This window comes from Staphylococcus sp. HMSC068G11 (assembly GCF_001815825.1).
Taxonomy (GTDB): domain Bacteria; phylum Bacillota; class Bacilli; order Staphylococcales; family Staphylococcaceae; genus Staphylococcus; species Staphylococcus epidermidis.
This window is the reverse complement of record NZ_KV822056.1, coordinates 1-215,252: the sequence shown is the minus strand read 5'-3', so window position 1 is coordinate 215,252 and position 215,252 is coordinate 1. Positions and strand designations below refer to the sequence as shown.

The following is a 215,252-nucleotide window of genomic DNA, read 5'->3' as shown; positions in this document are numbered from 1 at the left end:
TCATTTACTGGCTATTTTGCTAGGAATTATGTCCCAGCCTCTCTGTTTTAATAATCATTATTTATTAGCTGACATAAGTTTAGATTTAATACGGTCAGCTTTATTAGAATGGATTAAATTACTTTGAGATGCTTTATCAACTTGTTTGATAGCAAATCTTAATAATTCATCTTTGTTTTCAGCATCAGTAGAGATAGCTGTTTTAGCTCGTTTCACAGCTGTACGCATAGCGTTTTTCTTAGAAATATTTCTTTCTTCAGCTGTTTCAGTTGTTCTTACACGTTTGATTGCAGATTTAATGTTTGGCATTACTGTCACCTCCTAAAAGTGATCATAACTTATCAAAATTTATTTGATTACAACAAGAAATATTTTATCAAATGTCTTATATTTGTGCAATCATTTATTTAAAAGTAACTTCAATTGAATTTATTACTTTTTAATTGTTGGAATGAACTACTGAACTAGATATAATAGTTATGTTAGAATTTACATTTAATTAATTATGTCAAAGATATATTGCATTAAAGTAATAAAAACGTTACTATATCAAAGATACATAGAAGTGACAGGTTATAAAGATGAAAGCGAGAAGGATAAAATGGATAAGCAAGAACGATACAATAGAAGAGAAAATATTAGAAATTTCTCCATTATTGCGCATATAGACCATGGTAAATCGACATTAGCTGATCGAATTTTAGAGAATACAAAATCAGTTGAAACTCGAGAAATGCAAGATCAATTACTTGACTCTATGGATTTGGAAAGAGAACGAGGCATTACTATTAAACTAAATGCTGTTCGATTAAAATACGAAGCTAAAGATGGAGAAACTTATACATTTCATTTGATAGATACACCAGGGCATGTCGACTTTACGTATGAGGTTTCTCGCTCATTAGCTGCATGTGAAGGTGCAATTCTTGTAGTTGATGCTGCCCAAGGAATAGAAGCACAAACCTTAGCAAACGTTTATCTAGCATTAGATAATGATTTGGAACTTTTGCCAGTTGTTAATAAAATAGACTTGCCTGCAGCTGAGCCTGATAGAGTTAAGCAAGAATTAGAAGATGTTATAGGTATAGATCAAGAAGATGTAGTACTCGCAAGTGCTAAGTCAAATATAGGTATTGAAGAAATTTTAGAGAAAATAGTTGATGTTGTGCCAGCACCGGACGGTGATCCTGAAGCCCCACTTAAAGCACTTATCTTTGATTCAGAATATGATCCATACAGAGGAGTAATATCTTCAATTCGAATTATTGATGGTGTTGTTAAAGCTGGTGATAGAATTAAAATGATGGCTACCGGTAAAGAATTTGAAGTTACAGAAGTGGGAATCAATACACCTAAGCAACTACCGATAGAAGAATTAACAGTTGGTGATGTGGGCTATATTATCGCAAGCATCAAAAATGTTGATGATTCTAGAGTAGGTGACACAATTACTCTAGCTGAAAGACCTGCCGACAAGCCGTTACAAGGATATAAAAAGATGAATCCAATGGTATATTGTGGTCTATTCCCTATTGACAATAAAGACTATAATGACCTAAGAGAAGCTTTAGAAAAATTACAACTTAATGACGCATCTTTAGAGTTTGAACCTGAGTCTTCACAAGCCCTTGGTTTTGGATACAGAACTGGATTTTTAGGAATGTTACATATGGAGATTATTCAAGAAAGAATCGAAAGAGAATTTGGTATTGAACTCATTGCAACAGCGCCTTCTGTTATCTATCAATGTATTTTAAAAGATGGTTCTGAAGTTTCAGTTGATAATCCAGCACAAATGCCCGAAAGAGATAAAATAGAACATATTTATGAACCATTTGTCAAAGCTACGATGATGGTGCCGAATGATTATGTAGGTGCAGTGATGGAGTTATGTCAACGTAAAAGAGGGCAATTTATAAACATGGATTATCTTGATGATATAAGGGTTAATATTGTTTATGAAATTCCATTATCTGAAGTAGTTTTCGATTTCTTTGATCAACTTAAATCTAATACAAAAGGTTATGCTTCTTTTGATTATGAATTTATTGAAAATAAAGAAAGTAATCTTGTTAAAATGGATATATTACTGAATGGAGATAAAGTTGATGCTCTAAGTTTTATTGTCCATAGAGATTTTGCATATGAAAGAGGAAAAGCGCTTGTCGAAAAATTAAAAACATTAATTCCACGACAACAATTTGAAGTGCCAGTTCAGGCGGCTATTGGTCAAAAAATTGTTGCACGAACAAACATTAAATCTATGGGTAAAAATGTTTTATCTAAATGTTATGGTGGAGATATCAGTCGTAAACGAAAACTTTTAGAAAAACAAAAAGCAGGTAAAGCTAAAATGAAAGCAGTAGGCAATGTGGAAATTCCTCAAGATGCATTTTTAGCAGTATTAAAAATGGATGATGAATAATGTAGATGAATGGGGTATAGACATTCTTTATGTCTTACCTCATTTTATAATGTCTAGAATGATATAAGTATATAATGTGAAAACTATATAAATGATTTAAAGATTGGTGGTTATAAAGTGAGTGTAAAAAGTGCATATATTCATATTCCATTTTGCTATAGAATTTGTACTTATTGTGATTTCAATAAATACTTTATCGATAAACAGCCAGTCGATGAATACTTAGACGCACTTATTAACGAGATGCAAGTTGATAATAACAGAAATCTTGAAACAATGTATGTCGGAGGTGGTACACCGACAGCCTTGAATATGAGACAACTTGAGAAGCTACTTAAAGCAATTAATCAAACATTTACAATTAGCGGAGAATTTTCTTTTGAAGCTAATCCTGATGAGTTAACTTATGAAAAAGTTGTACTTTTAAAACAATATGGCGTAAATAGAATATCAATGGGTGTACAAACATTTAAACCTGAACTATTAAAAATTTTAGGGAGAACTCATAAAACTGAAGATATATATAATGCTGTTAGTCATGCCCGAAAAGCAGGTATTGAATCAATAAGTTTGGATTTAATGTACCATTTACCACAACAAACTATCGACGATTTTAAAGACAGCCTAGAACGTGCCATTGCATTGGATATTGATCATATTTCAAGTTATGGATTAATTCTTGAACCTAAAACCCAGTTTTATAATTTGTATAGAAAGGGACATTTAAAATTACCAAATGAAGATTTAGGGGCAGAAATGTATCAATTTTTAATGGATCGTATGAAAAACTCATCATTCCATCAATATGAGATTTCTAATTTTAGTAAACTTAATCATGAATCAAACCATAATAAAGTATATTGGTTAAATGAAGAATACTATGGCTTTGGTGCTGGTGCAAGTGGTTATGTAAACGGTGTACGTTACACAAATCTTAATCCAGTAAATCATTATATTAAAGCGATAAATGAAGGAAAAAAACCAATACTATCTGAAACATCTCCTACTTATAACGAAAGAATGGAAGAAGAAATGTTTCTTGGTTTAAGAATGAATCAAGGTGTTAGTAAAAGCCGTTTTAAGAAAAAGTTTAATAAATTAATCGATGAGGTGTTTGGTGAAACTATTAAAGATTTGAGGTGTAGGGGACTCATAAAAGAAGAAAGAGAATTTATATCTTTAACCGAACGTGGAAAAGTCATAGGTAACGAGGTTTTTGAAGCATTTTTGCTAAATTCATAAAAAGTTAGAAATTTTAGTGCTTTAACATTGACTTACTTTGACCAATTTGATAAATTATAATTAGCACTTGAGATAAAAGAGTGCTAATGAGGTGAAAACATGATTACAAAAAGACAATTAAGCATCCTTAATGCTATTGTTGAAGATTATGTTGATTTTGGACAACCGATTGGATCTAAAACTCTAATTCATCGTCATCACTTGGATGTGAGTCCAGCTACCATTAGAAATGAAATGAAGCAACTCGAAGAAATGCATTTCATTGAGAAGACACACACATCTTCTGGAAGGGTTCCATCTGAATCAGGGATTAGATATTATGTCAATCGCCTTTTAGAACAAACATCTCATCAAAGTCAAAACAAAATTCAACGTTTAAATCAATTATTAATTGAGAATCATTATGATAGTTCGACTGCACTTTCAAACTTTGCACACGAATTATCTATGAAATCTCAATATGCAACGTTGGTAGTCCGCCCGAATCACAAGCAAGATGTTATAAATGATATACATCTTATTCGTGCTAATAACCATTTGATTATTTTAGTAATGGTATTTTCTTCTGGACATGTTGAAAATATACATTTTGTATCGCATGCTCAACTAAATAATATTAATTTAAATAAAATAGCAAACTTTTTGACCGAACATTTCAGTTTTAATTGTAAAGTACTAACTCAAAACATCGAGTCTTACTTTAGTCAAAAAGAAGAGCTATTGCTTGCAAATGAAGTAGTTGAGATGATAAATTTACAAATTGGTAATCAAAGTAATAGCATTTATATGGGTGGAAAGGTTAAACTTATTGATGCGTTAAATGAGTCCAACGTTTCATCTATTCAACCGATTCTTCAATATATAGAATCAAATAAAATAACTGAATTATTAGAAGATATATCAACATCTCAAATCAGTGTCCGAATAGGTAAAGAGATTGATGATAGTTTAAGCGATATATCAATTGTGACTAGTCAGTATCATTTTGATGAGTCACTAAAAGGTCAAATTGCAGTAATCGGACCAACTGCAATGCATTATCAAAATGTAATTCAATTATTAAACCGTATATGGTAGTAATTGGAAATATATTGGAGGTCAGACTATGTCAGAAAAAGATCAGTCAGTGAATAATACTGAGGAAGATATTAATGTAGAAACTGAAGATAATCAGAATGATACAAAGATTGAAAACTCAGTATCTAACACAGATAATAGTGAAGCTAATGCTAGCGATTCAGAAAATAATTCAGAAGAAAGTATCAAGGATGAAGAGTCAGAGTCTCAAGATACTAAAATTAAAGAATTAGAAAAGCTTGCAAATGATAATGAAGAAAAATATTTAAGATTATATGCAGAATTCGAAAATTATAAACGCCGAATTCAAAAAGAAAATCAAATTAATGCTACTTATAAAGCTCAAGGTGTTTTAACTGACATTTTACCGTCTATAGATAATATTGAGCGTGCACTACAAATTGAAGGTGATGATGAATCGTTCAAATCACTTCAAAAAGGAGTGCAGATGGTTCATGAAAGTTTACTAAGAGCTTTAAAAGACAATGGTCTTGAAGAAATTTTAGCTGAAGGTAAGGAATTCGATCCTAATTTACATCAAGCTGTCGTTCAAGATGACAATCCTGATTTTAAATCAGGTGAAGTTACTCAAGAATTGCAAAAAGGATACAAACTTAAGGATCGTGTTTTAAGACCATCAATGGTAAAAGTAAATCAATAATTAGATTGAAAATACATTGAAATAAATAAAATGATTAAATTGGAGGAATTATATTATGGGTAAAGTAATTGGAATTGATTTAGGTACAACTAACTCTTGTGTTTCTATCTTAGAAGGAGATGAACCAAAAGTAATTCAAAACCCAGAAGGTGCACGTACTACACCATCAGTGATTGCATTTAAAAATGGTGAAACTCAAGTAGGTGAAGTAGCGAAACGACAAGCTATCACAAATCCTAACACTGTACAATCTATTAAACGTCATATGGGTACAGAGTATAAAGTAGATATTGAAGGTAAATCTTATACACCACAAGAACTTTCAGCAATGATTTTACAAAACTTAAAAAGCACTGCAGAAAACTATTTAGGAGATACAGTAGACAAAGCTGTTATTACTGTCCCTGCTTATTTCAATGATGGTGAACGTCAAGCAACTAAAGATGCTGGTAAAATTGCAGGCTTAGAAGTTGAACGTATTATCAACGAACCTACAGCTGCTGCACTTGCTTATGGGTTAGATAAAACTGAAACAGACCAAAAAGTTCTCGTATTTGACTTAGGTGGGGGAACATTTGACGTGTCTATTCTAGAGTTAGGCGACGGTGTATTTGAAGTATTATCAACTGCCGGAGATAATAAACTTGGTGGTGATGACTTTGACCAAGTAATTATTGATTATCTTGTGTCAGAATTCAAGAAAGAGAATGGTGTTGATTTATCACAAGATAAAATGGCATTACAAAGATTAAAAGATGCTGCGGAAAAAGCTAAAAAAGATTTATCTGGTGTTTCTCAAACTCAAATTTCATTACCATTCATTTCTGCTGGAGAAAATGGACCATTACACCTAGAAATTAGTTTAACTCGTTCTAAATTTGAAGAATTAGCTGATTCATTAATCAAAAAAACTATGGAACCGACTCGTCAAGCATTAAAAGATGCTGGTTTATCTACTTCAGAAATAGATGAAGTTATTTTAGTTGGTGGTTCAACACGTATTCCGGCCGTTCAAGAAGCTGTTAAAAAAGAAATTGGTAAAGAACCACATAAAGGTGTTAACCCAGATGAAGTTGTAGCAATGGGTGCTGCTATTCAAGCTGGTGTAATCACTGGTGATGTTAAAGATGTGGTATTACTTGATGTTACGCCATTATCTTTAGGTATCGAAATTATGGGTGGACGTATGAACACATTAATTGAACGTAATACTACTATTCCAACATCCAAATCACAAGTTTATTCTACAGCAGCTGACAATCAACCAGCGGTAGATATTCATGTATTACAAGGTGAACGTCCAATGGCATCTGACAACAAAACTTTAGGAAGATTCCAATTAACTGACATTCCACCTGCACCACGTGGTGTACCTCAAATCGAAGTAACATTTGATATCGATAAAAACGGTATTGTTAACGTTACAGCTAAAGATTTAGGTACTAATAAAGAACAAAATATCACAATACAATCAAGCTCATCTCTATCTGATGAAGAAATCGATCGCATGGTTAAAGATGCTGAAGAAAATGCTGAAGCAGATAAAAAACGTCGTGAAGAAGTTGACTTGAGAAACGAAGCAGATAGTCTAGTATTCCAAGTTGAAAAAACAGTTAAAGACTTAGGCGAAAATATTAGTGATGAAGATAAGAAAAATGCTGAAGAGAAAAAAGATGCACTTAAAACAGCATTAGAAGGTGAAGACATCGATGATATTAAAGCTAAAAAAGAAGAACTTGAAAAAGTAATTCAAGAATTATCTGCAAAAGTTTATGAACAAGCTCAACAAGCACAACAACAAGCTCAAGAAGAACAAGGTTCTCAAGATAGTACTGTTGAAGATGCAGACTTTAAAGAAGTTAAAGATGACGAAGATAAAAAATAAGTTTAGTATCTGACTTATAATTATCTATTAAGTTTTTAGTAAAAAAGTCAAAGTCAATCGATCATTGACTTTGACTTTTTATTTGGATATTAAGAAACAATTAGATAAACTATTCTTGTTAAACGTATAAAAGGAGAGGTAATTATGGCCAAAAGAGACTATTATGAGGTCTTAGGCGTAAGCAAAAGCGCTTCTAAAGACGAAATTAAAAAAGCTTATCGTAAATTATCAAAAAAATACCATCCAGATATAAATAAAGAAGAAGGCGCAGACGAAAAATTCAAAGAAATCTCCGAAGCATATGAAGTTTTAAGTGATGAAAACAAACGTGCAAATTATGATCAATTTGGTCATGACGGACCACAAGGTGGATTTGGTAGTCAAGGCTTTGGCGGCAGTGACTTTGGTGGATTTGAAGATATTTTCAGCTCATTCTTTGGTGGCGGTTCACGTCAAAGAGATCCTAATGCACCTCGCAAAGGTGATGACCTTCAATACACAATGACAATAACATTTGAAGAGGCTGTATTCGGGACAAAAAAAGAAATATCAATAAAAAAAGATGTAACATGTCATACATGTAACGGTGATGGCGCTAAACCTGGTACAAGTAAAAAAACTTGTAGCTATTGTAATGGCGCTGGTCGTGTTTCTGTTGAACAAAATACTATTTTGGGTAGAGTTAGAACTGAACAAGTTTGTCCTAAATGTGAAGGTAGTGGACAAGAATTTGAAGAGCCATGTCCAACATGTAAAGGAAAAGGTACTGAAAATAAAACAGTTAAACTAGAAGTAACTGTTCCTGAAGGTGTGGATAACGAACAACAAGTTCGTTTAGCTGGAGAAGGTTCACCTGGTGTTAATGGCGGACCGCATGGTGACCTATATGTGGTGTTCAGAGTTAAACCATCCAATACGTTTGAACGTGATGGAGACGATATCTACTATAATCTAGATATTAGCTTTTCACAGGCTGCACTAGGTGATGAAATAAAGATACCTACACTTAAAAGTAATGTTGTTTTAACCATTCCTGCAGGTACACAAACGGGTAAACAATTCCGACTTAAAGATAAAGGTGTAAAGAATGTTCATGGCTATGGTTACGGTGACTTATTTGTCAACATAAAAGTGATTACACCAACAAAATTAAATGACCGTCAAAAAGAATTATTAAAAGAATTTGCTGAAATTAATGGTGAAGATATAAATGAACAGTCATCTAATTTCAAAGATAGAGCAAAAAGATTCTTTAAAGGAGAATAGTCAATGAATTGGATGGAACTCTCAATTGTAGTTAATCACGAAGTAGAATACGATGTTACAGAAATTCTTGAAAGTTATGGCTCTAATGGAGTTGTAATTGAAGATTCACATATTTTAGAAGAACAACCTGTTGATAAGTTTGGAGAAATTTATGATTTAAACCCTGAAGATTATCCTGAAAAAGGAGTTCGATTAAAAGCTTATTTTAATGAGTTCACTTATAATGAAAACTTAAAATCCAACATTAATCATGAAATATTGAATCTTCAGCAAATTGATAAAACAATTTATGATTATCAAGAAAAACTTATTGCCGAAGTAGATTGGGAAAATGAATGGAAGAATTATTTTCATCCATTTAGAGCTTCAAAACAATTTACGATTGTACCAAGTTGGGAATCATATGTTAAAGAAAATGATAACGAATTGTGCATTGAATTAGATCCAGGTATGGCTTTTGGAACAGGTGATCATCCAACTACAAGTATGTGTTTAAAAGCAATTGAAACGTTTGTAAAACCAACGGATTCAGTTATCGACGTTGGAACAGGATCAGGCATTTTAAGTATTGCTAGTCATTTACTTGGAGTTCAAAGAATAAAGGCATTAGATATAGATGAAATGGCTGTAAATGTGGCAAAAGAAAACTTTAAGAAAAATCATTGTGATGATGCAATTGAAGCAGTTCCAGGTAATTTATTAAAAAATGAAAATGAGAAATTTAATATCGTTATTGCAAATATTCTTGCTCATATTATTGAAGAAATGATTGAAGATACTTATAATACTTTAATTGAAGATGGTTATTTTATCACATCAGGTATTATTGAAGAAAAGTATCAAGATATAGAATCACAAATGAAGCGTATTGGTTTCAAAATTATTTCAGTAGAACATGACAATGGCTGGGTTTGTATAGTTGGTCAGAAAGTGAGTGGATAATTTGCAAAGATATTTTATGAATCAAAGCGCTGATGAAAATCAGTGCTTTTTTATTGAGAACAAAGAAGACTATCATCATATCGTGAATGTTATGCGTTATAAAGAAGGACAAAATATCATTGTCACTTTTTCAGATGAAAATGTATTTAGATGTAAAATTATTTCAATAAACGATCAATCGATTGAAATTAAATTAGAAGAAAAACAACAAATTAACACTGAACTACCTCAGAACATTACAATATGTAGTGGTTTAATCAAAGCAGATAAATATGAATGGATGATACAAAAAGCAACTGAAATGGGGGCAAACGAATTTATAGCTGTAGCTATGGAACGCTCTGTGGTCAAGCTCAATGATTCTAAAGTAGAAAAGAAATTATCGAGATGGCAAAAAATTATAAAGGAAGCTGCAGAACAAAGTTATCGTTTAACAATACCAAATATAAAATTTAAGTCGAATTTAAAAGAAATTTATGGTATGATAAGTCAATATGACTATGTTCTTATAGCATATGAAGAACAAGCAAAGCACGGTGAATTAAGTCAATTTAAGCAAACAATTAAACAATTTAAGACACAGGACCGTGTTTTAATCATATTTGGACCTGAAGGTGGGTTATCAGATAGTGAAATTGCATTATTCGGTGATGTAAGTACTATAGTTGGATTAGGTCCACGTATCTTGCGTGCTGAAACTGCACCTCTTTACGCTTTAAGTGCAGTAAGTTATGAAAAAGAATTATTGGGGTGAAGATTATGTCAACAGTTGCGTTTCACACATTAGGTTGTAAAGTAAATCATTACGAAACTGAGGCAATTTGGCAATTATTTAAAGATGCAAATTATGAAAGAGTAGAATTTGAAACAAATGCTGATGTATTTGTTATTAATACATGTACGGTGACAAATACAGGGGATAAAAAAAGTCGTCAGATAATTAGAAGAGCGATTAGACAAAATCCTGATGCAGTCGTTTGTGTAACTGGATGTTATGCACAAACATCATCTGCCGAGATTATGGAAATCCCTGGTGTTGACATCGTTGTAGGTACTCAAGACCGACATAAATTGTTAGATTATATTCAACAATTTCAGGAAGAGAGACAACCTATTAATGGTGTAGGTAATATTATGAAAAATAGAACTTATGAAGAATTAGAAGTTCCTTACTTTACTGATAGAACGCGTGCTTCATTAAAAATACAGGAAGGGTGCAATAATTTTTGCACGTTCTGTATTATCCCGTGGGCACGTGGATTGATGCGTTCTAGAGATCCAGAAAAAGTAGTAGAACAAGCTACTCAACTTGTTAACTCTGGTTATAAGGAAATTGTCTTAACGGGTATTCACACTGGTGGTTATGGGCAAGACCTTAAAAATTATAATCTAGCACAATTGCTAAGAGATCTAGATACTATTGAAGGGCTTGAACGTATACGTATTTCTTCGATTGAAGCAAGTCAACTTACTGATGAAGTTATTGATGTCATTGGAAATTCAAATAAGGTAGTACGTCATTTACATATACCGTTACAATCTGGGTCTGATGATGTGTTAAAACGTATGAGACGTAAATATACGATGGCACATTTTTCAGAAAGATTGACAAAATTACATCAAGCATTACCAGATTTAGCAGTTACTAGTGATGTAATTGTTGGTTTCCCTGGAGAATCTGAAGAGGAATTCCAAGAAACTTACGATTTCATCGTAAATCATCATTTTTCAGAGTTACACGTATTCCCTTATTCTCCTAGAATAGGAACGCCTGCTGCAAGAATGGACAATCAAATTGATGAAGAAACAAAAAATGTTCGTGTGCACAAACTAATTAGTCTAAGTAATCAATTAGCTAAAGAATATGCTTCTAAATTTGAAGATGAAGTTTTAGAAGTTATACCTGAAGAAATGGGTGAAGAACCACATACACTTGTTGGCTATGCTGACAATTATATGAAGGTAAGATTTGAAGGAGATGACTCATTAATAGGTCAAATAGTGAAAGTTAAGATAGTTAAAGCTAATTATCCAATTAATGAAGGCAAAGCAATACGTGTTGTTAAACATGCAACGAATCAATCTGAAAAAGAAGTACTTGTTTAATTAATAAAAAATTGTAAATTTTACTGATTGACCGTCATTTAGAGTTATATTATACTAATAACTGCATAGTTTTACTATGCAATGACTATAAAGTTCCGTTGATATTTGGAGGGAGGGAAATACAGATGTCTAAAACAGTAGTACGTAAAAATGAATCACTAGAAGATGCTTTACGTAGATTTAAACGTTCAGTATCAAAAAGTGGAACTATTCAAGAAGTACGTAAACGTGAATTTTACGAAAAACCAAGCGTAAAACGTAAAAAGAAATCTGAAGCTGCACGTAAACGTAAATTCAAATAATTAATAGCTCTGTTGACTCCCTCAACAAGAATGTTAATTATATATTAGGACAGAATTTGAATTGAATTCACTGTTCTATCGAGAAATGAAGACTAGAACTGATTTATTTGTTTTTAACGTATTTCAGTTCTAGTCTTTAATTGTTAATAAGTCAAAACTTGGGACAATGATTGAGCTATCCCCAAATATCGGTAAAAAACACTTTCGTTGAATTCATATTAAATTGATTCATGCGAAAGTGTTTTTCTATTAAAAGAAAATCTTATTCGATAGAAACAAAATATCAAGCAGTTGAAATGAAAGTAGATGAGTATGATTTAAAACAATTTTGGAACCATTGAATATTCAAAATTAAACACAAGTCAAGTATTGTTAGCGATGATATCAAAATGCTGAAAGCTACACATTTTCTCAACATACTAGAAAATATTAGAAAAGATATAGAATTGGATATTAAAAAACTATAAGGCAATGAAAAAAGGTATCAGCAGTAATGATTGATTTAGTGGATCACTTAAAACTAAAATATCTGTCCAAACTAATAATAGAAGCTATGCGTATATCTAAATTACCATAATACCATGATAGAAAGTGTATAATCTTTTCAAGTGTGTGTTATTGATATGTCTCAGTTTTTTCATTTTTATGTCCGACTTTACGCTTGTAACTGTAACAAACTGTTGCAACTATATTTAATTGCGTTTGAGTAATGGTTAAAATGCTTTGATTTTATATCGTCTTATATTGCGTTTTTATTTTACTAAATTAACATACTATTTTTATTATAGATATGTAAATGACTATATGATATGTTTCGTTTCATGTATAATTATTTTGAGGGCGAGGTGAAAAAATGGATAACTTACATCTAATACATATGCTTTTTATGGCAAAACCTTTAAATGGGATGAATTGGGTTGAAAGCCTTGCACAGTTTATCACTCAACCTTTTGTTTCTCTTATTTTCACTTGTATTATATTTATCGGCTTTTTATACCAACTATATTCAAGACGCATAAACTTAATGGGAATAATTGCATTACTTGCTTTACTACTTTTATTTTTAGCATTCCTAATTAATGGCGATGTCAATGTGATGTCAGTATTACTGTTTACAATTGGCCTCATACTACTCATCATTGAATTATTTGTTATAGGCGCTGTAATTGGTATGATTGGTATTATTCTAATAACACTAAGTATTATTATACTTGGTGACAATATTTTATTAATGCTTGGAAATGTTATAGTTGCATTAATATTATCAATTGTAGAATGGGTGATTTTAGTGAAAATATTCAATAGAAAAATTCCATTTTTAGATAAAGTTATTTTAAAGGATTCAACAAATTCTGAAGCAGGTTATCGTTCACATGACGACCGCTCTCATCTTGTAGGAAAAACCGCACATACTGTTACCGATTTAAGACCAGCAGGAATTATAACTTGTGACAATGATCGAATAGACGCAGTATCTGATGGATCATTTATTTTACGTAATCGACAAGTTAAGATTCTTGAAGTGGAAGGTACACGTGTTGTTGTTAGAGAAATCGAAAAATAAAAAGGAGCGATTTAATGTTTAGTATTGGTTTTATAATCATTGCAGTCATTATAGTAGTTGCACTACTCATTCTGTTTTCATTTGTTCCGGTCGGATTATGGATTTCAGCACTAGCTGCTGGAGTACATGTTGGAATAGGCACGCTTGTGGGGATGCGTTTAAGACGAGTTTCACCAAGAAAAGTTATCGCACCTCTGATCAAAGCGCATAAAGCTGGTTTAAACTTAACTACAAATCAACTTGAGTCTCATTACTTAGCAGGTGGTAATGTTGATCGTGTTGTTGATGCAAACATTGCAGCACAACGAGCTGATATCGATTTACCATTTGAGCGAGGCGCTGCCATTGATTTAGCAGGTAGAGATGTATTAGAAGCAGTACAAATGTCAGTTAATCCAAAAGTTATTGAAACGCCATTTATTGCAGGTGTAGCTATGAATGGTATCGAAGTTAAGGCAAAAGCTCGTATTACCGTACGCGCTAACATAGCAAGACTTGTTGGTGGTGCTGGTGAAGAAACAATCATTGCTAGGGTCGGAGAAGGTATAGTATCTACAATTGGTTCTAGTGAGCATCATACAGAAGTGCTCGAGAATCCAGATAATATTTCAAAAACAGTACTAAGTAAAGGTTTAGACTCTGGAACTGCATTCGAAATTCTCTCTATCGATATTGCCGATGTTGATATTAGCAAAAATATCGGTGCTGATTTACAAACAGAACAAGCACTTGCTGATAAGAACATTGCACAAGCAAAAGCAGAAGAACGTCGCGCAATGGCTGTTGCTTCTGAACAAGAAATGAAAGCGCGTGTTCAAGAAATGAGAGCTAAAGTTGTTGAAGCTGAATCCGAAGTACCTTTAGCTATGGCGGAAGCATTAAGATCAGGCAATATTGGAGTTAAAGATTATTATAACCTTAAAAATATTGAAGCGGATACAGGTATGAGAAATGCAATAAATAAACGCACTGATCAAAACGATGATGAATCACCACAACAATAATGAAGAGGTGATAAGATGAATATTGGCATTATCATTTTCATCATATCTGTGATAATTACAGGTGTTAGCGCATTACGAGATAAAAGTCACGAGGACAGACAAAATCAAAGACCCAATCAAAAACCCTCAAACGAGCAACCTCAAGAAGGTGGTTTCTTTGAAAAATTAGAAAAAACTTTTAAAGAAATTAGTGACGAATTAAATGATGAACCTGAAAAAAAACAGAGTAAACCTTATGAAACTTCATTACCACCACTGAATAAAGATTGGAATGAAAAAGAAAAGAAAAACACATCACATCCTAAAGAAAGACAAAATACTTCACAATCTAAACGTCAAACAACGTCTACTCATGAACATCAAAATATTCCTCAGCCAGATAAGACAACATCAAGAGATGATAATTATGAAAAACTTAAGCAGGAACTTGAACAAGATGTAACTAAAAATTTAATTGATGTACGGAGAGAAATTGATAAAGAAAAAGAAAAGCAACTTGTTATGATTGAGAGAAAAGCTCAAGACATTATCAACGATAAATATCTCTCAGAAAGAACAAAGCGATATCGATTAAAACAACTACTAAATTCTAGGAATGTTGAGAAAAACATGTCGCACTCTGCTTTTCAATATGATAGTGATGAAGTTATTAATGGTATTATTTGGTCAGAAATTTTAAGTAAACCAAAACAGCTTTAATTAATTTTAATTTTTCAAACATTAATCTAAATATTTAAGTATATAAGAGAGTATATTGTAATTTATTACGGTATACTCTCTTTTTAATTTGTCTAAAAACAGGTATTTTAGTAAAATTTAATTAAGATTTAAAATGAATTTTAGCTATGAATGATAATGAGAGTTTAATTCATCATTTATTCATAGCAAGCATGATACAATATTGATGTATCGAGCTATATTTTATATTATGAAATTTATCTCACGTTGATGAAAAATTAAATTTACGTAACTTGAAAAGGAGCGCGTTTATGCCAGGAATAATTCAAATTGACGATATTAATCAATCTCAAGCTTTAATAGGAAATAATGATGAAAACCTAAAAGCGATTGAAGCACATTTTAATGTCGTAATACATGCTAGAGGTCAAGAAATTGCTGTTAAAGGTGAAAAGCTAGAGCATGTTGAAAAAGCAGAATTAGTTCTAAAAAATTTACTTAAAGTAATTGAATTAGGTAATACAATTACGCTTAAAGATGTAGAGGCTGCTATAAAAATGGCCGACAATAATACAATTCATCATTTGTTAGATTTATACGATGAAGAAATTACAAAAGATGCTTATGGTAAAACAATTCGTGCTAAGACTATGGGACAACGTATATATATTAATGCTATGAAGCGTAATGATTTAGTATTCGGCATTGGTCCAGCTGGAACTGGTAAAACCTTTTTAGCAGTCGTATATGCGGCTAAACAACTACGTAAAGGATCTGTTAAGCGTATTGTTCTAACGAGACCTGCTGTTGAAGCAGGTGAATCTCTAGGATTTCTACCAGGTGACTTAAAGGAAAAAGTAGATCCATATTTAAGACCCCTTTACGATGGGTTAAATACTGTTTTAGGTAGGGAGCAAACTCAAAGACTCATCGAACGTGGTGTAATAGAAATTGCACCATTAGCATATATGAGAGGTAGAACCCTAGATGATGCATTTGTTATATTAGATGAAGCTCAAAATACGACACATGCACAAATGAAAATGTTTCTTACCCGCTTAGGATTTGGATCAAAAATGGTTGTCACTGGTGACCAAACTCAAATCGATTTACCAAAAGGGGTAAAAAGTGGTTTAAAAGAAGCGGTAAAAAAACTAAGTGGTGTCAGTGGCATAAGTATTATGAAAATGGATCAAAGCGATGTAGTTAGACATCCACTTGTAAGTAAAATTATTAATCGTTATGAAGGAGTTGAATAAATGTTTACTATAGATTTTAGTGACCATACAGGTATAGTAGAATCGTCTTGGTTTGACCAAATAGATCAATTATTAACATTCGCTAAAAAGAAAGAAAATATTCTTAATGATGCTGAATTATCAGTAACTTTTGTAGATAAAGAGGAAATTCAAAATATAAATAAAGTATATCGTGACAAAGATAAAGTTACTGATGTCATTTCATTTGCTCTAGAAGAAGATGAACCAGAAATAGATTTCAATGACTTTGATATACCACGTGTTCTAGGTGATATTATTATATGTACAGATGTTGCCAAAGAACAAGCAGAAAGCTACGGACACTCCTTTGAGCGTGAATTAGGATTTTTAGCATTACATGGCTTTTTACATTTGCTAGGATATGATCATATGAATGATAATGATGAAAAAGAAATGTTTGGTCGACAAGATGCTATACTTAACGAATTTGGTTTAACTAGAAATTAATATGAAACGTTTTAAATATGCATATGAAGGTTTTCGCGCAATTTTAAAAAAAGACCAAAATTTCTTATTCCACATTTTAGCATCTATAATAGTTATCATATTAGGAATTGTGTTAAATATTGATCGTATAGATTGGATATTAATCATTGTAGCTATAGGACTTGTTTTAAGTTTTGAAGCTATTAATACCTCAATTGAATTTGTTGTCGACTTAATTACAACTGACTATCACGAATATGCAAAATATGCTAAAGATATAGCTGCGTTTAGTGTTGTCATCGTTTCAATCGTTTCAATATGTATTGGGCTAATCGTTTTTATACCATATATATTAGAAATATTTAAGGGAGGAATGTAATGAGTTATCAATCACACTACTTTAAAGAAGTCCGAGAGGCACAAAAAAATGCTTACGCACCATACAGTAACTTTAAAGTTGGTGCTTATTTAAGAACGAAAGATGGTCGGTGTTTTCACGGAGCAAATGTTGAGAACGCTGCATACCCGATGGGGATATGTGCAGAAAGATCAAGTTTAGTAAGCGCTATATCAGAAGGTTATCAACCAGGTGATTTTGAATCCATTACAGTTACTGTCGATGCTGATAAACCCTCGTCCCCATGTGGCGCATGTCGCCAGGTGATGATGGAACTTTGTGATAAAGATATGCCTGTATATATGACCAATCAAAACGGAGATATGATAGAAGCTACAGTTGGTGAATTATTACCATTAGGATTTTCTGGAAAGGATTTAAATTAATGACAGAACATAAATCAGGATTTGTTTCAATAATCGGTAGACCTAATGTAGGTAAATCTACCTTTGTAAACAGAGTAATAGGACATAAAATTGCTATTATGTCAGATAAAGCTCAGACAACTAGAAATAAAATACAAGGTGTGATGACAAGAGATGATGCGCAAATCATCTTTATCGATACACCTGGTATCCATAAGCCTAAACATAAATTAGGAGATTACATGATGAGAGTAGCTAAAAATACACTTTCTGAAATTGATGCTATTATGTTTATGGTTAATGTAAATGAAGATATAGGTAGAGGAGACGAGTATATAATGGAAATGCTAAAAAACGTCAAAACACCTATATTTTTAGTTTTAAATAAAATTGATTTGGTTCATCCAGATACATTGATGCCAAAAATTGAACAATATCAGTCATATATGGATTTTACAGACATAATTCCAATTTCTGCTTTAGAGGGGTTGAATGTTGATCATTTTATTGATGTATTAAAATCTTATTTACCAGAAGGGCCTAAATATTATCCTGACAATCAAATTTCTGACCATCCTGAGCAATTTGTAGTGAGTGAAATCATTAGAGAAAAAATTCTTCATTTGACTAGTGAAGAAATTCCACATGCAATTGGTGTCAATGTCGATCGTATGATTAAAGAGGATGAAGATAAAGTACGTATTGAGGCGACAATTTATGTTGAAAGAGATTCACAAAAAGGTATTGTAATAGGTAAAGGTGGTAAAAAGCTTAAAGAAGTAGGTAAACGTGCACGTAGAGATATCGAAATGTTACTTGGCTCGAAGGTTTATCTTGAATTATGGGTGAAAGTACAACGTGATTGGAGAAATAAGGTTAATTTTATAAGACAAATTGGATATGTTGAAGATCAAGATTAATCAATAGAAGGTTGGTGATCAACTGATGCTAATGAAACAAAAGGGCATCATTATCAAATCTGTTGATTATGGTGAGTCAGATAAAATCATTACAATATTAAATGAATACGGTACTAAAATACCACTAATGGCCAGACGAGCAAAAAAAGTTAAGTCTGGATTTCAAGCAAATACACAGCTTTTCGTATATGGCTTATTTATTTATAATAAATGGCGAGGCATGGGAACACTAAATTCTGTTGATGTGATTAATCAACATTATGAACTCCAACTCGACTTATTTGAAAGTAGCTATGCATCTTTATGTGCTGAAACAATTGACCGATCAATGGAAGAGAATGAGGTTTCAAAATATAATTATGACTTGCTTCAGTTTGTTCTTTCCAAAATTAACGAAGGAACTCCAGCACAATTAATGTCTGTAATCGTCTTATTAAAAAGTATGTCTAAATTTGGATTCACAGCTTCATTTGATCACTGTGCAATTACCGGCATTCAAGATCAATCAAAACTTATAGCGTATAGTTTTAAATATGACGGTGCTATTTCAGAATCTGCATTATATCAGGATCAACATGCTTTTCAGCTCTCTAATCGCACCTTATATCTTCTTAATATCCTACAGCAATTACCCATAAGTAAGATGAATCATCTAAATATTCAGCAAGACATATTAAATGAAATGTCTGAATTACTTATCATGCTTTATCGTGAGTATGCTGGTATGTTTTTTAAAAGTCAAAAATTAATAAACCAATTAAATAGATTAGAAAAAGATTCATTGTGAAAAGATTTCAGAATAAATTTATCATAAAAAGCTCCTATCTGCTGTTGTTAAAACTTAAGATAGGAGCTTTATTCATATTCAAAATTTTTACTTATAAATAAATAGTAAACTAAAATTTAACTTTGTCAGCTAAAAATGTTTCTAGTTCTGATATTGGCATACGTACTTGCTCCATACTATCTCTGTCACGCACTGTTACTTGGTTGTCCTCTAATGAGTCAAAATCAAAAGTGATACAATATGGTGTACCTATTTCATCTTGACGACGATAACGTTTACCAATAGATTGTGATTCATCAAAGTCTATTGCAAAGCTAGAGCTTAGTTGTTCAAAAATTTTAATAGCTTCACTTGATAATTTTTTACTCAATGGTAGTACCGCCGCTTTATATGGTGCTAAAGCTGGGTGGAAATGCATAACTGTACGTGCATCTTTACTACCCTCAACACCTTCTTCAGCATACGCGTCACATAAAAATGCTAAAGTCACACGATCTGCACCAAGAGATGGTTCAATACAATAAGGAATGTATTTTTCGTTAGTTTCAGGATCGTGATATTTAAAATCTTCACCTGAATGTTCACTATGTTGTCTTAAATCATAGTCTGTACGACTCGCAATACCCCACAATTCTCCCCAACCAAATGGGAATTTGTATTCAATATCAGTAGTAGCATTGGAATAGTGTGATAATTCATCTTCATCATGATCTCTAAGGCGCATATTGTCTTCTGAGATGTTTAAATCTGTTAACCATTCACTTGCAAAAGTTTTCCAATAATTTTGCCATTCAATTTCTTCACCAGGTTTACAGAAGAATTCAAGTTCCATTTGTTCGAATTCTCTTGTTCTGAAAATAAAGTTTCCTGGTGTGATTTCATTACGGAATGATTTACCAATTTGACCAATACCAAAAGGTAATTTTTTACGCATAGAACGTTGAACATTTTTATAGTTCACAAAAATACCTTGAGCTGTTTCAGGTCGTAAAAATAATTCATTAGTAGAATCTTCAGTAACGCCTTGGAAAGTCTTGAACATAAGATTAAATTGACGGATATCAGTCCAGTTTGCAGTCTTACTGACCGGACAAACAATTCCTTCATCATCAATAATTTTTTTCATTTCATCAAAACTTAAGCCATCTGCTATAAAGTTTTCGTCACCTTTTTCATTTTGCATATAATCTTCGATTAATTTATCTGCACGATAACGAATTTTACTGTCCTTATTATCGATCATAGGATCATTAAAATTTCCTAAATGTCCTGATGCTTCCCATGTTTTTGGATTCATAAGAATCGCAGCATCAATACCTACATTGTATGGTGATTGCGTAATAAATTTTTGCCACCAAGCTTTTTTAATATTATTTTTTAATTCAACACCTAACGGACCATAATCCCATGTATTTGATAATCCACCATAAATATCACTACCAGGGAATACAAATCCTCTATGCTTCGCAAGTTGTACAATTGTATCCATATTTTTAACCATAAAAGCCTCTCCTTATACATAAAAACGCCCCAAGACAATACACATAGATTATGCAATATTATCTTGGGACGAGTTTAAATTATTTAAAACACATTGTTGAAATAACATGTGTTTATTTACATTTCAACCCGCGGTTCCACCCAAATTAGTGTAAACACTCGCTTTTATAAAAATTTAATCATATGCCAAAATATATTTGTTAAGCTTACACCATCCTTAACTCGCTTATTAATAATTCTAATTGAAATAATTTTTAATAGCAAGTGTTTATATGTATTTGTAGCAATTGAAAATAAAAGTTATAATGAATAAGTATTATAAAGGGGTGAAGACCTATAGAATTAAGTCAAAGACAAGAACAAATAATAGAGATTGTTAAATCGGAAGGACCTATCACGGGCGAGCATATAGCTGAAAAAATCAATTTAACTCGTGCTACATTACGTCCTGACTTAGCTATACTCACGATGTCTGGTTTTATAGAGGCACGTCCTCGAGTAGGTTATTTCTATTCTGGTAAATCTAAAAATAAAATCATAAACGAAAAATTACGAAAATATGTTGTAAAAGATTATATGTCGCATCCTGTTGTCATAAAAGAAAACATGACTGTTTATGATGCTATATGTACCATCTTTTTAGAAGATGTCAGTACATTATTTATTACAAATGAGAATAACGATTTTGTAGGAGTATGTTCTAGGAAAGACTTACTTCGTGCCTCAATGATTGGTGAGGACATACATACAATGCCTATCAGTGTAAATATGACTAGAATGCCTAATGTTTCATATTTAAAAGAACAGGAACTCGTTATTTATGCTGCAAACCAAATGATTGATAAGGAGATAGATTCATTACCAATTGTTAGACCTAAAAAAAACGACAAATTTGAAGTAATAGGTCGCATCTCTAAAACAACAATCACTAAATTATTCGTTTCATTATTTAAAGAATAGGTGGTAAATACATGGATAATATAAAGATAATTGTTGCCTCTGATTCAATTGGTGAAACTGCGGAACTCGTTGCAAGAGCAGGCGTTTCACAATTCAATCCTAAACAATGTAAGCATGAATTCCTTCGATATCCATATATCGAATCATTCGAAAATGTTGATGAAGTCATTCAAGTTGCTAAAGATACGAATGCAATCATTGTTTATACATTAATAAAACCCGAAATTAAAAAGTATATGATATCAAAAGTCAATGAACATGCATTGAAATCTGTTGACATCATGGGTCCACTAATGGAATTGTTATCGAATTCTATAGAAGAAACACCTTATTATGAACCTGGGATGGTTCATCGATTGGACGATGCTTATTTTAAAAAGATCGATGCAATCGAATTTGCTGTTAAATACGATGACGGAAAAGATCCTAAAGGATTGCCGAAAGCAGATATTGTGTTACTTGGCATTTCAAGAACATCAAAAACACCTTTATCTCAATATTTAGCACATAAAAGCTATAAAGTAATGAATATTCCAATAGTACCTGAAGTGACTCCCCCAGACGGTTTATTTAATGTTGATCCATCAAAATGTATTGCGTTAAAAATTAGTGAAGAAAAATTAAATCGTATACGTAAAGAGAGATTAAAACAATTAGGATTAGGTGATAAAGCTAGATATGCAACTGAAGCTAGAATTCAGGAAGAATTAGATTACTTTGAAAAGTTAGTCGATAAGATTGGTTGCCCCGTTATTGATGTTTCAGATAAAGCTATTGAAGAAACAGCAAATGATATTATTCATTTTATCGAAAAAAAATAAATCGAAATGATTTCTTTTCCAATAAATTGAAGGTATAATAATAGAACTTTAATAAGATTGCTATCTTAGAAATGAATGTATTTTATAGGTGGCATTTATAGTTTGAAATATATTTCTTCATTCTTTTAGTAACCACATAAAAATAAAGAATTAGCAATTCTGAATATTGATAGGTGATGTCTTTTGCGTATAGATCAATCCGTCATTGATGAAATAAAAAATAAAACTGATATATTAGATTTAGTTAGTGAATATGTAAAACTTGAAAAAAGAGGACGCAATTATATCGGTTTGTGTCCTTTTCATGATGAAAAGACACCCTCATTTACAGTTTCAGAAGATAAACAAATTTGTCATTGTTTTGGATGTAAAAAAGGTGGTAATGTTTTTCAATTTACGCAAGAAATTAAAGACGTATCATTTGTTGAAGCTGTAAAAGATTTGGGTGAACGAGTGAATATCCAAGTTGATATAGGGCAGAACCAAACAAATTCCTCGACAAAAATTGCGTCTGATGAGTTGAAAATGATTGAGATGCATGAACTCATTAAAGATTATTATCATTATGCTTTAATGAAAACAGTTGAAGGTGAGGAAGCCCTCAATTATTTACATGAACGTGGCTTTACAGATGACCTTATTAAGGAAAGAGAAATTGGGTATGCACCTGATAACTCACATTTTTGTCATGATTTTCTTGAAAAAAAAGGATATGATATAGAACTAGCATTTGAAGCAGGTTTGTTATCTCGTAATGAAGAGAATTTCACATATTTTGATAGATTTAGAAATAGAATTATGTTTCCTTTAAAGAATGGACAAGGACGAATTGTTGGGTATTCAGGACGGACATATACGAATCAAGAACCAAAATATTTAAATAGTCCGGAAACACCTATTTTCCAGAAGCGTAGAATTTTATATAATTTAAATAAAGCACGTAAATTTATTCGAAAACAAGATGAGATTATTTTATTAGAAGGTTTCATGGATGTAATTAAATCAGATTACGCTGGATTAAAACAAGTTGTCGCTAGTATGGGTACCCAGTTATCACAAGAACATATTACTTTTTTACAAAAACTAACGCAAAACGTAACATTAATGTTTGATGGTGATTATGCTGGTAAAGAAGCTACTATAAAAACTGGACAAGCACTGTTGAATCAAGGATTAAATGTGTTTGTGGTTCAACTACCTTCAGGTATGGATCCTGATGATTATATTAGAAAATATGATAACGAACAATTCATAAAATTTGTTCAACAAGACAAACAATCATTTGTGCTATTTAAAGTTAAAATGTATCAAAATGAGATTAATCATAATGATCTTGCATACGAAAAACATTTTAAAGAAACTGTGCGAGACCTTTCTTTAGTCAATTCAGGTATTATTCGTAATAAACTTATTCAAAACATAGCTGATATATTTAAAGTTAGTCCAGAAACCATTCAATATGAGTTAGATGCAACTTATCAACATCAGATGCCGTCGAACACTTATCCTACTTTTCAAGATGAGCCAAGTAAACAACAATTAATACTCGGTCATCTGACTAAAAATGAGAAAGCAGAAAGAGCTTTAATTAAGCATTTAATGAAGGATAAAGATACTTTTTTGAATTATTATCAAAAAGTTGTACCAGAAGACTTTACAAATAGCTATTTAAAGCGTATATTTAGTTATTTGTACGACTATTATTCAAAAAATGATTATTATACAATTAGCGATATGATGCAATATATTGAATCTAATGAATTGAGAGAAGTTCTTATTGAATTAGATCAATATCATCTAAATGATGAACCTTATGAAAACGAAATAGAGGACTATATTCAAATTATTAAAAATAATAATAACGAAGATTCTTTAGAAAGTTTGAATTATAAATTAAGGGAAGCATCACGTATTGGAGATTCAGAATTACAAAAATATTATTTGCAACTTATCGTTAACAAAAATAAAAATCGAATGTAAAAGCAATATTTAAAAGGATTTAATTTAAAATTCAAGAGCAGTTAATCGAATATGGTTACTTTAATTATTTAACGGGTAAATTTGTTATATCAGAAATTCTAAAGTGTATATTTATTCAATTGAACACCACTTATTTAAGCTAATATCACTTGATTTTCACTTACTCAGTGTAATCTAGTGATTATTTAGAATATACAAATCATATTAAATTGATATAATATATAATTATTAATAGATTATCAGTATTTACTAAAATCGGGAGGCCTTTTCATGTCTGACAACCAAGTTAAAATTAAAAAGCAAACAATTGATCCGACTTTAACACTAGAAGATGTTAAAAAACAATTAATTGATAAAGGAAAAAAAGAAGGTCATTTAAGTCACGAAGAAATCGCTGAAAAACTACAAAATTTTGAAATGGACTCAGATCAAATGGATGATTTCTTCGACCAATTGAATGACAATGACATTACACTTGTCAATGAAAAAGATAGTTCTGACACGGATGATAAAATCAATCCTAATGATTTGAGTGCCCCTCCTGGTGTCAAAATCAATGACCCAGTGCGTATGTATTTAAAGGAAATTGGTAGAGTTAATCTTTTAAGTGCTCAAGAAGAAATTGAGCTTGCAAAAAGAATTGAACAAGGTGATGAAATTGCTAAATCACGATTAGCTGAAGCAAACTTGCGTTTAGTTGTTAGTATTGCTAAACGTTATGTTGGTCGCGGAATGTTATTCTTAGATTTGATTCAAGAAGGTAACATGGGCTTAATTAAAGCTGTGGAAAAATTTGATTTTAGCAAAGGATTTAAATTTTCAACATATGCCACTTGGTGGATTAGACAAGCTATTACACGAGCAATTGCTGACCAAGCGCGTACAATTCGAATACCAGTACACATGGTAGAAACGATTAATAAATTGATTCGTGTTCAACGTCAATTATTGCAAGATTTAGGCAGAGATCCAGCTCCTGAAGAAATTGGAGAAGAAATGGATTTACCACCAGAAAAAGTCAGAGAGATTTTAAAAATTGCACAAGAACCCGTTTCCTTAGAGACGCCAATCGGTGAAGAAGATGATAGTCATTTAGGAGACTTCATAGAAGACCAAGAAGCTCAAAGTCCATCTGATCATGCAGCATACGAATTGTTAAAAGAACAATTAGAAGATGTTTTAGATACACTTACTGACAGAGAAGAAAATGTTTTACGTTTACGTTTCGGTTTAGATGATGGACGAACAAGAACACTAGAAGAAGTTGGAAAAGTATTCGGTGTAACACGTGAAAGAATTCGTCAGATTGAAGCAAAAGCTTTAAGAAAACTAAGACATCCTAGCCGAAGTAAACGTCTTAAAGATTTCATGGATTAAATTAAAGGAATAAGACTTTGGCGTTTGAATTATTAATTAATAGTAATGTCGTTTAACTAAATCATCACACTAAAGTAGGGTGGGATAGTGAATTCAAATTTCTTATTACTGAATTCTATCCTACTCTTTTTTAATACATATAAGGAGTTTAAAAATGATTAACCTTAACCAAAGATTATCAATTGTATGCTCATTTATTAAAAGAGGAACATTGGCTGATATTGGCTCAGACCACGCATATCTACCTATATATGCAATTCAAAACGACTTATGCACAAAAGCAATAGCAGGGGAAGTTATTCAAGGACCTTATAAGGCCGCTAAAAGAAATATTGCAAATTATGAATTAAATCAACTGGTTGATGTACGTCTAGGCGATGGTCTAAGCGTTATAAACGCAGAAGATCAAATTGATAATATAACTGTTTGTGGTATGGGAGGACCATTAATTGCAAAAATTTTAAACGATGGGAAAGATAAATTAGTTAACCAGCCAAGACTCATACTACAAAGTAATATACAAACTCAAGCATTAAGACAAACTCTTAACAAACTCTCATATGAAATCGTTGATGAAAGAATCATTGAGGAAAAGGGTCACATATATGAAATCGTGGTAGCTGAGTTTAATAATAACTTAGTTAAATTAAATATATTACAAGAAAAATTCGGACCATTTTTACTTAGAGATTGTAATAACATTTTTCAAAAAAAATGGAAAAGAGAGTTACAAGCACTGCGTGATATAAAATCTCAATTGAATTCAACTTCACATCATGAGAGACTAAAAGAAATAGAAGATGAAATCAACTTAATACAAGAGGTGTTAATTAATGAAAATTAGTGAACTGATGAAAATTTTAAATAATCACGTTCCATTTCATCAAGCTGAATCATGGGATAATGTAGGATTATTAATTGGTAATGATAATTTAGATATTACAGGTATTCTGACAACTCTCGACTGCACCGATGATGTTGTTAACCAAGCAATTGAACTTAATACTAATACCATCATTGCTCATCATCCACTTATTTTCAAAGGAGTAAAACGCATTGTTGAAGATGGATATGGTAGTATTATTCGTAAACTTATCCAAAATAATATCAATCTTATAGCATTACACACTAACCTTGATGTACATCCTGAAGGTGTCAATCGAATGTTAGCGCATCAATTAGGTTTAGAGAACATATCCATGATTAATACAAATAGCTCATATTATTACAAAGTTCAAACTTTTATACCTAAAAATTATGTTGAAATCTTCAAAGACAGTTTAAACGAACTTGGATTAGCTAAAGAAGGTAATTACGAATATTGTTTCTTTGAAAGTGAAGGTAAAGGACAATTTAAACCAGTAGGTGATGCAAGCCCTTATATAGGGAAGTTAGATAGTATCGAATATGTTGATGAAATAAAACTTGAGTTTATGATAAAAAGCAATGAATTAGAAATAGCTAAGCGAGCTATTTTAGATAATCACCCATACGAAACACCAGTTTTTGATTTTATTAAAATGAACAAAGAAAGTGAGTATGGATTAGGGATTATTGGACAATTAAACAAAACTATGACTTTAGATGAATTCTCTGAATATGCAAAAAAACAACTCAATATACCAAGCGTACGATATACAGGTCAACATGATAGTCCAATTAAGAAAGTAGCAATCATAGGCGGTTCAGGTATAGGATTTGAGTATAAAGCTAGCCAACTTGGAGCAGACGTTTTTGTTACTGGTGACATTAAACACCATGATGCTCTAGATGCTAAAATCCAAAATGTAAATTTATTAGACATCAATCATTATAGTGAGTATGTTATGAAAGAAGGATTAAAAGAATTATTAGCAAAATGGTTATTTAAATATGAAAATCAATTTCCGATATATGCCTCTGAAATCAACACAGATCCATTTAAATATAAATAAATGTTATTGATAAACATTTAAAGGAGAACAAATTATGTCAAAACATCCATTTGAACACTTTAATTTAGATGAGAATTTAATTGAAGCTGTTAAAAATCTTAATTTTGAAAAACCAACCGAAATCCAAAATAGAATCATACCGAGAATTCTTAAAGGAACAAATTTAATAGGACAATCTCAAACTGGAACTGGAAAATCACACGCTTTTCTCTTACCATTAATTCAACTTATAGAAAGTGACATTCAAGAGCCACAAGCCATAGTAGTAGCTCCAACACGTGAACTTGCTCAGCAACTTTATCAAGTTGCTATGCATTTAGTAAAATTCAAAAAAGGTATAAATGTAAAACTTTTCATTGGTGGCACCGATTTAGAAAAAGATAAACAACGATGTAGCCATCAACCACAACTCATTATTGGTACACCAACAAGAATTAATGATTTAGCACATTCAGGTTATCTTCATGCACATTTAGCCTCATATTTAATTATAGATGAAGCGGATTTAATGATTGACCTGGGTCTCATTGAAGATGTTGACCATATTGCAGCGAGATTAGATGATGAAAATGCTCATCTAGCGGTATTTAGTGCAACAATACCTAAATCATTACAACCATTTTTAAATAAATATTTAAGTCAACCAGAATTTGTAGAAGTAGATGGTAAAGCTCATAATAAAGAAAATATCGAATTTTATCTAATTCCTACAAAAGGTTCTGCCAAGGTAGATAAAACATTGGAACTGATAGATATATTGAATCCTTATCTATGTATTATTTTCTGTAACAGTCGTGAAAATGCCGATGAATTGGCAGACACTTTAAATAAAGAAGGAATTAAAATAGGTATGATTCATGGTGGTTTAACACCAAGAGAACGTAAACAACAAATGAAAAGAATAAGAAATTTAGATTTTCAATTTGTCATTGCAAGCGATCTTGCTTCTAGAGGAATAGACATTGAAGGCGTAAGTCATGTTATTAATTTCGATGTACCCAATGACATCGATTTCTTCACACATCGCGTAGGTCGAACAGGAAGAGGTAATTATAAAGGAGTAGCCATTACATTATATAGTCCTGATGAAGAAAGTAATATTACTCTTATCGAAGACAGAGGTTATAAATTTAAAAATGTAGATATCAAGAATGGTGAATTAAAACCGATTAAGGCACACAATATGCGTAGATCAAGACAACGTAAAGATGATCATTTAACCAATGAAGTTAAACACAAAGTAAGAAGTAAATCAAAACGTAAAGTTAAACCAGGGTATAAAAAGAAATTTAAACATGAAGTTGAAAAAATGAAACGTCAAGAAAGAAAGCAGTATAGTAAAAAGCAAAAAAGACAAAAACGAAAAACTAATAAAGGATAGGTGAAATGAATGTTACTAGGATCACATGTTTCAATGAGTGGCAAAAAAATGCTGCAAGGGTCGGCAGAAGAAGCACATAAATATGGTGAATCCACATTTATGATTTATACAGGTGCACCACAAAATACAAGACGTAAAAATATTGAAGATTTAAATATCGAAAAAGGCCAACAGGCAATGAAAACATATGGTTTATCAAATATTGTTGTACATGCACCATATATCATTAACATTGCAAATACAACCAAACCTGAAGTATTTAATTTAGGAGTCGACTTTCTACAAAAAGAAATCGAAAGAACTCAAGCACTTGGAGCAAAAGATATTGTACTACATCCTGGGGCGCATGTCGGAGCAGGTGTAGATAAAGGAATCCAAAAAATTATTGAAGGACTTAATGAAGTACTCACACATGATAATGATGTAAGAATAGCACTTGAAACTATGGCGGGTAAAGGAACAGAAGTAGGGAGATCTTTTGAAGAAATTGCTCAAATAATTGATGGTGTTACACATAATGATCGCTTATCAGTATGTTTTGATACGTGCCACACTCATGATGCCGGATATAACGTCAAAGAAGATTTCGATGGTGTACTAGAAAAATTCGACAATATAATTGGAGTAGATCGAATTAAAGTAGTACATGTTAATGACAGTAAAAACCTAAGAGGTGCACAGAAAGATCGTCACGAAAATATCGGCTTTGGTCATATTGGCTTTGATGCACTTAATTACGTAGTGCATCATGATACTTTTAAAAATATTCCAAAAATATTAGAAACTCCATATGTTGGTGAAGATAAAAAAAATAAAAAACCACCGTATAAATTAGAAATAGACATGTTAAAATCACAAGAATTTGATCCAGACCTCAAGAACAAAATTTTAAATCAATAAAATAGTTATAAAATCAAGCCATTCATCGTCTTTTCATTCAGTGAATGGCTTAATTATTTCATCATGTTAAATAAAAATAATATCTTTTTAATTACGACTATCAAGTCATTAGACTAATTATAGAACAACCAAAACTATATGTAATTTAAAATAGTCGTAAACATTACTATTTACATAAAAATTAATAAGTTGTATAGTTATATGCGAGGTGAAAACCATGACAACGCCAGTTTTTGAATTACGAAATTTAGATTATTATTTCGATAATAAGCATGTATTAGAGAACATAAATATCAAAATTAATAAGGGCGAATTTTTAGCAATTGTTGGTCCAAACGGGGCAGGTAAATCTACTTTACTAAAAGTCATATTAGGGCTATTGCCTATACAAAAAGGGGAGATAATTGTTGAAGGAAAACCATTTAAAGGTAATAAATCTTCATTGAAAATTAGCTATGTCTCTCAGAAAGCTTCTGCCTTCAATGCAGGTTTCCCAGCTAGTGTAAAGGAAGTTGTTTTAAGTGGTCTGACTAAAACCAAAAAAATATTTCAAAGATTCAATAAAAGTGATTATCAAAAAGTCAAAAAGGTATTAGAGAGATTAAATATATCTCATTTAATAAATAAAAATATAGCTGAACTATCTGGCGGACAACAACAACGTGTACTTATTGCTAGAGCACTTATTTCTAACCCAAGTGTGCTAGTGTTAGATGAACCTACAAACGGAATTGATGCAAAACATGTAAGCGAATTTTACGATACACTTGATAAATTAAAAAAGCAGGGGATTACAATAATTTTAGTCACCCATGATATTGGCGTTGTAGCAGATACCGCTACAGAAGTAGCATGTTTAAATAAACATCTTCATTTCCATGGTTCTACAGAAGCATTCAAGTCTTTAGATGAAGTGGAAATTTCAAAAATTTATGGTCATCCTATTCAATTTGTTGATCATCAACACAACCGAACATGTTGTAATGAGGGAAATGAATAAATTTATATTAGAAACAAAGAGGAAGTGTAACTTTTGATAGATGCGTTATTAAATTTTGATTTTATTAGATATTCTTTGATTAGCGGTCTGCTTATTGGCTTTATCGCACCATTAATAGGTGCATTTATTGTAGTTCGAAGACTATCATTAATTGCTGACGCTTTGAGCCACGTGACATTAGGTGGCATTTCCTTTGGTATGTTTTTGCTTACCATTATTCCCGTATTCTCAGTAATAAACCCTATGTGGTTTGGTATTCTTTTTGCTGTTATTGGAGCGTTATTAATTGAAAAATTAAGAACTTCATTTTCTAATTATCAAGAAATTGCAATTCCTATTATAATGAGTGCTGGTATTGCCCTAAGTGCTATTTTTATTTCTCTAGCAGATGGTTTTAATCAAGAAATCGTAGGCCTACTATTTGGATCAATTAGTGCAGTAAATATTAGTGATTTAACTACAATTATTATCATTACAATAATTGTTCTCATATTTATTGTTTTATTTTATAAAGAATTATTTATTTTATCATTTGACGAAGAATATAGTAAGGTCATAGGTATACCAAAGTGGATTCAATTTTTGTTTATAGTAATTGTTGCAATGGTTATATCTGCATCAATGAGAGTTGTAGGTATATTATTAGTAAGCGCGTTAATAACTCTTCCTATAGCAATTTCAATGAGAATAACTAAAGGATTTAAACAATTAATAGCATTAAGTATTATATTAGGAGAACTGTCTGTAATTCTAGGATTAATTATAGCTTTTTACATGAATATATCACCTGGTGGTGTCATTGTTGTACTATTAGTAGTAATGCTCATACTAACGATGACTATTCAGAAGTTAAAAATTAAGTTCAAAAAGGGAGTCGTTTAAGAATGAATACAAATGATGCAATTAAAGTTTTAAAAGAAAACGGACTTAAATACACTGATAAACGTAAAGATATGCTAGATATCTTTGTTAAAGAGGATAAATATTTAAATGCTAAACATATTCAACAACAAATGGATAAGGACTATCCTGGAATATCATTTGATACTGTATACAGAAATCTTCATTTATTTAAAGATTTAGGCATTATAGAGAGTACCGAATTAGATGGAGAAATGAAATTCAGAATCGCATGCACAAATCATCACCATCATCATTTTATTTGCGAAAATTGCGGAGAAACTAAAGTGATTGATTTTTGTCCAATTGAAAAGATTAAAAGTCAATTACCCAATGTAAATATTCATACTCATAAACTAGAAGTGTATGGTATTTGTGAAGAATGTCAACGTAAAGCAAACTAAAAAACATTCGGATCATAATACTGGCAGATTTCATCATTTCAATTTAAGATTTTCGGTCATGGAATTTTAAATATTTAATATAAAATGAATACTCATGATTTGTAGCAAAAGAACCTAGTGATAATAACTGAGGTTCTTTTACTAATTATAGGCCATTAGTCGTATTTATTAAAATTTATGTATTTTTATGTTTAATCTTCACAAATTTGAGATATATTTATAGTATATCAATTAGTAGATTTAGAAAAATATTAAGAAGATTCACATTAACAATTTTGATAAATTGTAGTGTGGGTCGGGAAAACAATTCAGCAATTAAAACTTTTTTGAAAGCATATTCTTTGTTGCTTATAAATCTACTTGTTATGATATAATTATAGACAATTTAGGAGGATGATTATTTATGGCTTTTGAATTACCAAATTTACCTTATGCATATGATGCATTAGAACCACACATCGACAAACAAACTATGGAAATTCATCATGACAAACACCATAACACATATGTTACAAAATTAAATTCAGCAGTTGAAGGGACAGATTTAGAAGCTAAATCAATCGAAGAAATTGTTGCTAATTTAGATAGTGTGCCATCTAATATTCAAACAGCTGTTCGTAATAATGGCGGTGGACACCTTAACCATTCATTGTTCTGGGAACTATTATCACCAAATTCTGAAGAAAAAGGTGAAGTTGTAGATAAAATAAAAGAACAATGGGGTTCTTTAGACGAATTTAAAAAAGAATTTGCAGATAAAGCTGCAGCACGCTTTGGTTCAGGATGGGCTTGGTTAGTTGTAAACAATGGACAATTAGAAATTGTTACAACACCAAATCAAGATAATCCAATTACTGAAGGAAAAACACCAATTTTAGGTTTAGATGTTTGGGAGCATGCTTATTATCTTAAATATCAAAATAAACGCCCAGACTATATCAATGCATTCTGGAATGTTGTTAACTGGGAAAAAGTTAATGAATTATATAATGCAACTAAATAATCAATATTAAATAACTTTAGAACATAGAAATTCTAAAAATCAGTTTAAACAATACCTTATATTTTTTGTTGTAGCCCTTAGATGATTGTCATCTAAGGGCTAATTACATATAAAACTAAATACTATCTACAACACGTGAGAAATGAGATTCATTACTTAATATCCATTTTTATTAAAATCTAAATTAACATAAAAGTATATACATTTAGTTTGAATTACAATACTGATGAAACCGATGTAAAAATTTTTATTATTGATTATTGTTTAAAAGTATATTTATAAATTTGATTATCAATTGATAAAGGAATTTTTCTGCGTCTCTTTTTTGTTAAAATGATAGAAAAATAATCTAATATCATATATCATTTGTATGAGAGACTTTGAATAGAGGTAGGTTGTTTTGCTGAAAAGATTAAAAGAAAAAACAAATGATGAAAAAATGAGAAACACCATGAATAAAAGAATCAATTTCATATTTGGATTTATAGTATTTATCTTTGCTATAGTCGTATTGAGATTAGGTTATTTACAAATAGCACAAGGATCTCATTACAAACAATTAATCAAAAACGATGAAAATATAACTGTTAATGAATCAGTACCAAGAGGCCGAATACTAGATAGAAATGGCAAAGTACTAGTTGATAATGCTTCAAAGATGTCTATTACATACACTAGAAACCGTAAAACTTCACAAAAGGAAATGTTAAATACTGCTAAGAAACTGACAGATTTAATTAAAATGGATACGGATAAAATTACTGAGAGAGATAAAAAGGATTTTTGGATTCAAATGTATCCGTCATCTGCTAAAAAGTTAATGAGAAAAGAACAATTAATGTTAGAAGATGGCAGTATTTCACAAGAACAATTTGATACACAATTAAGAAATAAAATAGGAAAAAAACAATTAAAACAGTTAACTAAAAAAGATTTGCAAGTTTTAGCAATTTATCGGGAAATGAATGCTGGGTCAACTCTAGATCCTCAAACAATTAAAAATGAAGACGTAAGCGAGAAAGAATATGCAGCCGTATCACAACAACTTTCTAAATTACCTGGTGTAAACACTACAATGGATTGGGATAGAAAATACCCATACGGTGATACTTTAAGAGGTATATTTGGAGATGTGTCGACTTCGACTGAAGGTATACCTAAAGAATTAACCGAACAATATTTATCAAAAGGTTATTCACGTAATGATCGTGTCGGTAAATCTTATCTTGAATATCAATACGAAGATGTTCTTAAAGGCACGAAGAAACAAATGAAATATACAACTGATAAATCTGGTAGAGTAATAAGTTCAGAAGTACTTAATCCTGGTTCAAGAGGTCATGATTTACAATTAACTATAGATATTGATTTACAGAAAAAAGTAGAATCTTTATTAGAAAAACAAATTTCTAAGTTACGTAGTCAAGGTGCTAAGGATATGGACAATGCGTTAATGGTTGTCCAAAATCCTAGAAATGGAGACATACTTGCTATGGCAGGGAAGCAAATTGATAAGCAGGGTAAACTCAAAGATTATGATATTGGCAACTTTACAGCTCAATACACGGTCGGTTCTTCAGTAAAAGGAGGAACATTATTAGCTGGGTACCAAAATAAAGCTATTAATGTTGGAGAAACTATGGTAGATGAGCCATTAAAATTCCAAGGTGGTTTAACCAAACGATCATATTTTAATAAAAATGGTCATGTATCTATCGATGATAAACAAGCACTTATGCATTCATCAAACGTATACATGTTTAAAACCGCACTTAAATTAGCAGGTGACCCCTATACTTCAGGTATGTCATTACCTAATAATATAGCAGATGCGGGTCGTAAATTGCGTAAAGGGTTAAATCAAGTAGGTCTTGGCTTAAAAACAGGCATTGACTTACCGAACGAAACGCCAGGCCAAATAGAGCCCTTAACTAATAATCCTGGTAACTATTTAGACTTAGCTATTGGACAATACGACACATATACACCACTTCAGTTGTCCCAATACGTATCAACTATTGCAAATGATGGCTATAGAATTCAACCACATATTGGATTGTCTATTTATGAATCTACTAATAAAGATGAAACTGGCCCATTAAAACGTAAAATTAAGGGTAATGTTTTAAATAAGGTAAATAACTCAAGTGACGAAATTAAAGAAGTTCAAGAAGGATTTAAAATGGCTTTCAATGAAAAGCAAGGTACGGGTTATGCTAGTTTTAGAAATACTGTAGTACCTTCAGCTGGTAAAACAGGTACTGCTGAAGTTTTTCAAGATGGAGAACCTAGAGTTAATTCAACATATATCGGTTATGCACCCGTCGATAATCCTAAATTATCTTTTTCAATTGTCTACACAAATCAACCTGTTCCACCACCTTGGTTAAATGGTGGAGACTTAGGTAGAGACGTAATCAACTACTATTTTAAAGATAAAGATAATAAAGATGACTCTCGATCTAATAACGAAGAGAAAGAAGATTAATTTAAATTGTCAACTTAACTAATCATAAAATTATACTTTGCAATTAGTTAAGTAATTGGTATAATAAATAAGTCGTATTTTGAAAAGGTAAGGAGGAGAAATTCATGCGCGTAAACGTTACATTAGCTTGTACAGAATGTGGAGATAGAAATTATATCTCAACAAAAAACAAAAGAAATAATCCTGAACGTGTAGAAATGAAAAAATATTGTTCACGTGATAATAAACATACTTTACATCGTGAAACTAAATAATTAATGTTTTTAAATTTGTACATGACGATATAAAATCGATTTAATCCCTTTAAAGTAACCACTTATAAAAGTGAAAACTTTGAAGGGATTTTTCATTTACTTTTTGTCTTTAAATACCAACTTAATGACATTAGTTACTATAAACGTTATAATGTTAAGTGAACGAAATGGGTGAATAAAATGGATAAAAAGGGACTACGTAGAAATATAATTAAAAAGATGAAATCTTACGACAAAGTACAAAAACATTTGGCTGATGAATGGTTGGCTAAGAAATTATATCAAAGTGAAGCTTATCGCAAAGCTAACAAAATTGGTATTGTTTTATCGATGCCTCATGAAGTTAATACATATCCAATTATTACTTATTCGCTACATAATAATAAAAAAATTTTTGTTCCTGAAACAAATTATCAACAGCAAGAAATGACTTTTAAACAATTATTATCAATTGAGGATATCGAGAAAGATGGCAAAGGTATTTATCATTCTATTTCCCCGGTCGGTACAACGAATAAAATGGACTTAATTGTAGTACCTGGGGTTGCATTTGATAAATTGGGCTATCGAATAGGTTATGGTGGTGGTTATTATGACCGATTCCTGAGCCAACATAGAAGTAATACAGTTAGTTTACTATATGATTTTCAGTTAGCCCAATTCAATATAGAACCACACGATCAACCTGTAGAGCAATTAATTATTTATCACAATAAAGTGGTGGAGGAATAAATGAATATTAATAAACTTTATTGGAAGGCCTTATATTACTGGATTAGGTATCTTAATTATAATGTAATTTATCGTGATAAAGGGGACGATGAAATATGGTTGTATCATAAGAGAAAACATTCCATTGTTGTTTTTAGAAAAAATGTTACATCTACCCAAGAGATTAGGTTTGATAAATCAAAAATTATGGAACGACCTGAAGAAATACAACAATTCATCGGTTATATACCTGAATCTTATGAATTTTATTATTTTACGGATAAAGAGCTTTCAAAAGAAAATTTAAATGAAGAAAAACCAACTAAACTGAAATTTAAAATTTTAAGCAATGAGCAAAGCTTAAAGTCACTCCCTATAAACTTTTTACTTATAAAAATGCTAATTAATAATGAAGATAAAAAGACTTATCTTTATTACAAAAGAAAAGTTTTGACACAAAATCTTGTTGATAAACATATGCAACGTTTTACCCCTATTACATATACACTTATCTTAATTAATATTGTGATATGGTTATGTATGATTTTATACTTAAATCGATTTTCTGATGTTAAACTATTAGAAGTAGGTGGACTTGTTCATTTTAATGTTGTACATGGAGAATGGTATAGACTTATTTCGTCAATGTTCTTACATTTTAATTTCGAACACATTTTAATGAATATGCTTTCTCTATTTATTTTTGGTAAAATTGTCGAATCAATCATTGGTTCATGGCGAATGCTAATAATTTATATTATATCCGGATTATATGGAAATTTTGTTTCTCTATCTTTTAATACGTCTACAATTTCAGTCGGTGCTAGTGGAGCAATATTTGGCTTAATTGGTTCTATTTTTGTGATTATGTATTTAAGCAAGAATTTTAATAAAAAAATGATTGGCCAGTTATTAATTGCATTGGTTGTTTTAATCGGTTTTTCACTTTTTATGTCTAATATTAATATAATGGCACACTTAGGTGGATTTATCAGTGGTGTATTAATTACATTAATAGGCTATTATTTCAAAACACATCGCTCTTTATTTTGGGCATTTTTGATTGTATTTTTACTTATATTCATTGTTTTACAAATTAGAATATTTACTATAAGTGAGGATAATATCTATGATAAATTAATTCGGGATGAAATGATTAAAGGTAATTATAGCGAAGCAAAACATGTTGTAAAGCAAACACTTAATAATAATTACGCCGATGATGAAACATATTACCTTAGTGGTTTGATTACTGCAACTAAGAGCTCGCAAGCAGAGGCCGTATCAGAATGGGAAAGAGGTTTAAGAAAATTTCCAAATTCAGGTGTACTTAATTATGAATTAGCTATAGCTAATCGTTCTTTAAGTGATGATAAAAAGGCTTTAAAATATATAAAAAAAGCTGTAGCAATTAATCCTAATAATAAAAAATATGTTAATTTAAAAAAAGAGTTGAGTAAATCTAATGACGCGAAAAATTAAAAATTTTTATGACGTGTTACAATTACTTAAAACATATGGTTTCATTATCTATTTTAAAAATCCAGATGATATGTATGAAATGATGATACAAGAGATTAAATCCTTATATAGTTATCAATTGTTAACGAAGGATGAATATCTGAATTGTATACTGATAATAAATCAAAGAAGGAATGAAAAATAATGACAGATATTATTTTAGCTGCCGATATAGGCGGAACAACTTGTAAATTGGGGATATTTGACAAGGATTTAGAACAATTGCATAAATGGTCTATTGATACTGATACAAGTGACCACACTGGTGAGTTACTTTTAAAAAACATTTATGATTCTTTTACTGAAAAGGTTGCAGAATTTAAATATGATTTTAACAATGTTGTTGGAGTCGGTATTGGTGTTCCTGGACCTGTTGATTTTGATACTGGAGTTGTATACGGAGCTGTTAATTTACATTGGCCAGGTAGTGTCAATGTAAGAGAAATTTTCAAACAATATGTTAATTGTCCAGTTTATGTTGATAATGATGCTAATGTTGCTGCATTGGGAGAAAAACATAAAGGTGCCGGTGAAGGTGCTGATGATGTAGTAGCAATTACTTTAGGTACCGGACTTGGTGGAGGTATAATTTCTAATGGAGAAATCGTACATGGACACAATGGGTCAGGCGCTGAAATTGGACATTTAAGAGCTGATTTTGATCAACGTTTTCAATGCAATTGTGGTAAATCAGGGTGTATAGAAACAGTTGCTTCTGCTACTGGTGTAGTAAATTTAGTTAATTTCTATTATCCTAAATTAACGTTTAAATCATCAATTTTACAACTTATTAAAGATAACCAAGTAACAGCAAAAGCTGTATTTGATGCAGCTAAAGCCGGTGATCAATTCTGTATATTTATAACTGAAAAAGTTGCAAATTATATCGGCTATTTATGCAGTATCATTAGCGTTACTAGTAATCCAAAATATATTGTTCTAGGAGGGGGCATGTCTACTGCCGGACTTATCCTTATAGAAAATATTAAAACTGAATATCGTAATTTAACTTTTACTCCAGCTCAAAATAATACTGAGATAGTACAAGCTAAATTAGGGAATGATGCTGGTATTACTGGTGCAGCTGGACTTATCAAAACATATATCATAGATAAAGAGGGTGCTAAATAATGGCAATTGTTGATGTAGTAGTTATTCCAGTAGGAACAGAGGGTCCTAGTGTAAGTAAATATATAGCAGAAATCCAAACAAAGTTAAATGAATTTAAACAACAAGGGAAAATTGATTATCAATTAACACCAATGAATACATTAATCGAAGGTGATTTGAAAGATCTTTTTGAGGTGATTCAAGCGATTCATGAATTACCTTTTGATAAAGGATTAGATAGAGTTTGTACAAATATTAGAATTGATGATCGTCGAGATAAATCAAGAAAAATGAATGATAAATTAAAATCAGTACAAAAACATCTAGACCATAGTGGTGAATTATAATGCGAATTTCAAATTTAACATTAGGAATCGTTGACACTAATACGTACTTCATTGAGAATGAAGAAAATGTAATATTAATCGATCCCTCAAGTGAAAGTCAAAAAATAATTAAAAAATTAAATCAAATCAATAAACCTTTAAAAGCAATTTTATTAACACATGCACACTATGATCATATCGGAGCATTAGATGATATTATTGAAAAATATCAGGTTCCAGTTTATATGAGTAAAGATGAGTTTGATTTTTTAACTGATCCAGATAAAAATGGCTCATCTAAATTTACACAATATGGTTTATCTAAAATAGAAAGTCACGCAAATCCATTAAGTTTATCAGAGGGTCCTGCAGAGATTGAAGGATTTAAATTCAAAGTATTACATACGCCTGGTCATTCTCCAGGTAGTCTTAGTTTTGTTTTTAATGACTTTGCTGTTGTTGGCGATACTCTGTTCAAAAATGGTATCGGTCGTACAGACCTTTATAAGGGAGATTATGAAACATTAATTGATTCAATAAAAGATAAATTATTTGAATTAGAAGGTGATATGCCACTTTTCCCTGGACATGGGCCTTACACCACAGTTGACGATGAGCAACTCAATCCTTTTATAAATGGTTAATATTAGAGAGTAAAAAAATCGCCTCCTACGTTTATATATGTAGGAGGTGATTTTTTTGAAAATTTTATTTGAACAGATTATCAATCATGCAATTAAGCAAGAAGCAAGTGACATACACTTTATACCATGTGAGGAACACACTATAATTAAGCTAAGAATTAAAGATGAGCTCACAATATATGATACACTTTCATTTCCAATTTATAAAAAATTACTTATATACATGAAGTTTCAATCTGGGTTAGATGTATCAACACAGCATAGGGCACAAAGTGGTAGATATAGTTATAAGATGAAGCGTTTATATTATTTAAGAATCTCTACATTACCGTTATCATTAGGCAATGAAAGTTGTGTAATTCGTATAGTACCTCAATACTTCCAAACTAAACGAGAATCATATGAATTTAAAGATTTTAAACATTTCATGAAAAAGAAACAAGGTCTACTTTTGTTTAGTGGGCCAACTGGCTCTGGCAAAAGTACTTTAATGTACCAAATGGTCCTTTATGCACATCAAAATTTGAATTTAAATGTAATATCAGTTGAAGATCCAGTAGAACAAATACTCAATGGAATCACACAAATATCAGTTAATGAAAAGGCAGGTATAAATTATGAAAGCTCTTTCAAAGCCATTTTAAGGTGTGATCCGGACGTAATTTTAATTGGTGAAATCAGAGATTCTACCGTAGCTAAATACGTGATTCAAGCCAGTTTAAGTGGACATTTAGTTTTGTCGACAATGCACGCGAATGATTGCAAGGGAGCATTATTACGATTATTAGAAATGGGTATTTCTGTCCAAGAGTTGTGCCAGGCAATCAATTTAATTTCTAATCAAAGATTAATCACTACTACTACAAATACTCGTCAACTAGTATCGGAATTAATGTTTCAAAGCCAAATCAATTATTTTTTTGAACATAATCATTCTTTACCTAAAAATTTCACAAAATTATCTACACATTTAAACAAAATGTCTAAAGAAGGTGTTATATGTGAAGAAGTTGTCGATAAATACATTTAAATATAAGAGGAATAAATATCTTACTGAAATACAATCAATAGACTTATTACAGAGATTACATCAGCTTTTAAGTCACGGATTCACTTTATATCAAAGTTTTAAATTTTTAAACTCTTATTTTAAATATAAAGAACGAACAATAAATGAAAAGATTATCCAACATCTACAAAACGGCGCTACATGTTATGATATTTTAAAAATGATAGGGTATCCAGAATTAGTTCTTCTTCAAATAAAATTTGCTGAAAACTACAGTAACATTGATGAGGCTCTCGTTGATACTGTTCAATATATGAAAAGAAATTTGAAAGCTAAAAAACGACTCATCAAAACCTTACAATATCCTGTTGCATTAATTTCTATCTTCTTATTCATATTAACCATTTTAAATATAACTGTCATACCTCAATTTCAACAACTTTATGAGACTATGAATGTTAAATTATCAACATTTCAAAATCTACTAACTCTTATTATTACCCTTCTTCCCAAGCTAACTTTCATTTTTATCTTTATGAGTGGTATAGCATTTTTTATCACTTATAAATTTTACTATTATCTACCAATTGAGAGAAAATTAAAATCTATTTTAAAAATCCCAATGATTAATACGTATTATAAAATATATAGAACTTATCAACTTTCCAATCAGCTTTCTTTATTTTACAGAAATGGTACAAGTCTTCAACAAATTGTCCAAATATATCGTAATGAGCAAGATAACGAATTTCTTAAATTTCTGGGTAATTGTCTTTTTAAAGAAGCTAATAGAGGGCTCCCGTTACCTACTATATTAATGAATCTACAATGTTTTCAAAATGATTTAATTAAATTCATAGAACAAGGAGAGAAAAATGGAAAATTAGATATAGAATTAAAATTATACAGTCAAATGTTATTACAGCAATTTGAGGAAAAAGTGTTAAAACAAACAAAATTTATACAACCTATCATCTTCTTTATCTTGGGAATTTTTATTGTATCTTTATACTTAGTCATTATGCTTCCTATGTTCGAACTTATGCAAACAATAAAATAATTTGAGGAGTGACATCAATGAAAACATTGAAATTATTGAAACAAACACGAGCATTTACCTTGATAGAAATGCTTTTAGTATTACTAATAATCAGTTTATTATTAATACTTATAATTCCAAATATTGCAAAACAAACATCTCATATTCAGTCAACTGGATGTGATGCTCAAGTTAAAATGGTAAACAGTCAAATAGAAGCCTACGCTTTAAAACATAACCGCAACCCTTCTAATATTGATGATTTGGTTTCAGATGGTTTTATAAAAGAAGGACAAAAAACATGTAAATCCGGTCAGACAATTAGTATTGCAAATGGAGAGGCAGTTGCCAATTAAAAACATTAAAGCATTTAGTTTAGTCGAGATGATTTTTACTTTGTTTATTATCAGTTGCTTGTTGATAACAACTTTATGGTCACGAAACCTATTCGACATTCAGCTAATTGATGAAGAACATGAAATTAAGCAATTAATAACAAAATTTAATTACTATAAATCTAAAGCTATTAGCAACAATGAATCGATAACTTTATTATTTTTTAATAATTCAAATAGAGTACAAGTAGTTGAAGAAAATGGAGATAAATATAGTTTTAAACTTAATAAAGGAAAAGTGACTAATATAGCTAAAATTCAAACATTAAATTTTGATAAAAATGGAAATATCAATCATTTTGGTTCGCTCATTTTACAATATAATTCACATGCTTATAGATTAATCTTCCATATTGAAAAGGGGCGTTTGAGATTTGTCAAAATATAAATTTAAAGGGTCTTTAATTATTGATGCATTGCTAGCCTTTTTTATAGTTAGTACAATAACAATGATTTTAATACCTATGTTTTCAAACTTAAACAATCAGTATCTTATCAATTTAAATAACATAAAAATCAAGCAAATCATGATAACTAGTCTTCAACACTATAAAAAGAAAGAACTTTATCAAGGGGTTGTAATAGAAAATTATGAAATACAATTATTCAATCATAAAATATGTGGGGCGGATAAAGCATTTAATACGCGAACCTGTATTTCTATTTAATATAAAAGCATTTACCTACATCGAAGCATTATTTGCTTTATTTGTGACTACTTTAATACTCGCTTTATTACCGACTATACTTAAATTGACTTCATTTTATCTAAATACTGCTCAAAATAACGAAGATATTCAATTTGAATTTTTTAGAAGAGATTTACTTAAAGAGAAAATGACGACTAAAAACAATTATGAGATCGAAAATGCATATACAATTAAACTTAAGAAAAATAAAGATGTTATTAGGTATATTTATAAGAACCGTAAAATTTACAAAAATATTAATCAAAGAGGTAATATTACATTGTTAAATCATGTCTTATCTACTCGTATATTAAAAACGAACGATAATATAGTGAAATTATTAATAACAACAGGAGATGCGAACGATAAACACAAAGAAATCCTTTTTTTATAGCCAAAAAGCGTTCATTAGTTTATATTTAATAGTAATTTTTTCAATTTATTTATCAATTATATCTTTTTATATCTCTCAATATAGTTTAAAATTAAAGACAATACATAACTTAGATGTTTACTACAATAAAGTTATCGTTAATAAGATAAAAGAGGTAGATTAATTTGAAGAGTATTCAAGTGCCTATTATTTTAGTTGGTTTCATGGGAACTGGTAAAACCACTGTTGGAAAATATCTTTCAGATTTATATAATTTAAGTTATGTGGATTTAGATAATTTTATTGAAGTAAATGAATGTAAATCTATACCTGATATATTTAATGATATCGGAGAAAAAGGTTTTAGATCATTGGAGACAAAGTACCTAAAAGCATGTCTCAATACTTTCGATATCATTTCAACTGGAGGAGGTATTATAGAAGATACGAATTCATTAAAGCTCTTAAAAAGCCAAAAGCATGTGGTTTGGCTAGATTGTGACATTGAAATCATTTTCAAACGAGTTAAAAATGATCCACATCGACCCAATGCTAAAAGTAAAAATCTTAACCAACTTGATGCCTTGTATTCTTCAAGACTTTCAAGATATAATGAAATCGCATTCATGAAAGTTGATAGTGCACAGAGTGTCTCTGAAATTTGTACTTTAATAAAAACAAAATTATTAAGCGATTGATCAGTATTAGAGAGAATAGAGATCAAAACTTGAATCATTATGAGTTAAACGATTATAGTCTATTACAATTTTGACTCTCTATCGCCGAAGGTGCAAGTGAAATAACGAAACTCTCAGGCAAAAGGATAATACTGTGACGCATTCCTGAAATGAGTATTAAAACAGGGTAGCTTTATGCTATCCTGTTTTTTAAAAATTATTAATTGGGGGTACAAGTATGACAACAGATTTGAAAAAAACACCTTTATATCAAAATTACGTTGATAGTGGTGCTAAAATTGTTGAGTTTGGTGGATGGGCAATGCCTGTTCAATTCTCAAGTATCAAAGAAGAACATAACGCAGTTAGATATAATGTTGGTCTTTTTGATGTAAGTCATATGGGAGAGATAGAGATTAGTGGTAAAGATGCAGAACAATTTATACAATACATCCTTTCTAATGATACAAATCTTCTAACAAATGATAAAGCAATGTATAGTGCTTTATGTAATGAAGAAGGTGGAGTCATTGATGATTTAGTTACATATAAACTTAATGAAAACCACTACTTGCTTATTGTAAATGCTGCAAATACCAATAAAGATTATCAATGGATTAAAAAACATAGCTCTAATTTCACCGTAGATGTAAGCAATACTTCAGACAAATACGGACAATTAGCTATTCAAGGTCCTCGTTCAAGAGCATTGATAAATGAATTAGTGGATGTAGATGTAAACCATATGGCAATGTTTGAATTTAAACAGAATGTACAACTTTTTGGTAAATCTATTATTCTTTCGCAGTCTGGTTATACTGGAGAAGATGGCTTTGAAATTTACTGTAAGCAAGAAGATACTAAGGATATATGGGAACAATTATTAAAATACGATGTTACACCATGCGGTTTAGGTGCTCGTGATACTCTAAGACTTGAAGCTGGATTACCTTTACATGGTCAAGATTTATCTGAATCAATTACTCCTTATGAAGGAGGAATAGCCTTCGCTGCTAAACCGTTAATTGCAAATGATTTTATTGGCAAATCAGTACTCAAAGCTCAAAAGGAAAATGGTTCCGAGCGTAGAACAGTAGGTCTTGAACTATTAGGTAAAGGCATTGCTAGAACAGGTTATGAAGTACTAGATGAAAATAGTAATCAAATTGGTTTCGTTACATCAGGAACACAATCCCCATCTTCTGGTAAATCTATAGCACTTGCAATAATAGATAGAGGTGCATTTGAAATGGGCAAAAAAGTAATAGTGCAAATACGTAAGCGTCAAGTTGAGGCAAAAATAGTTAAAAAAAATCAAATTGAGAAATAAATTTAAAGGGGTGTAAATATTGAGTCATCGTTATATACCATTAACTGAACAAGATAAAAATGAAATGCTAAATAGTATTGGGGCAAAGTCTATTTCCGAATTATTTGATGATATACCTACAGATATTTTATTAAAAAGAAATTTAAACATTGCCGAAAGCGAAGCGGAGACGATATTACTTAGAAGGTTAAATCGTCTCGCAGCTAAAAATACAACTAAAGAAACACATGCAACATTTCTGGGTGCGGGCGTTTATGATCATTATACTCCTGCTGTTGTCGATGCAATGATTTCAAGATCTGAATTCTACACCGCATATACACCTTATCAACCTGAAATTTCTCAAGGTGAGTTACAAGCAATTTTTGAATTTCAAACACTCATTTGTGAATTAACAGATATGGATGTAGCAAATTCTTCTATGTATGATGGTATGACTAGTTTTGCTGAAGCATGTATATTGGCGCTAAGTCATACGAAAAAAAATAAAATTGTAGTTTCAAGTGGACTACATTATCAAGCCTTACAAATTCTACACACATACGCCAAAACTCGTGATGAATTTGAAATAATTGAAGTTGACCTTAAAGGTACTATTACTGATTTAGAAAAATTAGAACAACTTATCGATGACAACACAGCAGCTGTCGCTGTACAATATCCAAACTTTTATGGTTCTATTGAAGATTTAGAACAAATTAATAATTATATAAAGGATAAGAAAGCTTTATTTATCGTATACGCCAATCCACTTTCTTTAGGATTACTAACACCACCAGGTACATTCGGGGCAGACATAGTAGTGGGAGATACACAGCCTTTTGGTATTCCTACCCAATTTGGGGGTCCACATTGTGGATATTTTGCTACAACAAAGAAATTAATGAGAAAAGTACCTGGTCGATTAGTTGGACAAACTCAAGATGACGAAGGTAATCGTGGATTTGTTCTCACCTTACAAGCTAGAGAACAACATATCCGTCGTGATAAAGCCACTTCTAATATTTGTTCAAATCAAGCTTTAAATGCACTTGCATCTTCAATAGCAATGTCTGCTTTAGGTAAACAAGGGATTTATGAAATTGCAGTTCAAAATCTTATAAATGCTAATTATGCTAAAAATAAGTTTGAAGAGCATGGTTTTGAGGTACTAAAAGCACAATCTTTTAATGAATTTGTAGTCAAATTTAATCAACCAATAAAAAATATTAATCTTAAATTAGCAGAATATGGGTACATTGGTGGTTTTGACTTAGGTGAAGTATCAGATGATTTTAAAAACCATATGTTAGTCGCAGTTACAGAGTTAAGATCTAAAGATGAAATAGATGATTTTGTTATGAAAGCAGGTGAGTTAAATGATTAGTAAATCAAGCCCTTTAATATTTGAAAGATCCAAAAAAGATAGATATGCGTATTCTTTACCACAAAATGACATTGAAAATATCAATATTGCTTCACTCTTAGATGATAAGTATATTCGTAAACATAAGGCTGAGTTTCCTGAGGTTTCAGAATTAGATTTAGTTAGACATTACACTGAACTATCAAATAAAAATTTCGGGGTTGATACTGGATTTTATCCATTAGGTTCATGTACGATGAAATATAATCCTAAAATTAATGAAAAGGTAGCTCGTATTTCTGGTTTTAGTGAATCTCATCCTTTACAAGAAGAAGAACACGTCCAAGGTTCTCTTGAAATTATATATAGTTTACAAGAAGAATTGAAAGAAATTACTGGTATGGATGAAGTTACCCTACAACCTGCTGCAGGTGCGCATGGTGAATGGACCGCTTTAATGATTTTTAAAGCTTATCATGAAAAAAATGGACAAAGCCATCGAGATGAAGTAATAGTACCTGATTCAGCACATGGTACTAATCCTGCTTCTGCCTCATTTGCTGGATTTAAATCAGTAACTGTAAAATCTAATCAACGTGGGGAAGTTGACATAGAAGATTTAAAAAGAGTAGTAAACGACAATACAGCTGCAATCATGTTAACTAATCCAAATACATTAGGTATATTTGAACAGAATATTATTGAAATTGGGAAAATCGTTCATGAAGCAGGTGGTTTATTATATTACGATGGGGCAAATTTAAATGCTATTTTAGATAAAGTACGTCCTGGTGATATGGGCTTTGATGCAGTACATCTTAATTTGCACAAAACATTCACTGGTCCTCATGGCGGTGGTGGACCAGGATCAGGACCAGTTGGAGTAGTAGAAAAATTAGCCAGTTATCTACCTAAGCCTATGGTTATAAAAGATAATGATAGATATAAATATGACAATGATATTCCAAATTCAATTGGACGAGTAAAACCGTTTTACGGAAATTTCGGTATTTATTTAAGAGCATATACTTATATCAGATCAATGGGAGCCAATGGTTTAAAAGAAGTATCTGAAGCTGCCGTTCTTAATGCGAATTATATTAAATCTCGCCTTAAAAATCACTTTGAAATTCCGTTCAATCAATATTGTAAACATGAATTTGTATTAAGTGGAACTTTACAAAAACAATATGGTGTCAGAACATTAGATATGGCTAAACGACTGTTAGATTTTGGTGTGCATCCACCTACAATATATTTTCCTCTCAATGTCGAAGAAGGAATGATGATTGAGCCAACAGAAACTGAATCTAAAGAAACACTTGATTACTTTATTGATGCGATGATTCAAATCGCTAATGAAACAAAAAATGATCCAGATAAAGTTTTAGAAGCACCACATACAACTATAATTGACCGATTAGATGAGACGACTGCAGCACGAAAACCAATTCTTAAATTTGAAGAACTTAAGGACGAAAAGTATAAAGAACACACAAATATTGATTCTGAAAATAATTAAATCACTAAAAAGAAATCTTTATACTAGCTAAAACTTCTATAAGTTACAATAATCAAAAGTTAACTTATACTAATCTTTTACTAAATAGAAAATATCTTTTTTAAAGCATTTAAAAATTAGATTTGATGTTAATACGTAGCTTTTTTATGATATTTTTGAGAAAGGTGCGCCAATCCTCTATACGGGCTGAGACGGTACCTTTTGATGACGAGTCGTTCTCAATATGAAAATTATATAAATAAAGAAAACGGCTGGGACATCATTCCTAGCAAAATAGCCAGTAAATGAGTTTTTTATAATTCATTTACTGGCTTCTTTATACAAAAAGACAATTTCTATATTTTTCAATAGAAATTGTCCTTATTTACTTATCCTGGAACTTTATGTCCAGACTTTTCTTTAAATGATTTATATATCATCATCTAAAAAACTCTTTGAAAGCATCTATTAACCTAATCCTTTCAAAGAGTTTAATAACTTAAAGACATCATTTCGTAAAATTACTTTTTAGATTTTATTTTACCTGTCCATTTTTTGTAACCGCCTTTAAGCATGTAAATATTTTTATATCCATTTTTTCTTAATATACGTGCAGCACGATAACTTGCTATACCATTAGCATCACATAAATAAATAGGTTGATCATTTCTTAGTCCTTGAAATCGTTGCTTAAATACTGTGATAGGAATATTACGTGCACCATTAATATGTCCATAATCATAATCCACTTTTTCCCTCACATCAATAACTTGAGCTTTTCTTAAACCCTTATGGAATTCATTCTGGTCTAATTCATTTACAGCTCGCTTATTAAGAATTTGTTGGATAATCATATATGCAATGATAATAACAATAATACCAATTGCAATGTACAAAGAGATACTCATCTTGCATCCTCCCTAATTTACCGATATTATAATTATAAGACTGTTAGTACAATTTATCAAAATATTTTTTCGAGTTAGATTATGTTTATATCACATAATCTAAATATACAAAGAGAAACATAATAGTTTTAATTTTAATATTTCGATAGGGGTATGATTATGACTGAAATATGGAATTTTATAAATACTGGAAGCAAAAATCCTTATTATAATATGGCAATGGACGAAGCGTTACTAAATTTTGTATCGCGTGGAGAAATTGATCCAGTTATAAGATTTTATACTTGGAATCCTGCAACACTCTCAATAGGCTACTTTCAACGGCTCCAAAAAGAAATTGATATTGATAAAGTAAAAGAAAAGGGCTATGGCTTAGTAAGACGTCAAACGGGTGGTAGAGGCGTGTTACACGATAAAGAATTAACATATAGTGTTATTGTTCCAGAGTCTCATCCAAATATGCCTTCAACTGTAACTGAAGCTTATAAAATTATTTCACAAGGATTATTAGAAGGTTTTAAAAATTTAGGTTTTGAAACTTATTTCGCTATCCCCCGTTCTAAAGAAGAACGAGACAAATTAAAGCAACCACGAAGTTCGGTATGTTTTGATGCACCTAGTTGGTATGAGCTTGTAGTAGAAGGCAGAAAAATTGCAGGTAGCGCTCAAACCAGACAAAAAGGTGTCATTCTTCAACATGGTTCAATTTTACAAGATATAGATATCGATGATTTATTTGATATGTTTATATTTAAAAATGAACGACTAAAAGCGAAAATGAAAGAAAATTTTGTTCAAAAAGCTGTAGCTATTAATGACATTTCAAATCAACATATTACATTAAATGAAATGGAGAACGCCTTTAAATCAGGTTTTAAAAAAGGACTGAATATAGATTTTAAACCTCTAGAATTAACGGAAAAACAAAAAGAGGAAGTACAAGAACTCGAAGAAAAATATCGCTCTGAAGCATGGATGCACCGTAAATAATTATGAAGAAAGCAATAAGGCGAAATCATTTGATATCGCCTTATTGCTTTCTTTTTTGTCTTTTATATTTACGAAGTGCTTTTTTATACTTCCTTTGATCTTCTGTTACAAAGAAGAAATAATATATAATATAAATAATTAAAGCTATAATTGCAAAACTAATAATAGCTTTCATAATTGAAAATAAAAACTCATCAAGATTCATCATTAAACCAAATGCAGCTATCGCTAATATTAAATAAAAGATGAATTTACGCATCTCAAAACTCCTATTAATTTAAATTTGTATTTATTGTTGCAAGTTTTTTTTGACCTTTTTCTATTTTTTTATTATCTTTCGTTTCATATCCTTTTTTAATTGTATTGAATGCTGAAGATAAGTCTTTATTAAGTTGACGTATTTCTTTTTCTTTTTTCTTATCTTCTTCAGATTGTGATTCAGAGTCTACAGATTCTTTATATTTAATGAAAGAACTGTCAATATTATTTGAAATGTCATCTAATTTTCTTTGAATCGTCACTTTATTATTATTTTTATTAACTTTTGACTCAATTTCTCTATAATCTTTAATGGCTTTTGCAATAGAATCATAATAATCAGATGATGCTTTTAAATTTTTTATTTTTAACTTATTAGATGAAGCTTCTTTAGTATTTTCTTTATCTTGTTTAAGGGCGGCTATTTTAGATTTATGTTCGCCAATTTCTTGATTAAGTTCTTGAATATCAAGTTTTAATTGATGATTATCATCACGTAACTCAGTCGTTTTATCTTCTAAAGGAGATAAGTTCTGACTCCCACAACCCATTAGCAAACTGCTCGCACCAACTATTAATATTAACTTTTTCATTATATTCTCCCTAAACCAAAAACTATTATTATTATTACTAGTTATGCTATCATTCTAATGTATAAAATAAAAATGTACAAATGTAAACGTAGGAGGGAAATAATGAATAAATTAAGAAAAGTTCAAGATATCATTGAACATAAGCACTTAGATGCAATCATCGTATTATCAGATTATAATAGACGTTACCTTTCAGATTTTACTGGTACAAGTGGTGCACTAATCATAACACCTAAAAAACAATATCTTATTACTGATTTTAGATATATAGACCAAGCTACAGAACAGGCACAAGATTTTGAAATTATAAATCGAAAATCAAGTTTGATTTCTGAAATTAAATGTATATTAGAAAGAGAAAATTTATCAAATATTGGTTTTGAAGGTCATTTAATCAGTTATGATACTTATGTTGAACTTAATAAAGGATTAATTACTTTAATAAGCATATCTAATGAAATTGATAAGATTAGAGAAATTAAAAATAAGGAAGAAATTCAGCTCATTCAACAAGCGGCTAAGATAGTAGATCAAACATATGAATATATCCTCACTCAAGTAAGTATCGGAATGACAGAACGAGAAATCAAAGCTAAATTAGAAAGTAAGATGTTAGAATTAGGTGCAGATGGCCCTTCATTCGACACAATAGTAGCTTCAGGTTACCGAGGTGCATTACCGCATGGTGTTGCAAGTGATAAGCGTATTGAAAAGGGAGATATGATTACATTAGATTTTGGTGCATACTATAGAGGTTATTGTTCCGATATTACACGCACGTTTGCCATAGGAGAACCGGATCCAAAACTCAAAGAAATATTTAATATAGTTCTAACTTCTCAAAAGAAAGCTATTGAAGAAATCAAACCAGGTATGACTGCAAAAGAAGCAGATGCTATATCTAGAAAGTATATTTCATCTCACAATTATGGTGAGCAGTTTGGCCACTCACTTGGTCATGGTATTGGCCTTGATATTCATGAAGGTCCACTATTATCTCAAAATAGTTCAGATGAATTAAATATAAATAACTGTGTTACTATAGAACCAGGTATATACATTGAGGGATTGGGTGGCGTTAGAATAGAAGATGACATTCTTATTACAGAAAATGGATGTCATGTCTTTACTAATTGCTCAAAAGACCTTATTATTTTAGAGTAAGCGCGTATAATTGAGGAGGAGACTGAATGATTTCAGTAAATGATTTTAAAACAGGTTTAACGATTTCTGTTGATAACGGAATCTGGAAAGTTATTGATTTCCAACATGTCAAACCAGGAAAAGGCTCGGCTTTTGTTCGTTCTAAATTACGTAATTTAAGAACAGGTGCTATTCAAGAAAAAACTTTCAGAGCTGGCGAAAAGGTTGAACAAGCAATGATCGAGAATCGTCGTATGCAATATTTATATGCTGATGGCGATAACCACGTATTCATGGATAACGAGACATTTGATCAAATCGAATTACCTGGTGACTACTTAAAAGATGAATTAAATTATTTAAAAGCGAACATGGAAGTTCAAGTTCAATCTTATGAAAGTGAAGTTATTGGTGTTGAATTACCAAAAACTGTAGAGCTTGAAGTTACTGAAACTGAACCTGGAATCAAAGGTGATACTGCCACTGGCGCAACAAAATCTGCGACTGTTGAAACAGGTTATACACTAAATGTACCTTTATTTGTAAATGAAGGTGACACACTAGTGATAAATACTAGTGATGGAAGTTACATTTCTAGAGGATAAACACTAATTAACTATACTCCAGAGTATACATCAATAAGATGTTATACTTTGGAGTTTTTGTTTTCAAAATGTAAAATTACAAAGTATAGTATTGTAATTATTAATAAATATGTATATAATTACATAATAATACAATAAGGAGTGTATATATGCATATTTCTATAGTAGGTATCACAGGCTATACAGGACTAGAATTGTTAAGATTAGCACTAAATCACCCTCATATAACTGTTTCATCGATTCATGCCACAAAAGAAGTGGGAGTGCAAATTTCTGATATATTCCCTCATTTGAAAGGTATTTGTGATAAAGAAATTCAGGCTTTCGACAGTGAATTTATTATGACACACTCAGATTTGGTATTTTTTGCCACTCCAAGTGGCGTTGCAAAAGATTTATCTAAAAATTTCGTTAATAATAATTTTCCTGTCATAGACTTATCAGGTGACCATCGTTTATCTCCAGATGTTTATCTCAAATGGTATAAAAAATCACCGTGTACTGTAGATATACAAAAGCGTTTTACATACGGTCTTTCAGAAGTAATGAATATTAGTCATTGCAATAGATTTATTGCTAACCCTGGTTGTTATGCAACTGCAACTGAATTAGCACTATATCCCTTAATCAGCAATCATTTAATCCGTGTTGATTCTATAATTGTTGATGCTAAAAGTGGTCTTACTGGAGCTGGTAAAAAATTAAATCAGTCAACCCATTATGTAAATGTAAACAATAATTATGTGACGTATAAACTTAATAAACATCAACATATTCCTGAAATTGTACAAACGTTGCAGTTTTTTAACAAAAATTTACAGAATATTCAGTTTTCTACATCACTTATTCCGGTTAACAGAGGTATTGTTGCAACTATATACACACAGCTTGAAAGTGGAGTGAAAATAAATCAAATAGAATCTACCTACAAGACTGTATATAAAAATAAGCCTTTCATAAGAATTAAAGATGGGTTACCACAGTTAAATGAAGTAATAGGAACAAATTACACTGATATTGGTTTTGTTTATAACGAAACTACGGGTGTTTTAACAATTTCATCAGTTATTGATAATTTAATTAAAGGTGCCGCTGGCCAAGCTATTCAAAATATGAATCTGATGTTTAATTTCGACGAAACTGATGGTCTAATTTTGGCACCTTTATATATCTAATATAGGGGGACTAAATAATGAATATAATTAAGGGAAATATTGCAAGTCCTCTTGGGTTTGCAGCTGATGGTCTGCACGCTGGCTTTAAAAAGAAAAAATTAGACTTTGGTTGGATTGTTTCAGAAGTACCTGCAAATGTAGCAGGTGTATTTACAACTAATAAGGTGATTGCTGCACCATTAAAATTAACAAAAAACAGCATCGAAAAAAGTGGTAAAATGCAAGCTATTGTTGTTAATTCAGGTATTGCTAATTCTTGTACTGGTAAACAAGGGGAAAAAGATGCCTTTAAAATGCAACAACTGGCCGCAAATAAATTGCAAATTCAACAAGAATATGTAGGTGTCGCATCTACAGGTGTTATTGGAAAGATGATGCCAATGTCTATTCTAGAGAATGGCTTTTCCAAACTAGTTAAAAACGGTAATGCTGATGACTTTGCAAAAGCGATATTAACAACGGATACTCATACAAAAACATGCGTTGTAAACGAAGTTTTTGGTAACGATACAGTAACGATGGCAGGTGTAGCAAAAGGGTCAGGAATGATACATCCTAATTTGGCTACAATGCTAGCATTTATAACCTGTGACGCTAACATCTCATCACAAACATTACAACAAGCTTTAAAAGATGTAGTTGAAGTTACATTCAATCAAATCACTGTAGATGGTGATACTTCAACAAATGATATGGTGCTTGTAATGTCAAATGGATGTACAAATAATAACGAAATTAAAAAAGACAGTGAAGACTACTATAAATTTAAGCAGATGCTTCTATATATTATGACCGATTTAGCTAAAAGTATTGCAAGGGATGGCGAAGGTGCTTCTAAATTAATAGAAGTCACGGTTAAAGGTGCAAAAGAATCTAGTGCTGCAAGAATGATTGCTAAAAGTGTGGTGGGTTCAAGTTTGGTAAAAACCGCAATTTTTGGCGAAGATCCTAATTGGGGTAGAATTATTGCTTCTGCAGGTTACGCTAAAACAAATTTTGATATTAATCAGGTAGACATTTTTATCGGTAGGATACCTGTATTAATAAGATCCTCACCAATAAAGTACGATAAAGAAGAAATTCAAGAAATAATGAGTGCTGAAGAAATATCAATTGAACTTGACCTTCATCAAGGAAATTACGAAGGTCAAGCATGGGGATGTGATTTATCGTATGACTACGTTAAAATCAACGCACTTTACACCACTTAGGAGGAACATATGAAAAACATCATCGTAATTAAGCTCGGTGGTATAGCTATAGAAAATTTAAACGACGCGTTTATACAACAAATTAAAGCTTGGCACCTTGAAAACAAAAAAATAATTATTGTTCACGGTGGCGGCCAAGTCATCAGTGATTTATTAACTAAAAACAATCATTCAACTATTAAAATTGATGGCATGAGAGTGACTGCTAAAAATGACTTACCTATCATATATGATGCTTTAATTAACATAGTAGGACACCAACTTTTAGTGAGACTTAAAGAATCTAATTTAGAATTTTTTCAATTCAAAGAAAAGATAAAAGAACTTGTGAGCGCCGAATTTTTAAATAAAAATATCTATGGTTACGTTGGGAAAGTTAAAGAAATCAACACGATGCTATTAGAAAATATTTTATCACGCGACATTATACCAATTATCACTAGTTTGGGTGTAAATGAGCAAGGGGAATATCTTAATGTTAATGCTGATCACCTCGCCACCGCAATTGCTAAGAAACTAAAAGTCGAAAAATTAGTATATATGACTGATGTCCCTGGTGTAATTGAAAAAGATAAAACGCTTGCTACTCTTACAATTAAGGAGGCAAAAACAAAAATTGAAAATAAAATAATTACTGGCGGCATGATACCTAAAATTGAGAGTGCAATCCAAACAGTAGAATCAGGCGTTGAATCGATTTTAATTGCAAATAATTTACAAAAAGGAACAATCATAAGGGGCGATTAATGATGAGTTATCTTTTTAATAATTACAAACGGGACAATATAGAATTTGTTGATGCTAATGAAAATGAATTAATTGATAAAGATAATAATGTTTACCTAGATTTTTCGTCAGGTATAGGTGTCACAAATCTAGGTTTTAATATGGAAATTTACCAAGCAGTACTTAATCAACTGAATTTAATATGGCATTCACCCAATTTATACCTAAGTAGTATTCAAGAGGAAGTGGCTCAAAAATTAATTGGTCAACAAGATTATTTAGCTTTCTTTTGCAACAGTGGAACAGAAGCGAATGAGGCGGCTATTAAACTCGCACGTAAAGCTACTGGCAAGTCGGAAATTATTGCTTTTAAAAAGTCTTTTCACGGCAGAACGTACGGCGCAATGTCTGCAACAGGACAAAAGAAAATTACAGATCAATTTGGTCCGGTTGTTCCTGGATTCAAATTTGCTATTTTTAATGATTTCAATTCATTTAAATCATTAACTTCATATAATACTGCAGCTGTAATTATAGAAATCATTCAAGGTGAATCAGGAGTACTACCTGCTGATCCTTTATTTGTGAAGCAATTAAATGAGTATTGTATACAAAAAGATATTCTTATAATTGTAGACGAAGTTCAAACGGGCATAGGTAGAACTGGTAAGTTATATGCTCATGAACATTATCAATTGTCTCCAGATATCATCACATTAGCTAAAGGGTTAGGTAACGGCCTTCCTATTGGAGCAATGTTAGGCAAAAAGAATTTAGGTCATGCATTTGGCTATGGTTCTCATGGCACAACATTTGGAGGAAATAGATTATCATTAGCCGCTGCAAACCAAACGCTTACTATCATTAATCATGCTGATTTGATGAATGATGTTCAATCAAAGGGTCAATTTCTTATTGAAAACTTAAGAAAAGGTTTAGCAAATAAAAGAAATGTAATTGAAGTCCGTGGTATAGGCTTAATGGTAGGAATAGAGATCAATAATGATCCTATTCAAATCGTGCGAGAAGCTAAACGTAGAGGGTTAATCATTTTAACAGCTGGTACAAATGTGATTAGGTTATTACCTCCATTGAGTATCACTAAAAAACAATTGGAAAAAGGTATAGAAATACTAACTGAAATCATTTGATTTATAAATGGTATCTTATCTAAAATATCGAGTTGATATACAGAGTGTACAATTCAGCAAAGCAACTTTTAAAACACCGTTTCGTTAAAAATACAAAAAATAAAACGAAACGAGTGTCTTTTTTATGCCTTCAATCAATCTCTAAAATATTTAAATAAATAACGACGTTTTGATGTTTAATGAACATGCTTGAATTGAATCTTTTACTCAAGTAAAATAGATGGGTAGATGAAAACAAACCTAAGGAGTCAGTAAGAAATGAACTTTAAAGAAATAAAAGAATTAATCGAAATTCTTGACCAATCTAATTTAACTGAAATAAATATTGAAGATAATAAAGGCAGCGTAGTTAATTTAAAAAAAGAAAAAGAGACTGAAATAGTTACACCACAAGTTACTCAACAACCAACTCAACCGATAACTCATGCGCAAATCGATAATGAAACACAACAAAAACCATCACATAGCTATAATGATGAACAAAGTAGTGATAATAATTACAATACCATTAATGCACCAATGGTTGGTACATTTTATAAATCACCTTCACCAGATGAAGAAGCATATGTTCAAGTAGGAGATAAAGTTACGAATGACAGTACTGTTTGTATATTAGAAGCTATGAAATTATTTAATGAGATTCAAGCCGAAACAACAGGTGAAATCGTAGAAATTTTAGTAGAAGACGGACAAATGGTAGAGTATGGCCAGCCGTTATTTAAGGTGAAATAATGAAGAAGATTTTAATCGCTAATCGTGGTGAAATCGCAGTAAGAATAATAAGAGCGGCACACGATTTAGGTATTCAAACAGTAGCTATATACTCAGAAGGTGACAAAGATGCATTACATACTCAAATTGCTGATGAAGCATATTGCGTCGGTCCTACTTTATCAAAAGATTCTTATTTAAATATACCAAATATTTTATCTATCGCTACTTCTACAGGATGTGATGGTGTTCATCCTGGATACGGCTTTTTGGCTGAAAATGGTGATTTTGCTGAATTGTGTGAAGCATGCCAATTAAAATTTATTGGGCCAAGCTATCAATCAATTCAAAAAATGGGAATAAAAGATATTGCTAAAGCTGAAATGATTAAAGCCAATGTACCTGTAGTACCAGGAAGTGAAGGGCTTATTCAAAGTATAGATGACGCTAAAAAAACTGCTAAAAAAATTGGCTATCCAGTTATCATCAAAGCCACTGCAGGTGGTGGTGGAAAAGGTATTCGGGTTGCTCGTGATGAGAAAGAACTTGAAACTGGTTACCGTATGACACAACAAGAAGCTGAAACAGCGTTCGGAAATGGTGGTTTATACTTAGAAAAATTTATAGAAAACTTTAGACATATAGAGATTCAAATTATTGGCGATACTTATGGAAACGTTATACATTTAGGTGAACGTGATTGTACAATTCAAAGAAGAATGCAAAAACTCGTTGAAGAAGCACCTTCACCAGTATTAAGTGAAGATAAACGCCAAGAAATGGGTAATGCTGCAATCAGAGCTGCAAAAGCTGTAAATTATGAAAACGCAGGTACAATTGAATTTATATATGATTTAGATGATAATCAATTTTATTTCATGGAAATGAATACACGTATTCAAGTCGAACACCCAGTAACTGAAATGGTAACAGGAGTAGATTTAGTAAAATTACAACTCAAAGTTGCTATGGGTGAAGCGTTACCTTTTAAACAAGAAGATATTTCCATTAACGGTCATGCCATTGAATTTCGAATCAATGCTGAAAATCCTTACAAAAACTTTATGCCTTCACCAGGCAAGATTACTCAATATCTTGCCCCAGGCGGTTTTGGAGTGAGAATTGAATCAGCATGTTATACTAATTATACGATACCACCTTACTATGACTCCATGGTGGCAAAACTTATAGTTCACGAACCTACACGTGAAGAATCAATTATGACAGGCATTCGTGCTTTAAGTGAATATCTTGTTTTAGGTATCGACACTACGATTCCATTCCACTTAAGACTTCTAAATAATCATATTTTTAGAAGCGGGGAATTTAATACAAAATTCCTAGAAAAGTATAATATTATGGACGATAATAACCAATAGGAGGATAAAGGATGGTCAATGTAGCAGATTATTCTCAATCTAATTTAGGAAAAATTGAAATAGCACCAGAAGTATTATCTGTTATCGCATCCATTGCGACATCAGAAGTAGAAGGCATTACAGGTCATTTTGCTGAATTAAAAAAAACAAATCTAGAGAAGATTAGTCGAAAAAATTTAAACAGAGATTTAAAAATCGAAGCTAAAGAAGACGGAATATACATTGATGTATTTTGTTCTCTAAAACATGGCGTAAATATTTCTAAAACTGCAAATCAAATTCAATCAGCGATTTTCAATTCAATTACGACAATGACAGCTATTGAACCACAGCAAATTAATATTCACATCAGAAGTATCGTAGCAGAAAAATAAATAATTTAAATTATAGGTGCACTTTAACTAGAAAGTTGTACCTATAATTTTATAAATACATTTGAAGGAGTAAAATATGAGTCGTAAAGATGCAAGAATACAAGCTTTTCAAACTTTATTTCAACTTGAAATAAAAGAGACGGATTTAACAATTCAAGAAGCAATTGAATTTATTAAAGATGATCATTCTGATTTAGACTTTGATTTTATATACTGGTTAGTTACTGGAGTCAAAGATCATCAAATCGTTTTAGACGACACAATAAAACCCCATTTAAAAGACTGGTCTATCGATCGTTTACTGAAATCAGATCGTATTATTTTAAGAATGGCAACGTTTGAAATATTGCACAGCGATACACCTAAAAAAGTAGTTGTTAATGAAGCTGTAGAACTTACAAAACAGTTTAGTGATGATGATCATTATAAATTTGTTAATGGTGTTTTAAGTAATATAAATGATTAAAATGAGTGATAACTATGACTGAATATTTAAGTGTTTCTGCACTAACTAAATATATAAAATATAAATTTGACCAAGATCCTCATCTTCAATCAGTTCTTATCAAAGGAGAATTATCTAACTTTAAAAAGCACTCAAGCGGACATTTATATTTTAATGTCAAGGACAAAGAAAGTGTCATCAGTGCAATGATGTTTAAAGGAAATGCTTCTAAGTTAGGCTTTGAGCCTAAAGAAGGTGATGAGGTTTTAATTGAAGCTCGCGTTTCTGTTTATGAAAGACGAGGAAATTATCAAATTTATGTTAATAAGATGCAAATCGATGGTATTGGTAATTTATACCAAAAGCTTGAACAACTAAAAAAGAAATTGAAAAAAGAAGGCTATTTTGATCAAAGTAACAAAAAACTTATACCAAAGTATCCAAAGAAAATAGCGGTTTTAACAGCGAGTACAGGTGCAGCCATTAGAGACATACATAGTACGATTAATAATCGCTACCCTTTGGTCGAGCAAATTCAAATCAGTACCCTTGTTCAAGGCACGCAGGCTAGGCAAGATATAATAAAAAAGATTCAATATGCCGATTCATTAGATGTTGATACAATAATAGTTGGACGCGGTGGTGGTTCAATTGAAGATTTGTGGAACTTTAATGAAGAAGATGTTGTTAAAGCCATCTTTAATTGTCAAACACCTATTATATCAGCTGTAGGTCATGAGACTGATTTTACATTAAGCGATTTTGTAGCAGATGTTAGAGCTGCGACACCTACTCAAGCTGCTGTTATAGCAACACCTGATCAATATGAGTTATTACAACAAATTAAACAGTATGAATATACATTATCAAGATATATAAAACAATATATCGAACATCAGAAGAAACAACTTAATCACATATCATCATATTACAAATTTAAGCAACCGAGTTTATTGTACGATCAACAAATTCAAAAACGTGATGAATTAGAAAGACAGTTAAATCTTCTATTAAATACTAAAGTTGAAAAGTCAAAACATCACCTCAAGTTACTTCAACAAAGTTTTAATTTTAAAAATTTAAATCAGCAGATTACTCAAGAAAAGCAATCTGTTTATCAATTGCATTCTAGATTGTCCAAAATAATGTCCAATAACATTATTAATTTAAAAACAGTGCTAAAAAATAAATTAGAAAATCTCAATAATTTAAGCCCTACCAATACGATGCTTAGGGGGTACGCAATTGTCAACAAAGATGATGAAGTGATTACAAGCACACATAAATTGAATGAAAACGACAAAATATCTTTAACAATGAAAGACGGAAGTGTCGATGCAATGGTTAAGAAAGTAAGGTGTAATGATGAGTAAAGAAAAGCAAAGTTTCGAAGAAATGATGAAAGAACTTGAAAATATCGTTCAAAAATTGGATAATGAAGCAGTTTCTTTAGAAGAATCCCTCGATTTATACCAACGTGGTATGAAACTATCTGCTAATTGTGATTCAACTTTAAAAGAAGCAGAGAAAAAAGTGAATGAATTAATGCAAGAAGAAGTTGGTGATGAAGGCAATGAAGAAACTACAGATGAATAAATTAATAGATATAATTAATACATCACTGAATAAATCAATACAATCATCACCATTAAAGACTAATTTAGAAGAAAGTATGAAATACTCATTAAATGCTGGTGGTAAAAGAATCAGACCAGTCATATTATTATTAACACTAAAAATGCTTAATAAAGATTATCAACAAGGACTAAATAGTGCATTAGCATTGGAAATGATTCATACTTATTCTTTAATTCATGATGATTTACCAGCAATGGATAATGACGATTACCGTAGAGGAGAGTTAACAAATCATAAAGTATATGGTGAATGGAAAGCCATTCTTGCTGGTGATGCATTATTAACAAAAGCTTTTGAATTAGTTTCTAATGATACTACCATTGAAGATAGTGTGAAAGTAAATATTATACAAAGACTTTCAAAAGCAAGTGGACATTTGGGAATGGTAGGTGGCCAAGCGCTTGATATGGAAAGTGAAGGGAAGTCAATTCGTTTAGAAACTTTAGAGTCAATTCATAAAACTAAGACAGGTGCTTTACTAAATTTTTCAGTTATGGCCGCGGTAGACATTGCTCAAGTTGAACAAAATATTGCTAAGAATCTAGATGAATTTAGTCATCATTTAGGAATGATGTTTCAAATTAAAGATGATTTGCTGGATGTATATGGTGATGAATCAAAACTTGGCAAAAAAGTAGGCAGTGATATAGTAAATCATAAAAGTACTTATGTTTCTTTACTTGGAAAAGATGGAGCAGAAGAAAAGTTAAACAATCATCAATGTCTTGCCTTGAACTGCTTAAATCAAATTTCTGATCAATATGATACTTCAGAATTAAGCGATATTGTAGATTTATTCTATAACAGAGACCATTAATTTATAACAAAATTTTATACTATCGTCAGAATGTTTACTTTAACGTTATAACACATTTATATCTGTAGGTTGTCTTCATAGCTTATCTATGAGGCAATCTTTTTTAATTCTTCAATTTATATACAAGAATTATTCACATTTTTATTTCTAAACACTTATTTTAGTATTATTAATTATGAAAGTGATTTTGTAATAAATACTGATATAGTGCTCACTAGATATTTTAACTTCACAATTTCAAAATAGTGTTTAGTAGTAGTTCAGAACGCCATGTGTTAAAATCAATGTATAAATATTCGTAATTTGAGGTGTTAATTGTGCCAAAAAAGTCAGTGAGACACATAAAAATAAGAGAGATAATTTCAAATGAACAAATAGAAACACAAGATGAACTAGTTAAACGTTTGAATGAGTATGATTTAAATGTTACACAAGCTACTGTTTCACGAGATATTAAAGAATTGCAATTAATTAAAGTTCCTGCACCTACAGGACAATATGTTTATAGTTTACCAAATGATCGTAGATATCATCCATTAGAGAAGTTGGGTAGATATTTAATGGATTCATTTGTAAATATTGAAGGCACTGGTAATCTACTAGTACTTAAAACGCTTCCTGGTAATGCTCAATCCATTGGTGCTATACTTGATCAAATTGATTGGGATGAGGTGCTTGGTACAATTTGTGGTGATGATACATGCTTACTTATTTGTCGAGACGAAGAAGCGAGTGAAGAAATCAAAACTCGAATTTTCAATTTATTATAAGGATGCGATGAATTTATGTTACAAACCTTATCAATAAAACAATTTGCCATTATTGACGAACTTGATATAAACTTTTCTGACGGTCTAACAGTTATGAGTGGTGAAACTGGCTCAGGAAAATCTATCATTATTGATGCCATTGGACAGTTAATCGGTATGAGAGCTTCTTCTGATTACGTCAGACATGGCGAAAAGAAAGCGATTATCGAAGGTATCTTTGATATAGACGAGAGTAAAGATGCAATTAAAATACTAGAATCTTTAGCTATAGATGTTGATGAAGATTTTCTATTAGTTAAAAGAGAAATATTCAGTTCTGGCAAGAGTATATGTCGAATTAATAATCAAACTGTCACTCTACAGGACTTAAGAAAAGTGATGCAAGAACTGCTTGATATTCATGGGCAACATGAAACACAGTCTTTACTTAAGCAAAAATATCATCTTCAACTATTAGATGATTATGCAGACAATCAATATTCAGATTTACTTAATCAATATCAACTTTCTTATAAGCAATATAAAAATAAACGTAAAGAATTAGAGGAATTAGAATCTGCGGACCAAGCTTTATTACAACGATTAGACTTAATGAAGTTTCAATTAGAGGAACTAACCGAAGCTTCACTGAAAGAAGGCGAAGTGGATCAACTTGAATCCGATATTAAAAGAATTCAAAACTCTGAAAAATTAAATCTAGCTTTAAACAACGCACATCAAGTTCTAACTGATGAAAATGCAATACCCGATAGGTTGTACGAATTAAGCAACTACTTGCAAACGATTAATGATATCGTTCCAGAAAAATTCGTAAGATTAAAAGAGGACATTGATCAATTTTACTATATACTAGAAGATGCTAAACATGAAATTTACGACGAAATGGCTAACACTGAATTCGATGAGCAAGTTTTAAATGAGTATGAATCCAGAATGAATTTACTTAATAATTTAAAACGTAAATATGGTAAGGATATTACTGAACTTATTGGTTATCAGAGTAAACTTGCAGATGAAATTGATAAAATAGAAAACTATGAACAAAGTACATCACAATTAAGGGAAGAAATTAAAACGCTTTATAACGATGTGATAGATATAGGAAAAAAACTTTCTCAAGAACGTAGGCGTGTAGCGAGAGAGCTAAGGGACCATATTGTTTCTGAAATACAAAATTTACAAATGAAAGATGCTAACCTTGAGATTTCGTTTAAACCATTAGATGAACCTACAATTGAAGGTATTGAATTTGTGGAATTTTTAATTAGTCCAAATCGTGGTGAACCACTTAAAAGTCTTAATAAAATCGCTTCAGGTGGTGAGCTTTCAAGAATTATGCTAGCTCTAAAAAGTATATTTGTTAAATCACGTGGCCAAACAGCGATTCTTTTTGATGAAGTTGACTCGGGTGTATCTGGTCAAGCAGCACAAAAAATGGCTGAAAAAATGCGAGATATTGCTCAATACATTCAAGTTATTTGTATTTCACACTTACCTCAGGTAGCTTCAATGAGTGATCATCATCTACTTATAAGCAAGGCATCCAATGCCGATAGAACTACAACTCAAGTCAAAGAATTGAAAGATGAAAATAAAATAGATGAAATAGCACGTATGATTTCAGGAGCAAGTGTGACTGAGCTCACAAGAGAAAATGCAAAAGAAATGATTAAGCAAAATCACAATATTTAATTATGATTACCAAATTCAAGCACAATGATTTTGGTTTTGATTAAATTTACAAATGATGTAAAATAGTTAGGTATTATTTAAAATTGAAGAAAACAAGATTGTAATTAGAAATATCAATAATGTTAATACTACTATTATTTTCATCTCTTGTTTATTCTTTTTATCTAATGAATAGCGTGAACATTAAATAAACCTCTAGAGGACTAAAATACAGAGTTTATATTTGTATTTTTAGTCTTCTATAAATTTAAGGAGTTAGACCATGTCAGAAAAACAATATGATTTAGTCGTGTTAGGTGGTGGTACGGCAGGATATGTAGCCGCCATCAGAGCTTCTCAATTAGGAAAAAAAGTAGCGATAGTAGAAAAATCACTCTTAGGTGGTACGTGTTTACATAAAGGATGTATACCTACTAAAGCACTTTTAAAATCGGCTGAAGTCAATCATACTATTAAAAACGCACATACATTTGGAATTGATGTCAATCATTTTAAAATTAATTTCCCTAAAATTTTAGAACGTAAAGATGCGATTGTTAAACAGTTGCATAAAGGCGTCAATCAACTGATGAAACATCATCATATAGATATTTACAATGGTATTGGACGAATTATGGGAACATCTATATTTTCTCCTCAAAGCGGTACAATTTCTGTTGAATATGAAGACGGCGAATCAGATATACTACCTAATAAAAATGTGCTTATAGCTACTGGGTCGTCACCACGATCTCTTCCGTTCATTAACTTTGACCATCAACAAATACTATCGAGTGATGATATCCTAAGGTTAAATACACTACCACAAAGATTAGCAATCATAGGTGGAGGAGTTATTGGTTTAGAATTTGCATCACTGATGAATGATTTAGGTACTGATGTAGTAGTAATCGAAGCGAACGACAGAGTTCTTCCTACTGAGAGCCCACAAGTTGCCTCATTACTAAAAGAAGAATTAACTGATCGAGGCGTTACATTTTACGAAAATATTCAATTGACCAAAGAGCATTTCAATCAAACTGATAAGGGTGTAACTATTAATATTTCAGATGAGCCCGTCCAATTCGATAAAGTGCTAATTGCAATTGGTAGAAAGCCTAATACAAATGATATTGGTTTAAATAACACTAAAATAAAGACTTCTGATGCTGGTCATATTATAACAAATGCTTATCAGCAAACTGAAGATAAACATATATACGCAGCAGGAGATTGTATAGGGCAATTGCAATTGGCACACGTTGGTTCAAAAGAAGCTATAGTTGCAGTTGAACATATGTTTGATTGTTCACCTATACCTGTCAATTATGACCTGATACCAAAATGTGTTTATACAAACCCAGAAATTGCTTCAATTGGTAAAAATTTAGAACAAGCAAAAAAAGCAGGCCTTAAAGCAAAAAGTATCAAAGTTCCTTTTAAAGCTATAGGAAAGGCAATGATTGAGGATGTAACCCAATCAAAAGGATTTTGCGAGATGGTAGTTAACAAAGATGACGATGAAATCATAGGTCTTAATATGATAGGGCCACATGTTACAGAATTAATAAATGAAATTTCATTGTTACAATTTATGAATGGCTCATCTTTAGAACTTGGTTTAACAACACATGCACATCCTTCATTATCTGAGGTAGTCATGGAATTAGGATTAAAAGCTAATGGTCAAGCAATTCATGTATAGTTGGAGGTAAAAAAATGATAGATTACAAGTCAGCAGGCCTTACAGAAGAAGACCTCAAAAAAATATATAAATGGATGGACTTAGGAAGAAAAACAGACGAAAGGCTATGGTTACTCAATCGTGCAGGTAAAATTCCATTTGTCGTCAGTGGTCAAGGTCAGGAAGCAACTCAAATTGGTATGGCATATGCAATGCAAAAAGGTGATATCTCATCCCCTTATTATCGTGATTTAGCATTTGTTACTTATATGGGAATTTCTCCTTTAGATACCATGTTATCAGCTTTTGGAAAACGTGATGACATTAACTCAGGCGGTAAACAAATGCCTTCTCATTTCAGTCACAAAGAAAAAGGCATTTTATCTCAAAGTTCTCCAGTAGCTACTCAAATACCACATTCAGTCGGTGCTGCATTAGCACTTAAAATGGATAACAAGCCAAATATTGCTACTGCGACAGTTGGAGAAGGCAGTTCAAATCAAGGTGACTTTCACGAAGGTATGAACTTTGCTGCAGTTCACAAATTACCTTTCGTCTGTGTAATAATTAACAATAAATATGCGATATCTGTACCTGATTCACTACAATATGCTGCTGAAAAGTTATCTGATCGTGCATTAGGTTACGGTATGCATGGAATCCAGGTAGATGGAAATGATCCAATTGCAGTATACAAAGCAATGAAAGAAGCAAGAGAACGAGCGCTAGCAGGTGAAGGTCCAACATTGATAGAAGCAGTCACTTCACGTATGACACCACATTCATCTGATGATGATGATACATATCGTACAAAAGAAGAAAGAGACCTATTGAAGCAAGAGGATTGTAATATAAAATTTAAAACGGCCTTACTCGATCAAGGCATCATAAACGAAAATTGGTTGAGTCAATTAGAAACAGAACATAAAGAACTCATTAATGAAGCTACTAAATTTGCTGAAGCAGCACCATACCCTTCAGTAGAAGAAGCTTTGACATATGTTTATGAAGAGGGAGGTCAACAAAATGACTAAATTATCATACTTAGAAGCTATACAAAATGCACAAGACTTAGCATTAAATCATTTTAGTAATGCATTTATACTTGGCGAAGATGTAGGAAAAAAGGGTGGCGTTTTCGGCACAACTAAAGGATTACAAAGTAAGTATGGTGATGAACGTGTAATTGATACACCTCTTGCGGAATCGAATATTATTGGTACTGCTATTGGTGCAGCAATGCTAGGTAAGAGACCTATTGCCGAAATACAATTTGCAGATTTCATTTTGCCTGCTACAAATCAAATTATAAGTGAAGCAGCTAAAATGAGATACCGTTCAAATAATGACTGGAATTGCCCACTGACTATCAGAGCACCATTTGGTGGTGGCGTTCATGGTGGATTATATCATTCGCAAAGTGTTGAAAGCATTTTTGCTTCAACTCCTGGTTTAACTATTGTTATTCCTTCATCACCTTATGATGCTAAAGGTCTTCTATTATCCTCTATAGAATCTAACGATCCAGTCTTATACTTTGAACATAAAAAAGCATATCGTTTTCTAAAAGAGGAAGTTCCCGAAACATATTATACTGTACCTCTAGGTAAAGCTGATGTTAAAAGGTCAGGAGAGGACATTACTGTATTTTGTTACGGATTAATGGTGAATTACTGTTTACAAGCCGCAGATATTTTGGCAAGTGACGGCATCGATGTTGAAGTAGTCGACTTAAGAACTGTTTATCCACTAGATAAAGCAACTATCATTGAACGCTCTCAACGTACTGGTAAAGTTCTCCTTGTTACTGAAGATAATCTAGAGGGGAGCATTATGTCTGAAGTATCTGCAATTATAGCTGAAAACTGTTTGTTCGATTTAGATGCGCCAATCATGCGACTAGCTGCACCGGATGTCCCATCTATGCCGTTTTCACCAATATTAGAAAATGAAATTATGATGAACCCAGAAAAGATACAGGAAAAAATGCGTGAACTCGCACAATTTTAAGGAGGGTATCAATTGGATATAAAAATGCCTAAGCTTGGTGAAAGTGTGCATGAAGGTACGATTGAACAGTGGTTAGTATCAGTAGGAGATCATGTAGATGAGTACGAACCATTATGTGAAGTTATTACAGATAAAGTAACAGCTGAAGTGCCTTCAACAATTTCAGGAACAATAACAGAATTAGTGGTTGAAGAAGGACAAACTGTTAATATAAACACAGTGATTTGTAAAATCGATTCGGAAAATGATCAAAATCAAACAGAATCGGCAAATGATTTTAAGGAAGAACAAAATCAGCATTCTCAATCAAATGTAAAGGTGTCACAATTCGAAAATAATACTAAAACTCACGAAAATGAGGAGCATACAGCCTCAAGTCGCGCAAATAACAATGGACGATTTTCGCCTGTTGTCTTTAAATTAGCTTCTGAACACGGTATTGATTTAACACAAGTCATAGGAACTGGTTTTGAAGGTCGTGTTACTAAGAAGGATATTCAAAATATTATTAACAATCCAAACAATCAAGAAAAAGAGAAAGAATTTAAACAAACAGATAAAAAAGATCATTCAATCAACCATGGTGACTTTTTACATCAATCCTCATCTAAAAATGAAAACGCACCATTATCAAATGAACGTGTCGTACCAGTTAAAGGTATTAGAAAAGCTATCGCACAAAATATGGTTACTAGTGTCAGCGAAATACCTCACGGTTGGATGATGGTTGAAGCCGATGCGACGAATTTGGTTCAGACTAGAAACCATCATAAAGTTCAATTTAAACAGAACGAGGGGTACAATTTAACTTTCTTTGCGTTCTTTGTAAAAGCTGTTGCAGAGGCTTTAAAAGCAAATCCATTACTCAATAGTACATGGCAAGGAGATGAAATTGTTATCCACAAAGATATTAATATCTCTATTGCTGTTGCAGATGATGATAAATTGTATGTGCCAGTCATTAAAAATGCAGATGAAAAGTCAATTAAAGGTATTGCACGTGAAATTAATGATTTAGCTACTAAAGCGAGATTAGGAAAATTATCACAAAGTGATATGCAAAACGGTACATTTACGGTTAATAATACTGGTTCCTTTGGTTCTGTTTCTTCAATGGGAATCATTAATCATCCACAAGCTGCCATTTTACAAGTAGAATCAGTCGTAAAGAAACCTGTAGTTATAGAAGATATGATAGCAATTAGAAATATGGTTAATTTGTGTATTTCAATCGATCATCGTATTCTCGACGGTGTTCAAACGGGAAAATTTATGAATCTTGTTAAGAAAAAAATAGAACAATATTCTATTGAAAATACATCTATTTATTAATTACAAACATTGTTTACCAATTAAACTTCATATTATAGTTGAACGCTTTAAGGAGGAGAATTTCTTCTTAAAGCGTTTTTCAGTATTCGTTTTAAATTTCAACTAGAATTTTTCAATCATCATAAATTAATCCTGTTGAACAATGTGCTGTTAATTAGTAGAATAAAATAAGTAAAATTAACTTATTATGGAAGGTGACAAATCATGGATTTAAACTTTGATTTATATATGAATGGTGTTGTTGAACAAGCACGAAACGAAATTGAGCATGCTGGTTATCAACAATTAACTTCTGCTGAGGATGTTGATCAAGTTTTACAACAAAAAGGTACATCTTTAGTCATGGTAAATTCCGTATGCGGATGCGCAGGTGGGATTGCACGTCCTGCTGCGGCACATGCATTACATTATGATAAATTACCTCAACGATTAGTTACAGTATTTGCAGGGCAAGATAAAGAGGCAACACAACAAGCCAGAGAATATTTTGAAGGATATGCACCCTCAAGTCCATCTTTTGCTTTGATTAAAGATGGTAAAATCACCGAAATGATTGAACGACATCAGATTGAAGGTCATGATGTAATGGACGTAATCAATCAGTTGCAATCTTTATTTGATAAATATTGTGAAGAAAGATAAAAGGTTAGTTCCATGCTTAAGTTAAATCCCTATAAAATAGGATTTAGAACTGTCAAAACTGCTGTGGGAATGACTTTAGGAGTAATCATATGTAAACTTCTAGGTTTAGATAATTATGCATCCAGTGCTATTTTAGTTGTATTGTGCATAAAGCACACTAAGATGCATTCAGTACAAGCAATTTTATCTCGACTAGTTTCATGTTTACTCATATTATTTTTAGGTTCAGCAATTTTTAGTCTTTTAGGACAACATGCATTTGTTTTAGGTTTAATTGTTTTGTTGTTTATTCCTTTGACTGTTGTTCTAAATGTGCAAGAAGGTGTTATTACTAGTTGTGTCATATTATTACATGTCTTTAACGCCAAGGCTATTAATGGGCACCTTATTTTAAATGAAATAATGCTATTAATAGTGGGCTTAGGTATAGCATTTCTAATGAACTTAATGATGCCTAGTTTAGATAAGAAATTGAATCATTTTAAGCAGGATATCGAAAATCAAATAACTGAAATATTTAATATTTTTAGTCAAGCCTGCTCAATGCATAATGATCATTTAAATATTAAATTTGATTCATTACTTTTAAATATTAAAAAAGCAAAATCACTTGCTTTTAGAGATGTTAAAAATCACTTTGTACGAAACGAAAATTCATTTTATCATTATTTCGATATGAGGGAAGAACAAGTTGAATTATTAAAACGTATGACATCGTTATTAGAAAAGATAAATACAGATGATCCTATACTTGAAAAGATTTCACAATTAATGTATGAAATTGGAAGTAACGTAAATAGCAATGATTATACGGCTCTAAGACTACATTCACTTTATGAAATACGTTTATCTCTCGATGATTTACCATTACCGACTACTCATAAGACTTTAAATTCCCGAGCACATATTATTCAAATTCTAAATGAACTAGAAGAATACTTAAATATTAAATCTCAATTTGGTTCTTTAAAATTGCATAGTGAAATATAAAAAAACGTTACATGACGAAATATTAATTAACGTCATGTAACGTTTTTTCATTAGTTCATTAATGGAGCTATGCTAGTTAATAGTAATGCTAGTACTACTGCAATTAACATAACAACAATAATGACACGTAACACTTTATTGTTCAATTTTAATCCTCCGCATCATAAGGTCATATTCAACCATTGAGTCATTGACATTATAAACTATAATTCATTCACTCGTAAAATTTCAACTTTATAATAATAAAATTATATACTTTATCTTATAGGTTGTAAAATGTCATAGAATTAAATCATTAGTGAAGAGTTAAATTAGTTTTGACAATTCATAATGTCAGTTAAAATATATTTATACAAGTAAAAAGGGGGGGACCAAAAATGATTAATCAAAAGCGTTTATTAGATTGTTTTCTAGAATTAGTGCAAATTAATTCGGAAACAGGACACGAAGAAACAATTCAACCTTATCTTAAAGATACGTTTAAAAAAATGGGGCTCAATGTTATTGAAGATGAAGCTTCAAAAAATGATGGATTAGGTGCTAACAATCTTATTTGCACGCTAAAAAGTAATATAAGTCATCAGAATGTGCCGAAAATTTATTTTACAAGTCACATGGATACTGTAGTTCCAGGAAAAAACATCCAACCTGTAGTAAAAGAAGATGGATATGTTTATAGCGATGGAACTACGATACTCGGCGCGGACGATAAAGCTGGTCTTGCGGCAATAATAGAAGCGATTAAACAAATTAAGGAATCAAATTTGCCACATGGACAGATTCAAATAATTATAACCGTGGGAGAGGAATCTGGATTAGTAGGTGCTAAAGCAATAGATACTCGACTTCTAGATGCAGATTTCGGCTATGCTGTAGATGCAAGTAAAGATGTTGGAACTACTGTTATCGGTGCTCCAACTCAAGTAAAGATTTATACAACTATAAAAGGGAAAACAGCCCATGCAAGCACACCTAAAAAAGGTATTAGTGCAATAAATATTGCATCAAAAGCAATCAGTCGAATGAAATTAGGACAAGTAGATGCATTAACAACAGCCAATATCGGTAAATTTCATGGTGGCTCTGCAACTAATATTATAGCTGATGAAGTCACTTTAGAGGCAGAGGCACGGTCACATGATGATCAAAGCATTAATAAACAAGTGAAACATATGAAAGAGACTTTCGAAACGACAGCAAATGAATTAGGTGGTCAAGCTGAAGTGTTAGTTGAAAAAAGTTATCCTGGATTTGAAGTTAATGAAACTGACAAAGTAACACAATATGCTATATCTAGTGCATTAGCGCTCGGGCTAAAAGGGGATACCTGTATTGCTGGTGGTGGTTCAGATGGCAACATCATGAATCAATACGGTATTCCTTCCGTAATTTTAGGAGTAGGATATGAAAACATACATACTACTTCAGAAAGAATAGCAATAAAAGATATGTATATGCTCACAAGACAAATAATAAAAATTATTGAGTTAGTAGCTGAATAAAACATGCATATCATGATTGTTAATTAGCGATTTATGTTACAATATTATTGAAAATTTTTGAACAAGAGAGGTAAGTAATATGACACAACAAATTGGAGTAGTGGGTTTAGCAGTAATGGGGAAAAACCTAGCTTGGAATATCGAATCACGTGGTTATAGTGTTTCTGTTTATAACCGATCAAGACAAAAAACTGATGAAATGGTTAAAGAATCACCTGGAAAAGAAATTCACCCAACATACTCTTTAGAAGAATTTGTAGAATCTTTAGAGAAACCTCGTAAGATTTTATTAATGGTAAAAGCTGGACCTGCAACAGATGCCACTATAGATGGTTTATTACATTTATTAGACGATGATGATATTTTAATTGATGGTGGTAATACTAATTACCAAGATACGATTCGTCGAAATAAAGCTTTAGCTGAAAGTAGCATTAACTTTATTGGTATGGGGGTTTCTGGTGGAGAAATCGGCGCACTCACGGGACCTTCTTTAATGCCAGGTGGTCAAAAAGATGCTTATAATAAAGTCAGCGATATATTGGACGCAATTGCTGCTAAAGCACAAGATGGTGCTTCATGTGTGACTTACATTGGCCCTAATGGTGCAGGACATTATGTTAAGATGGTACACAATGGTATCGAATATGCTGATATGCAATTAATTGCTGAAAGTTATGCAATGATGAAAGATTTATTAGGCATGTCACATAAAGAAATTTCTCAAACTTTTAAAGAATGGAATTCTGGAGAACTTGAAAGTTATTTAATAGAGATTACAGGTGATATTTTCAATAAATTAGATGATGACAATGAAGCACTTGTAGAAAAAATATTAGATACTGCAGGTCAAAAAGGCACAGGTAAATGGACTTCAATTAACGCACTAGAATTAGGTGTTCCGTTAACAATCATTACAGAGTCTGTATTTGCGAGATTCATCTCATCAATTAAAGAAGAACGTGTTACTGCTTCTAAATCTTTAAAAGGACCTAAAGCACATTTTGAAGGCAATAAAAAAGCATTCTTAGAAAAAATACGTAAGGCACTTTATATGAGTAAAATATGCTCATATGCTCAAGGTTTCGCTCAAATGAGAAAAGCCAGTGAAGATAATGAGTGGAATTTGAAATTAGGCGAATTAGCAATGATTTGGCGTGAAGGTTGTATTATTCGTGCACAATTCCTACAAAAAATAAAAGATGCCTACGATAATAATGAAAACTTACAAAACTTATTATTAGACCCTTACTTCAAAAACATTGTTATGGAATATCAAGATGCACTACGTGAAGTAGTAGCTACTAGTGTATGCAATGGCGTGCCAACACCTGGTTTTTCAGCAAGTATAAATTACTATGATAGTTATCGCTCAGAGGATTTACCTGCAAATTTAATTCAAGCACAACGTGATTACTTTGGCGCACATACTTATGAACGTAAAGACCGTGAAGGTATTTTCCATACACAATGGGTAGAAGAATAATTTAAAATAAAAAATCTCACTCTAAATTGGGTGGGATTTTATTGAAATTTTAATGTAAACGTTTTCGCTTAGCATAGTTTTTGTCAAAATTAATGAGTCCTTTTATTTTAACTTATTAATTTTGTTTATATTAATTATTTAGTTTTTTAATAACAGAGGAGATGATTTTATGAAAAGAAATTGGTGGAAAGAAGCTGTTGCATATCAAGTATATCCACGTAGTTTTAATGATAGTAATGGAGATGGAATAGGTGATTTGCCTGGATTAATTGAAAAATTAGATTATCTAGAAAATTTAGGAATAGATGTCATTTGGTTAAGCCCAATGTATCCATCACCAAACGATGACAATGGATATGATATTAGTGACTACAAAGGCATTATGAGTGAATTTGGTACAATGGACGATTTTGATCAATTGTTATCAAGCATACATCAAAGAGGAATGAAATTAATATTAGACTTAGTGGTGAATCACACATCAGATGAACACCCATGGTTTATTGAATCAAAATCTAGTAAAGCAAGTGCAAAAAGAAATTGGTATATTTGGGCGGATCCTAAACCTGATGGATCTGAACCTAATAACTGGGAAAGTATCTTTAATGGTTCAACTTGGGAGTTTGACGAATCGACTAAGCAATACTATTTCCATTTATTTAGCAAAAAGCAGCCAGATTTAAATTGGGAAAATCCAGATGTAAGACAAGCTGTGTTTGATATGATGAATTGGTGGTTTGAAAAAGGTATTGATGGATTTAGAGTTGACGCCATTACTCATATTAAAAAGAATTTTGAAGCAGGAGATTTACCTATACCTGATGGCAAAAAATTTGCTCCAGCATTTGATGTAGATATGAATCAGCCAGGAATACAAGAATGGCTCCAAGAAATGAAAGATAAATCGTTAAGTCGGTATGACATTATGACTGTAGGCGAGGCTAATGGTGTCACTCCTAATGATGCTGAAGAATGGGTAGGAGAAGAAAAAGGGAAATTTAATATGATATTCCAGTTTGAACATCTCGGTTTATGGAGTACTGGCGATACGAAATTCGATGTTAAATCCTATAAACAAGTCTTAAATCGTTGGCAAAAGCAACTAGAAAATGTAGGTTGGAATGCTTTATTTATCGAAAACCATGATCAACCACGCCGTGTTTCAACCTGGGGTGATGATAAAAATTATTGGTATGAATCAGCAACTAGTCACGCTACTGCCTACTTTTTACAACAGGGCACACCTTTTATTTACCAAGGTCAAGAAATAGGTATGACTAATTATCCATTTGAAAGCATTGAAAGTTTCAACGATGTCGCAGTTAAAACTGAATATCAAATAGTCAAAAAAGAAGGTGGAGATGTCAATCAATTACTAGATAAATATAAAATGGAAAACCGAGACAATGCAAGGACTCCAATGCAATGGAATAATTCAATCAATGGTGGATTCACTACTGGTAAGCCATGGTTTCATGTAAACCCTAACTATACAGAAATTAATGTTAAACAACAACTAAATGATAAGTTTTCGATACTCTCTTATTATAAAGCGTTAATTCAACTTAAAAAATCTGATTTGATTTACACTTACGGTAAGTTTAGTATGGTCGATGCAGAAAATGAGCAGATTTTTGCTTATACACGCTCATTTAAAAACAATACAGTATTAATTGTAGCCAATCTAACAAATGAAGTATCAGAACTAAACCTACCTTTTGAATTAGATATTTCATCTGTAGATATAAAATTGCATAATTATCACTTAAATGATATAAATTTAGACCATATTAAACCTTATGAAGCATTCGTCGTTGAAATATAATACCGTGACGATAATTCAGAAATTAATAATGAACACGCCAGTGATGTTAATTACCTCACTGGCGTGTTCACTATACATTGGTAGTCCATAACTCATTTATATTAAGTTTGTCCCGACTAAATTTAGTTGAACACAACTCGAAGAATTTCATTCTAAAATTCAACAAATCTATCGAGTTGGAATTCAAAACACAATTCATATAATACTGATAACCTCATAACTCTATGTCACATCTTAATTTTGATAATCCTCATCTAAATCATAGATTTCTTGTTTAATAGGTAACCATAGTTGAATCTTAGTGAACGGGTCATTAAATGAAATATCAATTGGATAAATCTCAACATATAAACTATTTCGCTCATAGGGTAAAGTTAGTTGTAAGCTAGATTCAATATAATACCAAGCCTCGTTTGTAGCATAATCAATTTCACCTTGTAAATTAAACAATGCATAATGGCGACCAGGTAAAAATCTGCTTTCAAGGTGTGAAGGGTAACGTTCACTCGGAACACCAACAAATATTTCTAAACCTTGTTCCAGAGGACAACTGACTACAAATAATTCATACGGGCTCGTATCATTATAACGTTTAAGTTCTTTAATATAACCATCTACTAATAAATCCTCTAAAAAGTCTGGGATATTAAATGGATTTGATAATTGCTTAGTAGGAATAAATCTTGAATAGCCAACTAAAGATATATCATCAGTCTCTTGAAGCCTGTATGTATAGGGTGCATTTTCAGTCGTTGATAATTTTATATACAATCGTTTCTGTATTTTTAGTTCATCTTTTTTTGTTGTAGCTTGAATAGGTGAGATACCATGAAAATCACTAAAATCATTTGCGAAATCATTTGAATTCGCATAACGATATTTCTTAGCAACATCCATTAATCGACTAGCTCCATTAACTACATCGTTTGCTGCTATTGTCATTTTACGTGCACGTGCGTATTCCTCTGGTGACTGACCAACAATCATCTTAAAAGATTGATCCAAATGATACGGCGAAAGACCAACGTAATCACTTAATTCTTGCAAATTAAAAGGCTCTAACAAACGATCCTCAATATATACAATTGCTTGTTGTATTTGCTTGATAACGTCCAAAACTTTCACTCCAATTAAATTCAATCATAATCTTTATTGTACATTATTTTTAAATATTATACATCTTAAAGCTAGATTAATTTTTTGCAAAAATATAAAAAATGTGAATGATTATAGTCTTAAATCACTACAAGTTCTTTTGAACGTTGTGTAAATTAAGATATCATCATTCACACTAATCTATATTTATATAAAATTCATATTAGTGGATATCATCCCACCAATGATTCCCATCGCGACTTAATAAAAGATCACTTTCAAGAGGGCCATTTGTGCCCGCTTCATAGTTAGGGAAACATGGTTCAACCATTGTCCATTGATCTTGGATTGCATCTACAAATTTCCAAGTAGATTTTAATTCTTCCCAATGTGTAAAATTAGTCGCATCACCTTTAAGACAATCAAACAATAAGTTTTCATATGCATCTACAGTATTCATTTTATCTTGGGCACTCATTGCGTATGACAATTGCACGGGCTCAGTATCAATTCCTTGAATGTTCTTTTTAGCATTTAAATGCAATGAAATTCCTTCATTTGGTTGAATATTAATGACTAGCAAATTGGAATCTAGTAAATTGTCAGTTTCATAATATAAATTCATAGGTACTTCTTTAAATTCTACTACGACTTGTATCGTTTTTGATTTCATGCGTTTACCTGTTCTAATATAGAAAGGAACTCCAGCCCATCTAAAGTTGTCAATTGTTAATTTACCCGATACAAATGTAGGTGTAACCGAATCCTTTGCTACACGATCTTCTTCTCGATATGACTTAACCTGTTTACCATCTATAGTGCCTTGATCATATTGACCACGCACGAAATTCTTTTTAACTTCTTCTGGTTTTAATTGTCTAAGAGATTTAAGTACTTTGACTTTTTCTGCACGTATATCTTCACTGTTCAAACTTATCGGTGCTTCCATTGCAAGTAAAGCAACCATCTGTAGCATGTGATTTTGTACCATGTCTTTAAGTGCACCACTAGATTCATAATACCCACCACGATCTTCGACACCTAATACTTCTGATGATGTAACTTGAATATTTGAAATGTATTTATTATTCCATAAAGGTTCAAACATTGCGTTTGCGAATCGTAATACTTCTATATTTTGCACCATATCTTTGCCAAGATAGTGATCTATCCGATATATTTCTTCTTCTTTAAACGAACGTCTTATTTGATTATTTAATGATTCAGCAGATTTAAGATCACTGCCAAATGGTTTCTCTATAACTAAGCGTTTAAAGCCCTTAGTTTGAGTAAGACCAGAAGATTTAAGGTAATCTGAGATCACTCCAAAAAATTGTGGTGCCATAGCTAAGTAAAACAGACGATTTCCACCTAAAGCAAATTCTGAATCTAGTCGCTCACTAAATTGAAGTAATGACTGATAACTATCTTTATCACTCACGTCAGTTTTATGATAAAAAACATGCGTCATAAACTCATCAATTCTATCTGTATCTTTAACATAAGTTTGAATTGACGCTTTAACTTGGTCGCGAAATTGTTCGTTATTATAGTCGCGACGTCCTATACCAATAATAGCAATATGTTCATCTAAATTATCTTGTTGATATAAATGGAATATAGAAGGAAATAGCTTTCTATGACTCAAATCTCCTGTGGCACCGAATATTGTAATCAAACAAGGAATGTGTTTTTGTTTAGTACTCAAGATTAAAACCTCAATTCTTAAATAAATATAATAAAAGATGATATACTTTATGATTAAACATAATTTTAGTTACGATACTTTTATTGCGTAGTATTAAAAGTAAATCAATCACATAGTTAAATATGCTTATGGATTTCATTTGATAGGAATGTAATTTTAATTCATATCAAAACATACTAGATTAATTTATTATATGATAATCACAACGTAAGGTCATTATATTTGCTTAAAGTTAAGTAAAATAAATTGAAAAATGCTTTATGACTTAAAAATCAACTTTAACAAATATGAGACACAAGTTTGCGCTTAATAAAATAATATCAAAAATGATTATGCGATAATAGTTTATAATTATATTTTATTTCTTGATTTAGAAATTATTCTTACGTATGATAAAATGAGTTAAGAAGAGGAGGATGAAGCATGGAAGTTACATTTTTCGGTACAAGTGCTGGGTTACCGACGAAAGAGAGAAATACACAATCCATTGCTTTAAATCTAGAACCATATTCAAATTCGATATGGTTATTTGATGTGGGCGAGGGAACACAACATCAAATTTTAAGACATTCTATTAAGTTAGGGAAGATAGATCATATTTTTATAACACATATGCATGGTGATCATATTTTTGGTCTCCCTGGACTACTAACAAGTCGTTCGTTTCAAGGTGGAGAAAATAAACCCCTTACTATTATAGGGCCTAAAGGGATTCAAAATTACATCGAAACATCTTTACAACTTTCTGAATCGCATTTGAATTATTCGATTACCTATATCGAAATCAATCAACAATTAGCGTATCACCACAATGGTTTTACTGTACAAGCTGAAATGCTTAACCATGGCATTCCTTCATTCGGATATCGTATTGAAGCCCCAATCACGCCTGGTACAATCAATGTAGATGCCTTGAGAGATATTGGACTAGAACCTGGTCCAAAATATCAGGAAGTCAAATTACAAGAAACGTTCGAATATAAAGGATTAATATACAATTCAGATGATTTTAAAGGTAAAGCTAAACCTGGTCCAATTATCAGTATATTTGGTGATACAAAACCGTGTGAAAATGAATATAAATTAGCAAACAACTCTGATTTAATGATTCATGAAGCAACTTACATTGAAGGAGATAAGAAACTTGCTAATAATTACCATCATAGTCATATAGACGATGTATTTAATCTAATTAAGCAAGCCAATGTAAATAAAAGTCTTATCACTCATATCAGTAACAGATATAACATTGATGAAGTTACATCAATATACAATGAGTTATCCCTTGATCAAACTTCTCCAAATTTTTATTTCGTTAAAGATTTCGATACCTTCAAAATATAATAAAACGCTTTTCTCTCAGAATACTATCTTAGGAGAAAAGCGTTTTTATTTATTCATCTTCTTTATGTGATAATTCCATACTTCTATTCACAGCTGCACCTAAACAATCTTCAAACATCGACACAATATCATATTGAGATAGTGCATCAAGTCCAGCTTGTGTAGTACCACCTTTAGATGTAATATTTTTTCTTAATTGAGACATACTTAAATCTGAACGCTCAATCATTTTACTTGTTCCAATAATTAAATTGCGTATAGATTCTTCGACTTGATTTCGTTCTAAACCTAATTCAGTACCTGCTTTTACATATTGTTCAAATACATGATATAAAAATGCCGGCCCACTTCCTGTAATTGCAGTAACTTGATGTAGATGTTCTTCGGAGACTTCTATAACTGATCCAAATGCATTGATTAATTCATCCACTTCATTTTTAGATTTAGGATCAAAATTATTTGAAAAACTTATTCCAGTAACCGAATGTCCAACTTGAGCATTTGTATTTGGCATAATACGAGCTAATGGATTATTGGTATTAAGTTGCTGACGAATATAATCAATAGATAAACCTGCCATTATAGAAATAAACCTATTATCATTAGTAATGTGTTCTCTAATACGATTAGCTAAATTTTCAAAATCATGGGGCTTTGTACCTAAAAATACATAATCGGCATCTTTGAGTAATGCTTCATCATCATAACTATAATTAACTCCTAATTTTTCTGCAAAGCTTTTTAATGCTTGTTCATTGGATTTATTAGTTAAATAAATATCATTTGCATTTAAATTGTTGGAATTAATAATTCCAGTAAAAATTGCCTGCGCCATATTACCAGCGCCATAAAATACAAGTTTCATATTCATCTCAGCTCCTTCAATTTTGAATACTATTCATTGACTTAAAGTTATGCATATATAGTATCATATATCATAGTTAAGTAATATTACACACAAATAAAATTGAATGCTATCACACTTTATTAAGCTTGTTATTAAAATATACATAAAGGAGGAGCGACGTGATAGGTAAACACTTTATTATAACTGGAGCAACGAGTGGGTTAGGGTATGCAATAACCAATGAATTACTTCAAAGAGGCGCCCATGTTACTATACTTGCAAGAAATATCGATAAGTTCAATCGAATCAAAGAAAACTATTTTAAACCTGAACATATCAATGTGATTAAATGTGATTTAATGCAACGAAAAGATATTGAATCATTACAAGCGTTTTTAACCACACCTATAAATGGTTTCATCTATAGTTCAGGTGTCGGATATTTTAAGTCTATAAATGAACATTCAACTCGTGAAATATTAGAAACTTACGAGGTTAATCTTACAAATTTTAATTTGTTATACAAAGTGATTCAACCCCAATTAGTAAAAGCAGCATATATCGTTGGTATATCTAGTCAAGCTGCTTTAGTTTCTCAGGCTAATGCGGGCCCATTACGGTGCATCGAAAGCAGGGTTTAGCGCCGTGCTTAATGCATTGAGATTAGAACAACCGGAATTAAAAGTACTCAATGCACAGCTCGGTCCAATAGATACACCATTCCATAAAAACGCAGATCCTACTCTTAAATATTTTAAAAATTATAGACACATGATGATGCAACCACAACAACTTGCCAAGCGAATAGTGGAAGGAATAATACTAAATAAAATTGAAATTAATCAACCATCATGGATGCAAATAATGCTTAAATTTTATCAATTATGTCCACGTACACTAGAAAAATTTTGTCCAAAACTATTTAAAAATAAAGTTTAAGGTAAAAAAACATTGACTGAATGGACATTTTTACAAATGATCTTTCAAAACCTCATATTCGGATTTTATCAACGTGGTCAATATGATTTTTGGTATTAGTATTGCCTTAAAATAAAGAGATCCTACAGACGTCATTTAACCGTTTTATCTGTTGGATCTCTTTATTTAAGTATAGTCATTTAGGTATTTAACAAGTTGGTTAATATCCTTTTATTTCAAATGTTGTGTATATTCAATATCTTTTACTCTATTACGTGCGGATTTGATTTGATCTAAACTGATGTCTTTATAATAATTGCGGACATTCTCTTCAAGTTGTTCAACGTTACTAGCTCCTACAATAATTGACCCCATAGCATCATGAGAAGTTAAATATTTAAATGATAACGCGGTTAAATTACTTTCCAATTCTTTAATAGAAGCAATCGTGCTACCCAATTCGTCTTGAGTGTAATCTAACACACCGTTTTCAAATTTTTCATCTATAACATCAACACTTTTTGAAGTTAATAAACCTTTAAATACAGGGCCACGTGCTAGAATTTTAACTTGCTTATCATGAACATCATTAATAAGACTTTCAGGACGATTATCTATTAAATTAAACTGGGACATAAGTGTTTCAATTTGACTATTTTTAAGATAATAGTCTATCACGTTAGGGCGTATAGATGAAATTCCATATGCACGAATATATCCTTCTTGCTTTAATTCATCAAATGCACTAATAGTTTCGTCCAGAGGATCGTCTATTGTTCCGCCATGTAATTGATATAAGTCTAAATGGTTTAATCCTAATCGTTTCAAAGATCCTTTAACACTTTCTTTAATATGTTTTTTCGAAGGATCCCACGTCATATGTCCATCGTCAGTTAATCGATTTCCAACTTTAGTTCCGATAACGATGTCATCACGATTTTGATATTTTTTTAATGCTTTACCAACAATTTCTTCATTAACTCCTTGATCGTAAATATCTGCAGTATCAAAATACGTAATACCATTATCAATTGCACTTTCAATAATAGGTTGGGCTTTTTTATAATCTGTGCCTAAACTCATGCAACCTAACCCAAGTTCAGAAATTTCGATGCCACTTTTTAGAATATTTTTTTGCATGTCCAGTCTCCTTTCGATACACTTTAACTGACGAATTCAGTTTATCAATTTATAAAAACAATTAAAAGGAACGTGTTTAAATATGAGATTAAACGAAAAAACAATCGATAGAACGGTTATTTACAATGGTAGTATTATCGATTTAGAAGTACATGATGTTGAATTACCCGATGGCAGTACATCTAAACGTGAACTTGTGTTTCATCATGGTGCGGTAGCAGTGTGTGCAATAACACCTGAAAATGAAGTTTTATTAGTTAAACAATTTCGTAAGCCTGCAGATCAACCACTTTTGGAAATTCCTGCAGGTAAATTAGAACAGGGTGAAGATCGTAAAGAAGCGGCTATTAGAGAACTACAAGAAGAAACAGGATATATTGCTTCAGATTTGCAATTTGTCACTAATATGTACGGGTCTCCTGGATTTTCAAGTGAAAAACTTTCTATATACTTTACAGACCAATTAACGATTGGAGAAACCAATTTAGATGCTGATGAATTTGTCGAGCTTCACAAAGTACCTTTAAGTCAAATAGATTCATTGCTAAAAGATAATAAAATTGAGGATGCCAAAACAATCATTGCGTTGCAACATCTATTACTAAATTATAATCATTCTAAATAACAAGCAAATCTTCTTGCTTTTTACCGACAATATTGGTATTTTATTAAATGAACCATGGATTAAATTAAAATGATTATAATTCTTAGTAGAGGAGTGAGGCTTCCGTGGAAGAACGATTAAATCGCGTGAAGCAGCAATTACAACAATCATCATATAAATTGACTCCACAAAGAGAGGCAACTGTTAGAGTATTAATTGAAAATGAGAAAGATCATCTTAGCGCAGAAGATGTGTACTTAAAAGTCAAAGATAAGGCTCCGGAAATAGGGTTAGCAACCGTTTATAGAACTTTAGAATTGCTAGCTGAAATAAAAGTGCTAGATAAAATAAATTTTGGTGATGGTGTAGCTCGTTTTGATTTAAGAAAAGAAGGTGCCAAGCATTTCCATCATCATCTTGTTTGTATGGAATGTGGTAAAGTCGAAGAAATTGAAGAAGACTTATTACCTGAGGTTGAAAATCGTGTTGAAAATGAGTTTAATTTTAAGATTTTAGATCACCGTTTAACGTTTCACGGTGTATGTTCTGAATGCCAAGCCAAAAATAAGCAATAACTTAGCCAACAGACAAGTTACCGCTTCAATAGGGGTGCTAACATGAATAATATCATTGACGAATATTTAAATTTTATTCAAATTGAAAAAGGATTAAGTAACAATACTATAGGGGCGTATCGAAGAGATTTAAAAAAATATAAAGATTATCTTGCAGATAACAAGATTTCACATATCGATTTTATTGATAGACAAATTATCCAAGAGTGTCTTGGCCACCTTATAGATATGGGGCAATCTTCAAAATCTCTCGCAAGGTTTATTTCTACAATTAGAAGCTTTCATCAGTTTGCATTACGCGAAAAATATGCTGCCAAAGACCCAACTGTTTTAATAGAAACGCCCAAATATGAAAAGAAACTGCCAGATGTGCTTGAAATAGACGAAGTAATAGCATTACTGGAAACGCCTGATTTAGCCAAGAATAATGGATATCGTGATCGTACGATGTTGGAACTTTTATACGCCACAGGTATGCGTGTAACTGAAATTATTCAATTGGATGTTGAAGACGTAAACTTAATGATGGGATTTGTACGAGTGTTCGGGAAAGGGAACAAGGAAAGAATTGTCCCCTTAGGAGATACCGTCATCGAATATTTAACTACGTATATCGAAACCGTAAGACCTCAATTACTCAAACAAACCACAACCCAAGCGCTATTCCTTAACATGCACGGAAAATCTTTATCAAGACAAGGCATTTGGAAAATCATTAAACAATATGGTTTGAAAGCTAATATCAATAAGACGCTTACACCACATACTTTACGGCATTCATTTGCAACACATCTCTTAGAAAATGGCGCAGATTTAAGAGCCGTACAAGAAATGTTAGGTCACTCTGACATTTCTACAACACAACTTTATACACATGTATCCAAATCACAAATCAGAAAAATGTATACGCAGTTTCATCCAAGAGCTTAGTAATATAGGAATTTGTAACCAGTAAATTTATGCTTAATAGCCAACCATAAATTTACTGGCCTTTTTTATTACTTCTATTTCGATACTGTCTATGGAATAAAGCACGTTCTCTATTTTTTATCACTTCAGTTCTGTCACGTTTAATATGATGATCAACAATATAAGGTTCCTTAATTATTTGAGAAGTAAATAAATAATCCGGATATTTACGTTTAATAAGTGTCCGAAACTCTGGTTCAATAGGTAATTGTAACGGAGTAAATTGTTTTTGTAATTTAACTGCTTCAATCCTTTTCATAATAAGTTGTTTAAATTCATTGATATTAAGGTGTAATTGAGTCTCATCTATAGCGTGGTTAATAGTTAATAACGCTTTTTCAAAAGATTTTAATGCGCCTTTTAAATTCCCACGTCGATAGTGATAATTAGCTGTTGCAAACAAAATCAGACTTACCACTGCATCATGTTTTGAAAAAGTATTTTGTGATTTCCAAGCATCTTCTAAAATATCATGACATAGAAAGTAATGTTGATGCTTATGAAACTGATAATAATAATCCATTAATGATTGTTCCATTAGATTTCACCCATAATTTAAAAGTTATATGTATTCATGCTATAATAATTTAGTGAAATATGCATTAACGACGCAATTTGATATAGAGGTAGATGTAATGTATGAAGTAAAACTCGATGCATTTAATGGTCCATTAGACTTATTATTGCATCTAATTCAAAAATATGAAATTGATATTTATGATATCCCTATGAAAGCCTTAACTGAACAGTACATGCAATATGTTCATGCGATGAATCAGCTAGAAATTAATGTTGCTAGTGAATATTTAGTAATGGCATCAGAATTATTAATGATTAAAAGTAAATTACTATTGCCTCAATCGAGCATCGAAGAAGATATAGAAGAGGATCCTCGTGAGGACTTAGTAGGAAGACTTATTGAGTATCAAAACTATAAAGAATATACTGAAATATTAAATACTATGAAAGAAGAACGCGATCTTTATTTTACTAAACATCCGACGGACCTTACTCATTTAGAGACAAATGAATCGTGGGATCCTAATCAAACGATTGATTTAACTGAATTGATTGTAGCTTATCAAAGAGTTAAAAATCGGGTTGAACTTAACACTCCTAAATCTGTAGAAATTAAAAAAGAAACATTTACGATTCAACAAGCGACAGCCCAGGTTACCGAACGATTAAAACAACATGAATCGTTTAACTTTTTCAGTTTATTTACATTTCATGAACCGGTCGAACAAGTTGTTACTCATTTTTTGGCAATTTTAGAAATGTCAAAATCAGGAATAGTTAATATCAAACAAACAAAACAATTTGATGATATTGACATAATAAGAGGAGTGAACTATAGCATTGGATAATATTGCAATACTTGAGGCATTACTATATACCTCCGGCGATGAAGGATTAGAGCAAAAACAAATTATTGACATATTAGACATCAACCTCAATCAATTAGAAGATTTAGTTAGTAGATATCATTCACATGGCTTAACAATTCAAAGATATGGGTCAACTTATGTACTTACAACAAAAAAAGAAACTTCTACATATATAGAACAATTAGTCAAAGAAAAGTCTAAAATGAAATTATCCCAAGCAGCAATGGAAACACTCTCTATTATTGCATATAATCAACCGCTGACACGTGGAGATATAGAAATGATTAGAGGAATTAATTCGGATGGAGCTGTAAAAACTTTAATTGCTAGAGGATTAGTAGAAGCAAAAGATGTTGATCATTCTAGAAGCCATCATTTACTAACCACAGATTTATTTCTAAATGTGTTTGGAATCGAAAACTTAGATGCATTACCTACTACAGAAGAAGATGAGGCAGAAATGGATGAATTCTTTAGTAATTTAGTTAACCAAAAAGGAGAGTCAAATGAGTAAAGAAAAAGAAAGATTACAAAAAAGAATCGCTAAAAGCGGGTATACATCTCGTCGAAAAGCAGAAGTACTTATCACTGAAGGACGAGTTAAAGTCAATGGGCAAACTGTAACAGAATTAGGGTCCAAAGTGATGCCATCAGATTTAGTTGAAGTTGATGGTATTAAAATCGAACAAGAAGACAAAATTTATATTTTGTTTTATAAGCCAACTCAAGTCATTACGAGTGTTTCTGATGATCGTGGACGTAGGGTGGTTACGGATTACTTTGATGATCTAGAATCACGTATTTATCCGGTTGGACGATTAGATTATGACACATCTGGAGTTTTATTATTAACTAATGATGGAGAATTTACTAATTTGATGACACATCCTCGATATCACATTAAAAAGAAATACGTCGCTAAATTAAAAGGTTATTTAATGAGAGAGGAAATTAAGCAACTTGAAAAAGGAATAGAATTAGAAGATGGATATACACAACCAGCACAAGTTAAAATAAAAAAGCAAGATAAAGAGAAAAATACGACTTTAGTTGAAATTACAATTAGTGAAGGGCGAAATAGACAAGTTAGACGTATGTTTGAGTATTTTGGTCATCAAGTTAATAAGTTAGCAAGAATTCAATTTGGTCCCATAGATTTAAAAGGTTTGAACGCCGGTGAAGGAAGAGTTCTTACACCACATGAAGTAAAAACATTAAGACATTTGGCTGAAAACGGTAAATAAACACTAAAAAGATGTAATCACCATTTAGATTGATATTTTTTTCACAAGGTTAACCTTTGAGTCACTCAACATCGTTAACCTATGATATAATGACAAATGTATTTAACAGCAAGTGTAGGAGGTAGTAAAAAGTATGACTAACGAAATTTTAATCGTTGATGATGAAGATAGAATTAGAAGATTACTTAAATTATATTTAGAAAGAGAATCTTTTGAAATTCATGAAGCAAGAGATGGTAAAGAAGCCTACGAGCTTGCTCTTGAAAACAACTATGCGTGCATCCTCTTAGATTTAATGCTTCCTGAAATGGATGGAATTGAAGTTGCCTCTAAACTTAGAGAACATAAAGATACACCTATCATCATGCTTACTGCAAAAGGTGAAGAAACAAATCGTGTTGAAGGATTTGAATCGGGAGCAGATGATTATATTGTGAAGCCTTTCTCACCAAGAGAAGTAGTATTGAGAGTAAAGGCGTTATTAAGACGCACACAAACTGCAAACACTGAGCAAAGCGAACCGCACGCACGCGATATTATTGAATTTAGTCATCTTGTGATTGATAATGACGCTCATCGGGTCCTTGCGGATAATCAACAAGTGAATCTAACACCTAAAGAGTATGAATTACTCATCTATTTAGCTAAAACTCCAAATAAAGTATTTGATCGAGAACAGTTACTTAAAGAGGTTTGGCATTACGAATTTTATGGGGACTTGCGTACAGTAGATACTCATGTCAAAAGACTTAGAGAAAAGTTAAATCGAGTATCAAATGATGCTGCACAAATGATACAAACTGTGTGGGGTGTCGGTTATAAATTTGAGGTAAAACCTAGTGATGAACCGACTAAATAGTGTTGTTATAAAACTGTGGTTAACTATTATTTTAATAGTAGCGACAGTTTTAATTTTATTAAGTGTTTCATTAATCACTTTTATACAATATTACTTTACGCAAGAAACAGAATATGCAATTAAAGAAGATGCCAAAAGAATTAGTTCACTTGTTGAGAAGTCTCATAACAAAACGTTAGCTATCCAAAATAGCCAAACACTCATTGATGGACCGGGTGGTCTCATTATTATGAACGACATGAGCGAGAAACCAGACTCATCATATAAAGACACTAAAAAACAAATGTTCAATGAAATAAAAAAGAGTACTAAATTTAAAAAAGTGTTTAAAGAAGGTGAGTATGAAACCCAAAATATTACAATAAAAAATAAAGGTAATTCTCAATCTTATCTTTTGTTAGGATACCCAATGAAAGCTCAAAAGGGTGCTCAGAGCCATTATAGTGGTGTTTTTATATATAAAGATTTGAAATCTATCGAAGATACAAATAATGCTATTACAATTATTATCTTAATAACCGCTATTATATTTACTATAGCAAGCACAATATTTGCATTCTTTTTATCTAATAGAATAACAAAACCCTTACGTCAATTAAAAACTCAAGCACAAAAAGTTTCTGAAGGGGATTATAGTCAAATTTCAACTGTCGCTACTAAAGATGAAATAGGTGATTTATCACGTGCATTTAACAACATGAACGTTGAAATTCAAGAGCATATCAAAGCAATTTCTTCATCTAAGAATATAAGAGATACATTATTAAACTCTATGGTAGAAGGCGTTCTAGGTATTAATAATCAACGTGAAATCATATTGTCGAACAAGATGGCTGATGATATTATGCGTCACATTGATGATTTTTCAAAAGAATCTATTGAACAGCAAATTGAAGCAACATTTGAATCACAAGAGAATGAGTATTTAGAATTAGAAATTAATACAAGATACTATGTATTTATCTCCAGTTATATAGATAGAATTCAAACGAATGGTAGAAGTGGTATTGTCATGGTCATCCGTGATATGACAAATGAACATAATCTTGATCAAATGAAAAAAGATTTTATAGCAAATGTATCACATGAATTACGTACGCCAATCTCTTTATTACAGGGTTACACTGAGTCCATAGTAGACGGTATAGTTACCGAACCAGATGAAATACGTGACTCATTAGCAATCGTTTTAGATGAATCTAAGAGACTTAATCGTTTAGTCAATGAGTTACTAAATGTAGCTCGTATGGATGCTGAAGGATTATCAGTTGAGAAGGAATTACAACCTATTCAGCATCTTCTTGATAAAATGGAGTCTAAATATCGCATGCAAAGTGAAGAGTTAGGTTTAACAATGACGTTTGATTCTAATAATGAAGAACAATTATGGAACTATGATATGGATAGAATGGACCAAGTATTAACTAATTTAATTGATAATGCAACAAGATATACGCAAGCTGGTGATTCTATAAAGATTTCTATTGATGAAGATTCAGATTTCAATATTTTAACAATAACTGATACAGGTACTGGTATAGCGCCGGAACATCTGAAACAAGTATTTGACCGTTTTTATAAAGTAGACGCTGCTCGAAAAAGAGGTAAGCAAGGCACTGGGTTAGGTCTTTTCATTTGTAAAATGATTATTGAAGAACACGGTGGACGTATTGATGTTGAGAGCGAATTAGGCAAAGGTACTTCATTTATTATTAGACTACCTAAATCAAAGCAAATTAGTTAGAAATCGAAAAGTTTCATAAATTGTCTGTTTTAATAATCATTTTGAAAACAGAGAAATTATAATGCTACCCATCAAAATTAATATACAAAATACGCCTGAGACACAGAGTGATGTCTCAGGCGTATTTTGTATATAATCAGTCGATAACTATATTGATCATAGATTTAATTATCATTATATTTGAATAACTTCTACAAGTTTAAAGATATCATTTCAGAATCAATAAAGTCTATTTATTGGTAAATATTTTATGTGTTAAAACTTAAATCCAAGTTATATATTGACTTCATATTTTGTTATTAAAGTCTAAAAATTATTTTAACAGTAAGCAGAAATATTGAGTTTTTAAAATTAATCATGTAATATAAATTTAAAATAAAATTGATATATTCATCTTCGGGGTAGGGTGTAATTCCCAACCGGCAGTAATTTAAGCCTGCGACGACAACGTATTAATTTTTGCTTTGTCTTGATTCAGTGAAAGTCTGAAGCCGACAGTATAGTCTGGATGGGAGAAGATGGAGGTTTTTTGTTGTACAAATTTCCTCCTTTTCTAAGTAAGATGAATGGAAGGAGAAAATTATATATGCAACAAAACAAACGTTTGATTACAATTAGTATGTTAAGTGCGGTAGCGTTTGTGTTAACTTTCATCAAGTTTCCATTGCCATTTATTCCACCGTATCTAACTCTCGATTTTAGTGATGTTCCGACATTATTAGCAACATTCCTCTTAAGTCCTATTGCTGGGATTATCGTTGCACTCATCAAAAATATATTAAATTTTCTATTCAATATAGGGGATCCTGTTGGACCAGTAGCTAACTTTTTAGCAGGCGTCAGCTTTTTGCTATCATCATACTATGTTTATAGAAAAAGAAGAAATAATCGTTCTTTAATTTATGGATTAATTACAGGTACAATCGTTATGACTATTGTTTTGAGCATTTTAAATTATTTTGTGTTACTTCCATTATATGGAATGATATTTAATTTAGGTGATGTGCTTAATAACGTAAAAATTGTTATTGTGTCTGGAGTCATACCTTTTAATTTAATTAAAGGCATAATCATTTCCATTATATTTGTGTTGTTATTTAGAAGACTAAGACATATCATTAAATAAAAAACATTTTAAACTTTTTTGATTTATCTATTATAAAGACAATGTTCATATTCAAAAGTGGACATTGTCTTTATGTTGTTTCTAAAGATATAAAGAAAATGTAACTCATAAACAATTTAACAATAGTGAGCGTAACGCTTTAAGATATTATGATTTTAAACTTCTTATCAAATAGAACACTGATTTTAATGAGCCATATAAAATGTTATCAATAATTACTAATAAACAACCCCAAATGAATCATATTAAACAATTCATTTGGGGATCAATTCATCTAATAGCTTATTATTTTATTGTTTATAGCTAGTTAACTTAACAATTAATTCTCATACAAATTGATATACTATAAATAGTAATAAATTATTTAGATTAATTTTTATGTATTCTAAGAATCATATATTATTCAAACTTCAGTGCGTCACCATCAAATGGTTCGTCTTCAATTTTGATTGAGTCAGTAGGACAACCTTCTAGTGCATCTTCCATATCTTCATATAACTCTTCAGGCACTTCAGCAGTACCTTGGTTATCGTCGAGAATTACGTATGCAATACCTTCATCATCGTAATCATATATATCTGGAGCAGCTGCACCGCAAGCACCGCATGCTATACATGTATCCATATCAACGATTGTATATTTTGCCATATTTATTCGCCTCCTTTGATAAAAATGCTACACTAGTATTGTAAATACAATTGTAGACATCGATAGATTACATTTCAATTTATTCGTTTTATAGAGTGAGGGTTTAATTTGTACAATATACTATCATATGCCATGAGTCATGCATTTAACTACAAAACCAATAAAAGTATCTATAATATTTTAATAGGTAAGAAGTCACACCAAACGTTTTTTGATGCGTCAAGCCAACAACTTTTGTCATTATATCATAGTTTACCTAATTTGAAGTATTCAACTTTTGAGCAATTTATACTCCAAAAGGATGATTTTGAAAAATCAATTCAAGTAAAAATACATCCACAATACACTTATGATAGTCTCACTCAAACGTTTAGTTGCATACAATTACTTATCCAAACGTTATCTCATAAACGCAAGGAGTCAAATACATTTATTCCAATTGTTCAAAATACCTTTGTTCAACAAAGGGTCAAACAAATTTATCAACAGGTCATTGAATCAAATCAAGTATCAAAAACTATAGACGAAATATATTTATTATTTGAGAATTTAAATAATAAAGCCAACCATACATTTCTTCATTATTATTTACAAGGATATGAGGAATCTATGTATACTAGACAACAAATAAGTTTAATTGAGGGTATACCACAATCAGAACTATTTGAACGAGAAATGAATGAACTGATTGCCTTATTGAATCAATTAAAAGATTCAACGAAATATCCAATACTTTCTCAAGCTATCATTCTTTCACCATTACAAACAAATACATACTTAAGCTATCAAAAGTTAAAATCTGGGCTCAATTTAAAAGAAATTGCTCAATTACAAAATGTAAAACTTAACACAATTGAAGATCATATTCTAGAAATGTATATTAAAGGTTATCTGATTGACTATACATTATTTATAAATAAAAAAGATATTCTCGAATTTATAAACTACTATCAAAATCATCGAGGTAAACGATTAAAATTTCATAAAGAACATTTTACTGATTGGACTTACTTTCAAATTAAGTTAGTTATAGTAGGAATAGAAAGAGGTGACTTAATTGCTGAAAGATAATTTAAAGAAATGGTTTGGTTTTGATGAATTTAAAGAGGGGCAAGAAGAAATTATTGATAGCGTCCTTCATGGAAGGCATACACTTGGAATTTTACCAACTGGTAGTGGTAAAAGTTTATGTTATCAACTCCCAACATATATATTAGAAAAACCAACATTAATTATATCACCACTCATTTCACTTATGGATGATCAAGTAATGCAAATGAAGTTAAAAGGTGAAACACATGTTGCATGTATCCATTCTGGCATGGACGAAGTAGAAAAAAGAGACAATATTAAACGACTAAGTAAAAGTCGATTTATTTATTTAAGTCCAGAATATATATTGCAACCTCATAATTTTAAGTACATCGCTCATATCAACTTTGGATTAATAGTATTAGATGAAGCACACTGTTTATCAGAGTGGGGGTATGATTTTAGACCTCACTATGCTTTAGTTGGTAAAATTATTCATCATTTTAATTCAGCAACAGTGTTAGCACTAACAGCTACAGCACCACCTCAATTAGAAACTGATTTATCTCACATTTTATCACTCAAATTAAATGTAGTTCAAAAAAGTATGAATCGAAAAAATATTAGCCTACAGCACTTTAATTTTAATGATGATGAGGGGAAGATTGAATGGCTGTTACCATTTTTATCTAATTCTGGGCCTACAATTATATATGTTTCTTCTAAAAAAAGATGTTTAGAACTAGCCCAAATGATTTATGATTCAGGATATCTAACAGGTATATATCATGGAGATTTAAGTTATCAGGAACGCCAAACAGTTCAACAACAGTTTTTTAATAATGACATACCAGTTATAGTAGCAACAAGTGCTTTTGGAATGGGAATAAATAAAAAAGATATTCGTACAGTCATACATTTTCATTTATCATCTTCACCATCTAACTATTTACAAGAAATTGGTCGTGCTGGTAGAGATGGTAAACAAAGTCAAGCCATTAGCTTATTTCAACCTGATGATAGTTTTATTCTAGAAACATTACTATTCACTGATATGATCACTGATGACGATATCACAATGTTTGAGATGGGAAACCACTTACCAGATGAAAAGGAAAAAATTTTAAGTACATTAAACTTACAATTCACATTTAGCCAACTTAAAGATATATTTCATCAATCATATCAACGTAAGCGACTAGGTTATATGAGAATGATGGGGTATACAAATTTAGATCAATGTAGACGCAAATACTTGCTGGAATTTTTTGGTGAACATCCTCAAAGTCCAAAACAATGTTGTGATCAAGATTCAAGTTTAGAATCTATCCAGATATTGAATCGTAAAAAGGTGAAAAGAAAACTAAGTTTTAATGAAAAATTATATAATTTGTTCGAAACCTAGCTATCGCTTTACTTACTGAAATTTAACAAGCTATAATCAATATGTAGACCCAATTAAGCAGTGTTAAATACTTTTAATTATTTTACATATTTAATTTTAACTTGGGTATAGAGTAATTAATCAAAATAGAAGGGATGATAGTTGTGTCTAATAATAATTTTAAAGATGATTTTGAAAAGAATCGTCAATCTATTAATCCAGACGAGCATCAAAGAGATTTAAAAGAAGATGATAAAACAAATGAAAATAATAAAGAAGTAGACTCTCAAAACAGTGTATCTAATAACTCAAATCAGCAATTTCCACCAAGAAATGCACAACGACGAAAAAGACGCAGAGAGACAGCTACAAATCAAAGCAAACATCAAGACGACAAGCATCAAAAAAATAGTGACGCTAAAACTACAGAAGGTTCATTAGATGACCGTTATGACGAAGCACAGTTACAGCAACAACATGATAATTCGCAACAGCAAAATAAAATTGAAAAACAATCACAAGATAGTAGAATGATAGATGGAAAAGATGCAGCTATTGTAAATGGAAAATCTGAGTCTTCAGAACATAAATCAAAATCAACACAAAATAGACCCGGCCCTAAAGCTCAACAACAAAAGGATAAATCAGAAAGTACGCAATCAAAATCTTCAACAAACAAAGATAAAAAAGTAGCTACAGGAGCTGGAATAGCTGGTGCAGCTGGTGTTGCTGGTGCAGCAAAAACATCCAAACACCATCATAATAAAAAAGATAAACAAGATTCTAAACAGTCAAATCATGAGAATGACGAAAAATCTGTTAAAAATGATGACAAAAAGCAATCTAAAAAAGGCAAGAAAGCAGCAGTCGGTGCTGGCGCAGCTGCAGGAGTTGGTGCGGCTGGTGCTGCGCATCATAACAAACAAAATAAACATCATAATGAGGAAAAAAATTCTAGTCAAAACAATCAGTACAATAACCACTCAGATGATAAGAAAAAAGGTGGTTTCATGAAAATCTTGTTACCACTCATAGCAGCCATTCTTATTCTAGGTGCAATAGCAATATTCGGTGGTATGGCTCTAAATAATCACAACGACAGTAAAAGTGATGACCAAAAAATAGCGAATCAAAGTAAGAAAGACTCAGATAAAAAAGATGGTGAGCAATCCGGAGATAACAAAGACAAAAATCACGATAGTAAAAAAGACAAAAAATCTGATTCTGATAAGAACGCTAATGATGATTCTGATAAGAACACTAATGATGACTCTGATAATAGTTCCTCAAATCCTAACGCTACTTCAACTAATAATAACGATAATGTAGCTAATAATAACTCAAATTATACAAACCAAAATCAACAAGATAATGCAAATCAAAATAGCAATAATCAACAGACAACTCAAGGACAACAATCACATACAGTATATGGTCAAGAAAACTTATATCGTATCGCCATACAATATTATGGAGAAGGAACTCAAGCTAACGTAGATAAAATTAAACGTGCGAATGGATTAAGCAGTAATAATATTCATAATGGTCAAACACTAGTTATTCCTCAATAACATGATTAATAGTCCCAGTATTGGTGACAAACACCAATATTGGGGCTATATTTTTATTTAATTCAAAATTCAGGTCTTAGCTAAAATAGTGAATAACTGATATAATTATTTGGTGATTAAAGGAGGATAAGTATGCAAACTATTGAAAGCATCATTATAGGTGGCGGTCCATGTGGATTAAGCGCAGCAATTGAACAAAAGAAAAAAGGTATTGAAACATTAGTAATTGAAAAAGGTAATGTTGTTGAATCAATCTATAATTATCCAACACATCAGACTTTTTTCTCATCAAGTGATAAATTAAGTATCGGAGATATTCCTTTTATTGTTGAAGATAGTAAGCCAAGACGCAATCAAGCGCTTGTATACTATAGGGAAGTCGTTAAACATCATCAACTTAACATACATCCGTTCGAAGAAGTTTTAACAGTTAAAAAAATAAATAATAAATTTGCAATTACAACCACAAAAGGTGTATATGAATGTAAATATTTAACTGTTGCTACGGGTTATTATGGTCAACATAATACTTTAGAAGCGGAAGGGGCAGAATTACCTAAAGTATTCCATTACTTTAAAGAAGCACATCCGTATTTTAATCAAAATGTTGTTATTATTGGAGGCAAAAACTCTGCTGTTGATGCTGCGTTAGAATTAGAAAAAGCTGGTGCTAATGTAACTGTTTTATATCGTGGTGAACAGTATCCTAAAGCAATTAAACCATGGATATTACCTAATTTCGAATCATTAGTCAATCATGAAAAAATAACGATGGAATTTAATGCGACAGTAACCAAAATTACCGATCATTCAGTGACTTATGAAAAAGATGGTCACCTTATAGAAATTGATAATGACTACGTTTTTGCTATGATTGGTTATCATCCAGATTACGATTTCTTAAAAACGATAGGTATAGATATCCATACCAATGAATATGGTACTGCTCCTGTTTATAATCGAGAAACATTTGAAACAAACGTCGAAAATTGTTATATAGCTGGTGTTATTGCTGCGGGTAATGATGCAAATACTATTTTTATCGAAAATGGTAAATACCATGGTGGTGTCATTACACAAAGCATTTTGACAAAAAAACAAACACCACTTGAAACATAGAGCCTACAAAAAGCTTGGGATACTAAACAATGTCCCAAGCTTTCTTAATGTATTGGTAATCAATGACTCAATTAAAATGCACATATTAATGATAGGTAAGCCTTAATTAGAGTATAATTGCACTAAAGAAATTTCATAGACAATGCACGCAACTAATAGAAATCGGAGTGTGACAATGAACTCGATACGAATTTTTGTCCCACTCTTTTTAATTACTCTTCGAAATATCGCTCTAATTGATTATGAGTCATATCCTGACTCAAACCAACTAGTAATTTTAGCCTTGCCTTTGGTCCATTTAAACCATTCGAAAAAATAACATCATTATTTTTTAAATCTGCGCCACCACCTTCATAAGCATATACAGGACTAACAATGCCATTGAATGATCTAGATACGAGAACTAGAGGAATCTTATTCTTTAGACATTGCTGTAGTCCATTAAGACAACTTTTTGGAAGATTACCTTGTCCTAGTGCTTCGATGACTATACCATCAACGTGCTGTTGTGCATAAAATGATAGTACATCATCTTCCATACCCATGTATGCTTTTACAAGTGGAACACGTAAATTTACATCGATATATTGATAGGTAGTTTGTCTGTAGGGATGATGATAAAATTGTACTCGATTCTTGGTAAGTACACCTAGAGGCCCCTGATTAGGACTTTGAAATGTATTTATATTCGAAGTATGTGTCTTTGTCACATTACGAGCAGTATGAATCTCATCATTAAATACAACCATTACACCTTTATGATTAGCCTCAGATGAAGTAGCAACCCTTATGGCAGAAATAAAATTATAGAGACCATCGGAACCAATTTCATTGGATGATCTCATTGCTCCAGTAATTACTATGGGCTCTTGAATATCAATTAATAAATCTATTAAAAAAGCTGTTTCCTCAAGTGTATCTGTTCCATGAGTAATAACAAATCCATCATATATATTTTCTTTAGAATATGTAATGATTTCGTCTCTTAATCGCACAACATTCGAAATTGTCATATGCGGCGAGGGTATATTTAGAAGATTGATTTCGTCAACCTTTGCATATTGACTAATGATATTTTGATGTTGAGATATTGGATTTTCTTCATTCGTTATCACTTTATTAGTTTGATCTTGTGACATACTTATTGTGCCACCAGTGTGTATGACAAGTAGACGTTTCATTACGTATTCCTCCTATTTATTCTTTACTTTTTTATGATAAAATAATATCTATAAAACAACAAGGAAGGTTATCAAATAATGAGTTCAATTAATATTGCACTAGATGGCCCAGCTGCTGCAGGTAAGAGTACTATTGCTAAACGTGTAGCCAGTCGTCTATCTATGATATATGTTGATACAGGAGCAATGTATCGTGCCATTACATATAAATATTTACAAAATGGCAAACCCGAAAATTTTGATTATCTAATTAATAACACTAAACTTGAGCTTACTTATGATGAAGCAAAAGGGCAAAGAATCATACTAGACAATCAAGACGTCACTGATTATTTAAGAGAAAATGATGTAACACATCACGTATCTTATGTTGCTTCTAAAGAACCAGTGCGTTCCTTTGCAGTGAAAATACAAAAAGAATTAGCTGCTAAAAAAGGTATCGTTATGGATGGCCGAGATATTGGTACAGTTGTATTACCAGATGCCGAATTAAAAGTTTATATGATTGCATCTGTTGCTGAACGCGCTGAACGACGACAAAAAGAGAATGAACAACGTGGCATTGAATCAAATTTAGAACAATTAAAAGACGAAATTGAAGCACGAGATCACTATGATATGAATCGTGAAATTTCGCCATTACAAAAAGCCGAAGATGCTATTACACTTGATACTACTGGTAAATCTATAGAAGAGGTAACAAATGAAATATTGTCTCTACTTTAAATGTTAAAATTAAAATCCTAATATTGTTTATTGTAAACATTTAAGTGTAGTAGAATTTATAATCAATGACTAGAACATATTAAAATTATTAGTGTTGATTTATACAAAAGCCACGGACGCTCTGTCTCTGGCTTTTATTTTTGACCATTGAGAACTATGTAAATAATCTTATTTTTAACCAAGTCTCCTCGATAGAGTAGTAATACAATGTTTATTACCAATTCTGATATATCTTTTTCAATTTTATTCCTCATATTATTATGAGCTTAGGATTAATTGCCATGAAATTTATGTTACAATAAAAATAACAATGTTATTAAATATACTACAAACTAAATTGACCATCACTTAACTAGGTGCTCTGTTAAACTTTTGTTATAAATTAAAGATAGATGCAACCTATTCATATAAAGTGGTATCTCTTGACAATTTTACTTGTTTATAAGATGTTATAATTATGTAGTGTATAAGGAGGCATACAAGATGACTGAAGAATTCAATGAATCAATGATTAATGATATTAAAGAAGGTGACAAAGTCACTGGTGAAGTTCAACAAGTAGAGGATAAACAAGTTGTTGTGCATATTAATGGTGGCAAATTTAATGGAATTATTCCTATTAGCCAGCTTTCAACACATCATATCGAAAACCCTAATGAAGTTGTAAAAGTCGGTGATGAAGTTGAAGCGTACGTCACTAAAATCGAGTTCGATGAAGAAAACGATACTGGGGCATACATTTTATCAAAAAGACAACTTGAAACTGAAAAATCTTATGAATATTTACAAGAAAAACTAAATAACGATGAAGTGATTGAAGCTGAAGTTACTGAAGTAGTTAAAGGTGGTTTAGTCGTTGACGTTGGTCAAAGAGGGTTTGTACCTGCTTCTCTAATTTCAACTGATTTCATTGAAGACTTTTCTGTATTCGATGGTCAAACAATCCGTATTAAAGTGGAGGAACTTGATCCTGAAAATAATAGAGTCATTTTAAGCCGTAAAGCTGTGGAACAGTTAGAAAACGATGCTAAAAAAGCTTCAATATTAGATTCTTTAAATGAAGGCGATGTTATTGATGGTAAAGTTGCTCGATTAACTAACTTTGGTGCTTTCATTGATATTGGTGGTGTAGATGGTTTAGTTCATGTATCTGAATTATCTCATGAACATGTTCAAACACCAGAAGAAGTTGTATCAGTCGGTGAAGCAGTCAAAGTTAAAGTTAAATCTGTAGAAAAAGATTCTGAACGTATTTCTTTATCTATTAAAGACACTTTACCAACACCATTTGAAAACATTAAAGGGAAATTTCACGAAGATGATGTTATTGAAGGTACTGTAGTACGTTTGGCGAACTTTGGCGCATTCGTAGAAATTGCTCCATCCGTCCAAGGTTTAGTGCATATTTCTGAAATCGATCATAAACATATCGGTTCTCCTAACGAAGTATTAGAACCCGGACAACAAGTTAATGTAAAAATATTAGGTATCGATGAAGATAATGAAAGAATTTCATTATCAATCAAAGCAACATTACCAAAAGAGAATGTCATTGAAAGTGACGCATCCACAACTCAATCATATCTTGAAGATGATAATGATGAAGATAAACCAACATTAGGCGACGTTTTTGGTGACAAATTTAAAGATCTTAAATTTTAATTAAACTAAAATCATTTGCGATATAAAATATAATGACTCCAATTTACGCGTAAGCTTAAAATCAAATTTACGTGTAATAATTGGAGTCTTTTTTTAAACGATATACTGTACAAAATATATCTTTTCGAACATGTAAAATAAACATATTCAAGTTTTGAATAAATCTGCTCTTATGATAAAATTATGTAGATTAAAAAAGAGAGGAAGTTTATCCTATGACTAAACCGATAGTAGCAATTGTAGGAAAACCAAACGTAGGGAAATCTACAATTTTTAATAGAGTTGTCGGCGAACGTGTTTCTATCGTAGAAGATACACCAGGCGTTACTCGTGATCGTATTTATTCATCTGGCGAGTGGTTGACTCATGAATTTAACATCATTGATACAGGTGGTATTGAAATTGGAGATGCTCCTTTTCAAACTCAAATCCGTGCACAGGCAGAAATAGCAATTGAAGAAGCAGATGTCATCATTTTTATGGTCAATGTTAGAGAAGGACTTACACAAAGTGATGAAATGGTCGCACAAATGCTTTATAAATCTAAGAAACCTGTTGTATTAGCTGTGAATAAAGTTGATAATCTTGAAATGCGTAATGATATCTATGATTTCTATTCTTTAGGCTTTGGAGATCCATATCCTATTTCTGGTTCACATGGATTAGGACTTGGGGATTTACTAGATGCTGTCGTTGAAAACTTTAATAAAGAATCAGAAGATCCTTATGACGAAGATACGATACGTCTTTCCATCATAGGTAGACCTAATGTTGGTAAATCTAGCTTAGTCAATGCTATTTTAGGCGAAGAACGTGTTATAGTATCTAATGTTGCTGGTACAACTCGAGATGCCATTGATACCGAATACTCTTATGATGGACAAGATTATGTATTGATTGATACTGCTGGAATGAGAAAAAAGGGTAAGGTGTATGAATCGACTGAAAAATATTCTGTATTACGTGCATTAAAAGCGATTGAGCGTTCAGAAGTAGTATTAGTAGTTATTGATGCTGAACAAGGTATAATTGAACAAGATAAACGTGTAGCTGGCTATGCACATGAGGAAGGTAAAGCTATTGTTATTGTAGTAAATAAATGGGATACAGTCGAAAAAGATAGTAAGACAATGAAAAAATTCACTGATGATGTTAGAAATGAATTTCAATTTTTAGATTATGCTCAAATTGCGTTCGTATCAGCAAAAGAAGGGCTAAGATTAAAAACATTATTCCCTTATATCAATCAAGCCAGTGAAAATCATAAAAAGCGTGTCCAAAGTTCGACACTTAATGAAGTTGTTACTGATGCCATCTCAATGAATCCAACACCTACTGACAAAGGTAGAAGACTTAACGTATTCTATACAACTCAGGTTGCAATTGAACCACCGACATTTGTAGTATTTGTTAATGATGTCGAATTAATGCATTTTTCTTATAGGAGATATTTAGAAAACCAAATTCGTAATGCTTTTGGTTTTGAAGGAACACCTATTCATATTATTCCAAGAAAAAGAAATTAAAAACAAAGGGGAATTCAATAATGAGAAAAATTACAGTTTTTGGTATGGGTAGTTTTGGTACTGCATTAGCTAATGTATTAGCTCAAAATGGTCATGATGTTTTAATGTGGGGCAAAAATGTAGAGAATGTAGATGAACTTAACACACATCATATGAACAAAAGTTATCTTAAAGATGCTAAATTAGATTCATCTATAAAAGCAACTGCAGATTTAAATAGCGCAGTGCAATTTTCAGATATCTATCTTATGGCTCTACCTACAAAAGCAATAAGAGAAGTATCAAAAGATATCGATCAATTACTCACATCTAAAAAGACTTTTATTCATGTTGCTAAAGGCATTGAAAACGGTACATTTAAGCGCGTATCTGAAATGATTGAGGATTCTATCTTGCCAGAACATAATGGAGGAATCGGTGTCTTATCAGGTCCAAGTCATGCTGAAGAAGTTGTTATCAAACAACCTACAACTGTAGCTGCATCATCTAAAGATAATAATGTGAGCAAACTTATTCAAGATTTATTTATGAACGACTATTTACGTGTTTACACAAATAATGATTTAGTAGGTGTAGAACTAGGTGGTGCTTTAAAAAATATTATAGCTATAGCTAGTGGTATCGTTGCCGGCATGGGTTACGGTGATAATGCCAAGGCTGCTTTAATGACACGAGGTTTAGCCGAAATCAGTCGACTTGGTGAGAAACTTGGAGCAGATCCAATGACTTTCTTAGGTCTAGGTGGCATAGGTGACTTGATCGTAACTTGTACGTCCACACATTCACGAAATTACACACTTGGATTTAAATTAGGGCAAGGCAAAACAGCAGAAGAAGCTTTAAAAGAGATGAAAATGGTAGTTGAAGGTATTTATACAACTAAGTCAGTATATCATCTTGCTCAACAAGAAGGAGTAGAAATGCCTATCACCAACGCACTATATGAAGTTTTATTTGAAGATGTCCCTGTAAGTAAAAGTGTCAGAACACTTATGGAAAGAGACAAAAAAGCAGAATAGATAGTGTAATATTACTTTTTTATGAGCGAATATTAAAAAAATTCGTCATAAATCGCATAAAACCAACGTTTCTATTGCATAAATCGTTGCGATGACAGTAACCCTTGTGTTAAAGTCAAAACATAATGATATAATGAATATCATTATAAAACCTCAGGAGGTGAATTCATAATGAATAAAACTGATTTAATCAATGCAGTTGCAGAACAAGCTGACTTAACTAAAAAAGAAGCTGGTTCAGCAGTAGATGCTGTATTTGAATCTATCCAAAACTCACTTGCTAAAGGTGAAAAAGTACAATTAATCGGTTTCGGTAACTTTGAAGTACGTGAACGCGCTGCTCGTAAAGGTCGTAACCCTCAAACAGGTAAAGAAATTGACATCCCTGCAAGTAAAGTACCAGCATTTAAAGCTGGTAAAGCATTAAAAGATGCTGTAAAATAATTTACTTAAAAAAGCCCCTTTGAGGGCTTTTTCTTTTTAACTTATAGATCAATGGTCTATCGCTCTATGTATTTTATTTTTAAGTAGATTCAACACTTCATAACTTGTATCAATATTAAAATATTTAAATTATCGACTGTCTTAGTCTTAAAATTTGATAAATTACGTCATTTCAATCAATTACATATATATTTAGGAATGAGTTTGGGTTGATATACTCATTTACTATTTAATTAAGCTCGTTTATCTAGCTATACTAGCTAGTAATCATCTAGTTAAAAAATTTATATAAAGCCATCTAGTAATTATTATCATATTAGTAATTACTAGATCTTTGGTAAAATGAGTTTTATTCCTCAAATCGCAAGCCACTTGCATAGAATAACTATTTATTTTAAAAGACTTAATCCAATAGATTTTATTTTTTTACATATAATGTTAATATTGTTAATGATAATATCGTGAGGTGTGAACATGGAAACGACAATAAGCAAACTGAACAAACATGTAGAACAACTGCTTAAGGGCATTAATGAGTATGAGTCTATTGAAATCAATAGCTCTTTAAGTCAATTATTAGATATGTACTCTATCCCAGATGAAGCTAAGATTGCTTGCCTCACAATTGATACATCTATGCGTCATTTGGATGCTATCGGTGATAATCATCTATCTAAGAAAGCAATATTAATAGGGGACCTATTAAGTGCTCATTTCTATACTCTATTAGCAAATATTCAAGATTCCACTTTTCAACTTACAATGAGCAAGGCCATTGTTAAAATCAATGAGGATAAATCATCAATTAATCAAAATGATCTCACTGATGAAGAATTGAAAGATGCGATTCTAGATATCGAAATACTATTTCCATATCTTACAATTAACCATTTTGGAAGTTCTGTTGATAAAATCAAATTATTCACTGAATTGACTTCTAAATATAAAGATTACCATCCTGTGTATCTGGGTAAGTTTAACAGACATGAAATAGATAAATATATTCAAGAAATTAGCAAAAGTTATAAAAAGAAGAGGTAATGAAAATGGCTGAAAATCAAGCTAAAAAAGAACAAGTTCATACAGTATTCCAAAATATTTCTCAAAAATACGATCGACTCAACAACATCATAAGTTTCGAACAACATAAAGTATGGAGAAAACATGTTATGAGTACTATGAATGTACAAAAAGGTAGTAAAGCTTTAGATGTGTGTTGTGGTACCGCTGATTGGACTATTGCATTAAGCGAAGCAGTAGGCTCAAAAGGTCAAGTAACTGGTCTTGATTTTAGTGAAAATATGCTTGAGGTAGGTAAACAGAAAACTGCTTCATTGGACAATATCCAGCTTGTTCATGGTGATGCTATGAATTTACCATTTGATGATAACTCATTTGATTATGTTACTATTGGTTTTGGCTTACGCAATGTACCGGATTATTTGTCAGCACTCAAAGAAATGCATCGAGTTTTAAAACCAGGAGGCATGGTGGTATGTCTTGAAACAAGCCAACCGACATTGCCATTATTCAAACAAATCTATAGTTTATACTTTAAATTTGTGATGCCAATTTTTGGTAAGATGTTTGCTAAGTCTAAAGAGGAATATGAATGGTTGCAACAATCAACATTTAATTTTCCTGACAAACAAACATTGAAAGGCCTATTCTTTGAAGCAGGTTTTAACGATATCATTGTACGTAGCTTTACAGGTGGCGTTGCTGCAATGCACCTTGGCTATAAAGAAAACAGTTCTAGCAAAGGTGATTAACGTGGCAAAGTTAAACATTAACAACGAAATAAAGAAAGTAGAAAAGCGACTTGAAGAAGCAATTATAAGTTCTGATCAAACATTACAAGACGCCTCATTCCATTTACTATCTTCAGGTGGAAAAAGAGTTAGACCCGCTTTTGTTATTTTAAGTGGTCAATTTGGCTCTAACAACAAACCTTCAGAAGATACGTATCGTGTAGCAGTAGCTTTAGAACTAATTCACATGGCTACCTTAGTACACGATGATGTGATAGATAAAAGTGATAAACGTAGAGGCCGACTCACTATTTCAAAAAAATGGGACCAAAGTACAGCTATTTTAACAGGAAATTTCTTACTTGCTATGGGACTCAAGCATCTATCTGAAATCAGTGATACTCGTGTCCATACGACCATTTCTAAATCAATTGTTGATGTGTGTAGAGGAGAACTATTCCAATTTCAAGATCAATTTAATAGCAATCAAACAATTACTAATTATTTACGTCGTATCAACCGTAAAACAGCACTTCTTATTCAACTGTCTACACAAGTTGGTGCGATTACTTCTAATGCGTCAAATGACGTTATTCGTAAATTAAAAATGATCGGACATTATATAGGTATGAGTTTCCAAATTATAGATGATGTGTTAGATTTTACCAGTTCTGAAAAGAAACTTGGTAAGCCGGTTGGTAGTGATCTTATGAATGGTCATATTACATTACCTGTACTATTAGAAATGCGAAAAAATAAGACTTTTAAAGATAAAGTTTCACAACTTAATCCTGACAGTCCTCAACATGCTTTCGAAACTTGTATAACAATAATTAGACAGTCCGAAAGCATAGAACAGTCAAAACAAATAAGTGAAAAGTATTTAAATAAAGCAATCCATTTAATCGATGAATTAGAGGATGGTCCTAATAAAGAACTATTTAGAAAGCTCATTAAAAAAATGGGAAGTCGAAATAAGTAAGTTTTGTGACAAAAGTTGAAAGCGCTTCATTATCCTGTTACCATACTAAGTAGCAGGATATTTTTATAGCTTGCAATGTTTTAAGTTTTTTACATACTTATAAAAATGAATGAAACACATGCACAGGGGGACACACGAAGTGGAACGCACATTTTTGATGATTAAACCGGACGCTGTCCAAAGAAATTTAATTGGTGAGATTATATCTCGTATTGAAAAGAAAGGTCTTAAGCTTGTTGGCGGTAAGTTTATGCAAGTGCCTATGGAACTAGCTGAAAAACATTATAGTGAACATGAAGGAAAACCGTTCTACGACAAGTTAATTTCATTCATTACTTCTGCACCCGTTTTTGCTATGGTAGTAGAAGGTGAAAATGCTGTAGCTGTATCTCGTAAAATTATTGGAAGCACAAATCCAAGTGAAGCAGCTCCTGGTACAATCCGAGGCGACTATGGTTTAAATCTAGGTCGTAATATTATACATGGTTCAGATTCAACAGAATCAGCACAACGTGAAGTTAAATTATGGTTTACAAGTAGCGAAATTGCTGATTATAAAGAACCAAGAGAAGATTGGTTATACGAATAATAAAAAAATCAAATAATGAAATTCATTTTATCCATTAATGTCTGTGACACATATTTGTGTCTCAGGCATTTTTTTGATTAACCAAATTACATTTGCTTAAAATAATACTTATTGAATTAGTCTATTTAATTTTTTATCTAAGGATTAAACGATGTAACACCATAAAAAGTTCGATTATGTAGCAATTTTTATCTTTTGACAATTGAGTATTCATTATTAAGTAATGACTTATTTTTAGTATTTCATTCATGTATCTAATGATTTAGCTCTTTTGATTTTTTCAGTAGACTGATTTTTAATTTATATAATATTACTATGACATAACAATCATCTTGGTGCTATTCTTTCTAAAATATTTATCACTGCTAAAATAAAAATCTTCTTGTTTATCTAACTGACTTATGTTGTTTGATTGAATATGATAATATATTAAACATATTACAATTTAATGTATTGAAGAATAGAAAGGGGCGTGCGATCATGAGATACCTCACATCCGGTGAATCACATGGACCACAACTTACAGTCATCATTGAAGGTGTTCCAGCTAATTTAGAAATTACGGCTGAAGATATTAATAAGGAAATGTTTAAACGTCAAGGGGGATATGGTCGGGGGCGTCGTATGCAAATTGAAAAAGATACTATAGAAATTGTGTCAGGCGTCAGAAATGGCTTTTCTTTGGGAAGTCCAATAACTTTAGTAGTTACTAACGACGATTTCACTCATTGGAGAAAAATAATGGGCGTCGCACCAATTAGCGATGAAGAAAGAGAAAATATGAAACGTACCATTACAAAACCTAGACCAGGCCATGCTGATCTTGTAGGCGGTATGAAATATAATCATCGTGATTTAAGAAATGTGCTCGAGCGTTCATCTGCTAGAGAAACAGCAGCAAGAGTTGCTGTGGGTGCTGTTTCAAAAATTCTTTTAGAACAATTAGATATCCACTTATACAGCCGTGTAGTCGAAATTGGTGGTATTAAAGACAAAGGTTTATATGATGTAGATATGTTCAAAAATAATGTAGATAAAAATGATGTACGTGTAGTTGACGAAAATATTGCGCAACAAATGAGAGATAAAATAGATGAAGCGAAAAAAGACGGAGATTCAATCGGGGGCGTAGTTCAAGTAATGGCTGAAAATATGCCTATTGGTGTGGGAAGTTATGTACATTATGACCGTAAATTAGATGGACGCATTGCACAGGGTGTTGTGAGTATCAACGCATTCAAAGGTGTAAGTTTTGGTGAAGGATTTAAAGCAGCTGAAAAACCTGGTAGCGAAATTCAAGATGAAATTCATTATAATCAAGATTTAGGCTATTTTAGAGCTACAAATCACTTAGGTGGATTTGAAGGAGGCATGAGTAATGGGATGCCTATCATTGTTAATGGTGTGATGAAGCCTATCCCTACTTTATATAAGCCACTAAACTCAGTTGATATTAACAGTAAAGAAGACTTCAAAGCTACTATTGAACGCTCAGATAGTTGTGCAGTGCCCGCAGCTAGCGTAGTATGTGAACACGTTGTCGCTTTTGAATTAGCAAAAGCAGTACTCGAAGAGTTTCAATCTAACCACATGGACCAACTCATAGCACAAATTAAAGAGCGTCGACAACTCAATATAGAATTTTAATTACCCTAGAATGATTGAGGTGAAAGCATGGAACTTAAAACATCATATGCAAGTGATAATTATCCCATTATCGTTGAACATCACGCAATTAACTCTTTAGAAAAATACATTAAAAATGAAGAACAACGATTTTTCATTATCGATAAGCAAGTCTATAATTTATTTGTAGATAAACTTGAAGCTTTGGTTCAAAAACTTGATGCTAAATGTATCGTAATCCCTTCTGGGGAAACGTCAAAATCATTCGAACATTATCATCGTACTATTGAATATTTACTAAGCCATCAATTAACACGTCAAACGTGTATTGTTGCCATTGGTGGTGGTGCTACGGGAGATTTCGCAGGGTTTATTGCTGCAACTTTACTTAGAGGCGTATCATTTGTCCAAGTACCGACAACTATTTTAGCCCACGATTCAAGTGTAGGTGGTAAAGTTGGAATTAATTCTGAGCATGGTAAAAATTTAATTGGTGCTTTTTATCGACCCAAAGCTGTCATTTATGATTTAGATTTTTTAGAAACTCTACCATATTCTGAAATACTAAGTGGGTATGCTGAGGTCTATAAGCACGCTTTATTAAACGGCGAGGATTCAACAAAAAATATCGAATCTAATTTTACCTCAAATAAAAATTTACAAGCGTTAAAAAATCTAGATTATTATTTATTTGAGGGTATAAAAACAAAACTAAATATTGTTGTTGAAGATGAGAAAGAAAAAGGTAAAAGAAAGTTTCTTAATCTTGGTCATACATTTGGTCATGCAATTGAATATGAGCATAAAATTCCTCATGGTCATGCAGTTATGATTGGTATTCTTTATCAATTTATTGTTGCGAATCACTTATTCGAGTCAAATTATAACATTCAACACTATATTAATTATATGAAAAAACTTAAATATCCATTATCTATCATCAAACAACTTCATTTTGAAGATACATACCATTTTATGCTTCTAGATAAAAAAAATGATTACAATGGTATTCAAATGGTCTTACTTAAAAATTTAGGGAAACCTGTTGTCACTCATGTTGATAAGGATACGCTTTTATCAGCTTTCGAGGAATTACAATCTTATTTTAAGTAGGTGAATCAAATGAATAACAGTGAAATAATTAATATTAATGGACCACTCAAAGGTGAAATAGAAGTACCTGGTGATAAATCGATGACACATCGCGCTATTATGTTAGCTTCATTAGCTAAAGGTATATCAACCATTTATGAACCATTATTGGGAGAAGATTGTCGACGTACTATGGATATCTTTAAACAATTGGGTGTAACAATTGAAGAGCAGGACAATTCTATCATAATCAATTCACCAGGATATCGAAATTTCACAACACCACACCAAGTTCTCTATACTGGTAATTCTGGTACTACTACACGATTACTTGCTGGTCTTTTAAGCGGATTAGGTATTGAAAGTGTGTTATCTGGTGATGTATCTATAGGCAAAAGACCCATGGATAGAGTGATGAAACCTCTGCTGAAAATGAACGCTAATATATCTGGAATTGATAATAATTACACACCGCTTATTATTAAGCCTTCAACCATTAAAGGTATAAATTATCAAATGGAAGTTGCAAGTGCACAAGTTAAAAGTGCTATTTTACTTGCTAGCCTATTTTCAAAAGAAGCAACGACACTTACAGAAATTGATGTTAGTAGAAATCATACAGAAACATTGTTTGAACACTTTAATATTCCTATATCAATTCAAGGTAACACAATCCAAACCATACCTTATGCAATTGAACGTATACAGCCTAGAGATTTTCATGTTCCAGGAGATATCTCATCTGCTGCATTTTTCATAGTCGCAGCTCTAATTACGCCCGGTAGTGACATTACAATTCATAATGTTGGCATTAATCCCACTCGTTCAGGTATCATAGATATCGTTAAACAAATGGGAGGAAACATTGAATTAAGTAATGTAAGCAAAGGTGCAGAACCAACTGCATCAATACATGTAACATATACACCGAACTTGAATGCTGTTACAATTAAAGGCGACTTAGTTCCAAGAGCTATCGATGAATTGCCAGTTATTGCATTACTTTGCACACAAGCTTCAAATTCTTGTATTATCAAAGACGCCGAAGAATTAAAAGTGAAGGAAACAAATCGTATAGATACTACTGCAGACATGCTAAATTTACTTGGTTTTAATTTACAACCCACACATGATGGACTTATTATACATCCATCAGAGTTTAGATCAAATGCAACTGTCGATAGTCAAACAGATCATCGTATAGGAATGATGTTGGCTGTAGCTTCACTACTTAGTTCAGAACCACTCAAAATAGAGCAATTTGACGCTGTTAATGTTTCCTTCCCAGGTTTTTTACCTAAACTAAAGCTTTTAGAAAATGAGGGAAAATAAAAAATGGAAGATATCTATAAACTTATAGACGATATCAATCTACAAAAAATAGAAAACTTAGATTCTCGAGTAAATGAGGCATTGAGTTCAAACAATGATGATGCGTTATTTATACTTGGTGAAACTTTATATAATTTCGGTCTTACACCTCAAGGGTTAGAAGTTTTTAGAACGTTGTATCATAAATACCCAGATGAAAGTGAATTACTCATTTACTTTATCGAAGGTCTCATGTCTGAAAATCAAACTGACGAAGCACTTGAATATTTAGCGCAAGTAGAACCATCTACCGAAAAGTTGATGCTTGAAGCCGATTTATATCAACAAATTAATATGTTAGAAGTAGCAATTGACAAATTGCAAGAAGCATTAGATCTTGAACCTAATGATCCAATTATTCACTTCGCCTTAGCAGAGCTATTATACTACGATGGGCAATACTTACGAGCTACAAGAGAGTATGAAACAGTATTGGAAACAGGTGAATATGAAGTGAATGGAGTAAATCTTTTCTCGCGAATGGCAGATTGTAGTTTACAAAGTGGTAATTATTCAGATGCTATTAGCTTATTTGATGAAATTAGTGAAGAAGAGATGAATTCTGAAGATTACTTTAAAAAATCAATTGCCTATGAAAAAAACGATTTAACGCAAGAAGCAATTAAAATTATGCAAACATTACTTTCAAAAGATCCTGATTTTATACAAGGATATTTTTATCTTCAATCTCTATTTGAAAATGAAAAAAATTATCCTGATGCTATAGAAACTGGTAAGGAAGGATTACGTTTAAGTCAATTTTACAAAGAATTAATGGTTTCTACAGGTAGCTTAGAAATAGAGCATGGAGATGCAAATGAAGGTGTAGAATTGTTAAAACAAGCCTTAGAGGTCGATAATGCATATCATGAACCATTGTTGATTTTAAGTGATTTATATCGTAATGAAGAAGACTATGAATCAATTATACAATTGTTGACTTATGTAGACGAAGAAGATTTAGATCCTATTTTCATGTGGCATTTAGCATATGCATACGGTCAAGAAGAACGAGATAAAGAAGCGCAACATTTCTTTGAATTAGCATATCCAACATTACAAACTCAAGTTGAATTTTTAAGCGATTATTACTTCTATTTATTAGAAATTGGTCAAAAAGAAAAAGCACTTTTGATTTTAAATCAATTATTAGAAATTGATCCAAGCAATGAAAATTGGCATGATGAGTCAATGAGATTGCAAATGTAAGTTGGTGACTTAAATGAATGATTCTCTTATTCGTATCAAACAAAATTTTATAGAATATATTCTGTTTAACTATCGTTTTAAATCAAGAATTACTGTGTGGGTATTAAATTATTTAAAGGCAAATCAAGATAAGCTAAATAATGTACATTTCGTAAATAGTAAAATCAATAATCATTATACCTTAGAAATTGCAGAAGTGGATACAACTGCTTCTGCAATTCAATTGAGCAAGGATAATAAAGCTTATATTAATACAAATCAAATTTTTAATTATATTGCAAATCATACATTAAGATTAGATATACAAATACATTTTGCTCATTGTCACGCGCGAGAACCTCGCTTAGATGATTTAATATTAATGCAGCTCATTCATTCACCTAGTTATTCATCTTATGTACAAGACTTGTATTCAATTTCTATGGATAAAAGAAAACAAACAACTATTATTCAAACCTTACAAAACAATATTGATTTAAGTTTACAAATGAATGAACCTGATTATTTTTATCAACTCACACAAATACTTAATGTGTTAAAATCAAAAGATATTCAATCAACTTTAAATGATAGGTAGCCCATACTAAGATGAATCAATGGCTTTGGGAAACTTCACTTTATCAAAAATGGTTGATTTCTTTTATTTTAGTTTGCAATATATTTGGTACGATATACGGTTATCATTGGTATAGTAGTCAATTGGCTAACACGCCAAATTATTTTAAATTATTTGTTCCAGATAGTCCCACTGCTACATTATTTTTATGTTTATCATTATTACTCATACTATTTAATAAGCGTAATGCACTGATTGACGCTTTAGCTTTTATAACTCTATTTAAATATGGTAGTTGGGCTGTAATTATGAATATTTGGATGTTCATAAAAATGAATGATGTTGCTATAAACGGACTTATGTTGCTCATATCTCACGCAATTATGATGTTAGAAGCTATCTATTTTTATCCTCGTTTTAAAATATCTAAGTTGGCTGGATTGATGACTTTCATATGGGTGACTGTCAATGACGTAATAGATTACATATACGGACAATATCCATACTATAATTTTATCGCCAAACATTTAATTGAAGTAGGGGTGTTGGCTTATAGTCTCACTATCATATCGTATATTTTATTTTTAAAATTACAAAAGTGGTTGAAAGTTAAAACATTTGATTAAAGATAAATTTGACAGTAAAATGAAAATAAAGGAGAGTGAGTTTAATGTCTTTAATATCAATGATTATATATTTCGTAATATTAATGGTCATTCCAATGTGGGCTCAACATAAAGTTAAATCTAATTATGAAAAATACTCACAAGTGAGATCCACAAGTGGTAAAACTGGTCGTGAAGTAGCTGAAGAAATTTTACATTCTAATGGCATTTACGATGTTGACGTCGTTAAAGGCGAAGGCTTCTTAACTGATCACTATGACCCAAATAAAAAAGTTGTTTGTTTATCTCCTGCAAACTACGATAGACCATCAGTTGCTGGTACTGCAATTGCAGCCCATGAAGTAGGACATGCAATTCAACATCAGCAAGGTTACGCACCATTAAGATTTAGAACAGCATTAGTACCATTAGCTAATATTGGTAGTTCTTTAAGCTACATTATTATTATGGTAGGTATTGTTTTAACAGCTCTCGGTAGTGTCTTTGGCTCTACAGTTCTATGGGTTGGTGCTGGTTTAATGTCACTTGCAGTTTTATTCTCTATCGTGACATTACCTGTTGAGTTTAACGCTAGTTCAAGAGCGATGAAACAAATAACGGCTTTAAATATCGTTAATGAGAAAGAATACAAACACGCGAAAAAAGTTTTATCTGCAGCAGCAATGACATATGTGGCATCTACTGCAGTTGCATTAGCTGAACTTGCTCGTATTATATTAATTGCAAGATCAAGTGATTAATCATATATAACAACGCAGTTCCTGGTAATCATTACAATTGATTTGTAATGGTTACCTTTTTTATTTGAATACGTGACAAAAGCCTATCTTTTAATACATATTAAACATTGCACTTGAAATGCAAGTCACTTTATTTTGTAATATACTATATAAGAATAGCAATAAAGGAGTACTTTCATATGAAATCTATGGAGCAAATGCAACAAGAAGTTGATGACTATATCAGTCAATTTAAAGCTGGTTATTTTTCACCACTTGCTAATCTTGCAAGAATGACAGAAGAAGTTGGAGAATTAGCACGCGAAATAAACCATCATTTTGGAGAGAAAAAAAAGAAAGATACTGAAGAAGATAATACAATTAAAGCTGAATTGGGAGACAATTTATTTGTTTTACTGTGTATTGCAAACTCTCTGAACATAGATATGACAGAAAGCTTTAATGACACGATGAATAAGTTTAATACAAGAGATAAAAATCGCTTTGAAAGAAAATAATTTAAGAAAGGATGGGCACAAATGAAAATCGGTATAACATGTTACCCGTCCATGGGTGGTTCTGGCATTATTGCTACAGAGCTCGGTATTAAAATGGCAGAACGTGGCCATGAAGTTCACTTTATTACCTCAAATATACCCTTTAGAATACGCAAACCTTTACCTAACATGACGTTCCACCAAGTTGAAGTCAATCAATATGCCGTATTCCAATATCCACCATACGATATTACATTAAGTACAAAAATTTCTGACGTTATACAAGAATATGATTTAGACATATTGCATATGCATTATGCTGTACCTCACGCTGTATGTGGTATATTAGCTAAACAAATGTCAGGTAAAGACGTCAAAATTATGACAACACTACATGGCACTGATATAACAGTGTTAGGTTATGACCATACTTTACAAAACGCGATAAAATTTGGCATAGAACAAAGTGATATTGTGACAAGTGTTAGTCATTCACTAGCACAGCAAACTTATGAAATTATCAATACTCAAAAGGAAATCATCCCTATATATAATTTTGTACGGGAAAATGAATTCCCAACTCGTCATAATGAAGAATTAAAAGATTGTTATGGTATCTCTTCTGAAGAAAAGGTACTGATACATGTTTCTAATTTCAGAAAAGTAAAACGCATTGATACAGTGATTGAGACATTTGCAAAAGTTCATGAGAGTATACCGTCCAAGTTGATACTTTTAGGAGATGGCCCAGAATTAATCGATATGCGACATAAAGCACGAGAGCTCGATGTGGAAGCACACGTACTCTTTTTAGGCAAACAAAATGACGTAAGCGCATTCTACCAACTATCTGATTTAGTATTGCTCTTAAGTGAGAAAGAAAGTTTTGGATTAACTCTCTTAGAAGCAATGAAAACAGGTGTCTTACCTATAGGGAGTCGTGCAGGTGGTATTAAAGAGGTCATCAGACACGAAGAAACTGGATTTATAGTAGATATAGGAGATAGTACACAAGCTGCAAAGTATGCTATTAAACTTTTATCAAATCCAGAATTATATCAAAAAATGCAATCCCAAATGTTGAAAGATATTGAAGCAAGATTTAGTTCAGATTTAATTACTGACCAATATGAAAACTATTATCGAAAGATGCTAGAACAAGGTGAGAACAGCAATGTGTCATGAAATATTTGAACAAGCAAAACCTATTTTAAAAAAAATTCAAAATAAAGGTTTTAAGGCTTATTTCGTTGGTGGATCAGTACGTGATTACATCATGCAACGACCTATACATGATGTTGATATTACCACCAGTGCAATGCCTGACGAAATAGAATCTATATTCGACAAAACCATACCAGTGGGTAAAGAACACGGTACGATCAACGTGGTCTTTCAAAATGACAATTATGAAATCACTACATTTAGATCTGAAGATGAATACATCAATCATCGTAGGCCCAGTGAAGTGTATTTTGTAAGAGATTTATATCAAGATGTTCAACGTAGAGATTTTACAATGAATGCTATAGCAATGGATCTAAATTACCAGTTGTATGATTATTTTAATGGTCAACAAGATATAAAAAATCGAGTAATTCGTACTGTTGGTGTACCAAGTGAAAGGTTCTCAGAAGACGCGCTTCGTATCATTAGAGGGTTACGTTTTCAATCACAACTTAATTTTCAAATTGATTCAGACACATTACATGCAATGTCTTCTCATATTTCAGATATACAATATTTATCCGTTGAACGTGTAGTAGTAGAGCTTAAAAAGCTTATCATGGGAAACAATGTTAAACAAAGCTTTGAAGTCATGCAAAACATGAAAGCATTTAATTATATACCTTTTTTCAAATCATTTGAGATGTCTCATCTTCATATAGATGAGCCCATCACATTTGAACTTTGGATTGCAATCTTAATCGTCCAACAACCAAAAGATGTACAATTAAGCTCCTTGAAAATTAGCAATCAAGAAAAAGCAACTATCAAAAAATGGATTACACTCATCCAAACATTGCCTAAGATACAGTCAAAGCAATCTTTAATAACATTAGTATATGATTACAATTTAAAAGATATTGAAATCCTATTATCATTACATCATTTGCTTAAACAAAATGGGCTTACAACAGCCAATCATTTAATCATTAATGAAATAAGTGTTCGCGAAGCAAATAAAAAATTACCTATCCATTGCAGAAAAGAATTGGCAATAAATGGTAAAGATATACTCAATCATACGAATAAAAATTCAGGACCATGGCTAAAAGATACACTTAGAGAAATAGAAATCGCAGTCATATCAAATCAAATAGCCAACACTAAAGAAGAAATATTAGAATGGGTGGATGCACATGTCAAAATATAGTCAAGATGTCATTAGAATGTTGTATGAACATCAATCAAATTACATATCAGGGCAATATATTGCCAATCAACTCAATATTTCTAGGGCAGGTGTCAAAAAAGTTATTGACCTATTAAAAGAAGATGGTTGTGATATCGAGTCAATAAACCACAAAGGCCATCAACTGAATTCATTACCTGATCAGTGGTATAGCGGTATTGTAAAACCCATTCTTGATGAACTTGGTCTTTTTAATCATCTAGAAGTTTATCACACTGTAGATTCAACACAATTAAAAGCAAAGAGAGCACTCGTTGGAAATAATGATACATTTTTAATCTTGAGCGATGAACAAACAGAAGGTCGAGGTAGATTCAATCGTAATTGGGAATCATCTAAAGGAAAAGGGTTGTGGATGTCACTTGTACTAAGACCTGACGTACCTTTTTCTATGATACCTAAATTTAATTTATTTATTGCTTTAGGTATTAGAGATGCAATTCAACAATTTTCGAACGAACGTGTAACAATTAAATGGCCAAATGATATATATATTGGTAATAAAAAAATTTGCGGATTTTTAACTGAAATGGTTGCTAACTATGATGCAATAGAAGCAATAATTTGTGGTATAGGTATAAATATGAATCATGTTGAAAGTGATTTTGATGAGGATATTAAAGATAAAGCAACAAGTATACGTATGCATTCCGATAGTAAAATTAATAGATATACTTTTTTAACTACATTATTAACTCAAATTATACATCGATTTGATCAATTTTTACATCAAACTTTTGAGTCAATTCGAGAAGAATATATTCACGCTACAAATATATGGCATCGTCAACTTAAATTCACTGAAAATGATCATCAATTTTTGGGGGAAGCCATAGATATTGATTCAGATGGATTCCTTATAGTTAAAGATGAAGAAGGTCAATTACATCGACTTATGAGTGCAGATATAGATTTATAAACACAAAAATGAGGAGCGGACATTATGGGAATAGCAACATTTGCAGTTGTGGATTTAGAAACAACTGGAAATCAACTGGATTATGATGAAATCATTCAAATTGGCATTACATTTGTACGTCAGAATCAAGTCATTGATACATACCATTCAATGATACGTACCGATTTAGAAATTCCACCGTTTATCCAAGCCTTAACTTCTATAGAAGAAGAAATGTTGGTACAGGCACCTTATTTTAATGAGGTCGCAGATGACATTTATCAACTTATCAAAGACTGTGTTTTTGTTGCACATAATATCTCATTCGATCTTAATTTTATAAAAAAAGCTTTTGAAAAATGTAATATTCAATTTAAACCTAAAAGAGTCATGGATACTTTAGAATTGTTTAAAATCGCATTCCCTACAGACAAAAGCTACCAGTTAAGCGCATTGGCTGAATCACATCATATCCCGTTAAATAATGCACATAGAGCAGATGAAGATGCAACAACAACTGCTAAATTGATGATTAAAGCTTTTGAGAAGTTCGAGCAATTGCATTTAGATACTCAAAAACAACTGTACTATTTAAGTAAAAATCTCAAGTATGATCTTTATCATATTTTGTTTGAAATGGTTAGAAATTATCAAACTAAACCGCCTAACAACCAATTTGAACAATTTGAACAAATTATTTACCGTAAACAAATTGATTTAAAAAAACCGGCTGTCAATTTTGATGGTACTTTAAAAGATTTATATAAAAATGTTACTCAATCTTTAAATCTTACATATCGGCCACAACAGTTATACCTAGCCGAAATTATACTTGATCAGTTGATGCATAGTGATAAAGCAATGATTGAAGCACCTTTAGGTAGTGGAAAGTCTCTTGCTTATCTGCTTGCAGCAACAATGTATAATATTGAAACCGGTCGTCATGTAATGATTTCAACAAATACAAAATTATTACAAAGTCAGCTATTAGAAAAAGACATACCATTACTCAATGATGTTTTAGATTTTAAAATTAACGCGTCATTAATCAAAAGTAAAAATGATTATATATCTCTTGGTCTTATCAGCCAAATTCTTAAAGATGATACAAGTAATTATGAAGTAAATATTCTTAAAATGCAGTTACTTATTTGGATAACTGAAACAAATACTGGGGACATACAAGAATTAAATCTTAAAGGTGGACAAAAAATGTATGTTGACCAAAAAATTGAAACATACGTTCCAGTTCGTCATGATATCCATTATTACAATTATATAAAAAGGAATGCTCAAAACATACAAATTGGTATCACTAATCATGCGCACTTAATTCATTCAGACAGCGAAAACACTATATATCAACTATTTGATGATTGCATCATCGATGAAGCACATAGATTGCCTGACTATGCGCTAAATCAAGTTACCAATGATTTAAATTATTCAGATGTTAAATATCAATTAGGACTTATTGGCAAAAATGAAAATGAAAAACTACTTAAAGCAGTAGACAAACTTGAGCAACAACGTATTTTAGAGAAACTAGATATTTCACCTATAGACGTTTTTGGTCTAAAAATAAATATCAATGAGTTACATGATTTAAATGAGCAACTATTCACTACAATTTATAACATTATTCAAACATCAGACGTTTATGATGATGACATTCATAAGTATCATTACGTTTATGACTTTGAAACGGGTGAGATTTTAAAAGATTTACGTTCAATCATAGATAAATTAAATAAAACGATAGAAATTTTTAACGGAATGAATCACAAAACAATAAAGTCTGTACGGAAACAATTATTATACTTACATGACAAATTTAAACTTATCGAACAAAGTATAAAAGATCACCATACTAGCTTTATTTCAATTAAAAATTTAGCACAAAAATCAACAATCCGACTCTTAGTCAAGGATTATGATGTTAAGGATATCCTGACGAAACAAGTACTTGAAAAATTTAAGTCTCTTACATTTATATCAGGCACATTAGCTTTCAATCACTCATTTAAAGCATTTCAAAATTGGTTTAATGAAGACATAGACTTTAATACATTTGAAATTTCAACACCTTTAACATCATCCAATCATACAAATGTTTTTGTGCCCAATGATGTTGAAACGTACAATTATAAAAATTTAGACGATTATGTAGCTTCAATTGTTGACTATATTGTTGAATACATTACAGTAACACAGTCGAAATGTCTTGTCTTATTTACAAGCTATAAAATGATGCATATGGTTCAAGATTTGTTAAATGAATTACCTGAATTAGAAGATTATGTCATTTTAACCCAACAGCAAAACCAAAATTATAAAATTGTTCAACAGTTTAATAACTTTGATAAATCAATACTTCTTGGAACATCAACATTTTTTGAAGGTTTTGATTTTCAAGCCAATGGCCTTAAATGTGTAATGATAGCTAAACTACCATTTATGAATAAACATAATATTAAATACTGGCTCATGGACTCTGAATTCACATCAACTTTCAAAGATTATGTATTACCTGATGCTGTGACTAGGTTTAGACAAGGTCTTGGACGTCTTATTCGACACGAAGACGACAAAGGACTTATTGTGTCATTTGATGATCGACTGATAAATAGCACATATAAAAACTTTTTTGCTCAATCACTAGAACATTTTAAACAACGAAAAGGTAACATTAAACAGTTTAATAAATTACTGAATCAAATACAGAGGTCTATCGATAATGAGAGTAAAAGCTAGCTTTTTAGAAATCTATAATAAATCATATCGTATGATTCCAGTTACTCAACTTGTAGAAGTTAAAGACATATTTTGTTAAAATAAATGAGTATTTAAAAAGAAAAATATAGGAGTTTGGTTATGAAGACTACGATTAAACAAGCGAAAAAACATCTTAACCAAGAAGTAACAATTGGTGCTTGGTTAACTAATAAACGTTCAAGTGGTAAAATAGCGTTCTTACAATTACGCGATGGTACAGGATTTATGCAAGGAGTAGTAGTAAAATCTGAAGTAGATGAAGAAACATTTCAACTAGCAAAAGATATTACTCAAGAATCATCTTTATATATCACAGGAACGATTACAGAAGATAATCGTTCTGATTTAGGCTACGAAATGCAAGTTAAATCAATCGAAATTGTACATGAAGCACATGATTATCCTATTACACCAAAAAATCATGGAACAGAATTTTTAATGGATCATCGTCACTTATGGTTACGTTCAAAAAAACAACATGCTGTTATGAAAATAAGAAATGAAATCATCCGTGCAACATATGAGTTTTTCAATGAAAATGGCTTCACTAAAATTGATCCACCTATTTTAACAGCAAGTGCACCAGAGGGGACAAGTGAGTTATTCCATACAAAATATTTCGATGAAGATGCATTTTTATCACAAAGTGGGCAATTGTATATGGAAGCAGCCGCAATGGCTCACGGACGTGTTTTTTCATTCGGCCCAACTTTTCGTGCGGAAAAATCTAAAACACGTCGCCATTTAATTGAATTCTGGATGATTGAACCAGAAATGGCCTTTACAAATCATGCAGAAAGCTTAGAAATACAAGAACAGTATGTGTCTCACATTGTTCAATCTGTTTTAAATCATTGCCAATTAGAACTCAAAGCTTTAGATAGAGATACAACTAAACTAGAAAAAGTTGCTACACCTTTCCCTAGAATTTCTTATGATGATGCTATCGAATTCTTGAAAAAAGAGGGATTCGATGATATTGAATGGGGTGAAGACTTTGGTGCACCACATGAAACAGCAATCGCTAATCACTATGATTTACCAGTATTCATTACAAATTATCCAACTAAAATTAAACCATTCTATATGCAACCAAATCCGGATAATGAAGATACAGTATTATGTGCTGATTTAATTGCGCCTGAAGGTTACGGTGAAATTATTGGTGGTTCCGAACGTATTAATGATTTAGAATTATTAGAACAACGCATTAATGAGCACGAATTGGATGAAGAAAGTTATAGCTATTATTTAGATTTACGTCGTTATGGTAGCGTACCACATAGTGGTTTTGGCTTAGGCTTGGAGCGAACAGTAGCTTGGATTTCTGGAGTTGAACATGTTCGTGAAACATCTCCATTCCCACGTTTACTTAATCGCTTATATCCATAATTGATTATTCGTATTTATGTTCAAAATACCATTTTTGAAACGTCCAGTCATTTTAAGGCTGGGCGTTCATTTTAAATAGGAGGTAGTAATATTATGGATCTAATTCAATTAAAAACAAGACCTGTTGTTATAAGACGAGAATTGTTTGATCATTATTCAGAGTTAGGTTTGGATGAACAAGATTTAGTTATTTTGATAAAACTTTTATATGCATCTGAAACTTCTAATAAGCAACCTTCTATTGAGTTTCTTCAAAAAGGATCAACTATGGAACCTCGTCAAATTACTTCCGTAATACAAAACTTAATTCAAAGAGAATTATTAGAACTCAATGTTAATAAAGACGAAGAAGGTAAATTCACTGAATACATGAATTTAGATCCCTTCTATCACAAATTAAATCAATTATTAAAACATCAATACTTAAAACATGAGGAACAAGATAAAAAAGAGCAATTTAAGCAATTGTTTCAGTTAGTTGAGCAATCGTTCGGCAGACCACTATCGCCGTATGAAATTGAAACATTAAATCAGTGGATTGATGTCGATCACCATGACTTATCAGTTATACAAGCCGCTCTTGATGAGGCACTTAGCCAAAATAAACTTAGTTTTAAATATATTGATCGTATTTTATTAAATTGGAAAAAGAATAATGTGAAAACAGTTGACGATTCAAAGAAAATAAGAGAACAGTTTAACAAACCAAAAATGAAGCATGTTGTTAAAAAGGTGCCTAAATTTGACTGGTTGAATGGAGAGAATCCTAATGATAAGTAAGAAAAAAGCATTACAAATGATTGATGTTATAGCGGATATGTTTCCTAATGCAGAATGTGAGTTAAACCATAGAAATGCATTTGATCTTACAATAGCTGTATTATTATCAGCACAGTGTACTGATAATCTAGTCAATCGTGTTACGCAATCATTATTTAGAAAATATCGAACACCCGAAGATTATTTAAATGTGAGTGATGAAGAATTACAAAATGATATACGCTCTATTGGATTATATCGCAATAAAGCCAAAAATATAAAAAAATTATGTCACTCTTTAATTGAACAATTTAATGGTCAAATCCCACAAACACATAAAGAATTAGAGAGTCTAGCTGGAGTGGGACGTAAAACAGCAAATGTTGTAATGAGTGTTGCATTTGGAGAACCTTCTTTAGCTGTCGACACTCATGTTGAGAGAGTTTCTAAACGTTTGGGAATTAATCGTTGGAAAGATAATGTAAGGCAAGTAGAAGATCGATTATGTGATATTATCCCAAGAGATAGATGGAATAAAAGCCATCATCAATTAATATTTTTTGGGAGATATCATTGTCTTGCTAGAAAACCTAAATGTGAGATATGTCCATTGTTAAATGATTGTAGAGAAGGGCAAAAACGACAGAAAGCAAAGATAAAGGAGGCGTGATGATATGATTGAAAAACAGGATTTCAATCATATAGAAGACCAACTTGATCAACTAGCAAGTAATAAACAACTCAAAACACCAGAAGCTAGGGAACTTTTAGATACTTATTTCGATTTAATCATTAACTATTTTAAACAAATAAATAACATAGATGAAATTCATTTTAATCAACTCGATACATATCCAGTGGTTCCAATGAATTTTGATGAACGCTATCATTATATGGTTGCACGTAAACACCATTTTATGGGCTATCGTCAAATGAAAACATTGAAATCAGAATTAATAAAAATGAATGCATCTTATCTAATTAGAAAGCAACGTCAACAAAAATAAATTTAATTTAATTTTAATTATTCTATTTTATACCTATATCAACATTTATAATTCACATTCGATGTAGTTAATCAAATTAATTAATAACTAGAGAACTCAGATTATTACTGCACATGCTAAATTTACTTTTCTAGGACAGAAAAAGCTCCAATTTCATTTTCTTGAAATTGGAGCTTTAAGTTTAATTATTTATGAAACTTTATAATCGAATATAGAGTTTAAATTGAATAGACGTGTAAATGTATTGCCTGAGTTACCTTGACTGGCACCATTTGAACTATTCGAGCTGTTTCTACTTGATGCTGAGTTAGAGCCACCATTTGATGAAGAAGATGTATCGCTACTTCCATGAACACTACGGTTAGTAGTATTATTATCAGAATGACCTGATACAGATAGACTGTCCGGTGAACTTCCTTGTACATCATTAGGCTTTTTGAAATCTTCACCATCTTTAGATGAGATACTAGACATTACATCTTCATACAAGTATTGTGGATACTCTTGTTCTGAATGACCGATAAATGAATTTGTTCCGTATTGTTTAACCTTATTGAAGCCCATCCATACCGACATAGTATATTCTGGACTGAAACCATTGATCCAAACATCTTTGGCAGCATTATCAGGTAAATTATACTTTTCGTATATTTCTTGTCCATACGTACCAGTACCAGTTTTCGCACCCATGTTTACGCCTGACACACCATGTCCATAAGCCGAACCATATGCTTTAAATGTACCTTTAAGAATTTCAGCTAACATATATGATGTATAGTCTTTCATAGCTTTGTGACTCGTATGTTCATACTCAATTGTATCTCCTTCATGAGTAACAACTTTTTGTATTGAATGCGCATTATTATAAGTACCACCATTTGCTATTGCTGCAAAAGCGGAAGCTAGTTGAGTAGGTGAGAATTCTGATGAAGATCCACCTAATACTTCTGAAGGTCCAATTTTGCCACTATAATCCAATCCTAATTTAGATGCAAATTTCTGAGGTGCATCATTACCAGCTTGACTTTTAACTTGTTGCCAAGTTTTTAAAGCTGGAATATTGAAACTTTGACGCAATGCATCATAGATAGATACTGTTCCATGACTCTTAGTATCATAGTTCTTGAATTGAGAACCATCTACCCAATATGATGATTCGTCTTGAACCTCATGATTTGTTGACCACTTCATATTTTCTATTGCAGGTCCATAAGCTAAGAAAGGTTTTAATGATGAACCAGTAGGGTGAGGATCAGTAGCTTGGTTTCTTTCAACAACATTTTTATAATTACGTCCACCTGAGATCGCAACTAATCCACCAGTTTTACTATCTAGAATTGTTGCACCAACTTGTTGGTCTTCATTCTTGTAGAAAGAACCATTGTTAATTCGATCTTGTAACGTTTGTTGAACATCTTTATCCATATTAGTATAAATTTTTATACCACTTTGAAGAACTGAACCTAAATTTTTATCCTTAAAGTACTTGTTATTCATTAATTCAGATTGAACGAAATTAACGTAAGAATCATACTCAGGATTTTTTTCATTTCCAGTGACTTGACGTTCTTTTTTAGTACGTTCAACTAAGTTAGCTTTAAGATCAATCTTCTTAGCATCCGCATATTGTTTATCATTAATACGGTTATGTTTATGCATAAGATAAAGCACAGTATCTTTACGATTATTAGCTTCCTTAGGATTGTTGTAAATGTTGTAAAGGTTAGGAACTTGAGGTAAACCAGCTAGATAAGCTTCTTCAGCTAAATTTAAATCCTTCATATCTTTGTTGAAGTAATATTTAGCGGCGGCCTTAATTCCAGTAACGCCATCCGAATAATAAATCTTATTCATGTAAACTTGGAATATTTCATCTTTGCTGTACTCTTGTTCTAATCTATAAGAAAGATAAGCTTCTTGTGCTTTACGACCGATAGATTTTTGTTGTGTCAAGAATGAGTCTTTTACAACTTGTTGTGTAAGTGTAGACGCACCTTGCGAACCAAATCCACCTGTTAAGTTTTTACCAATGGCACCAAATAAACGTTTGTAATCTAATGCTCCATGTTGGTAGAAACGGTTATCTTCAGTAGCTAAAACAGCATTTTTCATGTCTTTAGGAACATCTTTGATATTCACATGTTCATGTCGCTGTCCGTTATCAAGTGTTTTTACAAGTTCTCCGTTTTTATCGTAAATCTTTGCTGGAATTGGATCATCTAATTTTGATTCGCTAAATGCTGGAGCTTTCCACGCATAATAAGCAAACAACAAGATACCGAGTAGCAATAGAACGAAAAAGGCAATAATCATAAAACCTATAATCTTAATAATCGTTCTCTTTACATTCCTATTCTTTTTTCCATTGGACTTCCCATTGTTGTTCTTTTTAGGTTGGGAAGACCCTTTATTTTCCGTCATACGCGGTCCTCACTTTCATCTAATATCAACTTATCAACTGCCTTGAGGTAATTCAATCTTGGTTGATATTGATAAGGAATATGGTAACCATTTTTCCGAATTTCTTCAACAGTTATCGACTTTTTAATATTATTAATGTATCTTTGCCAATAGTTTTCAAATTTTGAATAGGGTAAAAGATACACTTCATCAAGTGATTTAAAACGTATCATTAAAAAGACAATTCCTTTTTGATGATATGTATTTTTCATATGTTCTACTTGATGTGCATGAATATTATTGAGTGGAAATGAAGTTTTGTTCTTAGTTTCTTTAGCTTCAAAATCAATGTAATATCCATTATAGACACCATTATAATCAGTTGTTGAAGGAGTGCGAAAATAAGCCTCATTTATTACAGCCTTACTACGTTTCGGATAGTGAACATTAACTATTTGAACCGGAGTCGGCTTTTTATGAATAACTGCTATGCCACTTTTAAGATAGAAAGTATTCGATTGTTCAATATCTTTCTCAAGTGTCATACCTCGTCCACCATATTCAATATTACTTGAAAATGGCGAACTCTTACGTCCGTCCAAAGGCTTATTTTTAGAGTATGGTTTACCATTTGGATAATTCATCATAATTCACCACACAAGTTTGTTCCTATTTTATACTAAATGATTATTTAAAATTATAAAATTAAAACAAACTATCGTATTTGAATGTATATGTCACAAAGAAAACATACATCAATCACTATTTTAACTTGCTTATGCCAATCTGTCACGATTTCTTTCATAAATGAAAGATAAATGTAATCTTCAAGTTAATAAAATTCCATAAATTTCATATTTTTTTATTTAGTATTACTAATAGAATTTAACAAACCAAAAATATCATTTTCTATATTTTTACTCTATGTATATTTCCATGACTTTCGGATTTATAATATGTTAAATTAATTAAGTAGGAGGCATCTAAATGTATCAAATCATTAAACAATTGTTAGAGGATATTGATGAAATGAATTATAGGTATCAACATGTAAAAATTAACGGCGGTTCATTCGATTTTTATAAAGATGTTGAACCCTATGTCAAAAATATTGATAATCATTTAGAGGCACTCAACTGTTACTCAAAAAGCATTACAGAAACACAATATATGAACCAACAAAAGTTAGATCTATTGATATTAAATATACAAAAGCTTTCTGTAGATTGTCATTTTCCTAGAACGAGCCGTAAATTATTTGTCGAAAAACTTAAAAGTGCCCAGTACGATTTAAAAAATATTTTATCGAATTATGTTTAGTGAGGAAAAAAATGGTTAAAACTGTTTATATTACTGGTTATAAATCTTTTGAACTGAATATCTATAAAGACGATATGCCAGAAGTATATTATTTAAAGCAATTTATAGCTCATAAATTAAAACATCTTTTAGATGAAGGTTTAGAGTGGGTATTGATACAAGGACAAATGGGTATAGAATTATGGTCTGCTGAAGTAGTGATTGAACTAAAAAAAGACTTCCCAGATATTAAACTAGGTATAATTACGCCATTTCTAGGTCATACACAACGATGGAATGATAAGAATCAAGCTAAGTATACAAATATTATACAACAAGCCGATTTTACTGAAAGCATTCATCACACTGAGTATATGGGTGCCTATCAATTTAAACAAGCAGATCAATTCATGCTTGATCATACCGATTACACTATTTTAATTTATGATGATGAACAAGAGGCAAGCCCTAAATACTTTAAGGCTATGTTAGTTGAATTTATGGAAAAAACAAACTATACTTGTGATATTGTGACGTTTGATGAACTCACTGACTTCATCAACGACTTGCAGTGGTCTCAAGATCAAAGTTTCGAATGAGGTGGAAAAAAAGATGTCAGATGTTTCATTAAAATTATCAGCGAAAGATATTTATGAAAAAGATTTCGAAAAAACTATGGCAAGAGGCTATAGAAGAGAAGAAGTAGACGCTTTTTTAGATGATATCATTACAGATTATCAAAAAATGGCGGATATGAACAATGAAGTAGTAAAGCTTTCTGAAGAAAATCACAAATTAAAAAAAGAACTTGAGGAATTAAGATTACGTGTTGCTACATCAAGACCACAAGACAATAAAAACTTTTCTTCAAAAAATTCAAGCAGTGCTTCAAATAATGTAGATATTTTAAAACGTATTTCAAACCTTGAAAAAGCAGTATTCGGTAAATAAAATTTTTACTTATTTCGTATAAATTTTATGACTTTACACTTAAAATTATGTTATAATCTCAAAAGTGATATTTCGGGTAATCGCTATAGCAATATAGAGGAAAGTCCATGCTCACACAATCTGAGATGATTGTAGTGTTCGTGCTTGATGAAACAATAAATCAAGGCATTAATTTGACGGCAATGAAATAACCTAAGTCATTTGATATGGTTAGAATAGTTTGAAAGTGCCACAGTGACGTAGCTTTTATAGAAATATAAAAGGTGGAACGCGGTAAACCCCTCGAGTGAGCAATCCAAATTGGGTAGGAGCACTTGTTTAGCGGAATTCAACGTATAAACGAGACGATTTTTACGCGAAAGTAAAAATATGTAGACAGATGGTTACCACCGACGTACCAGTGTAACTAGTACACATTATGAGTACAACGGAACAGAACATGGCTTACAGAAATATCATCACTAGTTTAGCTCTCCCATTTATGGAGAGCTTTTTTAATTGAAATCATAATTGATTTAGAATAATTTATTACAATATACACTTTACATTTATGGTTTTCCGCTTCAAAATTAAATTAATTAATACTTATAAATATTAAATTATACATATATTGATTCAATAAATTAAAAGGAGACTCGGTCATGTTTCAATTATTAGCAGTATGTCCAATGGGATTAGAAGCAGTTGTAGCTAAAGAAATACAAGAATTAGGTTACGATACACAAGTAGAAAACGGTCGTATCTTTTTTGAAGGTGATGAAAGTGCTATTGTTAGATGTAACTTATGGTTACGTACCGCAGACCGAATAAAAATTGTAATGGGTCGATTCAATGCTACTACTTTCGACGAATTATTTGAGCAAACAAAGTCATTACCATGGGAGACCGTAATTGACAAAGAAGGTAATTTCCCTGTTCAAGGGCGGAGTGTAAAATCAACATTATACAGTGTACCTGACTGCCAAGCAATTACTAAAAAGGCTATAGTAGAACGACTTAAGCATGCTCATCAAGAAAAAGGATGGCTAAGTGAAACAGGCGCCAAATATCCTGTAGAAGTAGCAATATTAAAAGATAATGTATTATTGACCATTGATACTGCTGGTTCTGGACTCAACAAGCGAGGTTATCGCATTGCTCAAGGTGAAGCACCCATTAAAGAAACATTGGCAGCAAGCCTCATTCGTTTAGCAAATTGGAATGGTAACACACCTTTAATTGATCCTTTCTGTGGTTCAGGCACCATCGCTATTGAAGCATGTCTTATTGCACAAAATATTGCTCCTGGTTTTAATAGGGATTTTGTATCTGAACAATGGAATATGATGCCACCTAATATTTATGACAAATTTCGTGATGAAGCTGATCAATTGGCTGACTATGATAAAGACATACAAGTATATGCTTCTGATATTGATCCAGAAATGATTGAAATTGCAAAACGTAATGCAGAAGAAGTTGGTCTCGGAGATATCATACAGTTCAATGTTAAAGATGTGAATACTTTGTCTATTGATACCGACATGCCTGTAGCACTTGTTGGCAATCCACCGTATGGTGAAAGAATTGGAGATCGTGAAGAAGTTGAAGAAATGTATCGTTATATAGGTACACTTTTGAAACAACATCCTCATTTATCGGCCTACATATTAACAAGTAACAAAGAATTTGAATACTTAGTTAATCGAAAAGCGACTAAAAGACGTAAGTTGTTCAACGGGTATATTGAATGTACGTACTATCAGTATTGGGGTAAAAAGCAAAGTAATAAAAATTAAATTTTACATTTTATAATACTTGTGTAATTATAGTAATTATTCAAGTACTATTTATTCGCACTCTTATCTTGACTGTAGTACAGTTAAATAGGAGTGTTTAATTTAATTAAAAAATAAGTCATATACTAAAAATGTATCATATTTTAATTAGAAAGGGGCTTTTAAATATGAAGACTGTTTTGATTGTAGGCGCAAATGGTAGAGTATCTATCGAAGCGACAAAAATTTTCCTAGAGAACTCAAGATTTAATGTTGATTTATTTTTGAGAAATGCGCATCGTATACCTGATTACGCCTCTAATAGAATTAAAGTTTATGAGGGAGACGCTAAAAATATTGAGGATTTAGAAAGTGCTTTAAACAATGTTGATGTTGTTTTTGCAAGTTTATCGGGATCACTTGATAAACAAGCTGAAACTATCGTAAAAGCCATGGATAACAAAAATGTTAAGAGACTGATTTTTGTAGCAGCTCCTGGTATTTATGATGAACTACCAGAACCATTCAATCAATGGAATAAAGAACAATTTGGCGAAAAATTGAATCGCTACCGCAAAGCATCTGATATTATAGAAAATTCAGATTTAGATTACACCATAATACGTCCAGGCTGGCTTACAGATAAAAATGAAAATGTATATGAGATCACAGCAAAGAACGAAACATTTAAAGGTACTGAAGTATCACGTAAAAGTGTAGCATCTTTAGCAGTACAAATTGCCAAAAACCCAGAACTACACTCTAAAGAAAATATTGGTGTGAATAAACCTAATACAGAAGGTAATAAACCTGCTTGGTTCAATTAGTATAAAGTTTGTATCTACATGCATGGGTTTTCAATCAATATTATGATAGAATTTGAAATAGATAAATAAGCTTAAATTTAGGGCAAGTCATCATGGCTGCCTTATTTTTTTGAATTTATTGCTAATTATCATAAAATAAATTGTACAATATTACTTAAATTCAAACAGGGGATTATCTTTCATTCAATTATAAAAACAAGATAGAATTCATTTATTATACTTCTAATATCTTTGATGAAAGTCACAATAATCATTTAGCTACAGATACTTTTCATTTAAATTTAATTTACCTTTCAAATAATTTTGAATTCTGATTTTGTTACTTTAATCAAGTAAAAATACTGTGATTTATCACTGAACTAAAGGGGTAATACTTATGGCAATAAATGAACAATTAGATACTTTATATAAATTAAAAAAAGAATTGGAAAAATCTAATAACAGACCTTTAATTAATACCATTAATCAAGTAATAAAAAAAGTTTATTTAAATCAATACACCGCAACATTTGTAGGACATTTCTCAGCTGGAAAATCAACGTTAATTAATTTGTTATTAGAACAAGATATACTACCAAGTTCTCCAGTACCAACAACGAGCAATACAGCTATCGTTTCAGTAGCCAAGGAAGACGAAATCATTGCCAACCTTACACAACAACAATATACAAAATTAAAAACGTACAACGATGTTAAACAAATGAATCGTCAAAATGTCGATGTAGAATCGATAGAAATTAATTTTCCATCAAACAAATTTAATCTAGGGTTTACATTTCAAGATACACCAGGTGTTGACTCTAACGTTGCAACGCATCAGTCGAGTACAGAGCAATTTATGTATACAAGTAACTTGTTGTTTTATACAGTAGACTATAATCATGTCCAATCAGCGTTGAACTTTAAATTTATGAAACGTATTAATGAAGCTGGTATACCAATTATTTTTGTGATTAATCAGATTGATAAACATAATGAAGAAGAAATTACATTTGAAACTTTTAAATCAAGAGTCGAAAAATCAATCAAAGACTGGGATATCAAACTTCAAGATACTTATTACGTTTCAAAGTTTGATCATCCACAGAATGAAATTGACAAACTTTCAAATTTTCTAGTATTTATGGATCAACATCGTGAATCAACAGAAGACTATGTTAATAGAACAATTCAATTCATTACCGACGCACAATACATATACATTCAAAATGAAATGCAATCTATTCTTGACACCCTTCAAATTAATGAAGAACAATTCGAGGAAGCATATATTCAATTTCAACAAAATCAAGAAGTCAGCGCAGAAGCACAATTGCTCAATGACTCTAATCAATTATTTAATTATTTAAAACAGAAGCGTAAAGATATATTAGATAATGCTTATATCATGACGTACGATATGCGTGAATCTTTACGGAATTATTTAGAAAGCATGGCAACTGATTTTAAAGTGAATGGATTTTTTAATAAAAATAAGAAAAAAGAAGAAGAACAAATCAAACGACTTAATGAGGCGACCACTCAATTGCAAGAGAAAGTTAATCAACAAGTACGACAACCACTTCGTGAAGATATGTCATTTTTAACTAGATTCATAAATAAACATGCTGTGAATGAAAAAATACTAAATCAAGATTATGACGTCGTTCCGTCACTTATATCAGAGCTATATCAAACTCAAACGAGCATTAGCAACACATACGTTTTAACATTTTCAGATGAAGTTATAAAAGCTTTGAATAAAAAAATAGAAAATGAGTCAACGCCACTATTTGAAGAAGCTGTCAATCATGTACAAGTTAATGAATTATCAAGTGATGAAAATGAAGATAGGTATGAATATGATAGATACATTGAACTTAACACATTAAAGGATTCGCTTACATCCCACAACTACAAACATTACTATATCCATTTAGACGATTCTTTAGATAAATTAATTGGAAGAACAGAGACTCATTTTGAACTTAAACAAGAAAATTCGACTGCTTATCATCGTAAACATGAGACACAACATCGTAAAGAGTTTGTTACATCTAATCAAGATATTAAGCGTGCATTAGATATCTTTAAAGATGTACCATTATTTGATCGCACTAAACAAGATATCTACGATACCATTCTGAGACTCGATAATCAAATAACAAAAGTAGGTGTTTTTGGTACATTTAGCGCAGGTAAAAGCAGCTTAATCAACGCTCTACTAGGTGATAACTATTTAGTTAGTTCTCCTAATCCAACAACAGCGGCAACGACGGAATTATCATATGGTAAAGAGAGTCAAATCACATTAAAATCTAAAGAGCAATTACTAGAGGAAGTTAATCATGTACTAGAATTTTATGAAATATCGTTTAACACCTTAGACAACTTTATTGAGAGCGATTTAGAGAAGTTAAAATCGAAACTAGAAAAGAACCAACTTGCATTTATTAGTGCAATTGAGAAACATTATGAAATGTACACGTCAATGCTAGAACATTCACTTATACACACAGTATCGCTTGAAGAAATTAAAAAGTGGAGTGCCGAGGATGAGTATGCCACTTTCGTGAAAACTGTACACCTTAAGCTACCTTTAGATTGGCTTAAGGGTAAAATCATTATTGATTCACTGGGTTTACATTCCAATAATCAAAGACACACGAATGAAACTGAACAAATTCTCACTTCTTCTGACCTTATTTTGTATGTAACTTACTTCAATCATTCATTTACAGATAACGACAAAGCCTTTATCGAACATATGAAAGATATGAATCAATTAAATGAAAATCAAGCTTTTAAAATGATAATTAATGCGGTTGACCTAGCTGAAGATAAACAGGATATACAAGCCGTTGAGGATTATGTTGCAGATGCACTGGGGCAAGTTAACTTACACTCTGATATATATAGTGTTTCAAGTCGTCAAAGTTTAAATGGGAATAACATTGGCATAAATGAATTAAGAGAAAGTATACAATACTTTGCAAAGGTTGAATCCAGAACAATTTTAGAGCAGCAAATGACTTATCAATTGCAACAAATGAATAACTCCTTTAAAAACATGATTAAAGATTTTCACGATGACAACGCAAAATTATCAGCTAGACAACATAAATTAAATCATTATAAAAACCAAACCCAATTAAATCAAGAGTTGATTGATACAACTGCACAACGTACTTTTAATGAAGTAGAAGAACAAGTATATCATCTAAATGAACGGTTAAAACTACAACTCTTAGATGAGGTTAAATCAGTGTTTAATAGTCAGATGACACAAAATAACGACTTTAATGAGGAAAAGAAAATTTCAACTAAAATATATTTAGATCAAATTCATCAACGCTTATTCTTAGAGCAATCACTTATTACAGAAAGGATAAAAAAATATTTTAATTCACAACTAGAAGAACAAATCATACCAGTCATGAAAAAGTTAAATCAGATTCATGTTTTTATAAATGCAAAATTTAATGTTGAGCCATCAATCGTTGATACGGCGTTACTTCAAATTGAACTTAATTCAATGTTGCAATCACTACCAAAACAGTTAACTAAACGTAAAATAGTTAATCCAAAGTCGCAAAAGGATATTCAAGCACACATAGCTAATCAAACTCTTGAATTATTGCAAGATGATTTGAACTCATTGCGTCGACAATTAAATGATTATATCCATGAGATGACTCAACATGCCGAACATCAATTTCAAATGTTGGAGAGTTCCATTCAACAACAAATTGATGAGTTACTTTCATTCACTATCGATGATACATTAATACAACAACTAGAATTGAAAACGACACAATTAGACAATATTTTATAGTAGAAAGAAGGATTAAATATGCCTCAAAGGGTATTGCTCGTTGATGGAATGGCTTTATTATTTAGACATTTTTATGCAACAAGCTTACACAATCAATTTATGTACAATTCTAAAGGAATTCCTACAAATGGTATTCAAGGTTTTGTAAGACACATTTTTAGCGCTATCAAAGAAATCGAACCCACTCACGTAGCAGTTTGTTGGGATATGGGGCAAGAAACATTCAGAAATGAATTGTATGATGGTTATAAACAAAATCGCCCAGCACCTCCTGATGAACTTATTCCTCAATTTGATTATGTTAAAGAAATATCCCATCAGTTTGGTTTTGTAAATGTTGGTAAGCGTAATTATGAAGCTGATGATATTATTGGTAGTTTAGCTGAAACATATTCACAAGAACATGAAGTTTATATCATTACCGGAGACCGAGACTTACTCCAATGCATTAATCATAATGTAGAAGTTTGGCTTATAAAAAAAGGTTTTACAATCTATCAACGTTACACGCTTGATCGTTTCATTGATGAATACGGGCTTAATCCTCAACAATTAATAGATGTTAAAGCTTTTATGGGTGATACAGCAGATGGCTATTCTGGTGTAAAAGGGATAGGTGAAAAAACAGCAATTAAATTGATTCAAAATCATGGAACTGTCGAAAATGTAGTGAACAATTTATCATCACTAACTCCCGCTCAACAGAAAAAAATAACAAATAATTTAAATCATCTGCATTTATCAAAGTCACTCGCAGAAATATATACGAAAGTTCCAATCGAAACAGACAAACTTTTTGAAGAGATGACATATGCTCATACGCTAAATGAGATTTTATCCATTTGTAATGAACATGAACTATACGTTTCAAGTAAATACATTGCAAGTCACCTCTAACCATAAACCAATGAACATTTCATTTAGATATTGTTCATTGGTTTTTTTAATATCAATTAGCATCTCCATCAAAAATATAAATATTTTATTAAAACTTCGTGAATTAATTTCACAAAGTTATCTTAAAGTGATATTATTGTTTAGAACAAATAAATTGTTGTTCAAAACGCTATTGTGATAAATGAAGAGCAAACCGAAATCAAACGGTCGGAACATCTGCTCTTTTTTATTGAGCAAATGTATAAGTTATTCATTGTCAAAATTATCAACATTAAATACGTATAATTTTCAAATCACATCAAACAACAAAGAAAAAACATCAAGAATAGGAGTGGCAATAGCTTTGAATAATCGTGATAAATTACAAAAATTTAGTATCCGAAAATACGCAATTGGAACATTTTCTACGGTGATTGCAACACTTGTGTTCATGGGTATCAATACAAACCATGCAAGTGCCGACGAGTTGAATCAAAATCAAAAGTTAATTAAACAATTAAATCAAACAGATGATGATTCGAATACGCATAGTCAAGAAATCGAAAATAACAAACAAAATTCAGCTGAGCAGACTGAATCATTACGTTCATCAACTAGTCTTAATCAAGCAAATGAACGACTGTCGGATCAAATCAAAGACCCTAATGAAACATCACAACAATTACCTACAAATGTTTCTGATGATAGTATCAATCAATCGCATAGTGAAACAAATATGAATAACGAATCATTGCAAGTTGATAGCAGTACTATGCAAGCACATAGTAAAAAAGTAAGCGATAGCGATGGGGATGCTTCTGAAAATGAACATCATAAACTAACAGAAAATGTACTTGCGGAAAGCCGAGCAAGTAAAAATGGCAAAGAAAAAGAGAATCTACAAGAGAAAGATAAACCACAGCAAGTACAGCCACCATTAGATAAAAATGCATTACAAGCTTTTTTTGACGCATCATATCACAATTACAGAATGATTGATAGAGATCGTGCGGATACAACAGAATATCAAAAAGTCAAATCTGCTTTTGATTACGTCAATGACTTACTAGGTAATAATCAAAATATTCCTTCAGAACAGCTTGTTTCGGCATATCAACAATTAGAGAAAGCATTAGAACTTGCACGTACGTTACCACAACGATCTACTACAGAAAAACGTGGTAGAAGAAGTACGAGAAGTGTTGTTGAGGAACGATCTGCAGGTCAAGATAGAGGTCGTTCTGCTTATTTGGAAGCTAAAACCGAGTATTACGTAAACCAAAATGATGATGGTTCAAGTTATCCTACTGGAACCTTTCTACATGCATCTAACAGAAGATGGCCCTATAATTTACCTGGTTCTAGAAATATTTTACACGCTTCAGATGTCAGAGGGAATGCATATATTACAACCAAACGTGTAAAAGATGGTTATCAATGGGATGTGCTATTTAATAATGCGCATAGAAACCACGACTATATGATTTATTGGTTTGGTATCCCACGTGATCAAAATCCAACTGGACCAGTAACATTAACAGTAATTAATCGCGATGGCACAAGTACTTCGAGTGGTGGCGTTGGATTTGGTTCAGGCCAACCTTTACCAACATTTTGGCAAACTGCTGGTGCAATTAAACCAGGCGTTGCTACCGATTTCAAACACGGATCTGCAAGCGGTTATCCTTTTTACGATGGCGTCAATAATTTCTATGATTTTGCTAGAGGTGGAGGATATTATTTTGACCGTGAAGGGGCCTCCTCAACAGCCGTGTATTACGGAGATCAAAACTTTGAAATGCTTAACGGTCAAAAGCTTGACCAAATTCAAGGATTAGACACAATATATAGTTTTATAGGAAGAGGAGATGCTAGTTATCGTATTTCTTTTAAAACAGAAGGTCTTCCAACAACTAGATTATATTATGCTGCAGGTGCACGTTCAGGAGAATATAGACAATCAACTAACTATAATCAGCTCTATGTCGAGCCGTTAAGAGAATATCAAGACCGTGTTGCAAATTTCATTAAAGTAAAAGATCGTACATTACATTTAGGCCGTACGAATTACACATATGATCCCGAATTAGGTAAAGATGCAAACCGAGCTATTTTGGATAGTGACGGCGATCATAATATCATTGACTATGCAGATGACCCATTAAGTTATGTTAAAAATATTAGTGATATTGTTATGGGCTTTATGCCTCCAGATGCTCCATATGATCAATCTCGTGTGTTTGGTGTGAATACTTTATATCCCAATCAAATTGAGGAATTATTCTCAAAACATAATTTAGAGGAAGCAGCACGAACAGGGAATCCAATAAGATTAATGATAGGATTCAATGCATACGATAGAAAAGGGAATCCGGAAACACTCGTCCCAGTAAAACTCTATGTAAAACCTGCTTTAAAACAAACACTTACGTATTGGCATAATGATGAAGGGAAAAGCATGGATACGTATACAGAGTCTAAGAATGCAGGCCACCCAGTTTATCAAGTAATGGCTGGTAATATCCATAATAATTCACCACAACAACAAGATATACGTATTCGTATTACTAGTAATGAACCAATCAAAGATAACGATTGGGCTATAACAAACTATCCTAGCACATTACGGTTGGAAGATGCAGTTCAACGTACGAATAATACAAATGAACGTAACTTTGCATTAGTAGGTACATTATTACCAGGTGACTATTATATAACAGTCCGTTTAGGTGATAGAGAAGATGTATTTGAAGTTCGTGCTAAACCATCACCACCTAGGATTACGACAACAGCTATTGAATTAAAAGGTAAAGCTGGACAAAAACCTAACATAGTAGTTTCAGGTTTACCACCTGTATCTAATGCTAAAGTATTATTAGTCACAGGTGGACAAAATGGTGAAACTGATGCATTCTCTGACCCATATTCTAAACCGGTGGGGTATACAGTCATTGCTAGCACAAATACCAATAGACAAGATACTGTGACGTTTCAAGCTAGTGATTATCTGCAAACTTTGCCACGAAGTGGAGAAATAAAAGCTATTACGTATATCAATGATGAAGTACAATCAAACTTTAGTAATAGTATTACTTTAATTACTGATGACGCGCCCCCTACAATTGGTGATCCAGTCGGTTTAAAATCTAAATACTATAGAGACGATACAGTCAGTTTTACTGTTCCTGTAAGCGATAACCAAGGAGGATCTGGTGTAAAGCAAGTAACGGTTGAAGGATTGCCAAGTAGTTGGACACAATCATTCGAAAAAAGCTCAAATGGTCAAACTGGGACGCTAAGAATATCAGGAACAATTAGCCATTCACAAGCTTTTAATAGTTCTATAACTTTAAGATTATCCGCTTCGGATAATGATAATAACGTAACAACTGGCAATCAAATCAAAACCATTAACATTAATGTAGGAACACTTGCAACAGATTTTCCACCTGTACCATTATCAAATGGAAATAGGGTTGTTGTAGTCAACCCTTCAAATATTAGTAGAGATGAAAATGCCATCGCCAAAGATAGACTTGCTACGCAAAATACAGGTAGAAATAATGTATTAGCTATAAGCAATACTTTTATTCCTCAGAATAATGGCAGTTTTTTAGTCAATTATAAAGATGGTTCGCAAGCTACTATGAACGAAGGAAACATTTTCACTTATGAACCTATTCGTAAAAATCAATATTCTGAAGCTAGCGTTAATGATAATAAAATAGCAACATTATATGTACCAAAAGGAAGTCGTTACACGATTAATCGTGATTTAAGAACTTATTTTGCATTAAGTAATGGACAAGATATTCCCAACACTACTTTTACTTTGATGGCAGCTAACGACACATTACCTACACCTGAGCAAATAGCACAATTCGGGGATGAAACTCATGACTATAGAATAATGGCATTCAATGCTTACAACAAAGGATCTGAAAATTTAACATTACGAATTAAAGCTATAGATATTGTTGCACCAACGGGCAATGCTAAAGTATATCGAGTGAATCCAATAACACTTACTAATGATGAAATTGAAGCTGTTAAACAAGCATTTGTAAACGCCAACCCTAAATTAAGATTACAAACTAGTAATATAGATGTTAATAATCCGACAAACAATAACGGGGTAAGTACAGTTACTGTTACAGTTCATAAAGACCAATATACAAAATCCTTTGTTTCAAACGAAAGAGATTTAAATTTCTTAAGATGGACTAACATTAGAGACAACTACACAGTAGGTTGGTCAAATTCTAAAATTGAAGGTAGAACCACTGACGAAGGATTATCATGGTCACCAGATCACAAATCAATTATTTACCGATATGATGCCACTAAAGGTACTGGTATTAATTTAAATCAAGCACTTAAACTTTTTAATGCTACAACTAATGTACCTGGGTTAAGAAACAACATTTCAGGTAACGATAAATTACAAGCTGAAGCAGGAGGAGCAGCATATTATAATATCAGCGGTTTTTCCAAAACAACGAATAGAGACGGTCAACAATCCTACACGAAAAATGGTCAATTGATACAAGTATTAGATTTAGTTGAATCTGGATCAGGTAACGGAGGAACAACTGTAAGTCATTCGAATCGAGTTTACACAGAACGTAACGCTCAAGTAGTAAATGGTACTATACCAGCTGCCAACCAAGCAGCAGAATTTGCAATTGAAAAAGTTATAAAATCAAATGATGTATCAAACGGTATCATGGGTGTCATTTATAAAGCACAATTATTCCTTACTCCATACCAACCAAAAACCTATATAGAGCGTACTGGTAGTTCAATTAATACAACTAACAATGTTTACGATGTATATTTTGTTCCTAGCGATCATGTTGACCCAACAATTCAATTAGGTGATTATTCTCACAATGAAATATTCAGTGGCGAAACTTTTAGAAATACGATGACAATAGAGGATAACTTTGGCGTACAATCTACCTCAGTTCCAAATGACAGTGCTATAAATGTAACGACAAATAACACATTCACACAATTAACTGGAACTGCACCGAACGTTAATAGTCAAACAACTAAAACAGTCAAAATTATTGCCACTGATAAAAGTAACAATCAAGCTCGTGCACAATTCAATGTAGTTATAAAGCCATTGAAGGATAAATATACTGTGACAACTAGTGCTACAAATGCGAATCCAATTCGTTTAAATAATATTCAAAATGGAGCTACATTATCATCAAGTGAAAGACAAGCGGTACTTAACTCTATAATAATAACTAAATCAGCACCTACAAGAGCGTATGCTTCCGATAGTGTTAATGAGATACGCACTAAAGAAGTTAGTCGTGTTATCAGACCAAGAAATGACGCAACAGTTATAGTTACAGTCACATATTCTGATGGCACAACAAATCAAATTTCAGTTCCAGTTAAACATGTACTACCAGAAGTCCTATCTGAAATGAGATTTACTGTTAAAGGACAAAATTTCCCAGAAGGTAAAGGAGCAAACCCTAAAGATTTCTTTAAATTACGTGACGGAAGTCCATTAAATGCACGTGTAAATTGGGTTAACAATGGAGCACCTAATATTAATAGTAATCAAATAGGTGTTTCACAACCTTTAAATGCAGAAATTTGGTTTGATGGCGAGACTTTACCTATTCATAAGAGTACAAGTTATAAAGTCGTTCAATCTTCACCTAAACGTATTTTTGAGACAACAATTAATGGAAAATTTGTAGACCAATCTGATAGTCCTGGCTTTGCAGGCTCTTATATCAAAGGTGTTGATAACTCATGGCCAGGTGGAATGAACTTTGATTGGGCACAAGGATCGAGTGCACCAAATTCCAGTAGTGCTGGCTCATTCGTACGAAAAGCAGTTGCAATATATTCGAATGGCCAAAGAGAAGAAGTCAAAATTTTATTTAAAGTTAAACCTAATAAACCTGTTATTGATCAAAATAGTTTAATAGCAAAAGGTGGATTATCAGGTCAACAAGTTATTGTAAGAAACGTGCCTAATGATTCAACGATTACTTTATATAAATCAAATGGTACAGCGATACCAAATACGACTACACAAATTTCAAATGGTGTTGCAACAGTAACTATAGCAGGTGAGTTGCCAACTGGAAGTATCACTGCACAATCGAGTGTCACAACAAATCAGTTAAATTATAATAAAGTAATAAATCAAACTGTCACTGAAGTGACAGAAGACATAACAGTCACTTCTGATAAAAGTGATCAAGCTAATGTCACTGTTGCAATGCAGGTTAAAAATGGTGGAATCAAGTTTATAAAGGGAACTAATTTTAATTTTAATGATTATAGTCAATTTATTAGTAACATACCTGCAAATTCAAGATCTAATTGGACTGAAAATCCAGATACTTGGAAAGGCACAATAGGTCAAACAACTAAAACTGTAAATGTTACATTATCTAACAATCAAGGTACACGAACTATAGATGTACCAATAATAATTTATCCTACTGTTATAGCTAATGATCCTATAAAAGATATCAAAGGTCGTAATTTAGTACGTGGAACAGATGTTTATAATTATATTACTTTTGAAGGAAATAATCGCTATGGTGGTACAGCTACTTGGAAAGATAATCGTCAACCAGATAAAAATTCAGCTGGTATACAAAACCTAACTGCTGTTGTTAACTATCCTGGAATAACAACTTCAATAGAGATACCTGTGAAAGTTTGGGTGTATAATTTCAACTTCCCTCAACCGGTATATAAAATTGAAATAGGACAAACTTTCCCAGGTGGTACTTGGATTGGTAATTATCATCACCTTGAAAATGGTGATGGTTTAAGCACTACTGGATTAAGTTACTATTGGAATCAAGCTAGTACAGGTTCCAACAATACTCAATGGCAATCCTTAGCGTATACTCGTAATACTTTTGTAAAAACTGGTAGATATGATATTTTATTGAATAATCATGATTGGGTAAGTTCAGAAACAGCCAAATTTATCGTTACTAACGCACAACCAAACAAACCTGGAATTTCACAATTGAAAAATGGAAATATTATTATCACACCAGGATCACCTAGAAAAGTAAACATCAGTGGCACTTCAGATTATGTAGATGCTATTGCTGATAAAATTGTCATCAATAAAAATGGTCGTAAATTAACAACATTTATTAAAAATAACAACGGGCATTGGGAAGTACAACAAGGAGAACCAGATGTAAGAGGAATAGGTGCGTCAAATGACGGTAGTCAAATTACTTTAAGTAGTATTTCCGTAGCTATGGGAGATACCATAGATGCTATTGCATCAACAGGTTCAGGTGAGACAGTAAGTCCAACTGCTCATTCAGACCAATTCATTGTAAAGGCCCCGCAGCCTGAACAAGTGTCAATAAACAAATATGATAACGGTACAATGGACATACTTCCCGACAACACGCGTAATACAATTAATCCAACTGAGAGAGTGGAAATCAGTTACACTGAAAAATCACATCAAAGCAATGAAATATCGAAGTCATTTACTATAACAAAAAACAGTAATGGCAAATGGTCAATAAACAATAAACCGGACTATGTAGAATTTAACTCAGATAATGGTAAAGTAGTATTCTCAGCAAACACTATTAAACCAAATTCCCAAGTAACTATTACATCTAAAGCTGGAACGGGTAATGTCGAAAATACAAATCCTCTGGTGATTTCAGCACCAGCTGAACACGTAATAACGATTAACCCAATTATTAAAGAACAAGGCCAAAACGTTTCTAATGATGATGTGAATAATGCAGTCAATGTAGCAAATAAGCGACAAGCATCTATTAAAAGAGGTACATCTTTACCTACAAACCTTGCTGGGGGAAGTACTACTGAAATTCCTGTAACTATTTTCTATAACGATAATAGTAGTGAACAAATTACTGAAATAATCAAGACAAAGGTAAACAAAACCGAATTAATTAATGCTCGACATCATCTTGATGAAACAATTAGTAAAGAAAACAAAACGCCGTCAAGTATTAGAGATTTTGATCAAGCTATGGAACGTGCTCAGGCACAAATTAATACTGCTAAAAACGAAGCAGATCAAGTGATTAATACAGAGTTTGCTACACCTCAGCAAGTAAACAATGCATTATCAAAAGTGAAAGCTGCACAAACCAAAATTGATGAAGCTAAATCTTTGCTTCAAAATCGAGCTGATAACAATCAATTGATTACAGCTAAAAACCAATTACAAAATGCTTTACAACCTGTGGTTTCAACTGAGGGAATGACCCAATCTAGTGCTCAAAACTATACTTTAAAACGTCAAAATGCAGAACAAGCAATCGAAAACGCTAATCGCGTGATTAATAATGGGGATGCAAGTACTCAAGATATTGCAAATGCAAAAATCAGAGTAGAACAAGCAGAAAGGGAATACAATGAAGCTAAAAGTAATTTAAGAGCAGATAAATCACAATTACAAACAGCATATGACACACTTAATAGAAATATTGAGACAAACGATAAAAAACCAGCATCTGTAGATAAATATAATCAGTCCTTAGATAGAATTAGAAATGAGTTAAATAATGCTAAAAATGCAGCTATTCTTGCACTTAGGGATAGTAATCCATCAGTAGCAACAGTTAGAGAAGCTTTAAGAAAAATAAATGAGGTTCAACCGAAAGTTGATCAAGCTATTGGTTTGCTAGAACAAAAAGCTAATAATAGTCAATTAGTGATAGCACGAGATCAATTACAAAGTGCAATTAATCCAGAAAGTTCAACAACTGGAATGACAAAAGAAAGTGCTAGAAATTATGTTACAAAATTAGAAGTAGCTAAACAAACTTTACAAGATGCTAATGGTGTAATTAACGACGGTAATGCATCTGTACAACAAATAAGTGATGAAATAACTAAGGTTAATCAAGCTAAAAACAACTTAAATCAAGCTAAATCACAGTTAACTGCTGATGTGACACAATTGCAAGATGCTGTGAGACAATTAGATCGTCGTGGTGATACACAAAATAAAAAACCAAATAGCGTTAATAATTATCAACGTGCACTACAAGCGATTGAAAATAATATCCAACGCTCAAAAAACAATGCTAATGCAATAATTCAAAAGCCTATAAGATCTGTAAATGAAGTAAAACAAACCTTACAAGAAGTACAACAACTAAATAATCAACTTACTTCGGCAATCGATCAATTACAATCACTAGCAAATAATAGTGGTCTAAAAGCAGCTAAAAATAAATTAGAATCCAAAATAAATGAAAATATTTTGACTGATGGCATGACAACACAATCTATCCAATCATTCAATAACGCTAAAAATGCAGCTAGAACTGAAATACAAACTGCTAATGGCATCATTAATGATGGTAATGCTAGCGATCAGGATATTTCAACTGAGATAAATAAGCTCCAACAAAAATATAATTCACTGGTTCAGTCGATAAACGGATTAACTGTTAATAAACAACCTCTAGAAGATGCTAGAAATGCACTACAACAAAGTATAGATACTCAAACAGAATTAACTGGTAAAACTGCAGAATCTGTCAATGCATATCGCCAAAAATTGCAAGAAGCTAAAGATACATTAAATAGAATTAATCAAGTTTTATCAGGAAACCCGACAGTTCAAGAAATTAAATCATATAAAGCTACTGCAGAAAATATTCAATCACAATTAAATCAGGCACGTAATCAATTAATAGTAGATAAAGCACCACTTGAGAATGCTAAATCTCAACTACTACAAAGTGTGAATCAACAAACTGATACTGAAGGTATGACTCAAATATCAAAAGATAACTTTAATCAAAAATTACAAGAAGCTAGAAATGAACTTCAAACTATTGAACGTACACTAAATGGAAACCCAACAGTACAACAAATTAATGAGAGTTCATCACATGCCATTTCAGTTAAAGACGCACTAAATGAAGCAAGAAAGAACCTTAAACCTGATTCACAACCTTTAGAAACAGCTAAAAATGAGTTGAATGAAAATATTAATCAAAATACTGATACTGAAGGTATGACTACACAATCTATTGCTAACTTTAATGAAAAGTTAAATCAAGCGAAAGAAAAACTTAAAGAAGTAGAACGTATTTTAAATAATTCTCCAAGCGTAACAACGATACGTGATCAAATTCAGCAGGTCAATAATGCTAAAAATGCCTTAGTTAAAGCAAGAAATGATTTAGTAGTTAATACACAACCTTTAACTGAAATCAAAAATTTATTACAACATGATATTGATACTCAAACAAATACAAATGGTATGACTGAGTCTTCAGTGAATGAATTTAATAAGAAGTTAAATGCAGCTAAAGAACAAATTAAACAAATCGAACATGTTATATCTAATCATCCTACGGTTTCTCAAGTAAATGATACAAAAGCTCAAACCGAACGCATTAAATCTCAATTGGATAGTGCACGAAGTAGTTTAACTGTTGATAGGCAACCTTTAATCAATGCAAAAAATGAATTACAAAATAGTATTGATCGTAATCCTGATTTACAAGGAATGACTGAGCAATCTAAAAATATCTTTACTCAAAAATTAGAACAAGCTAGAAACGAAATCCAAAAGGTTAATGGAGTACTTAACGGCAACCCAAATGTCAATGACATTAATACTAATAAAGAACATGCATTAGAAATTAAAGAAGAGTTGGATCAAGCCATTTCTAACTTAACACCAGATAAACAACCATTAGTAAATGCCAAAAATCAACTAGAACAAAGTGTAAATGCAGATACAAATACCACTGGTATGACCGAATCATCTGTTAGAAATTATAACGATAAATTAAATATTGCTAGAACTAAATTAAATGATTTAAATGAAGTATTAAAACAATCATTAACTGTAACTCAAATTAATGAACAGATACAAAATGCTAATAATACAAAAGATGAACTAAATCGAGCACGTCAAAATTTAACTGTAGACAAACAACCATTGATTAATGCAAAAACTGCTTTGCAACAAAGTCTAGATAATCAACCAAGTACAACTGGTATGACTGAAGCAACAATTCAAAATTATAATGCTAAACGTCAAAAAGCTGAGCAAGCTATTCAAAAGGCAAATAAAGTAATTGAAAACGCTCAACCTAGTGTACAACAAGTGTCTGATGAGAAATCTAAGGTAGAGCAAGCACTCAATGAATTGAACAACGCCAAATCAGCGCTTAGAGCTGATAAACAAGAATTACAGCATGCATATGACCAGTTGATTCAACCAACGGATTTAAATAATAAGAAACCAGCTACTATCACTGCTTACAATCAAAGATATCAACAATTTAGTAATGAATTGAACAATACTAAAACAAATGCTGACCGAATTTTAAAAGAGCAAAACCCAAGTGTAGCTGACGTCAACAATGCACTAAATAAAGTAAGAGAAGTACAACAAAAATTAAACGAAGCCAGAGCACTTTTAGAAAATAAAGAAAATAACGACGAACTAGTTCGAGCAAAAGAGCAACTTCAACAAGCGGTTGATCAAGTTCCTTCAACAGAAGGAATGACGCGACAAACTAAAGATGATTACAATTCAAAACAACAAGCTGCTCAACAAGAAATAACAAAAGCACAACAAGTTATCGATAATGGCGATGCGACTACACAACAAATTTCTAACGCAAAAACAAATGTTGAACGCGCTTTAGAAGCATTAAATAATGCAAAAACTGGTTTAAGAGCAGACAAAGAGGAACTTCAAAATGCATATAATCAATTAACTCAAAATATTGATACGAGCGGTAAAACGCCATCAAGTATTAAGAAATACAATGAAGCTAAGTCTCGTATTCAATCTCAAATTGATTCAGCTAAAAATGAAGCAAACAGTGTTTTAACAAATGACAACCCTCAAGTATCACAAGTGACTGCTGCGTTAAACAAAATAAAAGCCGTTCAACCTGAACTAGATAAAACAATCGCATTATTACAGAATAAAGAAAACAATGATGCATTAGTTCAATCAAAACAACGACTTGAACAAATTGTTAATGAAGCAGATCCAACACAAGGCATGACAACAGATACTGCTAATAACTATAAATCCAAAAAACGTGAAGCAGAAGATGAAATACACAAAGCTCAACAAATCATTAACAATGGCGATGCCACTGAGCAACAAATTAATAACGAAACAAATAGAGTAAATCAAGCGTTTAATGCATTAAACAAAGCCAAAAACGATTTACGTGCTGATAAGTCTCAATTAGAACACGCTTATAACCAACTAATACAAAATGTTGATACAAATGATAAAAAACCTGCAAGTATTCAACAATACCAAGCTGCTCGACAAGCCATTGAGAAACAATACAATAAAGCTAAATCAGAAGCACATCAAATTCTTGAAAATGGTAACCCTTCAGTTAATGAAGTAGCACAAGCATTACAAAAAGTTGAAGCCGTACAACCTGAATTGGATAAAGCGATAGCAATGCTTCAAGATAAAGAAGATAATAGTGCACTTGTCACAGCAAAAAATCAACTGCAACAAGCAGTTAATGATCAACCATTAACAACAGGTATGACTCAAGCTTCTATTAATAACTATGAAGCTAAGAGAAATGAGGCTCAAAGTGCTATCAGAAATGCAGAATCTGTCATCAACAATGGCGATGCATCAGCAAAACAAATTTCAGACGAGAAATCTAAAGTTGAACAAGCACTAGCATATTTGAATGATGCTAAACAACAATTAACTGCAGATACTACTGAATTACAAACAGCAGTTCAACAATTAAATCGAAGAGGCGATACAAATAATAAAAAGCCAAGAAGTATCAGTGCATATAATAAAGCAATTCAATCATTAGAAACACAAATTACGTCTGCTAAAGATAATGCCAACGCTGTGATACAAAAACCTATACGTACTGTTCAAGAAGTAAATAATGCATTACAACAAGTGAATCAGTTGAATCAACAATTAACTGAAGCAATTAGTCAACTTCAGCCGCTATCAAATAATGATGCATTAAAAGCTGCAAGATTAGAGTTAGAAAATAAAATAAATCAAACAGTACAAACTGACGGTATGACACAACAATCAGTAGACGCTTATCAAAACGCTAAACGTGAAGCCCAAAATGAATCTAACACTGCTTTAGCATTAATTAATAATGGCGATGCCGCTGAACAACAAATTACAACTGAAACAGACAGAGTCAATCAGCAAATTGCAAACTTGACTCAAGCAATTAACGGATTAACTGTTAATAAAGAACCATTAGAAACCGCTAAAACAGCGTTACAAAATAACATCGACCAGGTACCTAGTACAGATGGTATGACTCAGCAATCTGTTGCAAACTATAATCAAAAACTACAAATAGCTAAAAACGAAATTAACACAATTAATAACGTTTTAGCGAATAATCCTGATGTTAATGCAATTAGAACAAATAAAGCAGAAGCGGAACGAATCAGTAACGATTTAACACAAGCTAAGAATAACTTACAAGTTGATACTCAACCTTTAGAAAAAATAAAAAGACAACTACAAGATGAAATTGATCAAGGTACTAACACAGATGGAATGACTCAAGATTCAGTGGATAACTATAATGATAGCCTAAGTGCAGCAATTATAGAAAAAGGCAAAGTAAATAAATTACTTAAACGTAATCCGACAGTAGCACAAGTTAAAGAGAGCGTTGTTAATGCACAACAAGTTATACAAGATTTACAAAATGCTCGTAATTCACTTGTTCCAGACAAAACTCAACTTCAAGAAGCTAAAAATAGATTAGAAAATAGTATTAACCAACAAACAGATACTGACGGCATGACACAAGATTCGCTTAACGCTTATAATGATAAATTAACTAAAGCTAGACAAAATCTTGAAAAAATCACTCAAGTTTTAAACGGCCAACCTACTGTAGCTGAAATAAGACAGAACACTAGCGAAGCTAATAGTTATACACAAGCGTTAGACACTGCTCGTTCTCAACTTACATTAAATAGAGAGCCATATATCAATCATATAAATAATGAAAGTCATTTAAATAACGCGCAAAAAGATAATTTTAAAGCTCAAGTAAACTCAGCACCTAATCATAATGCTTTAGAAACGATTAAAAACAAGGCAGATACTTTAAATCAATCTATGACAGCATTAAGTGAAAGTATTGCAGATTACGAAAATCAAAAACAACAAGAAAATTATTTAGATGCATCTAACAATAAACGTCAAGACTATGACAATGCAGTCAATGCGGCTAAAGGAATTCTCAACCAAACTCAAAGTCCGACTATGAGTGTTGATGTGATTAATCAAAAAGCTGAAGAAGTAAAACGTACTAAAGATGCTCTTGACGGAAATCACAGATTAGAAGAAGCTAAACAACTAGCAATAGCTCATTTAAATACCTTAAATGATTTAAACGATGCTCAGCGACAAGCTTTAACTGATACTATAAATCACTCTCCAAACATCAATTCAGTGAATCAAGCTAAAGATAAAGCTAATACTGTTAACACAGCAATGACTCAACTTAAACAAACTATTGCTAACTATGACAATGAATTGCATGACGGCAATTACATTAACTCAGATAAAGACAAACAAGATGCATACAATAACGCTGTTACCAATGCTAAACAACTGATTAGTCAATCTGATGCTAATCAAGCTCAACTTGATCCAGCTGAAATTAATAAAGTTACACAAAGAGTCAATACGACTAAAAATGATTTAAATGGTAATGACAAATTAGTTGAAGCTAAAAGGGATGCTAATACAACCATCGATGGTTTAACTTATCTAAATGAAGCTCAACGTAACAAAGCTAAAGAAAATGTAGACAAAGCTTCTACAAAAACAAATATTGCGAGTCAGTTACAAGAGTACAATCAGTTGAATACTGCTATGCAAGCATTACGTAACAGTGTGAACGACGTTAACAACGTCAAAACGGGCAGCAATTATATAAATGAAGATAATGGTCCAAAAGAAGCTTACAATCAAGCCGTTACTCATGCTCAAACATTGATAAATGCACAATCTAACCCTGAAATGAGCCGTGACGTAGTAAATCAAAAAACACAAGCAGTAGATACTGCCCATCAGAATTTAAACGGACAACAAAAGTTAGAACAAGCACAAACTAGTGCTAATACAGAAATCGGTAACTTACCAAACTTAACTAATGATCAAAAAGCTAAAGAAAAGGAACTGGTAAATAGTAAACAAACTCGTACGGAAGTACAAGAACAACTTAACCAAGCTAAGTCACTAGATAGTTCTATGGGCACGTTAAAATCATTAGTTGCTAAACAACCTACAGTACAAAAAACAAGTGCTTATATTAACGAAGATCAACCTGAACAAACTGCTTATAATGATGCCATTACAATGGGACAAACTATAATTAATAAAACAGCTGATCCAGTACTTGATAAAACTTTAGTTGATAACGCAATTAGTAACATTTCAACTAAAGAGAATGCACTACATGGTGAACAAAAATTAACAACCGCTAAAACGGAAGCAATTAATGCACTTAATACATTAGCTGATTTAAACACACCTCAGAAAGAGGCTATTAAAACAGCTATTAACACTGCTCATACAAGAACTGATGTAACTGCAGAGCAAAGTAAAGCTAATCAAATAAATAGTGCAATGCACACGTTGAGACAAAACATTTCTGACAACGAATCAGTAACAAACGAAAGTAATTATATTAACGCTGAACCCGAAAAACAACATGACTTTACTGAGGCTCTAAATAATGCTAAAGAAATAGTTAATGAACAACAAGCCACTCTTGATGCCAATTCAATTAACCAAAAAGCACAAGCGATTCTCACTACTAAGAATGCTTTAGACGGTGAAGATCAATTACGTCGTGCTAAAGAAAATGCCAATCAAGAAATCAATACGTTAAATCAATTGACTGATGCACAAAGAAACAGTGAAAAAGGTTTAGTCAATAGTTCTCAAACTAGAACAGAAGTTGCTTCTCAATTAGCAAAAGTTAAAGAACTAAATAAGGTGATGGAGCAACTGAACAATCTCATCAACGGTAAAAACCAAATGATAAATAGCAGTAAATTTATCAATGAAGATGCGAATCAACAACAAGCATATACGAATGCGATTGCTACTGCAGAAGCACTTAAGAACAATTCTCAAAATCCTGAATTAGATAAAGCTAACATTGAACAAGCAATTAATAATATTAACTCTGCAATTAACAATCTAAACGGTGAAGCTAAACTGACTAAAGCTAAAGAAGATGCTGTTGCTTCAATAAATAACCTAAGCGGATTAACTAATGAGCAAAAAGCTAAAGAAAATCAAGCTGTTAATGATGCAGAAACAAGAGATCAAGTTGCTAACGTTTTACGTGATTCAAAGGCATTAGATCAATCTATGCAAACATTACGTGACTTAGTTAACAATCAAAATGCAATCCATTCAACAAGTAATTATTTTAACGAGGATTCAACTCAAAAGAATACTTATGATAATGCAATTGATAATGGCTCGACATATATAACTGGTCAACACAATCCAGAATTAAATAAATCTACTATTGATCAAACGATTAGCCAAATTAACACAGCTAAAAATGATTTACATGGTGCAGAAAAGTTACAAAGAGATAAGGGCACTGCTAACCAAGAAATTGGACAATTAGCATATTTAAATAATCCACAAAGATCTGGTGAAGAAGCATTAGTTAACGGTTCAAATACACGTTCTGAAGTAGAAGAGCATCTTAATGAAGCTAAATCATTAAATAATGCTATGAAGCAATTAAGAGATAAAGCAGCTGAAAAGACTAATGTCAAACAAAGTAGCGATTACATTAATGATTCAACTGAACATCAACGTGGGTATGATCAAGCACTTCAAGAAGCAGAAAATATTATTAATGAAATCGGTAATCCAACATTAAATAAATCGGAAATTGAACAAAAGTTACAACAATTGACTGACGCTCAAAATGCGTTACAAGGTTCACATCTATTAGAAGAAGCTAAAAATAATGCGATTACTGAAATCAATAAACTTACAGCATTAAATGGTGCACAACGTCAAAAAGCAATTGAAAATGTTCAAGCACAGCAGACAATCCCAGAAGTTAATCAACAATTAACTTCGGATAGAGAAATAAATACTGCAATGCAAGCTTTACGAGATAAAATAGGCCAACAAAATAACGTTCATCAACAAAGTAATTATTTCAATGAAGATGAACAACCAAAACATAACTATGATAATGCTGTACAAGCCGGTCAAACTATTATTGATAAAATTCAAGATCCAATCATGAACAAAAATGAAATTGAACAGGCTATTAATCAGATCAATACGACTCAAACAGCGTTAAGTGGAGAAAATAAATTACACACTGACCAAGAAAGCACAAATAGACAAATAGAAGGTTTATCTAGTTTGAACCAAGCTCAATTTAATGCTGAAAAAGGTTTAGTAAACCAATCAACTACTAGAACAGAAGTTGCTCAAAAGTTAGCTGTAGCCAAAGAATTAAATTCTGCTATGAGTAATTTAAGAGATGGCATTCAAAATAAAGAGGACATCAAACGTAGCAGTGCATATATCAACGCAGATCCAGCTAAAGTTGCAACTTACGATCAAGCACTACAGAACGCAGAAAATATCATCAATGCCACACCAAACGTAGAGCTTAATAAAGCTACAATTGAAAAAGCGTTAACTCATGTCCAACAAGCTCAGCAAGATCTTGATGGCGTTCAACAATTAGCAAACTCTAAACATCAAGCAACTCAAAATGTAGACGGGCTATCTAGCTTAAATGATGGACAAAAACGTGAATTAAATCAGTTAATCAATTCAGCAGATACACGTACTAAAGTACAAGAAGAAGTAACTAAAGCTAATGAATTGAATCATGCGATGAAAGCGTTAAGAGATAGTGTACAACACATTGATAAAGTGAAACAAAGTAGCAATTATGTCAATGAAGATCAACCTGAACAGCACAATTATGATAATGCTGTCAATGAAGCTCAAGCTACAATCAACAACAATGCTCAACCTGTTCTAGACAAATTAGCTATAGAACGTTTAACTCAAAGTGTTAACACTACAAAAGATGCATTACACGGTGCTCAAAAACTGACACAAGACCAACAAGCTGCTGAAACTGTAATACGTGGTTTAACGAGTCTCAATGAACCTCAGAAAAATGCTGAAGTAGCTAAAGTAACTGCAGCAACAACACGTAATGAAGTGAGTAATATTCGTCAAGAAGCAACAACATTAGATACTGCAATGCATGGTTTACGTGAAAACATTAAAGATAAAAATGATACTAAAAATAGTAGTAAATATATCAATGAGGATCATGACGAACAACAAGCTTATGACAATGCTGTAAATAATGCTCAACACGTTATCGATGAAACTCAAGCAACGTTAAGCTCAGATACAATCAATCAATTAGCAAATGCCGTAACTCAAGCTAAATCTAATCTTCATGGAGATACTAAACTACAACACGATAAAGATAGTGCTAAACAAACGATTGCTCAATTACAGAATTTGAATTCAGCTCAAAAACATATGGAAGATTCTTTAATTGATAATGAATCTACACGTACGCAAGTCCAACACGATTTAACAGAAGCTCAAGCTTTAGATGGATTAATGAGTGCCTTAAAAGAGAGTATTAAAAATAATGCTAATATTGTTTCAAACGGTAATTACATCAATGCGGAACCATCTAAAAAACAAGCATATAATGACGCTGTACAAAATGCTCAAAATATAATAAACGGAACAAATCAACCAACTATTAATAAAGGTAATGTCAATACAGCAACGCAAGCCGTTAACAATACAAAAGATGCTTTAGATGGTGATCATAGATTAGAGGAAGCTAAAAATAATGCTAATCAAACAATCACAAATCTATCTAATTTGAACAATGCCCAAAAAAATGAAGAGAAAAATCTAGTTAATAGCGCATCAACATTAGAACAAGTTCAACAAAACTTACAAACCGCTCAACAATTAGACAATGCTATGGGTGAGTTACGACATAGTATTGCTAACAAAGATCAAGTGAAATCAGATAGTAAATATCTAAATGAAGATCCACAAATTAAGCAAAACTATGACAATGCAGTTCAACGTGCTGAAGGTCTTATTAACGCAACTCAAAATCCTGAATTACTTAAAGCAAACATTGACCAAGCAACTCAATCAGTTCAAAATGCAGAACAAGCTTTACATGGTGCTGAAAAATTAAATCAAGACAAACAAACATCTTCGACTGAACTAGATGGATTAACAGATTTAACAGATGCACAACGTGAAAAACTCAGAGAACAAATTAATAGTTCAGATAGTAGAGATGATATTAAGCAAAAAATCGAGCAAGCAAAAGCACTAAATGACGCAATGAAACAACTTAAAGAACAAGTTGCGCAAAAAGATGGTGTTCATGCTAACAGTGATTATACAAATGAAGATCCCGCACAAAAAGATGCGTACAATCATGCACTTAAACAAGCGGAAGACATTATTAATAACAACTCAAATCCTAACTTAAATGCACAAGACATTACTAATGCTTTAAATAATATTAAACAAGCACAAGATAATCTTCACGGAGCTCAAAAATTACAGCAAGACAAAAATACAACTAATCAAGCCATTGATAACTTAAGTCACCTCAACCAACCCCAAAGAGATGCACTTAAACAAGCTATTAATGGAGCTACGTCTAGGGACCAAGTTGCAGAAAAACTTAAAGAGGCCGAAGCGCTTGATGAAGCTATGAAACAACTTGAAGACCAAGTGAATCAAGATGATCAAATTTCAAATAGCAGCCCATTCATAAATGAAGACTCAGACAAACAAAAAATTTATAATGATAAAATCCAGGCTGCAAAAGATATAATTAATCAAACATCTAATCCAACCTTAGATAAACAAAAAATTGCTGATACACTCCAAAATATTAAAGATGCAGTGAATAATTTACACGGTGATCAAAAATTAGCTCAATCTAAACAAGACGCTAATAATCAATTAAATCGTTTAGATGACTTAACCGAAGAACAAAAGAACCATTTTAAACCGTTAATTAATAATGCTGATACTCGTGATGAAGTAAATAAACAACTAGAGATTGCTAAACAATTAAATGGTGATATGAGTATACTTCATAAAGTCATAAATGATAAAGATCAAATTCAACATTTAAGCAATTACATTAATGCTGATAATGATAAAAAACAAAATTATGATAATGCTATTAAAGAAGCTGAAGATTTAATTCATAATCACCCAGATACATTAGATCATAAAGCATTACAAGATTTATTAAACAAGATAGACCAAGCGCATAACGAGTTAAATGGAAAATCTAGATTTAAACAGGCATTAGACAATGCTTTAAACGACGTAGATAGCTTAAACAGTCTCAATGTTCCACAACGTCAAACTGTTAAGGATAACATTAACCATGTGACAACTCTAGAAAGTTTAGCTCAAGAATTACAGAAAGCAAAAGAGCTTAATGAAGCTATGAAAGCAATGAGAGATAGCATTATGAATCAAGAGCAAATTCGTAAAAATAGCAATTATACTAATGAAGACTTAGCTCAACAAAATGCCTATAATCATGCAGTTGACAATATAAATAGCATTATTGGTGAAGACAATGCGACGATGGATCCTCAAATAATCAAACAAGCAATCCAAGATTTAAATACAGCTAAAAATGGATTAAATGGAGATCAAAAACTTCAAGATGCAAAGACAGATGCTAAACAACAAATTACTAACTTTACTGGTTTAACTGAACCACAAAAACAAGCATTGGAAAACATCATTAACCAACAAACAAGTAGACCAAATGTTGCTAAACAGTTAAGTTATGCCAAATTCTTAAATGGAAAAATGGAAGAATTAAAAGCTGCAGTCGCCAAAGCGCCATTAGTAAGACAAAATAGTAACTATATTAACGAAGATGCCTCTGAAAAAGAAGCATATGAACAAGCTATTGCAAAGGGTCAGGAAATAATTAATGCTGAAAATAATCCAACAATAAGTAGTACTGATATCAATCGTATCATTCAAGAAATTAATGATGCTGAACAAAATCTTCATGGCGAAAATAAATTAAGACAAGCACAGGAAACTGCAAAGAATGAAATACAAAATTTAGACGGATTAAATTCAGCTCAAATAACAAAATTAATCCAAGATATAGATAGAACAATAACTAAACCTGCAGTAACTCAGAAACTAGAAGAAGCAAAAGCTATAAACCAAGCTATGCAACAACTTAAACAAAGTATAGCCAATAAGGATGCTACTCTAAATTCTAGTAACTATCTCAATGAAGATTCTGAGAAAAAGTTAGCTTACGATAATGCTGTAAGCCAAGCTGAACAACTCATAAATCAACTAAACGACCCAACTATGGATATAAGTAATATTCAAGCTATTACTCAAAAAGTCATTCAAGCAAAAGATTCATTGCACGGCGCAAATAAACTAGCACAAAATCAAGCAGATTCAAATTCAATAATAAATCAATCAACAAACTTAAATGATAAACAAAAGCAAGCATTAAATGACTTAATTAATCATGCTCAAACTAAACAACAAGTGGCAGAAATTATTGCACAAGCTAATAAGTTAAATAATGATATGGGCACACTGAAAACACTCGTAGAAGAACAGTCAAAAGTTCATCAACAAAGTAAATATATTAATGAAGATCCACAAGTTCAAAATATTTATAATGACTCCATTCAAAAAGGACAAGAAATATTAAACGGTACTACGGATGATGTTTTAAACAACAATAAAATAGCAGATGCCATTCAAAATATTCAATTAACTAAAAACGATTTACACGGTGATCAAAAATTACAAAAAGCACAGCAAGATGCAAATAATGAATTAAACAATTTAACAAATCTAAACAATTCTCAAAGACAAAGCGAGCATGATGAGATTAACTCTGCACCTTCAAGAACTGAAGTTTCTAATGATTTAAATCATGCTAAAGCACTTAATGAAGCTATGCGTCAACTTAAGAATGAAGTTGCTCTTGAAAACAGTGTTAAAAAATTAAGCGACTTTATCAATGAAGATGAAGCGGCACAAAATAAATATAATAATGCACTTCAAAAAGCTAAAGACATTATCAATGGCGTTCCAACTAGCACTTTAGACAAAGCTACAATTGAAGATGCTTTATTAGAATTGCAAAACGCTAGAGAAAGTTTACATGGTGAGCAAAAACTTCAAGAGGCTAAAAATCAAGCTGTTGCTGAAATTGATCATTTACAAGCATTAAATCCTGGACAGGTTCTTGCTGAAAAAACATTAGTTAACCAAGCATCAACCAAACCAGAAGTTCAAGAAGCCTTACAAAAAGCAAAAGAACTTAATGAAGCTATGAAAGCACTGAAAACTGAAATAGATAAAAAAGAACAAATCAAGGCTGATAGTAAATATATAAATGCTGATAGTGGTCTTCAAGCAAATTACAATTCTGCGTTAAATTATGGTTCTCAAATTATTACAACTACTCAACCACCAGAGCTTAATAAAGATGTAATAAATAGAGCAACTCAAACGATTAAAAATGCTGAAAATAATTTAAATGGGCAATCTAAATTAGTAGAGGCTAAGTCAGATGGAAATCAAAGCATCGAACATTTGCAAGGATTAACACAAGCACAAAAAGATAAACAACATGATTTAATTAATCAAGCTCAAACTAAACATCAGGTAGATGATATAGTAAATAACTCTAAACAGTTAGATAACTCTATGAATCAACTACAACAAATTGTTAACAATGACAATACAGTAAAACAAAATAGTGATTTCATTAATGAAGATTCTAGCCAACAGGATGCTTATAATCATGCAATTCAAGCAGCAAAAGATTTGATAAATGCTCATCCTCCTATCATGGATAAAAATCAAATAGATCAAGCTATTGCAAATATTAAACAAGCACTTAATGATTTACATGGTAGTAATAAACTATTAGAAGATAAAAAAGAAGCTTCAGAACAACTACAAAATCTGAATAGCTTGACGAACGGGCAAAAAGATACGATTTTAGATCATATTTTCAGTGCATCAACAAGAAATCAAGTAGGAGAAAAAATTGCAAGTGCTAAACAATTAAATAATATAATGAAAGCACTTAGAGATTCTATTACTGATAATATTGAAGTTTTACAAAGTAGTAAGTACATCAATGAAGATTCTGAACAGCAAAATGTTTATAATCAAGCTGTTACTAAAGCTAAAAATATAATTAATGATCAACCAACACCAGTAATGGCAAATGATGCGATTCAAAGTGTACTAAATGAAGTTAAACAAACTAAAGATAATTTACATGGTGATCAAAAACTTGCTAACGACAAGACAAACGCTCAAGCAACATTAAATGCGTTAAATCACTTAAATCAAGCGCAAAGAAGTAATCTTGAAACTAAAGTTCAAAACTCTAATTCTAGACCAGAAGTACAAAAAGTAGTTCAATTAGCAAATCAACTTAATGAAGCGATGAAAAAATTAGAAGATGCTTTAACTGGTAATGACGCAGTAAAACAAACGAGTAATTATATTAATGAGGATACTTCTCAACAAGTTAACTTTGATGAATATACAGATAGAGGTAAAAACATAGTTGCTGAACAAACAGATCCAAATTTGTCTCCAGCTAATATTAACACTATTGCTGATAAAATTACTGAAGCTAAAAATGATTTACATGGCGAACAAAAACTAGAACAAGCTCAACAACAGTCCATCAATACTATTAATCAAATGGCTGGTCTAAACCAAGCTCAAAAAGAACAATTAAATCAAGAAATTCAACAAACTCATACCCGTTCTGAAGTACATCAAGTAATTCATAAAGCACAAGCTTTAAACGATTCAATGAATACTTTACGTCAAAGTATCACTGATGAAAATAATGTTAAACAAACAAGTAACTACATTAATGAAACTGTTGGTAAACAAACTGCATATAACAATGCCGTTGATCGTGTAAAACAAATAATCAATCAAACATCTAATCCAACTATGAATCCTTTAGAGGTGGAACATGCAGCATCAAATGTAAAAACTTCTAAAGATGCACTTCATGGTGAACGTGAATTGAATGACAATAAAAATTCAAAAACTTTTGCAGTCAATCACTTAGATAACCTCAATCAAGCTCAAAAAGAAGCATTAACTCATGAAATTGAACAAGCAACTATAGTTTCACAAGTAAATAATATCTATAACAAAGCGAAAGCTTTAAATAATGATATGAAAAAACTTAAAGATATCGTTGCTCAGCAAGATATTGTGAGACAATCAAACAATTATATAAACGAGGATAGTGCACCTCAAAATATGTACAACGATACAGTTAATCATGCACAATCAATCATTGATCAAGTTGCAAACCCTACGATGTCTCATGACGAAATAGAGAATGCAATCAATAATATAAAGCATGTCATCAATGCACTCGATGGAGAACATAAATTACAACAAGCAAAAGAAAATGCAAACTTATTGATTAATAGTTTAAACGATTTAAATGCACCACAAAGAGATGCCATAAATAGATTGGTTAATAAAGCTCAAACAAGAGAAAAAGTAGCTGAACAACTTCAAAGTGCGCAAGCTCTAAATGATGCTATGAAGCATTTAAGAAACAGCATTCAAAATCAATCAACTGTAAGACAAGAGAGCAAATATATTAATGCAAGTGATGATAAAAAAGAGCAATATAATCATGCAGTTAGAGAAGTCGAAAATATTATCAATGAACAACATCCAACACTGGATAAAGAAATAATTAAGCAACTAACGGATGCTGTAAATCAAGCGAATAATGACTTAAATGGCGTTGAATTATTAGAAGCTGATAAGCAAAACGCACATCAATCTATACCTACATTGACGCACTTAAATCAAGCACAACAAAACGTATTAAATGAGAAAATTAATAGCGCAGTTACCCGAACTGAAGTTGCTGCTATTATTGGCCAAGCAAAACTACTCGATCAAGTCATGGAGAATTTAGAAGAAAGTATCAAAGATAAAGAGCAAGTTAAACAGTCAAGTAACTATATTAACGAAGACCCTGATGTTAAAGAAACATATGATAACGCCGTTAATCATGTTACAGAAATACTTAACGAAACAGTAAATCCAACGTTATCTATTGAAGATATAGAGCATGCTATCAACGAAGTTAATCAAGCGAAAAAACAACTCAGAGGTAAACAAAAACTTTATCAAACTATCGATTTAGCTGATAAAGAATTAAGTAAATTGGATGATTTAACATCACAACAAAGCAGTTCAATATCTAATCAAATATATACTGCTAAAACGAGAACAGAAGTTGCGCAAGCGATTGAAAAAGCAAAATTATTAAATCATGCAATGAAAGCACTTAACAAACTTTATAAAAATGTAGATAAAGTGTTAGATAGTAGTCGATTCATTAACGAAGATCAACCCGAAAAAGAGGCTTATCAACAAGCTAAAAATCATGTTGATTCAATCATTCATAGACAAACAAATCCTGAAATGGATCCAACAGTAATCAATAGCATAACTTATGAACTTGAAACTGCTCAAAATAACTTACATGGTGATCAGAAACTTACTCATGCACAACAAGATGCTGCTAATGCAATTAATGGTCTAATTCATCTTAACGTTGCTCAACGCGATGTCATGATAAATGCGAATACAAATGCTACAACACGCGAACAAGTTGCGAAGAACTTAGATAATGCTCAAGCTCTTGATAAAGCTATGGAAGCACTACAACAAGTAGTTGCTCATAAAAATAATATATTGAACGATAGTAAATATTTAAATGAAGATTCAAAATATCAACAACAATACGATCGAGTTATTGCTGATGCTGAACAACTACTTAATCAGACAACAAATCCAACATTAGAACCATATAAGGTCGATATTGTTAAAGATAATGTCTTAGCTAACGAAAAAATACTATTTGGTGCAGAAAAACTATCATATGACAAATCAAATGCAAATGATGAAGTTAAACATATGAATTATCTTAATAATGCACAAAAGCAATCTTTAAAAGATATGATTTCTCACGCAGCTTTAAGAACTGAAGTTAAGCAACTTCTGCAAAAAGCTAAAGTCCTAGATGAAGCCATGAAATCACTTGAAGATAAAACTCAAGTAGTGATTACAGATACTACTTTACCTAATTACACTGAAGCTTCAGAGGATAAAAAGGAAAAAGTAGACCAAACTGTTTCACATGCTCAAGCTATCATTGATAAAATAAATGGCTCAAATGTAAGTTTAGATCAAGTACAACAAGCACTAGAACAATTAACTCAAGCATCAGAAAATCTAAATGGTGATCAGCGAGTTGAAGAATCTAAAGCTCATGCTAATCAAACAATTGACCAATTAACACATCTTAATTCATTACAACAACAAACTGCGAAAGAAAGTGTTAAAAACGCAACAAAACTAGAAGAAATCGCTACTGCTAGTAACAATGCTCAGGCATTAAACAAAGTAATGGGTAAATTAGAACAATTCATTAATCATGCTGATTCTGTTGAAAATAGTGATAATTATAGACAAGCCGACGATGACAAAATTATCGCTTATGATGAAGCACTAGAACATGGACAAAATATACAAAAAACTAATGCAACCCAAAATGAAGCAAAACAGGCGTTACAACAATTAATAAATGCAGAAACATCGTTAAATGGTTTTGAAAGATTAAATCATGCTAGACCACGAGCTTTAGAATATATCAAATCACTAGATAAAATAAACAATGCTCAAAAGTCCGCTTTAGAGGATAAAGTAACGCAATCGCATGATTTATTAGAATTAGAACATCTTGTCAACGAAGGTACAAACCTCAATTTCATTATGGGTGAATTAGCTAAGGCAATCGTTAATAACTATGCTCAAACCAAAGCAAGTATAAATTACATTAACGCCGACAACCTACGCAAAGATAACTTTACACAAGCTATCAACAATGCACGTGATGTGCTTAACAAAACTCAAGGTCAGAACTTAGATTTCAATTCAATTGATACATTTAAAGATGATATATTCAAGACTAAAGATGCACTAAATGGTATTGAACGTTTAACAGCTGCAAAATCAAAAGCAGAAAAACTAATTGATAGTTTAAAATTTATTAATAAAGCTCAATTCACACATGCAAACGATGAAATTATGAATACTAATTCTATTGCACAATTGTCTAGAATCGTGAATCAAGCATTTGATTTAAATGATGCAATGAAATCTTTAAGAGATGCACTTAATAATCAAGCTCTTCCTGTCCAAGCAAGCTCAAATTATATAAATTCAGATGAAGATTTAAAACAACAATTTGACCATGCTTTAAGTAATGCTCGAAAAGTACTTGCAAAAGAAACTGGTAAAAACTTAGATGAAGTACAAATTGAGGGACTCAAACAAGTGATTGAGGATACTAAAGATGCTTTAAATGGTATCCAACGTTTATCAAAAGCTAAAGATAAAGCAATTCAATATGTACAATCTTTATCTTATATCAATGATGCACAACGTCATATTGCTGAAAATAATATTCACAACTCTGATGATTTATCATCTTTAGCAAATACATTATCTAATGCTAGTGATTTAGATAATGCAATGAAAGACTTACAAGATACTATAGAAAGTAATTCATCTTCTGTTCCAAATAGTGTGAATTATATTAATGCAGATAAGAATTTACAAATTGAATTTGATGAGGCACTACAACAAGCAAGTGCAACAAGCTCTAAAACTTCAGAAAATCCAGCAACGATTGAAGAAGTATTAGGCCTTAGTCAAGCCATTTACGATACAAAAAATGCATTAAATGGTGAACAACGACTTGCAACTGAGAAAAGCAAAGATCTAAAATTAATAAAAGGATTAAAAGATTTAAATAAAGCGCAACTTGAAGATGTCACAAACAAGGTAAATGCAGCAAATACTTTAACAGAGTTATCTCAGCTCACTCAATCAACGTTAGAATTAAACGATAAAATGAAATTATTGAGAGATCAACTTAAAACCTTAGTAAATCCCGTTAAGGCAAGTTTAAATTATAGAAATGCTGATTATAATTTAAAACGTCAATTTAACAAAGCTTTAAAAGAAGCTAAAGGCGTGTTAAATAAAAATAGCGGTACAAATGTCAATATCAATGACATTCAGCATCTTTTAACACAAATAGATAAAGCAAAAGATCAATTAAATGGTGAACAACGTCTAAAAGAACATCAACAAAAATCTGAAGTATATGTTATTAAAGAATTAGATATACTTAATAATGCTCAAAAAGCTGCAGTAATTAATCAGATTAGAGCGTCTAAAGACATTAAAATTATTAACCAAATTGTTGATAATGCAATTGAATTAAATGATGCTATGCAAAGTTTAAAAGAACATGTAACTCAATTAACAACAACTACAAAAGACAACATCGAATATTTAAATGCCGATGAAGACCTAAAATTACAATATGATTACGCTATCAACTTAGCGAATAATGTTCTTGACAAAGAAAACGGTAAAAATAAAGACGTTAATATCATAATTGGTATGATTCAAAATATGGATGATGCTAGAGCACTTTTAAATGGAATCGCAAGACTTAAAGATGCTCAAGCAAAAGCACATAATGACATTAAAGAAACGCTTAAACGTCAACTTGATGAAATTGAACATGCTAATGCAACATCAAATTCTAAAGATCAAGCTAAACAAATGGTAAATGAGGAAGCTAGAAAAGCGCTTTCTAATATTAATGACGCAACATCAAATGATTTAGTTAATCAAGCAAAAGATGAAGGGCAATCTGCAATTGAACACATACATGCAGATGAATTACCTAAAGCAAAACTAGATGCTAATCAAATGATCGACCAAAAAGTTGAAAATATAAATCACTTAATTAGTCAAAATCCAAACTTATCAAATGAGGAAAAAAATAAACTAATATCTCAAATTAAGAAGTTAGTAAATGAAATTAAGAATGAAATTCATCAAGCTATAAATAAACAACAAATAGAAAATGCTACAACAAAACTAGATGGAATCATTGATACTACTAAAAAATTAATTATCGCCAAAGCAGAAGCTAAACAAGTGATAAAAGAGTTATCACAAAAGAAACGAGATGCAATAAATAACAACACTGATTTAACACCTTCTCAAAAAGCACATTCTTTAGCAGATATTGATAAAACAGAAAAAGATGCACTTCAACATATCGAAAATTCTAATTCAATTGATGATATCAATAACAATAAAGAGCATGCATTTAATACTTTAGCCCATATTGTTATTTGGGATACTGATCAACAACCATTAGTTTTTGAACTACCTGAATTGAGCCTTCAAAATGCTCTAGTAACAAGTGAGGTGGTTGTTCACAGAGATGAAACGATTTCATTAGAAGCTATAATTGGAGCTATGACTTTAACTGATGAACTTAAAGCAAATATTGTTTCATTACCAAAGACTGATAAAGTAGCTGATCACTTAACCGCTATAGTTAAGGTTATGTTAGCTGATGGCTCATATATCACTGTAAATGTTCCAGTGAAAGTTGTAGAAAAAGAATTACAAATAGCTAAAAATGATGCTATAAAAACAATTGATGTTCTGGTAAAACAAAAAATCAAAGATATAGATTCTAATAACGAATTAACATCTACTCAACGTGAAGATGCAAAAGCTGAAATTGAAAGATTGAAAAAGCAAGCTATCGATAAAGTGAATCATTCAAAATCGATTAAAGATATTGAAACAGTAAAACGAACTGATTTTGAAGAAATAGATCAATTTGATCCTAAACGCTTTACGCTAAATAAAGCTAAAAAGGATATCATTACTGATGTTAATACTCAAATCCAAAATGGTTTCAAAGAAATCGAAACAATAAAAGGTTTGACTTCTAAAGAAAAAACTCAGTTTGATAAACAGTTAACTGCACTACAAAAAGAATTTTTAGCAAAAGTCGATCATGCTCATAATTTAGTAGAATTAAATCAATTACATCAAGAGTTTAATAATAGATATGAACATATTATAAACAAGGCACATTTACTAGGTGAAAAACATATAGCAGAACATAAATTAGGATATGTTGTAATAAATAAAACTCAGCAAATACTAAATAATCAATCTGCTTCTTACTTTATAAAACAATGGGCACTTGATAGAATTAAACAAATTCAACTAGAAACGATGAATTCAATTCGTGATGCACATAACGTACAAGATGTACACAAAGCATTGTTACAAGGTATAAAGCAAATCATGAAAGTAAATGTAAATATTACAAATCAATCCTTCAAGGATTATTTGCATAACTTTAATTATCTTCAATCAAAATTTGATGCTAGATTAAGAGAAAAGGATGTTGCAAACCATATCGTACAAACTGAAACATTCAAAGAAGTTCTAAAAGGAACAGGTGTTGAACCAGGTAAAACCAATAAAAAGACACAGCAACCAAAACTTCATAAGAATGATAATGATAGCCTATTCAAACATTTAGTTGATAATTTTGGCAAAACTGTAGGTGTTATCACATTAACTGGTTTACTTTCTAGTTTCTGGTTAGTTTTAGCTAAAAGACGTAAAAAAGAAGAAGAAGAAAAACAATCGATAAAAAATCATCGCAAAGACATTCGTCTTTCAGATACTGATAAAATAGATCCAATAATAATAACTAAGCGTAAAATAGATAAAGAAGAACAAATACAAAACGATGACAAACATTCAATTCCAGTTGCTAAACGTAAGAAATCTAAAGAAAAGCAATTGAGTGAAGAGGATATTCATTCAATCCCCGTCGTTAAACGTAAACTAAATAGTGATAACAATGATACAAAACAGAAGAAAGTTGCTTCTAAAAAGAAGAAAACGCCTCGATCAACTAAAAAAGTTGTAAAAAACAAAAAGCGTTCTAAAAAGTAAAATATATCTTTAACACAGAACAAGCCCGGGACTTAATGCCTCGGGCTTGTTTTTGTGTTAATCATCGATTATTGAGTACGAACGTATTATAATAAGCTTTTCAAAGCCGAAATCTTATTGGTGAGGTTGAACAAACAATTAAATACGTAATATATCATATTAACACTTTAGATTATTGTGATGTAAGTTTGTATAGTGTTTGTTGAGCAAGTTGATTCGCTTCTTTATTTTGTTTTCGTGGAATCCATTTCACAAACATCAAATCAAAACTTTGCTCTAAGATTTCTATGTTTTCAAAATAAACTTTAAACTTAGCATTTTTAACTTTACCTTGTAGCATACTATCTTCAATTAATTTTGAATCAGTATAAAGTAACGCGTTAGATACTTTTAATTCGCGTGCGTGTTCCAAAGCGTGCAACATTGCTGCCCATTCTGCACTATGATTATCCATTTCACCTAAATCATGGGTAAATGTATATCTTTGTGAATTTTCTTTTATAATAATCGCACAAGCACTTCGGCCGGGATTTCCTTTAGTCGCAGCATCAAAATGTATTTTAGTCATTACTTTTACTCCTCTTCAGAATTGTCTACTCGCTAAAATGTATCTATTCTATTGTATCAAACTAAAAAGACGAAACGCTAAAAATTAAATCAAAAACAAACAGAACCTAAGATAACATATATACTACAGGTTCTGCTAACAAATAGGGCATTGATGTCTATATTGAGCCCTTATATTAAGATTTATTTAACTTTGGTCGTACGTCCTATCATTGAAAATTTCACTTGGAATTTCTACGGACAAATCAAATTGAATTTCGAAGCTAGTTCAGCACAAGGAATTCTGTTTCGTTTTTTTGTTTATCTACATATCGAATACAATAAATATTAATACCCATTATCTAATTGTTCTATCTTTCCTTTTCGATATAGTGACTTAGCAATATATCCAAATGGTACATTAAAAATTGTTGACACTAATTTTAACAGGTAAGTTGTAATAAATATTTCAAAAACAGCAGTACCTGGCATAGTACCAATAAAAGCAATTGAAACAAATAAACCGGTATCAATGATAGAACTTAAAATGGTACTACCATATGCTCTAATAATAAAGGTTTTATCAGAGCTAAATATCTTTTTAATCATACTGAATATAAATACATCAATATGTTGGCCTATGATATAAGCAATAATGGAACCTATAGCAATTCTAGGCACTAAATCAAAAATCATTTTTAATGAGTTTTGCGCATTGTCTACTGGAGCAGGAATAAAATGCAATGACATTTGCATGACTATAATCATTACTAAGGTTGAAGAGAAACCAAGCCACACTGCTCTTTTAGCAACTTTACGACCATAGATGTCATTTAATATATCAGTAGCTAAATATATAGAAGCAAACATGACATTTCCAAGTGTAGCCGTAATACCAAAAATATGAACTGCTTTTATGACTTGTATATTAGCGATAATCGTTCCTATTGCTACCCAAGCAATTAGTCCTTGTTTACCAAAGCAACGATACATCAGTACCATTAAAGCGAATGTAACAATAAATGACGCAATACCAAATATTTCATTATACATATCATTTTCCTCCTAAATTTTGTTAAAGCGGGTGTTTAGAAACCGCCAAAATTAACTATACTAGTTTACTTAAAATTTATCTTTAATGCAATGCTAAAAAAGAAGAGTAAATAAATATTAACTTAAACCAACATCTAAGTTATCAATTTTCTCAAAACTAAAATTGATTATTTCAAATTCCCAACTTATAAATGCTATAATACAAACATGTGAAATGAGTATATATTATAAATAGTCTATAGCTAAGGGAAGTGGAAGCTATACTCACTTATACAGAACAACAAGCAATTCAACACATCGACCAATTGATGAATATTTATTGTCACCAATGTCCATTAAAAAAGCACAATAGAAAAACTCACGGTAAAACACAAGCACATCATTTTTGTATAAATGAATGCACGGTCGGTAAACAAATTAAACAAATTGGTAATGAGTTACAATAGGAGGATGTCACATGGAGATTATAGCAATTTCAGAAACACCTAATCATAATACAATGAAAGTTTCTTTGAGTGAACCACGTCAAGATAACTCATCTACAACATATACTGCCGCTCAAGAAGGTCAACCTGAATTTATTAACCGATTATTTGAAATAGAAGGTGTTAAATCAATATTTTATGTTTTGGATTTTATATCAATTGATAAAGAAGATAACGCTAACTGGAATGAATTATTACCACAAATAGAAAACACGTTCGCTAAAAGCAATTAATTTTCTATATAGAACAATTAGAAACAATTTATAGTAGAGGAGCATTTTATGATGAATGGGTACGAAGCTTATATGAAAGAACTTGCACAACAAATGAGATCTGAATTAACAGACAATGGATTCACAAGTCTTGAAACGAGTGATGATGTCAATCAGTATATGCAAAATATAGATAATGATGATACAACATTTGTTGTAATCAACTCAACATGCGGTTGCGCTGCAGGATTAGCGCGTCCAGCAGCTGTTGCAGTTGCAGAACAAAATGAAGTAAAACCAGATCATAAAGTAACCGTATTTGCTGGTCAAGATAAAGAAGCAACACAAACAATGAGAGATTACATCCAACAAGTTCCTTCAAGTCCCTCATACGCATTATTTAAAGGTCAACATTTAGTTCATTTTATACCTCGAGAACATATTGAAGGACGCGACATCAATGATATAGCTATGGATTTAAAAGATGCTTTTGACGATAATTGTCAATAAACTTAATATTGTCTAATAAAATAGCTATGTCAAAGAATCACTAAAACTAATATCATTCACTAGAGTGGGACAGTCGATTCAACATGAATCCTGTCCTATTTTTTTCAATTACAATCATACTTATATATTAAATGTAATTGTTCTTTAACTCATTCTATTTGATTACTTTCTCTACCAACGATTATGTAAAAAATTGAGGTGCACCATTCATGTTTTTAGCTTGGAATGAAATAAAAAGAAATAAAATTAAATTCAGTTTAGTCATTGGCATATTAGTACTTATAAGTTATTTATTATTCCTACTGTCTGGACTTGCAAACGGCCTTATTAAAATGAATACTGAAGGTATAGAAAAGTGGAATGCAGACGCTATCATATTAAAAAAAGATGCTAATCAAACTGTAGAGCAATCCTTATTCAATATATCCAAAGTCCAAAAAACTTATGAACAATCAACCACATTAAAACAACAAGGGGTCATTATCTCAAACCATCATCAGGAAGAAAACGCGTTACTTTTTGGCGTTACACACAAATCATTTTTAATCCCTCCTATAATTAAAGGTCATCAACTTGAGAGCTCAAATGAAGTAGTCATTGATCAAACATTAGCTGATAAGGGGTTCAAAATAGGTGACATCTTATCTTTATCCCAATCAGATGAAAAGCTAGAAGTGGTAGGTATTGTAGAAAGTGCTAAATATAATGCTTCACCCGTGCTATTCTCTAATAATAAAACCATTGAGAAACTTAATCCCAAATTATCAAAAGATAAAACAAATGCCATAGTAGTCAAAGACTCAAATTGGAAAAATCATAAACTTAACAAAGATTTAGAAAGTATTTCAATCTCGCAGTTTATTAAAAATCTTCCTGGCTATAAAGCTCAAAATTTAACTTTGAACTTTATGATCGTTTTTTTATTTATAATTTCAGCAACAGTTATTGGCGTATTCTTATATGTTATAACGCTCCAAAAAACACACTTATTTGGTGTACTTAAAGCACAAGGTTTTACTAACGGCTATTTAGCAAAAATGGTTTTTGCTCAAACTTTCATATTATCTTTAATTGGAACAATCATTGGATTTCTCTTAACACTATTAACAGGTACATTTTTGCCTAGTGTTGTTCCAATTCATTTTAATTTATTAACGATGTTGATATATGGAATTGTTCTTATCATTATTTCTTTATTAGGCAGTCTATTTTCTGTTCTGTCTATAATAAAAATAAATCCACTTAAAGCAATTGGATAGAAAGGAATCATAAACATGTTAGAGTTCAAACAAGTGAGCAAATCTTTCAGAGACGGCAATCAAATAATTCAGGCAGTAAAACCTACCGATTTAAAAATAATTCAGGGTGAACTGATTGCTATTGTGGGACCCTCAGGTTCAGGGAAAAGTACATTTTTAACTATGGCTGGCGCCTTACAACGACCTACTTCAGGAAATATTTACATCAATAACAAAAATATATCAATATTATCTGAAAAGCAGTTATCAAAAATAAGGATTAACGAAATAGGTTTTATATTACAATCGACGAATCTCGTGCCTTTTTTAACAATCGAACAACAATTCAAACTTCTTGGCAAATATAAAAAAGATACATTAAGTGAAGATGGATATCAAAAGTTGGTTAAACAGCTAAATTTATCGGATATTACCAATCAATTACCAAATCAAATATCCGGTGGTCAAAAACAGCGTGTGGCAATAGCTAAAGCTATCTACACAAATCCATCAATCATACTAGCAGATGAACCTACCGCTTCACTAGATACGAATAATGCAATGGCTGTAATGAAAATACTTCAAGAACAAACGAAAGAAAGAAATAAAACATGTGTGATTGTTACTCATGATGAACGTTTAACTCATTTTTGTGATAAAACATATTTCATGGAGGATGGACTTCTTTCACTCCAATAGAAATAAAATATTCACAATTACTTGCATTTCATATTTGAAATTCCCGAGTCAACATTTGTTGTGACTCGGTTTTTTTATAAAAAACAGTCCATTGAGTCTTTAAAAAATCTTATGTAAGAAAATTTCACAACTCAAATTCATATTGTCAAGATCGAACAACCAATTCAACACATTCCTATTTATTAACTTGTTTTATATGAGATATTTTACATAAAAGGTTTAAAATTTTATAAACTCAAAACCCTCTCTCTTCTATCGATACATCTTTTCTAGTATAATGTTCATTAATATAATACATATTTTTATAAGGAGTTGTACGCATGTATAATCCATTCGACGAAGCTTATCATGGCTTATGCGAAGAGATATTAGAAATAGGGAATAGACGCGATGATCGCACACATACAGGGACAATTTCCAAATTTGGGCATCAATTGCGTTTCGATTTAACCAAAGGGTTTCCTTTACTTACAACCAAAAAGGTTTCTTTTAAATTAGTAGCAACTGAATTATTATGGTTTATTAAAGGAGATACAAATATTCAATACCTTCTTAAATATAATAATAATATATGGAATGAATGGGCTTTTGAAAATTATGTTCAGTCTAATGATTATCATGGACCAGACATGACAGATTTTGGGCATCGTTCTCAGCAAGACCCTGAATTTAACGAGCAGTATAAAGAAGAAATGAAAAAATTTAAAGAACGTATATTAAACGATGATGCATTTGCTAAAAAATATGGCAACCTAGGGAATGTTTATGGTAAACAATGGAGAGATTGGGAGGATAAAAATGGTAATCATTATGATCAATTAAAATCAGTTATACAACAAATTAAAAACAATCCAAACTCTCGACGACACATTGTTTCAGCATGGAATCCTACTGAAATCGATTCAATGGCATTACCACCTTGCCACACAATGTTTCAATTTTATGTACAAGAGGGTAAATTAAATTGTCAATTATATCAAAGAAGTGCTGATATATTTTTAGGTGTTCCCTTCAATATTGCAAGTTATGCTTTATTGACACATCTTGTTGCAAAAGAATGTGGACTTGAAGTGGGTGAATTCATTCATACGTTTGGAGATGCACATATTTATTCCAATCATATGGATGCAATACATACACAATTATCAAGAGAAAGTTATCGACCACCTCAATTAAAAATTAATACAAATAAATCAATTTTTGATATTAATTATGAAGATTTAGAATTGATAAATTATGAATCACACCCTGCTATTAAAGCACCTATTGCGGTATAAAAAATGCATTAATATTTCGCATACAGAAAGGAGGTATACCATGACATTATCGATAATTGTCGCTCACGATAAACAAAGAGTCATTGGGTACCAAAATCAATTACCATGGCATTTACCAAATGATTTAAAGCATGTTAAACAACTGACCACTGGAAATACACTTGTAATGGGACGAAAAACTTTTAATTCTATCGAGAAACCACTGCCAAATAGACGTAACGTCGTACTCACTAACCAAGCTTCATTTCACCATGAAGGGGTAGATGTAATAAACTCTCTTGATGAAATTAAAGAGTTATCTGGTCATGTTTTTATATTTGGAGGACAAACGTTATTCGAAGCAATGATTGACCAGGTAGATGATATGTATATCACAGTAATAGATGGGAAGTTTCAAGGAGACACTTTCTTTCCACCGTACACATTTGAAAACTGGGAGGTCGAATCTTCAGTGGAAGGTCAACTAGATGAAAAAAATACTATACCGCATACATTCTTACATTTAGTGCGTAGAAAAGGGGAATAGGAGGCAATTATGGCTAAACAAATTATCGTCACAGATTCAACCTCTGATTTATCACATGAATATTTAGAACAACATAACATTCATGTTATACCATTAAGCCTGACAATCGACGGAAAATCTTACACTGGTCAAGTTGATATCTCTTCAAGTGAGTATATCGATTATATTGAAAATGATGCAGACGTCAAAACAAGTCAACCATCTATTGGTCGATTTATTGAAACATATGAGCAATTAGCTCAAGATGACGTTGAAATTATAAGTATTCATCTTTCGTCAGGTTTAAGTGGTACTTATAATACTGCTGTTCAAGCGAGTCATATGGTAGATGGTAATATTACAGTGATTGATTCTAAATCTATTTCGTTTGGGTTAGGCTATCAAATTAAGCAAATTGTTGAATTAATAAGTCAAGGTACATCAACAGAAAAAATAGTGGAAGAAATGACACAATTACGTGATAACTTGCAACTGTTTGTGGTTATCGGTCAGCTTAATCAACTCATTAAAGGTGGAAGGATAAGTAAAACAAAAGGTTTAATTGGAAACATTATGAAAATTAAGCCAATCGGAACTTTAAGAGATGGTCAACTTGAACTAGTGCATAATACCAGAACTCAAAACTCTAGTGTCCAATATTTAAAAAAAGAAATTACAGATTTTGTTAAAGATCACAAAATTAAATCAATAGGGATTGCTCACGCCAACGTTAAAGATTTCGTTGATAAAATCAAAAAATCATTTACAGAATCATTTGATTTTAACCAATTTGATATTAATGTAACAACTCCAGTGATTTCGACGCACACTGGACAAGGTGCAATTGGACTTGTGGTATTAAGAGATACGTTGAACTAAGTTGTCACAAAATCACATATAAGATTCTGAGTTAAATACTTTAAATTCCCGACAATATAGCGTAAATTTAAACAAACAGATAACTTAAGGAGGGAATATAACATGGCATATGCGACACTAGCTGGAGGTTGTTTTTGGTGCATGGTTAAACCCTTCACCTCATATCCTGGAATAAAATCAGTCGTTTCCGGATATAGTGGAGGACATGTAGAAAATCCAACATACGAACAGGTATGCACAAATCAAACAGGGCATGTGGAAGCAGTACAGATTGAATATGATCCTGATATTACAACATTTGAAAATATCTTAGACGTATATTTTAAAACATTTGACCCGACTGATGGCGGAGGGCAGTTCTTTGATAGGGGGGAAAGCTATCAACCTGTCATTTTTTATCATGATGAGAATCAACGCAAAGCTGCCGAGTTGAAGAAACAACAAATTGACGAAGAGGGTATCTTTAAAAAACCGGTTATCACACCGATTAAACCATATAAAAATTTCTATCCTGCAGAAGAATATCATCAAGATTACTACAAAAAGAATCCTACGCATTATGAACAATACCAACGTGGATCTGGTAGAAAAGCATTTATTGAATCACACTGGGGGTCTCAAAATGATTAAAAAAAACAAAGATGAACTGAATGACATAGAGTATCTAGTCACTCAAGAAAATGGTACTGAACCTCCTTTTCAAAACGAGTATTGGAATCACTTTGAAAAAGGAATTTACGTTGATAAATTGTCAGGCAAACCATTATTTACTTCAGAGGATAAATTTGAATCTAATTGCGGTTGGCCAAGTTTCTCCAAAGCATTAAATGATGATGAAATCGTAGAACTTGTTGATAAATCATTTGGTATGATTAGAACTGAAGTTCGATCAGAAAAAGCGAATAGCCACTTGGGACATGTTTTTAATGACGGACCTAAAGAAAAAGGTGGATTAAGATACTGTATTAACTCTGCTGCGATTCAGTTTATACCTTATGATAAACTAGAAGAGTTAGGATATGGAGATTTAATTAAACATTTCAAAAAATAGGAGTGCATTTACATGTTTAAAAAGTTATTTGGAAAAGGTAAAGAAATTGACAAAAACATTAAAATCTACGCACCTTTGACAGGTGAGTATGTCAAGATTGAAGATATTCCTGATCCAGTCTTTGCGCAAAAAATGATGGGAGAAGGCTTTGGTATTAATCCTACAGAGGGTGAGGTTGTTTCACCGATTGAAGGCAAAGTCGATAATGTTTTTCCAACAAAACATGCTGTAGGGTTAAAAGCCGAAAATGGATTAGAGTTATTAGTTCATATCGGATTAGATACCGTTCAATTGGATGGCAAGGGGTTTGAAGTACTTGTTGAAAGTGGGGATGACATTAAAATAGGTGATCCTCTTATACGTTTTGACTTAGAATATATTAATAATAATGCAAAATCTATTATTTCCCCTATTATTATTACAAACTCTGATCAAACTGAATCAATTCATATTGAAGACGTACAAGCAGTAGTTAAAGGGGAAACACAAGTTATTGATGTGACAGTAAACTAATGGTTAAGAATTATTCATTTTATCAATTTATTATGACCGTGCGTGGAAGAAAAGATGATAAAGGGGTTTTTGCTGAGCAAATTTTTGAAGACCTTGCCTTTCCAAAACACGAAGATGATTTTAATACATTATCTGAATATATTGAGACACATAGCGAATTCACCCTACCAATGTCTGTATTTGATGACTTGTATGATGACTATACGGAATGGTTGAAGTTTTAAATTCTTTTCATTAATAAATATTGATAGAGCCTGGGACACGACTCATTGTCTCAGGTGTTTTAATGTAAAGGGATTCAAACTCTACACTTTTTTAGTTATAACTTTTGTTTGACGTACACAGAATAATTACACTGTTTTCTCAATGAAACATACGTTTAATATAGTAATTTTTAGCATGTACTACTCAAGCCTCATGTGATTTTTACTTACATACATCATAATTAAAAATATTCGAATACATACAAGATGAAAATTCCTCAATAACTTGTTAATGATTAAGTATAAATATAACCATGAATTTATATTTTGTATAACTCAATATGAACGTATAAGGATGTGATACCATGAATGATCATCAAAAAAATCATGCAACATATCAAGATGATAATACAAAGTCAACACCGTCTAAAAATAGCAAGCAAATAAAAATTAAATTATGGCATTTCATACTCATTATTTTGGGCATTATTCTTTTAACATCTATCATAACTGTAGTATCAACTATTTTAATTAGCCATCAAAAAAGTGGTTTAAATAAAGAACAACGTGCAAATTTAAAAAAAATTGAATATGTCTATCAAACACTTAATAAAGATTATTACAAAAAGCAAAGTTCTGATAAATTAGCTCAATCTGCCATAAATGGTATGGTTAAAGAACTGAAAGATCCATATTCAGAATATATGACTGCTGAAGAAACAAAACAATTTAATGAAGGTGTATCAGGTGATTTCGTTGGCATAGGTGCCGAAATGCAAAAGAAAAATGAACAGATAAGTGTTACTAGTCCAATGAAGGATTCACCAGCAGAAAAAGCTGGTATTCAACCTAAAGATATCGTCACACAAGTAAATCATCATTCGGTAGTCGGTAAACCACTTGATCAAGTTGTTAAAATGGTCAGAGGTAAAAAAGGAACATATGTTACTTTAACTATAAAACGTGGTTCGCAAGAAAAAGATATTAAGATTAAACGTGATACCATTCACGTTAAAAGTGTAGAGTATGAGAAAAAGGACAATGTAGGCGTTCTAACAATCAATAAATTCCAGAGCAATACTTCTGGTGAACTCAAATCTGCAATCATCAAAGCGCATAAGCAAGGCGTCCGTCATATCATTTTAGATTTGAGAAATAATCCGGGTGGTTTATTAGATGAAGCAGTCAAGATGGCAAACGTCTTTATTGATAAGGGAAATACAGTCGTTCAATTGGAAAAAGGTAAGGATAAGGAAGAATTAAAAACTTCTAATCAAGCACTAAAACAAGCAAAAGATATGAAAGTATCCATCTTAGTTAATGAGGGATCAGCTAGTGCTTCAGAAGTGTTTACAGGTGCTATGAAAGACTATCATAAAGCTAAAGTTTATGGTTCTAAAACATTTGGTAAGGGTATTGTTCAGACCACTCGTGAATTCAGTGATGGTTCATTAATTAAATATACAGAAATGAAATGGCTAACGCCAGATGGCCATTATATACATGGTAAAGGAATTAGACCAGATGTTAGTATCTCGACACCAAAATACCAATCACTCAATGTCATTCCAGATAACAGAACTTATCATCAGGGTGAAAAAGATAAAAATGTTAAAACGATGAAAATAGGTCTAAAAGCTTTAGGTTATCAAATTGATAATGAAACAAACATATTTGACGAACAATTAGAATCCGCTATTAAAACATTTCAACAAGACAATAATTTAAAAGTTAATGGCAATTTTGATAAAAAAACAAATGATAAATTTACTGAAAAACTTGTTGAAAAAGCGAATAAAAAAGATACTGTTTTAAACGATTTACTAAACAAACTAAAATAAACTTGCGAGAAAACCATTAAACGAAAAGAACGCATTCAACTCTTTAAGTGTAATATCATTCTTAAAGAGTTGGATTTCTTAAATTTAATAACCATTCACGTTTGAATTAAGAGCCTGAGACATATAGTATATGTACAGGCTCTTAATCATATCTGATAATTCTGATTAGTTGGAAATACAACTTTTATAAAAGTTATTCCTATTAAGGTATGGTCCCAATCATTTCTTAACATTTTCAGATTTTCGTTAATTGATTGAGTCTTGAAAGTATCAATATGATTTAAATTTATTGTTACCACTCGTTAAAATTTAAAAAAAGAGGTGTTTTAGTAAGATGATTAGATTAGCAACTAAAGATGATTTACTTAGTATTACTCAATTAGTCAAAGAGGCTAAACAGATTATGGAAGAATTCAACAACAACCAATGGGATGATGAATATCCCGCGAAAGAGCATTTTGAAGAAGACATCGAAAATAAAACACTATACGTTTTAGACGTTGATCATACAATTTATGGTTTTATTGTTATCGACCAAAACCAATCGGAGTGGTATGATGACATTGATTGGCCTGTTAATCGAAATGGAGCATACGTTATTCACAGATTAGCTGGATCAAAACAATATAAAGGTGCTGCGACTGAACTTTTCCAATTTGCCATGGACTTAGCAAATGAACATGATATTCATGTCATTTTAACGGATACATTTGCCCTCAATAAACCTGCTCAAGGATTATTTGAAAAGTTTGGTTTTACTAAAGTTGATGAGATAGAGATAGATTATCATCCTTTTGATAGAGGGGCACCTTTTTATGCTTATTATAAAAACATATAAGAATAGAGGTTGTAATTATGACAAAAATTGCATATACAGGTGGAGGAACAGTAGGACATGTTTCAGTGAATTTAAGTTTAATTCCTACTTCGATTGAAAAAGGACACGAAGCATTTTATATTGGTTCAAAACATGGTATTGAAAGAGAAATGATAGAGTCACAACTTCCTAATATTCAATACTATCCAATATCAAGCGGTAAATTACGTCGTTATCTATCCTTTGAAAATGCAAAAGATGTCTTTAAAGTTTTGAAAGGAATTTTAGATGCACGTAAAATACTTAAAAAACAAAAACCAGACTTACTCTTTTCAAAAGGTGGTTTTGTTAGTGTTCCGGTAGTTATAGCCGCACGTTCTTTAAAAATTCCAACTATCATACACGAATCAGATTTAACTCCTGGATTAGCTAATAAAATTTCTTTAAAATTTGCTAAGAAAATATACACAACCTTTGAAGATACACTTGCATATCTTCCAAAAGATAAAGCTGATTTTGTTGGAGCTACTGTACGTGAGGACTTAAAACAAGGGAATAAAGAAAGAGGTTATCAACTCACTGATTTTGATAAAAACAAAAAAGTGTTATTGGTCATGGGTGGAAGTTTAGGTAGTAAAAAACTTAATAATATCATTCGTCATAATATTGAGGCACTTCTCCATGATTATCAAATTATACACTTAACTGGAAAAGGACTTGTTGATGACTCAATTAATAAAAAAGGTTATGTTCAATTTGAATTTGTTAAAGACGACTTAACTGACTTATTAGCAATCACTGATACTGTTATAAGTCGCGCAGGTTCTAACGCAATTTATGAATTTTTAACGCTGCGAATACCGATGCTACTCATCCCCTTAGGACTTGATCAATCAAGAGGAGATCAAATTGATAATGCTAAAAACTTTGAATCTAAGGGTTATGGTCGTCATATTCCTGAAGATCAACTTACAGAAGTTAACTTATTGCAAGAATTAAATGATATTGAATTACATCGTGAATCTATTATTAAACAAATGGAAACATATCAAGAGAGTTACACGAAAGAAGATTTATTTGATAAAATTATTCATGATGCATTAAACAAGTAGGGGGCACCTATAATGAATCGATGGAAACGCATTTCATTGCTGATTGTTTTTACACTTATTTTTGGTATAATAGCTTTTTTTCATGAGTCAAGGCTTGGAAAATGGATAGATAACGAAGTATATGAATTTATTTATTCATCTGAAAGTTTCATTACCACATCTATTATGTTAGGTGCAACAAAAATTGGTGAAGTTTGGGCAATGGTTGCGCTATCCTTATTATTAGTTGCCTACCTTATGCTAAAACGTTTCAAGATTGAGACATTATTCTTTGTAATAGTAATGAGCTTATCTAGTACACTCAATCCACTATTAAAGAATATCTTTGATAGGGAACGTCCAACATTATTGCGTTTAATTGACATTTCCGGCTTTAGTTTTCCAAGTGGTCATGCTATGGGCTCAACTTCATTCTTTGGAAGCGCTATATATGTAATAAACCGTCATGATTCGGGTATCTCTAAAGGCGTGTTAATCGGTTTATGCGCACTTTTCATTTTATTAATATCAACTTCTAGAGTATACCTAGGCGTTCATTACCCTACAGATATTATTGCCGGCATTATTGGTGGTGCCTTCTGCATTGTTTTATCAACGTTAATATTAAAAAAACAACTCGCTGTATAAAGAAGCGCGGTTGGAATTTTAAATTAAATAGGTATTGACCAAACCACTGAAATGATTGTGAGTAAACAATGATTTTAGTGGTTTATTTAGTATATTCAAATCGGCGTTTTTAAATAAATATTGTTTGTAAGCTCAATGTTAATAATATTTATCTTATATTAATTTCTTTGTTTTCATTTTTGTTAATAAAAGACTTAAAATGTTGTCTTATAAATGTTTTAAGTCTTTTGTTTTTTGAAAAATTACAAACAAAAAATTTTGATTTACGAAAACTTAAATTTGAAAAAAGTTTACTTTAATAGCGATTACTTATACTGAACTTGTGATTAAATCTTCAAAGGAGCAAAGACATGATACAAATCAAGGATTTAAACAAAGTTTACGACAATGGTAGTCACGCAGTTAAAGATTTCAATCTAGATATTGAGGACAATGAATTTGTAGTATTTGTAGGACCTTCGGGATGTGGGAAATCAACAACGTTACGTATGATTGCAGGACTTGAAGATGTGAGCAAAGGGACAATTAGTATCAACGATCAAGTAATCAATGATTTACAACCTAAAGATCGTAAGATTGCTATGGTCTTTCAAAACTATGCATTATATCCACATATGACAGTTTATAAAAATTTAGCTTTCGGCTTAAAAATGCGAGGAATCAAGAAGAAAATTTATGACGAAAAAATTCAACATGCAGCTCAAATATTAGAAATTGAAAACCTCCTCGACCGTAAACCTAAAGCCTTATCTGGAGGACAACGTCAACGTGTGGCACTTGGTCGAGCTATCGTTAGAGAAGCTCAAATCTTTCTCATGGATGAACCACTTTCTAATTTAGATGCTAAATTACGAAGTAACATGAGAAGCGAAATTATAAAAATACATAAACAAATGAAAGCAACAACGATTTACGTGACACACGACCAAACTGAAGCTATGACAATGGCATCACGTATCGTCATATTAAAACAAGGCGAAATACAACAAATTGGTACGCCTGAAGAAATTTATCGTCATCCTGTCAATGAATTTGTTGCCACTTTCATTGGTAGCCCATCAATGAATATGGTTCCAATGACCTACAACATGGATGCTTGGTACTTCGATGGACAAAAAGTGGCTGATGCTACATTACTTCAACTTGCATCGCATGCACAATACAGACTTGGTATACGACCTGAAGACTTACATCTTGTTAATGATAACGAAATAAGTAATTATCCAATCCAACTTTCTCAATTCACTGTAGACTTAGTTGAGTTAACTGGTTCATACAAATTACTTCACTGTCATCACAATGAGCATAAAATCATAGCAGCTGTAGATAGTAATTTGGATTTTGAATTAGGACAAACAGTTTCCTTCGGTATAAAAACGGAAGATGGACACTTTTTCGATTCTGATTCAGGCGAAAGAGTACAAGAGGAGGTTTTATCATGAGTAAAAACAAAAAACAAAGCCTTCAATCCGCTCATCAAAAACCTTTGTTAAAAAGAATGTGGGAACACAAAGTACTTTACTTAATGATTTTACCTTGTTTACTCTTTTTCTTGATTTTCAACTATATTCCAATGACAAGTCTTGTTCTGGCATTCAAAGATTTCCGCTTCGATACTGGTATCATCGGCGGTGATTGGAAAGGGCTATACTATTTTAAACGCTTTTTCTCTGACCCTCGCTGTATTCAAATTATTATGAATACGCTAATTATAAGTGGCATGAAATTGATTTTAGCTCTACCATTTCCAATTATTTTAGCCATTATGTTTAACGAAATTAAAGATTCTAAATTAGGTAAGATTAGAGGTTTATTTCAAGGCGTACTTTACATCCCTCACTTTTTATCTTGGGTTGTAGTTATCGGTATTTTCAAGAAATTACTCGCTCCAGATGATGGACTTATGAATCAACTGATCCATCAATTTGGTGGCGACGGGTCGACTTACTTTATGATGAACCCTGAGTATTTTCACACCATCATGTTTTCTAGTTATATATGGAAGAATGTAGGCTGGGATTCCATTATTTATTTTGCAGCAATTATGAGTATTAATCCTGAAATTTATGAATCAGCTGCGATTGATGGCGCGAATCGTTTCAAACAAATTATACATATTACCTTACCTATGTTAACGCCAACAATTGTTATCTTATTCATCATTTCTCTAGGCGATTTTTTAAAAGCAGGATTCGATCAAATTTACCTACTCAAAACACCAGGTAACGCTAACGTTTCAGAAATACTGGATACATTTGTGATTCGTACTGGTATTGAACAAGGCGATTTCAGTTACGCAATTGCGATTAGCCTATTACAGGGTGTGATAGGACTTATCGCTGTCGTCATTATTAATAAATTCGCAGATAAGAAACTGGATACATCACTATATTAAGGAGAATGTACATGTTTAGAAAGTCTATGCTCATCTTAATGATTGCAGTCATTTTGTTCGTAACAGCATGTAGCAAAGATAAAACGCAAGATGAAGCGAAAAGAGAAGCAGATGCTAAAGGTAAACCAGATACATGGATTGCAGATAGAAAACTTAAAGGACTTGTGTTTCAAAGTGATAACGATGCCTCCCCTAAAATGAATAAAGAAGTCGCTCAAGAACTTAAGAAAAAGACTGGCATCACGTTAGAACTTCAAACCGTTTCTAATGAAGATTCCACAGAAGCATTAACTTCAGGACTCGCTTCAGGAGATTTACCCGACTTCATCGTTTATTACTTAGACGATAGTGGACGACCTGAAATGAAAGTACTAAATAAAGCAGCGAAACAAGGTCGACTCACAGACTTAACGAAAATGCTTAAAAACACAAAAATTTATAGTAAGTATTTCAAAAAAGGATATTTACCAAAAGATACGAAAGATAACATCATGTTTAATAAAGAACAAGATGGAACGTACCTTGTACATATGGGGATTAACCGTCATCCAGGACAAGAAGAACGTCGCACTGTAGGTGGTCCTTATGTCAGAAAAGATATCATGGATAAACTTCATATCGACCCTGCTTCTATCAAGACGTCCAAAGATGTAGAAAAACTTGCTGAAAAGATGAAAGAACACCACTTCAAAGATGATAATGGTAAAGAAATCACACCTATTGGCCCAACAGCATGGGGCGGTGACGATCGTACTAGATTCTATAATGACCTTGTGTGGACTGGTCAGTCTGATGAGAAATTTTTAAATAAAGGTAAGAAAATTATACATGAATCACAAACCGAATATCCACTTAAACGTGTACATTACGTTAAAGACCTTATGAAGAAAGGCTTAATGACAAAAGAGTTCTATACAATGGAAGAAAATAAAGCAAAAGAAGGACTCGTAAATGGCTCATGGGGCATTGTTTCAGATTTACATAACTATGTTACTGAAAATCAAAGTATGAAATACGTTCCACTTGGGCCACTCAATACAGTCAAAGGTAAATTTAGAGTTGAAAAGCCATATAAATCAGGCGCAAACGGTTGGGCTGTACCAAGTACGACTGAACATCCTGAAGACGTCGTTAAACTCGCTGATTTCCTTGCAAGTCGCAAAGGTAAATTACTCGGTCAGTACGGTATTAAAGGACGTGACTATACGTTAGATAAGAAAGGTAACCCTCATGTTAAACCTGAAGTGTTAAAAGAAGTTGAAAATAATCCATACGAAGCTAAAAAACGTGGTTTTAGAGGTGCGGGTTCTTATTGGGCAGATCATCTTGGTTATACTGATATAGATAATAAAGCTGATTTCGGTGAAACTGAATACGGAGATAATACAAAAACGAAAAAGACGACTCCTGAAAAGATTGCTGATATGTGGCATTATGATGAAAGACAGAAACACGCCAAAATCGTAAACGGACTCACAGTAAAGTCATTCTTATCTAAATATGAATATGGCGAAGATTTAGAAGTTGCACTCGATGATTATAGTGACGCTATTAAACGTGCTTATTATTCTCAATCAGACAAGGAAGCGAAACAAATTATTGATAGTGCTAAGCAACGTTTAGAAGAGGCAGGCTTAAATCAATTTGAAAGATACGTTGAAAATCAAAGAGATAAAAAAGGAACTCAAATTATTTATTAAGAGGTGGCAGAGACAATGAAAGTTTCACAAGATAAAAGTGCGCTTGTCATTCGTATTATCTCATTAATCATTATTATTGGTTTAGTAATCACAATTATCCTCCCGATGATTAATATCTTTGCCTTAGCATTTAACTCTGGGGTAGATGCTCAAAAAGGTGGCATCACTTTCTACCCGCGTAAATTTTCACTAGATAATTTTAAGGAGATATTTAAACAAGGCACGTTATTAAATGCATTATTTATTAGTATCGCAAAGACAGTCATAGGAACGATACTAAGCGTCATATTAACAGCTATGGCTGCATACGTTCTAACAATCAAAAGTTTACCGTTTCGAAGAATCATCTCATTCTTCCTAGTCTTTACGATGTTATTCAGTGTCGGTGTTGTACCACTTTATATCCTATTAAATCAACTTCATTTAACTGATACATTCTGGGTATACATTTTACCGTCACTTTATAGCGTTTATAACATTTTAATTATGCGTACATTCTTCAATCAATTACCTAGTAGTGTGATTGAAGCCGCTAGAGTAGATGGTTGTAATGACTTTCAAATCTTTTGGAAAATTGTCTTACCCATGAGTAAACCCGTGGTGGCATCAATTACATTATTTAACGCCGTGAGTCAGTGGAATGATTGGTTTACAGGTGCATTCTTCGTACGTAATCCAAACCTCAAACCGTTAGCTACTGTTTTACAAGATATGTTAACGAAACAAGCTGCCATTGCAGATGCTTTAAAACAAAAGTCAGGTTCATATGCGATGTTAGACAAGTTGACAATTACAGGGGACTCAATGCAGATGGCAATGATTGTACTATTAACAATTCCAGTATTATTCCTCTTCCCATTTGTTCAGAAGCATTTTGTAAAAGGTATAACTATCGGTTCGACAAAAGAGTAAAGGAGACGAAACAATGACTACAATTCTACAATTAAGCGATTTACATATTGGGCCACACAATGATGAAAAAGATCAAAAAACTTACGATTTAATTCATCATATGATGACACACTATCAACCTGACATCACAGTATTAACAGGTGACCAAATTTGGTCTGAAGGCGTCATTGATTCAGGTCGCGTTTATAAGAAATTAATGGAGTATTTAAATCGATATGATACGCAAATTGCAACGACATTTGGTAATCACGATACAGAGGGGCATCTCAAACGTTCAGACTTACGCGCTATTGAGGACCAATATTCTACCAACTATGTACAGAAAAATCATAGCCTCATTGTTGATGATAAAGAAGCTTATACAATAGAAGTTGTAAACAACGATACAGTCACACATGTGCTTTATGTTATTGATGGAGGAGATTATAATCCATTTGGCATAGGTGATTATGATTTTATAAGACCTGAACATGTGAATTGGCTTAGGGAAACACATCAAGCTTATCAAACTCGATTTCAACACAACTTTCAACATAACTTATTATTTACACATATTCCATTACAAGAATATAGAGAAGTTGAGAATATTGGTGAATATCATGGCATTTTCAATGAACCTATTGCGTGCTCAAAAATTAATTCCGGATTATTTAGTCAGATGTTACTAAACGGTGATATTGAAGGTATGTTCTGCGGTCATGACCATGACAATGATTTTACGATTAATTTATATGGGATTCGCCTTAGCTTTGGTCGTGTTGGTGGTTACAATACTTATGGTGATTTACAACGTGGGGCTAGATTAATTGAGTTGCAACCTGACGCTATATATAAATCGAAAGTGTTAGAATTTGATGATCGTTTCTAAAAGAACTTTTCGGTCATTATACATTCCTATTTTAATAGAACAACTTTTCATACTCATCATGGGTCAAACTGATACATTGATGTTAAACAGCTATAGCACTGATGCCGTTGCTGCTTCGGGAATGATAAGCCAAATACTCATGCTCATCACGTTTCTGATTACAATCATTCATGTGGGTACAAATATACGTATTGTTCACTTGAAGGAACATCAACCTTCAAGTATTTCACAAGAGATTTATCATAATTTGTTATTCAATAGCATAGTATCTATCGTATTTACGATTGTGATTGGGATCGCATTCGAACTTATCTTACGACTTTTTCAGGTACCTCAAGATATATTCAAACTGACCTATCAATTTGGAATGATTATATTGAGTGTACTCACTTTAACGACCTGTCACATGTATATTGGTACTGTATTACGTGTCATGAATCATGCATCATCAGCTACACGCATTACTATCATTAGTAATGTGACTAATATCATTTTGAACGGTATCGTACTCTTTATTATTCCAGAATATGTAGGTAACCCTGTATTAGGTGTCGCGGTGGTAACAGCGTTCAGTCGTTTATTGGGATGTACTTTAGCTTTAATTGCGCTGATACAAATTTTCCGTCCATTCAAGCATTACTTCAAGCTGAGCTGGAAGAAAATATATCAGGTTTCGACATTAGGTATCCCAACAGCAGGTGAACAAATTTCTTATAATTTTGCACAGACATTTACAACTGCATTTATTGCGATGTTAGGCACTCAAGTCATCGCTGCGAAATCTGTTTCTACTGTTTTAAGCGGCCTGTCTTTTAGTTGTGCTATGGCATTTAGTGCTGCTAGCCAAATTTATTTAGGAAAATTTATATCCCGTCGACGTTACCGTACTTTAAAGAAAGTTGTTATAAAAAGTATTTGGTTTAATATCACACAATCTTTCATGATTATGACGTGTGTATTTATAGGATTTATAGTGTGTGGACGTTGGATAACACACGACTTACAAACCTATCATTTAATCATTTACTATCTTGTTATACTTTTTGGATTAGAACCGATACGTGCAATTAATAATCTAATTGTAGATTTATTAAACGTGACAGGGGATGTACGTTATCCAGTCACCGTGAGTGTTGTGACCACATGGTTGTTATTATTACCTGGAAGTTATCTATTAGGGATTCATTGGAGATTAGGTTATACAGGAATTATTTTAGTGAGTATTGCTGATGAAGCGCTGAGATTTATCATTATGTATCTTAGATGGCGAAATGATCGTTGGCAAGCACGAATGAAGCAGATTGGAGTATAGATAATTATGTATAAAAGAAATGAACGTTTGAATCTTATTCGTAAACGTGTTGATCAGTACGGACAGGTGGCAGTAAAAGATTTAGCTATATTCTTACAAGTTACGCCTGAAACCGTGAGAAAGGATTTAGAAACCTTAGAAAACGATAAACTGATTACACGTACACATGGAGGTGCGATACAATACAATCATATTAATAAAGAGAAATCATATGCGAATAAGTGGCAGAAACAATCACAAGTAAAAGAGCGTATTGCTAAGAAAGCTGCTTTGCAAATACAGTCTGGAGAAATTATTGTCATCGATGGTGGAACCACAACAGGGCGAATTCCTCAATATCTCAATGATATTACTCAGACCACGATTGTGACGAATTCTCTGAAGATTGCGGATGAATTGAATCGTGCTATAGAGGAGCAACGAATTCAAGCAGAAGTGATTATGCTTGCTGGAAAGACGAATACTGAACAAGATGTTGTGCGCGGGCATATGACGAATGAGTTATTACAACGTTTTAAATTTGATAAAGCTTTTATTTCATGTGGTTCGTTTGATACGAGTGATTGTTATGAATTTGATCTGGAAGAAGCGCATGCAAGTCACATTATGATTCAAAAAAGTCAACTGAGTTATCTCTTAGCGGATAGTAGTAAGCGAGATGCGCATGCGTCGTATCGTATTGATGGGTTTAGCGAAATTGATTATATGATTTCTGATTATGCTAAACCTCAGAATATAGAATATTTTAATCAGAAGCATTGGTTACAGATTTAACTTATAGAAAATGAAGCCTGAGACTTCGTCTTTTTTAAATAAAAGAAGACGCCTCAGGCTTTATTTAATTTTACGAATGGTAACACCTGAGGCTTTGCCCAAGTATAAGTGCCACTAGCAATGAATATTTTTTTCGTTGCAGTGGCACTAAAAAACAGCAGACCTCAAGTGTCAAAGGCCTACTGCTTTTATTGAAACGTCCTATCTTAACGTTAGTCTTTTACGGGCATATAAAAGGGGATAGTTGAAAATGACCAATCCAAAAGAACAACTTGTATGTGGGGGGAATGTTTTTCAATTGGTATTGATAATCATTTTCAATTAACATTATACATGATTGATAATGATTGTCAATTAGAAATATATACATTTTTTCGATTTAATTTAAATATAATGATAATGCTAGAGTGACTTTTTCTAAAGACAGTCTACTTATTCGACTATCTATTAAGGTGGTTCATGGTAAAATGATACTAGTTTCATAACAAATCATTTACAATTTTGAATTACATCTTTAGAAATACGAGTTAATTGTTTAAGATGTAGCGTGAGGTGCAAATATGACAAATATTTTAATCGTAGAAGATGAGCAAAATCTTGCTAGATTTATAGAGCTTGAATTAACTCATGAAAATTATACTGTTGATATAGAGAATGATGGAAAGGCAGGTTTGGACAAAGCATTATCTAAGCCCTATGATTTATATATTTTAGACTTAATGCTTCCAAACATAAATGGTCTAGAAATTTGTAGACAAATTCGTCAAAAAACAACTACTCCAATTATCATCATTACTGCAAAAAGCGAGACATATGATAAAGTAGCTGGGTTGGACTATGGGGCAGATGACTACATTGTAAAACCCTTTGATATAGAAGAATTGCTTGCAAGAATAAGAGCGGTATTGCGCAGACAGCCAGATAAAGATGTTTTAGATATCAATGGTATTATCATTGATAAAGATGCCTTTAAAGTTACTGTTAATGGCCATCAATTAGAATTAACTAAAACAGAATACGATTTACTATATGTTTTAGCTGAAAATCGTAACCACGTCATGCAACGTGAACAAATTCTCAATCACGTATGGGGGTATAATAGTGAAGTAGAAACGAATGTCGTTGATGTTTATATTCGTTATTTACGTAATAAACTCAAACCTTTTAATAAAGAAAAATCCATAGAAACAGTACGTGGCGTAGGGTATGTGATTCGATGATTAAGCGTCAAAAATTAAAATATAAATGGATGCTTATTACGACGCTCATTACCTTCACGACAATATTACTTTTCTGCTTAATTATTATTTTCTTTTTAAAAGATACTTTACGAAGTAGTGAAATTGACGAAGCTGAAAGAAGTTCAAATGATATCGCCAATCTGTTCCATTCAAAATCTTTAAGTGATATATCTGCATTGGATTTAAATGCATCCTTAGAAAATTTTCAAGAAATATTAATTTATGATGATAAGGGTAGAAAGTTAATTCAAACATCAAATGATAATACACTTGCTTATGATAACAAAATTGATTTCAAACATCCTGAACGTATACATATTCATAGAAGCCACGGTATTAATTACTTAGTAATAACTGAACCTATACGTTCGAAGGAATTTTCTGGATACAGTGTATTAGTCCATTCTCTTCAAAATTATGATAATCTCGTTAAATCACTTTATATCGTTGCACTTGCTTTTGGATTAATTGCAACCATTATAACCGCCGGCGTGAGTTATATCTTTTCTTCGCAAATTACTAAACCAATAGTTACAATGTCCAATAAAATGAATCAAATTAGAAGAGATGGTTTTCAAAATAAACTTGAATTAACTACAAATTATGAAGAAACAGACAATTTAATTGATACCTTTAATGAAATGATGTATCAAATAGAAGAATCTTTTAATCAGCAACGTCAATTTGTCGAGGATGCTTCACATGAATTAAGAACGCCACTACAGATTATTCAAGGTCATCTCAATTTAATTCAACGTTGGGGAAAAAAAGATCCAGCAGTTTTGGAGGAATCTTTGAATATTTCAATTGAGGAAGTGAATCGAATAACAAAACTTGTCGAAGAACTACTTTTACTTACCAAAGATAGAGTCAATCATAATGTTTTGGAATGTGAAAATGTAGACATAAATAGCGAGATTCAGTCACGTGTGAAGTCACTGCAACACCTACATCCAGATTATACCTTTGAAACACATCTTGCTACTAAACCTATCCAATTAAAAATTAACCGTCACCAGTTTGAACAACTTTTACTCATATTTATTGATAATGCAATGAAATACGATACTGAACATAAGCACATTAAAATTGTTACTCAACTAAAAAATAAAATGATTATGATTGATATTACCGATCATGGTATGGGTATACCAAAAGCTGACTTAGAATTTATCTTTGATCGATTTTATCGTGTAGATAAATCACGTGCACGTAGTCAAGGAGGCAATGGATTAGGACTATCAATAGCAGAAAAAATTGTACAACTTAACGGTGGTATGATTCAGGTTGAAAGTGAACTACAAAAGTACACGACTTTCAAAATCAGTTTTCCAGTACTAAATTAAATAAATAGTATTATTTAAGTAACGAATGATTACGATCAAACAAGGGACAAATAAATTATTACAGGCTTAGATATTAACAATCCTTAAACTAGTACTATAAATGATTAAATCCATCGACACCTTCATTATAAATAAAGATTTCAGACACTACACTAAGATGCTGATTAGAATAGCTATATTATGTCATACTAATGAAAGGACCTTCTTCACAAAGGTTCACTTAATATAGAATCGACGAGCTAAACTTGATAGACGGAAATAGCATTCATACGGGAGCGAGACTATGAATTTGGAGTAAATTCTGTCTTGCTCCTATTTTGTATAATAATAGGTAAATGTACTTTAACAATATATGAAATAATGCTATGATAACCATGTAAGCGTTTCATCATTTTTGTGGAGGGTGTTAAATGACTAAGAACAAGAAAGAATTTACAGAGGCTCCTGTAAACTTCGGTGCAAATCTTGGCCTTATGCTAGATTTGTATGATGATTATCTACAAGATCCATCATCCGTACCTGAAGATTTACAAGTCTTGTTCAGTACAATTAAAACAGGTGAAGCTCATATCGAAGCTAAACCTACCACTGATGGAGGTGGTTCACAAGCGGGAGATAGCACAATTAAACGTGTTATGCGCTTAATCGATAATATTCGTCAATACGGACATTTAAAAGCAGATATTTATCCAGTAAATCCTCCAGAGCGTCAAAATGTTCCTAAATTGGAAATCGAAGATTTTGATTTAGATAAAGAAACTTTGGAAAAAATATCATCTGGAATTGTCTCTGAACATTTTAAAGACATTTATGACAATGCCTATGATGCAATTGTTCGTATGGAAAGACGTTACAAAGGACCGATAGCTTTTGAATACACTCACATTAATAATAATAAAGAACGTGTGTGGTTAAAAAGAAGAATTGAAACGCCTTATAAAGCAAGTTTAAACGATAATCAAAAAAAAGAACTTTTCAAAAAACTCGCACACGTAGAAGGTTTTGAAAAATATTTGCACAAAAATTTTGTTGGGGCTAAACGTTTTTCAATTGAAGGTGTCGATACGTTAGTTCCAATGCTTCAACACACAATCACATTAGCAGGTAACGAGGGGATTAAAAACATTCAAATCGGTATGGCTCACCGTGGACGTTTAAATGTATTAACGCATGTCTTGGAAAAACCATATGAGATGATGATTTCAGAATTTATGCATACAGATCCAATGAAGTTTTTACCTGAAGATGGTAGTTTAGAATTAACTTCAGGTTGGACATCAGATGTGAAGTATCACCTAGGTGGCGTTAAAACGACTAACTCATATGGAATAGAACAACGTATTTCTTTAGCGAATAATCCAAGTCATTTGGAAATCGTTGCACCCGTTGTTGCTGGTAAAACAAGAGCAGCACAAGATAATACACATCAAGTAGGAGCTCCATCTACCGACTTCCATAAAGCAATGCCGATTATTATACACGGTGATGCAGCATATCCAGGTCAAGGTATTAATTTTGAAACGATGAACTTAGGTAGTTTAAAAGGATATTCTACAGGTGGTTCACTTCATATTATTACAAATAATAGAATCGGTTTTACAACTGAACCTTTTGATGGACGTTCAACAACGTACTCTTCCGACGTAGCTAAAGGTTACGATGTTCCAATACTACACGTAAATGCCGATGATGTAGAAGCAACAATTGAAGCTATTGAAATTGCAATGGAGTTCCGCAAAGAATTTCATAAAGATGTAGTTATTGATTTAGTAGGTTATCGTCGTTATGGGCATAATGAAATGGATGAGCCTTCTATTACAAATCCAGTTCCATACCAAAATATTAGAAAACATGATTCAGTTGAAATTTTATATGGTAAAAAGTTAGTTGATGAAGGTATTATTTCTGAAGACGAAATGAATGAAGTCATTGACAGTGTTCAAAAAGAAATGCGAACAGCACATGATAAAATTGATAAAAATGACAAAATGAATAACCCAGATATGGAAAAACCAGAATCACTCCAACTACCTTTACAAAGTGATACGAAAGATTTCTCATTTGATCATTTAAAAGAAATCAATGATGCAATGCTTGATTATCCAAAAGATTTTCATGTACTGAAAAAGCTCAATAAAGTACTTGAAAAACGTAGAGAACCTTTTGAAAAAGAAGGGGGGCTCGTCGATTGGGCTCAAGCAGAGCAACTTGCTTTTGCAACCATATTACAAGATGGAACTTCAATTCGTTTAACAGGTCAAGATAGTGAAAGGGGAACATTTAGTCATAGACATGCTGTGCTTCATGATGAAGAAAATGGTAATACATTCACGCCATTGCATCATGTACCTCAACAACAGGCTACTTTTGATATTCATAATTCGCCGCTATCTGAAGCAGCTGTAGTTGGATTTGAGTATGGTTATAACGTCGAAAATAAAGGTAACTTTAACATATGGGAAGCTCAATATGGCGACTTTTCTAATATGTCTCAAATGATGTTTGACAATTTCCTCTCAAGTTCTCGCGCAAAATGGGGTGAGCGTTCAGGTTTAACACTTTTCTTACCACATGCTTTTGAAGGGCAAGGACCAGAGCATTCATCGGCACGCTTAGAAAGATTTCTACAATTAGCCGCTGAAAATAATTCAACTGTAGTTAATCTATCTAGTGCAAGTAATTACTTCCATTTACTACGTGCGCAAGCCGCTAGTTTAGATACATTAGAAATGAGACCATTAATTGTCATGTCACCTAAGAGTCTTTTAAGAAATAAAACAGTAGCTAAACCTATTGATGAGTTTACATCTGGCGGTTTTAAACCTATCATCACAGAAGATATCGATGAACAAAAAGTCAAAAAAGTGATTTTAGCATCAGGAAAGATGTATATTGACCTAAAAGAATATTTAGCTAAAAATCCTAACGATTCTATTCTTCTCATAGCAGTAGAAAGATTATATCCGTTCCCAGAAGAAGAAATTAAAGAAGTATTAAAATCGTTACCTCATCTTGAAAATGTGTCATGGGTTCAAGAAGAACCTAAAAATCAAGGTGCATGGTTATTTGTGTATCCTTATCTAAAAGCACTTGTTGCTAATAAATATGATTTAACTTATCACGGTAGAATACAAAGAGCTGCACCTGCTGAAGGCGATGGAGAAATTCATAAACTTGTACAAACTAAAATTATTGAAAGTAGCATTAACAATTAACTAGGGGGAAAAATAAGTATGGCAGAGGTAAAAGTTCCAGAATTAGCAGAATCAATCACAGAGGGTACCATTGCAGAATGGTTAAAAAATGTAGGCGATAATGTAGATAAAGGGGAAGCTATCTTAGAACTAGAAACAGATAAAGTTAACGTCGAAGTAGTTTCTGAAGAAGCTGGGGTATTATCAGAACAATTAGCCGAGGAAGGCGATACAGTTGAAGTAGGTCAAGCTGTAGCTGTAGTAGGAGAAGGACAAGTAAACACATCTAACGATAGTTCTAACGAATCTTCACAAAAAGATGAAGCTAAAGAGAAAGAAACGCCAAAACAATCTAATCCGAATTCTAGTGAAAGTGAAAATACACAAGATAATAGCCAGCAACGTATCAATGCAACACCATCTGCACGTCGACATGCGCGTAAAAATGGCGTTGATTTAAGCGAAGTATCCGGAAAAGGCAATGATGTTCTAAGAAAAGATGATGTTGAAAATAGTCAAAAATCTTCAAGTCAAACAGCTAAAAGTGAAAGCAAATCACAAAACAGTGGTTCTAAACAAACCAATAACAATCCATCAAAACCTGTTATTCGTGAAAAAATGTCTCGACGCAAAAAAACTGCTGCAAAAAAATTATTAGAAGTATCAAATCAAACAGCTATGCTTACTACATTTAATGAAGTTGATATGACAAACGTTATGGATTTACGTAAACGTAAAAAAGAACAATTTATCAAAGATCATGATGGTACTAAATTAGGATTTATGTCCTTCTTTACTAAAGCTGCCGTTGCAGCTCTCAAAAAATATCCTGAAGTAAATGCTGAGATAGATGGCGATGATATGATTACTAAACAATTTTACGATATCGGCATTGCAGTATCCACTGACGATGGATTACTCGTACCATTTGTTAGAGATTGTGATAAGAAAAATTTTGCAGAAATTGAACAAGAAATCGCTAATTTAGCCGTAAAAGCTCGTGATAAAAAATTAGGCCTTGATGACATGGTTAACGGTTCGTTTACCATCACTAATGGCGGTATCTTTGGCTCAATGATGAGTACACCGATTATAAATGGTAATCAAGCAGCTATCTTAGGTATGCATTCAATTATTACACGCCCAATTGCAGTTGATAAAGATACAATTGAAAATCGTCCAATGATGTATATCGCATTAAGCTATGATCATCGAATCATCGATGGAAAAGAGGCTGTAGGATTCTTAAAAACAATCAAAGAACTCATTGAAAACCCTGAAGATTTACTACTTGAATCATAATTTGGAACCTAACATACTTAAAAAACAACGACGTAAACCGTCGTTGTTTTTTGTTTAATATGTCTAAAGTGTGATGATAATCTTATAAATATAAAAATACCTGTGAAGAAATTAAATAGCACCGATTTCTTTACAGGTATACTATAATTTTAAATTCATCCATCATTGAGCAAGAAATATAACTTCTATAATCGCTAAGATAATAAACACAACAAATGCGATAGTAAAATATTTAAATCTTGGTTGTTGTTTATGATTTAAATTTGTAAATACCTCAATTGCGGAATAAACTGCAATTAGCACAGTAACTGCAAATATAATCCATAAATTAGACATACTCATGCCTCCTTGATTACTTCTTTAATTACATTTTAATACATACAAAATATTTAGCCAATCTGTATGTTTTATTTTTCTAATAAATAATAAATCAACAACAAATAAATATCTATCTTTATATGAGTGTTCATCATATTCAAGTGTTACAAAATACGTTATAATGTTATCTGTAAAGATAAATAGAGGAGTGTCAGTTAATGAGTGGACTTAGAAGTGTCACTTTAGGAACAAACGATTTATCTAAAACGAAAGAATTATTTAACCACATCATTGGTTTACAACATTCAACTAAAAATGAACATGCCATAAGATTTGGTGACGCTAATTTAAGTCCTGGAACGCGTGTTCACTTTGTTGAGGTTCCAGAGGAAGATTATAAAAATCCACACATAGATAGTGTTGGACTTAGAACACCTTCTGATTCTGGATTAGTAGAATATCAAACTATTTTTGACAAGTTTAATATATCCTATAGTTCAATCACTGAACTTAATGGACTTAAACATTTCACTTTTAAAGATCATAATCAACAAAAATTTGATATTTATTCTAACGAGTTAAATACGGGTATAGGCTTAGGTATGCCTACTTTCGATAGTCCTGTTAACCCTTTACATCAAGTCCAAGGCTTAGGTCCAGTCATTATTAAGGTGAACGAGTTATCTGTCACCACTTCAATTCTCACACAAGTATTTCAATTAGATTTATTTGCTGAATATCTTCCACATGAAGATGCACAACAACCTATTCAAGTGTTTCGTATAGGTGAAGGTGGTCTTGGTGGTGAAATCCATTTATTTGAAAGCGATGAAGATATTCAAATGAATACACACGGGCCTATTGAGCAAGTGGAATTCTCTACAAGTGATACTCAATTGTATCTGCAAGCAAAAAACCGTTTGGATGAGATAGGTGTTCCATATCAAACCCTTGAACAGGATACTTCAGAATCTCTTAGAATCACTGAAAATAGTGGCATTTCATTTATTTATACACTTGAAAAGTAAATATGATTTAAGGATGGTTATTACATGTTACATGAAACTTGGAAAGAACGTACACCAATTAAAAAAGTAGAAGTGACAAATACTGATGCCAAAAAATTTACAGTTACAGATATGCTAACTATCGGCAAACAGTATGATGTTATTAACGAAACTGAAGAATATTATCAAATTATAGATAATTCAGGTTTAGTAGGTGGCTATTACAAAGACTACTTCAAAGAGATATAATTTAATCTCTTTCAACTAAATACGTTATCATTGCAATGGATATATTTTTCAATCATCAGTTTACATTAACTCAATAATGACTAAATAAGTCATTTATTTTAATCATTTTAAATAAGACTAAGACTATGCACCAAAAACTAATGTCTTAGTCTTTTTTAACATTAAAGGATGGGAATTATGGTACAAACAGTTTACAAAAATTCAGATCAAACAGTTTTTGAGGATGCTAAAGCTTTATTTCAATTAAATAAGAACATACTACTAAAAGGGCCAACAGGATCAGGAAAAACCAAGCTTGCCGAAACGTTAAGTCATGTTATGAATTTACCTATGCATCAAGTTAATTGTTCAGTAGATCTAGATACTGAAAGCTTATTAGGTTTTAAAACAATTCAAACTAATGAAGAAGGTCACCAAGAAATTGTCTTCATTGATGGTCCTGTAATAAAAGCAATGAAAGAAGGTCACATTTTATATATAGATGAAATTAATATGGCAAAACCGGAAACATTACCTATACTTAACGGTGTATTAGATTATCGACGTCAATTGACAAACCCTTATACTGGTGAAGTGATTAAAGCAGCTCCTGGATTTAATGTAATTGCTGCTATTAATGAAGGTTATGTAGGAACATTACCAATGAATGAGGCTTTAAAAAATAGATTTATCGTCATAGAAGTAGATTATATCGATGGTGACATTCTTAAAACAGTCATTAAAGAGCAAAGTAAATTACAAGATGAACAATTGATTCAACATATCATTAAATTTAACGAAGATTTACGTACTATGACCAAGCAAGGTCAAATTTCTGAAGAGGCTGCAAGTATTCGAGCTTTAATCGACCTTAGTGATTTAGCAACTGTCATGCCTATTGAACGTGCGGTACAACGTACAATTATTGATAAATTAGAGGATGAGCGAGAACAACAAGCGATACTTAACGCTATCGAGCTTAATTTTTAAAGAGGGATAAAAATGAGTGATCGTTTTATAAAATTCAACGATGAACAATTAGATGCAAAACAAGTAATGATGTTACAAGACTTAGCACGTTTACTTTTAAAAAATGAACAAACACAAGTTAAAATACAAAAATTCCCTTACTATAATCCTTATAGTAATACACTCATTGCGAGTTGGTTTTGGTCTCATAGACCGAAACATATTGAACAAGCTGGACTGAAAACAGATGTCTTACTCGCAACGTATGGATATCTGAATATGGATCTTTCAATCATCAATCAAGTTTTACACAACAATGATTTCGAACACCCTAAGTTCTTTCATCAATTATTTAAACTTTTAGAGGATGTACGTATATTTGAACATATTAGACAACAAAGACCTAGCACTACAAAAATGATTGATTTACGCATAGAAACACGATTATCTTTCACAGAATCTCAAATTAATTTTTACAAAACTAAAACTGTATATACTGATTTACTTTTTCTTTATTTAGAGCATGCATTTTTAAGTCAAAACTTTTTTAATATTCCATCCATACATCCAGCATTTGATGACATTTTAGTTCATATGTATCAGTACTTACCAAATATTTTTCAGAATCATACATCAGAAGATAATATGTATTTAGCAGAACGTATCATGTATCAAGTGGATGATTTATTAAAGGAAGATATGCTAAATGAATATTACTACTTACCTCAAAAATTATATGAAGATATTTATGCAGATAGTTTTGAAGACTTAAAACGTACAGATGCGAGCAATACTGATGGTAAAGATAATCATCAGACAGAGGAAGATGTAGAAACAGCTGAAGCTGAAACAAAAGCCGCAGACAGTGAGTCTAAAGGCGGGGCATATTTAGAAATGGAGCTACATGAGGGTGAAAACAGTGAAGTTATGGCTGATAATGATACGGCTCGAGAAGGTGACAGCACTGATGATATGACTGATATGATGACCAAAAAAGGTAAAGGGTCAGAAAATACACTTGATCACGATGAAGGTGGATTTACAGGACAAAACCAGACTTTTGCTTTAAAAGGCATTAATAAAGACGTAAGTATTGAATGGAATATCCCTGATATTACACCGCAAAATGTGATAGATTATCAATATTCAAAAAATGATGTACAGTTTGAAATTAAAGATTTAATACAAATTATCGAAAAGACCATCGACAGAGAACATGAAGATGAAAGACACAATTTAACAAAGGGACGCTTACAAAAAGACCTTATTAATTGGTTTATTGATGATCAATTTAAGTTATTTTACAAAAAACAGGATTTAAGCAAGACATTCGATGCAACATTTACATTACTCATCGATGCATCAGCGAGTATGCACGATAAAATGGATGAAACAATCAAGGGTGTTGTCTTGTTCCATGAAACTTTAAAATCTTTGAATATTAAACATGAAATACTAGCATTTAATGAAGATGCTTTTGAAGCTGACGAACGTCAACAACCAAATATCATTGATGAAATCATTAATTATAATTACTCTATCTTTGAAAAAGAAGGCCCACGTATCATGACATTAGAACCTCAAGATGATAATCGTGATGGCGTAGCTATCAGAATTGCGAGCGAGCGTTTATTACAAAGAAGTCATGAACAACGCTTTTTAATCGTATTCTCAGATGGAGAACCGTCTGCATTTAATTACAGTCAAGATGGTATTTTAGATACGTATGAAGCTGTTGAACGTGCGCGCAAATTTGGTATAGAAGTATTTAATGTCTTTCTTAGCCAAGAGCCAATTACTGAAGACATCGAACAAACCATTCATAACATATATGGCCAATTTGCTATATTTGTCGAAGGCGTGGAACATTTACCGAGTCACTTATCACCATTACTAAAAAAATTGTTACTTAAATCTTTATAAAAGTTAGTTTATCAATTCAAAATTTCTAACTTGTAACTTCATTTATATAAATCATTACGTATTTTTGACGAAGTAATTACATCAATTGTATAATGTTTTAATTTTCTGAAATTTTATATAGACTAATATTTCTTTATTATGATAGAATATTGAATGTTGCATTATTAGATAAAAAGGAGCAGCATTATGAATAAAAATACGTGGATTATAGGCTTTACTTTATTCGCTATGTTTTTTGGCGCAGGTAACCTTATATTTCCAACACAACTTGGACTCGAAAGTGGTCATTTCTTTTGGCCAGCCATACTAGCCTTTGCACTTACGGGTATTGGATTACCGCTTCTTGGCGTTGTGGTAGGCGCGCTTGATAAACATGGTTATATTGGGTCTTTTAATAAAATATCACCACGATTTTCATTAATATTTTTGATTATCATCTATCTCACTATAGGACCATTATTTGCGATACCACGTACAGCTTCAACTTCATTTGAAATGACTGTTACTCCTATTGCACATAATAGTGGGAATTTAGCATTATTTATTTTTACAGTAATCTATTTTTTAATCGTTCTTTATTTATGCTTGAATCCTAATAAGATGATAGATCGTATTGGTTCATTACTTACACCTTTATTACTTATTACCATTGTCGCTATGATCATTAAAGGTTTTGTAGATTTTGGTGGACATTCTTCAAATTACGGCATGACAAATGCTTATCATTCCAATTTAAGTGGATTTTCACAAGGATTTACACAAGGTTACCTTACAATGGATGCTATTGCTTCTATTGCGTTTTCAATGATTGTTGTTAATGCGATTAAAACAACAGGAATACAGCATGCTGATAAAATCTTTAAACAGACCATTATTGCTGGTCTCATAGCTGCAATCGCATTAGTATTTATATATATTTCGCTAGGGTACATAGGCAATCATATCAATATTCCTTCAGATACTCTAAAGGAATTGAAAGCTAAAGATCAAAATATAGGGACGTATTTACTCACAACAATGGCAATGAAGGGCTTTGGTACTTTCGGAAAATACTTACTTGGTATTATCGTATCATTAGCATGTTTAACTACTGCTTGTGGATTAATCGTATCAGTAAGTGAATATTTCCACAGAATAATACCTAAGATACCTTATAAAGTATTTGTGGTGTTTTTCATTTTAGTTAGTTTCATTTTAGCTAACCAAGGACTTAATTCCGTAATTAAAATGTCAGTCCCTGTACTCAGTGTAATCTATCCAGTGGCTATTACAGTTATTTTGTTAATACTCATTGCTCGCTTCATACCTACAAAACGTATTGCACAACAAATACCGTTAATTATTGTAGCAATTGAATCAATCTTAAGCTTAATAACGACACAAGGGTGGATACGTATTTCATTTATAGATAGTTTACCTTTAAAAGAATATTCACTTGAATGGTTCCCAATTGCTGTTGTAGCAACTCTTGTTGGTTACATGATTAGTTATTTTGTTAAACAATCTAACATTGTATATCAAAAAGAATAAGTAAATTTAAAATAAAAAACACTCGTCAAATAAGTGATAGACTAAATCTAAATCACATGTGACGAGTGTTTTTTATTATTTGCGCATAGATAATAGATGCTGCTTCAAATCTTGTTCTAATTCATTAAGTTCCTTCTCTGCAACTTGACGTTTCTGCCTACCATCTTCTTGAATTTGAAGTGTTTGTTCAATTGTTTCAATAATGTCATTTTGTGTTGTCTTTAACGTTTCGATGTCAACGATGCCACGCTCATTCTCAGCTGCCGTTTCAATAGCGTTTTTCTTTAACATTGACGCATTTTGAGTAAGTAACTCATTCGTAGTATCGGTAACCGAACGTTGTGCTGAAACAGCATTTCTTTGTCTCATCAAAGTAAGGGCAATAGCCATTTGATTTTTCCATAAAGGAATACTTGTTAAAATTGAACTTTGAATTTTTTCGGCTAAAGCTTGGTTGACATTTTGTATCATACGGATTTGAGGTGCAGTTTGAATAGCAATTTGCTTAGATAATTGTAAATCATAAATGCGCTTATCTAAACGATCAACAAACTGTTCCATATCAACAGTTGCCTGAATATCCATTTGATTACCAGTTTGATGCGCCTTTTCTCGTAACTGGGGTATGGTTTCTGTCAATATTTCTTTTTTCTTTTTCTGAGCCGCTAAGATATATAAAGAAACGTTATCAAAATATGTTTTATTTTCCTGATATAATTGATCAAGAAATTCAACATCTTTAGTTAACTGATCTTTATGTTTTTCTAATTGAATAGTAATACGATCAATTTGAGAACTTACAGATTGCATTCTAGAAAACACTTCATTAATAGAAGCTTTAGTACGTTTAAATAAACGCTTTAATCTAGATTGTTTTTCTGGATTTATGTCATTTGGATTTACAGATTTTAATTTTCCCATTAATTGACTTAAAGTTTCCCCAACTGGTCCCATATCTTTTGATTGAACGTCATCTAAAATTTGATGAGAAAAATGAGACATCTTTTGTTGAAGATTAGCACCATATTTTAATAATCCTTCATGGTTAAGTGGCTCAATTTGCTCACTTATTGATTTAATTCTTTGTTTATCATTTTCAGTTAATTGCATTTCAAGATCTTCAGCGATTGTATGATGATCAGTTGATTGATTATCCATATAGTAATCAAGTGGATGTGATTGATTACTACTTTGTTCACTTACCATCTCACTCATCTCTCCATTTCTATTAATTATTATGTCGACGTTGCTGTTCTAATCTATTTAATTCTATTTCAACATCTAGTCGCTTATAATCTTCCTCATTAAGCCTTTTAAGATCAGCAATGAGCGTTCTTTTTATTTCATCTAGAGTAATACGTGTTTGTTCTAATTTTAGCTTTTCATCTTGCGACTTACGTGGCATTCTTGCAAGACGTGTATACGAGTCTACTAAGTTAAGGGCATTATCTAAATGAGAATAGAAAAAGCTTTCAACTTTAAAAAACATCGCGGGTCTTTGCTTAATGCTTGTATGAATAGAACGAGAAATTCGATATATATCATTTACTTGTCTAAAATCTTTGATTGAACGAATATTAATAAATGACTTTAAGATAGTTCTAATTTTAGTATGTGCATGATGAAGCTGTGATTGAACATATCTGTAATCTCTTCTTGATAAACCAATTTCATTAAGATACTTTCGTGAAGTGAGCCTTTGCGTAGGGAAGTATGATGCAATGAAACTACCAAAACTGATAAGCATGTCTATAATGAATGATAAATCCAACGCAAAAACAGTAATAAGCCAAACAATAAAGGCCACTGGTATACCCACTAACACTCCAAATATACGTGAAATGTTATATCTCAAGTGTCATCTTCCTTTATATTAAAGTCTTATATTATAAACCTAAATTGTCTTAAACTCTGATAAAGATTCATCAAGGTCTAATTCTTCAATATTGTAATTAGACACTTGTGAAGCCGGTGAAGCACCTTGGATCACAGAATCAATAAACTGTTCTAATTCTGTATCGTCGCCCTGAGCATATATATCTACATAGTCCTCAACATTTTGGACTGTACCTTTAATATTAAATTGATGAGCAATACGTTGCGTGTAAAATCTAAATCCCACACCTTGTACTGTACCAAAAACTTGAATATGTTTACGTTGCATAAAATCACCTCTTGTCTTTATTATACGTATTTTAATTGTAAAAAACTAATATTTGCTATTCAAAAAATTGTTTATATCACAAGGCTTGAAACTTGATTTTAAAACATGAAAAGTTAAAATTATTGTTGTAGCTTTATAGTAGGGAAGGGGAAATTATTATGTGGACAGTAGTCAAGATCAGGGCTGACTACGAAGGTTGGTGGCTATTTGATGATTGGCCACAAAAAATTGTGGAGCAATCAGAATTTACTACATACGAACAAATGATGGAGTATTACATAAATGTACTAAACCATAGTAAGAAATGTTACGACAATTATGTAGTAGGGAAGTATAATATACATGCTTTTTACAACAATTGTGATTTAAACTTTTGTGAAGACTGTGAGGAAGATTTACAAATATTTTATAGTTTTATTATTTTAAAAAATAATGAGGTTTATTTTAATCTTCCAAAAATAGATTGAATGATAATTTTCTATAATTGTATTGCAATTTAGCTATGACTAAACTATAATGATTATTAAGCAATTGTTTTATTCCATATTGCAAAGAATATTTGATTTATATTAGATTTTAGACATGTATTTTTTGTAATATGCGAATAATGCATATTGAAAGAATTTAGTCTTGGAGGTTTCAGAGTTATGAAACAAGGTACAGTTAAATGGTTTAATGCCGAAAAAGGTTTTGGTTTCATCGAAGTTGAAGGAGAAAACGACGTATTCGTACACTTCTCAGCAATTAACCAAGAAGGATACAAATCATTAGAAGAAGGTCAATCAGTTGAATTTGAAGTAGTTGAAGGCGATCGCGGTCCTCAAGCTGCAAACGTTGTTAAACTATAATAAATAGATTGTAATCATTGACTTTAACTAACACCTTACCAAGCAGTAAGGTGTTTTTTATATCAATACATACCGTATCACAGAAAGAAATTAATTTTAATTTCTTTCTGTTTTTTATGCCCAAAATAAGAATTATGACTATCTCATTATTTTTTTGCATGTCTGTGTTTAAAGAAAAGCATAACTTCTCCAAAACTTCCATTAAATAATATAGTCTCCAATATAATTATTTATTGATTTATTATTTTAAGCTCTTTATAATATAAGTAATAAGTAGGGGAAAGGATATATTGTTATGCCAAATCCTTTTAAATTATTGCAGGTTTCAATTGGTCGTTTTTATTTTGGTTACCGTGGTCGTTTCATTAAATGGTAAATTTTAAAATTAAAAAATTAAGACTAAATAATTTATTCATATATCAGTATGATTTTATGTTATGTGGTCATAAAGATTACAGACAATATTAATAAAATCAAGTTTTTCCCTTCAAATTTCACAAATTTAGATACCGATAAAAGTTTTATTTTAAACTTATCAATAATGAGCTCTATTACTATTGTTTATATAATCATTATTTACCTCTTAGCAATTAGGATTTTCAGAAAAATTCAATTTTAAATTTCATTTAATTTAAAGTAAGTAAAAACGCCTCGGATAGATATACTGAACCTATCCAAGGCGTTTTTAAATAGTTTTTAAGCGAAATCATATTGATAGTAGATGCGTTTTTACTCGCTCACTTTTTAGAATTATTTTGTATCATTAATAATTAATTGTCTCAATGATTGACGTTTAATCACTTCACGTGCTTTTCCATCTTTCAAGAAAAATACTGAAGGTTTTTGCATTTGATTATAATTTGAAGCCATTGAATAATGATACGCACCAGTAGAAAGTACTGCTAGATAATCACCTCTATGAACAGAAGAGGGTAATTGAGCATCTCGTACGATAATATCACCAGATTCACAGAGTTTACCTGCAATTGTTACAGATTCATTAGCTTTTTCATTTCTGTTAACTAACAACGCCTCATACTGTGCACCATAAAGTGCAGTTCGTATGTGATCACTCATTCCGCCATCAACTGATACATATTTATTAACTCCAGGAATATCTTTAATTGTACCAACCTCATATAAAGTGATACCTGCTTCTCCAACAATTGAACGGCCAGGTTCTATCCCAATTTCAGGAATATTGTACTGCAATGCTTGTGCAGTTTCTTTAATAGCTTCAGTAATTTCAGATATTCCTTGCTCAATAGGGAAGCTTTCATCTCCTTCGACATATTTAATTCCGAAACCACCACCTATGTTAAGCAAACTCACTTCAATTCGTTCACTTGCTAACCAATTAAGCACAATTTTAGCTGTCTTAATCATCGCCTCAGTGCCTTCGATTTGAGAGCCAATATGGAAATGTATTCCTTTAAGTTGCAAATGTTTCGTTGCTTTTACTTTATTAACTGCATTTAATGCTAGACCGTGTTTGATTGATAATCCAAATTTACTATCTTCCTGTCCAGTTTGAATAAATTCATGTGTATGTGCTTCAACACCAGGGTTCACACGTAATACAACATCCACATTACTATCAGCATATTTATCAATAAGATCTATTTCCTCGAGCGTATCCACTACAAAATAACCAATCTGATTATCTAATGCATATTGAATCTCGCGTTTCGTCTTGTTGTTCCCATGGAAGTGAATACGTTTCGAATCAAATCCTGCTTCAAGAGCTGTATAAAGTTCACCTTCAGAAACAACATCTAATTGTAAATTTTCTTCATCAATTAATTTGACCATCTGAATACATGTGAAAGCTTTTGAGGCATAAGATATATTGTAGCTTAAACCACTTGCTTCAAATGCTTTATGATATCGTCTTATCTGATTACGAATTTGGTCTTCATCGTAAACAATCGAGGGTGTACCAAAACTTTGTGCAATAGTTTTTAAGCTTGTACCTCCCATTGTCAGTTCGCCGTTATCGTTATAATTAACTACCATTTATAAATACTCCTTTATAAGAGAATCGTGATTCATTGCGCTTAATTGTTCTGAATTTGCGCCAACACCTTTAAATGTAAATTCATCTATGCGTATATCCTTATTATATAATATGACTTCGTCTTGTGCATGAACTTCGTCATCAACTTCAATAAACATATGACTCATCATTAATGCTCTAATTGGATATCGCTTACCATTAATTATAGCTTCGTGTTTTGCTCTTGATTTTAGAATACCATCGCCATAACCTATATCAACAACAGCTAATTGAGTGTGGTCATTCTTTACTTCGAAGGCGAAACTATATCCACAATAATCACCTTTATTTACATCACGAACTTGTATAACATTACCTTTAACAGTCAAAGATTGAGTAATGCGTTCTTCATTTATAAGACTATATGGTCTTGAACCATAAAGGGCAATTCCAACTCTAGCATGAGTGTGATGAGGAAGTAACATTTGATTCTCACGAAAATAACTTGCACTATTTTGTGAATGTATCATATCAAAATGATAATTTTCATTTAAAAGTGTATTTATCAAGTTTAACCAAGCATCACGTTCCATTTTATATTCATCTACGTCAAATTCGTCTGCATAGCCAAAATGCGTCCATATTCCTGAAATAATCATTTTATCTTGATTATTTTGATCATGATCTTTTAAAACTTCACGTATTTCTTCGATATTTCTAAAACCAGAACGATGTAATAAATTTTCATATTCTAAATGTACATGAATGCCTTTTAAATCTTGTTTATATTTATAATAATAGTTTAAAGAGGGGAGTGTCATATGAATATCATAACGTTTTACTAAATCAAAATCATAAACAGGATTCATTAAAAATATAGTTGCTTCAGGTGCTATTTTTCTAACTCGTATAGCTTCATTTAATGAAGTTGTGCTAAATGTATTAATTTCCGCTTTTAAAAATGTTTTCACTGCAAACTCAAGTCCATAATGATATGCATTGTTTTTTACAACTGCTATTATTGGCTCGTTATTTTTTACTTTTACTGCATTCTGATAAAATGCTTCTGTATCTAATGACCAAATTGCTGTCAATTGCTTTACACCTCTTTATAATTTCTTAACAAATGCTCGTAATAATTTACAACGTCAATTAATATTTTCTCATCAAAATTAAGATGTGCAGTATGAAGACCAGTCACAAAACCTTTTTCCTTGTTTTGAGTACCAACAAATACAAAATATGAAGGGGCAAGTTGTTGACCATAAAAACTAAAATCTTCACCGAACAGGAAGGGGAGCTTTTTTTCAACAACTTCTAAATTTGCACCTTCTATAGCGTTCTCAACGGATTGACGTAATTGTGGATGATTCATTGTTGGTGGATATCCTTCTTCAAATTTAACCTCACATTCAACATTAAATAATAATTGAACACTTTCCGCTATTTTATGCATTTGGTGTTTTACAATAGCCAAATCTTCAGTGTCATATGTACGAATAGTACCTTCAAGATAACCATGACTCGGTACTGTATTAATAGCTTCACCAGCTTCAAAATGACCCATATGAATAATGTTACGTTTCAATCCATTCAAATGAAACTGTTGGATTTGACCGATTTGACTTAAGACATGCTGTAACCCCTCACCACATGAATGACCTTGCTCCTTATCAGCAACATGACTAGATAATCCTTTTAAAAAGAAGCGATACTCAGTGGCACTTGCAGTGATTTCTTCATCACGAATTACAATTTTACCTTCTTTTTCAAACGGATTAACGTGAAAACCAAATACCGCTTCAATAGGGTACTTGTCAAAAGCGCCAGCTTTGATTAAGCGATTAGCTCCTCCACCGGTTTCTTCGGCAGGTTGAAATATAAACACTACATTATGAGGTAATTCAGATTTGTCATACAATGCTTTACACCTTTTAACAAAAAGCATAAGTGCGGTCGTATGTCCATCATGACCACACGCGTGCATGACGTGATCATTCTTACTTTTAAAATCAATATCATTTTCTTCATAAATTGGTAACGCGTCTATATCTGCTCTGAATGCAATAGTGTGGTGACTATTACCTTCCAAATAAGCAATAACACCAGTTTTAAGTGGTCGGTCGTAAGGTACGCCTAAATCCTCTAAAAATGATGTTATATATGATGTCGTTTCAAATTCATGTAAACTTAATTCTGGATATTGATGTAAATGTCTTCTGTGTAATGTAACGAATTCTAACTCGTTCATAAAATCATCCATCCCTTGTATAACTATTTCATTAATATTTCAATGTGTATCATTCTATAATAAAAAGGCGAAATGAATGATTAATGCATCCTATATAAATTAATCATTGGATTCCACCTTGAACATATTTTTTATCTACACAATTATTCTATGTCGCTATTCATTATTTAATTTACGCAGTGCAGACACAATCTCACGTTTTGAGTCTTGAACTTCTGAAGTTTGTTTAATTACTTTAGCAGGCGTACCAGCAACTACAGCACCAGCAGGCACATCTTGAGTTACAATAGCTCCAGCTGCTACAATAGCTCCTGCACCAACGCGTACACCTTCAAGAATGACAGCATTTGCTCCAATTAAAACATTGTCTTCAATGACAACTGGGGAAGCACTTGGAGGTTCAATGACACCAGCTAAAACAGCTCCTGCACCAACATGAACATTTTTTCCTGTTGTAGCTCGGCCACCAAGTGTTGCGTTCATGTCTATCATTGTTCCTTCACCTACAATAGCTCCAATATTAATCGTAGCACCCATCATAACCACAGCACCATCTTCAATGATAGCTTGCTCACGAATAAACGCACCTGGCTCAATACGAGCATTTGTGTTTGTTAAATCTTTAAGCGGTATAGCTGAATTACGACGATCCATCTCAATTTCTAATTCAGTGATTAATGAATGATTTTGTTGATAAAATTGTTTCCATTCATCTGCTTCACAGAAAATTACTTTTGAATGTTCAGAGCCAAAAACTTTAAAAGATTCTGGGAATGTCACATTTTCAAAATGACCATTTACATAAACTTTGAGTGGTGTTGATTTCTTAGCATCACTAATATATTGAATGATTTCTTGAGCTGATAAATGTTGTACCATAATTTGAATAACTCCTTTGATTTATAGATTATTAAAAGTATAAAAACCTGGGTTTTTGTGAATTAATTTTTCTGCAGCGCCAATGGCACCATTTGCAAAGATATCTTTTGATTGTGCTCTATGTGAGATAGTAATTGTTTCATCAGTACCTGCAAATAAAATGTCATGTTCCCCGACAATCGTACCGCCACGAACAGCATGTATACCTATCTCATCATGTGTACGCTTCTCAGTTTTTTCGTGTCTATCATAAACAGGTGAGACATTGTCACGTAATTCTTTAATGACATCATACAATTTAACTAATGTGCCACTAGGTGCATCGACTTTTTTATTATGATGCGCTTCTGTCAGTTCGATATCGAAATCTTCAAGTAAGGGAACTGCAGTTTCTAATATTTTAGTTAATGCATGGACACCGTAACTCATATTTGCACTAAAAAATACAGGTGTTCTTTGACTTAGCGTTTCCAATTTTTGTATTAACGTTTCTTTTTCACCTGTAGTTGCGATGACAAGAGGCAGATTGAATTGTTCTTCTAATAGAGGAAAGAGCAATTCAGGATTTGAAAAGTCAATAGCAACATCAGCTTCTTTACATTCACTAATGTGTTTATATTGAGAATAAGGTGTCGATGATTTTGGAGTTCTGTCTATGACTCCAACAATTTCATGACCTTTATCTTCAGCTAATCGTGCAACTCTTTGATTCATTGCACCATATCCAATTAGTAGTATGTTCATTATTGTTCACCTGCTTTAAATTGTTCAAATGCTCTTTCAACTTGTTTACATTGTGCTTCTTCTAAAGGCACTAATGGTAATCTCACTTCGTAATGACCATAACCCAAATATGCGGTTAAAACTTTAATGGGTATTGGGTTAACGTCAATTGACAACGCTTCTAACAATTTTTCGATAGGTTTAAAGTAATTAGTAATATCGGTTTCATTTTGTCTATTATCATATAAATATTGAAATTCTTGTGGAATTACATTCGCAATTACAGAGATGACACCTTTACCTCCACGTTGATAGAACTTCACAACATTGTCGTCATTCCCACTATATAATGCAAATTCATTAGCATTAATACGTTGTTTTACTTCATCAAAATACTCAAAATCATTTGTCGCATCTTTTAAAGCAACGATATATGGATTATGACTGAGAATTTCAACTGTTTCTGGCTCTATCGTCATGTTTGTTCGTGAGGGCACATTGTAAAGAATTACTGGTAATTTCACTTCATTTGCGATTGTCTCAAAATGTTGAATTAAACCACGTTGATTCGTTTTGTTGTAGTAGGGTGTAATTAACATGACTGCATCTGCACCAATTTCTTTAGCACGTATTGAAGCTTGAATTGATTTATACGTATTATTAGTACCAGTACCCGCAATAACAGGAACGCTATGATTTACGAGTTTAACTACCGTTGACAATACCTTCTCTTTTTCTTCGTCAGTTAATGTCGGACTTTCTGCTGTAGTGCCATTCACTATAATTGCTTGAATATTGTTATCTAAAAGAAATTGAACATGTCTTTCTAATGCGTCGAAATCAACCTCATTATTGGTAAAGGGAGTCGCTAATGCTACACCAACGCCTTCAAACATGTGTGTCATATTATCTTGCCCCTTTCAAAGTTAAAATTTGTTCTAATACTTGAACTGCATTTAATGCTGCGCCTTTGAGTAAATTATCAGAGGTACACCATACATGGAATGTATTTTCAAGAGAGTCATCCCGGCGGATACGTCCTACAAATACTTCATCTTTGCCTGTAGAATGAATGGCTAATGGATATTCATTTTTACTTGGATTATCTACAAGAACTACACGTTGATCTTGTGCAAATAATTCTTGTATCTCTTTAACTGTAGTATCTTGATTTAAAGTCACATCGATTTCAATACTGTGACTATCTTGTACTGGTACACGTACACATGTAGCAGTTACTTTTAAGTTTTGGTCGTTAAGAATTTTTTTCGTTTCATCAATCATTTTTTGTTCTTCTTTTGTATACCCATTTTCAAGAAAAACATCTATATGTGGTAATACATTATTGTAAATTGGATAGGGATATGCTTCAGGTTCTTTTCCATTAGCGCCTTCAGCTAAATCTCTTTTTCCTTTAACACCAGAACCTGATACAGCTTGATAAGTCGTATAAGCGACACGTTTTAATCCATATGCATCTTGTAAAATTTTAAGAGGTACAACTGATTGGATTGTAGAGCAATTTGGATTAGCAATAATGCCACGTGTAAATTGAGGCTCATTCACTTCTGGAACAATTAAATCGACATCTTCAGCCATTCTCCATTGACTTGAATTATCAATAACAATGGCTCCAGCCGTCTCAAATAGTGGGGCAAAGTGCTCACTTGTGCTACCTCCCGCACTCATTAAAACATAATCAAAATGTTCACTTGCTGCTTCATCAGTTAATTCTTGAACAGTATACGATTGTCCTTGAAATTCAACTTTTTTTCCTGCTGAGCGAGCAGAAGAAAATAATACTAATTCATCAAAAGGTATTTGTTTTCGATCTAGTGTCTCTAACATTTTTGTTCCAACTAATCCTGTTGCTCCAGCTACTGCTAATCTTGTCATAATTAATAGTCACTCCATTCTTAATATTAGTAATTTTTAGAAAATTTATAATAAATATATCACATGAATGCTAAATTTCGAAGGCATGATACAATTCTTCTACTGCTTTTTCACCATTTTCTTCGTCTATCACATAAGATATGCTAATTTCCGATGTCGTCGTTTGATAAAATGGAATGTCTGAATTGATAAGCGTCATAAAAGCTTTTGATGCTACTCCTGACATATCTCTCATACCTGATCCAATTAAAGATATTTTGACATATGCTTCATTAATTTTATAATCAAGTGCTGAGAAGTGTGTGGATAAATTTTCCAAAATTGAAGAAATTTGATGTGCATCACTATCTTTAATTGAAAAAGATAATTGTAAACCTTCTAAATTTACAATTTGAGAAATCATATCAACATTTACAGATTCTTCTTCCAATGCGGTAAACAATTGTGTTAGTAACTGATTATCCGGTAGGGGATAACTTATCGTGACGTGCATCATGTGTGTATCCAATGCAACACCAGTTACTGCTTTTTTTTCTAATAAATCACTTTTAGACATAATCCATGTTCCTTTCATATTTGATAAAGTTCTTCCTAAGTAAAGAGGAATATCATAATTCTTGGCTAATTCAACACTTCTCGTTTCAAGTACACCTGCACCAAGCGCACTCATTTCCATCATTTCCTCATAAGAGACATATTCTAAACGCTTCGCTTCATTTAGTATTCTAGGATCTGTTGCATACACACCATCAACGTCAGTATAAATTTCACAAGGTATCTGATTGCTTGCTGCTAAAGCTACAGCTGTAGTATCAGAACCACCTCGTCCAAGTGTAGTAAGTTCGAAATCATCGTTTATACCTTGAAATCCAGCTACAACTAAAATGTCATGATCTTTAAAAGCCTCATCAAAAATATTGGGATTAATTTCTGCTATTTTACTTTTTAAGTGATGTCCTACAGTCTTAATGCCAGCTTGATAACCTGTCATTGCTTTAGCATTTACACCTATGTCATTAAGTACCATAGAAAGGTAAGAAACCGTTTGTTGTTCACCAGTTGTTAATAGCAATGCGAGTTCTTGATCTTTAGGGGTAGAAGTAAGACTTGATACATTATTCATCAATTGATCAGTTGTCTTACCCATAGCACTAACAACAACGATTAATTCCTCACCATCTTCAATGCGTGTTTTAAGCATTTCAGCGATATTTTTTATTTTTTTAAAATCACTGACGGAAGAACCGCCAAATTTTAAAACGCTTCTATTCAATTTCAGTCCTCCTATAATTAGAGGAGACATACACAGTATAAAAAAGAACAAGTTCGGAATGCCGAACTTGTTCTACATTTATGTACAAGTGATGCACTCCATTATTTAATAATAATGACAAACTTATAGCTCTTAACCATTAAGTCCAACGATTCATAACTGCTATTATGAATCATTTCGGCATCTCACCCTTTTAACTCTATAATTGTTAGCAGACAAATTATCTAAAGTTTACTCATGATTGATGCGCCTCATCAAAATCTTATTCAATTGATATGTTTTCATTATACATAGACAATATATCTATGTAAACCAATATTTTAGATTTTTAAAAATATACTGAAAATTTACGTGTGAATTCACATGATAAGTAATTTTTATAAATTTAATACGCTTATTACAAATTAAACACCTTATCTAGATTTTTAAGTATTAGTATTTAAAAGTATGTATTTTTAATTTTTGATCAATATTAAAAGTTTATAACTGAAACGATAACAATATTAATCTAATACCCATAACAACCGAATAAAGATTAAATGATATAAACAAACATACTAAGATTAGCTATGAAGAAATCTATG

The 215,252-nt window shown here is 31.8% G+C and carries 182 protein-coding genes, 1 other RNA gene, 4 pseudogenes and 3 riboswitches; of the genes and pseudogenes, 158 read left to right on the top strand and 29 right to left on the bottom strand.

Annotation, left to right across the window (positions count from 1 at the left end; genetic code table 11):
* Nucleotides 1-57 precede the first annotated feature (57 nt).
* Nucleotides 58-309: a 30S ribosomal protein S20 gene (rpsT, locus tag HMPREF3058_RS01820; RefSeq protein ID WP_001831221.1), complete on the bottom strand. Its 252-nt coding sequence runs from the start codon at nt 307-309 to the stop codon at nt 58-60.
* A gap of 292 nt (nt 310-601) precedes the next feature.
* Between rpsT and lepA the strand changes: the two genes are divergently transcribed.
* The 19 genes from lepA to recO all read left to right on the top strand — a co-directional run bounded on the left by lepA (nt 602) and on the right by recO (nt 19,327).
* Nucleotides 602-2,425, top strand: a complete 1,824-nt coding sequence (lepA, locus tag HMPREF3058_RS01815) for a translation elongation factor 4 (protein WP_002457751.1) — start codon at nt 602-604, stop codon at nt 2,423-2,425.
* Nucleotides 2,426-2,542: 117 nt separating this feature from the next.
* Nucleotides 2,543-3,667, top strand: coding sequence for a radical SAM family heme chaperone HemW (gene hemW, locus HMPREF3058_RS01810; protein ID WP_002446570.1), 1,125 nt, complete (start codon nt 2,543-2,545; stop codon nt 3,665-3,667).
* Between the two features lie 99 nt (nt 3,668-3,766).
* Nucleotides 3,767-4,744, top strand: coding sequence for a heat-inducible transcriptional repressor HrcA (gene hrcA, locus HMPREF3058_RS01805; protein ID WP_002490945.1), 978 nt, complete (start codon nt 3,767-3,769; stop codon nt 4,742-4,744).
* A gap of 28 nt (nt 4,745-4,772) precedes the next feature.
* On the top strand, nt 4,773-5,405 hold the full coding sequence (gene grpE, locus HMPREF3058_RS01800) for a nucleotide exchange factor GrpE (protein WP_002457748.1): 633 nt from the start codon (nt 4,773-4,775) through the stop codon (nt 5,403-5,405).
* A gap of 55 nt (nt 5,406-5,460) precedes the next feature.
* Nucleotides 5,461-7,290: a molecular chaperone DnaK gene (gene dnaK, locus HMPREF3058_RS01795; RefSeq protein WP_002490970.1), complete on the top strand. Its 1,830-nt coding sequence runs from the start codon at nt 5,461-5,463 to the stop codon at nt 7,288-7,290.
* Between the two features lie 144 nt (nt 7,291-7,434).
* Nucleotides 7,435-8,556 carry a molecular chaperone DnaJ gene (dnaJ, locus tag HMPREF3058_RS01790; protein WP_002490941.1) on the top strand — a complete coding sequence of 374 codons (1,122 nt, stop codon included), beginning with the start codon at nt 7,435-7,437 and terminating at the stop codon, nt 8,554-8,556.
* A 3-nt stretch (nt 8,557-8,559) separates the two neighbouring features.
* Nucleotides 8,560-9,498 (top strand): 50S ribosomal protein L11 methyltransferase, encoded by a 939-nt coding sequence (prmA, locus tag HMPREF3058_RS01785; RefSeq protein ID WP_002446565.1) that lies wholly within the window; start codon nt 8,560-8,562, stop codon nt 9,496-9,498.
* A 1-nt stretch (nt 9,499) separates the two neighbouring features.
* Nucleotides 9,500-10,252, top strand: coding sequence for a 16S rRNA (uracil(1498)-N(3))-methyltransferase (locus tag HMPREF3058_RS01780; protein WP_002490973.1), 753 nt, complete (start codon nt 9,500-9,502; stop codon nt 10,250-10,252).
* A gap of 5 nt (nt 10,253-10,257) precedes the next feature.
* Nucleotides 10,258-11,604 (top strand): tRNA (N(6)-L-threonylcarbamoyladenosine(37)-C(2))-methylthiotransferase MtaB, encoded by a 1,347-nt coding sequence (mtaB, locus tag HMPREF3058_RS01775; protein WP_002490957.1) that lies wholly within the window; start codon nt 10,258-10,260, stop codon nt 11,602-11,604.
* Between the two features lie 125 nt (nt 11,605-11,729).
* Nucleotides 11,730-11,906 carry a 30S ribosomal protein S21 gene (gene rpsU / locus HMPREF3058_RS01770; RefSeq protein ID WP_000048060.1) on the top strand — a complete coding sequence of 59 codons (177 nt, stop codon included), beginning with the start codon at nt 11,730-11,732 and terminating at the stop codon, nt 11,904-11,906.
* An 853-nt stretch (nt 11,907-12,759) separates the two neighbouring features.
* Nucleotides 12,760-13,470, top strand: a complete 711-nt coding sequence (locus HMPREF3058_RS01765) for an NfeD family protein (protein WP_002490953.1) — start codon at nt 12,760-12,762, stop codon at nt 13,468-13,470.
* Nucleotides 13,471-13,484: 14 nt separating this feature from the next.
* Nucleotides 13,485-14,474, top strand: coding sequence for a flotillin-like protein FloA (gene floA, locus HMPREF3058_RS01760; protein ID WP_001830989.1), 990 nt, complete (start codon nt 13,485-13,487; stop codon nt 14,472-14,474).
* Between the two features lie 15 nt (nt 14,475-14,489).
* Nucleotides 14,490-15,173 carry a hypothetical protein gene (locus HMPREF3058_RS01755; RefSeq protein WP_002487011.1) on the top strand — a complete coding sequence of 228 codons (684 nt, stop codon included), beginning with the start codon at nt 14,490-14,492 and terminating at the stop codon, nt 15,171-15,173.
* A gap of 290 nt (nt 15,174-15,463) precedes the next feature.
* On the top strand, nt 15,464-16,411 hold the full coding sequence (locus HMPREF3058_RS01750) for a PhoH family protein (protein ID WP_002475446.1): 948 nt from the start codon (nt 15,464-15,466) through the stop codon (nt 16,409-16,411).
* A complete protein-coding gene (gene ybeY / locus HMPREF3058_RS01745) occupies nt 16,412-16,879 on the top strand; it encodes an rRNA maturation RNase YbeY (RefSeq protein ID WP_002490952.1) in 468 nt (155 codons plus the stop codon).
* 1 nt (nt 16,880) lies between these two features.
* Complete coding sequence (locus HMPREF3058_RS01740) at nt 16,881-17,237, top strand: diacylglycerol kinase family protein (RefSeq protein ID WP_002490989.1); 357 nt, start codon at nt 16,881-16,883, stop codon at nt 17,235-17,237.
* Nucleotides 17,237-17,641 (top strand): cytidine deaminase, encoded by a 405-nt coding sequence (gene cdd, locus HMPREF3058_RS01735; protein ID WP_002457741.1) that lies wholly within the window; start codon nt 17,237-17,239, stop codon nt 17,639-17,641. The genes HMPREF3058_RS01740 and cdd overlap by 1 nt, the downstream gene beginning before the upstream one ends.
* On the top strand, nt 17,641-18,540 hold the full coding sequence (gene era / locus HMPREF3058_RS01730) for a GTPase Era (protein WP_002490981.1): 900 nt from the start codon (nt 17,641-17,643) through the stop codon (nt 18,538-18,540). The genes cdd and era overlap by 1 nt, the downstream gene beginning before the upstream one ends.
* 25 nt (nt 18,541-18,565) lie before the next feature.
* Nucleotides 18,566-19,327: a DNA repair protein RecO gene (gene recO / locus HMPREF3058_RS01725; protein WP_002490997.1), complete on the top strand. Its 762-nt coding sequence runs from the start codon at nt 18,566-18,568 to the stop codon at nt 19,325-19,327.
* Nucleotides 19,328-19,436: 109 nt separating this feature from the next.
* Here recO and HMPREF3058_RS01720 read toward each other — a convergent pair whose 3' ends face one another.
* Nucleotides 19,437-20,828 carry a glycine--tRNA ligase gene (locus HMPREF3058_RS01720; RefSeq protein WP_002457738.1) on the bottom strand — a complete coding sequence of 464 codons (1,392 nt, stop codon included), beginning with the start codon at nt 20,826-20,828 and terminating at the stop codon, nt 19,437-19,439.
* 335 nt (nt 20,829-21,163) lie between these two features.
* Here HMPREF3058_RS01720 and HMPREF3058_RS01715 point away from each other — a divergent pair, with 335 nt between their 5' ends.
* From HMPREF3058_RS01715 to gcvPB, 30 genes and pseudogenes are all read left to right on the top strand, one after another.
* Nucleotides 21,164-21,787: a transcriptional regulator CcpN gene (locus HMPREF3058_RS01715; RefSeq protein WP_080033690.1), complete on the top strand. Its 624-nt coding sequence runs from the start codon at nt 21,164-21,166 to the stop codon at nt 21,785-21,787.
* A gap of 11 nt (nt 21,788-21,798) precedes the next feature.
* A pseudogene (locus HMPREF3058_RS01710) lies at nt 21,799-22,618 on the top strand (pyruvate, water dikinase regulatory protein).
* A gap of 173 nt (nt 22,619-22,791) precedes the next feature.
* Nucleotides 22,792-24,588 (top strand): DNA primase, encoded by a 1,797-nt coding sequence (gene dnaG, locus HMPREF3058_RS01705; protein ID WP_002490963.1) that lies wholly within the window; start codon nt 22,792-22,794, stop codon nt 24,586-24,588.
* Nucleotides 24,589-24,858: 270 nt separating this feature from the next.
* Complete coding sequence (rpoD, locus tag HMPREF3058_RS01700) at nt 24,859-25,965, top strand: RNA polymerase sigma factor RpoD (RefSeq protein WP_002440071.1); 1,107 nt, start codon at nt 24,859-24,861, stop codon at nt 25,963-25,965.
* 154 nt (nt 25,966-26,119) lie between these two features.
* Entirely contained in the window at nt 26,120-26,809 is a 690-nt protein-coding gene (locus tag HMPREF3058_RS01695) for a tRNA (adenine(22)-N(1))-methyltransferase (protein WP_002502106.1), read from the top strand.
* On the top strand, nt 26,799-27,899 hold the full coding sequence (locus HMPREF3058_RS01690; RefSeq protein WP_070731060.1) for a Nif3-like dinuclear metal center hexameric protein: 1,101 nt from the start codon (nt 26,799-26,801) through the stop codon (nt 27,897-27,899). The genes HMPREF3058_RS01695 and HMPREF3058_RS01690 overlap by 11 nt, the downstream gene beginning before the upstream one ends.
* 34 nt (nt 27,900-27,933) lie before the next feature.
* Nucleotides 27,934-29,280, top strand: coding sequence for a DEAD/DEAH box helicase (locus HMPREF3058_RS01685; protein ID WP_002487006.1), 1,347 nt, complete (start codon nt 27,934-27,936; stop codon nt 29,278-29,280).
* A 9-nt stretch (nt 29,281-29,289) separates the two neighbouring features.
* Nucleotides 29,290-30,180, top strand: a complete 891-nt coding sequence (locus tag HMPREF3058_RS01680; protein WP_002446543.1) for a deoxyribonuclease IV — start codon at nt 29,290-29,292, stop codon at nt 30,178-30,180.
* 201 nt (nt 30,181-30,381) lie between these two features.
* A pseudogene (locus HMPREF3058_RS01675) lies at nt 30,382-31,180 on the top strand (metal ABC transporter ATP-binding protein).
* 33 nt (nt 31,181-31,213) lie between these two features.
* The gene (locus tag HMPREF3058_RS01670; RefSeq protein ID WP_002457730.1) at nt 31,214-32,062 is read left to right on the top strand and encodes a metal ABC transporter permease; all 849 of its coding nucleotides are present in this window, start codon (nt 31,214-31,216) and stop codon (nt 32,060-32,062) included.
* 2 nt (nt 32,063-32,064) lie between these two features.
* Nucleotides 32,065-32,484, top strand: coding sequence for a Fur family transcriptional regulator (locus tag HMPREF3058_RS01665; RefSeq protein WP_001831164.1), 420 nt, complete (start codon nt 32,065-32,067; stop codon nt 32,482-32,484).
* Nucleotides 32,485-32,887: 403 nt separating this feature from the next.
* Nucleotides 32,888-33,487 carry a superoxide dismutase gene (locus tag HMPREF3058_RS01660; protein ID WP_001831217.1) on the top strand — a complete coding sequence of 200 codons (600 nt, stop codon included), beginning with the start codon at nt 32,888-32,890 and terminating at the stop codon, nt 33,485-33,487.
* Between the two features lie 400 nt (nt 33,488-33,887).
* Nucleotides 33,888-35,975 (top strand): peptidoglycan D,D-transpeptidase FtsI family protein, encoded by a 2,088-nt coding sequence (locus HMPREF3058_RS01655; protein WP_002490999.1) that lies wholly within the window; start codon nt 33,888-33,890, stop codon nt 35,973-35,975.
* 104 nt (nt 35,976-36,079) lie between these two features.
* Nucleotides 36,080-36,229: a 50S ribosomal protein L33 gene (gene rpmG, locus HMPREF3058_RS01650; protein WP_001830957.1), complete on the top strand. Its 150-nt coding sequence runs from the start codon at nt 36,080-36,082 to the stop codon at nt 36,227-36,229.
* Nucleotides 36,230-36,409: 180 nt separating this feature from the next.
* Nucleotides 36,410-36,961: a 5-formyltetrahydrofolate cyclo-ligase gene (locus tag HMPREF3058_RS01645; protein WP_002446539.1), complete on the top strand. Its 552-nt coding sequence runs from the start codon at nt 36,410-36,412 to the stop codon at nt 36,959-36,961.
* The gene (locus HMPREF3058_RS01640) at nt 36,962-38,422 is read left to right on the top strand and encodes a rhomboid family protein (protein ID WP_002491010.1); all 1,461 of its coding nucleotides are present in this window, start codon (nt 36,962-36,964) and stop codon (nt 38,420-38,422) included. It abuts the gene before it with no gap.
* On the top strand, nt 38,406-38,606 hold the full coding sequence (locus tag HMPREF3058_RS01635) for a YqgQ family protein (RefSeq protein ID WP_002446537.1): 201 nt from the start codon (nt 38,406-38,408) through the stop codon (nt 38,604-38,606). Before HMPREF3058_RS01640 ends, HMPREF3058_RS01635 begins: the two co-directional genes overlap by 17 nt.
* Complete coding sequence (locus HMPREF3058_RS01630; protein WP_002446536.1) at nt 38,606-39,592, top strand: ROK family glucokinase; 987 nt, start codon at nt 38,606-38,608, stop codon at nt 39,590-39,592. The genes HMPREF3058_RS01635 and HMPREF3058_RS01630 overlap by 1 nt, the downstream gene beginning before the upstream one ends.
* The gene (locus tag HMPREF3058_RS01625; RefSeq protein WP_001831234.1) at nt 39,592-39,918 is read left to right on the top strand and encodes an MTH1187 family thiamine-binding protein; all 327 of its coding nucleotides are present in this window, start codon (nt 39,592-39,594) and stop codon (nt 39,916-39,918) included. The genes HMPREF3058_RS01630 and HMPREF3058_RS01625 overlap by 1 nt, the downstream gene beginning before the upstream one ends.
* Complete coding sequence (locus HMPREF3058_RS01620) at nt 39,918-40,541, top strand: MBL fold metallo-hydrolase (protein WP_002446535.1); 624 nt, start codon at nt 39,918-39,920, stop codon at nt 40,539-40,541. The genes HMPREF3058_RS01625 and HMPREF3058_RS01620 overlap by 1 nt, the downstream gene beginning before the upstream one ends.
* A 55-nt stretch (nt 40,542-40,596) precedes the next feature.
* Complete coding sequence (comGA, locus tag HMPREF3058_RS01615) at nt 40,597-41,571, top strand: competence type IV pilus ATPase ComGA (protein ID WP_002446534.1); 975 nt, start codon at nt 40,597-40,599, stop codon at nt 41,569-41,571.
* The gene (comGB, locus tag HMPREF3058_RS01610) at nt 41,543-42,610 is read left to right on the top strand and encodes a competence type IV pilus assembly protein ComGB (RefSeq protein ID WP_002491008.1); all 1,068 of its coding nucleotides are present in this window, start codon (nt 41,543-41,545) and stop codon (nt 42,608-42,610) included. Before comGA ends, comGB begins: the two co-directional genes overlap by 29 nt.
* 17 nt (nt 42,611-42,627) lie before the next feature.
* A complete protein-coding gene (gene comGC / locus HMPREF3058_RS01605) occupies nt 42,628-42,945 on the top strand; it encodes a competence type IV pilus major pilin ComGC (protein WP_002446532.1) in 318 nt (105 codons plus the stop codon).
* Nucleotides 42,935-43,372 carry a competence type IV pilus minor pilin ComGD gene (gene comGD / locus HMPREF3058_RS01600; protein ID WP_002446531.1) on the top strand — a complete coding sequence of 146 codons (438 nt, stop codon included), beginning with the start codon at nt 42,935-42,937 and terminating at the stop codon, nt 43,370-43,372. The genes comGC and comGD overlap by 11 nt, the downstream gene beginning before the upstream one ends.
* The gene (locus HMPREF3058_RS11530) at nt 43,359-43,652 is read left to right on the top strand and encodes a hypothetical protein (protein WP_002446530.1); all 294 of its coding nucleotides are present in this window, start codon (nt 43,359-43,361) and stop codon (nt 43,650-43,652) included. Before comGD ends, HMPREF3058_RS11530 begins: the two co-directional genes overlap by 14 nt.
* Nucleotides 43,576-44,067 (top strand): competence type IV pilus minor pilin ComGF, encoded by a 492-nt coding sequence (gene comGF / locus HMPREF3058_RS01595; RefSeq protein WP_002446529.1) that lies wholly within the window; start codon nt 43,576-43,578, stop codon nt 44,065-44,067. Before HMPREF3058_RS11530 ends, comGF begins: the two co-directional genes overlap by 77 nt.
* A 164-nt stretch (nt 44,068-44,231) precedes the next feature.
* Complete coding sequence (locus tag HMPREF3058_RS01590) at nt 44,232-44,744, top strand: shikimate kinase (protein ID WP_002446528.1); 513 nt, start codon at nt 44,232-44,234, stop codon at nt 44,742-44,744.
* Nucleotides 44,741-44,883: riboswitch (glycine riboswitch) on the top strand. (Overlaps the previous gene by 4 nt.)
* 78 nt (nt 44,884-44,961) lie before the next feature.
* Entirely contained in the window at nt 44,962-46,053 is a 1,092-nt protein-coding gene (gene gcvT / locus HMPREF3058_RS01585) for a glycine cleavage system aminomethyltransferase GcvT (protein ID WP_002446527.1), read from the top strand.
* Nucleotides 46,054-46,072: 19 nt separating this feature from the next.
* Nucleotides 46,073-47,419 carry an aminomethyl-transferring glycine dehydrogenase subunit GcvPA gene (gene gcvPA, locus HMPREF3058_RS01580; protein ID WP_002446526.1) on the top strand — a complete coding sequence of 449 codons (1,347 nt, stop codon included), beginning with the start codon at nt 46,073-46,075 and terminating at the stop codon, nt 47,417-47,419.
* Entirely contained in the window at nt 47,412-48,920 is a 1,509-nt protein-coding gene (gene gcvPB, locus HMPREF3058_RS01575) for an aminomethyl-transferring glycine dehydrogenase subunit GcvPB (protein ID WP_002491007.1), read from the top strand. The genes gcvPA and gcvPB overlap by 8 nt, the downstream gene beginning before the upstream one ends.
* A 500-nt stretch (nt 48,921-49,420) precedes the next feature.
* Here gcvPB and HMPREF3058_RS01570 read toward each other — a convergent pair whose 3' ends face one another.
* Nucleotides 49,421-49,807, bottom strand: a complete 387-nt coding sequence (locus HMPREF3058_RS01570) for a rhodanese-like domain-containing protein (RefSeq protein WP_002446524.1) — start codon at nt 49,805-49,807, stop codon at nt 49,421-49,423.
* Nucleotides 49,808-49,966: 159 nt separating this feature from the next.
* On the opposite strand from HMPREF3058_RS01570, the gene HMPREF3058_RS01565 reads away from it, so the two are divergent.
* The gene (locus tag HMPREF3058_RS01565; protein WP_002486967.1) at nt 49,967-50,797 is read left to right on the top strand and encodes a lipoate--protein ligase family protein; all 831 of its coding nucleotides are present in this window, start codon (nt 49,967-49,969) and stop codon (nt 50,795-50,797) included.
* Between the two features lie 40 nt (nt 50,798-50,837).
* On the opposite strand, the gene HMPREF3058_RS01560 is transcribed toward HMPREF3058_RS01565, so the two are convergent.
* A complete protein-coding gene (locus tag HMPREF3058_RS01560) occupies nt 50,838-51,056 on the bottom strand; it encodes an SA1362 family protein (RefSeq protein WP_070731057.1) in 219 nt (72 codons plus the stop codon).
* A 13-nt stretch (nt 51,057-51,069) separates the two neighbouring features.
* Nucleotides 51,070-51,648 (bottom strand): hypothetical protein, encoded by a 579-nt coding sequence (locus HMPREF3058_RS01555; RefSeq protein ID WP_002490955.1) that lies wholly within the window; start codon nt 51,646-51,648, stop codon nt 51,070-51,072.
* Between the two features lie 102 nt (nt 51,649-51,750).
* On the opposite strand from HMPREF3058_RS01555, the gene HMPREF3058_RS01550 reads away from it, so the two are divergent.
* The 21 genes from HMPREF3058_RS01550 to HMPREF3058_RS01450 all read left to right on the top strand — a co-directional run bounded on the left by HMPREF3058_RS01550 (nt 51,751) and on the right by HMPREF3058_RS01450 (nt 72,122).
* Nucleotides 51,751-52,812, top strand: a complete 1,062-nt coding sequence (locus HMPREF3058_RS01550; RefSeq protein ID WP_002457719.1) for a M24 family metallopeptidase — start codon at nt 51,751-51,753, stop codon at nt 52,810-52,812.
* A 26-nt stretch (nt 52,813-52,838) separates the two neighbouring features.
* On the top strand, nt 52,839-53,396 hold the full coding sequence (gene efp, locus HMPREF3058_RS01545; RefSeq protein WP_001831269.1) for an elongation factor P: 558 nt from the start codon (nt 52,839-52,841) through the stop codon (nt 53,394-53,396).
* A 149-nt stretch (nt 53,397-53,545) separates the two neighbouring features.
* Nucleotides 53,546-54,571, top strand: a complete 1,026-nt coding sequence (argC, locus tag HMPREF3058_RS01540) for an N-acetyl-gamma-glutamyl-phosphate reductase (RefSeq protein ID WP_002446520.1) — start codon at nt 53,546-53,548, stop codon at nt 54,569-54,571.
* 17 nt (nt 54,572-54,588) lie between these two features.
* Nucleotides 54,589-55,782 carry a bifunctional glutamate N-acetyltransferase/amino-acid acetyltransferase ArgJ gene (argJ, locus tag HMPREF3058_RS01535; protein ID WP_002446519.1) on the top strand — a complete coding sequence of 398 codons (1,194 nt, stop codon included), beginning with the start codon at nt 54,589-54,591 and terminating at the stop codon, nt 55,780-55,782.
* A 9-nt stretch (nt 55,783-55,791) separates the two neighbouring features.
* Nucleotides 55,792-56,529 (top strand): acetylglutamate kinase, encoded by a 738-nt coding sequence (gene argB, locus HMPREF3058_RS01530; RefSeq protein WP_002446518.1) that lies wholly within the window; start codon nt 55,792-55,794, stop codon nt 56,527-56,529.
* Entirely contained in the window at nt 56,529-57,659 is a 1,131-nt protein-coding gene (locus HMPREF3058_RS01525) for an acetylornithine transaminase (protein WP_002446517.1), read from the top strand. Before argB ends, HMPREF3058_RS01525 begins: the two co-directional genes overlap by 1 nt.
* A 258-nt stretch (nt 57,660-57,917) precedes the next feature.
* Entirely contained in the window at nt 57,918-58,391 is a 474-nt protein-coding gene (gene accB / locus HMPREF3058_RS01520) for an acetyl-CoA carboxylase biotin carboxyl carrier protein (RefSeq protein ID WP_002446516.1), read from the top strand.
* Nucleotides 58,391-59,749 (top strand): acetyl-CoA carboxylase biotin carboxylase subunit, encoded by a 1,359-nt coding sequence (gene accC, locus HMPREF3058_RS01515; protein WP_002446515.1) that lies wholly within the window; start codon nt 58,391-58,393, stop codon nt 59,747-59,749. The genes accB and accC overlap by 1 nt, the downstream gene beginning before the upstream one ends.
* Before the next feature lie 11 nt (nt 59,750-59,760).
* On the top strand, nt 59,761-60,123 hold the full coding sequence (locus HMPREF3058_RS01510) for an Asp23/Gls24 family envelope stress response protein (RefSeq protein WP_002440021.1): 363 nt from the start codon (nt 59,761-59,763) through the stop codon (nt 60,121-60,123).
* Between the two features lie 76 nt (nt 60,124-60,199).
* Nucleotides 60,200-60,589: a transcription antitermination factor NusB gene (gene nusB, locus HMPREF3058_RS01505; RefSeq protein WP_002446514.1), complete on the top strand. Its 390-nt coding sequence runs from the start codon at nt 60,200-60,202 to the stop codon at nt 60,587-60,589.
* A gap of 14 nt (nt 60,590-60,603) precedes the next feature.
* The gene (gene xseA / locus HMPREF3058_RS01500) at nt 60,604-61,941 is read left to right on the top strand and encodes an exodeoxyribonuclease VII large subunit (protein ID WP_002490998.1); all 1,338 of its coding nucleotides are present in this window, start codon (nt 60,604-60,606) and stop codon (nt 61,939-61,941) included.
* The gene (locus tag HMPREF3058_RS01495) at nt 61,934-62,164 is read left to right on the top strand and encodes an exodeoxyribonuclease VII small subunit (RefSeq protein ID WP_002486962.1); all 231 of its coding nucleotides are present in this window, start codon (nt 61,934-61,936) and stop codon (nt 62,162-62,164) included. Before xseA ends, HMPREF3058_RS01495 begins: the two co-directional genes overlap by 8 nt.
* The gene (locus HMPREF3058_RS01490) at nt 62,142-63,023 is read left to right on the top strand and encodes a polyprenyl synthetase family protein (RefSeq protein ID WP_002495739.1); all 882 of its coding nucleotides are present in this window, start codon (nt 62,142-62,144) and stop codon (nt 63,021-63,023) included. The genes HMPREF3058_RS01495 and HMPREF3058_RS01490 overlap by 23 nt, the downstream gene beginning before the upstream one ends.
* Nucleotides 63,024-63,340: 317 nt before the next feature.
* Nucleotides 63,341-63,793 carry a transcriptional regulator AhrC/ArgR gene (gene ahrC, locus HMPREF3058_RS01485; RefSeq protein WP_002456185.1) on the top strand — a complete coding sequence of 151 codons (453 nt, stop codon included), beginning with the start codon at nt 63,341-63,343 and terminating at the stop codon, nt 63,791-63,793.
* A 15-nt stretch (nt 63,794-63,808) separates the two neighbouring features.
* A complete protein-coding gene (recN, locus tag HMPREF3058_RS01480) occupies nt 63,809-65,485 on the top strand; it encodes a DNA repair protein RecN (RefSeq protein WP_002491005.1) in 1,677 nt (558 codons plus the stop codon).
* A 262-nt stretch (nt 65,486-65,747) separates the two neighbouring features.
* On the top strand, nt 65,748-67,169 hold the full coding sequence (gene lpdA, locus HMPREF3058_RS01475; protein WP_002486947.1) for a dihydrolipoyl dehydrogenase: 1,422 nt from the start codon (nt 65,748-65,750) through the stop codon (nt 67,167-67,169).
* 14 nt (nt 67,170-67,183) lie between these two features.
* Nucleotides 67,184-68,182, top strand: a complete 999-nt coding sequence (locus HMPREF3058_RS01470; RefSeq protein ID WP_002490976.1) for a thiamine pyrophosphate-dependent dehydrogenase E1 component subunit alpha — start codon at nt 67,184-67,186, stop codon at nt 68,180-68,182.
* A complete protein-coding gene (locus HMPREF3058_RS01465; protein WP_002502102.1) occupies nt 68,175-69,158 on the top strand; it encodes an alpha-ketoacid dehydrogenase subunit beta in 984 nt (327 codons plus the stop codon). Before HMPREF3058_RS01470 ends, HMPREF3058_RS01465 begins: the two co-directional genes overlap by 8 nt.
* A 12-nt stretch (nt 69,159-69,170) precedes the next feature.
* Nucleotides 69,171-70,490: a dihydrolipoamide acetyltransferase family protein gene (locus HMPREF3058_RS01460; RefSeq protein ID WP_002490978.1), complete on the top strand. Its 1,320-nt coding sequence runs from the start codon at nt 69,171-69,173 to the stop codon at nt 70,488-70,490.
* A gap of 204 nt (nt 70,491-70,694) precedes the next feature.
* Nucleotides 70,695-71,132, top strand: a complete 438-nt coding sequence (gene brxB / locus HMPREF3058_RS01455; RefSeq protein WP_002490996.1) for a bacilliredoxin BrxB — start codon at nt 70,695-70,697, stop codon at nt 71,130-71,132.
* 12 nt (nt 71,133-71,144) lie between these two features.
* Nucleotides 71,145-72,122 carry an aromatic acid exporter family protein gene (locus tag HMPREF3058_RS01450; RefSeq protein WP_002457709.1) on the top strand — a complete coding sequence of 326 codons (978 nt, stop codon included), beginning with the start codon at nt 71,145-71,147 and terminating at the stop codon, nt 72,120-72,122.
* A gap of 50 nt (nt 72,123-72,172) precedes the next feature.
* Here the strand turns inward: HMPREF3058_RS01450 and prli42 are convergent, their stop codons facing one another.
* Entirely contained in the window at nt 72,173-72,268 is a 96-nt protein-coding gene (gene prli42 / locus HMPREF3058_RS12260; protein WP_002493579.1) for a stressosome-associated protein Prli42, read from the bottom strand.
* Nucleotides 72,269-72,499: 231 nt separating this feature from the next.
* Between prli42 and HMPREF3058_RS01445 the strand changes: the two genes are divergently transcribed.
* From HMPREF3058_RS01445 to HMPREF3058_RS01435, 3 genes are all read left to right on the top strand, one after another.
* Nucleotides 72,500-73,624 carry a M20/M25/M40 family metallo-hydrolase gene (locus HMPREF3058_RS01445; RefSeq protein WP_002457708.1) on the top strand — a complete coding sequence of 375 codons (1,125 nt, stop codon included), beginning with the start codon at nt 72,500-72,502 and terminating at the stop codon, nt 73,622-73,624.
* Nucleotides 73,625-73,703: 79 nt separating this feature from the next.
* Nucleotides 73,704-75,110: an NADP-dependent phosphogluconate dehydrogenase gene (gene gndA, locus HMPREF3058_RS01440; RefSeq protein WP_002490943.1), complete on the top strand. Its 1,407-nt coding sequence runs from the start codon at nt 73,704-73,706 to the stop codon at nt 75,108-75,110.
* Between the two features lie 169 nt (nt 75,111-75,279).
* On the top strand, nt 75,280-76,935 hold the full coding sequence (locus HMPREF3058_RS01435) for a glycoside hydrolase family 13 protein (protein ID WP_002475210.1): 1,656 nt from the start codon (nt 75,280-75,282) through the stop codon (nt 76,933-76,935).
* Between the two features lie 234 nt (nt 76,936-77,169).
* Here the strand turns inward: HMPREF3058_RS01435 and HMPREF3058_RS01430 are convergent, their stop codons facing one another.
* The gene (locus tag HMPREF3058_RS01430) at nt 77,170-78,051 is read right to left on the bottom strand and encodes an AraC family transcriptional regulator (protein ID WP_002490936.1); all 882 of its coding nucleotides are present in this window, start codon (nt 78,049-78,051) and stop codon (nt 77,170-77,172) included.
* A gap of 202 nt (nt 78,052-78,253) precedes the next feature.
* Nucleotides 78,254-79,738, bottom strand: coding sequence for a glucose-6-phosphate dehydrogenase (gene zwf / locus HMPREF3058_RS01425; protein ID WP_002446498.1), 1,485 nt, complete (start codon nt 79,736-79,738; stop codon nt 78,254-78,256).
* A gap of 423 nt (nt 79,739-80,161) precedes the next feature.
* Between zwf and rnz the strand changes: the two genes are divergently transcribed.
* Complete coding sequence (gene rnz, locus HMPREF3058_RS01420; RefSeq protein WP_002475208.1) at nt 80,162-81,082, top strand: ribonuclease Z; 921 nt, start codon at nt 80,162-80,164, stop codon at nt 81,080-81,082.
* 49 nt (nt 81,083-81,131) lie between these two features.
* Here the strand turns inward: rnz and proC are convergent, their stop codons facing one another.
* A complete protein-coding gene (proC, locus tag HMPREF3058_RS01415) occupies nt 81,132-81,947 on the bottom strand; it encodes a pyrroline-5-carboxylate reductase (protein ID WP_001831307.1) in 816 nt (271 codons plus the stop codon).
* 161 nt (nt 81,948-82,108) lie between these two features.
* Between proC and HMPREF3058_RS01410 the strand changes: the two are divergent.
* Nucleotides 82,109-82,868, top strand: a pseudogene (locus HMPREF3058_RS01410) (SDR family NAD(P)-dependent oxidoreductase).
* A 210-nt stretch (nt 82,869-83,078) separates the two neighbouring features.
* Here HMPREF3058_RS01410 and HMPREF3058_RS01405 read toward each other — a convergent pair.
* Nucleotides 83,079-83,987, bottom strand: coding sequence for an aldo/keto reductase (locus HMPREF3058_RS01405; RefSeq protein ID WP_002490017.1), 909 nt, complete (start codon nt 83,985-83,987; stop codon nt 83,079-83,081).
* An 82-nt stretch (nt 83,988-84,069) separates the two neighbouring features.
* On the opposite strand from HMPREF3058_RS01405, the gene HMPREF3058_RS01400 reads away from it, so the two are divergent.
* From HMPREF3058_RS01400 to xerD, 3 genes are all read left to right on the top strand, one after another.
* Complete coding sequence (locus HMPREF3058_RS01400) at nt 84,070-84,612, top strand: NUDIX hydrolase (protein ID WP_002490956.1); 543 nt, start codon at nt 84,070-84,072, stop codon at nt 84,610-84,612.
* Nucleotides 84,613-84,716: 104 nt separating this feature from the next.
* Nucleotides 84,717-85,166 carry a ferric iron uptake transcriptional regulator gene (locus HMPREF3058_RS01395; RefSeq protein WP_001831103.1) on the top strand — a complete coding sequence of 150 codons (450 nt, stop codon included), beginning with the start codon at nt 84,717-84,719 and terminating at the stop codon, nt 85,164-85,166.
* 42 nt (nt 85,167-85,208) lie between these two features.
* Entirely contained in the window at nt 85,209-86,096 is an 888-nt protein-coding gene (xerD, locus tag HMPREF3058_RS01390; RefSeq protein WP_002475230.1) for a site-specific tyrosine recombinase XerD, read from the top strand.
* Nucleotides 86,097-86,148: 52 nt separating this feature from the next.
* Here the strand turns inward: xerD and HMPREF3058_RS01385 are convergent, their stop codons facing one another.
* Nucleotides 86,149-86,673 (bottom strand): DUF309 domain-containing protein, encoded by a 525-nt coding sequence (locus tag HMPREF3058_RS01385; protein ID WP_002490975.1) that lies wholly within the window; start codon nt 86,671-86,673, stop codon nt 86,149-86,151.
* 97 nt (nt 86,674-86,770) lie between these two features.
* On the opposite strand from HMPREF3058_RS01385, the gene HMPREF3058_RS01380 reads away from it, so the two are divergent.
* The 6 genes from HMPREF3058_RS01380 to HMPREF3058_RS01355 all read left to right on the top strand — a co-directional run bounded on the left by HMPREF3058_RS01380 (nt 86,771) and on the right by HMPREF3058_RS01355 (nt 92,496).
* On the top strand, nt 86,771-87,502 hold the full coding sequence (locus tag HMPREF3058_RS01380; RefSeq protein WP_002475227.1) for a segregation and condensation protein A: 732 nt from the start codon (nt 86,771-86,773) through the stop codon (nt 87,500-87,502).
* A complete protein-coding gene (gene scpB, locus HMPREF3058_RS01375; protein WP_002446489.1) occupies nt 87,495-88,037 on the top strand; it encodes an SMC-Scp complex subunit ScpB in 543 nt (180 codons plus the stop codon). Before HMPREF3058_RS01380 ends, scpB begins: the two co-directional genes overlap by 8 nt.
* Nucleotides 88,030-88,767, top strand: coding sequence for a pseudouridine synthase (locus HMPREF3058_RS01370; protein ID WP_002457698.1), 738 nt, complete (start codon nt 88,030-88,032; stop codon nt 88,765-88,767). The genes scpB and HMPREF3058_RS01370 overlap by 8 nt, the downstream gene beginning before the upstream one ends.
* A 133-nt stretch (nt 88,768-88,900) precedes the next feature.
* A complete protein-coding gene (locus HMPREF3058_RS01365; RefSeq protein ID WP_002490985.1) occupies nt 88,901-89,626 on the top strand; it encodes a response regulator transcription factor in 726 nt (241 codons plus the stop codon).
* Nucleotides 89,610-91,370, top strand: a complete 1,761-nt coding sequence (locus tag HMPREF3058_RS01360) for an ATP-binding protein (protein WP_002457697.1) — start codon at nt 89,610-89,612, stop codon at nt 91,368-91,370. The genes HMPREF3058_RS01365 and HMPREF3058_RS01360 overlap by 17 nt, the downstream gene beginning before the upstream one ends.
* A gap of 388 nt (nt 91,371-91,758) precedes the next feature.
* Nucleotides 91,759-91,894, top strand: a riboswitch (FMN riboswitch).
* 62 nt (nt 91,895-91,956) lie between these two features.
* Nucleotides 91,957-92,496 carry an ECF transporter S component gene (locus HMPREF3058_RS01355; protein WP_002457696.1) on the top strand — a complete coding sequence of 180 codons (540 nt, stop codon included), beginning with the start codon at nt 91,957-91,959 and terminating at the stop codon, nt 92,494-92,496.
* Nucleotides 92,497-92,895: 399 nt separating this feature from the next.
* On the opposite strand, the gene HMPREF3058_RS01350 is transcribed toward HMPREF3058_RS01355, so the two are convergent.
* The gene (locus HMPREF3058_RS01350; protein ID WP_001831262.1) at nt 92,896-93,144 is read right to left on the bottom strand and encodes a ferredoxin; all 249 of its coding nucleotides are present in this window, start codon (nt 93,142-93,144) and stop codon (nt 92,896-92,898) included.
* 108 nt (nt 93,145-93,252) lie between these two features.
* On the opposite strand from HMPREF3058_RS01350, the gene HMPREF3058_RS01345 reads away from it, so the two are divergent.
* From HMPREF3058_RS01345 to ypdA, 4 genes are all read left to right on the top strand, one after another.
* Nucleotides 93,253-94,215, top strand: coding sequence for a YpbB family protein (locus HMPREF3058_RS01345; protein ID WP_002490967.1), 963 nt, complete (start codon nt 93,253-93,255; stop codon nt 94,213-94,215).
* The gene (locus HMPREF3058_RS01340) at nt 94,202-95,581 is read left to right on the top strand and encodes a RecQ family ATP-dependent DNA helicase (RefSeq protein WP_002487012.1); all 1,380 of its coding nucleotides are present in this window, start codon (nt 94,202-94,204) and stop codon (nt 95,579-95,581) included. The genes HMPREF3058_RS01345 and HMPREF3058_RS01340 overlap by 14 nt, the downstream gene beginning before the upstream one ends.
* Before the next feature lie 143 nt (nt 95,582-95,724).
* A complete protein-coding gene (gene ebpS, locus HMPREF3058_RS01335) occupies nt 95,725-97,131 on the top strand; it encodes an elastin-binding protein EbpS (protein ID WP_002491000.1) in 1,407 nt (468 codons plus the stop codon).
* 132 nt (nt 97,132-97,263) lie between these two features.
* Nucleotides 97,264-98,250: a bacillithiol disulfide reductase YpdA gene (ypdA, locus tag HMPREF3058_RS01330; RefSeq protein ID WP_002490993.1), complete on the top strand. Its 987-nt coding sequence runs from the start codon at nt 97,264-97,266 to the stop codon at nt 98,248-98,250.
* Between the two features lie 212 nt (nt 98,251-98,462).
* Here ypdA and HMPREF3058_RS01325 read toward each other — a convergent pair whose 3' ends face one another.
* Nucleotides 98,463-99,431, bottom strand: coding sequence for an asparaginase (locus tag HMPREF3058_RS01325; protein WP_002490940.1), 969 nt, complete (start codon nt 99,429-99,431; stop codon nt 98,463-98,465).
* A gap of 78 nt (nt 99,432-99,509) precedes the next feature.
* Between HMPREF3058_RS01325 and cmk the strand changes: the two genes are divergently transcribed.
* The 25 genes from cmk to HMPREF3058_RS01200 all read left to right on the top strand — a co-directional run bounded on the left by cmk (nt 99,510) and on the right by HMPREF3058_RS01200 (nt 125,073).
* Complete coding sequence (cmk, locus tag HMPREF3058_RS01320) at nt 99,510-100,157, top strand: (d)CMP kinase (protein WP_002457691.1); 648 nt, start codon at nt 99,510-99,512, stop codon at nt 100,155-100,157.
* A gap of 483 nt (nt 100,158-100,640) precedes the next feature.
* The gene (rpsA, locus tag HMPREF3058_RS01315) at nt 100,641-101,819 is read left to right on the top strand and encodes a 30S ribosomal protein S1 (RefSeq protein WP_002490951.1); all 1,179 of its coding nucleotides are present in this window, start codon (nt 100,641-100,643) and stop codon (nt 101,817-101,819) included.
* A gap of 215 nt (nt 101,820-102,034) precedes the next feature.
* Nucleotides 102,035-103,345: a ribosome biogenesis GTPase Der gene (der, locus tag HMPREF3058_RS01310; protein WP_002468415.1), complete on the top strand. Its 1,311-nt coding sequence runs from the start codon at nt 102,035-102,037 to the stop codon at nt 103,343-103,345.
* Between the two features lie 20 nt (nt 103,346-103,365).
* The gene (locus tag HMPREF3058_RS01305; protein WP_002446477.1) at nt 103,366-104,364 is read left to right on the top strand and encodes an NAD(P)H-dependent glycerol-3-phosphate dehydrogenase; all 999 of its coding nucleotides are present in this window, start codon (nt 103,366-103,368) and stop codon (nt 104,362-104,364) included.
* A gap of 171 nt (nt 104,365-104,535) precedes the next feature.
* Entirely contained in the window at nt 104,536-104,808 is a 273-nt protein-coding gene (locus HMPREF3058_RS01300) for an HU family DNA-binding protein (RefSeq protein WP_001043863.1), read from the top strand.
* Between the two features lie 474 nt (nt 104,809-105,282).
* A complete protein-coding gene (locus HMPREF3058_RS01295; protein WP_002491001.1) occupies nt 105,283-105,849 on the top strand; it encodes a hypothetical protein in 567 nt (188 codons plus the stop codon).
* 5 nt (nt 105,850-105,854) lie between these two features.
* Complete coding sequence (locus tag HMPREF3058_RS01290) at nt 105,855-106,580, top strand: demethylmenaquinone methyltransferase (protein ID WP_002457688.1); 726 nt, start codon at nt 105,855-105,857, stop codon at nt 106,578-106,580.
* A gap of 1 nt (nt 106,581) precedes the next feature.
* Nucleotides 106,582-107,541: a polyprenyl synthetase family protein gene (locus tag HMPREF3058_RS01285; protein WP_002489986.1), complete on the top strand. Its 960-nt coding sequence runs from the start codon at nt 106,582-106,584 to the stop codon at nt 107,539-107,541.
* 139 nt (nt 107,542-107,680) lie between these two features.
* Complete coding sequence (gene ndk, locus HMPREF3058_RS01280; protein ID WP_001831235.1) at nt 107,681-108,130, top strand: nucleoside-diphosphate kinase; 450 nt, start codon at nt 107,681-107,683, stop codon at nt 108,128-108,130.
* Between the two features lie 480 nt (nt 108,131-108,610).
* A complete protein-coding gene (gene aroC / locus HMPREF3058_RS01275) occupies nt 108,611-109,777 on the top strand; it encodes a chorismate synthase (protein ID WP_002446472.1) in 1,167 nt (388 codons plus the stop codon).
* Between the two features lie 27 nt (nt 109,778-109,804).
* On the top strand, nt 109,805-110,869 hold the full coding sequence (aroB, locus tag HMPREF3058_RS01270) for a 3-dehydroquinate synthase (protein ID WP_002490992.1): 1,065 nt from the start codon (nt 109,805-109,807) through the stop codon (nt 110,867-110,869).
* 9 nt (nt 110,870-110,878) lie between these two features.
* A complete protein-coding gene (gene aroA / locus HMPREF3058_RS01265) occupies nt 110,879-112,180 on the top strand; it encodes a 3-phosphoshikimate 1-carboxyvinyltransferase (RefSeq protein WP_002486959.1) in 1,302 nt (433 codons plus the stop codon).
* 3 nt (nt 112,181-112,183) lie between these two features.
* Nucleotides 112,184-113,428, top strand: a complete 1,245-nt coding sequence (locus HMPREF3058_RS01260) for a tetratricopeptide repeat protein (RefSeq protein ID WP_002486983.1) — start codon at nt 112,184-112,186, stop codon at nt 113,426-113,428.
* A 13-nt stretch (nt 113,429-113,441) separates the two neighbouring features.
* A complete protein-coding gene (locus HMPREF3058_RS01255; RefSeq protein WP_002446468.1) occupies nt 113,442-114,005 on the top strand; it encodes a YpiB family protein in 564 nt (187 codons plus the stop codon).
* Nucleotides 114,006-114,016: 11 nt separating this feature from the next.
* Nucleotides 114,017-114,610, top strand: coding sequence for a DUF1405 domain-containing protein (locus HMPREF3058_RS01250; RefSeq protein WP_002490980.1), 594 nt, complete (start codon nt 114,017-114,019; stop codon nt 114,608-114,610).
* Nucleotides 114,611-114,654: 44 nt separating this feature from the next.
* Nucleotides 114,655-115,350 (top strand): zinc metallopeptidase, encoded by a 696-nt coding sequence (locus HMPREF3058_RS01245; RefSeq protein ID WP_002446466.1) that lies wholly within the window; start codon nt 114,655-114,657, stop codon nt 115,348-115,350.
* A gap of 179 nt (nt 115,351-115,529) precedes the next feature.
* Entirely contained in the window at nt 115,530-115,847 is a 318-nt protein-coding gene (locus HMPREF3058_RS01240) for a nucleotide pyrophosphohydrolase (RefSeq protein ID WP_001832769.1), read from the top strand.
* 21 nt (nt 115,848-115,868) lie between these two features.
* Nucleotides 115,869-117,011: an N-acetyl-alpha-D-glucosaminyl L-malate synthase BshA gene (gene bshA / locus HMPREF3058_RS01235; RefSeq protein WP_002490982.1), complete on the top strand. Its 1,143-nt coding sequence runs from the start codon at nt 115,869-115,871 to the stop codon at nt 117,009-117,011.
* On the top strand, nt 117,001-118,203 hold the full coding sequence (locus HMPREF3058_RS01230; protein WP_002490958.1) for a CCA tRNA nucleotidyltransferase: 1,203 nt from the start codon (nt 117,001-117,003) through the stop codon (nt 118,201-118,203). Before bshA ends, HMPREF3058_RS01230 begins: the two co-directional genes overlap by 11 nt.
* On the top strand, nt 118,190-119,161 hold the full coding sequence (locus HMPREF3058_RS01225; RefSeq protein WP_002486960.1) for a biotin--[acetyl-CoA-carboxylase] ligase: 972 nt from the start codon (nt 118,190-118,192) through the stop codon (nt 119,159-119,161). Before HMPREF3058_RS01230 ends, HMPREF3058_RS01225 begins: the two co-directional genes overlap by 14 nt.
* Before the next feature lie 24 nt (nt 119,162-119,185).
* The gene (locus HMPREF3058_RS01220) at nt 119,186-121,894 is read left to right on the top strand and encodes a helicase C-terminal domain-containing protein (protein ID WP_002490962.1); all 2,709 of its coding nucleotides are present in this window, start codon (nt 119,186-119,188) and stop codon (nt 121,892-121,894) included.
* Nucleotides 121,895-122,014: 120 nt separating this feature from the next.
* Complete coding sequence (gene asnS / locus HMPREF3058_RS01215; protein ID WP_002439780.1) at nt 122,015-123,307, top strand: asparagine--tRNA ligase; 1,293 nt, start codon at nt 122,015-122,017, stop codon at nt 123,305-123,307.
* Between the two features lie 93 nt (nt 123,308-123,400).
* Nucleotides 123,401-124,087 carry a DnaD domain-containing protein gene (locus tag HMPREF3058_RS01210; RefSeq protein ID WP_002446459.1) on the top strand — a complete coding sequence of 229 codons (687 nt, stop codon included), beginning with the start codon at nt 123,401-123,403 and terminating at the stop codon, nt 124,085-124,087.
* Nucleotides 124,077-124,736 (top strand): endonuclease III, encoded by a 660-nt coding sequence (gene nth / locus HMPREF3058_RS01205; protein ID WP_002490942.1) that lies wholly within the window; start codon nt 124,077-124,079, stop codon nt 124,734-124,736. The genes HMPREF3058_RS01210 and nth overlap by 11 nt, the downstream gene beginning before the upstream one ends.
* A 4-nt stretch (nt 124,737-124,740) precedes the next feature.
* On the top strand, nt 124,741-125,073 hold the full coding sequence (locus HMPREF3058_RS01200) for a YpoC family protein (protein WP_002457679.1): 333 nt from the start codon (nt 124,741-124,743) through the stop codon (nt 125,071-125,073).
* A gap of 189 nt (nt 125,074-125,262) precedes the next feature.
* On the opposite strand, the gene HMPREF3058_RS01195 is transcribed toward HMPREF3058_RS01200, so the two are convergent.
* Together HMPREF3058_RS01195 and recU are read right to left on the bottom strand one after the other, a co-directional pair.
* On the bottom strand, nt 125,263-127,494 hold the full coding sequence (locus tag HMPREF3058_RS01195) for a transglycosylase domain-containing protein (protein WP_070731054.1): 2,232 nt from the start codon (nt 127,492-127,494) through the stop codon (nt 125,263-125,265).
* Complete coding sequence (recU, locus tag HMPREF3058_RS01190; protein WP_002499428.1) at nt 127,491-128,117, bottom strand: Holliday junction resolvase RecU; 627 nt, start codon at nt 128,115-128,117, stop codon at nt 127,491-127,493. Before recU ends, HMPREF3058_RS01195 begins: the two co-directional genes overlap by 4 nt.
* Before the next feature lie 343 nt (nt 128,118-128,460).
* On the opposite strand from recU, the gene HMPREF3058_RS01185 reads away from it, so the two are divergent.
* The 9 genes from HMPREF3058_RS01185 to ebh all read left to right on the top strand — a co-directional run bounded on the left by HMPREF3058_RS01185 (nt 128,461) and on the right by ebh (nt 168,051).
* A complete protein-coding gene (locus HMPREF3058_RS01185) occupies nt 128,461-128,793 on the top strand; it encodes a YppE family protein (protein WP_002490950.1) in 333 nt (110 codons plus the stop codon).
* Nucleotides 128,794-128,804: 11 nt separating this feature from the next.
* Entirely contained in the window at nt 128,805-129,371 is a 567-nt protein-coding gene (locus HMPREF3058_RS01180; RefSeq protein ID WP_002490991.1) for an SLOG family protein, read from the top strand.
* Nucleotides 129,372-129,384: 13 nt separating this feature from the next.
* Complete coding sequence (gene gpsB, locus HMPREF3058_RS01175; RefSeq protein ID WP_002490938.1) at nt 129,385-129,723, top strand: cell division regulator GpsB; 339 nt, start codon at nt 129,385-129,387, stop codon at nt 129,721-129,723.
* 68 nt (nt 129,724-129,791) lie between these two features.
* Nucleotides 129,792-130,175, top strand: an RNA gene (gene rnpB, locus HMPREF3058_RS01170) — RNase P RNA component class B.
* A 189-nt stretch (nt 130,176-130,364) separates the two neighbouring features.
* Entirely contained in the window at nt 130,365-131,501 is a 1,137-nt protein-coding gene (locus HMPREF3058_RS01165) for a THUMP domain-containing class I SAM-dependent RNA methyltransferase (RefSeq protein WP_002446454.1), read from the top strand.
* A 167-nt stretch (nt 131,502-131,668) separates the two neighbouring features.
* Nucleotides 131,669-132,307 carry an SDR family oxidoreductase gene (locus tag HMPREF3058_RS01160; protein WP_001831317.1) on the top strand — a complete coding sequence of 213 codons (639 nt, stop codon included), beginning with the start codon at nt 131,669-131,671 and terminating at the stop codon, nt 132,305-132,307.
* A 376-nt stretch (nt 132,308-132,683) separates the two neighbouring features.
* Nucleotides 132,684-136,121 (top strand): dynamin family protein, encoded by a 3,438-nt coding sequence (locus HMPREF3058_RS01155; protein ID WP_002490964.1) that lies wholly within the window; start codon nt 132,684-132,686, stop codon nt 136,119-136,121.
* An 18-nt stretch (nt 136,122-136,139) separates the two neighbouring features.
* The gene (locus HMPREF3058_RS01150; protein ID WP_002490969.1) at nt 136,140-137,018 is read left to right on the top strand and encodes a 5'-3' exonuclease; all 879 of its coding nucleotides are present in this window, start codon (nt 136,140-136,142) and stop codon (nt 137,016-137,018) included.
* Nucleotides 137,019-137,361: 343 nt separating this feature from the next.
* Entirely contained in the window at nt 137,362-168,051 is a 30,690-nt protein-coding gene (ebh, locus tag HMPREF3058_RS01145) for a hyperosmolarity resistance protein Ebh (RefSeq protein WP_070731049.1), read from the top strand.
* A gap of 172 nt (nt 168,052-168,223) precedes the next feature.
* Here the strand turns inward: ebh and HMPREF3058_RS01140 are convergent, their stop codons facing one another.
* Nucleotides 168,224-168,619 carry a ribonuclease HI family protein gene (locus HMPREF3058_RS01140; protein WP_002490944.1) on the bottom strand — a complete coding sequence of 132 codons (396 nt, stop codon included), beginning with the start codon at nt 168,617-168,619 and terminating at the stop codon, nt 168,224-168,226.
* Nucleotides 168,620-168,945: 326 nt separating this feature from the next.
* The gene (locus HMPREF3058_RS01135; RefSeq protein ID WP_002446448.1) at nt 168,946-169,650 is read right to left on the bottom strand and encodes a queuosine precursor transporter; all 705 of its coding nucleotides are present in this window, start codon (nt 169,648-169,650) and stop codon (nt 168,946-168,948) included.
* Between the two features lie 251 nt (nt 169,651-169,901).
* Here HMPREF3058_RS01135 and HMPREF3058_RS01130 point away from each other — a divergent pair, with 251 nt between their 5' ends.
* The 27 genes from HMPREF3058_RS01130 to sucB all read left to right on the top strand — a co-directional run bounded on the left by HMPREF3058_RS01130 (nt 169,902) and on the right by sucB (nt 196,663).
* A complete protein-coding gene (locus HMPREF3058_RS01130; RefSeq protein ID WP_002446447.1) occupies nt 169,902-170,096 on the top strand; it encodes a zinc-finger domain-containing protein in 195 nt (64 codons plus the stop codon).
* Nucleotides 170,097-170,107: 11 nt separating this feature from the next.
* Nucleotides 170,108-170,368 carry a NifU N-terminal domain-containing protein gene (locus HMPREF3058_RS01125; RefSeq protein ID WP_001831110.1) on the top strand — a complete coding sequence of 87 codons (261 nt, stop codon included), beginning with the start codon at nt 170,108-170,110 and terminating at the stop codon, nt 170,366-170,368.
* Nucleotides 170,369-170,419: 51 nt separating this feature from the next.
* Nucleotides 170,420-170,857, top strand: coding sequence for a bacilliredoxin BrxA (brxA, locus tag HMPREF3058_RS01120; protein ID WP_002499426.1), 438 nt, complete (start codon nt 170,420-170,422; stop codon nt 170,855-170,857).
* Between the two features lie 209 nt (nt 170,858-171,066).
* Nucleotides 171,067-172,116, top strand: a complete 1,050-nt coding sequence (locus tag HMPREF3058_RS01115; RefSeq protein ID WP_002490974.1) for an ABC transporter permease — start codon at nt 171,067-171,069, stop codon at nt 172,114-172,116.
* Between the two features lie 15 nt (nt 172,117-172,131).
* On the top strand, nt 172,132-172,794 hold the full coding sequence (locus HMPREF3058_RS01110; RefSeq protein WP_002457669.1) for an ABC transporter ATP-binding protein: 663 nt from the start codon (nt 172,132-172,134) through the stop codon (nt 172,792-172,794).
* Between the two features lie 320 nt (nt 172,795-173,114).
* Nucleotides 173,115-174,071: a thymidylate synthase gene (locus tag HMPREF3058_RS01105; RefSeq protein WP_002502095.1), complete on the top strand. Its 957-nt coding sequence runs from the start codon at nt 173,115-173,117 to the stop codon at nt 174,069-174,071.
* Between the two features lie 40 nt (nt 174,072-174,111).
* Nucleotides 174,112-174,597, top strand: coding sequence for a trimethoprim-sensitive dihydrofolate reductase DfrC (dfrC, locus tag HMPREF3058_RS01100; protein WP_002490971.1), 486 nt, complete (start codon nt 174,112-174,114; stop codon nt 174,595-174,597).
* A 9-nt stretch (nt 174,598-174,606) separates the two neighbouring features.
* Entirely contained in the window at nt 174,607-175,455 is an 849-nt protein-coding gene (fakB2, locus tag HMPREF3058_RS01095; RefSeq protein WP_070731045.1) for a fatty acid kinase binding subunit FakB2, read from the top strand.
* 102 nt (nt 175,456-175,557) lie between these two features.
* Nucleotides 175,558-176,085, top strand: a complete 528-nt coding sequence (gene msrA, locus HMPREF3058_RS01090; RefSeq protein WP_002490983.1) for a peptide-methionine (S)-S-oxide reductase MsrA — start codon at nt 175,558-175,560, stop codon at nt 176,083-176,085.
* On the top strand, nt 176,078-176,506 hold the full coding sequence (gene msrB / locus HMPREF3058_RS01085; protein ID WP_002446440.1) for a peptide-methionine (R)-S-oxide reductase MsrB: 429 nt from the start codon (nt 176,078-176,080) through the stop codon (nt 176,504-176,506). The genes msrA and msrB overlap by 8 nt, the downstream gene beginning before the upstream one ends.
* 12 nt (nt 176,507-176,518) lie before the next feature.
* Nucleotides 176,519-177,019, top strand: a complete 501-nt coding sequence (locus tag HMPREF3058_RS01080; RefSeq protein ID WP_002490987.1) for a PTS sugar transporter subunit IIA — start codon at nt 176,519-176,521, stop codon at nt 177,017-177,019.
* Complete coding sequence (locus HMPREF3058_RS01075) at nt 177,019-177,243, top strand: YozE family protein (RefSeq protein ID WP_001831241.1); 225 nt, start codon at nt 177,019-177,021, stop codon at nt 177,241-177,243. The genes HMPREF3058_RS01080 and HMPREF3058_RS01075 overlap by 1 nt, the downstream gene beginning before the upstream one ends.
* 344 nt (nt 177,244-177,587) lie before the next feature.
* Nucleotides 177,588-179,063, top strand: coding sequence for a S41 family peptidase (locus HMPREF3058_RS01070; RefSeq protein WP_002490979.1), 1,476 nt, complete (start codon nt 177,588-177,590; stop codon nt 179,061-179,063).
* A 334-nt stretch (nt 179,064-179,397) separates the two neighbouring features.
* Entirely contained in the window at nt 179,398-179,901 is a 504-nt protein-coding gene (locus HMPREF3058_RS01065) for a GNAT family N-acetyltransferase (RefSeq protein ID WP_002446437.1), read from the top strand.
* 17 nt (nt 179,902-179,918) lie between these two features.
* Nucleotides 179,919-180,992: an undecaprenyldiphospho-muramoylpentapeptide beta-N-acetylglucosaminyltransferase gene (locus HMPREF3058_RS01060; protein WP_002490994.1), complete on the top strand. Its 1,074-nt coding sequence runs from the start codon at nt 179,919-179,921 to the stop codon at nt 180,990-180,992.
* Between the two features lie 12 nt (nt 180,993-181,004).
* A complete protein-coding gene (locus tag HMPREF3058_RS01055) occupies nt 181,005-181,619 on the top strand; it encodes a phosphatase PAP2 family protein (RefSeq protein ID WP_002476105.1) in 615 nt (204 codons plus the stop codon).
* 350 nt (nt 181,620-181,969) lie between these two features.
* On the top strand, nt 181,970-183,061 hold the full coding sequence (locus HMPREF3058_RS01050) for an ABC transporter ATP-binding protein (RefSeq protein WP_002490937.1): 1,092 nt from the start codon (nt 181,970-181,972) through the stop codon (nt 183,059-183,061).
* Nucleotides 183,058-184,014: an ABC transporter permease gene (locus tag HMPREF3058_RS01045; RefSeq protein WP_002491009.1), complete on the top strand. Its 957-nt coding sequence runs from the start codon at nt 183,058-183,060 to the stop codon at nt 184,012-184,014. Before HMPREF3058_RS01050 ends, HMPREF3058_RS01045 begins: the two co-directional genes overlap by 4 nt.
* Nucleotides 184,015-184,025: 11 nt before the next feature.
* Nucleotides 184,026-185,714, top strand: a complete 1,689-nt coding sequence (locus HMPREF3058_RS01040) for an extracellular solute-binding protein (RefSeq protein WP_002490959.1) — start codon at nt 184,026-184,028, stop codon at nt 185,712-185,714.
* 15 nt (nt 185,715-185,729) lie between these two features.
* Complete coding sequence (locus HMPREF3058_RS01035; RefSeq protein WP_001830948.1) at nt 185,730-186,626, top strand: carbohydrate ABC transporter permease; 897 nt, start codon at nt 185,730-185,732, stop codon at nt 186,624-186,626.
* Nucleotides 186,627-186,639: 13 nt separating this feature from the next.
* Nucleotides 186,640-187,494 carry a metallophosphoesterase family protein gene (locus HMPREF3058_RS01030; protein ID WP_002490984.1) on the top strand — a complete coding sequence of 285 codons (855 nt, stop codon included), beginning with the start codon at nt 186,640-186,642 and terminating at the stop codon, nt 187,492-187,494.
* Nucleotides 187,481-188,806, top strand: coding sequence for an MATE family efflux transporter (locus HMPREF3058_RS01025; RefSeq protein WP_002490939.1), 1,326 nt, complete (start codon nt 187,481-187,483; stop codon nt 188,804-188,806). The genes HMPREF3058_RS01030 and HMPREF3058_RS01025 overlap by 14 nt, the downstream gene beginning before the upstream one ends.
* A gap of 6 nt (nt 188,807-188,812) precedes the next feature.
* Entirely contained in the window at nt 188,813-189,580 is a 768-nt protein-coding gene (locus tag HMPREF3058_RS01020) for a DeoR/GlpR family DNA-binding transcription regulator (RefSeq protein ID WP_002446428.1), read from the top strand.
* Nucleotides 189,581-190,140: 560 nt separating this feature from the next.
* A complete protein-coding gene (locus HMPREF3058_RS01015; RefSeq protein WP_002476128.1) occupies nt 190,141-190,800 on the top strand; it encodes a response regulator transcription factor in 660 nt (219 codons plus the stop codon).
* Nucleotides 190,797-192,167: a HAMP domain-containing sensor histidine kinase gene (locus HMPREF3058_RS01010; protein WP_002490990.1), complete on the top strand. Its 1,371-nt coding sequence runs from the start codon at nt 190,797-190,799 to the stop codon at nt 192,165-192,167. Before HMPREF3058_RS01015 ends, HMPREF3058_RS01010 begins: the two co-directional genes overlap by 4 nt.
* A 410-nt stretch (nt 192,168-192,577) precedes the next feature.
* The gene (locus tag HMPREF3058_RS01005) at nt 192,578-195,382 is read left to right on the top strand and encodes a 2-oxoglutarate dehydrogenase E1 component (protein WP_002457655.1); all 2,805 of its coding nucleotides are present in this window, start codon (nt 192,578-192,580) and stop codon (nt 195,380-195,382) included.
* 18 nt (nt 195,383-195,400) lie between these two features.
* Entirely contained in the window at nt 195,401-196,663 is a 1,263-nt protein-coding gene (gene sucB / locus HMPREF3058_RS01000) for a dihydrolipoyllysine-residue succinyltransferase (RefSeq protein WP_002446424.1), read from the top strand.
* Nucleotides 196,664-196,825: 162 nt separating this feature from the next.
* On the opposite strand, the gene HMPREF3058_RS00995 is transcribed toward sucB, so the two are convergent.
* Nucleotides 196,826-196,999 carry a hypothetical protein gene (locus tag HMPREF3058_RS00995; RefSeq protein WP_001831077.1) on the bottom strand — a complete coding sequence of 58 codons (174 nt, stop codon included), beginning with the start codon at nt 196,997-196,999 and terminating at the stop codon, nt 196,826-196,828.
* A gap of 200 nt (nt 197,000-197,199) precedes the next feature.
* Between HMPREF3058_RS00995 and HMPREF3058_RS00990 the strand changes: the two genes are divergently transcribed.
* The 5 genes from HMPREF3058_RS00990 (at nt 197,200) to brnQ (ending at nt 202,638) form a co-directional block, all read left to right on the top strand.
* Nucleotides 197,200-198,009: a VOC family protein gene (locus tag HMPREF3058_RS00990; protein ID WP_002491006.1), complete on the top strand. Its 810-nt coding sequence runs from the start codon at nt 197,200-197,202 to the stop codon at nt 198,007-198,009.
* A 24-nt stretch (nt 198,010-198,033) separates the two neighbouring features.
* Entirely contained in the window at nt 198,034-198,237 is a 204-nt protein-coding gene (locus HMPREF3058_RS00985; RefSeq protein ID WP_002490988.1) for a DUF6501 family protein, read from the top strand.
* Nucleotides 198,238-198,414: 177 nt separating this feature from the next.
* Complete coding sequence (locus tag HMPREF3058_RS00980; protein ID WP_002457650.1) at nt 198,415-199,206, top strand: ATP-binding protein; 792 nt, start codon at nt 198,415-198,417, stop codon at nt 199,204-199,206.
* A 12-nt stretch (nt 199,207-199,218) separates the two neighbouring features.
* Nucleotides 199,219-201,108, top strand: coding sequence for a vWA domain-containing protein (locus HMPREF3058_RS00975; RefSeq protein WP_002486102.1), 1,890 nt, complete (start codon nt 199,219-199,221; stop codon nt 201,106-201,108).
* Nucleotides 201,109-201,294: 186 nt separating this feature from the next.
* Entirely contained in the window at nt 201,295-202,638 is a 1,344-nt protein-coding gene (brnQ, locus tag HMPREF3058_RS00970; RefSeq protein ID WP_002476126.1) for a branched-chain amino acid-like transporter carrier protein BrnQ3, read from the top strand.
* Nucleotides 202,639-202,713: 75 nt separating this feature from the next.
* Here brnQ and HMPREF3058_RS00965 read toward each other — a convergent pair whose 3' ends face one another.
* The 3 genes from HMPREF3058_RS00965 to HMPREF3058_RS00955 are packed head-to-tail and all read right to left on the bottom strand — an operon-like array spanning nt 202,714 to nt 204,802.
* Nucleotides 202,714-203,844, bottom strand: coding sequence for a toxic anion resistance protein (locus HMPREF3058_RS00965; protein ID WP_002499422.1), 1,131 nt, complete (start codon nt 203,842-203,844; stop codon nt 202,714-202,716).
* A gap of 22 nt (nt 203,845-203,866) precedes the next feature.
* Nucleotides 203,867-204,493 (bottom strand): 5-bromo-4-chloroindolyl phosphate hydrolysis family protein, encoded by a 627-nt coding sequence (locus tag HMPREF3058_RS00960; protein WP_002499421.1) that lies wholly within the window; start codon nt 204,491-204,493, stop codon nt 203,867-203,869.
* Nucleotides 204,494-204,532: 39 nt separating this feature from the next.
* Nucleotides 204,533-204,802 carry an acylphosphatase gene (locus HMPREF3058_RS00955; protein WP_001831190.1) on the bottom strand — a complete coding sequence of 90 codons (270 nt, stop codon included), beginning with the start codon at nt 204,800-204,802 and terminating at the stop codon, nt 204,533-204,535.
* Between the two features lie 158 nt (nt 204,803-204,960).
* Between HMPREF3058_RS00955 and msaA the strand changes: the two genes are divergently transcribed.
* The 3 genes and pseudogenes from msaA to HMPREF3058_RS11500 all read left to right on the top strand — a co-directional run.
* Complete coding sequence (msaA, locus tag HMPREF3058_RS00950) at nt 204,961-205,269, top strand: regulatory protein MsaA (RefSeq protein WP_002446415.1); 309 nt, start codon at nt 204,961-204,963, stop codon at nt 205,267-205,269.
* Between the two features lie 180 nt (nt 205,270-205,449).
* On the top strand, nt 205,450-205,650 hold the full coding sequence (gene cspA, locus HMPREF3058_RS00945) for a cold shock protein CspA (protein ID WP_001831260.1): 201 nt from the start codon (nt 205,450-205,452) through the stop codon (nt 205,648-205,650).
* A gap of 418 nt (nt 205,651-206,068) precedes the next feature.
* Nucleotides 206,069-206,269, top strand: a pseudogene (locus tag HMPREF3058_RS11500) (hypothetical protein); the annotation flags it as partial.
* A 131-nt stretch (nt 206,270-206,400) separates the two neighbouring features.
* Here HMPREF3058_RS11500 and lysA read toward each other — a convergent pair.
* From lysA to HMPREF3058_RS00900, 8 genes are all read right to left on the bottom strand, one after another.
* A complete protein-coding gene (gene lysA, locus HMPREF3058_RS00935; RefSeq protein ID WP_002446411.1) occupies nt 206,401-207,666 on the bottom strand; it encodes a diaminopimelate decarboxylase in 1,266 nt (421 codons plus the stop codon).
* A complete protein-coding gene (locus HMPREF3058_RS00930; RefSeq protein WP_002491003.1) occupies nt 207,667-208,740 on the bottom strand; it encodes an alanine racemase in 1,074 nt (357 codons plus the stop codon).
* Nucleotides 208,741-208,745: 5 nt separating this feature from the next.
* Nucleotides 208,746-209,897 (bottom strand): amidohydrolase, encoded by a 1,152-nt coding sequence (locus tag HMPREF3058_RS00925; protein ID WP_002490965.1) that lies wholly within the window; start codon nt 209,895-209,897, stop codon nt 208,746-208,748.
* A gap of 156 nt (nt 209,898-210,053) precedes the next feature.
* A complete protein-coding gene (gene dapD / locus HMPREF3058_RS00920) occupies nt 210,054-210,776 on the bottom strand; it encodes a 2,3,4,5-tetrahydropyridine-2,6-dicarboxylate N-acetyltransferase (protein WP_001830955.1) in 723 nt (240 codons plus the stop codon).
* A gap of 21 nt (nt 210,777-210,797) precedes the next feature.
* Nucleotides 210,798-211,520 (bottom strand): 4-hydroxy-tetrahydrodipicolinate reductase, encoded by a 723-nt coding sequence (gene dapB / locus HMPREF3058_RS00915; protein WP_002476108.1) that lies wholly within the window; start codon nt 211,518-211,520, stop codon nt 210,798-210,800.
* Nucleotides 211,520-212,404: a 4-hydroxy-tetrahydrodipicolinate synthase gene (gene dapA / locus HMPREF3058_RS00910; RefSeq protein ID WP_002490968.1), complete on the bottom strand. Its 885-nt coding sequence runs from the start codon at nt 212,402-212,404 to the stop codon at nt 211,520-211,522. Before dapA ends, dapB begins: the two co-directional genes overlap by 1 nt.
* 1 nt (nt 212,405) lies before the next feature.
* Nucleotides 212,406-213,395 (bottom strand): aspartate-semialdehyde dehydrogenase, encoded by a 990-nt coding sequence (locus HMPREF3058_RS00905; protein ID WP_002491002.1) that lies wholly within the window; start codon nt 213,393-213,395, stop codon nt 212,406-212,408.
* A 70-nt stretch (nt 213,396-213,465) separates the two neighbouring features.
* Complete coding sequence (locus HMPREF3058_RS00900; protein WP_023474081.1) at nt 213,466-214,698, bottom strand: aspartate kinase; 1,233 nt, start codon at nt 214,696-214,698, stop codon at nt 213,466-213,468.
* 53 nt (nt 214,699-214,751) lie between these two features.
* Nucleotides 214,752-214,931, bottom strand: a riboswitch (Lysine riboswitch).
* Nucleotides 214,932-215,252: the final 321 nt, after the last annotated feature.

Excerpts from the sequence above, each read along its gene's own strand:
- rpsT (WP_001831221.1), bottom strand. The coding sequence starts at position 309 with ATGCCAAACATTAAATCTGCAATCAAACGTGTAAGAACAACTGAAACA.
- lepA (WP_002457751.1), top strand. The coding sequence starts at position 602 with ATGGATAAGCAAGAACGATACAATAGAAGAGAAAATATTAGAAATTTC.
- hrcA (WP_002490945.1), top strand. The coding sequence starts at position 3,767 with ATGATTACAAAAAGACAATTAAGCATCCTTAATGCTATTGTTGAAGAT.
- grpE (WP_002457748.1), top strand. The coding sequence starts at position 4,773 with ATGTCAGAAAAAGATCAGTCAGTGAATAATACTGAGGAAGATATTAAT.
- dnaK (WP_002490970.1), top strand. The coding sequence starts at position 5,461 with ATGGGTAAAGTAATTGGAATTGATTTAGGTACAACTAACTCTTGTGTT.
- dnaJ (WP_002490941.1), top strand. The coding sequence starts at position 7,435 with ATGGCCAAAAGAGACTATTATGAGGTCTTAGGCGTAAGCAAAAGCGCT.
- prmA (WP_002446565.1), top strand. The coding sequence starts at position 8,560 with ATGAATTGGATGGAACTCTCAATTGTAGTTAATCACGAAGTAGAATAC.
- mtaB (WP_002490957.1), top strand. The coding sequence starts at position 10,258 with ATGTCAACAGTTGCGTTTCACACATTAGGTTGTAAAGTAAATCATTAC.
- rpsU (WP_000048060.1), top strand. The coding sequence starts at position 11,730 with ATGTCTAAAACAGTAGTACGTAAAAATGAATCACTAGAAGATGCTTTA.
- HMPREF3058_RS01765 (WP_002490953.1), top strand. The coding sequence starts at position 12,760 with ATGGATAACTTACATCTAATACATATGCTTTTTATGGCAAAACCTTTA.
- floA (WP_001830989.1), top strand. The coding sequence starts at position 13,485 with ATGTTTAGTATTGGTTTTATAATCATTGCAGTCATTATAGTAGTTGCA.
- HMPREF3058_RS01755 (WP_002487011.1), top strand. The coding sequence starts at position 14,490 with ATGAATATTGGCATTATCATTTTCATCATATCTGTGATAATTACAGGT.
- HMPREF3058_RS01750 (WP_002475446.1), top strand. The coding sequence starts at position 15,464 with ATGCCAGGAATAATTCAAATTGACGATATTAATCAATCTCAAGCTTTA.
- ybeY (WP_002490952.1), top strand. The coding sequence starts at position 16,412 with ATGTTTACTATAGATTTTAGTGACCATACAGGTATAGTAGAATCGTCT.
- HMPREF3058_RS01740 (WP_002490989.1), top strand. The coding sequence starts at position 16,881 with ATGAAACGTTTTAAATATGCATATGAAGGTTTTCGCGCAATTTTAAAA.
- cdd (WP_002457741.1), top strand. The coding sequence starts at position 17,237 with ATGAGTTATCAATCACACTACTTTAAAGAAGTCCGAGAGGCACAAAAA.
- era (WP_002490981.1), top strand. The coding sequence starts at position 17,641 with ATGACAGAACATAAATCAGGATTTGTTTCAATAATCGGTAGACCTAAT.
- recO (WP_002490997.1), top strand. The coding sequence starts at position 18,566 with ATGCTAATGAAACAAAAGGGCATCATTATCAAATCTGTTGATTATGGT.
- HMPREF3058_RS01720 (WP_002457738.1), bottom strand. The coding sequence starts at position 20,828 with ATGGTTAAAAATATGGATACAATTGTACAACTTGCGAAGCATAGAGGA.
- rpoD (WP_002440071.1), top strand. The coding sequence starts at position 24,859 with ATGTCTGACAACCAAGTTAAAATTAAAAAGCAAACAATTGATCCGACT.
- HMPREF3058_RS01695 (WP_002502106.1), top strand. The coding sequence starts at position 26,120 with ATGATTAACCTTAACCAAAGATTATCAATTGTATGCTCATTTATTAAA.
- HMPREF3058_RS01690 (WP_070731060.1), top strand. The coding sequence starts at position 26,799 with ATGAAAATTAGTGAACTGATGAAAATTTTAAATAATCACGTTCCATTT.
- HMPREF3058_RS01685 (WP_002487006.1), top strand. The coding sequence starts at position 27,934 with ATGTCAAAACATCCATTTGAACACTTTAATTTAGATGAGAATTTAATT.
- HMPREF3058_RS01680 (WP_002446543.1), top strand. The coding sequence starts at position 29,290 with ATGTTACTAGGATCACATGTTTCAATGAGTGGCAAAAAAATGCTGCAA.
- HMPREF3058_RS01665 (WP_001831164.1), top strand. The coding sequence starts at position 32,065 with ATGAATACAAATGATGCAATTAAAGTTTTAAAAGAAAACGGACTTAAA.
- HMPREF3058_RS01660 (WP_001831217.1), top strand. The coding sequence starts at position 32,888 with ATGGCTTTTGAATTACCAAATTTACCTTATGCATATGATGCATTAGAA.
- rpmG (WP_001830957.1), top strand. The coding sequence starts at position 36,080 with ATGCGCGTAAACGTTACATTAGCTTGTACAGAATGTGGAGATAGAAAT.
- HMPREF3058_RS01645 (WP_002446539.1), top strand. The coding sequence starts at position 36,410 with ATGGATAAAAAGGGACTACGTAGAAATATAATTAAAAAGATGAAATCT.
- HMPREF3058_RS01640 (WP_002491010.1), top strand. The coding sequence starts at position 36,962 with ATGAATATTAATAAACTTTATTGGAAGGCCTTATATTACTGGATTAGG.
- HMPREF3058_RS01635 (WP_002446537.1), top strand. The coding sequence starts at position 38,406 with ATGACGCGAAAAATTAAAAATTTTTATGACGTGTTACAATTACTTAAA.
- HMPREF3058_RS01630 (WP_002446536.1), top strand. The coding sequence starts at position 38,606 with ATGACAGATATTATTTTAGCTGCCGATATAGGCGGAACAACTTGTAAA.
- HMPREF3058_RS01625 (WP_001831234.1), top strand. The coding sequence starts at position 39,592 with ATGGCAATTGTTGATGTAGTAGTTATTCCAGTAGGAACAGAGGGTCCT.
- HMPREF3058_RS01620 (WP_002446535.1), top strand. The coding sequence starts at position 39,918 with ATGCGAATTTCAAATTTAACATTAGGAATCGTTGACACTAATACGTAC.
- comGC (WP_002446532.1), top strand. The coding sequence starts at position 42,628 with ATGAAAACATTGAAATTATTGAAACAAACACGAGCATTTACCTTGATA.
- comGF (WP_002446529.1), top strand. The coding sequence starts at position 43,576 with ATGAAATACAATTATTCAATCATAAAATATGTGGGGCGGATAAAGCAT.
- gcvT (WP_002446527.1), top strand. The coding sequence starts at position 44,962 with ATGACAACAGATTTGAAAAAAACACCTTTATATCAAAATTACGTTGAT.
- gcvPB (WP_002491007.1), top strand. The coding sequence starts at position 47,412 with ATGATTAGTAAATCAAGCCCTTTAATATTTGAAAGATCCAAAAAAGAT.
- HMPREF3058_RS01570 (WP_002446524.1), bottom strand. The coding sequence starts at position 49,807 with ATGAGTATCTCTTTGTACATTGCAATTGGTATTATTGTTATTATCATT.
- HMPREF3058_RS01565 (WP_002486967.1), top strand. The coding sequence starts at position 49,967 with ATGACTGAAATATGGAATTTTATAAATACTGGAAGCAAAAATCCTTAT.
- HMPREF3058_RS01560 (WP_070731057.1), bottom strand. The coding sequence starts at position 51,056 with ATGCGTAAATTCATCTTTTATTTAATATTAGCGATAGCTGCATTTGGT.
- HMPREF3058_RS01555 (WP_002490955.1), bottom strand. The coding sequence starts at position 51,648 with ATGAAAAAGTTAATATTAATAGTTGGTGCGAGCAGTTTGCTAATGGGT.
- HMPREF3058_RS01550 (WP_002457719.1), top strand. The coding sequence starts at position 51,751 with ATGAATAAATTAAGAAAAGTTCAAGATATCATTGAACATAAGCACTTA.
- efp (WP_001831269.1), top strand. The coding sequence starts at position 52,839 with ATGATTTCAGTAAATGATTTTAAAACAGGTTTAACGATTTCTGTTGAT.
- argC (WP_002446520.1), top strand. The coding sequence starts at position 53,546 with ATGCATATTTCTATAGTAGGTATCACAGGCTATACAGGACTAGAATTG.
- argJ (WP_002446519.1), top strand. The coding sequence starts at position 54,589 with ATGAATATAATTAAGGGAAATATTGCAAGTCCTCTTGGGTTTGCAGCT.
- argB (WP_002446518.1), top strand. The coding sequence starts at position 55,792 with ATGAAAAACATCATCGTAATTAAGCTCGGTGGTATAGCTATAGAAAAT.
- HMPREF3058_RS01525 (WP_002446517.1), top strand. The coding sequence starts at position 56,529 with ATGATGAGTTATCTTTTTAATAATTACAAACGGGACAATATAGAATTT.
- accB (WP_002446516.1), top strand. The coding sequence starts at position 57,918 with ATGAACTTTAAAGAAATAAAAGAATTAATCGAAATTCTTGACCAATCT.
- accC (WP_002446515.1), top strand. The coding sequence starts at position 58,391 with ATGAAGAAGATTTTAATCGCTAATCGTGGTGAAATCGCAGTAAGAATA.
- HMPREF3058_RS01510 (WP_002440021.1), top strand. The coding sequence starts at position 59,761 with ATGGTCAATGTAGCAGATTATTCTCAATCTAATTTAGGAAAAATTGAA.
- nusB (WP_002446514.1), top strand. The coding sequence starts at position 60,200 with ATGAGTCGTAAAGATGCAAGAATACAAGCTTTTCAAACTTTATTTCAA.
- xseA (WP_002490998.1), top strand. The coding sequence starts at position 60,604 with ATGACTGAATATTTAAGTGTTTCTGCACTAACTAAATATATAAAATAT.
- HMPREF3058_RS01495 (WP_002486962.1), top strand. The coding sequence starts at position 61,934 with ATGAGTAAAGAAAAGCAAAGTTTCGAAGAAATGATGAAAGAACTTGAA.
- HMPREF3058_RS01490 (WP_002495739.1), top strand. The coding sequence starts at position 62,142 with ATGAAGAAACTACAGATGAATAAATTAATAGATATAATTAATACATCA.
- recN (WP_002491005.1), top strand. The coding sequence starts at position 63,809 with ATGTTACAAACCTTATCAATAAAACAATTTGCCATTATTGACGAACTT.
- lpdA (WP_002486947.1), top strand. The coding sequence starts at position 65,748 with ATGTCAGAAAAACAATATGATTTAGTCGTGTTAGGTGGTGGTACGGCA.
- HMPREF3058_RS01470 (WP_002490976.1), top strand. The coding sequence starts at position 67,184 with ATGATAGATTACAAGTCAGCAGGCCTTACAGAAGAAGACCTCAAAAAA.
- HMPREF3058_RS01465 (WP_002502102.1), top strand. The coding sequence starts at position 68,175 with ATGACTAAATTATCATACTTAGAAGCTATACAAAATGCACAAGACTTA.
- brxB (WP_002490996.1), top strand. The coding sequence starts at position 70,695 with ATGGATTTAAACTTTGATTTATATATGAATGGTGTTGTTGAACAAGCA.
- HMPREF3058_RS01450 (WP_002457709.1), top strand. The coding sequence starts at position 71,145 with ATGCTTAAGTTAAATCCCTATAAAATAGGATTTAGAACTGTCAAAACT.
- HMPREF3058_RS01445 (WP_002457708.1), top strand. The coding sequence starts at position 72,500 with ATGATTAATCAAAAGCGTTTATTAGATTGTTTTCTAGAATTAGTGCAA.
- gndA (WP_002490943.1), top strand. The coding sequence starts at position 73,704 with ATGACACAACAAATTGGAGTAGTGGGTTTAGCAGTAATGGGGAAAAAC.
- HMPREF3058_RS01435 (WP_002475210.1), top strand. The coding sequence starts at position 75,280 with ATGAAAAGAAATTGGTGGAAAGAAGCTGTTGCATATCAAGTATATCCA.
- rnz (WP_002475208.1), top strand. The coding sequence starts at position 80,162 with ATGGAAGTTACATTTTTCGGTACAAGTGCTGGGTTACCGACGAAAGAG.
- proC (WP_001831307.1), bottom strand. The coding sequence starts at position 81,947 with ATGAAACTTGTATTTTATGGCGCTGGTAATATGGCGCAGGCAATTTTT.
- HMPREF3058_RS01405 (WP_002490017.1), bottom strand. The coding sequence starts at position 83,987 with ATGCAAAAAAATATTCTAAAAAGTGGCATCGAAATTTCTGAACTTGGG.
- HMPREF3058_RS01400 (WP_002490956.1), top strand. The coding sequence starts at position 84,070 with ATGAGATTAAACGAAAAAACAATCGATAGAACGGTTATTTACAATGGT.
- xerD (WP_002475230.1), top strand. The coding sequence starts at position 85,209 with ATGAATAATATCATTGACGAATATTTAAATTTTATTCAAATTGAAAAA.
- HMPREF3058_RS01385 (WP_002490975.1), bottom strand. The coding sequence starts at position 86,673 with ATGGAACAATCATTAATGGATTATTATTATCAGTTTCATAAGCATCAA.
- HMPREF3058_RS01380 (WP_002475227.1), top strand. The coding sequence starts at position 86,771 with ATGTATGAAGTAAAACTCGATGCATTTAATGGTCCATTAGACTTATTA.
- HMPREF3058_RS01370 (WP_002457698.1), top strand. The coding sequence starts at position 88,030 with ATGAGTAAAGAAAAAGAAAGATTACAAAAAAGAATCGCTAAAAGCGGG.
- HMPREF3058_RS01365 (WP_002490985.1), top strand. The coding sequence starts at position 88,901 with ATGACTAACGAAATTTTAATCGTTGATGATGAAGATAGAATTAGAAGA.
- HMPREF3058_RS01360 (WP_002457697.1), top strand. The coding sequence starts at position 89,610 with ATGAACCGACTAAATAGTGTTGTTATAAAACTGTGGTTAACTATTATT.
- HMPREF3058_RS01355 (WP_002457696.1), top strand. The coding sequence starts at position 91,957 with ATGCAACAAAACAAACGTTTGATTACAATTAGTATGTTAAGTGCGGTA.
- HMPREF3058_RS01350 (WP_001831262.1), bottom strand. The coding sequence starts at position 93,144 with ATGGCAAAATATACAATCGTTGATATGGATACATGTATAGCATGCGGT.
- ypdA (WP_002490993.1), top strand. The coding sequence starts at position 97,264 with ATGCAAACTATTGAAAGCATCATTATAGGTGGCGGTCCATGTGGATTA.
- HMPREF3058_RS01325 (WP_002490940.1), bottom strand. The coding sequence starts at position 99,431 with ATGAAACGTCTACTTGTCATACACACTGGTGGCACAATAAGTATGTCA.
- cmk (WP_002457691.1), top strand. The coding sequence starts at position 99,510 with ATGAGTTCAATTAATATTGCACTAGATGGCCCAGCTGCTGCAGGTAAG.
- rpsA (WP_002490951.1), top strand. The coding sequence starts at position 100,641 with ATGACTGAAGAATTCAATGAATCAATGATTAATGATATTAAAGAAGGT.
- der (WP_002468415.1), top strand. The coding sequence starts at position 102,035 with ATGACTAAACCGATAGTAGCAATTGTAGGAAAACCAAACGTAGGGAAA.
- HMPREF3058_RS01305 (WP_002446477.1), top strand. The coding sequence starts at position 103,366 with ATGAGAAAAATTACAGTTTTTGGTATGGGTAGTTTTGGTACTGCATTA.
- HMPREF3058_RS01300 (WP_001043863.1), top strand. The coding sequence starts at position 104,536 with ATGAATAAAACTGATTTAATCAATGCAGTTGCAGAACAAGCTGACTTA.
- HMPREF3058_RS01295 (WP_002491001.1), top strand. The coding sequence starts at position 105,283 with ATGGAAACGACAATAAGCAAACTGAACAAACATGTAGAACAACTGCTT.
- HMPREF3058_RS01290 (WP_002457688.1), top strand. The coding sequence starts at position 105,855 with ATGGCTGAAAATCAAGCTAAAAAAGAACAAGTTCATACAGTATTCCAA.
- aroC (WP_002446472.1), top strand. The coding sequence starts at position 108,611 with ATGAGATACCTCACATCCGGTGAATCACATGGACCACAACTTACAGTC.
- aroB (WP_002490992.1), top strand. The coding sequence starts at position 109,805 with ATGGAACTTAAAACATCATATGCAAGTGATAATTATCCCATTATCGTT.
- aroA (WP_002486959.1), top strand. The coding sequence starts at position 110,879 with ATGAATAACAGTGAAATAATTAATATTAATGGACCACTCAAAGGTGAA.
- HMPREF3058_RS01260 (WP_002486983.1), top strand. The coding sequence starts at position 112,184 with ATGGAAGATATCTATAAACTTATAGACGATATCAATCTACAAAAAATA.
- HMPREF3058_RS01255 (WP_002446468.1), top strand. The coding sequence starts at position 113,442 with ATGAATGATTCTCTTATTCGTATCAAACAAAATTTTATAGAATATATT.
- HMPREF3058_RS01250 (WP_002490980.1), top strand. The coding sequence starts at position 114,017 with ATGAATCAATGGCTTTGGGAAACTTCACTTTATCAAAAATGGTTGATT.
- HMPREF3058_RS01245 (WP_002446466.1), top strand. The coding sequence starts at position 114,655 with ATGTCTTTAATATCAATGATTATATATTTCGTAATATTAATGGTCATT.
- HMPREF3058_RS01240 (WP_001832769.1), top strand. The coding sequence starts at position 115,530 with ATGAAATCTATGGAGCAAATGCAACAAGAAGTTGATGACTATATCAGT.
- bshA (WP_002490982.1), top strand. The coding sequence starts at position 115,869 with ATGAAAATCGGTATAACATGTTACCCGTCCATGGGTGGTTCTGGCATT.
- HMPREF3058_RS01230 (WP_002490958.1), top strand. The coding sequence starts at position 117,001 with ATGTGTCATGAAATATTTGAACAAGCAAAACCTATTTTAAAAAAAATT.
- HMPREF3058_RS01225 (WP_002486960.1), top strand. The coding sequence starts at position 118,190 with ATGTCAAAATATAGTCAAGATGTCATTAGAATGTTGTATGAACATCAA.
- HMPREF3058_RS01220 (WP_002490962.1), top strand. The coding sequence starts at position 119,186 with ATGGGAATAGCAACATTTGCAGTTGTGGATTTAGAAACAACTGGAAAT.
- asnS (WP_002439780.1), top strand. The coding sequence starts at position 122,015 with ATGAAGACTACGATTAAACAAGCGAAAAAACATCTTAACCAAGAAGTA.
- HMPREF3058_RS01210 (WP_002446459.1), top strand. The coding sequence starts at position 123,401 with ATGGATCTAATTCAATTAAAAACAAGACCTGTTGTTATAAGACGAGAA.
- nth (WP_002490942.1), top strand. The coding sequence starts at position 124,077 with ATGATAAGTAAGAAAAAAGCATTACAAATGATTGATGTTATAGCGGAT.
- HMPREF3058_RS01200 (WP_002457679.1), top strand. The coding sequence starts at position 124,741 with ATGATTGAAAAACAGGATTTCAATCATATAGAAGACCAACTTGATCAA.
- HMPREF3058_RS01195 (WP_070731054.1), bottom strand. The coding sequence starts at position 127,494 with ATGACGGAAAATAAAGGGTCTTCCCAACCTAAAAAGAACAACAATGGG.
- recU (WP_002499428.1), bottom strand. The coding sequence starts at position 128,117 with ATGAATTATCCAAATGGTAAACCATACTCTAAAAATAAGCCTTTGGAC.
- HMPREF3058_RS01185 (WP_002490950.1), top strand. The coding sequence starts at position 128,461 with ATGTATCAAATCATTAAACAATTGTTAGAGGATATTGATGAAATGAAT.
- HMPREF3058_RS01180 (WP_002490991.1), top strand. The coding sequence starts at position 128,805 with ATGGTTAAAACTGTTTATATTACTGGTTATAAATCTTTTGAACTGAAT.
- gpsB (WP_002490938.1), top strand. The coding sequence starts at position 129,385 with ATGTCAGATGTTTCATTAAAATTATCAGCGAAAGATATTTATGAAAAA.
- HMPREF3058_RS01165 (WP_002446454.1), top strand. The coding sequence starts at position 130,365 with ATGTTTCAATTATTAGCAGTATGTCCAATGGGATTAGAAGCAGTTGTA.
- HMPREF3058_RS01160 (WP_001831317.1), top strand. The coding sequence starts at position 131,669 with ATGAAGACTGTTTTGATTGTAGGCGCAAATGGTAGAGTATCTATCGAA.
- HMPREF3058_RS01155 (WP_002490964.1), top strand. The coding sequence starts at position 132,684 with ATGGCAATAAATGAACAATTAGATACTTTATATAAATTAAAAAAAGAA.
- HMPREF3058_RS01150 (WP_002490969.1), top strand. The coding sequence starts at position 136,140 with ATGCCTCAAAGGGTATTGCTCGTTGATGGAATGGCTTTATTATTTAGA.
- HMPREF3058_RS01140 (WP_002490944.1), bottom strand. The coding sequence starts at position 168,619 with ATGACTAAAATACATTTTGATGCTGCGACTAAAGGAAATCCCGGCCGA.
- HMPREF3058_RS01135 (WP_002446448.1), bottom strand. The coding sequence starts at position 169,650 with ATGTATAATGAAATATTTGGTATTGCGTCATTTATTGTTACATTCGCT.
- HMPREF3058_RS01125 (WP_001831110.1), top strand. The coding sequence starts at position 170,108 with ATGGAGATTATAGCAATTTCAGAAACACCTAATCATAATACAATGAAA.
- brxA (WP_002499426.1), top strand. The coding sequence starts at position 170,420 with ATGAATGGGTACGAAGCTTATATGAAAGAACTTGCACAACAAATGAGA.
- HMPREF3058_RS01115 (WP_002490974.1), top strand. The coding sequence starts at position 171,067 with ATGTTTTTAGCTTGGAATGAAATAAAAAGAAATAAAATTAAATTCAGT.
- HMPREF3058_RS01110 (WP_002457669.1), top strand. The coding sequence starts at position 172,132 with ATGTTAGAGTTCAAACAAGTGAGCAAATCTTTCAGAGACGGCAATCAA.
- HMPREF3058_RS01105 (WP_002502095.1), top strand. The coding sequence starts at position 173,115 with ATGTATAATCCATTCGACGAAGCTTATCATGGCTTATGCGAAGAGATA.
- dfrC (WP_002490971.1), top strand. The coding sequence starts at position 174,112 with ATGACATTATCGATAATTGTCGCTCACGATAAACAAAGAGTCATTGGG.
- fakB2 (WP_070731045.1), top strand. The coding sequence starts at position 174,607 with ATGGCTAAACAAATTATCGTCACAGATTCAACCTCTGATTTATCACAT.
- msrA (WP_002490983.1), top strand. The coding sequence starts at position 175,558 with ATGGCATATGCGACACTAGCTGGAGGTTGTTTTTGGTGCATGGTTAAA.
- msrB (WP_002446440.1), top strand. The coding sequence starts at position 176,078 with ATGATTAAAAAAAACAAAGATGAACTGAATGACATAGAGTATCTAGTC.
- HMPREF3058_RS01080 (WP_002490987.1), top strand. The coding sequence starts at position 176,519 with ATGTTTAAAAAGTTATTTGGAAAAGGTAAAGAAATTGACAAAAACATT.
- HMPREF3058_RS01075 (WP_001831241.1), top strand. The coding sequence starts at position 177,019 with ATGGTTAAGAATTATTCATTTTATCAATTTATTATGACCGTGCGTGGA.
- HMPREF3058_RS01070 (WP_002490979.1), top strand. The coding sequence starts at position 177,588 with ATGAATGATCATCAAAAAAATCATGCAACATATCAAGATGATAATACA.
- HMPREF3058_RS01065 (WP_002446437.1), top strand. The coding sequence starts at position 179,398 with ATGATTAGATTAGCAACTAAAGATGATTTACTTAGTATTACTCAATTA.
- HMPREF3058_RS01060 (WP_002490994.1), top strand. The coding sequence starts at position 179,919 with ATGACAAAAATTGCATATACAGGTGGAGGAACAGTAGGACATGTTTCA.
- HMPREF3058_RS01055 (WP_002476105.1), top strand. The coding sequence starts at position 181,005 with ATGAATCGATGGAAACGCATTTCATTGCTGATTGTTTTTACACTTATT.
- HMPREF3058_RS01050 (WP_002490937.1), top strand. The coding sequence starts at position 181,970 with ATGATACAAATCAAGGATTTAAACAAAGTTTACGACAATGGTAGTCAC.
- HMPREF3058_RS01045 (WP_002491009.1), top strand. The coding sequence starts at position 183,058 with ATGAGTAAAAACAAAAAACAAAGCCTTCAATCCGCTCATCAAAAACCT.
- HMPREF3058_RS01040 (WP_002490959.1), top strand. The coding sequence starts at position 184,026 with ATGTTTAGAAAGTCTATGCTCATCTTAATGATTGCAGTCATTTTGTTC.
- HMPREF3058_RS01035 (WP_001830948.1), top strand. The coding sequence starts at position 185,730 with ATGAAAGTTTCACAAGATAAAAGTGCGCTTGTCATTCGTATTATCTCA.
- HMPREF3058_RS01030 (WP_002490984.1), top strand. The coding sequence starts at position 186,640 with ATGACTACAATTCTACAATTAAGCGATTTACATATTGGGCCACACAAT.
- HMPREF3058_RS01025 (WP_002490939.1), top strand. The coding sequence starts at position 187,481 with ATGATCGTTTCTAAAAGAACTTTTCGGTCATTATACATTCCTATTTTA.
- HMPREF3058_RS01020 (WP_002446428.1), top strand. The coding sequence starts at position 188,813 with ATGTATAAAAGAAATGAACGTTTGAATCTTATTCGTAAACGTGTTGAT.
- HMPREF3058_RS01015 (WP_002476128.1), top strand. The coding sequence starts at position 190,141 with ATGACAAATATTTTAATCGTAGAAGATGAGCAAAATCTTGCTAGATTT.
- HMPREF3058_RS01010 (WP_002490990.1), top strand. The coding sequence starts at position 190,797 with ATGATTAAGCGTCAAAAATTAAAATATAAATGGATGCTTATTACGACG.
- HMPREF3058_RS01005 (WP_002457655.1), top strand. The coding sequence starts at position 192,578 with ATGACTAAGAACAAGAAAGAATTTACAGAGGCTCCTGTAAACTTCGGT.
- sucB (WP_002446424.1), top strand. The coding sequence starts at position 195,401 with ATGGCAGAGGTAAAAGTTCCAGAATTAGCAGAATCAATCACAGAGGGT.
- HMPREF3058_RS00995 (WP_001831077.1), bottom strand. The coding sequence starts at position 196,999 with ATGTCTAATTTATGGATTATATTTGCAGTTACTGTGCTAATTGCAGTT.
- HMPREF3058_RS00990 (WP_002491006.1), top strand. The coding sequence starts at position 197,200 with ATGAGTGGACTTAGAAGTGTCACTTTAGGAACAAACGATTTATCTAAA.
- HMPREF3058_RS00985 (WP_002490988.1), top strand. The coding sequence starts at position 198,034 with ATGTTACATGAAACTTGGAAAGAACGTACACCAATTAAAAAAGTAGAA.
- HMPREF3058_RS00980 (WP_002457650.1), top strand. The coding sequence starts at position 198,415 with ATGGTACAAACAGTTTACAAAAATTCAGATCAAACAGTTTTTGAGGAT.
- HMPREF3058_RS00975 (WP_002486102.1), top strand. The coding sequence starts at position 199,219 with ATGAGTGATCGTTTTATAAAATTCAACGATGAACAATTAGATGCAAAA.
- brnQ (WP_002476126.1), top strand. The coding sequence starts at position 201,295 with ATGAATAAAAATACGTGGATTATAGGCTTTACTTTATTCGCTATGTTT.
- HMPREF3058_RS00965 (WP_002499422.1), bottom strand. The coding sequence starts at position 203,844 with ATGGTAAGTGAACAAAGTAGTAATCAATCACATCCACTTGATTACTAT.
- HMPREF3058_RS00955 (WP_001831190.1), bottom strand. The coding sequence starts at position 204,802 with ATGCAACGTAAACATATTCAAGTTTTTGGTACAGTACAAGGTGTGGGA.
- msaA (WP_002446415.1), top strand. The coding sequence starts at position 204,961 with ATGTGGACAGTAGTCAAGATCAGGGCTGACTACGAAGGTTGGTGGCTA.
- cspA (WP_001831260.1), top strand. The coding sequence starts at position 205,450 with ATGAAACAAGGTACAGTTAAATGGTTTAATGCCGAAAAAGGTTTTGGT.
- lysA (WP_002446411.1), bottom strand. The coding sequence starts at position 207,666 with ATGGTAGTTAATTATAACGATAACGGCGAACTGACAATGGGAGGTACA.
- HMPREF3058_RS00925 (WP_002490965.1), bottom strand. The coding sequence starts at position 209,897 with ATGAACGAGTTAGAATTCGTTACATTACACAGAAGACATTTACATCAA.
- dapD (WP_001830955.1), bottom strand. The coding sequence starts at position 210,776 with ATGGTACAACATTTATCAGCTCAAGAAATCATTCAATATATTAGTGAT.
- dapB (WP_002476108.1), bottom strand. The coding sequence starts at position 211,520 with ATGAACATACTACTAATTGGATATGGTGCAATGAATCAAAGAGTTGCA.
- dapA (WP_002490968.1), bottom strand. The coding sequence starts at position 212,404 with ATGACACACATGTTTGAAGGCGTTGGTGTAGCATTAGCGACTCCCTTT.
- HMPREF3058_RS00905 (WP_002491002.1), bottom strand. The coding sequence starts at position 213,395 with ATGACAAGATTAGCAGTAGCTGGAGCAACAGGATTAGTTGGAACAAAA.
- HMPREF3058_RS00900 (WP_023474081.1), bottom strand. The coding sequence starts at position 214,698 with ATGTCTCCTCTAATTATAGGAGGACTGAAATTGAATAGAAGCGTTTTA.